At 68.8% G+C, this 230,686-nt stretch carries 210 protein-coding genes, 1 tRNA gene and 8 pseudogenes (2 of these 219 only partly in view); 130 read left to right on the top strand and 89 right to left on the bottom strand.

Annotation, left to right across the window (positions count from 1 at the left end):
- Together P6281_RS21030 and P6281_RS21025 are read right to left on the bottom strand one after the other, a co-directional pair.
- Positions 1-1,290: the 5' portion of a phospho-sugar mutase gene (locus P6281_RS21030; RefSeq protein ID WP_014385716.1), read on the bottom strand. Its footprint begins 294 nt before the window's first position; only the first 1,290 of its 1,584 coding nucleotides appear in the window; the start codon lies at positions 1,288-1,290; its stop codon lies off the left edge, out of view.
- 4 nt (positions 1,291-1,294) lie between these two features.
- Positions 1,295-2,122: a purine-nucleoside phosphorylase gene (locus P6281_RS21025; protein WP_014385715.1), complete on the bottom strand. Its 828-nt coding sequence runs from the start codon at positions 2,120-2,122 to the stop codon at positions 1,295-1,297.
- Positions 2,123-2,292: 170 nt separating this feature from the next.
- On the opposite strand from P6281_RS21025, the gene P6281_RS21020 reads away from it, so the two are divergent.
- The 3 genes from P6281_RS21020 to P6281_RS21010 are packed head-to-tail and all read left to right on the top strand — an operon-like array spanning position 2,293 to position 5,332.
- Entirely contained in the window at positions 2,293-2,907 is a 615-nt protein-coding gene (locus P6281_RS21020; RefSeq protein ID WP_026071215.1) for a cutinase family protein, read from the top strand.
- 47 nt (positions 2,908-2,954) lie between these two features.
- The gene (locus tag P6281_RS21015; RefSeq protein ID WP_202284481.1) at positions 2,955-4,157 is read left to right on the top strand and encodes a M20 family metallopeptidase; all 1,203 of its coding nucleotides are present in this window, start codon (positions 2,955-2,957) and stop codon (positions 4,155-4,157) included.
- A complete protein-coding gene (locus tag P6281_RS21010) occupies positions 4,154-5,332 on the top strand; it encodes a M20 family metallopeptidase (protein WP_009954070.1) in 1,179 nt (392 codons plus the stop codon). Before P6281_RS21015 ends, P6281_RS21010 begins: the two co-directional genes overlap by 4 nt.
- On the opposite strand, the gene P6281_RS21005 is transcribed toward P6281_RS21010, so the two are convergent.
- Entirely contained in the window at positions 5,329-6,162 is an 834-nt protein-coding gene (locus P6281_RS21005) for an alpha/beta hydrolase (RefSeq protein WP_202284480.1), read from the bottom strand. The two genes, P6281_RS21010 and P6281_RS21005, sit on opposite strands and share 4 nt — an antisense overlap.
- Positions 6,163-6,327: 165 nt before the next feature.
- Positions 6,328-6,807: a gamma-glutamylcyclotransferase gene (locus tag P6281_RS21000; protein WP_008259963.1), complete on the bottom strand. Its 480-nt coding sequence runs from the start codon at positions 6,805-6,807 to the stop codon at positions 6,328-6,330.
- Positions 6,808-6,889: 82 nt separating this feature from the next.
- Here P6281_RS21000 and P6281_RS20995 point away from each other — a divergent pair, with 82 nt between their 5' ends.
- The 8 genes and pseudogenes from P6281_RS20995 to P6281_RS20960 form a co-directional block, all read left to right on the top strand.
- Positions 6,890-8,305 carry an NAD(P)H-quinone dehydrogenase gene (locus P6281_RS20995; protein ID WP_009954067.1) on the top strand — a complete coding sequence of 472 codons (1,416 nt, stop codon included), beginning with the start codon at positions 6,890-6,892 and terminating at the stop codon, positions 8,303-8,305.
- Positions 8,306-8,364: 59 nt separating this feature from the next.
- Entirely contained in the window at positions 8,365-10,119 is a 1,755-nt protein-coding gene (locus P6281_RS20990; protein ID WP_043955343.1) for a glycerol-3-phosphate dehydrogenase/oxidase, read from the top strand.
- Positions 10,116-10,997 carry a pseudouridine synthase gene (locus P6281_RS20985; RefSeq protein ID WP_201408589.1) on the top strand — a complete coding sequence of 294 codons (882 nt, stop codon included), beginning with the start codon at positions 10,116-10,118 and terminating at the stop codon, positions 10,995-10,997. Before P6281_RS20990 ends, P6281_RS20985 begins: the two co-directional genes overlap by 4 nt.
- A gap of 58 nt (positions 10,998-11,055) precedes the next feature.
- Positions 11,056-11,343 carry a CDGP domain-containing protein gene (locus P6281_RS20980; RefSeq protein WP_009954619.1) on the top strand — a complete coding sequence of 96 codons (288 nt, stop codon included), beginning with the start codon at positions 11,056-11,058 and terminating at the stop codon, positions 11,341-11,343.
- Between the two features lie 49 nt (positions 11,344-11,392).
- Positions 11,393-12,199: an MBL fold metallo-hydrolase gene (locus P6281_RS20975; RefSeq protein ID WP_014385708.1), complete on the top strand. Its 807-nt coding sequence runs from the start codon at positions 11,393-11,395 to the stop codon at positions 12,197-12,199.
- 225 nt (positions 12,200-12,424) lie between these two features.
- Positions 12,425-13,555 carry a PPE family protein gene (locus P6281_RS20970; protein WP_201407192.1) on the top strand — a complete coding sequence of 377 codons (1,131 nt, stop codon included), beginning with the start codon at positions 12,425-12,427 and terminating at the stop codon, positions 13,553-13,555.
- A gap of 142 nt (positions 13,556-13,697) precedes the next feature.
- A pseudogene (locus tag P6281_RS20965) lies at positions 13,698-14,618 on the top strand (PPE family protein); the annotation flags it as partial.
- A pseudogene (locus P6281_RS20960) lies at positions 14,603-15,481 on the top strand (magnesium transporter CorA family protein); the annotation flags it as partial. The pseudogenes P6281_RS20965 and P6281_RS20960, both read left to right, overlap by 16 nt.
- A gap of 308 nt (positions 15,482-15,789) precedes the next feature.
- On the opposite strand, the gene P6281_RS20955 reads toward P6281_RS20960, so the two are convergent.
- Positions 15,790-16,149: a DUF732 domain-containing protein gene (locus tag P6281_RS20955; RefSeq protein WP_008259948.1), complete on the bottom strand. Its 360-nt coding sequence runs from the start codon at positions 16,147-16,149 to the stop codon at positions 15,790-15,792.
- Between the two features lie 191 nt (positions 16,150-16,340).
- Between P6281_RS20955 and P6281_RS20950 the strand changes: the two genes are divergently transcribed.
- Positions 16,341-17,258 (top strand): extracellular catalytic domain type 1 short-chain-length polyhydroxyalkanoate depolymerase, encoded by a 918-nt coding sequence (locus tag P6281_RS20950; protein WP_014383210.1) that lies wholly within the window; start codon positions 16,341-16,343, stop codon positions 17,256-17,258.
- Here the strand turns inward: P6281_RS20950 and nei2 are convergent.
- The 5 genes from nei2 to hglS are packed head-to-tail and all read right to left on the bottom strand — an operon-like array spanning position 17,255 to position 26,120.
- A complete protein-coding gene (nei2, locus tag P6281_RS20945; RefSeq protein ID WP_201358424.1) occupies positions 17,255-18,010 on the bottom strand; it encodes an endonuclease VIII Nei2 in 756 nt (251 codons plus the stop codon). The two genes, P6281_RS20950 and nei2, sit on opposite strands and share 4 nt — an antisense overlap.
- A gap of 1 nt (position 18,011) precedes the next feature.
- A complete protein-coding gene (locus P6281_RS20940; protein ID WP_324738511.1) occupies positions 18,012-22,616 on the bottom strand; it encodes an ATP-dependent helicase in 4,605 nt (1,534 codons plus the stop codon).
- A 36-nt stretch (positions 22,617-22,652) separates the two neighbouring features.
- Positions 22,653-23,312: a TetR/AcrR family transcriptional regulator gene (locus tag P6281_RS20935; protein WP_009953255.1), complete on the bottom strand. Its 660-nt coding sequence runs from the start codon at positions 23,310-23,312 to the stop codon at positions 22,653-22,655.
- Positions 23,313-23,367: 55 nt separating this feature from the next.
- The gene (gene amaB / locus P6281_RS20930) at positions 23,368-24,888 is read right to left on the bottom strand and encodes an L-piperidine-6-carboxylate dehydrogenase (RefSeq protein ID WP_009953254.1); all 1,521 of its coding nucleotides are present in this window, start codon (positions 24,886-24,888) and stop codon (positions 23,368-23,370) included.
- Positions 24,885-26,120, bottom strand: a complete 1,236-nt coding sequence (hglS, locus tag P6281_RS20925) for a 2-oxoadipate dioxygenase/decarboxylase (protein ID WP_201358426.1) — start codon at positions 26,118-26,120, stop codon at positions 24,885-24,887. The genes amaB and hglS overlap by 4 nt, the downstream gene beginning before the upstream one ends.
- A gap of 30 nt (positions 26,121-26,150) precedes the next feature.
- Between hglS and P6281_RS20920 the strand changes: the two genes are divergently transcribed.
- The 6 genes from P6281_RS20920 to P6281_RS20895 all read left to right on the top strand — a co-directional run bounded on the left by P6281_RS20920 (position 26,151) and on the right by P6281_RS20895 (position 30,573).
- Positions 26,151-26,603: an Lrp/AsnC family transcriptional regulator gene (locus P6281_RS20920; protein ID WP_008259938.1), complete on the top strand. Its 453-nt coding sequence runs from the start codon at positions 26,151-26,153 to the stop codon at positions 26,601-26,603.
- Positions 26,604-26,666: 63 nt separating this feature from the next.
- Positions 26,667-28,019, top strand: coding sequence for an L-lysine 6-transaminase (gene lat, locus P6281_RS20915; protein ID WP_041785784.1), 1,353 nt, complete (start codon positions 26,667-26,669; stop codon positions 28,017-28,019).
- Between the two features lie 150 nt (positions 28,020-28,169).
- Positions 28,170-28,553, top strand: a complete 384-nt coding sequence (locus P6281_RS20910) for a hypothetical protein (RefSeq protein WP_008259934.1) — start codon at positions 28,170-28,172, stop codon at positions 28,551-28,553.
- A gap of 54 nt (positions 28,554-28,607) precedes the next feature.
- A complete protein-coding gene (gene usfY, locus P6281_RS20905; protein WP_324738510.1) occupies positions 28,608-28,919 on the top strand; it encodes a protein UsfY in 312 nt (103 codons plus the stop codon).
- Positions 28,920-29,350: 431 nt separating this feature from the next.
- On the top strand, positions 29,351-29,788 hold the full coding sequence (locus P6281_RS20900; protein WP_008259930.1) for an ATP-binding protein: 438 nt from the start codon (positions 29,351-29,353) through the stop codon (positions 29,786-29,788).
- Positions 29,785-30,573, top strand: coding sequence for an RNA polymerase sigma factor SigF (locus P6281_RS20895; protein ID WP_008259929.1), 789 nt, complete (start codon positions 29,785-29,787; stop codon positions 30,571-30,573). The genes P6281_RS20900 and P6281_RS20895 overlap by 4 nt, the downstream gene beginning before the upstream one ends.
- Here P6281_RS20895 and P6281_RS20890 read toward each other — a convergent pair.
- The 10 genes and pseudogenes from P6281_RS20890 to P6281_RS20845 form a co-directional block, all read right to left on the bottom strand.
- Entirely contained in the window at positions 30,544-30,978 is a 435-nt protein-coding gene (locus P6281_RS20890; RefSeq protein ID WP_029384334.1) for an STAS domain-containing protein, read from the bottom strand. The genes P6281_RS20895 and P6281_RS20890 overlap by 30 nt on opposite strands.
- Before the next feature lie 193 nt (positions 30,979-31,171).
- The gene (locus P6281_RS20885) at positions 31,172-32,974 is read right to left on the bottom strand and encodes an acetyl/propionyl/methylcrotonyl-CoA carboxylase subunit alpha (protein ID WP_202349376.1); all 1,803 of its coding nucleotides are present in this window, start codon (positions 32,972-32,974) and stop codon (positions 31,172-31,174) included.
- Between the two features lie 123 nt (positions 32,975-33,097).
- Positions 33,098-33,520, bottom strand: a complete 423-nt coding sequence (locus P6281_RS20880) for a SufE family protein (protein ID WP_009953247.1) — start codon at positions 33,518-33,520, stop codon at positions 33,098-33,100.
- A gap of 10 nt (positions 33,521-33,530) precedes the next feature.
- Complete coding sequence (locus P6281_RS20875) at positions 33,531-34,433, bottom strand: sulfurtransferase (RefSeq protein WP_014380993.1); 903 nt, start codon at positions 34,431-34,433, stop codon at positions 33,531-33,533.
- Positions 34,434-34,617: 184 nt separating this feature from the next.
- A pseudogene (locus P6281_RS20870) lies at positions 34,618-35,061 on the bottom strand (transposase); the annotation flags it as partial.
- A 42-nt stretch (positions 35,062-35,103) separates the two neighbouring features.
- Positions 35,104-36,339: an IS256 family transposase gene (locus P6281_RS20865; RefSeq protein ID WP_046187329.1), complete on the bottom strand. Its 1,236-nt coding sequence runs from the start codon at positions 36,337-36,339 to the stop codon at positions 35,104-35,106.
- A gap of 47 nt (positions 36,340-36,386) precedes the next feature.
- Positions 36,387-37,400, bottom strand: a complete 1,014-nt coding sequence (locus tag P6281_RS20860; protein WP_324738509.1) for an IS1380 family transposase — start codon at positions 37,398-37,400, stop codon at positions 36,387-36,389.
- A gap of 172 nt (positions 37,401-37,572) precedes the next feature.
- A complete protein-coding gene (locus tag P6281_RS20855) occupies positions 37,573-38,205 on the bottom strand; it encodes a Maf family protein (protein WP_014380992.1) in 633 nt (210 codons plus the stop codon).
- On the bottom strand, positions 38,202-38,492 hold the full coding sequence (locus P6281_RS20850) for an acyl-CoA carboxylase subunit epsilon (RefSeq protein WP_014380991.1): 291 nt from the start codon (positions 38,490-38,492) through the stop codon (positions 38,202-38,204). The genes P6281_RS20855 and P6281_RS20850 overlap by 4 nt, the downstream gene beginning before the upstream one ends.
- 5 nt (positions 38,493-38,497) lie before the next feature.
- The gene (locus tag P6281_RS20845; protein ID WP_008259921.1) at positions 38,498-40,138 is read right to left on the bottom strand and encodes an acyl-CoA carboxylase subunit beta; all 1,641 of its coding nucleotides are present in this window, start codon (positions 40,136-40,138) and stop codon (positions 38,498-38,500) included.
- Between the two features lie 85 nt (positions 40,139-40,223).
- On the opposite strand from P6281_RS20845, the gene P6281_RS20840 reads away from it, so the two are divergent.
- Genes P6281_RS20840 through P6281_RS20815 form a run of 6 tightly spaced genes read left to right on the top strand, consistent with a single transcriptional unit; the run spans position 40,224 to position 46,636 of the window.
- Entirely contained in the window at positions 40,224-41,363 is a 1,140-nt protein-coding gene (locus P6281_RS20840) for a PucR family transcriptional regulator (protein WP_324738508.1), read from the top strand.
- Positions 41,364-41,409: 46 nt separating this feature from the next.
- The gene (locus P6281_RS20835; protein ID WP_014380989.1) at positions 41,410-42,000 is read left to right on the top strand and encodes a nuclear transport factor 2 family protein; all 591 of its coding nucleotides are present in this window, start codon (positions 41,410-41,412) and stop codon (positions 41,998-42,000) included.
- 1 nt (position 42,001) lies between these two features.
- Positions 42,002-43,651: an AMP-binding protein gene (locus tag P6281_RS20830; RefSeq protein ID WP_014942821.1), complete on the top strand. Its 1,650-nt coding sequence runs from the start codon at positions 42,002-42,004 to the stop codon at positions 43,649-43,651.
- A 23-nt stretch (positions 43,652-43,674) separates the two neighbouring features.
- Positions 43,675-45,243: an FAD-binding protein gene (locus tag P6281_RS20825; RefSeq protein ID WP_201409347.1), complete on the top strand. Its 1,569-nt coding sequence runs from the start codon at positions 43,675-43,677 to the stop codon at positions 45,241-45,243.
- Positions 45,244-45,260: 17 nt separating this feature from the next.
- Positions 45,261-46,085 carry a biotin--[acetyl-CoA-carboxylase] ligase gene (locus P6281_RS20820; RefSeq protein WP_014385695.1) on the top strand — a complete coding sequence of 275 codons (825 nt, stop codon included), beginning with the start codon at positions 45,261-45,263 and terminating at the stop codon, positions 46,083-46,085.
- 32 nt (positions 46,086-46,117) lie between these two features.
- Positions 46,118-46,636, top strand: a complete 519-nt coding sequence (locus tag P6281_RS20815; protein WP_008259908.1) for a PH domain-containing protein — start codon at positions 46,118-46,120, stop codon at positions 46,634-46,636.
- Here P6281_RS20815 and P6281_RS20810 read toward each other — a convergent pair.
- Positions 46,591-47,250, bottom strand: a complete 660-nt coding sequence (locus tag P6281_RS20810) for a GtrA family protein (RefSeq protein ID WP_008259906.1) — start codon at positions 47,248-47,250, stop codon at positions 46,591-46,593. The two genes, P6281_RS20815 and P6281_RS20810, sit on opposite strands and share 46 nt — an antisense overlap.
- A 108-nt stretch (positions 47,251-47,358) precedes the next feature.
- Here P6281_RS20810 and P6281_RS20805 point away from each other — a divergent pair, with 108 nt between their 5' ends.
- The 6 genes from P6281_RS20805 to P6281_RS20780 all read left to right on the top strand — a co-directional run bounded on the left by P6281_RS20805 (position 47,359) and on the right by P6281_RS20780 (position 53,878).
- Positions 47,359-48,654, top strand: a complete 1,296-nt coding sequence (locus tag P6281_RS20805; RefSeq protein ID WP_083863051.1) for a 5-(carboxyamino)imidazole ribonucleotide synthase — start codon at positions 47,359-47,361, stop codon at positions 48,652-48,654.
- Positions 48,655-48,681: 27 nt separating this feature from the next.
- Positions 48,682-49,197 (top strand): 5-(carboxyamino)imidazole ribonucleotide mutase, encoded by a 516-nt coding sequence (gene purE / locus P6281_RS20800; protein ID WP_026071222.1) that lies wholly within the window; start codon positions 48,682-48,684, stop codon positions 49,195-49,197.
- Between the two features lie 83 nt (positions 49,198-49,280).
- The gene (locus P6281_RS20795; RefSeq protein WP_009953234.1) at positions 49,281-50,450 is read left to right on the top strand and encodes an acyl-CoA dehydrogenase; all 1,170 of its coding nucleotides are present in this window, start codon (positions 49,281-49,283) and stop codon (positions 50,448-50,450) included.
- Between the two features lie 247 nt (positions 50,451-50,697).
- Positions 50,698-51,843: a PP2C family protein-serine/threonine phosphatase gene (locus P6281_RS20790; protein WP_014380982.1), complete on the top strand. Its 1,146-nt coding sequence runs from the start codon at positions 50,698-50,700 to the stop codon at positions 51,841-51,843.
- Positions 51,840-53,441 carry a sensor histidine kinase gene (locus P6281_RS20785; protein ID WP_014385693.1) on the top strand — a complete coding sequence of 534 codons (1,602 nt, stop codon included), beginning with the start codon at positions 51,840-51,842 and terminating at the stop codon, positions 53,439-53,441. Before P6281_RS20790 ends, P6281_RS20785 begins: the two co-directional genes overlap by 4 nt.
- Positions 53,438-53,878 carry a response regulator gene (locus tag P6281_RS20780; protein ID WP_009953231.1) on the top strand — a complete coding sequence of 147 codons (441 nt, stop codon included), beginning with the start codon at positions 53,438-53,440 and terminating at the stop codon, positions 53,876-53,878. The genes P6281_RS20785 and P6281_RS20780 overlap by 4 nt, the downstream gene beginning before the upstream one ends.
- 27 nt (positions 53,879-53,905) lie before the next feature.
- On the opposite strand, the gene pstA is transcribed toward P6281_RS20780, so the two are convergent.
- The 5 genes from pstA to P6281_RS20755 all read right to left on the bottom strand — a co-directional run bounded on the left by pstA (position 53,906) and on the right by P6281_RS20755 (position 58,940).
- Positions 53,906-54,754: a phosphate ABC transporter permease PstA gene (pstA, locus tag P6281_RS20775; RefSeq protein WP_014385692.1), complete on the bottom strand. Its 849-nt coding sequence runs from the start codon at positions 54,752-54,754 to the stop codon at positions 53,906-53,908.
- Position 54,755: 1 nt separating this feature from the next.
- Complete coding sequence (gene pstC, locus P6281_RS20770; RefSeq protein ID WP_051019803.1) at positions 54,756-55,781, bottom strand: phosphate ABC transporter permease subunit PstC; 1,026 nt, start codon at positions 55,779-55,781, stop codon at positions 54,756-54,758.
- A 22-nt stretch (positions 55,782-55,803) separates the two neighbouring features.
- Positions 55,804-56,916, bottom strand: coding sequence for a phosphate ABC transporter substrate-binding protein PstS (gene pstS / locus P6281_RS20765; RefSeq protein WP_373306388.1), 1,113 nt, complete (start codon positions 56,914-56,916; stop codon positions 55,804-55,806).
- 68 nt (positions 56,917-56,984) lie between these two features.
- On the bottom strand, positions 56,985-58,109 hold the full coding sequence (pstS, locus tag P6281_RS20760; RefSeq protein ID WP_014385689.1) for a phosphate ABC transporter substrate-binding protein PstS: 1,125 nt from the start codon (positions 58,107-58,109) through the stop codon (positions 56,985-56,987).
- A gap of 36 nt (positions 58,110-58,145) precedes the next feature.
- The gene (locus P6281_RS20755; protein ID WP_009953225.1) at positions 58,146-58,940 is read right to left on the bottom strand and encodes an ATP-binding cassette domain-containing protein; all 795 of its coding nucleotides are present in this window, start codon (positions 58,938-58,940) and stop codon (positions 58,146-58,148) included.
- A gap of 184 nt (positions 58,941-59,124) precedes the next feature.
- Here P6281_RS20755 and pstS (P6281_RS20750) point away from each other — a divergent pair, with 184 nt between their 5' ends.
- Positions 59,125-60,231, top strand: coding sequence for a phosphate ABC transporter substrate-binding protein PstS (gene pstS / locus P6281_RS20750; RefSeq protein WP_041785177.1), 1,107 nt, complete (start codon positions 59,125-59,127; stop codon positions 60,229-60,231).
- A gap of 15 nt (positions 60,232-60,246) precedes the next feature.
- On the top strand, positions 60,247-62,232 hold the full coding sequence (locus tag P6281_RS20745) for a serine/threonine-protein kinase PknD (protein ID WP_014385687.1): 1,986 nt from the start codon (positions 60,247-60,249) through the stop codon (positions 62,230-62,232).
- Between the two features lie 3 nt (positions 62,233-62,235).
- On the opposite strand, the gene P6281_RS20740 is transcribed toward P6281_RS20745, so the two are convergent.
- Together P6281_RS20740 and P6281_RS20735 are read right to left on the bottom strand one after the other, a co-directional pair.
- A complete protein-coding gene (locus P6281_RS20740) occupies positions 62,236-63,432 on the bottom strand; it encodes a CaiB/BaiF CoA transferase family protein (protein ID WP_014942813.1) in 1,197 nt (398 codons plus the stop codon).
- 15 nt (positions 63,433-63,447) lie between these two features.
- Positions 63,448-64,362, bottom strand: a complete 915-nt coding sequence (locus P6281_RS20735; protein ID WP_014385685.1) for a class I SAM-dependent methyltransferase — start codon at positions 64,360-64,362, stop codon at positions 63,448-63,450.
- 158 nt (positions 64,363-64,520) lie between these two features.
- Here P6281_RS20735 and P6281_RS20730 point away from each other — a divergent pair, with 158 nt between their 5' ends.
- On the top strand, positions 64,521-65,171 hold the full coding sequence (locus tag P6281_RS20730) for a cation transporter (protein ID WP_014385684.1): 651 nt from the start codon (positions 64,521-64,523) through the stop codon (positions 65,169-65,171).
- A 6-nt stretch (positions 65,172-65,177) separates the two neighbouring features.
- Here P6281_RS20730 and ctpC read toward each other — a convergent pair whose 3' ends face one another.
- The 4 genes from ctpC to P6281_RS20710 all read right to left on the bottom strand — a co-directional run bounded on the left by ctpC (position 65,178) and on the right by P6281_RS20710 (position 69,987).
- Positions 65,178-67,394 (bottom strand): manganese-exporting P-type ATPase CtpC, encoded by a 2,217-nt coding sequence (ctpC, locus tag P6281_RS20725; RefSeq protein WP_014383193.1) that lies wholly within the window; start codon positions 67,392-67,394, stop codon positions 65,178-65,180.
- An 8-nt stretch (positions 67,395-67,402) separates the two neighbouring features.
- On the bottom strand, positions 67,403-67,684 hold the full coding sequence (locus tag P6281_RS20720; RefSeq protein WP_008259830.1) for a DUF1490 family protein: 282 nt from the start codon (positions 67,682-67,684) through the stop codon (positions 67,403-67,405).
- A 107-nt stretch (positions 67,685-67,791) separates the two neighbouring features.
- A complete protein-coding gene (locus tag P6281_RS20715) occupies positions 67,792-68,508 on the bottom strand; it encodes a TIGR03089 family protein (RefSeq protein WP_014385683.1) in 717 nt (238 codons plus the stop codon).
- Between the two features lie 6 nt (positions 68,509-68,514).
- A complete protein-coding gene (locus P6281_RS20710; protein ID WP_036389908.1) occupies positions 68,515-69,987 on the bottom strand; it encodes an LCP family protein in 1,473 nt (490 codons plus the stop codon).
- A 125-nt stretch (positions 69,988-70,112) separates the two neighbouring features.
- On the opposite strand from P6281_RS20710, the gene rfbD reads away from it, so the two are divergent.
- Genes rfbD through P6281_RS20695 form a run of 3 tightly spaced genes read left to right on the top strand, consistent with a single transcriptional unit; the run spans position 70,113 to position 72,961 of the window.
- A complete protein-coding gene (gene rfbD / locus P6281_RS20705; protein WP_014385682.1) occupies positions 70,113-71,000 on the top strand; it encodes a dTDP-4-dehydrorhamnose reductase in 888 nt (295 codons plus the stop codon).
- A complete protein-coding gene (locus tag P6281_RS20700; protein ID WP_008259824.1) occupies positions 70,993-71,883 on the top strand; it encodes a glycosyltransferase family 2 protein in 891 nt (296 codons plus the stop codon). Before rfbD ends, P6281_RS20700 begins: the two co-directional genes overlap by 8 nt.
- Before the next feature lies 1 nt (position 71,884).
- A complete protein-coding gene (locus P6281_RS20695; protein WP_008259820.1) occupies positions 71,885-72,961 on the top strand; it encodes a sugar phosphate nucleotidyltransferase in 1,077 nt (358 codons plus the stop codon).
- 54 nt (positions 72,962-73,015) lie between these two features.
- Here the strand turns inward: P6281_RS20695 and P6281_RS20690 are convergent, their stop codons facing one another.
- From P6281_RS20690 to cofD, 4 genes are read right to left on the bottom strand one after another with little or no spacing between them, the layout of a single operon-like run.
- On the bottom strand, positions 73,016-73,561 hold the full coding sequence (locus tag P6281_RS20690; protein ID WP_014385681.1) for an NUDIX hydrolase: 546 nt from the start codon (positions 73,559-73,561) through the stop codon (positions 73,016-73,018).
- Positions 73,558-75,156: a class I SAM-dependent methyltransferase gene (locus tag P6281_RS20685; RefSeq protein ID WP_324738507.1), complete on the bottom strand. Its 1,599-nt coding sequence runs from the start codon at positions 75,154-75,156 to the stop codon at positions 73,558-73,560. The genes P6281_RS20690 and P6281_RS20685 overlap by 4 nt, the downstream gene beginning before the upstream one ends.
- Before the next feature lie 28 nt (positions 75,157-75,184).
- Positions 75,185-76,537 (bottom strand): coenzyme F420-0:L-glutamate ligase, encoded by a 1,353-nt coding sequence (locus tag P6281_RS20680; protein WP_324738506.1) that lies wholly within the window; start codon positions 76,535-76,537, stop codon positions 75,185-75,187.
- Positions 76,534-77,535, bottom strand: coding sequence for a 2-phospho-L-lactate transferase (cofD, locus tag P6281_RS20675; RefSeq protein WP_095580546.1), 1,002 nt, complete (start codon positions 77,533-77,535; stop codon positions 76,534-76,536). The genes P6281_RS20680 and cofD overlap by 4 nt, the downstream gene beginning before the upstream one ends.
- A 389-nt stretch (positions 77,536-77,924) precedes the next feature.
- On the opposite strand from cofD, the gene P6281_RS20670 reads away from it, so the two are divergent.
- The gene (locus tag P6281_RS20670; RefSeq protein ID WP_014380966.1) at positions 77,925-78,263 is read left to right on the top strand and encodes a WhiB family transcriptional regulator; all 339 of its coding nucleotides are present in this window, start codon (positions 77,925-77,927) and stop codon (positions 78,261-78,263) included.
- A gap of 16 nt (positions 78,264-78,279) precedes the next feature.
- Here the strand turns inward: P6281_RS20670 and P6281_RS20665 are convergent, their stop codons facing one another.
- A complete protein-coding gene (locus tag P6281_RS20665) occupies positions 78,280-78,702 on the bottom strand; it encodes a metallopeptidase family protein (RefSeq protein WP_009955382.1) in 423 nt (140 codons plus the stop codon).
- Positions 78,703-78,903: 201 nt separating this feature from the next.
- On the opposite strand from P6281_RS20665, the gene P6281_RS20660 reads away from it, so the two are divergent.
- The 4 genes from P6281_RS20660 to manA all read left to right on the top strand — a co-directional run bounded on the left by P6281_RS20660 (position 78,904) and on the right by manA (position 83,174).
- A complete protein-coding gene (locus P6281_RS20660) occupies positions 78,904-79,350 on the top strand; it encodes a DUF3499 domain-containing protein (RefSeq protein WP_193375011.1) in 447 nt (148 codons plus the stop codon).
- An 82-nt stretch (positions 79,351-79,432) separates the two neighbouring features.
- Complete coding sequence (locus P6281_RS20655; RefSeq protein ID WP_014712268.1) at positions 79,433-80,830, top strand: phosphomannomutase/phosphoglucomutase; 1,398 nt, start codon at positions 79,433-79,435, stop codon at positions 80,828-80,830.
- Positions 80,827-81,939, top strand: coding sequence for a hypothetical protein (locus tag P6281_RS20650; protein ID WP_014383187.1), 1,113 nt, complete (start codon positions 80,827-80,829; stop codon positions 81,937-81,939). Before P6281_RS20655 ends, P6281_RS20650 begins: the two co-directional genes overlap by 4 nt.
- 8 nt (positions 81,940-81,947) lie before the next feature.
- Positions 81,948-83,174: a mannose-6-phosphate isomerase, class I gene (gene manA, locus P6281_RS20645; protein ID WP_008259799.1), complete on the top strand. Its 1,227-nt coding sequence runs from the start codon at positions 81,948-81,950 to the stop codon at positions 83,172-83,174.
- A 3-nt stretch (positions 83,175-83,177) separates the two neighbouring features.
- On the opposite strand, the gene P6281_RS20640 is transcribed toward manA, so the two are convergent.
- Positions 83,178-84,644: an FAD-dependent oxidoreductase gene (locus P6281_RS20640; protein WP_324738982.1), complete on the bottom strand. Its 1,467-nt coding sequence runs from the start codon at positions 84,642-84,644 to the stop codon at positions 83,178-83,180.
- A 99-nt stretch (positions 84,645-84,743) separates the two neighbouring features.
- Between P6281_RS20640 and P6281_RS20635 the strand changes: the two genes are divergently transcribed.
- The 17 genes from P6281_RS20635 to mddA all read left to right on the top strand — a co-directional run bounded on the left by P6281_RS20635 (position 84,744) and on the right by mddA (position 104,846).
- On the top strand, positions 84,744-86,261 hold the full coding sequence (locus tag P6281_RS20635) for an APC family permease (RefSeq protein WP_201358940.1): 1,518 nt from the start codon (positions 84,744-84,746) through the stop codon (positions 86,259-86,261).
- A 102-nt stretch (positions 86,262-86,363) separates the two neighbouring features.
- Complete coding sequence (locus tag P6281_RS20630; RefSeq protein WP_008259796.1) at positions 86,364-87,611, top strand: alkane 1-monooxygenase; 1,248 nt, start codon at positions 86,364-86,366, stop codon at positions 87,609-87,611.
- Positions 87,608-87,787, top strand: coding sequence for a rubredoxin (locus P6281_RS20625; RefSeq protein ID WP_008259795.1), 180 nt, complete (start codon positions 87,608-87,610; stop codon positions 87,785-87,787). Before P6281_RS20630 ends, P6281_RS20625 begins: the two co-directional genes overlap by 4 nt.
- Positions 87,784-87,969 (top strand): rubredoxin, encoded by a 186-nt coding sequence (locus P6281_RS20620; protein ID WP_014385674.1) that lies wholly within the window; start codon positions 87,784-87,786, stop codon positions 87,967-87,969. The genes P6281_RS20625 and P6281_RS20620 overlap by 4 nt, the downstream gene beginning before the upstream one ends.
- 77 nt (positions 87,970-88,046) lie before the next feature.
- Positions 88,047-88,643: a TetR family transcriptional regulator AlkX gene (gene alkX / locus P6281_RS20615; protein WP_009957362.1), complete on the top strand. Its 597-nt coding sequence runs from the start codon at positions 88,047-88,049 to the stop codon at positions 88,641-88,643.
- 120 nt (positions 88,644-88,763) lie between these two features.
- Entirely contained in the window at positions 88,764-90,236 is a 1,473-nt protein-coding gene (gene ahcY, locus P6281_RS20610) for an adenosylhomocysteinase (RefSeq protein ID WP_014385673.1), read from the top strand.
- Between the two features lie 89 nt (positions 90,237-90,325).
- The gene (locus tag P6281_RS20605; RefSeq protein WP_014942809.1) at positions 90,326-90,958 is read left to right on the top strand and encodes a dTMP kinase; all 633 of its coding nucleotides are present in this window, start codon (positions 90,326-90,328) and stop codon (positions 90,956-90,958) included.
- Between the two features lie 80 nt (positions 90,959-91,038).
- Positions 91,039-91,725 carry a two-component system response regulator MtrA gene (mtrA, locus tag P6281_RS20600; protein ID WP_007168097.1) on the top strand — a complete coding sequence of 229 codons (687 nt, stop codon included), beginning with the start codon at positions 91,039-91,041 and terminating at the stop codon, positions 91,723-91,725.
- Between the two features lie 13 nt (positions 91,726-91,738).
- The gene (gene mtrB / locus P6281_RS20595; RefSeq protein WP_008259762.1) at positions 91,739-93,439 is read left to right on the top strand and encodes an MtrAB system histidine kinase MtrB; all 1,701 of its coding nucleotides are present in this window, start codon (positions 91,739-91,741) and stop codon (positions 93,437-93,439) included.
- Positions 93,439-95,193: an MtrAB system accessory lipoprotein LpqB gene (gene lpqB / locus P6281_RS20590; protein ID WP_014383182.1), complete on the top strand. Its 1,755-nt coding sequence runs from the start codon at positions 93,439-93,441 to the stop codon at positions 95,191-95,193. The genes mtrB and lpqB overlap by 1 nt, the downstream gene beginning before the upstream one ends.
- A 128-nt stretch (positions 95,194-95,321) precedes the next feature.
- A complete protein-coding gene (locus P6281_RS20585) occupies positions 95,322-96,677 on the top strand; it encodes an IS1380 family transposase (protein ID WP_155254931.1) in 1,356 nt (451 codons plus the stop codon).
- A 178-nt stretch (positions 96,678-96,855) separates the two neighbouring features.
- A complete protein-coding gene (locus P6281_RS20580; protein ID WP_014385653.1) occupies positions 96,856-97,488 on the top strand; it encodes a ComF family protein in 633 nt (210 codons plus the stop codon).
- 304 nt (positions 97,489-97,792) lie between these two features.
- Complete coding sequence (hpf, locus tag P6281_RS20575) at positions 97,793-98,473, top strand: ribosome hibernation-promoting factor, HPF/YfiA family (protein WP_014942806.1); 681 nt, start codon at positions 97,793-97,795, stop codon at positions 98,471-98,473.
- A 194-nt stretch (positions 98,474-98,667) separates the two neighbouring features.
- Entirely contained in the window at positions 98,668-101,496 is a 2,829-nt protein-coding gene (gene secA, locus P6281_RS20570) for a preprotein translocase subunit SecA (protein WP_014385652.1), read from the top strand.
- Between the two features lie 157 nt (positions 101,497-101,653).
- Positions 101,654-102,400: a hypothetical protein gene (locus P6281_RS20565; RefSeq protein ID WP_014383180.1), complete on the top strand. Its 747-nt coding sequence runs from the start codon at positions 101,654-101,656 to the stop codon at positions 102,398-102,400.
- A gap of 33 nt (positions 102,401-102,433) precedes the next feature.
- Positions 102,434-103,990 (top strand): HD domain-containing phosphohydrolase, encoded by a 1,557-nt coding sequence (locus P6281_RS20560; protein WP_014942805.1) that lies wholly within the window; start codon positions 102,434-102,436, stop codon positions 103,988-103,990.
- Positions 103,991-104,081: 91 nt separating this feature from the next.
- Positions 104,082-104,846: a methanethiol S-methyltransferase gene (gene mddA, locus P6281_RS20555; protein ID WP_193375516.1), complete on the top strand. Its 765-nt coding sequence runs from the start codon at positions 104,082-104,084 to the stop codon at positions 104,844-104,846.
- A 56-nt stretch (positions 104,847-104,902) separates the two neighbouring features.
- Here the strand turns inward: mddA and P6281_RS20550 are convergent, their stop codons facing one another.
- Entirely contained in the window at positions 104,903-105,415 is a 513-nt protein-coding gene (locus P6281_RS20550; RefSeq protein ID WP_009957352.1) for an Rv3235 family protein, read from the bottom strand.
- Between the two features lie 229 nt (positions 105,416-105,644).
- Here P6281_RS20550 and P6281_RS20545 point away from each other — a divergent pair, with 229 nt between their 5' ends.
- From P6281_RS20545 to P6281_RS20530, 4 genes are all read left to right on the top strand, one after another.
- Positions 105,645-107,066 (top strand): WS/DGAT/MGAT family O-acyltransferase, encoded by a 1,422-nt coding sequence (locus P6281_RS20545; RefSeq protein WP_008259749.1) that lies wholly within the window; start codon positions 105,645-105,647, stop codon positions 107,064-107,066.
- A gap of 94 nt (positions 107,067-107,160) precedes the next feature.
- Positions 107,161-107,676 (top strand): DUF6912 family protein, encoded by a 516-nt coding sequence (locus P6281_RS20540; RefSeq protein WP_009957351.1) that lies wholly within the window; start codon positions 107,161-107,163, stop codon positions 107,674-107,676.
- 133 nt (positions 107,677-107,809) lie between these two features.
- A complete protein-coding gene (locus P6281_RS20535) occupies positions 107,810-108,964 on the top strand; it encodes a ferredoxin reductase (RefSeq protein WP_043955835.1) in 1,155 nt (384 codons plus the stop codon).
- Positions 108,965-109,050: 86 nt separating this feature from the next.
- Positions 109,051-110,334, top strand: coding sequence for a fatty acid desaturase family protein (locus P6281_RS20530; protein WP_009952833.1), 1,284 nt, complete (start codon positions 109,051-109,053; stop codon positions 110,332-110,334).
- A gap of 94 nt (positions 110,335-110,428) precedes the next feature.
- Here the strand turns inward: P6281_RS20530 and P6281_RS20525 are convergent, their stop codons facing one another.
- From P6281_RS20525 to P6281_RS20505, 5 genes are read right to left on the bottom strand one after another with little or no spacing between them, the layout of a single operon-like run.
- Complete coding sequence (locus P6281_RS20525; RefSeq protein WP_324738505.1) at positions 110,429-111,253, bottom strand: hypothetical protein; 825 nt, start codon at positions 111,251-111,253, stop codon at positions 110,429-110,431.
- A complete protein-coding gene (locus P6281_RS20520; RefSeq protein ID WP_036459576.1) occupies positions 111,250-111,858 on the bottom strand; it encodes a TetR/AcrR family transcriptional regulator in 609 nt (202 codons plus the stop codon). The genes P6281_RS20525 and P6281_RS20520 overlap by 4 nt, the downstream gene beginning before the upstream one ends.
- A 60-nt stretch (positions 111,859-111,918) precedes the next feature.
- Positions 111,919-112,419 (bottom strand): DUF302 domain-containing protein, encoded by a 501-nt coding sequence (locus P6281_RS20515; RefSeq protein ID WP_324738504.1) that lies wholly within the window; start codon positions 112,417-112,419, stop codon positions 111,919-111,921.
- A complete protein-coding gene (locus P6281_RS20510) occupies positions 112,406-113,365 on the bottom strand; it encodes a carbon-nitrogen hydrolase family protein (protein WP_008259741.1) in 960 nt (319 codons plus the stop codon). Before P6281_RS20510 ends, P6281_RS20515 begins: the two co-directional genes overlap by 14 nt.
- Positions 113,366-113,376: 11 nt before the next feature.
- A complete protein-coding gene (locus P6281_RS20505; protein WP_009952826.1) occupies positions 113,377-114,558 on the bottom strand; it encodes a thiolase family protein in 1,182 nt (393 codons plus the stop codon).
- Positions 114,559-114,650: 92 nt separating this feature from the next.
- Here P6281_RS20505 and P6281_RS20500 point away from each other — a divergent pair, with 92 nt between their 5' ends.
- Positions 114,651-115,127, top strand: coding sequence for a winged helix-turn-helix transcriptional regulator (locus P6281_RS20500; protein ID WP_014942798.1), 477 nt, complete (start codon positions 114,651-114,653; stop codon positions 115,125-115,127).
- Here P6281_RS20500 and rsgA read toward each other — a convergent pair.
- Positions 115,111-116,094, bottom strand: coding sequence for a ribosome small subunit-dependent GTPase A (gene rsgA / locus P6281_RS20495; protein WP_014385648.1), 984 nt, complete (start codon positions 116,092-116,094; stop codon positions 115,111-115,113). The two genes, P6281_RS20500 and rsgA, sit on opposite strands and share 17 nt — an antisense overlap.
- The gene (aroA, locus tag P6281_RS20490) at positions 116,091-117,386 is read right to left on the bottom strand and encodes a 3-phosphoshikimate 1-carboxyvinyltransferase (RefSeq protein WP_029384202.1); all 1,296 of its coding nucleotides are present in this window, start codon (positions 117,384-117,386) and stop codon (positions 116,091-116,093) included. The genes rsgA and aroA overlap by 4 nt, the downstream gene beginning before the upstream one ends.
- Positions 117,387-117,536: 150 nt before the next feature.
- On the opposite strand from aroA, the gene P6281_RS20485 reads away from it, so the two are divergent.
- Entirely contained in the window at positions 117,537-118,301 is a 765-nt protein-coding gene (locus tag P6281_RS20485) for an SOS response-associated peptidase (protein WP_009952821.1), read from the top strand.
- Between the two features lie 219 nt (positions 118,302-118,520).
- Positions 118,521-118,952, top strand: a complete 432-nt coding sequence (locus tag P6281_RS20480; protein ID WP_009952819.1) for a PPOX class F420-dependent oxidoreductase — start codon at positions 118,521-118,523, stop codon at positions 118,950-118,952.
- Positions 118,953-119,166: 214 nt separating this feature from the next.
- On the opposite strand, the gene P6281_RS20475 is transcribed toward P6281_RS20480, so the two are convergent.
- The 3 genes from P6281_RS20475 to P6281_RS20465 are packed head-to-tail and all read right to left on the bottom strand — an operon-like array spanning position 119,167 to position 120,785.
- Positions 119,167-119,364, bottom strand: a complete 198-nt coding sequence (locus P6281_RS20475) for a hypothetical protein (RefSeq protein WP_050782782.1) — start codon at positions 119,362-119,364, stop codon at positions 119,167-119,169.
- 23 nt (positions 119,365-119,387) lie between these two features.
- Positions 119,388-120,011, bottom strand: coding sequence for a TetR/AcrR family transcriptional regulator (locus P6281_RS20470; protein ID WP_009952817.1), 624 nt, complete (start codon positions 120,009-120,011; stop codon positions 119,388-119,390).
- Between the two features lie 3 nt (positions 120,012-120,014).
- Complete coding sequence (locus tag P6281_RS20465) at positions 120,015-120,785, bottom strand: SDR family NAD(P)-dependent oxidoreductase (protein ID WP_009952815.1); 771 nt, start codon at positions 120,783-120,785, stop codon at positions 120,015-120,017.
- A 42-nt stretch (positions 120,786-120,827) separates the two neighbouring features.
- Between P6281_RS20465 and P6281_RS20460 the strand changes: the two genes are divergently transcribed.
- The 5 genes and pseudogenes from P6281_RS20460 to P6281_RS20440 all read left to right on the top strand — a co-directional run bounded on the left by P6281_RS20460 (position 120,828) and on the right by P6281_RS20440 (position 125,491).
- Positions 120,828-122,072: an alkyl sulfatase dimerization domain-containing protein gene (locus P6281_RS20460; protein WP_014385646.1), complete on the top strand. Its 1,245-nt coding sequence runs from the start codon at positions 120,828-120,830 to the stop codon at positions 122,070-122,072.
- Entirely contained in the window at positions 122,069-122,818 is a 750-nt protein-coding gene (locus P6281_RS20455) for an SDR family NAD(P)-dependent oxidoreductase (protein WP_324738503.1), read from the top strand. The genes P6281_RS20460 and P6281_RS20455 overlap by 4 nt, the downstream gene beginning before the upstream one ends.
- Positions 122,819-122,822: 4 nt before the next feature.
- Positions 122,823-124,012, top strand: a pseudogene (locus tag P6281_RS20450) (sulfotransferase family protein).
- Positions 124,009-124,458 carry a VOC family protein gene (locus tag P6281_RS20445; protein WP_014380933.1) on the top strand — a complete coding sequence of 150 codons (450 nt, stop codon included), beginning with the start codon at positions 124,009-124,011 and terminating at the stop codon, positions 124,456-124,458. Before P6281_RS20450 ends, P6281_RS20445 begins: the two are co-directional and overlap by 4 nt.
- A 22-nt stretch (positions 124,459-124,480) precedes the next feature.
- A complete protein-coding gene (locus P6281_RS20440) occupies positions 124,481-125,491 on the top strand; it encodes a zinc-dependent alcohol dehydrogenase (protein ID WP_036459573.1) in 1,011 nt (336 codons plus the stop codon).
- Here the strand turns inward: P6281_RS20440 and P6281_RS20435 are convergent.
- Both P6281_RS20435 and P6281_RS20430 read right to left on the bottom strand, forming a co-directional pair.
- On the bottom strand, positions 125,478-125,936 hold the full coding sequence (locus tag P6281_RS20435; protein WP_014385643.1) for an aminoacyl-tRNA deacylase: 459 nt from the start codon (positions 125,934-125,936) through the stop codon (positions 125,478-125,480). The two genes, P6281_RS20440 and P6281_RS20435, sit on opposite strands and share 14 nt — an antisense overlap.
- Before the next feature lie 59 nt (positions 125,937-125,995).
- Positions 125,996-126,844 (bottom strand): SDR family oxidoreductase, encoded by an 849-nt coding sequence (locus tag P6281_RS20430; RefSeq protein WP_008259702.1) that lies wholly within the window; start codon positions 126,842-126,844, stop codon positions 125,996-125,998.
- Positions 126,845-127,157: 313 nt separating this feature from the next.
- On the opposite strand from P6281_RS20430, the gene P6281_RS20425 reads away from it, so the two are divergent.
- The gene (locus P6281_RS20425) at positions 127,158-127,820 is read left to right on the top strand and encodes a sigma-70 family RNA polymerase sigma factor (RefSeq protein WP_008259701.1); all 663 of its coding nucleotides are present in this window, start codon (positions 127,158-127,160) and stop codon (positions 127,818-127,820) included.
- Positions 127,817-128,131 (top strand): mycothiol system anti-sigma-R factor, encoded by a 315-nt coding sequence (rsrA, locus tag P6281_RS20420; RefSeq protein ID WP_008259700.1) that lies wholly within the window; start codon positions 127,817-127,819, stop codon positions 128,129-128,131. Before P6281_RS20425 ends, rsrA begins: the two co-directional genes overlap by 4 nt.
- Before the next feature lie 5 nt (positions 128,132-128,136).
- Here rsrA and P6281_RS26190 read toward each other — a convergent pair whose 3' ends face one another.
- The gene (locus P6281_RS26190; protein ID WP_085976515.1) at positions 128,137-128,211 is read right to left on the bottom strand and encodes a 50S ribosomal protein bL37; all 75 of its coding nucleotides are present in this window, start codon (positions 128,209-128,211) and stop codon (positions 128,137-128,139) included.
- A gap of 259 nt (positions 128,212-128,470) precedes the next feature.
- Here P6281_RS26190 and P6281_RS20415 point away from each other — a divergent pair, with 259 nt between their 5' ends.
- Both P6281_RS20415 and P6281_RS20410 read left to right on the top strand, forming a co-directional pair.
- On the top strand, positions 128,471-128,686 hold the full coding sequence (locus P6281_RS20415) for a biotin/lipoyl-binding carrier protein (RefSeq protein WP_007773063.1): 216 nt from the start codon (positions 128,471-128,473) through the stop codon (positions 128,684-128,686).
- A gap of 50 nt (positions 128,687-128,736) precedes the next feature.
- On the top strand, positions 128,737-130,236 hold the full coding sequence (locus tag P6281_RS20410; RefSeq protein ID WP_014385642.1) for a sensor histidine kinase: 1,500 nt from the start codon (positions 128,737-128,739) through the stop codon (positions 130,234-130,236).
- Positions 130,237-130,296: 60 nt separating this feature from the next.
- Here P6281_RS20410 and whiB1 read toward each other — a convergent pair whose 3' ends face one another.
- Both whiB1 and P6281_RS20400 read right to left on the bottom strand, forming a co-directional pair.
- Entirely contained in the window at positions 130,297-130,551 is a 255-nt protein-coding gene (gene whiB1, locus P6281_RS20405) for a transcriptional regulator WhiB1 (RefSeq protein WP_003874607.1), read from the bottom strand.
- Positions 130,552-130,831: 280 nt separating this feature from the next.
- Entirely contained in the window at positions 130,832-131,797 is a 966-nt protein-coding gene (locus P6281_RS20400; protein WP_009952805.1) for a diacylglycerol/lipid kinase family protein, read from the bottom strand.
- Positions 131,798-131,938: 141 nt separating this feature from the next.
- Here P6281_RS20400 and P6281_RS20395 point away from each other — a divergent pair, with 141 nt between their 5' ends.
- Positions 131,939-132,370, top strand: coding sequence for a hypothetical protein (locus P6281_RS20395; protein ID WP_014380927.1), 432 nt, complete (start codon positions 131,939-131,941; stop codon positions 132,368-132,370).
- Here the strand turns inward: P6281_RS20395 and P6281_RS20390 are convergent.
- From P6281_RS20390 to P6281_RS20380, 3 genes are read right to left on the bottom strand one after another with little or no spacing between them, the layout of a single operon-like run.
- Complete coding sequence (locus tag P6281_RS20390; RefSeq protein ID WP_009952801.1) at positions 132,322-132,804, bottom strand: GNAT family N-acetyltransferase; 483 nt, start codon at positions 132,802-132,804, stop codon at positions 132,322-132,324. The genes P6281_RS20395 and P6281_RS20390 overlap by 49 nt on opposite strands.
- Positions 132,801-133,898, bottom strand: a complete 1,098-nt coding sequence (locus P6281_RS20385) for an isochorismate synthase (protein ID WP_014385641.1) — start codon at positions 133,896-133,898, stop codon at positions 132,801-132,803. The genes P6281_RS20390 and P6281_RS20385 overlap by 4 nt, the downstream gene beginning before the upstream one ends.
- A complete protein-coding gene (locus P6281_RS20380; protein WP_009956178.1) occupies positions 133,895-134,485 on the bottom strand; it encodes an acid phosphatase in 591 nt (196 codons plus the stop codon). Before P6281_RS20380 ends, P6281_RS20385 begins: the two co-directional genes overlap by 4 nt.
- A gap of 113 nt (positions 134,486-134,598) precedes the next feature.
- On the opposite strand from P6281_RS20380, the gene P6281_RS20375 reads away from it, so the two are divergent.
- Positions 134,599-135,399 carry a ParA family protein gene (locus tag P6281_RS20375; RefSeq protein WP_009956179.1) on the top strand — a complete coding sequence of 267 codons (801 nt, stop codon included), beginning with the start codon at positions 134,599-134,601 and terminating at the stop codon, positions 135,397-135,399.
- Positions 135,400-135,631: 232 nt separating this feature from the next.
- Here the strand turns inward: P6281_RS20375 and P6281_RS20370 are convergent, their stop codons facing one another.
- The gene (locus P6281_RS20370) at positions 135,632-136,858 is read right to left on the bottom strand and encodes an Rv3212 family protein (RefSeq protein ID WP_009956180.1); all 1,227 of its coding nucleotides are present in this window, start codon (positions 136,856-136,858) and stop codon (positions 135,632-135,634) included.
- A 15-nt stretch (positions 136,859-136,873) separates the two neighbouring features.
- Entirely contained in the window at positions 136,874-138,403 is a 1,530-nt protein-coding gene (locus P6281_RS20365; RefSeq protein ID WP_014380922.1) for a DEAD/DEAH box helicase, read from the bottom strand.
- Positions 138,404-138,682: 279 nt separating this feature from the next.
- Here P6281_RS20365 and P6281_RS20360 point away from each other — a divergent pair, with 279 nt between their 5' ends.
- Positions 138,683-139,390, top strand: coding sequence for a ferritin-like fold-containing protein (locus P6281_RS20360; protein WP_026071232.1), 708 nt, complete (start codon positions 138,683-138,685; stop codon positions 139,388-139,390).
- A gap of 12 nt (positions 139,391-139,402) precedes the next feature.
- On the opposite strand, the gene P6281_RS20355 is transcribed toward P6281_RS20360, so the two are convergent.
- Positions 139,403-140,110 (bottom strand): MmpS family transport accessory protein, encoded by a 708-nt coding sequence (locus tag P6281_RS20355; RefSeq protein ID WP_014712237.1) that lies wholly within the window; start codon positions 140,108-140,110, stop codon positions 139,403-139,405.
- A gap of 219 nt (positions 140,111-140,329) precedes the next feature.
- Between P6281_RS20355 and P6281_RS20350 the strand changes: the two genes are divergently transcribed.
- Positions 140,330-140,596 carry a DUF3107 domain-containing protein gene (locus P6281_RS20350; RefSeq protein WP_036389938.1) on the top strand — a complete coding sequence of 89 codons (267 nt, stop codon included), beginning with the start codon at positions 140,330-140,332 and terminating at the stop codon, positions 140,594-140,596.
- Here the strand turns inward: P6281_RS20350 and P6281_RS20345 are convergent.
- The gene (locus P6281_RS20345) at positions 140,593-141,279 is read right to left on the bottom strand and encodes a TetR/AcrR family transcriptional regulator (protein WP_008259670.1); all 687 of its coding nucleotides are present in this window, start codon (positions 141,277-141,279) and stop codon (positions 140,593-140,595) included. The genes P6281_RS20350 and P6281_RS20345 overlap by 4 nt on opposite strands.
- Before the next feature lie 198 nt (positions 141,280-141,477).
- Here P6281_RS20345 and P6281_RS20340 point away from each other — a divergent pair, with 198 nt between their 5' ends.
- The 3 genes from P6281_RS20340 (at position 141,478) to P6281_RS20330 (ending at position 144,674) form a co-directional block, all read left to right on the top strand.
- Positions 141,478-142,515: a DUF3152 domain-containing protein gene (locus P6281_RS20340; protein ID WP_014712236.1), complete on the top strand. Its 1,038-nt coding sequence runs from the start codon at positions 141,478-141,480 to the stop codon at positions 142,513-142,515.
- Positions 142,516-142,596: 81 nt separating this feature from the next.
- Entirely contained in the window at positions 142,597-143,784 is a 1,188-nt protein-coding gene (gene moeZ, locus P6281_RS20335; RefSeq protein WP_014383161.1) for an adenylyltransferase/sulfurtransferase MoeZ, read from the top strand.
- Between the two features lie 35 nt (positions 143,785-143,819).
- Positions 143,820-144,674 (top strand): TIGR02569 family protein, encoded by an 855-nt coding sequence (locus tag P6281_RS20330; protein ID WP_008259667.1) that lies wholly within the window; start codon positions 143,820-143,822, stop codon positions 144,672-144,674.
- Between the two features lie 107 nt (positions 144,675-144,781).
- Here the strand turns inward: P6281_RS20330 and P6281_RS20325 are convergent, their stop codons facing one another.
- From P6281_RS20325 to P6281_RS20315, 3 genes are read right to left on the bottom strand one after another with little or no spacing between them, the layout of a single operon-like run.
- Positions 144,782-145,090 (bottom strand): MGMT family protein, encoded by a 309-nt coding sequence (locus tag P6281_RS20325; RefSeq protein WP_038537325.1) that lies wholly within the window; start codon positions 145,088-145,090, stop codon positions 144,782-144,784.
- 2 nt (positions 145,091-145,092) lie between these two features.
- Complete coding sequence (locus P6281_RS20320; protein WP_324738502.1) at positions 145,093-145,878, bottom strand: alpha/beta fold hydrolase; 786 nt, start codon at positions 145,876-145,878, stop codon at positions 145,093-145,095.
- Between the two features lie 45 nt (positions 145,879-145,923).
- The gene (locus P6281_RS20315) at positions 145,924-146,124 is read right to left on the bottom strand and encodes a hypothetical protein (RefSeq protein WP_041785165.1); all 201 of its coding nucleotides are present in this window, start codon (positions 146,122-146,124) and stop codon (positions 145,924-145,926) included.
- Positions 146,125-146,247: 123 nt separating this feature from the next.
- Here P6281_RS20315 and P6281_RS20310 point away from each other — a divergent pair, with 123 nt between their 5' ends.
- The 4 genes from P6281_RS20310 to nudC are packed head-to-tail and all read left to right on the top strand — an operon-like array spanning position 146,248 to position 154,768.
- Positions 146,248-149,373 carry an ATP-dependent helicase gene (locus P6281_RS20310; protein ID WP_014385636.1) on the top strand — a complete coding sequence of 1,042 codons (3,126 nt, stop codon included), beginning with the start codon at positions 146,248-146,250 and terminating at the stop codon, positions 149,371-149,373.
- Entirely contained in the window at positions 149,370-152,717 is a 3,348-nt protein-coding gene (locus P6281_RS20305) for an ATP-dependent helicase (protein ID WP_324738501.1), read from the top strand. Before P6281_RS20310 ends, P6281_RS20305 begins: the two co-directional genes overlap by 4 nt.
- 48 nt (positions 152,718-152,765) lie before the next feature.
- Positions 152,766-153,836, top strand: a complete 1,071-nt coding sequence (locus P6281_RS20300; protein ID WP_008259653.1) for a potassium channel family protein — start codon at positions 152,766-152,768, stop codon at positions 153,834-153,836.
- The gene (gene nudC, locus P6281_RS20295; protein WP_008259652.1) at positions 153,836-154,768 is read left to right on the top strand and encodes an NAD(+) diphosphatase; all 933 of its coding nucleotides are present in this window, start codon (positions 153,836-153,838) and stop codon (positions 154,766-154,768) included. The genes P6281_RS20300 and nudC overlap by 1 nt, the downstream gene beginning before the upstream one ends.
- Before the next feature lie 10 nt (positions 154,769-154,778).
- Here nudC and mrx1 read toward each other — a convergent pair whose 3' ends face one another.
- On the bottom strand, positions 154,779-155,033 hold the full coding sequence (mrx1, locus tag P6281_RS20290) for a mycoredoxin Mrx1 (protein ID WP_008259646.1): 255 nt from the start codon (positions 155,031-155,033) through the stop codon (positions 154,779-154,781).
- 217 nt (positions 155,034-155,250) lie between these two features.
- On the opposite strand from mrx1, the gene P6281_RS20285 reads away from it, so the two are divergent.
- Together P6281_RS20285 and P6281_RS20280 are read left to right on the top strand one after the other, a co-directional pair.
- On the top strand, positions 155,251-157,350 hold the full coding sequence (locus P6281_RS20285; RefSeq protein WP_162130201.1) for an ATP-dependent DNA helicase UvrD2: 2,100 nt from the start codon (positions 155,251-155,253) through the stop codon (positions 157,348-157,350).
- 404 nt (positions 157,351-157,754) lie between these two features.
- Positions 157,755-158,006, top strand: coding sequence for a WhiB family transcriptional regulator (locus tag P6281_RS20280; RefSeq protein ID WP_008259632.1), 252 nt, complete (start codon positions 157,755-157,757; stop codon positions 158,004-158,006).
- 9 nt (positions 158,007-158,015) lie between these two features.
- On the opposite strand, the gene P6281_RS20275 is transcribed toward P6281_RS20280, so the two are convergent.
- From P6281_RS20275 to P6281_RS20265, 3 genes are all read right to left on the bottom strand, one after another.
- On the bottom strand, positions 158,016-159,359 hold the full coding sequence (locus P6281_RS20275) for a macrolide-binding ATPase MABP-1 (protein ID WP_008259631.1): 1,344 nt from the start codon (positions 159,357-159,359) through the stop codon (positions 158,016-158,018).
- A gap of 81 nt (positions 159,360-159,440) precedes the next feature.
- A complete protein-coding gene (locus P6281_RS20270; RefSeq protein ID WP_179300182.1) occupies positions 159,441-160,256 on the bottom strand; it encodes a cyclodehydratase in 816 nt (271 codons plus the stop codon).
- Positions 160,257-160,342: 86 nt separating this feature from the next.
- On the bottom strand, positions 160,343-161,719 hold the full coding sequence (locus tag P6281_RS20265) for a zinc-dependent metalloprotease (protein WP_162130200.1): 1,377 nt from the start codon (positions 161,717-161,719) through the stop codon (positions 160,343-160,345).
- Positions 161,720-161,825: 106 nt separating this feature from the next.
- Here P6281_RS20265 and P6281_RS20260 point away from each other — a divergent pair, with 106 nt between their 5' ends.
- Both P6281_RS20260 and P6281_RS20255 read left to right on the top strand, forming a co-directional pair.
- The gene (locus P6281_RS20260; RefSeq protein ID WP_009955776.1) at positions 161,826-162,848 is read left to right on the top strand and encodes a YlbL family protein; all 1,023 of its coding nucleotides are present in this window, start codon (positions 161,826-161,828) and stop codon (positions 162,846-162,848) included.
- Between the two features lie 73 nt (positions 162,849-162,921).
- The gene (locus P6281_RS20255; protein WP_026071234.1) at positions 162,922-165,900 is read left to right on the top strand and encodes a UPF0182 family protein; all 2,979 of its coding nucleotides are present in this window, start codon (positions 162,922-162,924) and stop codon (positions 165,898-165,900) included.
- A gap of 3 nt (positions 165,901-165,903) precedes the next feature.
- Here P6281_RS20255 and P6281_RS20250 read toward each other — a convergent pair whose 3' ends face one another.
- A complete protein-coding gene (locus tag P6281_RS20250) occupies positions 165,904-166,884 on the bottom strand; it encodes a GlxA family transcriptional regulator (protein WP_014385633.1) in 981 nt (326 codons plus the stop codon).
- A 101-nt stretch (positions 166,885-166,985) separates the two neighbouring features.
- On the opposite strand from P6281_RS20250, the gene P6281_RS20245 reads away from it, so the two are divergent.
- The 3 genes from P6281_RS20245 (at position 166,986) to P6281_RS20235 (ending at position 169,362) form a co-directional block, all read left to right on the top strand.
- Positions 166,986-167,636: an HD domain-containing protein gene (locus P6281_RS20245; RefSeq protein ID WP_009956598.1), complete on the top strand. Its 651-nt coding sequence runs from the start codon at positions 166,986-166,988 to the stop codon at positions 167,634-167,636.
- A gap of 19 nt (positions 167,637-167,655) precedes the next feature.
- Positions 167,656-168,354 (top strand): nitroreductase family protein, encoded by a 699-nt coding sequence (locus P6281_RS20240; RefSeq protein ID WP_014380908.1) that lies wholly within the window; start codon positions 167,656-167,658, stop codon positions 168,352-168,354.
- A 99-nt stretch (positions 168,355-168,453) separates the two neighbouring features.
- Complete coding sequence (locus P6281_RS20235; RefSeq protein WP_014385632.1) at positions 168,454-169,362, top strand: SDR family oxidoreductase; 909 nt, start codon at positions 168,454-168,456, stop codon at positions 169,360-169,362.
- On the opposite strand, the gene P6281_RS20230 is transcribed toward P6281_RS20235, so the two are convergent.
- Positions 169,353-170,324: a GlxA family transcriptional regulator gene (locus P6281_RS20230; protein ID WP_009956601.1), complete on the bottom strand. Its 972-nt coding sequence runs from the start codon at positions 170,322-170,324 to the stop codon at positions 169,353-169,355. The two genes, P6281_RS20235 and P6281_RS20230, sit on opposite strands and share 10 nt — an antisense overlap.
- Before the next feature lie 275 nt (positions 170,325-170,599).
- Between P6281_RS20230 and P6281_RS20225 the strand changes: the two genes are divergently transcribed.
- Positions 170,600-173,389, top strand: a complete 2,790-nt coding sequence (locus tag P6281_RS20225; RefSeq protein ID WP_080588077.1) for a helix-turn-helix transcriptional regulator — start codon at positions 170,600-170,602, stop codon at positions 173,387-173,389.
- A 24-nt stretch (positions 173,390-173,413) separates the two neighbouring features.
- Here the strand turns inward: P6281_RS20225 and P6281_RS20220 are convergent, their stop codons facing one another.
- The 3 genes from P6281_RS20220 to P6281_RS20210 form a co-directional block, all read right to left on the bottom strand.
- On the bottom strand, positions 173,414-174,967 hold the full coding sequence (locus tag P6281_RS20220) for a GMC family oxidoreductase (protein WP_202377538.1): 1,554 nt from the start codon (positions 174,965-174,967) through the stop codon (positions 173,414-173,416).
- Between the two features lie 217 nt (positions 174,968-175,184).
- Positions 175,185-175,904, bottom strand: a complete 720-nt coding sequence (locus tag P6281_RS20215; RefSeq protein ID WP_014712220.1) for a nitroreductase family protein — start codon at positions 175,902-175,904, stop codon at positions 175,185-175,187.
- Entirely contained in the window at positions 175,891-177,297 is a 1,407-nt protein-coding gene (locus P6281_RS20210; protein ID WP_014380901.1) for an FAD-dependent oxidoreductase, read from the bottom strand. Before P6281_RS20210 ends, P6281_RS20215 begins: the two co-directional genes overlap by 14 nt.
- An 815-nt stretch (positions 177,298-178,112) precedes the next feature.
- Between P6281_RS20210 and P6281_RS20205 the strand changes: the two genes are divergently transcribed.
- The 8 genes from P6281_RS20205 (at position 178,113) to P6281_RS20170 (ending at position 184,910) form a co-directional block, all read left to right on the top strand.
- Entirely contained in the window at positions 178,113-179,036 is a 924-nt protein-coding gene (locus P6281_RS20205; protein ID WP_014380899.1) for a helix-turn-helix domain-containing protein, read from the top strand.
- Positions 179,037-179,431: 395 nt separating this feature from the next.
- Complete coding sequence (locus P6281_RS20200) at positions 179,432-179,935, top strand: Dps family protein (protein WP_014380898.1); 504 nt, start codon at positions 179,432-179,434, stop codon at positions 179,933-179,935.
- A gap of 36 nt (positions 179,936-179,971) precedes the next feature.
- Positions 179,972-180,628, top strand: a complete 657-nt coding sequence (locus P6281_RS20195; RefSeq protein ID WP_014385624.1) for a UbiX family flavin prenyltransferase — start codon at positions 179,972-179,974, stop codon at positions 180,626-180,628.
- A 10-nt stretch (positions 180,629-180,638) separates the two neighbouring features.
- The gene (locus tag P6281_RS20190) at positions 180,639-182,237 is read left to right on the top strand and encodes a UbiD family decarboxylase (protein WP_201359300.1); all 1,599 of its coding nucleotides are present in this window, start codon (positions 180,639-180,641) and stop codon (positions 182,235-182,237) included.
- 7 nt (positions 182,238-182,244) lie between these two features.
- The gene (locus P6281_RS20185; protein WP_014385622.1) at positions 182,245-183,246 is read left to right on the top strand and encodes an LLM class flavin-dependent oxidoreductase; all 1,002 of its coding nucleotides are present in this window, start codon (positions 182,245-182,247) and stop codon (positions 183,244-183,246) included.
- 102 nt (positions 183,247-183,348) lie between these two features.
- Positions 183,349-183,777, top strand: coding sequence for a tautomerase family protein (locus P6281_RS20180; RefSeq protein WP_014383140.1), 429 nt, complete (start codon positions 183,349-183,351; stop codon positions 183,775-183,777).
- Between the two features lie 101 nt (positions 183,778-183,878).
- Positions 183,879-183,955 (top strand) — tRNA-Met (locus tag P6281_RS20175).
- Between the two features lie 175 nt (positions 183,956-184,130).
- Positions 184,131-184,910: an RsiV family protein gene (locus tag P6281_RS20170; protein WP_009956618.1), complete on the top strand. Its 780-nt coding sequence runs from the start codon at positions 184,131-184,133 to the stop codon at positions 184,908-184,910.
- A gap of 11 nt (positions 184,911-184,921) precedes the next feature.
- Here the strand turns inward: P6281_RS20170 and P6281_RS20165 are convergent, their stop codons facing one another.
- The gene (locus P6281_RS20165; RefSeq protein ID WP_008259599.1) at positions 184,922-185,410 is read right to left on the bottom strand and encodes a glutathione peroxidase; all 489 of its coding nucleotides are present in this window, start codon (positions 185,408-185,410) and stop codon (positions 184,922-184,924) included.
- A 20-nt stretch (positions 185,411-185,430) separates the two neighbouring features.
- Entirely contained in the window at positions 185,431-185,967 is a 537-nt protein-coding gene (locus P6281_RS20160; protein WP_014385621.1) for a hypothetical protein, read from the bottom strand.
- A gap of 271 nt (positions 185,968-186,238) precedes the next feature.
- On the opposite strand from P6281_RS20160, the gene P6281_RS20155 reads away from it, so the two are divergent.
- The gene (locus P6281_RS20155) at positions 186,239-187,531 is read left to right on the top strand and encodes an MCE family protein (protein WP_095795739.1); all 1,293 of its coding nucleotides are present in this window, start codon (positions 186,239-186,241) and stop codon (positions 187,529-187,531) included.
- A 315-nt stretch (positions 187,532-187,846) separates the two neighbouring features.
- Positions 187,847-189,154: an MCE family protein gene (locus P6281_RS20150; RefSeq protein WP_163800554.1), complete on the top strand. Its 1,308-nt coding sequence runs from the start codon at positions 187,847-187,849 to the stop codon at positions 189,152-189,154.
- Between the two features lie 50 nt (positions 189,155-189,204).
- Here P6281_RS20150 and P6281_RS20145 read toward each other — a convergent pair whose 3' ends face one another.
- A complete protein-coding gene (locus P6281_RS20145; protein WP_009952918.1) occupies positions 189,205-190,122 on the bottom strand; it encodes a DMT family transporter in 918 nt (305 codons plus the stop codon).
- A gap of 103 nt (positions 190,123-190,225) precedes the next feature.
- Entirely contained in the window at positions 190,226-191,101 is an 876-nt protein-coding gene (locus P6281_RS20140; RefSeq protein WP_014385619.1) for an SDR family NAD(P)-dependent oxidoreductase, read from the bottom strand.
- 186 nt (positions 191,102-191,287) lie between these two features.
- Between P6281_RS20140 and P6281_RS20135 the strand changes: the two genes are divergently transcribed.
- The 5 genes from P6281_RS20135 (at position 191,288) to P6281_RS20115 (ending at position 198,961) form a co-directional block, all read left to right on the top strand.
- A complete protein-coding gene (locus P6281_RS20135; protein WP_202284471.1) occupies positions 191,288-192,319 on the top strand; it encodes a diacylglycerol/lipid kinase family protein in 1,032 nt (343 codons plus the stop codon).
- Between the two features lie 437 nt (positions 192,320-192,756).
- A complete protein-coding gene (locus P6281_RS20130; protein ID WP_014385618.1) occupies positions 192,757-196,005 on the top strand; it encodes a thioester reductase domain-containing protein in 3,249 nt (1,082 codons plus the stop codon).
- A 21-nt stretch (positions 196,006-196,026) separates the two neighbouring features.
- Positions 196,027-196,935, top strand: a complete 909-nt coding sequence (locus P6281_RS20125) for a metal-dependent hydrolase (RefSeq protein ID WP_008259582.1) — start codon at positions 196,027-196,029, stop codon at positions 196,933-196,935.
- 35 nt (positions 196,936-196,970) lie between these two features.
- A complete protein-coding gene (locus P6281_RS20120) occupies positions 196,971-197,876 on the top strand; it encodes an alpha/beta fold hydrolase (protein WP_014385617.1) in 906 nt (301 codons plus the stop codon).
- 2 nt (positions 197,877-197,878) lie between these two features.
- The gene (locus P6281_RS20115) at positions 197,879-198,961 is read left to right on the top strand and encodes a PDR/VanB family oxidoreductase (RefSeq protein ID WP_014942774.1); all 1,083 of its coding nucleotides are present in this window, start codon (positions 197,879-197,881) and stop codon (positions 198,959-198,961) included.
- A 163-nt stretch (positions 198,962-199,124) separates the two neighbouring features.
- Here the strand turns inward: P6281_RS20115 and P6281_RS20110 are convergent, their stop codons facing one another.
- Both P6281_RS20110 and P6281_RS20105 read right to left on the bottom strand, forming a co-directional pair.
- A complete protein-coding gene (locus tag P6281_RS20110; protein ID WP_014380886.1) occupies positions 199,125-199,733 on the bottom strand; it encodes a TetR/AcrR family transcriptional regulator in 609 nt (202 codons plus the stop codon).
- Positions 199,734-199,852: 119 nt separating this feature from the next.
- A complete protein-coding gene (locus P6281_RS20105; RefSeq protein ID WP_324738981.1) occupies positions 199,853-200,884 on the bottom strand; it encodes an alcohol dehydrogenase catalytic domain-containing protein in 1,032 nt (343 codons plus the stop codon).
- Between the two features lie 275 nt (positions 200,885-201,159).
- On the opposite strand from P6281_RS20105, the gene P6281_RS20100 reads away from it, so the two are divergent.
- From P6281_RS20100 to P6281_RS20065, 8 genes and pseudogenes are all read left to right on the top strand, one after another.
- The gene (locus P6281_RS20100; RefSeq protein ID WP_036459783.1) at positions 201,160-202,053 is read left to right on the top strand and encodes a metal-dependent hydrolase; all 894 of its coding nucleotides are present in this window, start codon (positions 201,160-201,162) and stop codon (positions 202,051-202,053) included.
- A gap of 121 nt (positions 202,054-202,174) precedes the next feature.
- On the top strand, positions 202,175-203,245 hold the full coding sequence (locus P6281_RS20095) for a hypothetical protein (RefSeq protein WP_324738500.1): 1,071 nt from the start codon (positions 202,175-202,177) through the stop codon (positions 203,243-203,245).
- Complete coding sequence (locus P6281_RS20090; RefSeq protein ID WP_014380882.1) at positions 203,242-204,825, top strand: flavin-containing monooxygenase; 1,584 nt, start codon at positions 203,242-203,244, stop codon at positions 204,823-204,825. Before P6281_RS20095 ends, P6281_RS20090 begins: the two co-directional genes overlap by 4 nt.
- The gene (locus tag P6281_RS20085; RefSeq protein WP_324738499.1) at positions 204,822-206,102 is read left to right on the top strand and encodes a cytochrome P450; all 1,281 of its coding nucleotides are present in this window, start codon (positions 204,822-204,824) and stop codon (positions 206,100-206,102) included. Before P6281_RS20090 ends, P6281_RS20085 begins: the two co-directional genes overlap by 4 nt.
- A 130-nt stretch (positions 206,103-206,232) precedes the next feature.
- Positions 206,233-207,087: a mycofactocin-coupled SDR family oxidoreductase gene (locus P6281_RS20080; RefSeq protein ID WP_324738498.1), complete on the top strand. Its 855-nt coding sequence runs from the start codon at positions 206,233-206,235 to the stop codon at positions 207,085-207,087.
- Between the two features lie 5 nt (positions 207,088-207,092).
- A pseudogene (locus P6281_RS20075) lies at positions 207,093-207,380 on the top strand (hypothetical protein); the annotation flags it as partial.
- A gap of 45 nt (positions 207,381-207,425) precedes the next feature.
- Entirely contained in the window at positions 207,426-207,716 is a 291-nt protein-coding gene (locus P6281_RS20070; RefSeq protein WP_009952929.1) for a YiaA/YiaB family inner membrane protein, read from the top strand.
- A gap of 127 nt (positions 207,717-207,843) precedes the next feature.
- A pseudogene (locus P6281_RS20065) lies at positions 207,844-209,192 on the top strand (acyltransferase family protein).
- On the opposite strand, the pseudogene P6281_RS20060 reads toward P6281_RS20065, so the two are convergent.
- From P6281_RS20060 to P6281_RS20045, 4 genes and pseudogenes are all read right to left on the bottom strand, one after another.
- Positions 209,156-209,820 (bottom strand): annotated as a pseudogene (locus tag P6281_RS20060) (response regulator). The pseudogenes P6281_RS20065 and P6281_RS20060 overlap by 37 nt on opposite strands.
- Positions 209,813-210,970, bottom strand: a complete 1,158-nt coding sequence (macS, locus tag P6281_RS20055; protein ID WP_014712206.1) for a MacS family sensor histidine kinase — start codon at positions 210,968-210,970, stop codon at positions 209,813-209,815. The pseudogene P6281_RS20060 and the gene macS overlap by 8 nt, the downstream one beginning before the upstream one ends.
- 57 nt (positions 210,971-211,027) lie before the next feature.
- Positions 211,028-211,717 carry a PAS and ANTAR domain-containing protein gene (locus P6281_RS20050; protein WP_014380876.1) on the bottom strand — a complete coding sequence of 230 codons (690 nt, stop codon included), beginning with the start codon at positions 211,715-211,717 and terminating at the stop codon, positions 211,028-211,030.
- 93 nt (positions 211,718-211,810) lie between these two features.
- Positions 211,811-212,260 carry an Hsp20/alpha crystallin family protein gene (locus tag P6281_RS20045; RefSeq protein ID WP_225324712.1) on the bottom strand — a complete coding sequence of 150 codons (450 nt, stop codon included), beginning with the start codon at positions 212,258-212,260 and terminating at the stop codon, positions 211,811-211,813.
- Between the two features lie 143 nt (positions 212,261-212,403).
- On the opposite strand from P6281_RS20045, the gene P6281_RS20040 reads away from it, so the two are divergent.
- Positions 212,404-212,784, top strand: coding sequence for a MerR family transcriptional regulator (locus tag P6281_RS20040; protein ID WP_014385609.1), 381 nt, complete (start codon positions 212,404-212,406; stop codon positions 212,782-212,784).
- Between the two features lie 64 nt (positions 212,785-212,848).
- Entirely contained in the window at positions 212,849-213,385 is a 537-nt protein-coding gene (locus P6281_RS20035; RefSeq protein WP_324738497.1) for a DUF1360 domain-containing protein, read from the top strand.
- A 3-nt stretch (positions 213,386-213,388) separates the two neighbouring features.
- Here the strand turns inward: P6281_RS20035 and P6281_RS20030 are convergent, their stop codons facing one another.
- The gene (locus tag P6281_RS20030; RefSeq protein ID WP_043955295.1) at positions 213,389-214,699 is read right to left on the bottom strand and encodes an NAD(P)/FAD-dependent oxidoreductase; all 1,311 of its coding nucleotides are present in this window, start codon (positions 214,697-214,699) and stop codon (positions 213,389-213,391) included.
- Positions 214,700-215,006: 307 nt separating this feature from the next.
- Between P6281_RS20030 and P6281_RS20025 the strand changes: the two genes are divergently transcribed.
- From P6281_RS20025 to P6281_RS20000, 6 genes and pseudogenes are all read left to right on the top strand, one after another.
- Positions 215,007-215,714: a GAF and ANTAR domain-containing protein gene (locus tag P6281_RS20025; RefSeq protein ID WP_324738496.1), complete on the top strand. Its 708-nt coding sequence runs from the start codon at positions 215,007-215,009 to the stop codon at positions 215,712-215,714.
- 64 nt (positions 215,715-215,778) lie between these two features.
- Positions 215,779-216,957 carry a zinc-dependent alcohol dehydrogenase gene (locus P6281_RS20020; RefSeq protein WP_324738495.1) on the top strand — a complete coding sequence of 393 codons (1,179 nt, stop codon included), beginning with the start codon at positions 215,779-215,781 and terminating at the stop codon, positions 216,955-216,957.
- 94 nt (positions 216,958-217,051) lie between these two features.
- The gene (gene glgX, locus P6281_RS20015; protein ID WP_324738494.1) at positions 217,052-219,202 is read left to right on the top strand and encodes a glycogen debranching protein GlgX; all 2,151 of its coding nucleotides are present in this window, start codon (positions 217,052-217,054) and stop codon (positions 219,200-219,202) included.
- An 86-nt stretch (positions 219,203-219,288) separates the two neighbouring features.
- Positions 219,289-220,527 (top strand): annotated as a pseudogene (locus P6281_RS20010) (PAS domain-containing protein); the annotation flags it as partial.
- On the top strand, positions 220,455-221,081 hold the full coding sequence (locus tag P6281_RS20005) for a GGDEF domain-containing protein (RefSeq protein ID WP_324738980.1): 627 nt from the start codon (positions 220,455-220,457) through the stop codon (positions 221,079-221,081). The pseudogene P6281_RS20010 and the gene P6281_RS20005, both read left to right, overlap by 73 nt.
- Positions 221,082-221,173: 92 nt before the next feature.
- Positions 221,174-221,941 carry an SDR family oxidoreductase gene (locus tag P6281_RS20000; RefSeq protein ID WP_008259541.1) on the top strand — a complete coding sequence of 256 codons (768 nt, stop codon included), beginning with the start codon at positions 221,174-221,176 and terminating at the stop codon, positions 221,939-221,941.
- Here the strand turns inward: P6281_RS20000 and P6281_RS19995 are convergent.
- On the bottom strand, positions 221,938-222,909 hold the full coding sequence (locus tag P6281_RS19995; protein ID WP_324738493.1) for an aldo/keto reductase: 972 nt from the start codon (positions 222,907-222,909) through the stop codon (positions 221,938-221,940). The genes P6281_RS20000 and P6281_RS19995 overlap by 4 nt on opposite strands.
- A 179-nt stretch (positions 222,910-223,088) precedes the next feature.
- On the bottom strand, positions 223,089-224,105 hold the full coding sequence (locus P6281_RS19990; protein ID WP_014383122.1) for a sensor domain-containing protein: 1,017 nt from the start codon (positions 224,103-224,105) through the stop codon (positions 223,089-223,091).
- A gap of 169 nt (positions 224,106-224,274) precedes the next feature.
- Here P6281_RS19990 and P6281_RS19985 point away from each other — a divergent pair, with 169 nt between their 5' ends.
- Both P6281_RS19985 and P6281_RS19980 read left to right on the top strand, forming a co-directional pair.
- Complete coding sequence (locus P6281_RS19985) at positions 224,275-224,832, top strand: hemerythrin domain-containing protein (protein ID WP_014380870.1); 558 nt, start codon at positions 224,275-224,277, stop codon at positions 224,830-224,832.
- 67 nt (positions 224,833-224,899) lie between these two features.
- Positions 224,900-225,559, top strand: coding sequence for a UdgX family uracil-DNA binding protein (locus P6281_RS19980; RefSeq protein ID WP_008259535.1), 660 nt, complete (start codon positions 224,900-224,902; stop codon positions 225,557-225,559).
- A gap of 22 nt (positions 225,560-225,581) precedes the next feature.
- Here P6281_RS19980 and P6281_RS19975 read toward each other — a convergent pair whose 3' ends face one another.
- The 3 genes from P6281_RS19975 to P6281_RS19965 all read right to left on the bottom strand — a co-directional run bounded on the left by P6281_RS19975 (position 225,582) and on the right by P6281_RS19965 (position 229,194).
- A complete protein-coding gene (locus P6281_RS19975; RefSeq protein ID WP_009956826.1) occupies positions 225,582-227,375 on the bottom strand; it encodes a thiamine pyrophosphate-requiring protein in 1,794 nt (597 codons plus the stop codon).
- A 223-nt stretch (positions 227,376-227,598) separates the two neighbouring features.
- Entirely contained in the window at positions 227,599-228,654 is a 1,056-nt protein-coding gene (locus P6281_RS19970) for a DNA topoisomerase IB (protein ID WP_041298260.1), read from the bottom strand.
- 141 nt (positions 228,655-228,795) lie between these two features.
- Positions 228,796-229,194 (bottom strand): heme-binding protein, encoded by a 399-nt coding sequence (locus tag P6281_RS19965; RefSeq protein WP_008259529.1) that lies wholly within the window; start codon positions 229,192-229,194, stop codon positions 228,796-228,798.
- Between the two features lie 324 nt (positions 229,195-229,518).
- Here P6281_RS19965 and P6281_RS19960 point away from each other — a divergent pair, with 324 nt between their 5' ends.
- The 4 genes in view from P6281_RS19960 to P6281_RS19945 are tightly spaced (each overlapping or abutting the next) and all read left to right on the top strand, a layout consistent with a single transcriptional unit that may run on beyond the window.
- Positions 229,519-230,058: a Na+/H+ antiporter subunit E gene (locus P6281_RS19960; RefSeq protein WP_014942762.1), complete on the top strand. Its 540-nt coding sequence runs from the start codon at positions 229,519-229,521 to the stop codon at positions 230,056-230,058.
- Positions 230,055-230,315: a monovalent cation/H+ antiporter complex subunit F gene (locus P6281_RS19955; RefSeq protein ID WP_014383120.1), complete on the top strand. Its 261-nt coding sequence runs from the start codon at positions 230,055-230,057 to the stop codon at positions 230,313-230,315. The genes P6281_RS19960 and P6281_RS19955 overlap by 4 nt, the downstream gene beginning before the upstream one ends.
- Entirely contained in the window at positions 230,312-230,659 is a 348-nt protein-coding gene (mnhG, locus tag P6281_RS19950; protein ID WP_014712192.1) for a monovalent cation/H(+) antiporter subunit G, read from the top strand. Before P6281_RS19955 ends, mnhG begins: the two co-directional genes overlap by 4 nt.
- Positions 230,656-230,686, top strand: the 5' end (the start) of a protein-coding gene (locus tag P6281_RS19945) for a Na(+)/H(+) antiporter subunit B (protein ID WP_014383119.1). It continues 269 nt past the right edge of the window; only the first 31 of its 300 coding nucleotides appear in the window; its start codon is at positions 230,656-230,658; the stop codon falls past the right edge of the window. The genes mnhG and P6281_RS19945 overlap by 4 nt, the downstream gene beginning before the upstream one ends.

Below are 230,686 nucleotides of genomic sequence, written 5' to 3'. Positions count from 1 at the left end.
CGAGATCGCGGCGACGTCGTGCACGCCGTATCGGCGAGCCAGCTCGTCGAGCAGGTCGACGACCGAACGGCCTTGGCGCAGCAGCGTGGCCACCAGGTCGCACACCAGGACCGCGGCGCTGATGCCATCCTTGTCGCGTACGGCGTCCGGGTCGACGCAGTGCCCGATCGCTTCCTCGTAGGCGTATACCAGGGTGCCGCCGGGGACCTCGGCATCGGCGCGCGCCAGCCATTTGAAGCCGGTGAGGGTTTCGACGTGGACGGCGCCGCGGTGCGCGGCGATGGCCGACAGCATCCGCGAGGACACCAGGGTGCTGGCCACCACCGGCGTTTCGGCGCGCTGCGGCTGGGAAAGAATGTAATCTCCTAGCAGCCAACCGGTTTCGTCGCCGGACAGCATCCGCCACCCCGCTTTGTCGGGAATGCCGACGGCGCACCGGTCGGCGTCGGGATCCAGCGCGATCGCCACGTCGGCGCGCACGTCGGAGGCCAGGGCCAACAGCGCGTCGGCGGCACCCGGCTCCTCGGGGTTGGGGAAAGCGACGGTGGGGAAGTCCGGGTCCGGAGCGAATTGCGCTGCGACGGTGTGCACTTGGGCGAAGCCGGCGCGGCGCAGCGTCTCCACGGCCACCGCGCCGCCCACCCCGTGCAGGGCCGTCAGGGCGACCCGCGCCGAGCCGGCCCCGCGCCGCAGCCCGGACGCGCGCTCGACGTAGCGCTCGACCAGATCGGCCTGGCCCGGTTCGATGGGGGCCCTGCCGATCTGGTCGGCGGGCGGGGCGTCGGCCATCGCGGCCTCGATCTCGCGATCGGTGGGGGAGACGAGCTGGATGCCGCCGTCGACGTACACCTTGTAGCCGTTGTCGGCCGGCGGGTTGTGCGACGCCGTGATCTGGATCCCGGCCAGCGCGCCGGTGTGGCGCACCGCGAACGCGACCACCGGGGTCGGCACCGGACCGGGCAGCAACAGCACCGAAAACCCTTGATCGGCAAGCACTTCGGCGGCCACCGTGGCGAATACCGCCGAACCGTGCCGGGCGTCGCGCCCCACGATCACCCGCGCACCGGCCGGGGCGCGCCGCTTGAGCACCTGCGCCACCGCCCAGGTGGCGTGCGACACCACCGCGACGTTCATCGCGTCGGGCCCGCCGCGCACCGGGCCGCGCAGGCCCGCGGTGCCGAACCTCAGGGGACGGGCGAACCGCGCGGCTGATTCTTCCGCGTCGCACGCGGCGAGCTCGGCGGCCGTCCGCGGGTCGGGGTCGTGGGCGATCCACTCCTCGGGCGTCATGGCCCTAAAACCGGGGCAGCCGCTCGAGGATCAGGGCCAGGAGGGCGCCCATCCGGCTGGCGGACGCGGCCCCCGCGGAGAGCACCTCGGCGTGGCTGAGCGGCTCGCCGCCGATGCCGGCGGCCAGGTTGGTCACCAGCGACACCCCGAGCACCTCGGCGCCGGCCGCCCGCGCCGCGATGGTCTCGTGCACCGTCGACATGCCGACCAGGTCGGCGCCCAGCGTGCGCAGCATCCGGATTTCCGCGGGGGTCTCGTAGTGCGGGCCGGGCAGGCCGGCGTAGACGCCCTCGGTCAGCGTCGGGTCGGCCTGGCGGGCGAATTCGCGCAGCCGCGGGGAATAGGCGTCGGTCAGGTCCACGAATTGCGGGCCGACCAGCGGGGAACGCGCGGTCAGGTTGAGGTGGTCGCTGATCAACACCGGTTCGCCGACGGCCATGTCCGGGCGCAGTCCGCCCGCCGCATTGGTGAGCACGACCGCGCGCACGCCGGCCGCGCAGGCCGCCCGCACCGGGTGCACGACGTGGCACAGGTCGTGGCCCTCGTAGGCGTGGATGCGGCCGACGAGCACCAGCACCCGGTGTGCGCCGATGCGCATCGACAACAGCTCGCCGGTGTGCCCGATCGCGGTGGGCGGCCGGAAGCCGGGCAGGTCGGCCTGGGGCAGCACGGCGGTCTTCCCGATCGCCTCGGTGCCGAGCGCGGCGACCGCCGGCGACCATCCCGAGCCGAGCACGATGGCGACGTCATGCTCGTCGATTCCGGTGCGCTCGGCGATGACCGCGGCGGCGCGGCGCGCGAGGTCGCCTGGGTCGGACGAGGTTTGGGTCACAGCGGGAGCCTAGCCCGGGGACGGCGAGCGCAGGTGAGGCGCGAGTGCGGAGCCGGGCGATCGAACCTGGCCCGGCGACGGTGTCGCCGGTATGTGTCAAGATCTGGCGTATGAGTCTTCGTAGGTGGCCGGTGGTTGGCCCGGTCATTGCAATCGCCGTTGGTGTTGTGCTGTCAGTGGTTTCGGTCACATTCGGCCCGGCGCCGTCGGCCAAGGCGGACTGTCCGAACGTCCAACTGATCTTCGCCCGCGGCACCGCCGAGCCGCCGGGCCTGGGTGTGGTGGGCGACGCGCTGTTCGCCGCCCTGCAGCCCGCGCTGGGGTCGCGCACCGTCGATTCCTATGCGGTGAATTATCCGGCCAGCTACAACTTCCTGACGACCGCCGACGCCGCCAACGACGCACGCGACCACATCGCGGAGATGGTCGACCAGTGCCCGTCCACGCGGCTGGTGCTCGGCGGCTTCTCGCAGGGCGCCGCCGCGATCTCGATGCTCGCCGGGGTGCCGCCCGTCGGCCAGCGCATCGGGAACTTCGGATCGGCGCCCCCGCTGGATCCCGCCCTGGCCAACAAGATCAGGGCCGTCGCGGTGTTCGGCAATCCCGGCAACCGATTCGACACACCCCTGTCGTCGACGGGCGCGTTCGCCGGCCGCACCATCGACCTGTGCAGCGAAGGCGATCCCGTCTGCGTCGTCGGCGGTCGCGACCGGGATGCGCACCACGACTACTCCGCCCCGCCCTACCCGGGCCAGGCGGCGAGTTTCATCGCCGGGCTGGTGTAGCCCTCAGGGCCTCAGGGCCGTAGGCCGGTGAGTGACATACTGCGAGAGTGCCCACCGCCCCGTTAGACAGCCTGCTGGACAGCGTCGAAGCTGTCGTGCGGCGGCGCGGCGGCGACCTCGTCGAGTTGTCGCACGCCATCCACGCCGAGCCCGAGCTGGCGTTCGCCGAGCACCGCAGCTGCGCCAAGGCGCAGGCACTCGTCGCCGAGCGTGGCTTCGAGATCACCGCCGCCCCCGGCGGTCTGGACACCGCCTTCCGCGCCGACTACGGCAGCGGGCCGCTGACCGTCGGGGTGTGCGCCGAATACGACGCGCTGCCCGAGATCGGGCACGCCTGCGGCCACAACATCATCGCCGCCTCGGCGGTGGGCACCGCGCTGGCGCTGGCCGAGGTCGCCGACGAGCTGGGCCTGCGGGTGGCGCTGCTGGGGACTCCCGCCGAGGAGGCCGGCGGCGGCAAGGCGCTGTTGTTGCGGGCGGGGGTGTTCGATGACATCGCCGCCGCCGTCATGCTCCATCCCGGGCCGACGGATATCGCCGCGGCCCGCTCGCTGGCCCTGTCCGAGGCGACCATCACGTACCGCGGCACGGAATCCCACGCCGCCGTCGCGCCGCACCTCGGGATCAACGCCGCCGACGCCGTGACCGTCGCGCAGGTGGCCGTCGGGCTGCTGCGCCAGCAACTGGCGCCCGGGCAGCTGGTGCACGGGATCGTCACCGACGGCGGGCAGGCGGTCAACGTCATCCCCGGGCGCGCGACGCTTCAGTACGCGATGCGCGCGGTCGAAGCCGACTCGCTCCGGGAACTCGAGGGCAGGATGTACGCCTGCTTCGCCGCGGGCGCGCTGGCCACCGGCTGCGAATACGACATCGACAACCCGGCACCCGCCTACGACGAACTCACCCCCGACCAATGGCTGGCCGACGTCTTTCGCGAGGAGATACGCCGGCTCGGCCGCGAGCCGGTGGCCCGCGAGTACGAGGCGGCGCTGCCCATGGGCAGCACCGACATGGGCAACGTGACCAAGGCGCTGCCGGGGATCCACCCGGTGATTGGGCTCGACTCCGGCGGGGCCATGGTGCACCAGCGCGGCTTCGCCGAGGCCGCCACCAACCCCAGCGCCGACCGCGCCGTGATCGAGGGCGCGATCATGCTGGCGCGCACGGTGGTCCAGCTGGCCCAGACGCCCGCCGAACGCGACCGGGTGATGGCGGCGCACGAACGCAGACGCGGCGGGGAGCGCGCATGAGACTCGCCGACGCCGCCGAATCCTGGCTCGCCTCTCATCACGCAGACCTGGTCGAATGGCGCCGGCACATCCACCGCTACCCCGAGCTGGGCCGCCAGGAGTACGCCACCACCCAGTTCGTCGCCGAGCGGCTGGCCGAAGCGGGGCTCAACCCGAAGGTGTTGCCCGGCGGCACGGGACTGGTCTGCGACATCGGCCCCGAGCACGAGCCCCGGATCGCGCTGCGGGCCGACATGGACGCCCTGCCGATGGCCGAACGCACCGGCGCCCCCTACGCGTCCACCATGCCCAACGTCGCGCACGCCTGCGGCCACGACGCGCACACCGCCATCCTGCTGGGCACGGCCCTCGTGCTGGCGTCGGTCCCTGAGCTTCCGATCGGGGTGCGGTTGCTCTTCCAGGCCGCCGAGGAACTCATGCCCGGCGGGGCGATCGACGCCATCGCGGCCGGCGCCATCAGCGGGGTGTCCCGGATCTTCGCGCTGCACTGCGATCCCCGGCTGGAGGTCGGCAAGATCGCGGTCCGGCACGGCCCCATCACCTCGGCCGCCGACCAGATCGAGATCACGCTGTACTCACCCGGCGGCCACACCTCGCGCCCCCACCTGACCGCTGACCTGGTGTACGGGCTGGGCACGCTGATCACCGGCCTGCCCGGGGTCTTGTCGCGGCGCATCGACCCGCGCAACGGCACCGTGCTGGTGTGGGGCGCGGTCAACGCCGGCGTGGCCGCCAACGCCATCCCGCAGACCGGCGTGCTGGCCGGCACCGTGCGCACCGCCAGCCGGCAGACCTGGGTGGGGCTCGAGGAGATCATCCGCGAGACCGTGGCCGGGCTGCTGGCGCCGCTGGCCATCGAGCACACGCTGCAATACCGCCGCGGCGTGCCGCCGGTGGTCAACGAGGACGTCTCGACGCGCATCCTCACCCACGCGATCGAGGCCGTCGGCCCCGACGCGCTGGCCGACACCCGCCAGTCCGGGGGCGGCGAGGACTTCTCCTGGTACCTGGAGGAGATCCCCGGCGCGATGGCGCGGCTGGGGGTGTGGCCGGGGGTGGGGCCGCAGCTGGACCTGCACCAGCCGACGTTCAATCTCGACGAGCGGGCCCTGGCGATCGGGGTGCGGGTGCTGGCCAACATCGTCGAGCAGTCGGCGGCGTTCGAGCGGTCTTAGCGGGCGCCGTCGCGGTTGGTGGCGCGCACGACGTGGCCGGCGATGTGGGCGTACGCGCGGCGCGTGACGTCGCCGGCCCGGCTCATGATGTTGTATCCGTGGTCGACGCCGGCCACCTCGTAGTACTCCGCCAACGCGCCGGCCGCGTCCAGCTTCTTTGCGTACCGGCGGGCTTCGCCGCAAAGGCGGTCGTGCTCGGCCGTCACGACCAGCGCCGGCGCGATGCCGGCGATGTCGTCGGCGTTGTTCCCCCAGGCGGGCGAGGCCAGGCGGTCGCGCCGCTGCGCCCGCTCGGGTATGTAGGCGGTGTCGAAGACCTCGCCCATCCACGGTTTCATGATCGCCCGGCGGCCGAGGGTGGACGGCTTGTCGCGGGTGGGCGTGACCAGGTCAAGCGGGGCGTAGTGCAACACCTGCAACGCGATCGGCGGGCCGCCGTTCTCCCACGCGAGCCGGGCCGCCGCGGCGGACAGGTTGCCGCCCGCGCTCTGGCCGCCGACGCACAGCCGGGCACCGTCCCAGTCGGGGTGTGGGCCGGCCGCCCAGCGCACCACGTCATAGATCTGGTGCACCGCGGCGGGAAAGCGGTGAAGCGGCGCCAGCACGTAGTCGGGGTTGATCACCACCACGCCCGCGTTGGCGGCCAGATAGCGGCACCACGGGTCGTCCTGTTCGGGGTGCCCGACCACGAACCCGCCGCCGTGCACGTTGACATAGACGGGCGGGTCGGTGGTGCCGGCCGGCGGGTGATAGACGGTCGCGCGGGTGGGGCCGTGCCGGGTGGGGACGGTGATTTCGCTCGTGCGGCCCGAAACCTCGGGGAAGCGCACGGCGGCCTTGGGGGCCGGGTTGACGGCGGCGGCGAACGCCCGCGCCAGTGCGTCGGCGACCGGCGGTGCGGACAGGATTGACAGTCGAATTTCCTTCCGTGGAAGTACGCGTAGGTTTTCGGTCTGTCTGTTTACACTCCTGATCGCCCAGAGGCGAGTGATTTTTCAGGCGCTGGTGCCCGGGCCGATGTTGCGGGCCGGTCGAGTGCGCAGGCTGTGCACGTAATCGCTTGGCGCACCTGCGATTTCGGCGGCGTCCGCCATGACCCCGAGGTATCGGGCCGACGGTAGTCCGCCCTCCCACGCGTCCAGCACGTACAGCCACGCCAGGACCGGGTCGGTGGTGGTGTCCGACGAGATGCGCTCGACCCGGCAGCGGATCTTCTGGTGGACGCCGAACTCCGAGCCCTCCCAGCGGTCCAGGTTGACCTCGTCGGCCGGTGTCATGTCGTAGAGGACGACGAACACCTTGGAGTCCGGATCCTCGACCACGGTCGCCAGCGCGCCCTCCCAGCCGATGTCCTCGCCGCCGAACGTCAACCGCCACCCGTGCAGCCAGCCCGTTCCGGCCATCGGCGAATGGGGTGCGCGCTTCAGCATCTGTTCGGGGTCCATGTTCGACCCGTACGCGGCGTAGAGCGGCACGGGGAAAGCTTAGACGTCCGAGCTGGCCCGGTCTTCCCCCGAGCGTTGGGCGGCGTGCGCCCGGCTTCGTTAGGTTAGGGCTGTGGCGACGCGCATCGTGATCCTCGGTGGCGGCCCGGCCGGTTACGAAGCCGCGCTGGTGGCCGCCACTTCCCACCCCGACACGACGCACGTCACCGTCATCGAGTCCGAGGGCATCGGCGGGGCCGCCGTCCTGGACGACTGCGTGCCGTCCAAGACGTTCATCGCGTCGACCTGGCTGCGCACCGAGCTGCGCCGCGCGCCGCGGCTGGGCTTCGAGATCGACATCGACGACGCCAAGCTCTCGCTGCGGCAGATCCACTCCCGCGTCAAGCAACTCGCCACCGATCAGTCGTCCGACATCGCCGATCAGCTGCTCGGCGTGGGAGTGCACGTGGTGGCCGGCCGCGGCGAGCTGATCGACCCCACGCCCGGGCTGGCCCGCCACAACATCAAGGCAACCGCCCAGGACGGCACCACCAGCGAGTACGAGGCCGACGTGGTGCTGATCGCCACCGGCGCCAGCCCGCGGGTGCTGCCGTCGGCCCAGCCCGACGGCGAGCGCATCCTGACCTGGCGCCAGCTCTACGACCTGGAGGCGCTGCCCGAGCACCTCATCGTGGTCGGGTCGGGGGTCACCGGGGCGGAGTTCGTGCACGCCTACACCGAATTGGGTGTGCCGGTGACGGTCGTCGCCAGCCGCGACCGGGTGCTGCCGTATGAGGACGCCGACGCCGCCCGGGTGCTGGAGGCCGCGTTCTCCGAGCGCGGCGTGAAGCTGGTGAAGAACGCCCGCGCCGCGTCGGTCACCCGCACCGGGGACGGCGTGCTGGTCACCCTGGCCGACGGGCGCACCGTGGAAGGCAGCCACGCGCTGATGACCATCGGTTCGGTGCCCAACACCAACGGCCTGGGCCTCGAACGGGTCGGCATCGAGCTGGGCCGCGGCGGCTACCTGACCGTGGACCGGGTGTCGCGGACCTCGGTGTCCGGCATCTACGCCGCCGGCGACTGCACCGGCCTGCTGCCGCTGGCCTCGGTCGCGGCCATGCAGGGCCGCATCGCGATGTATCACGCGCTGGGCGAGGGCGTCAGCCCGATCCGGTTGCGCACGGTGGCGGCGACGGTGTTCACCCGCCCCGAGATCGCCGCCGTCGGGGTGCCGCAGACCATGATCGACGACGGTTCGGTGTCGGCGCGCACGATCATGCTGCCGCTGCGCACCAACGCGCGCGCGAAGATGTCCGGGCTGCGGCAGGGCTTCGTGAAGGTGTTCTGCCGCAAGTCCACCGGCGTGGTGATCGGCGGCGTGGTGGTGGCGCCGATCGCCTCCGAGCTGATCCTGCCGATCGCCGTGGCAGTGCAGAACCGCATCACGGTCAACGAGCTGGCGCAGACGCTGGCGGTGTATCCGTCGCTGTCCGGCTCGATCACCGAGGCGGCGCGGCGGCTGATGGCGCACGACGATCTGGACTAGCGGTTAGCCTTGGTGCAGCACGCCCCTACTGATGAGTAACCCAGTGAGGAGTCCAGGTCGTGACTGATTCCATCCACGCGTCCACCCAGCGAAGCTCGCCGGTGTCCGTGCTGGGTCCGGAACAGCGACAGGCGGCCTGGGACCGGCTGGGCGCCGAGCAGTTCGACGTGGTCGTGATCGGCGGCGGCGTGGTGGGTTCGGGCTGCGCGCTGGACGCCGCGACCCGCGGGCTCAAGGTGGCGCTGGTGGAAGCGCGCGACTTCGCCTCGGGCACCTCGAGCCGCTCGTCGAAGATGTTCCACGGCGGCCTGCGCTACCTCGAGCAACTGGAGTTCGGCCTGGTCCGCGAGGCGCTCTACGAGCGCGAGCTGTCGCTGACCACGCTGGCACCGCACCTGGTCAAGCCGATGCCGTTCCTGTTCCCGCTGACCAACCGCGTGTGGGAACGGCCCTACATCGCAGCCGGCATCTTTCTCTACGACCGGATGGGTGGCGCGAAATCCGTTCCGGCGCAAAAGCATTTGACCCGTGCAGGCGCGTTGCGATTGAGTCCGGGCCTCAAGCGCAGCTCGTTGATCGGCGGAATCCGTTACTACGACACGGTCGTCGACGACGCCCGGCACACCATGACCGTCGCGCGCACCGCAGCGCATTACGGCGCGGTGGTGCGTACCTCTACCCAGGTCGTCGCCCTGCTGCGCGAGGGCGATCGTGTGACCGGGGTGCGGGTCCGCGACTCCGAGGACGGCGCGGTCACCGAAGTCCGCGGCCACGTGGTGGTCAACGCGACCGGGGTGTGGACCGACGAAATCCAGGCATTGTCCAAGCAGCGCGGGCGATTTCAGGTGCGGGCCTCCAAGGGCGTGCACATCGTGGTGCCGCGCGACCGCATCGTCAGCGACGTCGCGATCATCCTGCGCACCGAGAAGTCGGTGATGTTCGTCATCCCGTGGGGCAGCCACTGGATCATCGGCACCACCGACACCGACTGGAATCTCGACCTGGCCCATCCCGCGGCCACCAAGGCCGACATCGACTACATCCTCACCACGGTCAACACGGTGCTGGCCATCCCGCTGACCCACGCCGACATCGACGGGGTGTACGCCGGGCTGCGGCCGCTGCTGGCCGGGGAGAGCGAGGAAACCTCGAAGCTGTCCCGCGAGCACGCCGTGGCGGTGCCCGCGCCGGGATTGGTGGCCATCGCGGGCGGCAAGTACACCACCTACCGGGTGATGGCCGCGGACGCGATTGACGCTGCGGCCCAATTCATTCCGGCGCGGGTGGCACCGTCGATCACCGAGAAGGTCAGCCTGCTGGGCGCCGACGGCTACTTCGCGCTCATCAACCAGGCCGAGCACGTCGCCGAGCTGCAGGGGCTGCACCCCTACCGGGTGCGCCACCTGCTGGACCGCTACGGCTCGCTGATCGGTGACGTGCTGGCGTTGGCGGACGACCGCCCCGACCTGCTCGACCCGATCAAGGAGGCGCCGGGCTACCTGCGGGTCGAGGCGCTCTATGCCGTGACCGCCGAGGGGGCCTTGCATCTGGAGGACGTCCTGGCCCGCCGGATGCGCATCTCCATCGAATACTCACACCGCGGTGTCGACTGCGCCCGCGAGGTCGCGGATGTGGTTGCGCCGGTGCTGAATTGGTCCGCGGCGGACATCGACCGCGAGGTCGCCAACTACACCGCCCGGGTGGAGGCCGAGGTGCTGTCCCAGGCCCAGCCCGACGACGTGTCGGCCGACGAATTGCGGGCCAGCGCGCCCGAGGCCCGCGCCGAGATCCTCGAGCCGGTCCCGCTCAAGTGAGGCCCGCCCCGCTTCCCGTGCGTGACGGGCTCGGCCCGGCGCGGGTGCGGCTGCGGGGCGGACCGGTGCTGGCCGAGCTGAGCGCCCGGTTCGGCGCGCCGGCCCGCGCCAAGGTGCTGGCCGGGGAGGTGGTGGGCGCCGACGGCGCGGTGATCGATGCCAAAACCGTGCTGCCCGCCGGGGCGAGCGTCTACCTCTACCGCGAGCTGCCCGACGAGGTGCCGGTGCCGTTCGAGATCCCGGTGCTCTATCGCGACGACGACATCGTGGTCGTCGACAAGCCCCACTTCGTGGCCACCATGCCGCGGGGACGCCACGTCGCGCAGAGCGCGCTGGTGCGGCTGCGCCGGGAGCTGGACCTGCCCGAGCTGAGCCCGGCGCACCGGCTGGACCGGCTGACCGCCGGGGTGCTGGTGTTCACCGCGCGCCGCGAAATGCGGGGCGCGTTCCAGACGCTGTTCTCGCGGGGCCTGGTGGACAAGACGTATCTGGCCCGCGCCGCCGTGGACCCGGCGCTGCGGTTGCCCCGCGTGGTGAAAAGCCGCATCGTCAAGCGCCGGGGTCAGCTGCAGGCGGTCTGCGAGCCGGGAGCGGCCAACGCCGAGACGCTGGTGGAGCTGGTGAGCGCGGACGGCCTCTACCGGCTGACCCCGCGCACCGGGCGTACCCACCAGCTGCGCGTGCACATGGCCTCGCTGGGGATACCGATCGAGGGGGATCCGTTGTACCCCAACGTGATTGACGTTGCGCCCGACGACTTCAGCACACCGCTGCGGTTGTTGGCACGGCGCATCGAGTTCACCGACCCGCGCTCGGGCGTGCGGCGCGAGTTCGTCAGCCGCCGTGATCCCTACGCGGACAGGGTGCGCAAGCGGTAGCGTCACAAGCAGTCGGCAACGCCGCAGGGCCCCAGGGGCGAGGTGACGGGAGGCGACCATGAAGCGCGGCATCGTGTCGGGATCGGCGGCCCTGCTGACGGCCGCCGGGCTCATAGCCTGGGCACCGCCGGTGAGCGCCGGCTGCCAGTACGGGGGAGGCGTGCTCAGCAAGTGCGACGGGCCCGTCCAGCCCGACGGCACCTGGCAACGCTGCGTGGCCGTCACCCGCCTGATTCCCAACGGCGCCAGTTCCTACCTCGTGCCCGACGGGCACTGCGACGTGATGGGTCCCGACCAGCGCCCGTCGGACCTCGCGTTCGCCGACCCCCCGTCGCACATCGACTGAGGCGGGCAACCCGCGGCGTGGACCGCCCGGGATCGGGTAGCCCGCGCGTATGGACATCGCCGTCACGTTCGTCGGCAACGCCACCACGCTGATTTCCGTCGGCGGGCTGACGCTGCTGACCGACCCGAATTTCCTGCACCGCGGGCAACGCGCCTACCTCGGCCACGGACTGGTGTCCAAGCGCCTGAAGGAGCCGGCGTTGGGCATCGACGAACTTCCGCGCCTCGACGCCGTCGTGCTCTCCCATCTGCACGGCGACCACTGGGACAGGGTGTCGCAGCGGGGGCTCGACCACGACCTGCCCATCATCACGACGCCGCACGCCGCCAAACGCCTGCACCAGCGCGGCTTCGCGCACGCGCGCGGCCTGCAAACCTGGCAGCAGCACACGATCACCAAGGGCGACACCACCGTGACCCTCACGTCGCTGCCCGGGCGCCACGCGCCGGGGTGGAGCCGGCGCCTGCTGCCGCCGGTGATGGGCACCATGGTCGAGATCGGCTCCGCCGACGGCGCACCCCGGCGCCGGCTCTACATCTCCGGGGACACCCTGCTGATCCAGGAGCTCAACGAGATCCCGGCGCGGTTCGACCCGATCGACGTCGGCATGCTGCACCTCGGCGGCACCCGGCTGCCGGCCGGCCGGCGGCTTCCGTTCGGGCTGACCGTAACCATGGACGGTCGCCAGGGGGCCGAACTCGTCGCGATGCTGGGCCTGCCGAAGGCCATCCCGGTGCACTTCGACGACTACGCGGTGTTCGCGTCGCCGCTCTCCGACTTCACCCGGCAAATGCAGCGTCGCGGGCTGGGCGACCGGATCGTCACGGTGAACCGCGGCGACTCGGTGACCGTCTGATAGAGGGCCCCGCTCCCGACCAGCGGCGGGTGCCAAGTCCCCGGCTCGATTAAATGGGAAGAGGAGGCCGTTGCTGGGGGTATAGGGTGTCCTAGCGGCTTGCGGTCGAACTGGGAGGTACCGACGGCAGGTAGCAGGCATCGACGTACAGAGTTTGGGGCTTTTTCGCGGCCTGGTTAACGGAAATTTGCTGAGGCGTTCTCAGCGTGGGCATTGTGAGACGAGATGGATCTACTAGCACCCCCCGAGGTCACCTCGACACTCATCCACACCGGGCCCGGAGCGGGCTCGCTGATCGAGGCCGCCGGCGCCTGGCAGCGCCTGGCCGTCGAACTGGAGAATTCCGTCTCCACCTATACCTCCACGTTGACCTCGCTCATCGAATCGTGGGACGGCCCGTCCGCGACGGCCATGCTGCAGTCCGTCCAGCCCTACCTGCTGTGGTTGCGCGAGACCGCGCAGCAGTCCGCGCAGATGGCCTCCTCGGCGGAGGCGGCGGCCTCGGCCTTCAGCGCCACTCGCGCCACGGTGGTCCACCCCTCGGTCGTCACCGCCAACCGGACGCGCCTGCGGCAGTTGCTGGCGACCAACCGGTTCGGGACCAACACCGCGGCGATCGCCGAGGCCGAAAACGAATACCAGACCATGTGGGCGAACAACGCCGCGGCGATGACCCGCTATCAGGCGACGACGTCGCAGGCGACGGGGCAGCTGTCCCGGTTCACCTCGCCGGTTCCCGACACCAATCCGGACGGGACGGCCAACCAAGAGGCGGCGGTGATGAAAGCCGCGAGTGACTCGTTCGGTCCGCAGGTCCAGGACGCGCTCGGCGACAGCGTCACCGGCTTCGACCCCAACGCCAGCTGGTTCGGCTGGGCGAGCACCTGGGGCAACCAGTTCATCTCGTCGGGTTTCCCCATCAATCTGCTCGGTGTGTGGGCGCAGTTGGCGACCGCGCAAGGGGTCGCGTCCGTGGGCGGTGACATCGGCTCCGGCCTGTCGGAGGGCCTGGGACTGACCTCGGCCACTCTGGCCAACGCGATCAAGGGCATCGGCGCGGGAGCGTCGGCGCCGACCGGCGCGCTGGGCGTCGGCGTCTCGCTGGGCAAGTTGACCGCGCCCCCCGCCGTGGTGGGCCTGCTGCCGGGCACGCAGACCGGGGTGCAACTCGCGTCCGCGGCGTCCCCGCTGCCCGCCGCGGAATCCGGATTTCCCATGATGCCGATGATGGTGCCGCCGCCGACCGCCTCGGCGGGCACCGGCTGGCGAAAACGCAAACAGCAAAAGTACGAGGACGTTGCCGTGGGCCGGGAGGTCAAAGGCAAAGTGATGCCTCGAAACCCGTCGGCCGGATGACATTGACGGTGGCGCCGCACGACTGCCGGCGCCGATCGCATTCACCGGGTAGGCCGGGTCTGTCAGGTCCCTCAGCGGCCACCAGCACCAGCGCCGACGCGCGGCGTTCGCCCCACCCACTTCTTCCCCAAGGTAAAGGTTCATGGATTTTGGGATACTGCCGCCCGAGATAATCTCGGCGCTGATCCACTCCGGACCCGGCGCTTGGTCACTTATCGAAGCCGCCGGCTTCTGGCAGGAATTGAGCGCCGAGCTGGAGCAATCGGCGAGTAGCTACACCGCGGAGCTGTCGTGGCTGTCCACGACGTGGCACGGTCCGTCGTCGATGGCGATGGCCCAGGCGCTAGAACCCTATCTCGCCTGGCTGCGCCTGACCGCGCAGCAGTGCCAGCAGACCGCGGCGTCGGTGCAAGTCGTTGCCGCGGCGTTCGAATGGACCCACTGGACGGTCGTTCATCCCTCGCTGGTCGCCGCCAACCGGGCGCGCCTGGCGATGTTGTTGGCCACCAACTTCTTCGGGGTCAATTACCCGGCCATCGCCGAAACCGAGGCCGAGTACCACACCATGTGGGTGAACAACTCCGCCGCAATGTATCGCTACGCCGCGACCTCGGCGGGCGCGGTCAAGCTGCCCCAGTTCTCGCCGCCGCCCCAGGTGACCAACCCGTCGGGGGCCACGGCGCAGGCCACCATGATGCACGCGGCGACCACGGGAAATTCCGGGGCGCAGCTCCTGGCCGCCGACTCGATCGGCCAAGGGTCAAGCGCCGCAGACGCTTTCGACCCAAACGACGGTTGGTTCGGGTATTGGAGCACCTGGGGGAACCAGACCATCGCGGGTGGGATGCCCGTCAACATCCTGGGTGTGTGCGCGCAATTGGCCACCGCGCACGCGTTTGCGTCGCTGGGGGAGGACATCGGTCCGGGTTTGGCGGACGGCGCCGCGGCGCTTGCGTCGGCCGAGACGCGGCTCGTCAGCGCGGTCGGCGCCGCGGGGTCGTCACTGGCGCCCCGAGCGGCGCTGGGTGTGGGAATTTCGCTGGGCCACCTGACCATGCCACCCTGGGCGGCCTGGCCGGCGAGCTCGGCCTGAACCGTTGGGCGGTGGAAGACGCCGTGGCGGCGGCCGAACGGGTCAAAGCCACCGGCTACGAGACCCACACCTTCTTCACCGTGTACGCCGCCGAGATCGCCGGCGCCGCAACGAACGTCGTCGACGCCCCCGGTCGCACGCTGTCGATGCGCCGCATCTCGGCGTTCGTGCTGCCGCAGGGGTTGATCACCGTGCGCCTGACGCCCGACTTCGACATGGCGCTGGTGACCCGGCGGTGGGAGGAGATCGGCGGCCAGGCCTACGGCGTCGGCGCCCTGGTGCACGGCCTGCTCGACGTCGTGGTCGACAGCCATTTTGCCGCCGTCGAGGCCCTCGACGACGGCATCGAGGCCATCGAGGACGAGTTGTTCGACGGCACGTCGCGCAAGGGCGACTTTGCGCGCCGCACCTTCGGGTTGCGCCGGGACCTGGTGAACCTGCGGCGGGTGGCGTTACCGATGCGCGAGGTGGTCAATTCGATTCAGCACCACCGCATTTCGGACGGCGCCGACCGCCAGCTCGATCCGCTGTACGCCGACCTCTACGACCACGTGCTGCGGGTGTCCGAATGGACGGAGTCGCTGCGCGACATGGTCACCACGATTTTCGAGACCAACCTGTCGCTGCAGGACGCCCGGCTGAACACCGTCATGAAGAAGTTGACGGGATGGGCGGCCATCATCGCCGTGCCGACGGCGATCACCGGGTTCTACGGGCAGAACGTTCCCTACCCGGGCTTCGGTACGGCGGCCGGATTCGCCGCCAGCACCAGCGTGATAGCCGTCCTGATGGTGGTGCTGTACGTGATGTTCAAACGTCGCGACTGGCTCTAGACCGCGCTCACTGTGCGACCGGGGGTGCGGCGGAAAGACCGTGCTGGATGCCCTGGCTGATTTTGTCCCGCTGGGCGGAGCCGCCCGGTGGATCCAATTCCCTGCAGGCGCAGCTGAGATGACTGAAGGGATTAGGGTCGGTGCTGGCCGATGCTGCGGTCCAACCGGAAGCGCCAAGAACGATGGCGACACCCGCAACACCGACCAAAAGTTTCGGAATCATTTTGGCCTTGTGGTCGTCACATTAGTTTCGGATGTTCCAACTTTAGCCGCGAATTGGTCACCAGTCTGTCAACCGGCTGTAAATTTCAGGACCCGGATGCAGCCGCCGCGTACTTGGGGCAGTACGCCTTGATGCTGACGCCGACGAAGTAACCTGCGTGATAGCTGTCCAGCGAACTGCTGGACAGCACGTTGTTGGCAACCTGTTCCGGCGTTTGGCCCGAATCGAGTTCGTGGCACACGGTATGACCGGAGTTGACCACCGCCTCGGGCGACTCGAAATTGATCCCCTTGGCTTTCAGCGCGGCGAGGAACGCGTCATCGGCGGAGGTGGCGTGCGTGGTCGCCGGCGCCGTCATCGCGCTGAGTAGGCCGGCGACCGGCACGGCGCCGATAGCCAGGAGCGACCGCGCCCGGCCGGGCTTGCGGATCTGGGTGCTCGTCATCTGTGATACTCCCGTGGAACAGAAGAGCCGTAGCTTGCTGAGGGCGGGGCCAGTTCGAATGCTCGCACGCCGCGGCGTTACCCGATGGAGGATCGCCGATAATGCGGTCCGTGCCACATCAATGTTTGCTCTGTTTTCGGCGGCGCGTAACCGTTCGTTGTCCGTCGCTGCGCCGTCGGCGACCTGACAACATGCCGTACGCGCGATGGCTGTGGCTCGCTGTGGTGGCGATATGCGTGGCCGGCTGCGGGGTGCGGCACGTGTCGGCGGCAAGCGCTCGAGACGTTTCCGGTACGTTCCGATCCGGCGGCATGGACCGAACCTACATGTTGCACGTGCCGGCGGGCGACCCCATCGGCCTGGTGCTCAGTTTGCACGGCGGCGGCGGAACCGGGATCGCGCAGCGCGCGCTGACGGGGTTCAACTCCGTTGCTGACGCCCACGACCTGTTGGTCGTCTACCCCGACGGGTACGACAAGAGCTGGGCCGACGGGCGCGGCGCGTCACCCGCGGATCGCCGCCACATCGACGACGTGGCCTTCCTCGTCGGGCTGGTGGGCAAGCTGCGAAACGACTTCAACATCGCGCCCGGACACGTTTTCGTCACGGGGATGTCCAATGGCGGCTTCATGTCCAACCGGCTGGCCTGCGACCGGGCCGACGTCTTCGCCGCCGCGGCGCCGGTGGCCGGCACCCTGGGCGTGGGTGTGGCCTGCAACCCGTCGCGGCCGGTGTCGGTATGGGAGGCGCACGGGACCGCCGACCCGCTGGTGCCGTTCAAGGGTGGCGCGGTCCGCGGCCGTGGCGGGCTCAGCCATTCCATCTCGGCGGATGCCATGGTGGCCAAGTGGCGCGCGGCGGACGGGTGCGCCGGCGAACCGTCGATGGAGCTGCTGCCCGACGTCCGCGACGGCACGGTCGTCCGCCGGTTTGTCTCCGCGGCGTGTGCGGCGTCCACCGAGGTGGTGTTCTACAAGATCGACAAGGGCGGGCACACCTGGCCGGGCGGCAAGCAATATCTGCCTGCGGCCGTCATCGGGCCCACCACGCACGCGCTCGACGGGTCGGAGGCCATCGCCCAGTTTTTCCTCGCGCACGCACGGGACTAGCGCTGACACGACGGGCACCAGTAGGCCACCCGCTCTTTCGTGTCGTCGACGTCGATGGGGGTGGCGCAGCGACGGCAGCGCTGCCCGGCGCGCCCGTAGACCCAGAGCTGGCGCCCGCTGCGGGTGTCACCGGTGGTGCACCGATTCCATCGAAAGCGGTTGAGCCACAGCATTTCTCGTGCGCGGGAGACCAGCCGGAGCGGGTCAGCGATGGCGCCCACCGGCGCGGTGGGCAGATGCCCGCTGACAAAACACAATTCGTTGCAATAGACGTTGCCGATCCCGGCCAGCAGCCGCTGGTCCAAGAGCGCCTCGGCGATCGGCCGGTGCGGGTCGGCCATCAGGTTGGCCGCGGCACGCGCGGCGTCCCAATCCTCGCCCAGCAGATCGGGTCCCAGATGCGCGACGGCCTCGCCGTCCCGGTCGCGGTCCAGGATCTCCAGCACGCCCAGGTCGACGCCGACGGCCCGGACGGTGCCGGTCTCCAACACGATGCGCGCCCGATGGTCGACCCGCACCGGGCGCTCGCCGACCCGCCAGCTGCCCTCCATCTTCAGATGCGAGTGAATGCTGGCCCGTCCCACCCGGATGAACAGGTGCTTGCCGCGGCTGACGACCTCGTCGACCACCTCGCCGGTGAGGTCGACGGTGGCGAACCGCGGCACCCGAACGTCGCATCGGGTCAGCGTCGCGCCGACCAGGTGCTCGCGCAGCACGGCGGCGGTGTGCCAGACGGTGTCACCTTCGGGCATCTCAGCGCAGCCGCAGTCCGCGTGGCGTCGTGTGGAATCCGGCCTCGGTGAGCGCGCCCAGCGGGCCGGACGCGTCCGCGCGGGGCGCCAGGGCCGGCACCCCGTCGATGCGCTCCACCAGCATCCCCGCCACGCGGCGGGAGGCGACCAGGTCGGCCAGGGCCGCCGCGGCGGCGTGGTGGGCCCCGGGATCGTCGGTGAAGGTCAGCAGCGAGCGCCCACCGCGCTCCAGGAACCAGGCCAGCTCGCCGTCGACCAGCACGACGAGCGCGCCGGCCTTGCGGCCGGGGCGCGCGCCCTCGCCGCCGGAGGTGGGCCAGGGCAGCGCCGCGCCGTAGGGGTTGGCCGGGTCCGCGGCGGCCAGCACGACCGCCCGGTACTGCGGCCGTTCCGGATCGACCCCCTCGCTGAAGTTGCGCAGCCGATCGACGGTCGACGCGACGGCGAACTGCGCCCCGCCCAGCGACTCGATGAAGTAGCCGCGCTGGCAGCGGCCCGCGTCCTCGAAGGCGCTCAGCACCTTGTACAGGGTGGCGAACCCGCCGGGGACGCCCTCGGTGGCCACGGCGCCCCGGGTCAGCACGCCGTGGCGGCCCAGCAACAGCTCGGCCTGGTAGTGGGCGCGCAGCGTGGAATCCGGCTCGGGGGCCGCCAGGATGGACCAGCGGCCGGCGACGGTGGGGTCCGCGGGCCGGGACTGCGCGTGCGCGACGCTGTACCGGCTCAGCCGGGGCGGGCGTTGCGAGCGGTGCGCGGGCGCCGAGCGCTTGCGCGCGCCGGCGCCGCCGAGGACGGCGCGCACCGGGGCGAACGTGTCGCCGGTGATCCAGCCGGCCCAGATCAGTTCCCACAGCGCGGTTTTGAGCGCGGCGTCGGGCACCCCGCCGTGCGCGAGTTGGCGGAAGAAGTAGGCGCCGCCCCCGGCGAGCGTGTCCAGGATGGCGCGGTGGGCGTCGCCGAGCTCGATGTCGGCGGGCCCGGTCAGTGTCAGCGGCGCGGATTCGCCGGCGTGCAGCGCGATCCAGCCGTCGCTACCCGAGATCGACCCGGCGCCCGACCAGGTGACCTCGCCGGTGGCCAGCAATTCGTCGAGCATCGCGGGGGAGTAGTCGCGGACCCGGGGGGCCAGCACCAGCGGCTCGATCGCCGATGCGGGGATCCGCACGCCGGCCAGCTGATCGATCACAGACATCAGCCCGTCCAGCCCGGAATGGCCAGGGGCGCGCGGCGATTCGGCCGCCCCCACGTGATGCCAGGCGGGCAGGAAGCGCCCGTAGGCGGCGGTGCTGACCGGCTCGACCTGGGCCCGCAGCGCCGCCAGCGATCGCCGCCGCAGGATGCGCAGCACGTCGGCATCGCACCACTGCTCGGCCCCGGCGACACCGCCGGACGGCCCCGGGGTCTCGGCGACGAAGTCGCCGCGCACCAGCCTCCCGTCGGCGGCCAGCCGGCCCAGGACATCGGAGGTCACCCGCAGCCCCAGGCCGAATCGGGCCGCCACTTCGGCCGTGGTGAACGGGGTGTGGGTGCGCGCGTAGCGGCCCAGCAATTCGCCCAGGGGGTCGGCGACCTCCTCGGTGAAGGCCGTCGGCACGCCCAGCGGAACCGGGATGCCGATGCCGTCGCGCAGCCGCCCGATGTCCTCGATGGCCACCCACCAGCCGCGGCCGGCGAACGACACCGTCAGCGCGCGCCGCGCCGCGCGCAGGCCCTCCAGCCAGCCCCCCACGTCGGCGCCACCCGCGCGGGCGGCCACCTCCTCCTCGGTCAGCGGGCCCAACAGCCGCAGCAGGTCGGCGACGCCCTCGGCGTCGCGCGCGGCCCGTTCCGCAGAGAGGTGCTGCAGCTGGCGGGCGGTGGCGGCGATGACCTCGGGGTCGAGCAGGTCGCGCAGTTCCACCCGGCCCAGCAGCTCGGCCAGCAGCGTGCTGTCCAGCGAGAGCGCGGCGGCGCGGCGCTCGGCCAGCGGGCTGTCGCCCTCGTACATGAACGCGCCGACGTAGCCGAACAGCAGCGAGGCCGCGAACGGCGAGGGCCGCGCCGTTTCCACCTCGACAACTCGCACTCTGCGCTGGGCGATGCCGGTCATCAGCGCCACCAGGGCGGGGACGTCGTAGACGTCCTGCAGGCATTCGCGGATGGTCTCCAACACGACGGGGAAGTCGGGGTATTTGCGGGCCACCTCGAGCAACTGGGCCGCGCGCTGGCGCTGCTGCCACAGGGGCGAGCGGCGGCCCGGGTGCCGACGCGGCAACAACAGGGCGCGGGCCGCGCATTCGCGGAACCGCGATGCGAACAGCGCCGAGCCGCCCACCTCGTCGGTGACGATGGGGTCGATCTCGTCGGCGTCGAAGACGAAAAGGTCCGCGCCGGGCGGGGTTTCGATCCCCGTGTCCGACGCGAAATCGGACACGGTGTCGGGCAGGCGCACCACGACGCCGTCGTCGGAGGCGGTGGGCTTCTCGTCGATGCCGTAGCGTTCCCGCAGCCGCCGTCCCACCGCCAGCGCCAGCGGACCGTTCACCGGCAGCCCGTAGGGCGAGTGCAGGATCACCCGCCAGTCGCCGAGCTCGTCGCGGAACCGCTCGACGAGCAGGGTGGTGTCGGTGGGCACCACCCCGGCGGCGGTACGCTGCTCGTCGAGCAGGCGGGCCAGGTTGTCGGTGGCGTAGGCATCGAAACCCAGTCCGGCGCAGCGGGTTTCGAATTCCTCCCGGGTGAGCCCGGCCAGCTCACCGGTGAACGCGCCCAGCGCGGCGCCCAGCTCGGCCGGGCGGCCGACCCCGTCGCCGCGCCAGAACGGCAACCGGGCCGGCTGGCCGGGCGCCGGGATCACCAGCACCCGGTCATGGGTGATCTCGGTGATGCGCCAGCTGGTGGCGCCCAGCGAGATGACGTCGCCGGGGCGGGACTCGTAGACCATTTCCTCTTCGAGTTCGCCGACCCGCGAAGGCTTTTCGGCCTCGGAGGCCAGATACACCGTGAACAGCCCCCGGTCGGGGATGGCGCCGCCGGAGGTCACCGCCAGGCGTTGCGCGCCGGGGCGCGCGGTCAGCGTGCCGGTATCGCGGTCGTAGACCAGCCGCGGACGCAGCTCGGCGAAATCGGTGGAGGGGTACTTGCCGCTCAACAAGTCCAGGGTGGCCTCGTACACGCTGCGCGGCAGCGTCGCGAACGGGGCGGCCCGGCGCACCGTGTCGAACCATTTGTCGGCGTCCAGCGGCTCGAGCGCGGCGGCCGCCACGGTCTGCTGCGCCAGGATGTCGAGCGGATTGGCCGGCACCCGCATCGTCTCGATCTGGCCGGCCAGCATGCGCTGCACGCTGACCGCGCAGCCGATCAGGTCGGTGCGGTGCTTGGGGAACAGCACCCCCTGGGAGACCTCGCCGACCTGGTGCCCGGCCCGGCCGATGCGTTGCAGCCCGCTGGCCACCGACGGCGGCGCCTCCACCTGGATCACCAGATCGACGGCGCCCATGTCGATGCCGAGCTCGAGGCTGGAGGTCGCCACCACCGCCTTGAGCAGTCCGCGTTTGAGGTCCTCCTCGACCAGGGCGCGTTGTTCCTTGCTGACCGAACCGTGGTGGGCGCGCGCCAGTATCGCCTCGGCCCCGTAGGTCTGGCCGGAGCCCATGATGTGGGCCGGGGCGCCGCCCGCCACCTTCGGGTTGGCCTCCGTGGATAGCTCGACGCCGCTGCGCTCGGCATGAATCTCGTTGAGGCGGGCGGTAAGTCGTTCGGCCAGCCGACGCGAATTGGCGAACACGATCGTCGAGTTGTGCGCCTCGATCAGGTCGACCAGGCGGTTCTCCACGTCGGGCCAGATCGTGTTGTTCGCCAGGTTCGCCATGTCGGGCACCGGCACGGCCACGGTGAGCTCGACGGTCTTGGCCGACGCCGGCGCCACGATCGTGGTCGGCTGCCCCCCGGACAGGAACCGGGCGAGTTCCTCGGGTGGCCGCACCGTCGCCGACAGCCCGATCCGCTGGGCGGGTTTGTCCTCCCGCAGCGCGTCGAGGCGCTCCAGCGACACCGCCAGGTGCGCGCCGCGCTTGCCCGCGGCGATGGCGTGGATCTCGTCGACGATCACCGTCTGCACCCCGGCCAGGGTTTCGCGCGCGGCGGAGGTGAGCATCAAAAACAGCGACTCCGGTGTGGTGATCAGCACGTCGGGAGGCCGGTTGATGAGCTGGCGGCGGGTGGCGGGCGGGGTGTCGCCGGAGCGCACGCCGACGCTGATGTCCGGCGGCGGCAGGCCCCGGCGTTCGGCGATGCGCGTGAGCCCGGCCAGCGGGGTGCGCAGGTTGCGCTCGACGTCGACGGCCAGCGCCTTGAGCGGGGACACGTAGAGCACCCGGGTGCCCGGCGGGCGGTCGGCCGCGCCGGCGAGGCTGTCCAACGCCCACAGGAACGCCGCCAGCGTCTTGCCGGACCCGGTGGGGGCGATCACCAAAGTGTGGTGACCGTCGGCGATGGCCTCCCAGGCCTCGGCCTGCGCCGTGGTCGGCGCGTCGAAGGTGCCGGTGAACCACTCTCGGGTGACGGCGCTGAACCGGCCCAGCGGGTCGGCGGGGCCGGGCGGCCCGGAATCAGCGCGAGTGCTCACCCATCCATGGTGCCAACGGGGACCGACATGCCGCGCTTAGAGCCGCGAGGTGGACATCGCCTCGCCGAGCTTCTCCGGGATCTCGGGCACCCGCGCGATCGCGTCGAGCAGCGCGTGCGCGCAGGCGTCGGCGAGCTTGTCGGCGTCGGTGGTGGGGTCGATGATCCGTTGCCGGCAGATCTCGAAGGTCAGCGCCAGCCAGCCGTGCAGGATCACCCGCAGGTGCCGCTCGACGTCGGGTTCCATGCCCGTGTTCAGCTCGGTGAGCAGCTGGTTGATCCGGGACATGATGTGTTCCATCTGGCGGTTCTTGGCATCGTCCTCGACGCCCAGCAGCACCGGGTCGGACCGGCCCAGCCCGACGTACGCCGCCCAGGCGGCCTCCGGGTTCTGCTCGTGGTAGGCCATGTAGGCCAGCACGCCGACTCGGATCTCCTCGTACATGGTCAGACCGGTGACGTCGTCCATGTTGGTGTTCTCGTACAGGCGGTCGGCCTCGTCCTTGACCACCGCTGCGAAGAACGCTCGCTTGTCGGGGAAATAGTGGTACATCAGGGCCCGCGACACCCCGGCGCGTTCCGCGATCTCATCGATGCGGACCTCGTCGTAAGGTCGCTTCCCAAAAACCTCTGCCCCTAAAGCGAGCAGCTCAGCGCGCCGATCTTCGGGGGATAGACGCCTTCGGGCTGTCGGCATGTGTCAGATAGTACTCACACGACATGAGACGACCGCCACAATGGATTCACAGGCTTCATCCGAACTCCACGCCCTGGGCCAGCGGCAACTCACCGGAATAATTGACGGTATTGGTACTTTGGCGCATGTAGGCCTTCCACGAGTCCGTGCCGGATTCCCGCCCGCCGCCGGTTTCCTTCTCGCCGCCGAACGCGCCGCCGATCTCGGCGCCCGAGGTGCCGATGTTGACATTGGCGATTCCGCAGTCGGATTCGGCCAGGAACCGTTCGGCCTCGCGCAGGTCCGTGGTGAAGATGGACGACGAAAGCCCCTGTGGCACGGCGTTATTGAGGGCGATCGCGTCGCCCAGCCGGTCGTAGGTCAGCACGTAGAGGATGGGCGCGAAGGTCTCGGTCGCCACGACGGCGGTCTGAGCGGGCATGCGCACCACGGCCGGCGCGACGTAGTAGGCGCTCGGCTGCTCGCGACCCTGCGGGTGCCTGCGGTCGCCGTCGATGACCTCGCCGCCGTCGGCGCGCGCGGATTCCAGCGCCCCCACCATGTCGCGGTAGGCGGTCTCGTGGATCAGCGGCCCGACGAGCGTGCCCGGTGCGGACGGGTCGCCGATGGGCAGTCGCCGGAAGGCGGACACGACGCGGTCCACCACCTCGTCGGCCACCGATTCGTGGACGATGAGCCGGCGCAGGCTGGTGCAGCGCTGGCCGGCGGTGCCGGCGGCGGCGAACACCACGGCGCGCACCGCGAGGTCCAGGTCGGCCGACGGGGTCACGATGGCGGCGTTGTTGCCGCCCAGCTCCAGCAGCACCCGGCCGAACCGCGCGGCGACGCGGGGGCCCACCTCGCGGCCCATCCGCACCGAACCGGTCGCGGACACCAGCGCGACCCGGGGGTCGTCGACCAGCAGCCCGCCGAGGTCGCGGTCGCCGAGCACCAGGGAGCTCACCGCGGGCGGGGCGCCGACGTCGGCCGCGGCGCGGGCGATCAGCGCCTGGGTGGCCAGCGCCGTCAACGGCGTCAGCTCCGAGGGCTTCCACACCACGGGGTCCCCGCACACCAGGGCCAGCGCGGCGTTCCACGCCCACACGGCGACCGGGAAGTTGAACGCGGTGATCACTCCGACCACGCCGAGCGGGTGCCAGGTCTCCAGCAGCCGGTGCCCGGGCCGTTCCGACGCGATGGTGCGCCCGTACAGCTGGCGCGACAGGCCGACGGCGAACTGGCAGACGTCGATCATCTCCTGCACCTCGCCGGCCGCCTCGGAGGTGATCTTGCCGACCTCGACGGTCACCAGGGTGGCCAGCTCGCGCTTGTGTTCGGTCAGCAACTCGGCCAGCCGCGCCACCAGCGCGCCGCGCACCGGCGCGGGCGTGGTTCGCCACACCGAAAACGCTTGGGCCGCTTCGGCGATCGCCCGCTCGGCGCGCTCGGGCGTGGTGGGGGCGACGGTGAAGAGCACCTCGCCGGTGATCGGCGTGCTGGCCGGCAGCCCATGGGCGTCCGGCTCGCCGAGGCTCGCGGTGACGCCGATCGCGTCGAATGCCCCCAGCACCCGGGCGCGTAACTGTTCGGTGGTCATGCGCAGGCCTCCTCGTAGAGTGCGTAGGGGTTGGCGATGTCGCGGCCGATCGCCCCGGCCAGGCACTGCGCGTCGTAGCCGGATTCGTCTGGCGCGTCGGCGGTTTCGGCGTCGCTGTCCAGGTTCGACCGGAAGATGCCCGCCGCCGACGCCGGCAGGAAGTCCTCGTAGACGATCGGCGCCGACGGGTCACCGCCGCGGTAGTAGCCCAGCCCCTCGGCGGCCATCTGCTCGTCGGTGGGCGGAAAGTGCTCCGCCCACACCGCGGCCGGGTCGGCGGCGCTCATCGCGGCGTCGTAGCGCGCGCGGCCCTTCGGGGTCAGCGCGACACCGCGGGCCTCCACCTCGCCGAAGCGCACCCGCAGCGCCCCCTCGGTGATCCGGCCGTCGGCGCCGCGGAACCGGCGGGGTTCGGCCAGGGCGCGAAAAGAGGTCTGGCGCAACAGAACCGCCGGCCCGTCGGTGCGCGGCGGCCCCTGGATGGCGTCGATCATCGTGATGCCCCGCCCGGTCATCCGCCGGTACAGATCGTCGATGTCGAGGACGCGCGGCGTCAGGTGGTTGAGGTGGGTGGAGCCGACGCCGGCGATGTCGGCGGCCACCGCGGACACCCGCGACAACTCGTCGTACCAGGACTTGTCGATGGGCTCGGCCGACAAGGCGAACGCCGCCACCGCCGCCGCGACGAACTCGTGCGCGCAGTCGCGGGCGCAGCCGCCGTCGGCGGCGATGGTGCGCGCGCCGGCGAGCAACGCGGGATCGAACAGCCGGCGGCGCGCCAGGAAGGCCTCGACGCGGCGGCGCAGGTCATGGTCGAAGAAGCGCGCGTCGCGCGTGGCCAGCATCGAGGTGAACACTCGAAAAGGGTTGAGCGACAGCTCGTTTGCATCGACGGGCCGGAAGGCGGTCGACACCACCGGGACGGGGGAGGCCGCGCAGCGCAGGTCGTAATAGCCGACCGGGAGCATGCCGAACGCGGCGAACAGGTCGGCGACCGCGGCCAAATCGGCCGGGCTGCCGACACGGATGGCGCCGTGCCGCTCGGCGGTGACGCGCCGCAGCGAGCCGAACCGTTCGGCGTCGGGCTGGCGCGCCACGACATCGGCGTTGACCTGCTCGCTCACCGCGACCAGGGTGCCGTAAGCGGGCACCTCGGCGGCGTACATCGCCGAGAGGCCCGCCGCGAACAACGCGCGAAGCTGCCACGCCGGCAGCCATTTCGCGCGGGTCACGGCGCGCCGTTCCTGCGATAGTCTCCGGCCATGAGTGAGACGCTCGACGATGTCGACCGGATCCTGGTGCGCGAACTGGTCGCCGACGGGCGCGCGACGCTGGCGGAGCTGGCGGCCAGCGCCCGGCTGTCGGTGTCGGCGGTCCAGTCGAGGGTGCGCCGCCTCGAGGCCCGCGGCGTGATCGCCGGATACTCGGCGCGCGTCGACCCGGAGGCCGTCGGGCACCTGCTGTCGGCGTTCGTGGCCATCACTCCTCTGGATCCCTCTCAACCCGATGATGCGCCCGCCCGCCTCGAGCACATCGAGGAAATCGAATCGTGTCACTCGGTGGCCGGCGAAGAAAGCTACGTCCTGCTGGTGCGCGTCGCGTCCGCCCGGGCGCTCGAGGACCTGCTGCAGCGGATCCGGACGGCCGCGAACGTCAAGACCCGCAGCACCATCATCCTGAATACTTTTTACGCGGATAGGCAGCATATTCCATAAATTATCCTGGCACAGCGCCATAATAGTGTAAAAATACGTCGTCATGCCCGTAGCATGGGCGTCATGACGGCCGCCCTGGAACGTTTCGCCCGCGCCGGTCGCCGCCCGGACGGCGACCGCGATCCCGGCCGCGTCCATGAGGTGCTGGCGCGCAGCATGCTGATCGACGGCTTCGACTTCGTCCTGGATCTGGACCGCTCGCGCGGCTCCTACCTCTATGACGCCCGCGACGGCCGGCGCTACCTCGACATGTTCTCGTTCTTCGCCTCCTCGGCTTTGGGCATGAACCACCCGGCGCTGGCCGGCGACGACGCATTCCGGGCGGAGCTCGTCGCCGCCGCGCTGAACAAGCCCAGCAATTCCGACGTGTACTCGGTGGCGATGGCCCGTTTCGTCGAGACGTTCGCCCGGGTGCTGGGCGACCCGGCGCTGCCGCACCTGTTCTTCGTCGACGGCGGGGCGCTCGCGGTGGAGAACGCGCTCAAGGTGGCGTTCGACTGGAAGAGCCGGTTCAACGAGGCGCGCGGCCTCGACCCCGCGCTGGGCACCCGGGTGCTGCACCTGCGCGGCGCCTTCCACGGCCGCAGCGGCTACACGCTGTCGCTGACCAACACCAACCCGGTCACCGTGGATCGCTTCCCCACGTTCGACTGGCCGCGCATCGACGCCCCCTATATCCGGCCGGGGGCCGACGTGGCCGCGCTCGAGGCCGCGTCGCTGGCCCAGGCCCGCGCGGCCTTCGAGGCCCACCCGCACGACATCGCCTGCTTTGTGGCCGAACCGATCCAGGGCGAAGGCGGGGACCGCCACTTCCGGCCGGAGTTCTTCGCCGCCATGCGCGAGCTGTGCGACCGGCACGATGCGCTGCTGATCTTCGACGAGGTTCAGACCGGTTGCGGCCTGACCGGAACCGCTTGGGCCTACCGGCAATTCGGCGTGCAACCCGACGTGGTCGCATTCGGCAAGAAGACCCAGGTGTGCGGCATCATGGCGGGCCGCCGCGTCGACGAGGTCGCCGACAACGTGTTCGCGGTGCCGTCCCGGCTGAACTCCACGTGGGGCGGCAACCTGGCCGACATGGTGCGCGCCCGCCGCATCCTGGAGGTGATCGAGGCCGACGAACTCTTCGATCGCGCCGCCGCCCAGGGCGCCTACCTGCTGGGCTGCCTCGAGCAACTCGCCGCCGAGTTCCCCGGCGTCGTCCTCGAGCCCCGCGGCCGCGGGCTGATGTGCGCGTTCAGCCTGCCGAGCGCCGCCGACCGCGACGAGCTGATCCGCCGGCTGTGGCGGCGCGCGGTGATCGTGCTGCCCTCGGGCCGCGACGGCGTCCGGTTCCGCCCGGCGCTGACCGTCACGCGCGCCGAGATCGACGCCGCGATGCGGGCCATTCGCGGCGCCCTGACCGACCGGCCCTGACGGCCTGACCAGAGCCCCGGGCCGTTTGCCCCGGTTTGTCCGGGGGTATTTCTTAGACCCGCCGCCGGGGGGCGTCGCCGCGAGGGTTGTAACCAAAACGACGCGGCTAGCGATGAACGTAGGCGGGCCGAATCCGGGGAGGTGAGGACGATGCAGAAAGCAGGCCAGCGACCAGGCGGTGACCGCCTGGGACAGGAAGACCGCGAGGTGCTCGCCGCCGTCCGGTTCGCCGCCGCGGCGACGGCCGGCGCCGTCGGCTTCCTGCTGATCGCCGCGGTGTGGGTGAGCACGTGTCCGGCCGGGGGCGTCGACACGGTGGCCTGCGGCCCGCCGCAGCGCACCCTGCTGGCGATCGGCGGTCCGATGATCGCGCTGGCCGGCGGGATCTGGGCGTTCGTGCGCACCTACCGCGTGTGGAAGGCCCGCGGAACCTGGTGGGGGTGGCAGGGCGCCGGGTGGTTCCTGCTGACCGTCATGGCGCTGATGGTCGCCATGGGCGTCGCCCCGATCGCCGGTCCGGTGCTGGCTCTTTAGGTTTGCCTCCCCGGGATCTAACGTTGATGGTGCGCTGAGGAGCAGGGAGCAGCCATGGGAGACACCTATCACGACCCCGTCGACCATCTCAGGACCACGCGGCCGCTCGCTGGCGAGTCGCTGATCGACGTCCTGCACTGGCCGGGGTACCTGTTGGTGGTCGCGGGGGTGATCGGCACCTGCGGGAGCCTGGCGGCCTTCGCGACCGGACACCACCATGAGGGCATGACCGCGGGCGTCACCGCCGTCGTCGCCGCGGTGCTGGGTCTGATCTGGCTGGGCTTGGAGCACCGGCGGATACGCAGGCTCGCGGATCGCTGGTACTCCGAACATCCCGAGGTGCAGCGGCAAAGGCCCGCCAGCTAGGGGGCCGTCCGCGCATGCGGCGCCCCGCTTTTCCCGGGTGACCTGCCACGACGTCGCCCGCGGTCAGATCCTGCCGGAAACCCGAATCCGAGATTACGGGCGCCGTCGAGTGGGTATCAGGTGTGCACCATGATGAGTGCCGAAACGGTTGCGTTTGCTTGGACAAAAATGGCGTCACCCCATCATGGGGGACAGAAACACGAGCACATCGACATAAATGCCCACTGCGACCACCAGCAAGACGATCAGCGTGACCCCGGCGATTACTGCGACGCGCCTAAGCCGGCGCGTCCGGTCTGTATCGGTCGCGTCAGGCCCGTCCATGGCGGGCCGGATACCCGGCGGCGATCATGACTGACCGGCTCGAACGCACGGTCCACGGCGGGCTGCGGAGCAGTAGTAGTGTCAGTCAAACCATGCCGGGAGACCATATGAACGATGCTGGATCGCACGCTAACAAGCGTCCGCGCGGCCATCGCGCCGTCGAACTTCACGTCGCAGCTCGGCTGGAGAACCTCGCGATGCTGCGCACCCTGGTCGGCGCGATCGGCACCTTCGAGGACCTGGATTTCGATGCGGTGGCGGACCTGCGACTCGCGGTCGATGAGGTGTGCACCAGGTTGATTCGCTCGGCCACTCCCGACGCGACGCTGAGCGTCGTGGTCGATCCGCAGGACGACCAATTGGTGGTGGAGGCTTCCGCGGCATGCGACACCCACGATGTGGTGTCGCCCGGCAGCTTCAGTTGGCATGTGCTGACGTCGTTGGCCGACGACGTGCAGACTTTTCACGATGGTCGCGAACCCAATGAAACCGGCAGTGTTTTCGGCATCACACTGACGGCGCGACGGGCGGCCTCCAGCAGGTGACACCGCGAGCTGCCGGCGGTTCGGTCTCGCGTCCGAACGAGTACGCCGATGTTCCGGACATGTTCCGTGAGTTGGCCTCCGTCGCGGCCGATTCCATGGAACTTCAGCGCCAACGGGACAAGATCGTCGAGCGCTGCCTTCCGCTGGCCGACCACATCGCGCGCCGCTTCGAGGGCCGCGGCGAGCCGCGCGACGACCTCGTCCAGGTGGCGCGCGTCGGGTTGGTCAACGCGGTGGTGCGTTTCGACGTCGACGCCGGCTCCGACTTCGTTTCGTTCGCGGTGCCCACGATCATGGGCGAGGTCCGCCGCCACTTCCGCGACAACAGCTGGTCGGTCAAGGTGCCACGGCGCCTCAAGGAACTGCACTTGCGGCTCGGCACCGCCACCGCCGATCTGTCCCAACGGCTGGGCCGTGCGCCCACCGCGACCGAACTCGCCGCCGAGCTCGAGATGGACCGCGAAGAGGTGGTCGAGGGCCTGGTCGCCGGCAGCTCCTACAACACCTTGTCGATCGACAGTGGGGGCGGGGGCGAGGAAGAGGAAGCTCGCGCGATCGCCGACACCCTCGGCGACGTGGACACCGGCCTGGACCGCATCGAAGACCAGGAATCGTTGCGCCCGTTGCTCGAGGCGCTGCCCGAGCGGGAACGAACGGTGTTGGTGCTGCGGTTCTTCGAGTCGATGACGCAGACGCAGATCGCCGAGCGGGTCGGCATCTCACAGATGCACGTCTCGCGCCTACTGGCGAAATCGCTAACGCGGCTGCGGGACCAATTGCAATAGCGGCCGGGGGTTTTCGCCCTCATCGACCCGCAGCGGCTCGAGCAGCGGCTCGGCCTTCGGCGTCGTCACCGGGAGCGTGCCGTCCGGATCGCAGACGCGCAGCAACCTCGACACCGCCGGGCTCGGCGCCATGGCCCACGACACCTGCGCGGCCGAGCACACCACGTTGATCCGGTGCAGGGTCGAAAAGCCCGCGGTGCCAATGAACTTCAGGCCGCGCAGGTCGAGGATCACCCGCCGGGAGCGGTTGACGCTCTGTTGGACGTACGCGGCGAGCTGATCCGCATTGGCCGCGTCGAGCTCACCGTCGACCGTGATCAGGGTGCCCGTCGGGCCCCACCGGGCGGTGAACTGCGCCGTGCGGCTTTGTTGCCACGATTGCGCCACAGACATTGCTGACTCCATCCGTGCGGAGGATTCCTGCTGTGGAATACGTCAGCCGACTGCAAAAAGTTCGCAGAAGCAGGGAGTTTCGCCTGTCCCCACGCCAACAACGTACCCCGGGCGGCGGCTGTGAACTCAACCTTGCCCGCCACCCTACTCGTGGTGGCCAGGGGCGACAACGCTCCCGGTGATCCCGGTGAAGTCCGTCGGGCCGCTACTTGATCTCGGCCAGCACCGTGCCCTGCGTGATGGCCGCACCGGGCTCGACCGCGAGCCCGGTGATGACGCCGTCCTTGTGCGCGGTGACCGGGTTCTCCATCTTCATCGCCTCGAGGACCACCACCAGGTCGCCGGCGGTAACCTCCTGGCCCTCCTCGACGGCGACCTTGACCACGGTGCCCTGCATGGGCGCGGTGACCGCGTCGCCGGAGGCGGCCGCACCGGCGTGCGCCCCCCGCTTACGGGCCTTGGGCTTCTTGCGGATGACACCCGCCTCGCCGCCGCCGGAGCCCCCGCCCGACAGCGCCAGGTCACCGGGCAGCGACACCTCGAGCCGGCGGCCGCCGACCTCCACGACGACCTTCTGGCGGGGCCGGGCGTCGGCTTCGTCGTCCAGGGGCTCGCCGGCGGTGAACGGTTCGATGGTGTTGTCCCACTCGGTCTCGATCCAGCGCGTGTGGACCGAGAAGCTCTCGCCGTCACCGATGAACGCCGGGTCACTCACGACGGCGCGGTGGAACGGGATGACCGTGGCGAGCCCCTCGACGTGGAATTCGTCCAGGGCGCGACGGGAGCGGGCCAGCGCCTCCTCGCGGGTGGCGCCGTACACGATCAGCTTGGACAGCATGGAGTCGAACTGCCCGCCGATGACCGAACCGGCCTCGACGCCCGAATCCAGCCGGACCCCGGGCCCGGTCGGGATGTCGTAGCGGGTGACCGGGCCGGGCGCCGGCAGGAAGCCTCGCCCGGCGTCCTCGCCGTTGATCCGGAACTCGATGGCGTGCCCGCGCGGGGTGGGGTCCTCGGTGAGGTCCAGCTTCTCGCCGTTGGCGATCTTGAACTGCTGCAGCACCAGGTCGATGCCGGCGGTCTCCTCGGTGACCGGGTGCTCGACCTGCAGGCGCGTGTTGACCTCCAGGAAGGAGATCAGGCCGTCCTGGCCGACCAGGTATTCGACGGTCCCGGCGCCGTAGTAGTGGGCCTCCTTGCAGATTCGCTTGGCCGACTCGTGGATCTCCTTGCGCTGCGCGTCGGTCAGGAACGGCGCGGGCGCCTCTTCCACCAGCTTCTGGAACCGGCGCTGCAGCGAGCAGTCGCGGGTGCCGGCGACGATGACGTTGCCGTGCTGGTCGGCGATCACCTGCGCCTCCACGTGGCGCGGCTTGTCCAGGTAGCGCTCGACGAAGCACTCGCCGCGGCCGAACGCCGCGACGGCCTCACGCACGGCCGACTCGTAGAGGTGCGGGATCTCCTCGATGGTGCGGGCCACCTTCATGCCGCGGCCGCCGCCGCCGAAGGCGGCCTTGATCGCGATCGGCACGCCGTACTCCTTGGCGAATGCCACCACCTCGTCGGCGTCCTTGACGGGGTCGGGGGTGCCGGGCACCAGCGGCGCCTGGGCGCGGGCGGCGATGTGGCGGGCGGTGACCTTGTCACCGAGGTCGCGGATGGACTGCGGGCTGGGGCCGATCCAGATCAGGCCTGCGTCTAGCACAGCCTGAGCGAAATCGGCGTTCTCCGAGAGGAATCCGTAGCCGGGGTGCACGGCGTTGGCGCCGGACTTGGCCGCCGCGTCGAGGAGCTTGCCGAAGTCCAGGTAGGACTCCGCGGACGTCTGACCGCCCAACGCGAACGCCTCGTCGGCCAGCCGCACGTGCGGCGCGTCGGCGTCGGGTTCGGCGTACACCGCCACGCTGGACAGGCCCGCGTCGCGGGCCGCGCGGATCACCCGGACAGCGATCTCGCCGCGGTTGGCGACGAGGACTTTGGAGATCCTCGAGCTGGCGTGACTGGCCACAGCGCCTCCTGTATGGCATCGGTCGCAGACGTATTTCTGCGGGGCTTCTCTAAGAGAATTTCTTACAACGAGTTCTCGGGAAGTCTAAGCGCCGCGCCGTTGGGCCGACGAGGCGGTCCGGGTTTATCCGGTCGACTCGCGCAGCCTGCGCTTGATGCGCGCGAGCATCGCCGACAGGCCGCGCAATCGCAGCGGGCTGATCAGCGCGGCCAACCCGAGGTCGTCGTAGAAATCCTCGGGCACCGCCAGGATTTCGGCGGCCGGCTGCTCGTCCAGGCCGGTGGCCAGGATCGACGCGAAACCCCGGGTGGTCGGCGATTCGGCGGGCGCGCTGAAGTGCAACCGCACCCGGTTCGGGTCGCTGGCGTCGACGTGCAGAAACAGCGGCGTCTGGCACTCGGGCACCGGCTCCATGGCCCGCTCTTCGAGCTCGGGCGGCAGGTCCGGCAGCTCGTCGGCGAATTCCAGCAGCAGCTTCAGCTTGTCCTGGCCCTCGACCTCGGCGAAGTCGGAGACCACCTCGGCCAGCGGCGCGGGCATGCTCATGACGAACCCATCAAACGGAGACGGGCCCCGGTGCCGGTCCCGGTTCGGGGCCCGCGACGATCGGGGTGCGCACGGTGTTGCCCCACTCGGTCCACGACCCGTCGTAGTTGCGCACGCCGGGCTTGCCCAGCAGGTGCGTCAGGACGAACCACGTGTGGCTGGACCGTTCGCCGATGCGGCAGTACACGACGGTCTTGTCGTCGGGCTCGAGGAAGCCATAGAGCTCCTCGAGTTCCTCGCGGCTGCGGAAGCGGCCGCTCTCGTCGACCGCCTTGGCCCACGGGATCGACCGGGCGGTGGGGATGTGGCCGCCGCGCAGCACGCCCTCCTCGGGGTACTCGGGCATGTGCGTGCGTTTGCCGGTGTACTCGTCGGGCGAGCGCACGTCGATCAGCGGCTGGCTGCCGAGGATCCCCAGCACGTCGTCCTTGAAGGCGCGGATGGGCTCGTCGTTGCGCGTGACGACGGGGTAGCCGGTGGACGTCTTGGTGGGGACGTCCAGCGTGGTCTCCCGGCGTTCGGCCAGCCACAGGTCGCGGCCGCCGTTGAGTAGGCGCACGTCCGGGTGGCCGAACAACGTGAACACCCACAGCGCATAGGCGGCCCACCAGTTGCTCTTGTCGCCGTAGATCACCACGGTGTCGTCGCGGGCGATGCCCTTGCGGTCCATCAACTCAGCGAACTGCGCACCGTCGATGTAGTCGCGGACCCGCGGGTCGTTGAGATCGGTGTGCCAGTCGACTTTCACCGCACCGGGGATGTGGCCCACGTCATAGAGCAGCACGTCCTCGTCGGACTCGACGATCACCAGGCCGGGGGTGCCCAGGTGGGCCGACAGCCAGTCGGCCGTGACCAGTCGCTCGGGGTGGGCGTAGTTCGACAGTGTCGGGCTTGGATCGGGGGGTAATGCCACGCTGCCGAGCCTACTCATCCCGGGATTTCGTCACCAACGTCGACTAGCCTCGATCTTTCTTGAGGTGGGTTGGTTGTTGTCGATTGGTCGGTTGTTGCCGGTGCGGTGGGTTGGGCGTGGAGCGTCCCCGGCGCTGGGTCGCCGGTTCTCCTGGGTCCTGGGCCGTAGGGATGTTGTGGTGAATTCAATTGAGTGCGGCGAGGTTTCGTTGACCCCTGGTCAGTAGTTCTGACCAGGGCCATCGTCTGCTCAGGCGCAGGATGCGACGGCGTCCGGTGGTGATGACCCGGCCGGCCACCGAAAGCAGGCGCAGGCGCAGTCGTTTGGGTTCCCAGCTGCGGGCGGGGTGATCGGGCCAGGCCAGTAGTTGGGTCCAGGTCAGCAGCTCGTAGGCCAGAGCGGCCAGCTCGAGCCAGATCTCGTTCTTGCCGAAGGCCTGCAGCGGCAGGTTGGCCAGGCCGGTGTCTTTGAGGGTGCGGATGCGGTCCTCGGCGCGGGCCCGCAGTCGGTGGCGTACTTCGAGGTCGGCGAGTCGCCCGCCGGTGGTGTTGGTGGCGAACATCGTGATGCGCCAGCCGTGGGCATCGGTGATGCGCAGTTGGGCACCGGGATGTGGGAGCCTGTCACGAATTTTGTGTAAGTCAGAGGTGATTTGACTACGAATTGTAGTCTAACACAACGGAATTCGTCCCGGGAACAGTCTGGCGAGTGTGTTCAATGCCACAGTCCAGTTGTACGTTCCGGTGCCCGAGAATCCTCCTCTGTCGCTGGAGATGTTGCGCAATCCGAGATACAGCAACTTCATCGCGGCGTCCTTGTCGGGGAAATGGCCGCGGTTTTTGGTGATCTTGCGCAGCTGGAAGTTGATCGACTCGATGGCGTTGGTGGTGTAAACGATCTTGCGCAGCTCCACCGGATAATCCAGGAACGGCACGAACTCTGGCCAGGCGTTGCGCCAAACGTCGATTGCCCCAGGATATTGGGCCCCGTAGGCGGTGTCGAACTCTTTGAGCGCGAGCTCGGCGGCCTCGGTGGTCGACGCGCCATAGATCGCGCGCATCGAGGTCGCGACCTTCTTGCGGTCCTTGTAGGACACGAAGCGCATGGCGTTGCGGATGACGTGCACCACGCAGGTCTGCACCACGGTGTCGGGAAAGGTCGAGCGGATCGCATCAGGCAGCCCGGTCAGCCCGTCGCAGCAGGCGATCAGGATGTCGCGCACCCCGCGGTTGCGCAGGTCGATGACGACTTTCTGCCAGAATTTGGCGCCCTCGGAGTCTTGGATCCAGACCCCCAGGGCGTGTTTGCGGCCCTCCAGATCCACCCCGATGGCCAGATAGGCCACCTTGGTCGTGACCACCCCGTTGTCCTTGATGCGCAACCGCAGCCCGTCGATGTAGAGGATGGGATAGACCTCATCGAGCGGGCGGGACTGCCAGGCCTTGATCTCATCGACCACGACGTCGGTGACATTAGAGATCAGCTCGCGCGACACGGCAGCCCCGTACACCTCCTGCAGATGGGCTTCAATGTCGCGGGTGGTCATCCCGCGCGAATACAGCGACAACACAACGGAATTGATGTTATTGAGTCGGCGGGTCTTCTTGGGCACGATCGCCGGCTCGAACGATCCGTTGCGGTCGCGCGGCACGGAGATATCCACTGGACCGTTGACCGTGGACACCGTCTTCGAGCTGAACCCGTTGCGCGAATTGCCCGACCCGCGCCCGGCCAGATCCCCGGACTCATAGCCCAGATGATGAGTCATCTCGGTCTGCAGCGAGCGCTCCAGCACCGCCTTAGTCAACTCATTGAGCAAACCGTCCGCGCCGTCGATCGGAGTGCCCGACTTCACCGCATCCTTGATCAGCGAATCCAGCGTCTCCGCCGAAAACGTCTCGGCCAGCCGCCGCGCCGCCGACTTCTCCTCAGCCGACGACTGCGTGGTCTTCGTCACAAAACACTCCTTCTGTCCGCCCCAACGGCGGTCCGATCTTGGACCACCCCGGACTTACACAGATGGAATGACACGCCCGGATGTGGGCGTTCCCGGCGGGCGATCACCCGCATCCCTGGCGGCCAGCCAACGAACGTCGCCGGCAGCCAGCGGGTCAGTTCGGCAACCTGAGCGCCCTCGCGCAGACACCCATCGGCGTCCTTAGCGCGCCGCCAGGCCTGGCGTGGCAGGGCGGCCAGGGCATCCAGCACGGGTTGGCGACCGTAGACACCGACCGAGTAGGACAGACCCAGGTGGTGGATGTGCCAGAGGAATTCCTTGACTCCCGAACCGGTGTCGCCTCGCACCAGCACCCGATCGCGCACCCCCTGGGGCAGTTGGGCCAACGCGGCATCAAGGACCGCGATCTGATCGGCGGCGTCGCTGGCGTTGGCCCGCCCGGGACGCAACATCGCCGCCAACGGCTCCCCGGTACCGCCGGCACCGTGATCAACGAACGCCATCATCGGATGAAACCCGTATCCCCGCTTGAAGTTCGGGGTCGCGCCTTCTTTATCCGAATGCGCCCCGATCAAGGTGGCGTCCAGATCGACGACGACCTCCCCAGCTACAGGAACCGGGCAGCACAGCTGCCACACCGTCGCCCGCGCGCTCGCCCGCGCATGACGGATCGCGGCGATCGCCGCGGCGGGATCCCCGCCGAGAGTCTCCAGCAGCCGGCTGATCGTGGGATCAGAGGCCACCGCACCGAACAACTCCGGCTGAGCACGCAGCAGCGCCGCATCGGCCAAGCAGTCACCGCCGAGCGCGATCGCCACCGCCAGATCCAGCACCATTTTGCCCGGATCGTGGACCGAGCGCGGCGCCCGCCACGACCGCAGCTGATCCGAGAGAACCGACGTCAAGCCGCTGACCTGCGCAGTCTGCACGAGCAGCGCCGCACCAGTCGAGGAAATCAACGACTCGCGACCAGCCTCGACCCTAAACCCACCACAACGGCTACGCTTCACCTACGGAGTGCCTTCCCGCTTGCAGAACATGGACCCTAGACAAGTCACATTTTCTCAAGCAGGACAGGCACTTCCGTGCATCACACGCCCGTCACCACCCCATCTTCACGAAAGATCGAGGCTAGTTGCCGCGGTTGGAGCGGGATTCGGCCCCACAATTCGGCGCTCGGGGTCAATTGCCGGCCCACAGCGCGGCCACCGACAGCCCGGCCCGCCCCAGCAGGCGCCGCAGCAGCGGCAGGCTCACGCCGATCACGTTCGACGGGTCGCCGTCGATGCCGTCGACGAACCAGCCGCCCAGCCCGTCGAGGGTGAAGCCGCCAGCCACGTGCCACGGTTCGCCGCCGGCCACGTAGGCGCGCAGATCGGTCTCCGTCGGTTCGGCGAAATAGACTGTGGTGCAAGCGGATTCGACCTCGCAATGGGTGATCGCGCCGTCGGACATCCGCAGCAGGCAGTGCCCGGTGTGCAGCCCGCCGGAGCGCCCGCCCATGCGGCGCCACTGGCTCGCCGCGGCGTCGGCCGACCCGGGCTTGCCGCACAGCCGGCCGTCGAGGGAAAGCATCGAATCACAGCCAAGGACAACGCAATCGGCCGCGACGGCGCCGTCCAGCCCGCCGGCGACCTGTTCGGCCTTGGCCCGGGCCAGGGCGCACACCACGTCGGGCGGCTCCGCGCCGGGTCCCAGCGCGGCCGCGACCGCGTCCTCGTCGACGCCGGACACCACGACCAGCGGGTCGACGCCGGCCTGACGCAACACCTTGAGCCGGCCGGCCGAGGCCGACGCCAGCACCAGGCGGGTCAATGCCTCATGTGGGTCATTTGCTGGAACGTGAGCCGCTGGTAGTTCGACATCGCGAACCGCAGCCGGTCGACCGGCAGACCCCAGCGGGTCTCCTCGGGCTGTTCGGGCTCGGGCGCACCGCCGACGCTGCCCAGCACCGCGACCAGCGCGGCCACCTCCTCGACGGTGGGTTCGCCCTTGAGGATCTGGATGTGCGGCTCGTGCGCCTCGGGCGCGGCTTCGGTTGCCGCAGAACCGTTTTCGTCACTCACAGCGGCCGAATTGTTCGTCTCGTTCCCGTCGCTCACTCGACTCACAGCGGAATGTTCCCGTGCTTCTTGGGGGGCAGGTGGGCGATCTTGCGTTCCAGCAGGCGCAGCGCCGTGCCAATGTAGCCGCGGGTGTGCGAGGGCGGGATCACCGCGTCGACGTATCCGCGCTCGGCGGCGACGTACGGGTTGACCAGGGTGTCCTCGTACTCCTGCTGCAGCTGCAGGCGCAGCGCGTCGACGTCCTTGCCCTCCTTGGCCGCCTCGGAAAGCTGCTTGCGGTAGACGAATCCGACGGCGCCGGAGGCCCCCATCACGGCGATCTGCGCCGACGGCCAGGCGATATTGACGTCGCAGCCCATGTCCTTGGAGCCCATGACGCAGTAGGCGCCGCCGTAGGCCTTGCGGGTGATGACGGTGATCTTGGGGACGGTGGCCTCGCCGTAGGCGTACAGCAGCTTGGCGCCGCGCCGGATGATGCCGTTGTACTCCTGGCCGGTGCCCGGCAAAAAGCCCGGCACGTCGACCAGCATGATGATCGGGATGTTGAAGCAGTCGCAGGTCCGCACGAAGCGGGCCGCCTTCTCCGAGGCGTTGATGTCCAGGCAGCCGGCGAACTGCGTCGGCTGGTTGGCCACGATCCCGACCGGGCGGCCGTCGATGCGGCCGAACCCGACGACGATGTTCTGCGCGTAACCCCCCTGGACTTCCAGGAATTCGTCGTCGTCGAGGATGCGGGTGATCACCTCGTGCATGTCGTAGGGCTGGTTGGGCGAGTCCGGGATCAGCGTGTCCAGCTCGAGGTCCTCCTCGGTGAGGTTGTCCTCGATGGCGCCGGGCGGGTGCGGCTCGGCGTAGCGGGGCGGGTCGGTCGCGTTGTTGGGCGGCAGGTAGCTCAGCAGATCGCGGACCCAGTCGAAGGCGTCCTGCTCACCGGAGGCGACGTAGTGCAGCGTGCCCGACTTGGCCATGTGGGTGTGGGCGCCGCCCAGCTCCTCCATGGTGACGTCCTCGCCGGTCACGGTCTTGATGACGTCGGGCCCGGTGATGAACATCTGGCTGGTCTGGTCGACCATGACCACGAAGTCGGTCAGCGCGGGGGAGTAGACGTGCCCACCGGCGGCGGCCCCCATGATCAGCGAGATCTGCGGGATGACGCCGGAGGCCAGGATGTTGTTGCGGAAGATGCGGCTGTAGAGGCCGAGCGAGACGACGCCCTCCTGGATGCGCGCCCCCGCGCCGTCGTTGATGCCGATCAGCGGGCGCCCGGTCTTGATCGCCAGCTCCTGGACCTTGACGATCTTCTCGCCGTACACCTCGCCGAGGCTGCCGCCGAACACCGTGGCGTCCTGGCTGAAGATGCACACGTCGCGCCCGTCGATGGTGCCGTAGCCGGTGATCACGCCGTCGCCGAGCGGGCGGTTGTTCTCCAGGCCGAAGTTCTTGCTCCGGTGCCGGGCCAGCGCGTCGAGCTCGACGAACGAGTCCTCGTCGAGCAGGGCGAGGATGCGCTCGCGGGCGGTCAGCTTGCCCTTGGCGTGCACCTTCTCGACGGCCTCTTCACCCACCGGGTGCAGCGACTCCTCGCGGCGCTTGTGCAGTTCGGCCAGCTTGCCCGCGGTGGTGTGGATGTCGATGGTGTGTTCGGCAGCGGGTTCCGCGGTGTGGTCGGTAACGCTCGTCATGGGAGTCGAGCTTAGCGTGGCTGGTAGCCCGTCCCTTTCATGGGCTTTAAAGGGGTTTGAAGGGCTTTGACGGTAACCTCCGCTGATGAACGCCGATCCGGCGCGCATGTCGCAACTGGGTTCCGATTCCGCCTCTGTGCTGCGGATCATCTCCCACTTCGACCGGCTCCACGAGTCGGCGGCCGACGCCGACACCGTGGTGCGCTGCGCGGCGTTGCTGGCCGAGTGCCCGATCGGCGCGCGGTGGGCGTCGGGCACCGTGATTCGTTACGACGCGACGGGCGGCCTGGAACCGGGCAGGGATGTGCCGCCGCCGGCACCGGCGGACGAGCCGAGCGTGTGGCTGGAGCGCGACGGTCCCGGGCACGCCCTCGATCCGGTGCTGCTCGATCGGTTGGCCCACACGCTGCGCGCGGTGCCGGCGCGCGCCGGGGCGTCGGGCGAGTTGCACATCGGGGACCCGGCGCTGCTCGAAGTCGTGCTGTCCGGCAAGGAGCGCCGGGAGGATCGGGTGCGGGCGGTCCGCCTGCTCGGGCTGGACGAGAAGCGCAACATCTGCGTGCTGGCGGTGTCGGCGCACTCGCCGCCCGAGGCGCTGCGGATCATCGCCCGCCAGCTTCCGGGCTCGTCGGTGCGCTCGACCGCCATCGGGAACGCGACGGCCGTGCTGTGCCAGGGGCCCATCGACACCCGGGCGCTCTCCGACGGGCTGGAGGGCGCGATCACCACCGCGTTCCCGGGACGGCGCACCGAGGGGGCGAACCGGGGTCCCTGGGTCGGCATCGGTGCCAGCGTCGAAGCGCTGGCCGCGGCCACCTCCTGGCAGCAGGCGCTGGGCGCGCTGCGCTTCGCGTCGTCGACCGGTTACGGCAGGCGCGCCGTGGCCTACGAGCGGCTCAGCGCGCTGGAGCTGTTGGCCGACATCCCCCTGGAACGTGTGCGCCGGCAACGAGATGTGTTGCGGATCAACGAGATTGCCGCGACACCTACGGGTGCGCTCGACGTCGACACCGTGGAGGCCTTCCTCGTATTCGGGTCGCTGCGGCGCACGGCCGCCGAACTGCATCTGCATCACAGCACCGTCGCGGCGCGGCTCGCGCATGTGGGGTCGCAGATGGGGTGGGATCTCAACGATCCGATGGACCGGTTCATCGCCACGCTGGTGCTCATGATCCGGCCGATCGCGCTGTCCTCGACCGAACTCGACGAACCGGAACAGGCCTGACCGACGATCGTCGGGCGGATCGGCGAATACGGGCGACGGCTGGCGGATGACCGCGGGCCGGCGGATTCGTGATGATGACCGCATGGCGATCATCGACCCCAACCGGACCTGGGAACCGCTGGAGAGGCGGTTGGCCGAAACCACCAACGAGCGGCACCGGGCGGTGCTGAGCGTGGTGATCGAACATATGAAGGCCGAGGCCGCACCGGATTTGGAGCGGTTGATGGCGACGCTGAGCCCCGATCCCGCCTACCACTTTTGGCACGGGGCCCAGGATGTGGGCGCGAAAACCACCGACGGGGTGCGCAGCTACTACGTCGACTTCCTGGCGACCCGCACCAACATTCTCGAGTTCGAGGTGCAGCGGCTCGTCGTCGACGACGACTGCCTGGTGACCGAGGGTCTGCTCAAGCAGCTCTACCCGGCGGCGGAGCTGACGCGCATCCTCGGGATGCCGGTCGACGACCCCGACGGGGATTACCTGGTGGTGTTCCGGCAGCTGCTGCTGTGGCCAATCGACAAGAGCGGCAAGATCATTGGTGAGGACTCCTACAACCCCGGTGTGGTCAGCGTGACCAAGCTGTCCCGCGACGAGCTGCCGCAGGAGTACCTGGACCTCGTGCACGCGTCGGCCTGAGATGGCCGCCGACATCGCGACGATGCTCCTCGATCGCCTCGGTGACGAACACGTCGGGCTGCGCACCCGCGACCGCGACTGGACGTGGGACGAGGTGGTCCGCGAATCCGCCGCGCGCGCCGCGCTGGCCCGATCGATGCGCCGTGACGGCCCGTTTCACATCGGGGTGCTGCTGGACAACGTGCCCGACTTCGTCTTCTGGCTCGGCGGCGCGGCGCTGGCGGGGGCGACCGTGGTGGGCATCAACCCGACCCGCGGCGCCGCCGAGCTGGCCGAAGAGATCCGGCACACCGATTGCCAGATGATCGTCACCGACGCCGCGGGCGCGGAGCGACTGCGCGGGCTCGGCCTGGAACTGGCGGCGGACCGTTTTCTGCAGGTCGACGACCCCGGCTACCGCGAGCGCGTGGACCCCCTTCGCGGCCAACCCGACGTCGCGCCCGGGGTCGGCCCGGAGTCGTTGTTCCTGCTGCTGTTCACCTCGGGGACGACGGGCGCGTCGAAGGCGGTCAAATGCAGCCAGGGGCGGCTGGCCTTAATCGCGCACACGGCCACCGAGAAGTTCGGGCATGTCCGCGACGACGTCGACTACTGCTGCATGCCGCTGTTCCACGGCAACGCGATCATGGCGCTGTGGGCGCCGGCGCTGGCCAACGGCGCCACGGTGTGCCTGACGCCGGTGTTCTCGGCGTCCCGGTTCCTGCCCGACGTGCGCTACTTCGGCGCGACGTTCTTCACCTACGTGGGCAAGGCGCTCGCCTATCTGATGGCCACACCCGAGCGGCCCGACGACGCCGACAACGCGCTGGTCCGCGGCTTCGGCACTGAGGCGTCACCGGACGACCAGGCGCAGTTCCGGCGCCGCTTCGGCGCGGAGCTGCTGGAGGGCTACGGCTCGAGCGAGGGTGGCGGCGCCGTCGCGCACGCCCCGGACGCACCGCCGGGGGCGCTGGGCCGGCCGGCCCACCCCGGTGTCGCGGTGGTCGATCCGGAGACGCTGACCGACTGCCCGCCCGCGCTCCTCGACGAGCACGGCCGGGTGCTCAACCCCGACGAGGCCGTGGGCGAAATCGTCGACAAGGCCGGCACCCGGACGTTCGAGGGCTACTACAAAAACGACGACGCCGACGCCGAGCGGATCCGCAACGGCTGGTATTGGACCGGCGACCTCGGGTACCGGGACGAGGCGGGGTTCCTGTACTTCGCCGGCCGCCGCGGCGACTGGATCCGGGTCGACGGCGAGAACACGTCCGCGCTGACCATCGAGCGCGTGCTGCGCCGGCACCCGGACGTGGTGGCGGCCGGGGTCTACGCGGTGCCCGATCCGCGCTCGGGCGATCAGGTGATGGCGGCCCTCGAGGTGGCCGATCCCGAGAGTTTCGACGCCGCCGGGTTCGCCGCCTACCTGTCCGCCCAGCAAGATTTGGGCAGCAAGGGCGCTCCCCGGTTCCTGCGGCTGTCGACGAGCCTGCCCGTCACCGGCTCCAACAAGGTGCTCAAGCGCGTGCTGCAACGACAGCGCTGGCATACCGACGAACCGGTGTATCGGTGGGCCGGGCGGGGAGCGCCCGCGTACCACCGGATGAGCGCCGACGAAAAGCGCTCGCTCGACGCGGAATTCGCGTCGCACGGCCGGCAGCGCTACCTGTGAACGCGGCGAGGTAGTCTCCGCTGATGGACGCCCGCCTCTTGGGACCCGCGGACTGGACGGCCGAATGCGACGTACTGGTCGCGGGATCGGGCGGCGGCGGCGTGACCGGCGCGTACACCGCGGCGCGCGAAGGCCTCAACGTGCTCCTGGTCGAGGCCACCGCGAAATTCGGTGGCACCACGGCGTATTCCGGCGGTGGCGGCGTGTGGTTCCCGTGCAATCCGGTGCTGCTGCGCGCCGGCACCGACGACACCATCGAGGACGCGCTCACCTACTACCGCGCCGTGGTCGGCGATCGCACCCCGCGCGAGCTGCAGGAAACCTACGTCCGCGGCGGCGCGCCGCTGATCGAGTACCTGGAGGCCGACCCGAACCTGAAGTTCGTGCCGCTGCCGTGGCCCGACTACTACGGCAAGGCGCCCAAGGCGCGCCTCGACGGCCAGCGCCACATCGCGGCCAAGCCGCTGGCGGTGGCCGCCGCCCCCGAGTTCCGCGACGCGATCCGCGGGCCGCTGGACACCGACCGGCTCGGCGCCGAACCGCCGTCGGACTACTACGTCGGGGGCCGCGCGCTGATCGCCCGCTTCCTCAAGGCCATCGGCGAGTACCCGGGCGCGTCGCTGCAGCGCGACACCGCGCTGGTCGACCTCGTGGTAGACGACGGCCGGGTCACCGGCGCGATCGTCGAGACCGGCGGGCAGCGCCGCGCCGTCCGCACCCGCCGGGGCGTGCTGCTGGCCGCCGGCGGCTTCGAGGGCAACGACGAGCTGCGGCGGAAGTACGGGGTGCCGGGCAGCGCGCGAGACACCATGGGGGGCCCGGGAAGTCGCGGTCTGGCGCTGCAGGCCGGCATCGCCGCGGGCGCGGACACCGACCTGCTGGACCAGGCCTGGTGGTCGCCGGGCATGACCCATCCCGACGGCCGGTCCGCCTTCGCGCTGTGGTTCACCGGCGGCATCTTCGTCAACCAGGACGGCGACCGGTTCGTCAACGAGTCCCGGGCCTACGACCGGGCCGGCCGCGAGATCATCGCGCAACTGCAGGACGGCTCAATCACGTTGCCGTACTGGATGATCTACGACGACTCCGAGGGCGAGGTGCCGCCGGTCAAGGCGGCCAACGTCTCCATCGTCGAGACCGAGAAGTACGTCGCCGCCGGCCTGTGGCACTCCGCGGACACCCTCGAGGAGCTGGCCGCCAAGATCGGGGTTCCGGGCGAGCGGCTCGCGGCAACGGTGAAGCGGTTCAACGGTTTTGCCGCCTCCGGCGTCGACGAGGACTTCGGCCGCGGCGACGAGGCGTTCGATCGCGCGTTCTCGGCGGGCGCCTCGCCGCTGGTGCCCATCGACTCGCCGCCCTATCACGCCGCCGCGTTCGGCATCTCGGACCTGGGCACCAAAGGCGGCCTGCGCACCGACGCCGCGGCGCGGGTGCTCGACACGTCCGGCCACCCGATTCCGGGCCTGTACGCGGCGGGCAACACGATGGCCGCGCCCAGCGGCACCGCGTATCCCGGTGGGGGCAACCCGATCGGAACCAGCATGCTGTTCAGCCACCTGGCCGTCCTGGACATGCGCGACCGTCGGTCCTGAGTTCTAGGCTGGGTCCGGTGACAGACCGAGATCAACTTCGAGCACCACTGGACGCCGCCGCGCTGCGCGCCGAGTTGATCGGCACCGGGCTGGGCTGGCGTCAGCTCGACGTCGTCGAGCAGACCGGATCCACCAACGCCGACCTGCTGGCGCGGGCGGCGTCGGGCGCCGACGTCGCCGGCGCCGTGCTGATCGCCGAGCACCAGACCGCCGGCCGCGGGCGGCACGGCCGCGGCTGGTCGGCCACCCCGCGCGCCCAGATCACCATGTCGGTCGGCGTCAGCGTCGTCGACGTCCCCAGCACCGGGTGGGGCTGGCTGCCGCTGGCCACCGGGGTGGCGGTCGTTGACACCGTCGCGCCGCTGCTGGAAGGGTCCGCGGCCCGGGTGGGGCTCAAGTGGCCCAACGACGTGCTGGCCGGGCCGGGCGATTCGCCGGGCAAGCTGGCCGGGATTCTCGCCGAGGTGGCCAAGCCGGTGGTGGTTATCGGCTTGGGGCTCAACGTGACTCAGTCCGCCGAGGAGATCGACGGCCCCGGCGCGACGTCGCTGCTCGATCTCGGCGTGGCCGAACCCGACCGCACGCGGTTGGTGTCGGACCTGCTGCGGGAGCTGGGGCGGCGGATCGTGGCCTGGCGCGCCGCGCGCGGCGCCGACTGGGCGCTGGCCGCCGACTACCGGGCGCGCAGCCTGACCCTCGGCAACCGGGTGCGCGCGCACCTGCCCGGCGGCAAGCAGATCGACGGCACCGCGACCGCCATCGACGATCAGGGCCGGTTGTGCCTGGACAGTGGCGGGCAGACCGCCGTCGTCGCGGCCGGCGATGTGGTGCATTTGCGCTAGTTAGTCGCGCCGCGCGGCTAAGGTCGGCGGGCATGGGCTATCCGGACAACGTGCTGGCCGCCGGCGAGCACGTCATCGTGCATCGGCACCCGCACTGGAAGCGGTTGATCTGGCCGGTGCTGGTTCTCATCGTGGTGACCGGGCTGGCGGCGTTCGGCTCGGGATACCTCAACTCGACGCACTGGGAGCAGCTCGCCAAGAACATCATCCACGGCGTCATCTGGGGGATCTGGCTGGTGATCGTCGGGTGGCTGACGTTGTGGCCCTTCGGAAGCTGGCTGACGACCCATTTCGTGGTGACGAACCGGCGGGTGATGTTCCGGCACGGGGTGTTGACGCGCACCGGGATCGACATCCCGCTGGCCCGGATCAACAGCGTGGAATTCCGCGACCGGATCACCGAGCGAATGTTTCGCACCGGGACGCTGATCATCGAATCGGCGTCACAGGATCCGTTGGAGTTCTACGACATTCCGCGGCTGCGCGAGGTGCACGCGCTGCTGTATCACGAAGTCTTCGACACCCTCGGTTCCGAGGAATCGCCGAGCTGACCCAGGCGGCCGGCCCGATTGCGCCAGGCGCGCAGCAGGGTGACGTTTCCGCCCTCGATCTCGTCTTCGAAGATCTCGGCAATACCGCCGGCGGTGAGGGCGGATTCCAGGGCCTTGTCGGGGGTGCGGGCAAACTGGTCCGGAAATACCCAACGGCGGAACGCCCAGAAGCGGAACGCCATCTGCAGCAGGTTTCCGATGATGTAGGCCGAGATGAAGTCGGCGAGGTTTTCCACCGCCAGCGACACCGTCGGCACGCGCAGTTGCAGCACGTAGCTGGAGAACCACAGCGGCGCCATGGACAGCAGCACCCCCACGCCGCTGAACGCGAAGAACAGCAGGGCCTCGTGGTGGCGCTCGCGGCCGCCGCGGTTGCGGAAGCTCCATTCCCGGTTCAGCACGTAGGAGGCGATGACCGCCACGATCCCGGCGATCACCTTCGCGGTGACCGGTTTGGGTTCAAGAATTGTCAGCTTGAGCGTGTAGAAAATCGCCGAGTCGATGACGAACGTGGTGCCGCCGACAATGGCGAATTTGATCAGTTCGTGGTGGCGTAGCAAATAGGGCTGCAAAACCCTTGGCAGACGCGCGATCGTGGCTTCGGCGAAGGACACAACACGTCAGTGTACGGACGGACACAAATTCGACGCAAAATCGTACATAACAATTCAGTGTCAGCGCCGGTCACACGCCTTGGCGGCGGTGTGCGCGGCCGTGACACGATGATGGCCGTGCCGAGTACACGCCCCCCGGGCGCAGCCCCCCTCGAAACGCGCCCCCCGGCCGCCCGAGCCGTTCCCCGGGTCATCCCCGTGGTCGCGATGGTCGGAGGCGGTCAGCTCGCCCGGATGACCCACCAGGCGGCGATCGCCCTTGGGCAGACGCTGCGGGTGCTGGCCACCGACGCCGACGAATCGGCCGCGCTGGTCGCCCCCGACGTGGTGATCGGTTCGCACACCGATCTCGAGGACCTGCGCCGGGTGGCCGAGGGTGCCGACGTGCTGACGTTCGACCACGAGCACGTGCCGACCGAACTGCTGGACAAGCTCGTCGCCGAGGGCATCAACGTGGCGCCACCGCCGCAGGCGCTGGTGCACGCGCAGGACAAGCTCGTGATGCGGCGGCGGTTGGAGGCCCTCGGCGTGCCGGTGCCCCGCTACGCCGAGATCCGCAGCGTCGACGAACTCGACGAGTTCGCGCGGGGGATCGCCGGGCCCGTGGTGGTCAAGGCGATCCGCGGCGGTTACGACGGGCGTGGGGTGCGGATGGCCCGCGACCCGGTGCACGCCCGCGAGATCGCGGCCGCCTTCCTGGCCGACGGCGTGCCGGTGATGGCCGAGGAGCAGGTGAACCTGCGCCGCGAGCTCTCCGCGCTGGTGGCCCGGTCGCCGTTCGGGCAGGGGGCGGCGTGGCCGGTCGTCGAGACCGTGCAGCGCGACGGGATCTGCGTGCAGGTGATCGCCCCCGCGCCGGACCTGCCCGGCGACGTCTCCGCCGAGGCGCAGCGGCTGGCGTTGCGGCTCGCCGGCGAACTCGGGGTGGTCGGCGTGCTCGCGGTCGAGCTGTTCGAGACCGGTGACGGGTCGCTGCTCGTCAACGAGCTGGCGATGCGGCCGCACAACTCGGGGCACTGGACCATGGACGGGTCGCGCACCAGCCAGTTCGAGCAGCATCTGCGCGCGGTGCTCGACTACCCGCTCGGCGACACCGACGCGCTGGCGCCGGTGACCGTGATGGCCAACGTGCTGGGCGCCGCGACGCCCCCGCAGATGAGCGTCGACGAGCGGCTGCACCACCTGTTCGCGCGGATGCCCGACGCGCGGGTGCACCTGTACGGCAAGCAGGAGCGCCCCGGCCGCAAGGTCGGCCACATCAACTTCGTCGGCCTGGACCCGGCCCGCGAAAGCGTGGCGAAGCTGCGGGAACGCGCCCACCTGGCGGCACACTGGTTGTCACACGGGCAGTGGACGGACGGATGGGATCCACACGCCGGCGACGATGCGGAGCGCAGTCGATGAGGAGGAGCGGCGCAAATGACCATGACCATGAGTGAGCAGGAGGCTCGCGTCGGCGTGATCATGGGCAGCGACAGCGACTGGTCGGTGATGCAGGACGCCGCGGCGGCGCTGGCCGAGTTCGACGTGCCGGCCGAGGTCCGGGTCGTCTCGGCGCACCGCACCCCGCAGGTGATGTTCGACTACGCCCGCGACGCGGCCGGGCGCGGCATCGAGGTGATCATCGCCGGCGCCGGCGGGGCGGCGCACCTGCCCGGCATGGTCGCGTCCGCGACGCCGCTGCCGGTGATCGGCGTGCCGGTGCCGCTCGCGCGGCTCGACGGCCTGGACTCGTTGCTGTCGATCGTGCAGATGCCCGCCGGTGTCCCGGTGGCCACGGTCTCCATCGGCGGCGCCCGCAACGCCGGCCTGCTCGCCGTGCGCATCCTCGGATCGTCGGACCCGGCGCTGCGTGCCCGGATCGTCGACTTCCAGCAGCAGCTGGCCGAGACCGTGCGGGCCAAGGATGAGGCGCTGCAGCAGCGCCGGGGTAAAGTTACCGACTAGTAGCTTGGCGACGAGGCGCGCCGCGCCCGCGCAGGAGTCGGGCGGTTCGGCAGGGCGCCACAGGAGAGCGTAGGAGGCTCGAGATGGCTGGATGGGCCGGAAATCCCACCTTTGATCTGTTCCAGTTGCCCGAGGAACACACCGAATTGCGGGCGGCGATCCGCGCGCTGGCGGAAAAGGAAATCGCCCCGCACGCCGCCGACGTCGACGAGAACTCGCGCTTCCCGCAGGAGGCGCTGGAGGCCCTGAACGCGTCGGGCTTCAACGCCGTGCACGTGCCCGAGGAGTACGGCGGGCAGGGCGCCGACTCGGTGGCCGCGTGCATCGTCATCGAAGAGGTCGCCCGCGTCGACGCCTCGGCGTCACTGATTCCCGCGGTCAACAAGCTCGGGACGATGGGGCTGATCCTGCGCGGCTCCGACGAGCTGAAAAAGCAGGTGCTGCCCTCGATCGCGGACGGCTCGGCGATGGCGTCCTACGCGCTGTCCGAGCGCGAGGCCGGCAGCGACGCCGGATCGATGCGGACCCGGGCCAAGGCCGACGGGGACGACTGGATCCTCAACGGCGCCAAATGCTGGATCACCAACGGCGGCAAGTCCAGCTGGTACACGGTGATGGCGGTGACCGATCCGGACAAAGGCGCCAATGGGATTTCGTCGTTCATGGTGCACAAGGACGACGAGGGATTCAGCGTCGGGCCCAAGGAAAAGAAGCTGGGTATCAAGGGTTCGCCGACCACCGAGCTGTACTTCGAGAACTGCCGGATCCCCGGCGACCGGATCATCGGCGAGCCGGGCACCGGGTTCAAGACGGCGCTGGCGACGCTGGACCACACCCGGCCCACCATCGGCGCGCAGGCGGTCGGCATCGCCCAGGGCGCGCTGGACGCGGCCATCGCCTACACCAAGGACCGCAAGCAGTTCGGCCGCCCGGTCAGCGACAACCAGGGCGTGCAGTTCATGCTCGCCGACATGGCGATGAAGGTGGAGTCCGCCCGGCTGATGGTGTACCACGCCGCCGCCCGCGCCGAGCGCGGCGAATCGCACCTGGGCTTCATCTCGGCGGCGTCGAAGTGCCTGGCGTCCGACGTCGCGATGGAGGTCACCACGGACGCGGTGCAGCTCTTCGGCGGCGCCGGCTACACCGTCGATTTCCCCGTCGAGCGGATGATGCGTGACGCCAAGATCACCCAGATCTACGAGGGCACCAATCAGATTCAGCGCGTGGTGATGTCGCGGGCGCTGCTGCGCTGATTCGTTCCGCGGGTCCGTTGGGAAAACCCCGCCCGCACCGCATAGGATCTCCACGGCGCGTGAAGTCCAAGCCGACGGTCGGTAAACAGGCACCGGCAATCCCGTCCGACCACCGCCAACGAGCAAGGGTCTTATCGCGGCCAGGGGGTCTGCAAATGCAGAACGTGACTTCCCACACCCGTCCACAGATGGCCGGGAATTGATTCCGGCACGTGCTCCGGTCACGCCGACGGCGAGTTGGCAATCCTTGTCGTTGCTCTTGGTCGAGGACGACCGCGCCGACGCGGTGCTCGTGGAAGACCTGATCTCCGACGCGGCCGCCGACATCCGGGTGGTGTGGGCCAAGTCGATGGCGGACGCCGAACGCGAGCTGGAATCCGCCCGCCCCGATTGCGTGCTGCTGGATCTGCACCTGCCCGACGCCAGCGGGATCGACGCGTTGGACCGCGTGGCCAAGCTGGACGCCACCGTGCCGATCGTCGTGCTGACCGGGCTCAACGACGAGTATTTCGGGGCGTCGGCAGTCGCCGCCGGCGCCCAGGACTACCTGGTCAAGGGCCGCGTCGAGCCGGAAATGCTGCGTCGCGCGCTGCTGTACGCGATCGAGCGCAAGCGCGCCGAGCTGATCGCCGCCGACCTGCACGCGACCCAGCTGCGGGCCCGGGAGAACGCGCTGCTGGAACGCGGACTGCTGCCCTCCCCGCTGCTGCTGGACGACCCGGGCGTCGACATCGTCGCCCGCTACCGCCCCAGCCGCGAAGGCGCTTTGCTCTGTGGCGACTTCTACGACGTCGTCCAGACGCCCGACCGGATCGTGCACGTCCTGATCGGCGACGTCGCCGGGCACGGCCCGCACGAGGCGGCCCTGGGCGCGGCGCTGCGGATCGCGTTTCGCACGCTCACCTTCGCCGGCGTGCACGGCGTCGACCTGATGCGCCAGCTCGAGCGGGTGCTGTATTCGGAACGCACCGGCACCGGCATCTTCGCGACCGTGCTCAGCCTCGAGATCTGCCCGGAGCGCCCGGAGGTCAGCGTCATCCGCGCCGGGCATCCGGGGATGTTGCTGCAGGGCGGCGGCGCGGTCCAGTGGGTGGAGCCGCCGGGCGGCCCGGCGCTGGGCCTGCGCGCCGACGGCTGGCCGCGCCACGAGCTGGAGGTGCCCGCCGGCCACGGCCTGCTGTTGCTGACCGACGGTCTCTACGAAGGCTATTCGGGGCAGGGGACCGAGCGGCTCGGCGAGGACGGCCTGCTCGAGCTTGCCCGCTCGCACGCCAACCGACCCGGCCCGGCATTCGTCGACGCCCTCATCGACGGCGCCCAGGAACTCGCCGAGCCGCGCGGCGGCCTCACCGACGACATCGCCGTGCTCCGCATCGAGAGGACCACCACGTGACGGCACCGGCTCCGCTTCGGCTCGCGCAGCTCACCGTGCGGGGGTGGCTGGCCCTCGTCCTGTGGATCATGGGTGCGACGGTGCTCCTCGGCGCGGTCGTCGGCGGGGTGCTACTGGACCGCACCGACCAGGTGTCGCGCCAGGTGGGCGAGGACATCCAGCCGGCGCGCGTCGCCGCGACCCATTTGCAGGCGGCCCTGCGGGACCAGGAAACGGGCGTGCGCGGTTACCTGATCACCGCCGACCGGCAGTTCCTCGCGCCGTATTACGACGGGCAACGCGCCGAACGGGCCGCCGCCGACGAGATTCGCCGGCTGGTCGGCGGGCGCGCGGAGCTGATCGCCGACCTGGAGGCGGTCGAAACCGCCGCCGCGGACTGGCGCACCAGCTACGCCGAACCCGTCATCGCGGCCGTGACCCCCAAGGTTCCCAGCGTCGTCAGCACCTCGATGGCCGACCTCGGCAAAGCCAAATTCGACCGTCTGCGAGTGCTTTTCGACACGCAGAACACGCACCTGGCCGACGCGGCGGCCAGCGCCGTCGACGAGCTCAACGACATCAACGGCTGGCGCGACTGGGTGCTGGGCGCGATGGTGCTGATCGTTTTGGGCGCGGCCGCGCTGTTGGGGTTGCTGAGTCGCGCGGCGATCACCCGGCCGATCGCGAGCCTGGCCGCGGCCTGCCGCCGGATCACCCAGGGCAACTTCGACGAAGTGATCTCGGCGCCCAAGCGGCCCAAGGACATTCGCAACATGGCCATCGACGTCGAGAATATGCGCAAGCGCATGGTCGAAGAGCTCGACGTGTCCCGTTCGGCCCAAACCCTGCTCGATGAGCAGACCGCCGAATTGCGCCGGTCCAACACCGAACTCGAGCAGTTCGCCTATGTCGCCTCGCACGATCTGCAGGAGCCGCTGCGCAAGGTGGCCTCCTTCTGTCAGCTGCTCGAGAAACGGTACGCCGACAAGCTCGACGAACGCGGCATCGAATACATCGGGTTCGCGGTCGACGGCGCCAAACGCATGCAGGCGCTGATCAACGACCTGCTCACCTTCTCCCGGGTCGGCCGGCTGGGCACCACGGAGACCGAGGTGCAGCTCGACGCGACGCTCGACGCCGGCCTGGCCAACCTGGCCGTCGCGATCGAGGAGACCGAAGCCCAGATCGTGCGCCCGACGGAGCCGCTGCCGGAGATCGTGGGGGATCCGACGCTGCTGACGATGCTGTGGCAGAACCTGATCGGCAACGCGATCAAGTTCCGGCACAAGGATCGCCCGCCCCGCGTCGTCATCGAATGCGCACCCGGCGAGGGCACCCACGACGGCGAATGGTTGTTCAGCGTGTCGGACAACGGCATCGGCATTCCGGAGGAATTCTCCGACAAGGTCTTCGTCATCTTCCAGCGGCTGCACGGCCGGGAGGTGTACGCGGGAACCGGCGTGGGTCTCGCGTTGGTCAAGAAGATCGTCGAGCACCACGGCGGCACCGTGCGGATCGACACGTCCTACACCGAGGGGACGCGATTCGAATTCACGTTGCCCATGCCCGGGCGCGTCGAGGAAGAGGACTCAGTCGCTTTGGAAGGAGCGCATCAGTGACACCCGAAGGAAGAGCGATCGACATCCTGCTGGTCGAAGACGACCCGGGGGACGAGCTGATCACGCGAGAAGCGTTCGAGCACAACAAACTCAAGAACCGGCTGCACGTCGCGCACGACGGGGAGGAGGGACTCAACTACCTGTACCGGCGCGGCGAGTTCGCCGACGCGCCGCGGCCCGACCTGATCCTGCTGGATTTGAACCTGCCCAAATACGACGGCCGCCAGCTTTTGGAGAAGATCAAGTCCGACCCCGAGCTGGCCCAGATCCCGGTCGTCGTGCTGACCACCTCCTCGGCCGAGGAGGACATCCTCAAGAGCTACAAGCTGCACGCCAACGCCTACGTCACCAAACCCGTCGACCTGGACCAGTTCATGAAGGCGGTCCGGCAGATCGACGAGTTCTTCGTTCAGGTGGTGCGGCTGCCGACCGCCTGAACGAGGCTGTGGCGCAACCGAATCGGGCTACCCGGATTCCGAGTGCCGCCGCGCGAACCAGGTGATCATCCGCCCGAGGATGATCAGCAGGAACACGAACACGATCAGCAGGAACGCGGCATCGTAGGACAGGTCGCGGGCCGCCTTCGACGGCAGGTTGTAGAACGTCCAGATCGGGTAGGTCAGGTAGCCCACCGGTGAGTCGGTGAGCTTGCCGGTCGGGGCCGAGTTCGACCAGCCCGCCGTGTACAGCATCGGCGCCGTCTCGCCCACCGCCAGCGCGAGCGCCACCAGCAGCCCGGTGACGATGCCGGGGATCGCCGACTTGAGCACGATCTTGCGCAGGGTCCAGCCGAGCGGCAACCCGAGCGCTTCGGCCCCCTCCCGGTAGGCCGTGGGTACCTGCGCCAGCGCGGACTCGGTGGCCTTGGCGATGTACGGAATGCTCATCGCCGAGAGCGTCAGCACCCCGGCCGCCAGGGAGAAGCCCCAGTGGAATTTCACCACCAGGGCCAGGTAGCCGACGTAGCCGAGCACGATCGACGGGATGCCGGACAGGATCTCGTAGGCGCCGCGCAGGATGGAACGCGTTCTGCCGCCGGCGAATTCGGAGAGATAGATCCCGGTCAGCACGCTGACGGTGCCCCCGACCAGCATGACGCCGACGCCGATGACCACGGTGCCGATGATGGCGTTGCGCAGCCCGCCGCCGTTGCCGCGGGTGTTCTCGGTGAGCACGCTCCATTTGAAGACCGGCAGGGCGCGCCCGACGACCTCGACCAGCATCCACAGCGTCGGCACGACCACCACCGCCAGGCAGCACACGCAGCCGATCCAGAACAGCGCGTTGACGATCTTGCGTCGGGTACCGACCATGTCAGACACCCCGTCCCACCGGCAGCGCCGTGCCCGACACCCGGCGCACCATCGTGCGGGCCGCGACGTTCGTGAGCAACGTGATCACCATCAACACCAGGGACACCTCGGCGAGGGTCTTCACGGCGAAGTCGGTGAAGTCCGTCATCGCCGAATCCAGCTGCGACACAACGGTGGCCGCGATGGTGGTCATCGTCGCGTAGATGTTGGCGGGTATCGCGCCCAACACCGCACCCGACACCATGGCGACGGCCATCGTCTCTCCCAACGCGCGGCCGAGCCCGAGCACCACCGCTCCGACGATGCCGCTCGACACCCACGGCAGGGTGACCCGCCGCGCGCACTCCCAGTCGGTCATCCCCAGCGCGACCGCGCCCTCGCGGGGCAGCACCGGCACCTGGCGGATCAGGTCGCGGGTGGTGCTGGCGATGATGGGAATGACCATCACCGCCAGCACCAGCCCGGACACCAACAGGCCCTCCCCGTTACCGGTGTTGCCGCGCAAGTAGCTGAGCACCGGCACGTCGGGCGCGTTGCGGGCGATCACCGGGGCCACGTAGTGGGCGATGAACGGCCCGAATGTCATTGCGCCCCAAAGGCCGACGATGACGCTGGGGATGCCGGCGAGCAATTCGAGCACCATCCCGATGGCCGACGCGAGACGCTTCGGCAACCGCTCCACGATCACCAGCGCCGCCCCGATCGACACCGGCACCGCGATGACCAGGGCGATCGCCGAGGTCGCCAGGGTGCCCACGATCAGCGGCAGCGCCCCATAGTAGGCGCCGACGGGATGCCGGACGCCGCGGGTGACGACGGCGTCCCCGTAGGTGTTGCCGGGGTTCCACTCGGTGGCGGTGAAAAAGTGCAGCCCGTTGACCCTGATCGCGGGCAGCGCCTCGAGAAGCAGGGTCGCGAGCACGAACACGAGCGCGAGCAGCGGAACCACCGCGCCCGCCGCACCCAGGGAACGGATGGCCAGGCCCGGGCGGCGCGCGCCGCGGATCCGCGCCCGCGCGCCGCCCATCGCGATGTCGGTCACCAAACCCCTACTGGCCGCTGATCTTGGCGATCTGGGCGTCCGACAGCTTCGCCACGTCGGCCGGCAGCGGCTGGAAGTGCACCTTGTCCAGGAACGAGGCGTTGTTGCCGTCGCTGATCGCCCAGTGCAGGAAGGCCTGCAGGGTCTGGGCGGTGGCGGCGTCCTTCTGACCGCTGTTGACGATGGCGTACTCGTAGTTGACGATCGGATAGCCGTCCGGCGCCGGGCCGTTGATCAGCGAGATCGCTTGGTTCGCCGGGGTTTTCGAGGCGAATCCGGCGGCCGCGGCCTGAATGCTCTTGGCGTCGGGCAGCAGGTACTTGTCGGAGGCGTTGGCCAGCTGCGCCTCGCCGAGCCCCTTGCCCTGCGCTTGGTCGAGGAAGCTGATGCCGATGTAGGCCACGCAGCCCGGGGTGTCCGCGCAGCCGGTCACCATGCCGCCGTTGCCGTTCTCCCCGAGCGCGCCGGGCACCGTCGGGAAGGCGACGGTGGTGCCGAAGCCGGGCGATTTGCCCCAGCCGTCGGGGTCCTGCTTGGACAGGTACTGGGTGAACAGGAAGGTGTCACCGGAGCCGTCGGAGCGGTGCAGCGGAACCACCGGTGTGGCAGGCAGATTCACGCCGGGGTTCAGCCCGGCGATCTGCGGGTCGTTCCAGGTCTTGACGGAGCCGTTGTACATGCCGGCCAGCACCTTGCCGTTGAGCTTGATGTGTTCGGTGACACCGGGCAGGTTGTAGTTGACCTGCTGCGCGGAAATGGCCAGCGCGATGTTCATCAGTCCCTTGTGCGCGGCCATGTCGCCCTCGGACAGGTAGGCGTCGGAGGCGCCGATCTCGACCGCCCCGGCCGCGGCCTGGGAGATCCCGGTCCCGGAGCCGGTGCCCTGGGTGGTGATCGTGACGTTCGAGTACTTGTCGTGATAGGCGGGGCCCCACAGGTTGAACAGCGGGTACAGCAGCGTGCTGCCCGTCTCCGACAACGTCACCGGCGATGACGCCGGCGTCGTCGCGACCGGGCCGCCGCCGCCCTGACTCGGCGCACCGGTCTGCGAGTTCGAACCACACGCAGCCGCGGCGAAAACCAGGGGCGCGGTCGCGGCCATCGCCAGCAACCTACTCATACGAACTTTCACGGCCTTCTTCCTTTCTCTTTCCTTTAGGTCCCTTGCGTCCCTTTGCTTTTCTGCGCTCATCCGCCGATCTTGGCGATCTGGGCGTCCGACAGCGTCACCACCTCGGCCGGCAGCGGCTGGAAGTGAACCTTGTCCAGAAACGACGGGCCGTTGCCCTCGGTGATCGCCCAGTGCAGGAACGCCTGCAGCGTCTGGGCGGTGGCGTCGTCGCGCTGGTCCGCGTTGACGATCGCGTACTCGTAGTTGACGATCGGGTACCCATCCGTGGCCGGGCCGTTGATCAGCGAAATCGCCTGGTTCGCCGGGGTTTTCGAGGCGACGCCGGCGGCCGCGGCCTGAATGCTTTTGGCGTTGGGCAGTAGGTATTTGCCGGAGGCGTTGCCCAGCTTGGCCTCGCCGAGGCCGTGCTGGTCGGCCTCGTCGAGCGAGCCGATGCTGGTGTAGGCCACACACCCCGGGTTCGCGGCGCAGCCGGTCACCATGGCGCCGTCGCCGTTCTCGCCCAGCGCTTCGCCCACGGCCGGGAAGGAGACGGTGGTGCCGAACCCGGGCGAGCGGCCCCAGCCGTCGGGGTCCTGCTTGGACAGGTACTGGGTGAACTGAAACGTGCTGCCGGACCCGTCGGAGCGGTGCAGCGGCACCACCGGGATCGCGGGGAGCTGCAGGCCGGGGTTGATGCCGGCGATCTGCGGGTCGTTCCAGGTTTTGATCGTGCCCCGGTACATGCCGGCCAGCACCTTGCCGTTGAGCTTGAGGTGCTGATGCACCCCGGGCAGGTTGTAGTTGACCTGCTGCGCCGAGATGGCGAGCGCGATGTTCATCAGCCCCTTGTGCGCGGCCATGTCGCCCGCGGACAGGTAGGCGTCGGAGGCGCCGATGACGACCGCCCCGGCGGCGGCCTGGGAGATCCCGGCGCCCGAGCCGCTGCCCTGGGTGGTGACGGTGACGTTCGGGTGCTTGGCGCGGTAGGCGGCGCCCCACTCGCTGAACAGCGGGTAGAGCAGCGTGCTGCCGGTCTCGGAGAGCTCGATCGTGGACGTCGCCGGGGCGGTGGCGACGCTGCCGGCGGCCGGCCCGGTGCTCGGCGCCCCCCGCGTCGCGTGCGCACCGCAAGCCGCGATCCCGAGGACCGGCGGCGCGATGGCCACCAGACCCAGCAGCGTACCCAGACGACTCTTCACGTCCCCGCTTCCTCTTCCCGGCGAGACCCTTTCCCGCTATTGGCTTTCCGCGACACCGGCCGTCTGCGAGGACCCCCGATCCGAGCCCTGTGCCGGCCGGAAAGGCGCGAAGTAGCGGACGGTCTCCTCGTGCTGCGGCGACAGGAACAACTGCTTGGTCGGCCCCTCCTCGACCAGCCTGCCCTCGAAAAAGAAGGCGGTCCGGTCGCCGGTGCGGGCGGCCTGCGCGAGATCGTGGGTGACCATGATCACGGTCAGCCGGTCGGCGAGGGAGCGGATGAGTCCCTCGATCTTCTCGGTGGTGGTCGGGTCCAGCGACGAGGTGGGCTCGTCGAGCAACAGCACGTCCGGGTTGACCGCGAGCGCGCGGGCCAGGCACAACAACTGCTGCTGGCCACCGGAGAGCCGGAACGGCGAATCCCCGAGGCGATCCTTGACCGCGTCCCAGAGGCCGACCTCGGTGAGCCGGGCCTCGGCGACAGTTTTGAATTGCTTGCGCGGCGCCATTTTGTGCGCGCGCACGCCGGCCACCACGTTGTCCATGATCGACATCGGGAACGGGTTGGGACGCTGGAACAGCATGCCCACGCTGCGGCGAAACTCCATCAGGTCGCGGTCGGCGAAGATGGTGCGCCCGCCCAACAGGACGTCACCGCTGTGCCGGAATCCGGAGACCTTGTCGTTCATCCGGTTCAGGGTGCGCAGGAAGGTGGTCTTGCCCGAGCCGGTCGGCCCCAGCAGGGTGGTGACGGAACGGGCGGGGAAGTCGAGGCTGACCTGCTCGAGGACCGTTTTGGGGCCGAACCCCAAAGTGAGGTCGACGGCCCGCATGAGCTGGCCACCATCGGCGACAGGAGCCGCAACTGCGGCCGGTAACTGTTGTTCGCGACGCATTGACAACCGATGCTACGTGTTTGCGTCCGGCACGCGGTCACCGGCCATTAACCTCTTATTCTTTGTCAAGGGTTTGTATATTCGCGATTGGTTAACTTTTGTTGACGATCGAAGGAGTTTCGTGAGGTTCGCTCGATCTGGTGTCGCCCTGAGCGTGGTGGCCGCCGTCGCCCTGGCGCTGGCGGGATGCGGCGACAACAACTCGTCGTCGGGATCGAGCGGCAAGCAGGCGTCGGTGGACTGCGGCGGTAAGAAGGTCCTCAAAGACAGCGGCTCGACCGCGCAGCAAAACGCCATCGAGCAGTTCGTCTACGCCTACGTTCGGGCCTGCCCGGGTTACACGCTCGATTACGACGCCAACGGCTCCGGCGCCGGCGTGACCGAATTCCTGAACAACCAAACGGATCTCGCCGGTTCCGATGTCCCGCTGGACCCGTCCACCGGTCAAAATGACCGGGCGGCGCAGCGGTGCGGTTCGCAGGCCTGGGATCTGCCCACGGTGTTCGGACCGATCGCGGTCACCTATCACCTGACCGGGGTGAGCGGGCTGAAACTGGACGGGCCCACCGTGGCGAAGATCTTCAACGGAACCATCACCAAGTGGGACGATCCGGCGCTGAAGGCGATCAACTCGGGCCTCAACCTTCCGTCGACGCCCATCACGGTCATCTTCCGCAGCGACAAATCCGGCACCACCGCCAACTTCCAGAAGTACCTCGACGGCGCGTCGGACGGCGCCTGGGGCAAGGGCGACAGCGAGGTGTTCAACGGCGGCGTCGGGCAGGGCGCCAGCGGGAACAACGGCACGTCCGCGCTGCTGCAGAACACCGAGGGGTCGATCACCTACAACGAGTGGTCGTTCGCGGTGGGCAAGCAGCTGAACATGGCGTCGATCATCACGTCGGCGGGCCCGGACGCGGTGCCGATCACCAAGGACACCGTCGAGAAGACGATCGCTGGGGCGACCTTCAAGGGGCAGGGCAACGACCTGGTGCTGGACACCTCGTCGTTCTACAAGCCGACACAGTCCGGCGCGTACCCGATCGTGCTGGCGACCTATGAAATCGTCTGTTCGAAGTACCCGGACGCGGCGACGGGCAAGGCGGTGAAGGCGTTCATGCAGGCCGCGATCGGGCCGGGCCAGGAGGGGCTGGACCAGTACGGTTCCATCCCGCTGCCCAGCTCGTTCACGGCGAAGCTGTCGGGTGCGGTCAATGCGATTTCGTGACATGGAGACTCGACGGTGAGCGATAGCGGACCGGCCTCGCGGGCCGGGTCCTGGTTCGGGCCCTATCGGCTGGTGCGCCTGCTGCGCCAGGGCGGCATGGGCGAGGTGTACGAGGCCGAGGACACCCGCAAGCACCGCATGGTGGCCCTGAAACTGATCTCACAACAGTTCTCCGGCAACTCGGAGTTCCGTGCGCGCCTGCAGCGCGAGGCCGATATCGCCGGACGGCTGACCGAACCGCATGTGGTGCCGATCCACGACTACGGCGAGATCGACGGGCGTTTCTATGTGGACATGCGCCTCGTCGACGGCGTCGATCTGGGCACGCTGTTGCGCCGGGACGGGCCGCTGGCCGCGCCGCGGGCGATCGCGATCATCAGCCAGGTCGCGGCCGCCCTGGACGCGGCGCACGCCATCGGGGTGACGCACCGCGACGTCACACCGGGCAACATCCTGATCACCGGCAGCGACTTCGCGTACCTGGCGGATTTCGGAATCGCCCGGGCCGCAACCGATCCGGGGTTGACCCAGTTCGGGACCGCGATCGGCACGTATTACTACATGGCGCCGGAACGCTTCACCGACGACACCGTCACCCACAGCGCCGACATCTATTCGCTCGCATGCGTTTTGAGTGAGTGCCTGACCGGCTCGCCGCCGTATCGGGCCGACACGATCGAACGGCTGGTCGCCGCGCACCTGACGAAGGCACCCCCGTCGCCCAGCCAACTGCGCCCCGGGGCGTTTCCGCCCGCCCTGGATCAGGTGATCGCCAAGGGCATGGCCAAACGTCCCGAGGAGCGCTATCGCACCGCGGGCGAATTCGCCGCCGCCGCGCATGACGCGCTGACCACGTCCGAGCAGCGCAAGGCGACCACAATCCTGCGCGAAGGGGAGGACGCGGTCCAGCGTGCGGAGGCGTCGGCCCAGCGCCCGGAGCGCGAGCCGCAGTCCTGGCCCGCCGCCGAGACCATGGCCGGTCCGGTGGCCCCGAGGCCCGGCGGCACCGGCTGGTCCGAGCGCTCCGGCCATCACCCCTCGCTGATCCGTCCCGCCCCAACGACGTTCGGCCACACCTACGGGTCCGGGCCGGACTTCAGGAGTCCCGCCGTGCCGATCGACAGCAAGCGAAAGCAGTGGATCATCGTCGGCGCCATCGCGCTCGTCGCCCTCGTCGCGTTCATCGTGGCGGTCGCCGGTTACCTGTCCACGCGGTCCTCGGGGCCGGCACAGGAGGCGTCCGGTCAAAGTGTGTTGCCCTTCAACGGGATTGACTTCCGCCTGTCCCCGGGCGGGGTGGCGCTGGACAGCGCCGGCGACGTCTACGTCACCAGCGAGGGCATGTACGGGCGCGTGGTGAAGCTGACGGCCGGTTCGAACGCCACGACGGTGCTGCCGTTCCACGGGCTCTACCAGCCGCAGGGTCTGGCCGTCGACGGCGCCGGCACGGTGTACGTCGCCGATTTCAACAACCGGGTGGTCAGCCTGGCCGCGGGCTCCAACGACCAGAAGGTGCTGCCGTTTTCCGGTCTGAGCTACCCCGAGGGCGTCGCGGTCGACAGCCAGGGCGCGGTGTACGTCGCCGACCGCGGCAACAGCAGGGTGGTGAAGCTGGCGGCGGGATCCAAGACCCAGACCGAGTTGCCGTTCAACGGACTGATGAATCCCGACGGTGTCGCCGTCGACGCCGCGGGCACCGTGTACGTCGCCGACACCGACAACAACAGGATCGTCAAGCTCGACGCCAATTCGAATACCCAGGCGGAGTTGCCATTTCAGAACGTCTCCGTGCCGTGGGGCATCGCGGTGGACAACAGCGGCACCGTCTACGTCACCGAACACGACAAGAGCGACGTGCTGAAGTTCCCGGCGGGCTCGAACACGCCGACCGTCCTGCCGTTCGACGGGCTCAACACGCCCTTGGCGGTGGCGGTCGACAAGGAACGAAGCGTCTATATCGCCGACCGCGGCAACGACCGGGTGGTCAAGCTGACGCCCTGAGGCTCACGACGCGGGTTGCGGTGCGCCCAGATACTCCTCGGTGTGCTGCCCGAGGGCCGGGGGAGGGTCGGTGGCGTCGGCGTCGAAGCTGGAATAGCGTGCCGGGGTGCGGATCACCGTGACCGCGTCCTCACCCTCACCGACCGGCAGGGCGAGCTCGTTCTCCGCGAACAGCGCGGTGCCGACCACCTGCTTCCAGGTATAGGCGTGGCAGGCCATCAGGCCGCCGTCCTGCAGCAGCCGGACCCATTCGTCGGCGGTCTTGGCGGCCAGCGCCTTCTCGAGTTCCTCGGTGAGTTCCGGATAGTTGAGCGCCCGGGCGCGCTGGTCGATGAACCGCTCGTCGTCGCGCATGTCGGGGCGGCCGATGATCTCGCACAGCTTGTCCCAGTGCTTGGGCACGTACGCGCTGATCACCAGGTATCCGTCGGCCGCCTTGAAGGCGTCCGACGGCTGGGTGGCGAACCCGACACCCTTGCGCCGCTTGGGCTTTGGCGTTGAGTCGGACGGCTTGGGTTCCGCGTTGGGCTTGTTCAGGTGGATGGTCAGCTGGCTGGCCTGCAGGCTGACCGCGACGTCGTACATGGCGACCCGCACGACGTCGGCCACGCCGTGGCGCTCGCGGTTGAGCAGCGCGGCCAGCACCGCCTGCGCCAGCACGTGTCCGCTGGCGGCGTCGACGAGCTGGAACGGGATGATCTGGGGTTTGCCGGTGGGCGTGGGCATCCCGGTGGTCATGCCGGACTCGGCGGCGACCATCAGGTCCACGCCGGGCCGGCTGCCCTCCGGGCCGTTGCCGCCGTAGGCCGAGAGGCGCGCGTAGATGAGTTTGGGGTTGCGGGATTGCAGCTCGTCGGGTCCCAGTCCCATGCGTTCCATCACCCCGGGCCGAAACCCTTCCAGCACAACGTCTGCGGTGTCGACCAGCCGCATGATCTGCTGCTTGGCCTCGTCGTCGCGCAGGTCCGCCATCACCGACTTCTTGCCGCGGTTGTGGGGGAGGAACAGGGTGGCCAGCGGCGGGCGGCCGGGCAGCACCGCGGTGATGTGGCGGGCCGCCTCGCCGACGGGCGCCTCGACCTTGATGACCTCGGCCCCCAGGTCGGCCAGCACCTGGCCGGCCATCGGCCCGGCGATGTTCTGGGTGAAGTCGAGCACCCGAAATCCGTCAAGTGGCTTGGGTGGCTTGCTGTTTGGCACTGGTGCCTGCCTTCCTCAACGCGCCGCGCTGCGCACCGCGGTGCAGTAGTAGTTCTGGGCGAAGGGCGCCTCGGGGTCGGTCGATTGCAGCGGGAGCCCGGTGTTGGCCAGCAGCTGATTCAGCGGCGTGCGCACCGGCTGCCAGCCCTTCTGCTGCAGGTAGGTCGCCACGTCGTTGCGCGGCCCGGGGAAGCCCAGGTCGCCCAGCGCGATGTCGAGGCCGCCCTGCCGCCACTTTTCGCTCGCCGCGTTCAGCGCGTCCCCGCTGGTGCCTGTGTTCGCGAACACCTCGGCAACCAACTGGCTGCCGTCGGCGGACAGGTCGGTGATGTTGTCCAGCAACCGATCCTGGGCTTCCGGCGGCAGGAAGCCGATCAGCCCCTCGGCGGCCCAGGCGGCGGGTCGCCCGGCGTCGAAGCCGGCCTGGCGCAGCGCCGACGGCCAGTCGTGGCGCAGGTCGACCGGGACGTTGCGCACCTCGGCGGTCGGCTCGGCGCCGAGGTCGGCGATGGTGGCGGCCTTGAACTCGAGCACCTGCGGCTGGTCGATCTCGAACACCGTGGTGCCCGCGGGCCAGGGCAACCGGTAGGCGCGCGCATCCAGGCCGGAGGCGAGGATGACCACCTGACCGATGCCGGCCGCGCCCGCCTCGGCGAAGAACGCGTCGATGTAGCGGGTGCGGGCGGCCATCATGTCGGTCATGCGCTGCATGCCCCACGCGGCACCGGGCTCGTCGACGTCGGCGGAGTCGAGTTCACCGGCCGCCCACCGGGTCATGAAGTCGACGCCCACCGCGCGGACCAGCGGCTCGGCGAACCGGTCGTCGATCAGGCCGTCCCGGGTGGCCCGGGCCCGTCCCGCGGCCACCATGGTGGCGGTCGCGCCCACGCTGGTCGCCAGGTCCCAGGTGTCGTCGTCGGTGCGCGCCATCGCGGAAATCCCTTCGGGTCTACTGGTTAGCCACAATAACTACCAACGCCGGGCGGCGGCCGGCGGGCCGGGCCCCGCCGTGCCGGCGGCGCGACACAGATCGATCACGGCCGGGTGTTGCGACCCCGGCCCCGCCGCGCGCTCGCTAACCTGGCCCAATGACCACATCGGCCGCCCTGACGCAGGAATGCACCGCCGCGCACGACGCCGGCTGGCGGCGCGGCGCCGCGTGGGCGCGCCGGCTGGCGTGGATCAGCCTGGCCGTGGTGCTCGTCGAGGGCGCCGTCGGGCTGTGGCAGGGGCTCTCGGTCGGCTCCATCGCCCTGACCGGCTGGGCCCTCGGCGGGGCGTCGGAGGCGCTGGCCAGCGCGATGGTGGTGTGGCGGTTCAGCGGCGCGCGCACCTTTTCCCCGAGCGCCGAGCGGCGCGCACAACGCGGCGTCGCGGTGTCGTTCTGGCTCACCGCCCCGTACATCGCCGCCGAATCCATCCGCGAGCTGGTCGGCGAACACCGCGCCGAGACGTCGATGATCGGCATCGCCCTGACCGCCCTGGCCCTGCTGCTCATGCCGGTGCTGGGCCGGGCGAACCACCGCTTGGGCGCGCGGCTGGGCTCGGGCGCCACCGAGGCCGAGGGGATTCAGAACTACCTGTGCGGCGCCCAGGCGGCCGGGGTGCTGATCGGCCTCGCGGCGACGGCGCTGTGGTCGAGCGCCTGGTGGATCGACCCCGCCGTGGGGCTCGCGATCGCCGGTGTCGCCGTGTGGCAGGGCGTGCGCGCCTGGCGCGGCGAGCAGTGCGGCTGCTGAGCCGGGTCAGTTGCCGCTGCCGTTGCGCGGCGCATCCAACCGGTATCTGATCAGCCGGGAGCTGTTGGCCACCACCGCCACCGACGACGCGTTGTGCAGGATCGCGGCCAGCACCGGGGACAGCGCGCCGCCCGCCCCGATGATCAGCCCGGCGGCGTTGACGGCGATGGACATGCCGTAGTTCTCGCGGATGACGTCGACGGCGCGGGCCCCGAGGTCCCGCACGTCGAGCAGGCGATGCAGGTCGTCGTTGGCCAGGGCCACGTCGGCGGTCTCCACGGCGACGTCGGTTCCGGCCAGCCCCATCGCGATGCCGATGTCGGCGGCCGCGAGCGCGGGCGCGTCGTTGATGCCGTCGCCGACCATCCCGACGATGAAGCCCTCGTCCTGCAGCTCGCGCACCGCCGCGAGCTTGTCCTCCGGCATCACCTCGGCGTGCCACTCGTCGATCCCGAGTTCGCGCGCCACCACCTCGGCGATGTCCGGGTGATCCCCGGTGAGCATGACCACCCGGCGAATACCGTTGGCGCGCAGCTTCTTCAGCACGTCGGCGGCCTCCGGCCGCACCTCGTCGCGCAGGCTGATCAAACCCACCAGCGTGCCGTCGACGGCCAGCAGCAGCGGCGTCTCGGCCTGGCGGCGCAGCCTGTCCACCCATTCCGACGCCTTCTTGGACACCCTGACCTTTTCGGAGCGCAGCAGCCCGGGGCTGCCCAGCAGCAGGGTCCGGCCGTCGGCCCAGGTCCGCATGCCCAGCCCGACCAGCACCTCGCACTCCTCGTGCGGCGGGATGGTGATGTGGCGTTCCTCGGTGGAGCGGATCACCGCCTCGGCCAGCGGGTGCCGCGAGTGGATCTCCGAGCTGGCCGCGTAGGCCAGCACCTGTTCGGGCTGCCAGTCCTTGTGCAGCGCAATGATGTTGGTGACCACCGGGCGTCCGACGGTGAGCGTGCCGGTCTTGTCGAACACGATCGCGTCCACCTGGCCGGCCTGCTCGAGGTGCGAACCGCCCTTGATCAGGATGCCGCGGCGCGCGCCGTTGCCGATCGCCGCGCTGATCGCCGTCGGGGTGGCCAAACCCACCGCGCACGGGCAGGCGATCAGCAGCATCGTCATCGCCCGGCGGACGTCACCGGTGATCGCCAGCGTGATGGCCGAGACGATGAACGAGGTGGGAACGAAACGGCGGGAGAAGTTTTCGCCGACGGTCTGAATCGGCGCCCGGTCGTGTTGCGCCTCTTCGACCCGGGCGATGATGCGCCCGATGGTGGTCTGGTTGCCGACCGCGCTGGCCCTCACCACCAGGCGTCCGCGCACCACCACCGAACCTGCGTGCACGTGCGCGCCGGCCACGATGCTGACCGGCAGGTTCTCCCCGGTGATCGCGGACTGGTTGACGACGGCCTCGCCGTCGACCACCTCGCCGTCGACCGGGATCGCGACGTGGTCGTGCACCACGACCTCGTCGCCGATCTGCACGGTGTCGATCGGCACCTGGACCTCGCGCGGGGTGGGGCCGTCGTCGAGCCGCAGCCACGCCGTGTCCTGGTTGCCGCGCAGCAACTCCGAGATGGCCCGACGGGTCCGTCGCAGCGTCAGATCCTGCAGGTACTCACCGATGTTGAGCAGCCATAGCACCGTCAGCGCGACCACGTTCTCCCGCAGCACCAGGCTCGCCACGGTCGCCGCGGAGACCAGCGCGTCGGTCCCGGCCTTGCCGGAGCGCAGCGAGCGCAGCGCGCCGCGCAGGAAGGGGTAGCCGGTGAAGACGGTGACACCGGTGGCGAACAGCCGGCCGCTGGGGCCGAGCAGCGGCGGCCGCGCGAACACGTAGCGGCGCATCCCGAGCAGCGCCAGCGCCGCGCCGCCGATCACCATGCGCAGCACGTCGGCGTTGCGGATCTCGGTGGAGTGCGGCGCGCGCGCCGGGATCAGTTCGGCGGCGACGTGCGCCGCGTCGCCGATGGCCGCCAGCACCGAGGAGCGGTCGCAGCGCCGCGGCGAATACCAGACGACCACCGACCCGGTGCGCGGGTAGGCGTGCACCACGCGCACGCCCTCGCACTTGGCGACGGCCTCCTCGACCGCCACGGCGCGCCGCGAATCGGCGCGCACCCAGGCGACCGCGACCCGCATACGTCCGGCGGCGTCGGAAATCACCTGCAGCGCGGGGTCTTTCGCCCGCACCTCGTCGTCAACGTCGGGGACTAGGGCGAGGTCCATAGCGGCGATCAGTGCTCGTGGTCGTGGGGTTCTGCGATCGACGGCGTGGGCGCCTCCTCGCCGATGCGCTCGCGGGCCTCGGCCATGACGTCGGCGAGGCGCAGGCGCGCCGACTCGGCGGCCTCCTCGGCCCTGCGGGTGCCGCGCAGACCGAGCTCGGCGCCCTTCACCGCGGTCTCGTGCAGCGGCGCCTTGGCCACGGCCTTGCGCACCACCTCGTAGGCCGTCACGCCGACCAGCCCGGTGACGACCGTCCCCGCCGCCTTCGCCAAGAGCCCGTACACCGCCATTGCCGCAACCTTCCTCGTCGTCCGCGTGTTCAGCCCGTGCTCGCTCGACGTTAACATCGAAATATTGCGATATCAATATGAATCGTGCCGGGGCGGGTGGCGCCGCCTCAGAGCACCCGGGTGACCTTTTCGGTCTCGATGCGGCGCGACTGCGCGTCCGGATCGGCGTTGGCCACCTGCACCAGCGAGGCGCCGACGGCCATGATCGCCAGCAGGTTGTCCACCAGCTCGGCGGGTTCGGTCCACGGCTTGCCGGACAGCACGCGGTCGCTCGACGTCAAACCCCTTGCCGCCGCGGATGTTTGACAATCCGCCAGCACGTCGTCGACCGAGCGGCCACCCAGCGCGGGCCCCGGGCGCGGTTCGGGAACGATCTGGTCGCCGTGCACCCGCACCGCGGTGGCGTAGTCGGTCACACCGATCGGCAGGTCGGGTGCCGGGCGGCCGAACGCGTCCAGCGACAGCACCGCGACCTCGCCCCCGGCCACCGCGTCGTCGGCTTCGTCAAGGCGCTCGGTGGTGCAGAGCGCCAGGTCGGCCGGCCCCGCCAGCACCGCCTCGGCGCCGATCCACCACACCCCGAACAGCACCGCGGCCGTCTGCCAGTGCGCGGGCAGCAGGATCGCGACGCGACTGGCCGGCCCGGCCCCCAGTTCGTCGCGCAACAGGTTGCCGGTCTTGGCGGCCCAGTTGGCCAGCGTCACCCCGGACAACTCGATGCGCTCGCCGGTCGCGTCGTCGTAGTAGGTGATCCGCGGGCCGACCGGGTCGGCCCGCAACATCGGATCGAGGATGGCCCCGCTCAGCGTGCTCGGTTGCTGCACGGGTCGTTAGTTTATGCACTCCGGTTTGTCGGAGCCGGCGGTCAGGATCGGCGACGGCGGGGGGACGTTGGGGTTGGTGGCCACCGCGCCGGCGGTGGACACCCGCGCGGGCATGATCGTCTCGGTGCCCGACAGGCCCGAGCCCGGGCCGCTGTAGTCGTTGGCCAGCACCACCCGCACCGCGCCCGGCGCCAGCGAGGCGTCGGCGATCACCGGCAGCCCACCCAATTCCTTGGAGACCTCCTTGGCCCCCATGTCGTCGCTCTTGGCGGCGCGGACCTGGCTGGCCTTGACGTGCCCGCCGTCGTTGTTGCCCACCGTGCCCGTGGCAAAACCCTTGGCGCTCAACACGTCTGACACGGCCGCGGCCAGCCCGTTGATGTCGGTGTCGTTGACGACGCTGGCGGTGGTCTTCGCGGGCGTGTAGGCGATCTCCTCGGTCTTGCCCTCCTCCTGCTCGTGCAGGAGTCCGTTCACCCAGTCGGCCACCTGGTGCGGGTCCACCCGCACCACGCTCTGCATGCCGTCGTCGCTCCAGCCGGCGCCGTCGAGCACCGGGATGGTGGCGAACGCGACGTTGCCGCCGGCCAGCTTCTGCATCTGCTGCACGAAATCCATCACGTCCCACCCGGCCGAGATCACCACCGAACGCTGCACGGCGGCTTCCAGGCGCCGCACCGTGGTGGGGCTGGACAGCGTCTTGCCGGAGATGACCCGGTGGGCCAGCGAGGCCATCACCACCTGCTGGCGCACCACCCGGTCCAGGTCGCCGCGCGGCAGTTCGTGGCGCTGGCGCACGAAGCTGAGGGCTTCGGGGCCGCTGAGCCGTTGCGGGCCCGCCGGGAAGTCGGCACCCGAAAGGGGCTCGAACACCGGCTCTTTGAGGCAGACGTCGACGCCGCCGAGGGCCTCGGTGATCAGCGAGAAGCCGAGCAGGCCGATCTCGGCGTAGTGGTCGACGGTGACGCCGGTCAGGTCGGCGACGGTCTTGATCAGCGCCTCGCGGCCGGCCTCGGTGCCCTGGGCGGCCGCGTCCGCCGCGGCGTCGCCGGCGCGGACCAGGCTGGCGCGCTTGGCCTCCCGGGTCTGGCCGTAGACGCCGTTGATCTTCGTCTTGCCCAGGCCGGGGGCGGCGACGTAGGAGTCGCGCGGGATCGAGATCGCGGTTGCCGACTTCCCGTTGTTGGGGATCCGGATCAGGATGATCGTGTCGGTGTTGGTGGCTTCCTCGTCGCCGGCCCGCAGCGTGTCCAGTTCCTCTTGGGACAGCGGGTTGCCGTGCGCGTCGGTGCGGCTGTCGAGGCCGACCAACAGGATGTCGATCGCGCCGTCGTCGCCGCCCTTGCCCAGCGAGGGCGCCGACATGTGAAAGATGCCGTCTTCGAAGGACCGGACATTGCTCCACGCGATCCCGGTGCCGACGACGACCGCGAGCGTCAGCACGGTGGCAATCACACGAACCACACGTTGCACAGGCATCCCACTACATTACTTGCGACACACGAGCTTCACGGGTAGCCGATCGCGGCGTGGCCCGCGCTACCCCGCGATTTCTTGGGCCCCGCGCTTTTCTGGGCTTCGCCGGGCCATGCCAAACTCGAACCATGTCAGGCAGGATCGTGATCGCCGGCGCCGGTGGGCAGCTGGGCGGCTATTTGAGCTCGCTGGCGGCGGATCAGGGCCGGGAGGTCCTGGCGCATTCGTCGTCGCAGTGGGACATCACCGACCCCGCGGCCGCCGAACGGATCGTGCAGCGCGGTGACGTGGTGATCAACTGCGCGGCCTACACAGACGTCGATGGCGCCGAGACCGACGAGGCGGGCGCCTTCGCGGTCAACGAGGCCGGTCCCGGGCACATCGCGCGGGCCTGCGCGCGGGCCGGCGCCCAGTTGATCCACGTCTCCACCGACTACGTCTTCAACGGCGATTTCGGCGGCGCCGCACCGCGGCCGTACGAGCCCAGCGATCAGACCGCGCCGCAGGGCGTGTACGCCCGCAGCAAGGCCGCGGGGGAGCAGGCCGTCCTGGCCGCGCTGCCCGAGGCGGTCGTCGTCCGCACCGCCTGGGTCTACACCGGCGGCGCCGGCAAGGACTTCGTCGCCGTCATGCGCCGGCTGGCCGCCGGGGACGGCCCGGTGGACGTGGTCGACGACCAGATCGGCTCGCCGACCTACGTCGGCGACCTGGCCGCCGCGCTGCTGCAGATCGTCGACGACCGCGTGCCCGGCCCGATCCTGCACGCCGCCAACGAGGGCGCGGTCTCGCGGTTCGAGCAGGCCCGCGCCGTCTTCGAGGAGTGCGGCGCCGACCCGGCGCGGGTGCGTCCGGTCGGCACCGACCGCTTTCCCCGGCCGGCGCCGCGGCCGGCCTACTCCGCGCTGTCGGGTGGCCAGTCCGCGGCGGCCGGGCTGCGGCCGCTGCGGCCCTGGCGCCCCGCGCTTGTCGCGGCCCTGGCCGCGGCCGATCGACCGTTACCCTCTACGCGTGACTGACGTGCTGCCGGTCGTGACGGTGACCTACTCGCCGGGCCCGCATCTGGAGCGCTTCCTGGCCTCGCTGTCGCTGGCCACGGAGCGGGAGGTGTGCGTGCTGCTGGCCGACAACGGCTCCACCGACGGCACCCCGCAGGCGGCGGTCGATCGCTATCCCAACGTGCGGCTGTTTCACACCGGAGCCAACCTCGGCTACGGCACCGCGGTGAATCGCGCCGTCGCGCAGCTGGACCGCGACGACGAGTGGGTGATCGTGGCCAACCCGGACGTGCAGTGGGGACCGGGCAGCATCGACGCCCTGCTGGACGCCGCGTCGCGCTGGCCGCGCGCCGGTGCGCTGGGCCCGCTGGTCCGCGATCCCGACGGCTCGGTGTATCCGTCGGCGCGGCACCTGCCCAGCCTGATCCGCGGCGGCATGCACGCGGTCGTCGGGCCGTTCTGGAAAACCAACCCGTGGTCGGCGGCGTACCGCCAGGAGCGGCTGGAGCCGAGCGAGCGCCCGGTGGGCTGGCTGTCGGGGTCGTGCCTGCTGGTGCGGCGGTCGGCGTTCGGCCAGATCGGCGGGTTCGACGAGCGCTACTTCATGTATATGGAGGACGTCGACCTCGGCGACCGGCTCGGCAAGGCGGGCTGGCTGTCCGTCTACGTGCCGTCGGCGGAAGTCCTGCACCACAAGGGCCACTCCACGGGCGGGGACCCGGCCAGCCACCTCGCCGCTCATCACAAGAGCACGTATATGTTTCTGGCCGACCGGCATGCCGGTTGGTTGCGCGCGCCGCTGCGCTGGGCGCTGCGCGCCTCGTTGGCGGTACGTTCCCGCCTGATGGTGCGCAGCGCGGTGCGCGCGTCGGGCCGGGCGAAACTGGTAGAAGGGCGACACTGAGGTGGGAACTCCACAAGTCGACGTCGTGATCCTGGTCGGCGGCAAGGGCACCCGGCTGCGGCCGCTGACGCTGTCGGCGCCCAAGCCCATGCTGCCCACGGCCGGACTGCCGTTCCTCACCCATCTGCTGTCGCGGGTCGCCGCGGCGGGCATCGAGCACGTCATCTTGAGCACGTCGTATCGGGCCGGCGTCTTCGAGGCGGAGTTCGGTGACGGCTCGAAGCTGGGCCTGCAGATCGAATACGTCACCGAGGAGAGCCCGCTGGGCACCGGCGGCGGCATCGCCAACGTCGCCGGCCACCTGCGGCACGACACCGCCATGGTGTTCAACGGCGACGTGCTCTCCGGCGCCGATTTGGGCCAGATGCTCGACTTCCACCGCGCCCAGGAATCCGACGTCACCCTGCACCTGGTGCGGGTGGGCGACCCGCGGGCCTTCGGCTGCGTGAGCACCGAGGACGGCCGGGTCACCGCCTTCCTGGAGAAGACGCAGGATCCGCCGACCGACCAGATCAACGCCGGCTGCTACGTGTTCTCGCGCCGCGTGATCGACCGGATCCCGCGCGGCCGTGAGGTTTCGGTGGAGCGCGAGGTGTTCCCCGCGCTGCTGTCCGATCCCGGCGTCAAGGTCTGCGGCTACGTCGACGCCAGCTACTGGCGCGACATGGGCACCCCGGAAGACTTCGTCCGGGGATCGGCGGATCTGGTCCGCGGCATCGCGCCGTCTCCCGCCCTGCACGGCCACCGCGGCGAGCAGCTGGTGCACGACGGCGCGGCGGTGTCGCCGGGCGCGGTGCTGATCGGCGGGACCGTGGTGGGACGCGGCGCCGAGATCGGGCCCGGCGTCCGGCTCGACGGCGCGGTGGTCTTCGACGGCGCCAAGGTCGAGGCGGGCAGCGTCATCGAGCGCTCGATCATCGGGTTCGGCGCGCGCATCGGCCCGCGGGCGCTGATCCGCGACGGGGTGATCGGCGACGGCGCCGACATCGGCGCGCGGTGCGAACTGCTGCGCGGCGCCCGGGTGTGGCCCGGCGTCTCGATTCCCGACGGCGGGATCCGCTACTCGTCCGACGTCTGAAGGCCGTTCCCGACGAGTGCCCGGCTAGCCGGGCGCTCGGCTGCGAATGTGCGGCTAGCCGGGCGCTCGACCGAGCGCCCGCGACACCAGGTACGCCAGCGCGTGATCGGTGCCCTCCGGCAACTCGTCGGCGGGCCACCAGCGCAGGTCCTCCGACTCGTCGCTGATCGCGATCCGCGCGCCGGCCGGCGCGTGCGCCACGAACTGCAAATCCAGATGCCGGGTCGGCACGCCCAGCGAGCACACCACCGGGTGCACGTGCACGGCCGCCAATTCGGGCTCGATCCGCAGCCCGTCGACCCCGGACTCCTCGGTGGCCTCGCGCAACGCCGCGGCGACGATGTCGGCGTCATCGTCGTCGCAATGGCCGCCCAGCTGCACCCACCGGCCCAGGCGGCGGTGCAACGTCAGCAGCACCCGGTCGCCGGCGTCATCGAGCACCAGCGCCGACGCGGTGACATGCCCCGGCACACACTCGCGGCGGCACGCGTCGTCGCGGGCCGCGACGAACGCCAAGACGGCGTGCCGCAACGAATCCTGGCCCGCGTCGGGGGGTTCCCAGCCGGACAGGGTCGCGATCACCGACTCCCGCAGGCTCACCGGGTGCCCCGCCGTTTCCTGCGATCGGCCAGCGATGCCCACGCCCGGCGGCAGTCCGCCACCGCCTCGGCCGGCAGTCCCAGCCCGTCGATCAGCACGCGACGGTCGACGAGGTCGAGCGCCTTGTCGATCTCGCCCGCCTTCAACAGCAGGTCCACATCGACGGCGAGGTCGGGATCGGCGTGTGCCGGCGCGGGGATGGGCAGCTGCTCGGCCTCGCGGGGTTCGAGCTCCAGCACGCCCCCGCCGTAGCTGCGGCCCATGATCTCGGCGAAGGCGAACGTCACGCTGTTGTGGAACACCGCGGCCAGCGCCGCCGGGTCGACGGGGTCCTCACCGGGCAGGCGCACCCGATGCACGGTGTCGGTGCTCACCGCGCCCACGCCGTTGACGGTCAGCCGCGGCGCCCGGTGAATCTGGCGCAGCAGGAACAGATCCGGCGCCCACAGCGACGGCGTCCGCCACCAGGGCGTGCGGATCGAGCACTTGTAGCCGCGGTGCACGCCGGCGGCTTCCCCGGCGCGGATGTGGGCGATCAACGCGGGATCGGCCGGCTCGCGTGGCGCGTTGAGCAGCCAGCCGCGGTGCCCGGCCGCGAGATCGCTTGCCCGGCAATCGGTGTCGTAGACCAGCCCGGACAGCTGGGCGCTGCGCGAGACCAGCGGGACGCAGTGCGGCCGCAAACCCAGCTCCGCCGCCTGGGCGTCGGTCAGGGTGAAAAACGCGTTGCGCCCGGTCACGATGCCGACGTCGACCTCGGCGACGGACCCGAGCGGGAGCAGGGCGCCGGAGCCCTTGAGCGCGCGCAGCAGCCGGATCGCGGCGGGGTCCAGAAAGTACTTGGTCCACTTCTCGTTTTCGTGCAGCAGCGCGGGCGCCCATCCGCCGTCGAGGTCCGCCCGCGCCAGCGCGTCGGGGTCCCGTAGGTGCACGGTCCGGATGCGGGCGGGGCCGGACCCGCCCGTGCCCCTTACGCCGCAGAACAGCACGACCTCTTGCAGGATGCCGTCGAACACCAGGCGCTGGAAGGTCAGCAGCGTGATGTCGCGGAATCGGCTCACCAGAAAGTCGCGCAGCGGCGCGGCGTAGGAGACCTGCAGCAGCTCGGCCGGCAGCACCAGGCCCACCCGCCCGCCGTCGCGCACCAGCAGTGTGGCGGCCACGACGAACGGCACCCACGCGTTGGTCAGCCTGGTCGGGCGCAGCCCCTCGCGGCGCATCAGCTCCAGGGCGGGGTCGCGGTGCTGGGACGCCCAGTTGCCGAACCGGATGTAGGGCGGATTGCCGGCGACCCCGTCCCAGCCGCCGGCGCCGGCTTCGGCGGCGCGGGCAATCCAGGTGAACAGGCTGTCGGTGTCGACGGGCGCGAACCGGCGGGCCTTGGCCGCCTCGCGCGCGATCAGCTCGACGCCGTGGGCCCGGTCGCTGAGCGCGGCCAGCTCGCGCAGGATCGCGCCGTCACCGCAGGAGGGTTCGACGATCTTGGGGCCGGCCTCGCGAACCCAGCTGGCCAAAAAGCGCGCCACCGGTGCCGGGGTGTAGTAGCCGCCGCGGACCTTGTCGGCCGAAACCGCCGCCTTGCCCGCGAAGTTCATGGGCTTAGTATCTCGGAAAAACGACGGCTCACTTGCGGATCAGCAGGTCCCCGGGATCCGCGGCGTCGCGCGGGCCGGCGGGCTCGGCGCCGTAGCCGATGGCGACGGCGCCCAACGGCTCCCAGTCGGCGGGCAGGTCGAGCTCGGCGCGCACCAGGTCGGCGGCGAAGATCGTCGACCCGATCCAGCAGCTGCCCAGCCCGCGCACCGCCAGCGCGACCAGCAGGGCCTGCACGGCCGCCCCGACGGCCACGGTGAACATGGTGTGCTCGGCGTCGGTGCGGGCGGCGTCCGGATAGGAGTGGGCGCCGTCGGGAACCAGGATCGGGATGACGACTTCGGGCGCGTCGTAGAGGATCTGGCCGCGCGCCACCCGGCGCTCGATGGCCTCGGCGGGCCTGCCGTCGCCGGCGAGGTCGCTGCGCCACTTGTCCTTCATGCGGTCCAGCAGCCGGGCCCGGGTGCCCGGGTGCTGCAGCCAGACGAACCGCACCGGGCGGGTGTGGTGGGGGGCTGGCGCGGTGAGGGCCTCGGCGACGGCCGCCTCCACCAGATCGGCCGGGACCGGCTCGGCGCTGAACCGGCGCACCGATCGGCGCAGCAGCTGCGCCTCGCGGCGTCCCATGTCGATCGCCTCGGCCGTGCCGAGCCAGAACAGGTCTTCGGTGCCGGGCCGCAACAAGTCCCGTGCCGTCGAGCCGTCGTCGGTCACGGACAGGCCGCGCACCACCGCCACCGGCATCGCGGTCAGTTTGCCCTTGACCAGGTCGGCGGCCGCGGCGATCTCGTCGGCGATCGCGACCTCGGTGACCAGCAACTCGTTGCCGTGCTGGTCGAGCGCCCCCGAATAGCCGTGCAGCACAGCCAGTCCCGCGGCGCCCACCGCCGCGTCGGTCTGGCCGTTGCGCCAGGCGCGGCCCATGGTGTCGGTGATGACGACGGCGACCTCGACGCCGAGCCGCTCGCGCAGCGCGGCGCGCAGCGTGGCGGCGCTGCCGTCCGGGTCGACGGGCAGCAGGGCCAGCTCGTCGCGCCCGACGTTGGAGCCGTCCACGCCCGCGGCGGCCTGCACCAGCCCGATCCGGCTCTCGGTGATCAAGGTCTTGCCCTTGCGGGCCAGCACCCGAACGGCCTCGTCGTCGACCAGCTTGCGCCGCAGCCGATCGCGCTCCTCCGGGTCGCGGGGCGCCGGCACCAGCCGGCCCTCGCATTTGGACACCGCCTTGCTGGTGACCACCACGACGTCGCCGTCGCGCAGCCACGGCGCGGCCGCGGCGACGGCCGCGCCCAGATCGTCGCCCGGCCGGAATTCGGGCAGCCCGGCGACGGGCAGGATCTCGATCGCGGCGGCGGTGCCGTGCTCGCCGGGGGAGGGGGTCATGGCGCCACCCCCGCCAGCTCCAGCCCGGCGCGGACCATCTCGGCGGTCGCCTCGGGGTCGGTCATCACCAGCGGCACCGAGCGCACCGCGACGCCCTCGATGTCGGCGCCGTCGCCTTCACTCACCAGCCAGCCATCCAGGATGCCGGTGCCCCGACGCGCGCCGTAGTGGCGGCCGACGGCCTCGGCGGTGGACTCGACGCCGATCACCGACAGGCAGGCATCGGCCATGCCGCGCAACGGCTTTCCACCGATGATCGGCGAGTAGCCGACGACCGGGGCCTTGGACGCCCGCAGCGCGCCGCGAACGCCGGGGACCGCCAGGATGGCGCCGACGCTCACCACCGGATTCGACGGGGCCAGCAGGATGACGTCGGCCTCGGCGATGGCCGCTGTGGCTTCGGTTGTGGCCGCTGCCTTTTCGGCGCCGACGAACGCGAAGCTGTGGGTGGGCACCTGGGCGCGGTAGCGCACCCACCATTCCTGGAAGTGGATGGCCCGCCGGCTGCCGTCGTCGGGATCGGTTATCACCACGTGCGTCTCGCAGCGGTCGTCGGTGACGGGCAGCAGCCGCGCGCCCGGTTGCCAGCGGTCGCACAGCGCCGTAGTGATCTGTGACAGCGGGTAGCCGGCGTTGAGCATCTGGGTGCGCACCAGGTGGGTGCCCAGGTCGCGGTCGCCGAGTCCGAACCAGTCCGGCTGCACCCCGTAGCGCGCCAATTCCTCTTTGGCGTGCCAGGTTTCGTCGCGGTGCCCCCACCCTCGCTCCGGGTCGACACCTCCACCTAAGGTGTACATGCAGGTGTCCAAATCGGGGCAGACTCGCAGTCCGTGGATCCAGGCGTCATCGCCAACGTTGACGATCGCCGTCAGCTCGTGACTGCCGGCTTTCGTGTCTGGGCGCCCTTGCGTGTGAAACTGACCCAGCCCGAACAACTGTTGAATCCCCAGCAGGAAGCGGGCGCCGCCAACCCCACCGACCAGGACGGTGACCTTCACTTGAGCCTCACACAGCACGACAGTACTGCCCGACGAGCGTGCGGTGGTGGGCCCGTCGGGCCTGCCTCAAAGTCGGGGCTCCCCACGACTTGTGGGGAAGTTGTGAGCTATGTGATCAACACGCCGACGGCCCAAAGCAACAGAAACGCCGAAATTCGATCACGAGATGGTATGGAAATGCGCCGAAGTGCTTGACCCGGCAGATCAACCCGTGTCTAATCACATCAGTGTCATTTCCCGGTTGGCCGGCCGACTCCGGTGTCGCAGACCGAGATTCGATCACTTGTTCGAATTGTCTGTACATCAGAACAGTGGGAAATCAATCACTCTTTCTCAATCAAGCTGAGGAGGCGGACGACCGTATGTCTTACGAAACTTTTCGAGGCGCAATGGCGAGCACGCCGCACACCCCGATCGACTCGGCGCCGGCCCGACCCGCCCGGCCGCATTTGACCGTGGTTCCTGATGCGCCAGGCGCATTCGAGCCCGAGCCGTTGCCGGCGCCCGTCGCCGACCAGTGGCAGGACCGGGCGCTGTGCGCCCAGACCGACCCCGAGGCCTTCTTCCCGGAAAAGGGTGGTTCCACCCGCGAGGCCAAGAAGATCTGCCTGGGTTGCGAGGTGCGCCACGAGTGCCTCGAGTACGCCCTCGAGCATGATGAGCGCTTCGGGATCTGGGGCGGTCTCTCCGAACGCGAGCGCCGCCGCCTCAAGCGCGGCATCATCTAAAAGCCGCGCACCGTCGTTATTCGTCGTCGATCGTCGGATCGATGACCGATGGCTCAACGTCGAGATAGATGGCGACCTGGGCCACCAGGATTTCGTGCAGCAAGTCGCCGAGTTCGATGGTGTCCTTCGCCCGTCGCTCAATTGGCTTGCGGAACAGGACAATTCGCGCCCGCGTGGAGTTGCCGCGGATGTCGACACCGGCCGGGATCAACCGGGCCAGGGGGATCGGCCCGTCGGCGATCACCTCGGCCGGCCACTGCACGCTGTCGGGATCCTTGGCCGCGATCCGCGGAATCTCATCGACCGCCACGTCGAGGTCGGCCAGCCGGTCGTGCCAGCTCCGCTCGATGGGCTCGTAGGCCTCCAGCACCGCCATGTCGAACCGCTCGGCGCGGCTGCGCCACCCCGGCACGCTGGGGGGCAGCAGCGCCCCGCGCATCTCGCGACCCCGGCGGAACCGTCGATGGCCGGCGGGCCGGCGCGGAGCCGATCCGTCCGAAAACCGATCTCTTTGCGGGGAGCTGCGCGAATCGCCGCGGGATTCACTCATTGGGCCGATGGTAACGGTTGGACATCGGCGGCCGTCCGGTTGCGCGTGTCCGGCGCTTCGGCGGCGTTTGCGCACGATAGCCTTTCGAGCGTGAACGTTCCCCGTCGCTGTTGCCGGCCCGGGTGCCCGCACTACGCCGTGGCGACCCTAACGTTCGTCTATTCGGACTCGACGGCAGTCGTCGGCCCGCTGGCGACCGCTCGGGAACCGCACTCCTGGGATCTGTGCGTCAACCACGCCGGCCGCATCACCGCCCCCCGCGGATGGGAGCTGGTGCGCCATGCCGGCCCCCTGCCCACCCACCCCGACGAGGACGACCTGGTCGCCCTGGCCGACGCCGTCCGCGAAGGAGGTTCGGGGGATCGCGGCGCGCCGTACGGCGGCGCCCCAACGCCCGTGAACGGCTTCGCCGACCCGCACCTCCATCACGGCGGCACCCAGGCCACCGCGCCCAGCAGCAGCGTGCTCGCCCCGCCGGAGCATCGGTCCGGAAGGCGCCGCGGGCACCTGCGTGTGTTGCCCGATCCCAGCGACTAGGCGAATCCGCCCGCACCGCGGCTCGTGTTCTCTTCGGCCCGATAGGCTGACGGCCAAGAGTTCACGTCGTCAGGAGTCCCGCATGTCTCGGCCCGCCGCGACTGTCCACCGTGTCGTCAAGGCGTACGACGTGCGTGGTCTAGTCGGCGAAGAGCTCGACCAGCCGCTGGTCACCGATTTGGGCGCAGCCTTCGCCAGACTGATGCGCGCCGAGGGCGCCCGCCAAGTCGTGATCGGCCACGACATGCGCGACAGTTCGCCCACCCTGGCCGCGGCCTTCGCCGCCGGCGTCACCGGCCAGGGCCTCGACGTGGTGCGCGTCGGTCTGGCCTCGACCGATCAGCTCTACTTCGCCTCCGGGTTGCTGGACTGCCCCGGCGCGATGTTCACCGCGAGCCATAACCCCGCCGCCTACAACGGAATCAAGCTCTGCCGGGCGGGGGCCAAACCGGTCGGCGCCGAGAGCGGATTGCGCGTCATCGCCGACGACGTCATCGCCGGCGTGCAGGGTTACGACGGCCCACCCGGCACCGTCTCCGACCGCGACGTGCTGGCCGACTACGGGCAGTACCTGCGGTCCCTGGTGGACACCTCGGGGCTGCGCCCGCTGCGCGTGGCCGTCGACGCCGGCAACGGCATGGCCGGCCTGACCACCCCCGCGGTGCTCGGCCCGATCGCCTCGATCACGTTGTTGCCGTTGTACTTCGAGCTCGACGGCTCCTTCCCCAATCACGAGGCCAACCCGCTCGAGCCCGCCAACCTGGTGGACCTGCAGACGTTCGTGCGCGAGACCGGCGCCGACATCGGGCTGGCCTTCGACGGGGACGCCGACCGCTGCTTCGTGGTCGACGAACGCGGCAACCCCGTGTCGCCGTCGACGGTGACCAGCCTGGTGGCCGCGCGCGAGCTGGGCCGCGAGATCGGCGCGACGATCATCCACAACGTGATCACCTCGCGCGCGGTGCCCGAACTGGTCAGCGAGCGCGGCGGCACACCGCTGCGCTCGCGGGTGGGCCACTCCTATATCAAGGCGCTGATGGCCGACACCGGCGCGATCTTCGGCGGCGAACATTCGGCCCACTACTACTTCCGCGACTTCTGGGGCGCCGACTCCGGGATGCTGGCCGCGCTGTACGTGCTGGCCGCGCTCGGCGAGCAGGACCGCCCGCTGTCCGAGCTGACCGCGGACTACCAGCGCTACGAATCGTCCGGCGAGATCAACTTCACCGTGGCCGACGCCGCGCAGTGCACCGAGGCGGTGCTGAGATCGTTCGGCACCCGCATCCACTCCCTCGATCACGTGGACGGCGTGACGGTCGACCTGGGCGACGGCAACTGGTTCAACCTGCGCAGCTCGAACACCGAGCCGCTGCTGCGGCTCAACGTGGAGGGCCGCACCGCCGAGGACGTCGGCGCCGTGGTCGCCCAGATCAGCGCCGAAATCGCCGCGCAGACCCCACGCGCGGGGGCCGCCCCGTGAACGCCACCCAGGCAATCGATCTCGAAGACACCGACGGCCTGCTGACCGCCGACCGCGACGGCCTGCTGCGGGCGGCGTCGTCGGCCGGCGCGCAGGTGCGTGCGATCGCCACCGCGGTCGAGGAGGGCGCGCTGGACCCGCTGAGCGCCGAGGACCGTCCGCGCAGCGTGATCTGGGTGTCGGGCCGCGGCACCGCGGAGACCGCCGGGGCGATCCTGGCCGCGACGTTGAATTCGGTGGCGTCCCAGCCGTTCACGCTGGCCGGCGAGGCGCCCCCGTGGGTGGGGCCGCTCGACGTGCTGATCGTCGCGGGCGACGACCCCGGCGACCCCGCGCTGGTCGCCGCCGCCGCGACCGGGGTGCGCCGTGGCGCGCGGGTCGTGGTGGCCGCGCCCTACGAGGGTCCGTTGCGCGACGCCACGGCCGGGCACGCGGCGCTGCTGGCGCCCCGGCTGGGGGTTCCCGACGAATTCGGGCTGTGCCGGTATCTGGCCGCCGGGCTCGCGGTGGTGCACGCCGTCGACCCACGGCCCAGCGTGGACCTGGCGTTGCTCGCCGACGAGCTCGACGCCGAGGCGCTGCGCAACAGCGCCGCCCGCGAGCTGTTCACCAATCCGGCGAAGCTGCTGGCCGCGCGCATCGCCGACCGCCAGATCGCGCTGGCCGGCGACGGCGCCGCGACGCTGGCCCTGGCCCGGCACGGCAGCTCGGTGCTGCTGCGGATCGCGAACCAGGTCACCCCGGCCACCGGGCTGGCGGACGCGGTGGTCGCCCTGCGCGCCGCGGCCTCGTCCGGTTTCGGGGGCGCCATCGCCGATCCGGACGCCGCCCTGTTCCACGACGAGGAGATCGACGGGCCGCTGCCGCCGCGGCTGCGGGTGCTGGCGATCATCCTGGCGGCCGAGCAGACCGTGGTGGCCGCCCGGACGGCCGGGCTCGACGACGTGTACCTGCTCGCCGCCGAGGATGTGCCCGACGGTCCCGGCGGCTCGGCCGGCTCCGGTGTTTCGCCTGCGCTGGGGGGTCCCGGTCGCGTCGAGCAGCAGCTGGCAGTATTAGCCGTCCGGCTGGAGATGGCCGCGGTTTACATGCGACTGGTGCGGGGATAAATAGAACAGTGGAACTGCTTCGCGGGGCCTTGAGAACGTACGCGTGGGGTTCGCGTACCGCGATCGCCGAGTTCACCGAACGTCCGGTGCCGGCGGCGCATCCGGAGGCCGAGCTCTGGTTCGGCGCCCACCCGGGCGACCCGGCCTGGCTGGAAACCGACAACGGTGAGATCACGTTGCTCGAGGCGCTCGACGCCGACCCCGAGGGCCAGCTCGGCCCCGGGTCGCGGGCCCGCTTCGGGGACGTGCTGCCGTTCCTCGTCAAGGTGCTGGCCGCCGACGAGCCGCTGTCGCTGCAGGCGCACCCGAGCGCCGCGCAGGCGGCCGAGGGCTACCTGCGCGAGGAGCGGGTCGGCATCCCGCTGACCTCGCCGGTGCGCAACTATCGGGACACCTCGCACAAGCCGGAGCTGCTGGTGGCGCTGCACCCGTTCGAGGCGCTCGCGGGCTTCCGCCAGGTGTCGCGCACCGTCGAGCTGCTGCGGGCCCTGGCGGTCTCCGACCTCGACCCCTTCATCGATCTGCTGAACGACCAGTCCGACGCCGACGGCCTGCGCGCGCTGTTCACCACGTGGATCACCGCCCCGCAGCCCGACATCGACGTGCTGGTGCCCGCCGTGCTGGACGGCGCGATCGCGTACCTCAGTTCGGGGGCAACCGAATTCGCGGCCGAGGCCAAGACGGTGCTCGAGCTCGGCGAGCGCTATCCCGGCGACGCCGGCGTGCTGGCGGCGTTGCTGCTCAACCGCGTCAGCCTGGGCCCGGGTGAGGCCATCTTCGTGTCGGCCGGCAACCTGCACACCTACCTGCGGGGTTTCGCGGTGGAGGTGATGGCCAACTCCGACAACGTGTTACGGGGTGGGCTGACCCCCAAGCACGTCGACGTGCCCGAGCTGCTGCGGGTCCTGGACTTCGCGCCCACCACCGAGGAGCAGTTGCGGCCGCACATCCGCCGCGAGGGCTTCGGGCTGATCTATGAGACGCCGACCGACGAGTTCGCCGTCGCGCTGCTGGACCTCGAAGACGAGTACGTCGGCCACGAGGTGGATGCGACGTGCAGCCACGACGGCCCGCAGATCCTGTTGTGCATCCAGGGTTCCACGACGGTGCACGGCAAGTCCGGCTCGCTGACGCTCAAGCGGGGGATGGCCGCGTGGGTGGCGGCCGACGACGCCCCGATCCGGCTGGTCGCGCACGAGCCGAGCAAGTTGTTCAGGGCGACGGTAGGGCTGTAGCGGCTAGGACTGATGGTGGCGACCCGCAGCGCGCGGCTGGTGCCGAGCGCGGCGACCCGCTTCGCCCGGCTCCGCCGCGCTTGCGGTCGCCGCGGCCGCGTTTGCGGTCGCCACGCGCCGCTGCCTGACCGCCTGACGACGCTCGCCTAACCACAGGCGCGCGTTGTGCGCGATGGCGCGGCCGATGATCCGCGGCGGCGGCACCATGTAGAGGCTGTCCAGCAGGGAGAACCGGCGCAAAAACCATTCCGCCAGAACGGGTTCGGTTTCGGCGGCGCCGAGGAATTGGTCGAACAGCGCGCCGGAGGGCCGCCACCACCAGGGAATCGGCCCCTTCGTGCCGGCGTGGTGGAAGGTGATGTCGCCGATGGCGTTCATCATCCACACCGGGAAGGTGCTCCTGGCGGTGGCGCGGTGCAGCGTCGCGGCCAGTTGATCGTCGGGGCCTTGCAGCGCGCGGCGCAGATGGCCGGCCTGCAGGGAGGTCATCGTCATGCCCTGGCCGAAGGTGGGATTGAAGCTGGCCACCGCGTCGCCGAAGGCGATGATGCCGCCGGGGAAGCGCTCCAGTTTGTCGTAGCGGCGCCACCGGCTGGCCGGGAACGCGTGGAAGGCCGGATCGCCCAGCGGCTCGGCCTGTGCCAGCGCCACGCTGAAGCGGCCCGGCAGCAGCTGTTCGGCCAGACCCAGCATGTCGGGAAACGTTCTCGGCGGTTTGACGTCGGCCACGCCGAACGTGGTCAGGACCCAGGTGCCGTCCTCGTAGCACAGCATGCCCAGCCCCAGGGACTGGTCGTGGGAGGCGCCGGCGACGACGACCTTCTCCGCGATCAGCCCGTCGGGGATGCGGAACTGCTGGGTGGCGTAGTTGATGCCGATGTCGACGGCCTGTTCGACGGGGCGCGCAAAACCCCACTGCGCCAACCACACCGGCAGCCGGGTGCCCCGCCCCGCCGCGTCGACGACGAGGTCCGCGCCGACGAATTCCGGCTCCCCGCCGTCGGGATCGGCCGGATCCACCAGCGCACCGGTCACCCGTTGTCGCGCGGGGTCGAACCGCGGTTCGGCCACCGAGCGCCGCACGATGGTGACGTTGTCGAGGTCGTGAACCCGTTTGCGCAACTGCCATTCCAGGTGCGGCCGGCTCGGCACGTAGGCGGTGAATTCGTCGCGCAGGGTTTGCCCCGTGCCCAGGACGTGGCCCGCCGCGCCGAGGTGGATGCAGTCGGGCCGGTTCTTCAGCTTGGGCACGCCCGCGGCCACCATGTCGTCGAGCAGGCCGGGAAAGAGGTTCTCGAATTCGATCGCGCCGCGCGCCATCAACATGTGCAGGTGCCGGTCCTGGGGGACCGTCGCCCGGTTCGCCGGGAAGGCCGGCAACTCGTCGCGCTCGTAGACGGTGACCCGCGAATACGCGTCCGACAGCACCCGCGCGGCGCACAGCCCGGCGATGCTCCCCCCGATGACCAGCGCGTGGTCCCGCGCGTCTGCTTTGCTGTCCGGCATCTGGGGGGAGTACCCAGTACTGTGTCGGACCAATGGCTCCCAGCGTTGGGAAAGGGCGGTTGCATGGCCAATCGGTGGCGCACGAAGTCGGTGGAACAGTCGATCGCCGACACCGACGAGCCGGACACCAAGTTGCGCAAGGACCTGACCATGTGGGACCTGGTCGTCTTCGGCGTCGCGGTGGTGATCGGCGCCGGCATCTTCACGGTCACCGCGTCGACGACCGGCGACATCACCGGGCCGTCCATCTGGCTGTCGTTCGTGATCGCGGCGGGCACCTGCGCGCTCGCGGCGCTGTGTTACGCCGAGTTCGCCTCGACGCTGCCGGTGGCCGGTAGCGCCTACACGTTCTCGTATGCGACGTTCGGTGAGTTCTTGGCCTGGATCATCGGCTGGAACCTGCTGCTGGAATTGGCGATCGGCGCCGCCGTGGTGGCCAAGGGCTGGTCGAGCTACCTGGGCACCGTGTTCGGGTTCGCCGGTGGCACAGCCGAATTCGGATCGACCCAGGTCGACTGGGGCGCGCTGGTGATCGTCGCGGGGGTGGCGACGCTGATCGCGTTGGGCACCAAGCTGTCGTCGAGGTTCTCCGCGGTGGTCACCGGCATCAAGGTGTCGGTCGTGCTGTTCGTCGTGGTGGTCGGGGTCTTCTACATCAAGCGCGCCAACTATTCGCCGTTCGTTCCCAAACCGGAGGCCAGCAGCGAGGCCAAGGGCATCGACCAATCGGTTCTGTCGTTGTTGACGGGGGCGCACAGCAGCCACTACGGCTGGTATGGCGTGTTGGCGGGGGCGTCCATCGTCTTCTTCGCGTTCATCGGATTCGACATCGTGGCCACCATGGCCGAGGAGACCAAGCATCCGCAGCGCGACGTTCCCCGCGGGATCCTGGCGTCGCTGGGCATCGTGACCCTGCTCTACGTCGCGGTCGCGGTCGTGCTGTCGGGCATGGTGTCCTACACGCAGCTCAAGACGGTCCCGGGCCGCGGGCAGGCCAACCTGGCGACCGCCTTCACCGCGAACGGCATTCACTGGGCCAGCAAGATCATCTCGATCGGCGCGCTCGCGGGACTGACCACCGTGGTGATGGTGCTGATGCTCGGCCAGTGCCGGGTGCTGTTCGCGATGGCGCGCGACGGGCTGTTGCCGCGCTCGCTGGCCAAGACCGGTTCGCGGGGCACCCCGGTGCGGATCACCGTGCTGGTCGCCCTGGTGGTGGCCGTGACCGCGTCGGTGTTCCCCATCACCAAGCTCGAGGAGATGGTCAACGTGGGCACGCTGTTCGCGTTCGTCCTGGTCTCCGCCGGCGTGATCGTGCTGCGCCGGACCCGGCCGGACTTAGAGCGCGGCTTCAAGGCGCCGTGGGTGCCGCTGCTTCCGATCGCCTCGATCGCGGCCTGCGTGTGGCTGATGCTCAACCTCACCGCGCTCACCTGGGTCCGGTTCGGGGTCTGGCTGGTGGTCGGCACGGCGATCTACGTCGGCTACGGCTACCGGCATTCGGTGCAGGGCGAGCGTGAGGCGGCTGCGCCCGAGCCCAGCGACTCGCTCGAGGCGGACCCGAACAGCCCGGTGCCGTAGCGGCTGTTGGTTTACAAAATCATGGTGTTTGTCTAGACAGGAGACGCAAACGCCGGTATTGTCCAATCTCAACGTGGTGTGACTCACAAGGAGGTTGGGCAGATGACCACACTCGAACCGCAGGTAGAACAGGCAGCCGGCGCGCCCGCGTGGCGGGACAAGAAGCGCCGACTCTGGCTGATGGGGCTGATCGCGCCGACGGCGTTGTTCGTGATGCTGCCGCTCGTCTGGGCGCTCAACCGGCTCGGCTGGCACGCCGCCGCGCAGGCGCCGCTGTGGATCGGGCCGATCCTGCTCTACGTCCTGCTGCCGATCCTGGACCTGCGCTTCGGGCCCGACGGGCAGAACCCGCCCGACGAGGTGATGGAGCGCCTCGAGAACGACAGGTACTACCGCTACTGCACCTACGCGTTCCTGCCGTTCCAGTACCTCAGCGTGGTCTTCGGCGCCTACCTGTTCACCGCGTCGAACCTGAGCTGGCTCGGCTTCGACGGGCCGCTGGGCTGGGCGGGCAAGCTCGGCGTGGCGCTGTCGGTCGGGGTGCTGGGCGGCGTCGGCATCAACACCGCCCACGAGATGGGCCACAAGAAGGATTCGCTGGAGCGCTGGCTGTCCAAGATCACGCTGGCGCAGACCTGCTACGGCCACTTCTACATCGAGCACAACCGCGGCCACCACGTGCGGGTCGCCACCCCGGAGGACCCCGCGTCGTCGCGCTTCGGGGAAACCTTCTGGGAGTTCTTGCCGCGCAGCGTCTTCGGGAGCCTGCGCTCGTCGCTGCGGCTGGAGGCCCAGCGGATTCGCCGGCTGGGCAAGAATCCCTGGAACCCCCTCACGTACCCGTCCAACGACGTGCTCAACGCCTGGGCCATGTCGGTGGTGCTGTGGGGGATCCTGATCGCGGTCTTCGGGCCGGCGCTGATCCCGTTCGTGATCGTCCAGGCGGTCTTCGGCTTCAGCCTGCTCGAGGCGGTCAACTACCTCGAGCACTACGGCCTTCTGCGGCAACAGAATTCGAGCGGCCGCTACGAGCGGTGCACCCCCGCGCACAGCTGGAACTCCGACCACGTGGTGACCAACCTGTTCCTGTATCACCTGCAGCGACACAGCGATCACCACGCCAACCCGACGCGGCGCTACCAGACGCTGCGCAGCCTGGACGGCTCGCCCAACCTGCCCAGCGGGTACGCGTCGATGATCTCGCTCACGTACTTCCCGCCCCTGTGGCGCAAGGTCATGGACCACCGGGTGCTGGCGCACTACGACGGTGACATCACCCGGGTCAACATCCAGCCGCGGCTCCGCGAGAAGCTGCTCGCGCGCTACGGGGCCCAGGAGGCCCGCGCATGACCGCCTACCGCTGCCCCGGCTGCGACTACATCTACGACGAGGCGAAAGGCGCTCCGCGGGAAGGCTTTCCGCCGGGCACGCCCTTCAGCGACATTCCCGACGACTGGTGCTGCCCCGATTGCGCGGTGCGCGAAAAGGTCGATTTCGAAACTAGCCCGATAGGAGTGAACCGATGAGCGAGGACTACAAGCTTTTCGTCTGCGTCCAATGCGGATTCGAGTACGACGAGGCCAAGGGGTGGCCGGAGGACGGCATCGCGCCCGGAACCCGGTGGGCCGACATCCCGGAGGACTGGAGCTGCCCGGATTGCGGCGCGGCCAAAACCGACTTCGAGATGGTGGAGGTCGCCCGTTCGTGATTCGTTCGGCCGCCACCGCCAGTAGCGAAAGAGCCGATTTCGGCTCGCGAGCCACTATTGTCGCGCCTGTGAAGCGGATGCCGTACGCCGAGGCGTCGCGCGCCCTGCTGCGTGATTCGGTGCTCGACGCGATGCGCGAGGAGCTGCTGACCCGGGACTGGTCGGCCATCACCCTGTCCGACGTGGCCCGCGCCGCGGGCATCAGCCGGCAGACCATCTACAACGAGTTCGGCTCGCGGCAGGGGCTGGCGCAGGGGTACGGCCTGCGCCTGGCCGACCGCCTGGTCGACGCCGTCAACGCCGCGCTGGGTGCCCACGTCGGCGACATCTATGCGGCGTTCCTGCAGGGCTTCCGCGACCTGTTCACCGAGCTGTCGGCCGATCCGCTGGTGATCTCGCTGCTGACCGGCGTCGCCAAGCCGGACCTGCTGCAGATCATCACCACCGGCAGCGCGCCCATCATCACGCGGGCCTCCGAGCGGCTGACCACTGCGCTCACGCACAGCTGGGTGGCCACCAGCGACGAGGATGCCGGTGTGCTGGCGCGCGCCATCGTGCGGCTGGCGCTGAGCTATGTGTCGATGCCGCCCGAGGCCGACCACGACGTGGCCGCCGACCTGGCGCGGCTGATGACCCCGTTCGCCGAGCGGCACGGCGTCGTCAAGGTTCCCTGAACGTTCCCTGGCCCGTGCGGCGCGCGGGCGCACGACTACAGTGGCGCAAGAACATACCTAAGCTAATTACCGCTTGGATCCGAGCGAGCCCCGAGACGGCAGGAAAAAGGAAGAGAAGCCATGACGACGACCGAAAACGCACTCACCCCCGACGTTCGAAACGGCATCGACTTCAAGGTCGCCGATTTGTCGTTGGCGGATTACGGTCGCCGGGACATCGAGCTCTCCGAGCAGGAGATGCCCGGTCTGATGTCGCTGCGCCGCGAGTACCACGACGTGCAGCCGCTCAAGGGCGCGCGCATCTCGGGTTCGCTGCACATGACCGTGCAGACCGCGGTGCTGATCGAGACCCTCGTCGCGCTGGGCGCCGAGGTGCGGTGGGCGTCCTGCAACATCTTCTCCACCCAGGACCACGCCGCCGCGGCCGTCGTCGTCGGCCCGCACGGCACCCCCGAAGAACCCAAGGGTGTGCCGGTGTACGCGTGGAAGGGCGAGACGCTCGAGGAGTACTGGTGGGCGGCCGAGCAGGTGCTGACCTGGCCCGACGAGCCGGCCAACATGATCCTGGACGACGGCGGTGACGCCACCATGCTGGTGCTGCGCGGCGCGCAGTACGAGAAGGCCGGCGTGGTGCCGCCCGACGACGAGGACGACTCGACCGAGCACCGGGTGTTCCTCAACCTGCTGCGCAAGCGCTTCGAGACCGACAAGGACAAGTGGACCCAGATCGCCGCGTCGATCAAGGGCGTCTCGGAGGAGACCACCACCGGCGTGCTGCGGCTCTACCAGTTCGCCGCCGCCGGCGACCTGGCGTTCCCGGCGATCAACGTCAACGACTCGGTCACCAAATCCAAGTTCGACAACAAGTACGGCTGCCGGCACTCGCTGATCGACGGCATCAACCGCGGCACCGACGTGCTGATCGGCGGCAAGAAGGTGCTGATCTGCGGCTACGGCGACGTCGGTAAGGGTTCGGCCGAGTCGGTGGCCGGCCAGGGCGCCCGGGTGACGGTCACCGAGATCGACCCGATCAACGCCCTGCAGGCGCTGATGGAGGGCTTCGACGTCAAGCGGGTGGAGGACGTGATCGGCGAGGCCGACATCATCATCACGACCACCGGTAACAAGGACATCATCACCCTCGAGCACATGAAGGCGATGAAGGACAAGGCCATCCTGGGCAACATCGGCCACTTCGACAACGAGATCCAGATCGCCCGGCTGGAGAAGTCCGGCGCCACCAAGACGAACATCCGCCCGCAGGTCGACCTGTGGACCTTCCCGGACACCGGCAAGTCGATCATCGTGCTCTCCGAGGGCCGGCTGCTGAACCTGGGCAACGCCACCGGCCACCCGTCGTTCGTGATGAGCAACAGCTTCTCCAACCAGGTCATCGCGCAGATCGAGCTGTGGACCAAGAACGACGAGTACGACAACGAGGTCTACCGGCTGCCCAAGCACCTCGACGAGAAGGTGGCCCGCATCCACGTCGAGGCGCTCGGTGGCAAGCTGACCAAGCTGACCAAGGAGCAGGCCGAGTACATCGGCGTCGACGTCGACGGCCCCTACAAGGCCGACCACTACCGCTACTGAGCCGGCTTTGGCCGAACGCCCGGCCAAGCGGGCGTTCGGCACCGAGTGCCCGGCCAGCCGGGCACTCGGCGAGGGACTAGGCTCGCGCCGTGCTGATCGCGATCGAAGGCGTCGACGGCGCCGGCAAGCGGACGTTAGCCGAAGGGTTGCTGTCCGCTTTCGAAGCGGCCGGGCGGTCGGTGGCCACGCTGGCCTTCCCGCGGTACGGGCAATCGGTGACCGCCGACATCGCGGCCGAGGCGCTGCACGGCGAGCACGGGGACCTGGCGTCCTCGGTCTACGCGATGGCGACCCTCTTCGCGCTCGACCGCGCCGCCGCGGTCCAGCAGCTCGAGGGGCTGCGCCGCGACCACGACGTGGTGATCATGGACCGTTACGTCGCGTCCAACGCGGCCTACACCGCCGCGCGCCTGCATCAGGACGCGGGCGGGCCGGCGGTGGCGTGGGTGCACGGCCTCGAATACCAGCGCCTGGGTCTGCCCGCGCCCGACTGGCAGGTGCTGCTGGCGGTGCCGGCCGAACTGGCCGGGCAGCGGGCGCGCAGCCGCGCCGCATCCGATCCGGGCCGGGCGCGCGACAGCTACGAACGCGACGACGAGCTCCAGCAACGCACCGGCGACGTCTACGCGGGGCTGGCGGCCGCGGGCTGGGGCGGCCCGTGGCGGGTCGTCGACAAAGACGTCGATCCGGGTGGTTTGGCCGCCAGTTTGATGGCCAGATAGCACAGATTTGTCACGATTCGGCCGTATCGGAGAAGAAACGCCCGTGTGGCGCCCGAGTTTTGTCCCGATCTGGTGACACCATGGACTCCATGAGGCAAAGGATTTTGGTCGTCGATGACGACGCTTCGCTAGCCGAGATGCTCACCATCGTGCTTCGTGGGGAGGGTTTCGACACTGCGGTCATCGGTGACGGCACCCAGGCCCTGACTGCGGTGCGCGAACTGCGCCCCGATCTGGTGTTGTTGGACCTGATGCTGCCCGGCATGAACGGCATCGACGTGTGTCGGGTGTTGCGCGCCGATTCCGGCGTGCCGATCGTGATGCTGACCGCCAAGACCGACACCGTCGACGTGGTCCTTGGCCTCGAGTCGGGCGCCGACGACTACATCATGAAGCCGTTCAAGCCCAAGGAGCTGGTGGCCCGGGTGCGGGCGCGGCTGCGGCGCAACGACGACGAGCCCGCCGAGATGCTCTCCATCGCCGATGTCGAGATCGACGTGCCCGCGCACAAGGTCACGCGCAACGGCGAGCAGATCTCGCTGACCCCGCTGGAGTTCGACTTGCTGGTGGCGTTGGCGCGCAAACCGCGGCAGGTGTTTACTCGTGATGTGCTGCTCGAACAGGTGTGGGGCTATCGTCACCCGGCGGATACCCGCCTGGTGAACGTGCACGTCCAGCGTCTGCGGGCCAAGGTCGAGAAAGACCCTGAGAACCCGACCGTGGTGTTGACCGTTCGAGGAGTTGGGTACAAGGCCGGACCTCCGTGACCGGTAGGAACACGTGATCTGGGGCTCCCGGCGACGCACACGGAGCCGCTGGGGGCGCTCCGGCCCCATGACTCGCGGCATGGGCGCAGTGAGTCGGGCCGTCGCCATCGCCTGGCGCCGCTCGCTGCAGTTGCGGGTCGTCGCGTTGACGCTTGGGCTGTCGCTGGCGGTCATCCTGGCGCTCGGCTTCGTGTTGACGTCTCAGGTCACCAACCGCGTGCTCGACGTCAAGGTCAAGGCCGCCATCGAACAGATCGAGCGGGCGCGGACCACGGTCGGTGGGATCGTGAACGGCGAGGAGGCGCGCTCGCTGGACAGCAGCCTGCAGCTGGCCCGCAACACGCTGACGTCCAAGACCGACCAGGCCTCCGGCGCGGGGATGGCCGGCGCCTTCGACGCGGTGCTGATGGTGCCGGGCGACGGACCGCGCGCCGCCACCACGGCCGGCCCCGTCGACCAGGTGCCCAATTCCTTGCGCGGCTTCGTCAAGGCCGGGCAGGCGTCCTACCAGTACGCGACCGTGCACACCGACGGGTTCTCGGGCCCGGCGCTGATCGTCGGCACCCCGGCGTCCTCGCAGGTGGCCAACCTGGAGCTGTACCTGATCTTCCCGCTGAAGAACGAGCAGGCCACCATCCAGCTGGTGCGCGGCACCATGATCACCGGCGGCGCGGTGCTGCTGGTGCTGCTGGCCGGGATCGCGTTGCTGGTGTCGCGCCAGGTCGTCGTGCCGGTGCGGTCGGCGTCGCGCATCGCCGAACGGTTCGCCGAGGGGCACCTGTCGGAACGGATGCCGGTGCGCGGCGAGGACGACATGGCGCGGCTGGCGATGTCATTCAACGACATGGCCGAAAGCCTGTCGCGACAGATCACCCAATTGGAGGAGTTCGGTAACCTGCAGCGCCGCTTCACTTCTGACGTGAGCCACGAGCTGCGCACCCCGCTGACCACGGTGCGCATGGCCGCCGACCTGATCTATGACCACAGCGCGGACCTCGACCCGACGCTGGCGCGCTCCACCGAGCTGATGGTCAGCGAGCTGGACCGGTTCGAGTCGCTGCTCAACGACCTGCTGGAGATCTCCCGGCACGACGCCGGTGTCGCCGAGCTGTCCGTCGAGGCGGTCGACCTGCGCACCACCGTGCGCAGCGCGCTGAGCAACGTGGGGCATCTGGCCGAGGACGCCGGCATCGAACTGCAGGTGGATTTGCCCACGCACGAGGTGATCGCCGAGGTCGACACCCGCCGGGTGGAGCGGATCCTGCGCAACCTGATCGCCAACGCCATCGACCACGCCGAGCACAAGCCGGTCAAGATCCGGATGGGCGCCGACGAGGACACGGTCGCGGTCACCGTCCGCGACTATGGGGTCGGGCTGCGCCCGGGCGAGGAGAAGCTGGTCTTCAGCAGGTTCTGGCGCGCGGACCCCTCGCGGGTGCGCCGGTCCGGCGGCACCGGGCTCGGCCTGGCGATCAGCATCGAGGACGCGCGGCTGCACCAGGGCCGGCTGGAGGCGTGGGGCGAACCGGGCGACGGCTCGTGCTTCCGGCTGACGCTGCCGTTGGTCCGGGGCCATAAGGTCACCACCAGCCCGCTGCCCATGAAACCGATCCCGCAGCCTTCTCAGCCGGGTGGTCCCGCCCCGCAGGCCGGCGGGTCCGAGCGCAAGGAACGTCCGCAGCGCCAGCGTGAGCACGCCGAAAGGACCCTGTGATGCGGCGCCTGCTGGGCCTGCTGATGCTGGCCGTCCTGCTGGCTGGCTGCGCCGGGGTGCCCAGTTCGTCGGCGCCGCAGGCGATCGGCACCGTCGAGCGGCCGGCGCCGTCAAACCTGCCCAAGCCGACCCCGGGCATGGACCCCGACGTGCTGCTGCGCGAATTCCTCAAGGCCACAGCCGATCCGGCGAACCGGCACCTGGCCGCCCGCCAGTTCCTCACCCAGTCGGCGTCCAACTCGTGGGACGACGCCGGTAGCGCGCTGCTGATCGACCACGTCGTGTTCGTCGAAACCCGTGCGGCCGAACGTGTTTCGGCGACCATGCGGGCGGACATCCTGGGCTCGCTGTCCGACATGGGGGTGTTCGAAACCGCCGAGGGCGTGCTGCCCGATCCCGGGCCGATCGAGTTGGTCAAGACCTCCGGCGGCTGGCGCATCGACCGCCTGCCGAACGGGGTTTTCCTGGACTGGCAACAGTTCCAGGCGACCTACAAACGCAATACTCTTTACTTCGCCGACCCGACCGGCAAGACCGTGGTCCCCGATCCGCGCTATGTCGCGGTGCCCGACCACGACCAGTTGGCGACCGAGCTGGTGTCCAAGGTGATCGCCGGGCCGCGGCCGGAGATGGCGCACACGGTCCGCAACCTGCTCGCCCCCCCGCTGCGGCTGCGCGGGCCGGTGACCCGGGCCGACGGCGGCAAGAACGGGATCGGGCGGGGGTATGGCGGGGCGCGCGTCGATCTGGAGAAGCTGTCCACCACCGACCCGCACAGCAGGCAATTGGTTGCGGCGCAGATCATTTGGACGCTGGCCCGCGCCGACATCCGGGGACCGTACGTGATCAACGCCGACGGCGCGCCGCTGGACGACCGATTCCGCGACGGGTGGACCACCTCCGATGTCGCGGCCACCGATCCCGGCGTGGCCGACGGCGCGGGCGCCGGGCTGCACGCCCTGGTGAATGGCTCACTGGTGTCGCTGGACGGGCAGCACACCTCGATGGTGCCGGGCGCGTTCGGTCGCATGGGGGATCAGACCGGTGCCGCGTTGTCGCGCAGCGGCCGGGAGGTGGCGTCCGTGGTGACGCTGCACCGCGGCGCCCCGGACATGGCGGCCTCCTTGTGGATCGGTGATCTGGGTCAGGAGGCGGTGCAGTCCGCCGACGGGCACAGCCTGTCGCGCCCCACCTGGTCGCTGGACGACGTGGTCTGGGTGGTGGTCGACGGCAACAACGTGCTCCGGGCGATCCAGGAGCCGGCGTCGGGGCAACCCGCGCGCATTCCGGTGGATTCGGTGGCGGTGGCCACCCGGTTCCCGGGGCCGATCACCGACCTGCAGCTGTCCCGCGACAGCACGCGGGCCGCGATGGTGATCGGCGGGCAGGTGATCCTCGCCAGCGTCGAGCAGACCCAGGCCGGCCAGTATGCGCTCACGTATCCACGCCGGCTGGGCTTCGGGTTGGGCAATTCGGTGGTGTCGCTGTCGTGGCGCACCGGCGACGACATCGTGGTGACCCGCACCGACGCCAACCATCCGGTCTCGTACGTGAACATCGACGGGGTGAACTCCGACGCGCCGGCCCGCGGACTGCAGATGCCGGTGACCACCGTGGTGGCCAACCCGTCCACGGCCTACGTCGCGGGACCCGAAGGGGTGCTGCAGTATTCGCCGTCCGCCGACGGTCAGCAGGGCTGGTCGGATGTGCCCGGGCTGACGATTCCCGGCGCGGCGCCGGTGCTGCCGGGCTAAGCGCTAACCTCGATCTTTCGTGAAGATGGGGTGGTGACGGGCGTGTGATGCACGGAAGTGCCTGTCCTGCTTGAGAAAATGTGACTTGTCTAGGGTCCATGTTCTGCAAGCGGGAAGGCACTCCGTAGGTGAAGCGTAGCCGTTGTGGTGGGTTTAGGGTCGAGGCTGGTCGCGAGTCGTTGATTTCCTCGACTGGTGCGGCGCTGCTCGTGCAGACTGCGCAGGTCAGCGGCTTGACGTCGGTTCTCTCGGATCAGCTGCGGTCGTGGCGGGCGCCGCGCTCGGTCCACGATCCGGGCAAAATGGTGCTGGATCTGGCGGTGGCGATCGCGCTCGGCGGTGACTGCTTGGCCGATGCGGCGCTGCTGCGTGCTCAGCCGGAGTTGTTCGGTGCGGTGGCCTCTGATCCCACGATCAGCCGGCTGCTGGAGACTCTCGGCGGGGATCCCGCCGCGGCGATCGCCGCGATCCGTCATGCGCGGGCGAGCGCGCGGGCGACGGTGTGGCAGCTGTGCTGCCCGGTTCCTGTAGCTGGGGAGGTCGTCGTCGATCTGGACGCCACCTTGATCGGGGCGCATTCGGATAAAGAAGGCGCGACCCCGAACTTCAAGCGGGGATACGGGTTTCATCCGATGATGGCGTTCGTTGATCACGGTGCCGGCGGTACCGGGGAGCCGTTGGCGGCGATGTTGCGTCCCGGGCGGGCCAACGCCAGCGACGCCGCCGATCAGATCGCGGTCCTTGATGCCGCGTTGGCCCAACTGCCCCAGGGGGTGCGCGATCGGGTGCTGGTGCGAGGCGACACCGGTTCGGGAGTCAAGGAATTCCTCTGGCACATCCACCACCTGGGTCTGTCCTACTCGGTCGGTGTCTACGGTCGCCAACCCGTGCTGGATGCCCTGGCCGCCCTGCCACGCCAGGCCTGGCGGCGCGCTAAGGACGCCGATGGGTGTCTGCGCGAGGGCGCTCAGGTTGCCGAACTGACCCGCTGGCTGCCGGCGACGTTCGTTGGCTGGCCGCCAGGGATGCGGGTGATCGCCCGCCGGGAACGCCCACATCCCGGTGCCCAACTGCGCATCACCGATGCCCACGGCTGGCGCATCACGATGTTCGCCACCAACACCACCGGCGGGCGACTCGCCGACCTCGAAGTACGCCACCGACTGCGGGCCCGCGCCGAGGACCGCATCCGCACCCTCAAAGACACCGGCCTGGCCAACCTGCCGCTGCAGGCCTTCGGCAAGAACGAGATCTGGCTCGAGCTGGCCGCTCTGGCCTACGAGCTGCTGACCTGGACCCAACTACTGGCCTGGCCCGATCACCCCGCCCGCAGCTGGGAACCCAAACGACTGCGCCTGCGCCTGCTTTCGGTGGCCGGCCGGGTCATCACCACCGGACGCCGTCGCATCCTGCGCCTGAGCAGACGATGGCCCTGGTCAGAACTACTGACCAGGGGTCAACGAAACCTCGCCGCACTCAATTGAATTCACCACAACATCCCTACGGCCCAGGACCCAGGAGAACCGGCGACCCAGCGCCGGGGACGCTCCACGCCCAACCCACCGCACCGGCAACAACCGACCAATCGACAACAACCAACCCACCTCAAGAAAGATCGAGGCTAAGCCTCGCCGTGTCACCCCCGCCCGCCACACTGGCGGCGTGCTCGATCTCATCCTGCCGGCCGAATGCGGCGGCTGCGGCGCGCCGTCGTCCCGGTGGTGCGAAGCCTGCGCCACGGAGCTGGCCGTCAGGCCGGACGAGCCGCACGTGGTGAACCCGCGCATCGACGCGGGCGTCCCGGTGTTCGCGCTCGGCCGCTACGCCAACGCCCGCCGGCAGGCGATCCTGGCGCTCAAGGAACACGGCCGCGCCGATCTCGTCGCGCCGCTGGCGCGCGCACTGGCGCTCGGGGTGCACCGGCTGCTGTCGTGGGGGATCCTCGACACCCCGCTCACGATCGTGCCGGCACCGACCCGGCGTTCGGCCGCGCGCCGGCGCGGCGGTGACCCCGTTCTCCGGTTGGCCCGCGCCGCGGTGGCGCAGCACCCGGAGATCGCCGTGGCCCAGGCACTGCGGATCAAGGCCTTGACCCGCGACTCGGTGGGGCTGGGCACCGCCGCGCGGGAACGCAACATCACCGGCCGGGTCGTGCTGTGCGGCCGGCCGCCTGCCGCCGACGTCATGGTCGTCGACGACATCGTCACCACCGGGGCGACGGCGCGCGAGTCGGTGCGCGTCCTTCAGGCCGCGGGGGTCCGGGTCGTCGCGGTGCTGACGATCGCCGCCGCGTGAGGCGGTGAACCGGCCAAGAGGTTGTGAAGAACTCGCAACAGCTCTGCGAAATTAGTGGCATGGGTAGGCGAACACGAGCTAACGTCGGAATCAACATTCATTGACTCACTTGGTCGGGATATTCCCAGGTTGAGCCCCACTTGCGGGAAGGGGTGAGTAATCGACACCTTGCACCGGCGGGCAGCCTGCGGCGGTAGCCAGTCTCGAACCGCTCTCACCTCGTCGGCGCATCAAGCCAGCCGGGCACGCAACGCGCGTGCGACGTGTAAAGAGAAATGAGTTGTCACGTATGTCAAGGCTATCCGTGGATTCCGGTCAGATTCTGGACCAACCTCCCTCCGCCCCCGATGGGCAAGCCCAACCGACAACCACCGCCGACGTTGTGTTCAAAGGCCGCAACGTAGAAATCCCCGATCATTACCGCCTGTACGTCTCCCAAAAACTCGCCCGCCTCGAGCGGTTCGATCGCTCCATCTACCTCTTCGATGTCGAGCTCAAACACGCTCCCAACCGGCGGCAGCGCAAATCCTGTCAACGCGTGGAGATCACCGCCCGTGGCCGGGGCCCGGTGAGCCGGGCGGAGGCCTGCGCCAACAGCTTCTACGCCGCGTTCGAGTCCGCGGTGGACAAGCTGGAGAGCCGGCTGCGCCGCGTCAAGGACCGCCGCAAGGTCCACTACGGCGACAAGACGCCGGTCTCGCTGGCCGCCGCCACCGCGGTGCCGCCCCCCGAACCGGCGCGCGGCGCGCCCGAGGCGCCCGTCGACCACGGCGCATCGAATGACGGCGTGGACCAGGACCACGAACCCGGACGGATCGTGCGGACCAAGGAGCACCCGGCCACGCCGATGACGGTCGACGACGCGCTCTACGAGATGGAGCTCGTCGGGCACGACTTCTTCTTGTTCCACGACAAGCACACCGAGCGGCCGTGCGTGGTCTACCGGCGGCACGCCTACGACTACGGCCTGATCCGACTGGGCTGATCCCGTCACCCTGCCGAACGTCGACTTATTGCGAGATTTCAAGCAAATTGGCGCAAGAAGTCGACGTTCGGCGCCCAAAGAGCGACGTCACCTAGGATGGGTGTCGCCAAAGACTCCGATCCGGCCCGGTGACGATGCAGAGCGCGTAGCGCGATGAGGAGGAGCCGGGCGATCAAACCGTAGAGGACATAGCTGTGCTGTCGAAGTTGCTGCGCCTTGGCGAAGGTCGCATGCTCAAGCGTCTCAGGCGGGTGGCTGACTACGTCAACACCTTGTCCGACGAGATCGAGAAGCTCACCGACGCCGAGTTGCGGGCCAAGACCGACGAGTTCAAGAAGCGGCACGCCGACGGCGAGAGCCTCGACGACCTGCTGCCCGAGGCCTTCGCCGTCGCCCGCGAGGCGGCCTGGCGGGTGCTCGACCAGCGCCCCTTCGACGTGCAGGTGATGGGCGCGGCGGCGCTGCACTTCGGCAACGTCGCCGAGATGAAGACCGGTGAGGGCAAGACCCTGACCTCCGTGCTGCCGGCGTACCTCAACGGCATCGGCGGCAAGGGCGTGCACGTCGTCACCGTCAACGACTACCTGGCCAAACGTGACAGCGAGTGGATGGGTCGCGTGCACCGCTTCCTCGGGCTGGATGTCGGCGTGATCCTCGCCCAGATGACGCCCGACGAGCGGCGGGTGGCCTACAACGCCGACATCACCTACGGCACCAACAATGAATTCGGGTTCGACTACCTGCGCGACAATATGGCGCATTCGCTCGACGACCTGGTCCAGCGCGGACACAACTTCGCCATCGTCGACGAGGTCGACTCCATCCTGATCGACGAGGCCCGCACCCCGCTGATCATCTCCGGCCCCGCCGACGGCGCCTCCAACTGGTACCTCGAGTTCGCCCGGCTCGCTCCGCTGATGCAAAAGGACACCCACTACGAGGTGGACCTGCGCAAGCGCACCGTCGGCGTGCACGAGCTCGGCGTGGAGTTCGTCGAGGACCAGCTCGGCATCGACAACCTCTACGAGGCCGCGAACTCGCCGCTGGTCAGCTACCTCAACAACGCGTTGAAGGCCAAGGAGCTGTTCAACCGCGACAAGGACTACATCGTGCGCGACGGCGAGGTGCTCATCGTCGACGAGTTCACCGGCCGCGTGCTCTACGGCCGCCGCTACAACGAGGGCATGCACCAGGCCATCGAGGCCAAGGAGCACGTCGAGATCAAGGCCGAGAACCAGACGCTGGCCACCATCACCCTGCAGAACTACTTCCGGCTCTACGACAAGCTCGCCGGCATGACCGGTACCGCCCAGACCGAGGCGGCCGAGCTGCACGAGATCTACAAGCTCGGCGTGGTGCCCATCCCCACCAACAAGCCGATGATCCGCGCCGACCAGTCCGACCTGATCTACAAGACCGAGGAGGCCAAGTACATCGCGGTCGTCGACGACGTCGTCGAGCGCTTCGAAAAGGGCCAGCCGGTGCTGATCGGTACCACCAGCGTCGAGCGTTCCGAGTACCTGTCGCGGCAGTTCCAGAAGCGCCGCGTCCCGCACAACGTGCTCAACGCGAAGTTCCACGAGCAGGAGGCGACCATCATCGCGGTCGCCGGCCGCCGCGGCGGCGTCACCGTGGCCACCAACATGGCCGGTCGAGGCACCGACATCGTGCTGGGCGGCAACGTCGACTTCCTCACCGACCAGCGGCTGCGTGAGCGCGGCCTCGACCCGGTGGAGACGCCGGACGAGTACGAAGCGGCGTGGCACGAGGAATTGCCGAAGGTCAAGGAGGAGGCCTCCAAGGAGGCCGAAGAGGTGATCGAGGCCGGCGGCCTGTACGTGCTGGGCACCGAACGGCACGAGTCGCGGCGCATCGACAACCAGCTGCGCGGCCGCTCCGGCCGGCAGGGTGACCCGGGCGAGTCGCGCTTCTACCTGTCCCTGGGCGACGAGCTCATGCGCCGCTTCAACGGCGCCGCGCTCGAGGCGATGCTCAACCGCCTGAACCTGCCCGACGACGTGCCCATCGAGGCGAAGATGGTCACCCGCGCGATCAAAAGCGCCCAGACCCAGGTGGAGCAGCAGAACTTCGAGGTCCGCAAAAACGTCCTCAAGTACGACGAGGTGATGAACCAGCAGCGCAAGGTGATCTACGCCGAGCGCCGCCGCATCCTGGAGGGCGAGAACCTCAAGGAGCAGGCGCTGGACATGGTCCGCGACGTGGTCACCGCCTACGTCAACGGCGCGACGGCCGACGGCTACGCGGAGGACTGGGACCTGGAATCCCTGTGGACGGCCCTGAAGACGCTGTATCCCGTGGGCATCGACCATGCGCCGCTGACCCACCACGACGCCGACTCCGAGCGCGACGACCTCACCCGCGAGGAGCTGCTTGAGGCGTTGCTGAAAGACGCCGAAAACGCCTATGCCGCAAGGGAAGCCGAGCTCGAGGAGATCGCGGGCGAGGGCGCGATGCGTCAGCTGGAGCGCAACGTGCTGCTCAACGTCATCGACCGCAAGTGGCGCGAGCACCTCTACGAGATGGACTACCTCAAGGAGGGCATCGGGCTGCGCGCGATGGCCCAGCGCGACCCGCTGGTCGAATACCAGCGCGAGGGCTACGACATGTTCATGGCCATGCTCGAGGGCATGAAAGAGGAGTCGGTCGGCTTCCTGTTCAACGTGACCGTCGAGGCGGTGCCCACCCCGCAGGTCGCCCCGGTCCAGGCGCCCGAAGGGCTCGAGGAATTCGCCACCGCCGCAGCCGCCCAGCAGGGCGGTACCACGACCGCCGTGCGCGAAGAGGCCCCAAGTACGCTGCGCGCCAAGGGGATTGACAACCAGGCGCCGGCGCTCACCTATTCCGGCCCCTCGGAGGACGGCTCGGCGCAGGTGCAGCGCAACGGCGGTGACGCCAAGACACCGGCGGGGGTTCCCGCCGGGGCCAGCCGCCGCGAGCGGCGAGCGGCGGCGCGCCAACAGGGCCGCGGCGCCAAGCCACCCAAATCGGTGAAGCGGCGCTAGCGGGGCGCATTCGCCTTTCCGGCTTTCCGCCCGCCGCCCGACTGTCCGGGCGCTCGCGGCCCAACGCCCGACTGGCCGGGCGCTCGCGAACCGGGCGCGCCGAATTTGAGGCATCCGCCCCATGCGCCGGGGCGGTGGCCGCGCGGACCATCCAGGGATGACCACAGCACGCACCCCCCTCGACGCCGCCACCGCCGTCCTGCACCACCCCGTCCTGCCCGCCGGAGATGACGAACGATTCGTCGGATTCGGCGTGCTGGGGCTCCCCTTCGCCAGCGGGCACTACCTGGCGCTGCGGCAGTTCCCGGCGACGTCGTTCTCGCCCGGCTATCGCTCGGTGTGGCACCGCGACCCCCACGGCGCCTGGACCTTCTACGCGACCACGCCGGGCCCGCAGAGCTGCGCCCGCTTCTTCAGCGCGGCGACCAGCCGCGACGCGGTCCAGTGCGACATCGACGTCGCGTGGGTCACCCCGTGGTCGTTGTTCGTCGCCATCCCGGGGCTGCTGGCCTGGCAGATCGACCTGCACGCCACGTGGTCGACGCGGCTGATGAGCGCGGTGGGCGCGCGACTGCCCGCCTGGGCGTGGACCAACCGGGCGGCCCTGGCCGTCCTCGGCCGCGTCGCCGGGCCGACGCTGCGGGCCGGGCGGATCCGGCTCGCCGGAACCGCGCCCAACGGCCAGCGATTCATGATCGCGCCCGCGCAGGTGTGGGCGGTGGGACACTCGCGCGCGGTCTTGCGCGAGGTGGACCTCGGGCCGGTGGGGCCGCTGCGCCCGCAGGCGCGGCTGGCCGGTTTCCGCCCGCCGCAACGCGGCGTGTTCGCGGTGGGCTCCGGGCATTTCGACAGCTTCGACGCCGCCCGGCACGAGGCCGTGCGGCGCACCGCCGCAATCGGGTGACCCCGCGGCCGCCGGCTGGGCACAATGAGGCTCATGCCAGAGTCCGAACTACCGACGCGGGCGGAGCTGCTCGCGGCGTTGTCGGTGGCGATCGATCTCGGCCTCGGCCAACCCGCCGAGCACATGCTGCGCGCGGCGCTCATCGCGACCCGGCTCGCCGACCGGCTCGGGCTGTGTGCCGACGAGCGCGACTGTGCCTACTACACCACGCTGATCATGTGGGTCGGCTGCCACGCGGACTCCCACGAATACGCGCGCTGGTTCGGCGACGACATCGCCGTCCGCCACGATTCTTATCTGGTCGACTGGTCCGGGATCCCGTACCTGCGCTTCCTGGCGAGCAACGTCGGCCGCGGCCAGCCCCTCGCGCATCGAATGGCCGTGCTGGCAACGCTTTTCGCCAACGCGCGCGGTCACATCTCCCGGCTGATCCACTCGCACTGCGCGTCGGCGGCGCTGCTGGCCGACCGGATCGGGTTGAGTCCCGACGTGCAGGCCGCGCTCGCGTTCGCCTTCGAGCGCTACGACGGCGGCGGGCTGCCCGCGGGAGCGCGGGGGGAGACCATCCCCATCCAGATGCGCATCGCGCAGCTCGCCGACATGGTCGAGGTTCATCACCGCACGTACGGCGTCGCCGGCGCCGTGGCCATGGTGAGCGGCCGGCGCGGCGGGCAGTTCGATCCCCGGGTCGCCGACGCGTTCCTGCGCGACGCCGACGCGATCCTGGCCGGACCGCCCGCAGGCGATGCGTGGGCGGCGGCGCTGGGTGAGGCGCCCGATCGCCATCAGCGGCTTGACGACTCGTCGCTGGACGCGTTGCTCGTCGCGCTGGGCGACTTCGTCGACCTGAAATGCCCGTTCACCCTTGGGCATTCGCGCGCGGTGGCCCGGCTCGCGGGCGACGCCGCGCTGGCCGCCGGAATGGACACGGACGCGGTGGCGCTGACCCGGCGCGCGGGCCACGTCCATGACCTCGGCCGCATCGGGGTGTCGAATCACATCTGGTCGCGGCAAGGCCCGTTGAGCGCATCGGAATTCGAGCGGGTACGGCTGCACCCGTATCTGACGGTGCGCATCCTCAACCAGGTCCCCGGCCTGGGCCGGCTGGCCGAGGTCGCCGGCAATCACCACGAATGCCTCGACGGCTCGGGATATCCGCGCGGGCTGGCCGGGCCCGCGCTGCACATGCCGGATCGCATCCTGGCCGCCGCCGTCTGTTACCAGTCCGCCCGCGAGCCGAGGCCGTACCGGGAGCCGATGTCGGCCGGCGCGGCGGCCCGCCGGCTGCGCGGGCGTGCGCAGGCCGGGGAACTCGACGCGGTGGCGGTCGAAGCGGTGTTGCACGCGGCCGGACAACCCGCGCAACGACCGAACCTGCGGCCGGACCGGCTGACCCCCAGGGAGGTCGAGGTGCTGTGCCTGGTCGCCCGCGGCGCGTCCAACAAGGAGATCGCGGCGTCGCTGGTGATCAGCGAGAAAACGGCCCGCAATCACGTCGAGCGGACGTACGCCAAGATCGGCGTCTCGAACCGCATCGGCGCCAGCATGTACGCGCTGCGGCACGGCCTGGTGAACCCGGTGCCCAGCTAACCCGACGGGCGTCTGGAAACGTGCCGTGCGCGGCCGAAAATGAGGCATCCGCCCCATGTTCAAACGCGCCGGCGAGGCGCACAATCAGCGAATGAAGCGATTCTTGATTGTCGGTTACGGCGCCGCCGCTTACCTGCTCTTTCTTGCCGCATTTCTGTACCTCGTGGCGTTCTTGGGAAACTTCTGGGTGCCGCGAACCGTCGATCACGGCCTGCCGGCGCCGATCGGTGAGGCGGTGCTGATCAACATCGGGCTGCTTGCCGTGTTCGCCGTCCAGCACAGCGTCATGGCGCGGCCGTCGTTCAAGGCGTGGTGGACGCGGATCGTGCCATCGCCGATCGAGCGCAGCACCTACGTGGTGCTGTCCAGCGCCGTGCTGGTGCTGCTCTACTGGCAATGGCGGACGATGCCGGCCGTCGTCTGGGACGTGCGGCCACCGGCCGGGCGCCTGGCGCTGTGGACGTTGTTCTGGCTCGGCTGGGCCATCGCGCTGGCCGCGACGTTCATGGTCAGCCACTTCGACCTGTTCGGCCTGCGCCAAGTGTATCTGGCGTGGCGCGGAAAACCCTACACGCACATAGGTTTTCACGCCCGGATGCTGTACCGGTTGGTGCGCCACCCGCTCATGCTCGGCTTCGTGATCGTCTTCTGGGCGGTGCCCACGATGACGGCCGGACACCTGCTGTTCTCGGTCGCCATGACGGGCTACATCCTGGTCGCCACCCACCTGGAGGAGCACGACCTGGTGGAGGCGCTGGGTGAGCATTATCGCGACTACCGTCGCCGGGTGCCGATGTTGCTGCCGCTGGGACACCGCCCACGGCGCGACCCGGCCCAACCGGCGGAGCTGCATTAGCTTTCGGGCGAGCGGTTCACCGCGGACGGCTGCTCGCTGCGAGGTGACCGGTGCGGTCACCCGATGTGTAGGGCCACGACCATCCACCGGGCGCCGCTCGCCGCGCCCACCTGCTCCACCCGGCAGGCGATGGCGTGGACTCGGTTCCCGCGGCTGTAGGAGCCGAAGACCTCGGCGGCCGCGTCCGGGTCCCGGTGGCCCGCCGGCTGCAGTCGCATGCGCCGCAACACGGCGGCACCCGCGTGGCCGGGCGCCCGCCCGGCCACCGAACGCCCCACCGCGACAACCGAATCCACCAGGCTGGGCGACAGCAACGGATGCAGCTGGGCGGCCGGGCGGCGCCGGTCGATGACCTCCAGCACGCGCCGCAGCGCCGCGTCGGCGAAGGTCGCCGCCTGGCGCATCCGCGCGGACATGACCGGCGCCGGCGCTCTGCTGAGTTGCCCGGTGTAGGACCGGGGCGTGGCGTGGCCGCCGCGGCGGCGTAGCGGAGTGCGCGAGGACGGCCGGCACGACGGGACGGTGCGCGGCACATCCTGGGTTTCCGGTTCGTAGTCGACGACCGGCATGACGGTGAAAGCGCCGGATGGATTCGCAACGGGGCTAGTGTTCAACGCGCACTCTCCAACTTCTCGGCCGGACCGGAAGCCTGCTGGAGAGGGGCAGACAGTCGTCATCATGGCATAAGTCGCAATCGCGCGTCCCCATGCCGACGTGCGCCGCGGGCTGGACGATTACCGTTGGCCAGACATCGTTTGAGGCGACAGGGCGATGAATCGACGAGGAGGACTGCGCCGTATGGTGACCCGGTTGTCCCCGCCGGACGCGTCGTTCTATCGGCTGGAAAACACCGCCACCCCCATGTACGTCGGATCGCTGGCCATCCTGCGCCGTCCGCGGGCCGGGCTGAGTTATGAGACGCTGCTGGCCACCGTCGAGCAGCGGCTGCCCCAGATCCCGCGCTACCGGCAGAAGGTCCGCGAGGTGCCGGTCGGCACGGCCCGGCCGGTGTGGATCGACGACGCCGACTTCGACATCACTTATCACGTGCGGCGCTCGGCGCTGCCCTCGCCGGGCAGCGACGGTCAACTGCACGAACTGATCGCGCGGCTGGCCGCGCGGCCGCTGGACAAGTCGCGGCCGCTCTGGGAGATGTACCTGGTCGAGGGCCTGTCCAAGAACCGGCTCGCCCTCTACACCAAATCGCATCAAGCCCTGATCAACGGGATGGCGGCGCTGGAGATCAACCACGTCATCAGCGACCGGACGAGGCGCCCGCCCCCGGCCCCCGAAGACATCTGGATCCCGGAACGCGACCCGGGCAACACCCGGCTGGTGCTGGGTGCGATCGGTGAGTGGCTGACCGGTCCGAGCGCGCAGCTGCAGGCCGTCGGGTCCGCGATCGGCGGCCTGGTGACCAACTACGGCGAGCTCGTCGGCGCCGGGCGCCGGGCGTTCGATTTCGTGCGCAACCTGGCCCGGGGCGACGCGCCCAGCAGCCCGCTCAACGCCACCGTTTCGCGTCATCGCCGGTTCACCGTCGCCACCGGCAGCCTCGAGGACTACCGCGCCGTGCGCGCCCGCTATGACTGCGACGTCAACGACGTGGTGCTCGCGGTGATCGCCGGCGCGCTGGGCAACTGGCTGATGTCGCGTGGGGTGGCGGTGTCGCCGACGGCGACGGTGCGGGCGATGGCGCCGCTGTCGGTGTACGACGACGGCGACCTCGACGCGAGCGGCCCCGGCCAGGCGATCAGCCAGGTCATGCCGTTCCTCGTCGACCTGCCGGTGGGGGAGCCCAACGCCGTGGTGCGGCTCTCGCAGATCGCGCACGCCACCGAGTCCAACCCGACGGCCGCCCAGCTGGTGGACGCCAGGACCATCGTCACGCTGTCGGGGTTCGCCCCGCCCACGCTGCACGCCATGGGAATCCGCGTCGCGACCAGTTTCCCGAGCTTCTCCAAGCGCACGTTCAACCTCCTGATCACCAACGCGCCGGGGGCCCAGTCGCAGATGTACGTCGCCGGCACCAAGTTGCTGGAGACCTACACGGTGCCGCCGCTGCTGCAGAACCAGGCGCTGGCGATCGGGGTGACGTCGTACAACGGCATGCTCTATTACGGAATCAACGCCGACCGCGAGGCCATGAGCGACGTCGACCTGCTGCCGGGACTGCTGAGCCAGGCGCTCGAGGAGCTGCTGGAGGCTTCCCGGTCCTAGCCGGCGGTGAAAACCCCTGCGTGCGGCTATCCTTCGTTGCTGTGAAGCCAGCCGCGCCCGAGATCTCCGACGCCTCCACGCCGATCTAGCCAACATGACCGTCGTCTACATCCCCGCCACGCTGGCCATGCTGCAGCAGCTCGTCGCCGACGGCTCGCTGCGTCCGGTCAGCGGCACGGCGTTCGCGCTGACGCCAAAGTTGCGCGAGGCCTACGCCGCGGGCGACGACGACGAGCTCGCCGACGTGGCGCTGCGCGAGGCGGCGCTGGCCTCTCTGCGCCTGTTGGCGGGCGAAGCGCCCTCGGATTCCCGGCCGCCGCGCCGCGCGGTGCTGGCCGCCGACGTCGACTTCGACGCATCCGGGGTCACCTACCGTCCCGACCTCGACGACGCCGTCGTCAGGCTGCCCGGCGCGGTCCCGATCGAGGACGTGATCGCCGCGTACGTCGACAACGCGGGTGCCGAGGAGGCGGTGGCCAGGGCCATCGAGGCCGTCGACGCCGCGGACCTGGGCGACGAGGACGCCGAGCTGATCGTCGGCGACGCGCAAGACCACGACTTGGCCTGGTACGCCAACCAGGAGCTGCCGTTTTTGCTGGAGCTGATGTGACGCTGTGAGGCATTCCCGCCCCGAGCGCTAGCTACGACACCGTAGGTTACGGTACCGTAGGTTTCGTGAAGCACACAGAATCGATCACAATGTGAGCGTAAGTAAAGCGCCACGTCGTGAGCAGGAGCTTCCTCTGGGCAAACGGAACCCATCGATCGCGGGCAACGTCGTCGACACCAAGCGGCCCGTGGTCGCCGGTGCCGACCGGCATCCCGGCTGGCACGCCCTGCGCAAGCTCGCCGCGCGCATCACGACGCCGCTACTGCCCGACGACTATCTGCACCTGGCCAATCCGCTCTGGTCGGCGCGCGAACTGCGAGGACGCGTCCTGCAGGTGCGTCGCGAGACGGAGGACTCCGCCACCCTGGTCATCAAGCCGGGTTGGGGCTTCAACTTCGACTACCAGCCGGGCCAGTACATCGGCATCGGACTGCTGATGGACGGGCGCTGGCGCTGGCGGTCGTATTCACTGACCTCGACCCCGGCGGCGACGCCCGCGCGCTCCGGTTCGGCGCGCACCGTGACCATCACCGTCAAGGCGATGCCGGAGGGTTTCCTCTCGTCGCACCTGGTGGCCGGCGTGGAACCGGGCACTGTCGTCCGGCTGGCCGCGCCGCAGGGCAACTTCGTCCTGCCCGACCCCGCGCCCGCCTCGATCCTGTTCCTCACCGCCGGCTCCGGGATCACGCCGGTGATGTCGATGTTGCGAACCCTGGTGCGCCGCAACCAAATCGGTGACATCGCCCACCTGCATTCGGCCCCCACGGAATCGCACGTGATGTTTCGCGGCGAGCTGGCCGCGCTGCAGGCCGACCACCCGGGCTATCGGTTGCAGCTGCGCGAGACGCGCACTCAGGGCCGGCTCGACCTGTCCGCGCTGGACGCCGACGTGCCGGACTGGCGCGAGCGCCAAACCTGGGCCTGCGGGCCGGAGGGCCTGCTCACCGCGGCCGAGCGCGTGTGGTCGGCCGCGGGCATCGCCGAGCGTTTGCATCTCGAGCGCTTCGCGGTGTCCAAGGCCGCGCCCGCCGGTGCGGGCGGGACGGTCACCTTCGCGCAAAGCGGACGCACCGTCGCCGCCGACGCCGCGACGTCGTTGATGGATGCGGGGGAGAGCGTCGGCGTGCAGATGCCGTTCGGGTGCCGCATGGGTATTTGCCAGTCCTGCGTGGTCGGCCTGGTGGAGGGCCACGTCCGCGACCTGCGGACCGGCCAGGAGCACGACCCGGGGACCCGGGTGCAGACCTGCGTGTCGGCCGCGTCCGGCGATTGCGTGCTCGACATTTAAAGGCTACTCACAGGTAACCTACGGATTCGTAGGTTACGATAGCGTAGGTCTAGTACCGAACAAACGACCGCAGGGAGATGACGACGATGGCGATCAGTGACGTCGACGTATTCGCCCATCTGACGGACGCCGATATCGAAAACCTGGCCGTTGAGCTCGATGCCATCCGCCAGGACGTGGAAGACTCGCGCGGCGAGCGGGACGCTCGCTACATCCGCCGCACCATCGCGGCCCAGCGCGCGCTCGAGGTAACCGGCCGGCTGCTGCTGGCCGCCAGCTCGCGGCGCTCGGCCTGGTGGGCGGGGACGGTGACGCTGGGCGTGGCCAAGATCGTCGAGAACATGGAGATCGGCCACAACGTCATGCACGGGCAGTGGGACTGGATGAACGATCCGGAGATTCACTCCTCGACGTGGGAGTGGGACATGAGCGGGTCGTCCAAGCACTGGCGCTACACCCACAACTTCGTGCACCACAAGTACACCAACATCCTCGGGATGGACGACGACGTCGGCTACGGCCTGCTGCGCGTCACCCGCGACCAGCGCTGGAAGCGCTTCAACATCTTCAACCTGGTGTACAACACTCTGCTGGCCCTCCTCTTCGAGTGGGGCGTCGGCCTGCAGCACGTGGAGCTCGGCAAGATCGCCAAGCGACGCATGGACAACGACGAAGCCCGGGAGCGGGTCGACGAGTTCCTGGCCAAGGCCGGGCGGCAGGTGTTCAAGGACTACGTGGCGTTCCCCGCGCTGACCTCGTTGTCACCCGGAGCCACCTACATGTCCACGCTGAAGGCCAACGCGCTTGCCAACGTGATTCGCAACGTGTGGGCCAACGCGGTGATCTTCTGCGGCCATTTCCCCGACGGCGCAGAGAAATTCACCAAGACCGACATGATCGGCGAGACCAAGGGGCAGTGGTACCTGCGCCAGATGCTGGGCAGCGCCAACTTCGAGGCGGGCCCCGCCCTGCGCTTCATGAGCGGCAACCTGTGCCACCAGATCGAGCACCACCTGTACCCGGACCTGCCGAGCAACCGGCTGCACGAGATCTCGGTGCGGGTGCGCCAGGTCTGCGACAAGTACGACTTGCCTTACACCACAGGGTCTTTCCTGTTCCAGTACGCGAAGACGTGGCGCACGCTGGCCAAGCTGTCGCTGCCGAACAAGTACTTGCGCGACGACGCCGACAACGCCCCGGAGACCCGCAGCGAGCGGATGTTCGACGAACTCGAGCCGGGTTTCTTGGGTACCGATCCGGCCACCGGCCGCCGCCGCGGTTTGAAGTCCGCGATCGCCGCCGTGCGCGGTTGGCGGCGCGGGAAGCGCGCGGCCGTCGCGCGCAGTGTCGACGACGGCCTCGCCGCCTAGGGCGCTTGCTGCCTAGAGGTTCTCGCCGAACGTGTTCTGGCGGCGACTATTTCGCTGGCTATTCGCCCTGAGTGCACGCTCGCCGCGGGCGTCGTCAGGGATGCGCGACGAGGTAGGTCTCGTTGCCCAGGTCGGCGGTGAGTTCGTCGACGTCGAAGGGGCGGTCGAGCCGCGCGGCCAACGCCTCCTTGTCGACGAGCAGGCCGATCTCCGCGGTCTGGCGCGCGAAAAGCCGACCGATGTACGGGTAGATGAGGCGCATGATCGCCCGCTCGGCCGACGTGCAGCGTGACGCGCAGTAGCCGACGTGGCCGATTTCGTCGGTGAGGATTTCGCTGTAGAGCAATTCGATTCGCTGGGCGACGTCCGGTTCGTCGGCGAAGAGCCTTCCGCCCACGCGGCGCAGTTCGTCAAACATGATGCAGCCGGCCATCTCTGCGGCCCCGACGAACAGGAAGCCGAGCCGTTCGGGCAGGAATACGCTCGTCTTGACGAACTGGCGCATCACGAAAGGCGGGGGCACAACCTGGAAGGTGAGATCGAAGACGTCCAGCGCGTAGGCGAGCAGCCGCGTGTGGTAGTGCTCCTCGAGTTCGAGGTAGACGTTCTCGGGCGGCAGGCTCTCGTCGCTGTTACGCCCATAGGTTTCGCCGAGTCCCACGCCGAACCGCTCGGCCTGATTCAGCTTGGCGGTCGCCAGCAGGAACAGCATTTTCGGGTCCAGGCCGGGTTCGGGTCGCCGGCGGCGCAGGTTGCGCAGGAACGTCTGCCGGTCGGCCGGTTGGGCCGACCGGACGGGGTTGGCTTCGAGTTCGCCGAAGAACCGCTCTCGGTTCGCCAGCCGCCTGTTGAGCAGGTCGGCCTCGCCGTCGCGGCGGGCCAGGAAGTCCCGGTAGCCCTCGATGCCCGTGCGATTCATCGTCTCTCCATTCCCTTGACAATCGTTGCCACGTAACGGCCCAACAGCGCTTCGTCGTGCGCTCCGGTGGACAGCAGCGCGAAAAGCCCGGTGAGGAAGAACGTTCCGAGTTCCGCCGCGTCGGCGTCGGCGGGCACCTGTCCCTCGTCTTGGGCCCGGCCGATCACGCCCACCAGGAACTGGGCGAGGGGATGCTGCGTCAGTTCGTCTTCGACCGGACGGGTCGAGGAGAAATGCAACCCGAGCATGTCGCGGAAAACGGCGTCGCCCAGCCGGCGTTCGGCACGCAGAACGTGCTGTACAACTTGTGACAGCACGGAGGCCAGATCGCCCTTGGCATCGCCGAGTTCGCTGATGATCCGGGTCTCCTCGTTGCGCTCCACCTCGATAAGGACGTGCTCCTTGGTGGGGAAGTGGAAGTAGAACGTCCCCCTCACCACGCCCGCCGCGGCGGCGATGGCGCTGACGTCGGCGGCGGCGAACCCGCGTTGCGAGATCTCGGACAACGCCGCGTCGAACAGGCGCGCCCGCGTCTCGAGCCGCCGGGCCTCCCGGACGCTCGCGGCTGCAGAGTTGGCCGGGGATGCTGCGCGTGCCGACGCCATGCAGGCACGGTACGCCAATCGCTGACGCCCGTCAATGACGGGCGTCAGCGAATTTGGTCGTCAGGAGCCGCCGGTCGCCTTTTCGGCCAGTGCCGCCAGCTTGGCGTCGAGTTGCTCGGCGGCGCTGAGCAACTCGGGATTGGGCTCGACGACTATCAGTGACGACGGCTTGACATAGGTCACGCTGCTGCCATCGTCGCCCTCGTCGGCGACCAACAGCTCGACCGGGGCGAACAATCCGGCCTTGACGTCGTGGCGCAGCATGGTGATGGCGATCAGCGGGTTGCCGAGGATGACGCGCAACGCCTTGCGGTCGATGCCGGCCTTGGTGATCCAGGCGCCGTGGTCGACCGTGCCGAATAACATGAATCCACTTGGGCCGGCGTGGTTTTGGATTCGACCCTCGTATTCCTGCCAGTCGCCGGTCGTCGTCGTAATGTCGTCGATCGGCACCGGGCTTTCTCCGATGTCGGCGAGCAGCGCGCCGACCAGCGCGTCATAGCTCTTGGCGCTGTCGTAGCGCACCCGAATGCCCTCGAACTTGGTTTCAGACGCAGACACTTTCGACCTCCTCTGGTCCGATGCTCTCGTGTACCTGGGTACGTGGGGTGCGATCGATGAGCAGGCTGAGCGTTTCGGGCCGGCTGTAGTGGCCGCCGGCATCCATCAGCGCCTTCCGCGTGTTGATCAACGACAAGTCGAGGTCAGCGATGACGTCGCCCTCGCCCGTGCGCAGCGGCTCACCCACGTATTCGCCCTGGGGCGTGATGATCGCGGTGAAGTGGCCGCCCGAGATAGGTCCGATCGGACAGTCGGTGTCGGCCATGATCTGCGCCTGCTGATCCGCTTCGAGCCACGCGGTCGCGTTGACGACGAAGGCGCCCGACTCGAGCGCGTGATTGCGCACGCTGATCTCCATCTGCCGCGCGAACAGGTCGCCGCCGAAAGATCCGGGGAACATGCTCGAGTGGATCTGCTCGTCGTCGGCGATCAAGGCGTAGCGGGCCAATGCATTGAAGTGTTCGTAGCACGCCAACTGTCCGACGCGCCCGACTGCGCTGTCGACCGCGCGCAGCCCACTACCGTCGCCCTGGCCCCAGACCATCCGTTCGTGGTAGGTCGGCATGATCTTGCGGCGGCGCTGCAGCAGGGTGCCGTCGGCGTCGAACAACAACTGCGTGTTGTACAGCGAAGCACCGTCGCGCTCGTTGACACCGATCGATACGACCATGCCTGCCGCACGGGCGGCCTCGGCGATCGCGTCGACCGCCGGCGACGGGATCGCCACGGCCTGGTCGAGGAGCCGCAGGTGCTCCGGTCGCATCTCGAAGGGGCGCTGGACGAACGAGAAGTACGGGTAGTAGGGAATCACCGTTTCCGGGAATGTCGCGAACTGCACGTCGCGGCGTGCCAGCTGCGCGATCTTGCCGACCACCTTTTCCACGGTGCCCTCGCGACTGTAAAGGACGGGGCTGAGCTGCACTGCGGCGGCGCGGATTACGTCCATCGCCCCGTCTCCTAGCCCAGTCGCTCGATGATGGTGGCGTTGGCCATGCCGCCGCCCTCGCACATCGTCTGCAGCCCATACCGGCCACCGCGCTGCTCCAAAGCGTTCACCAGCGTCGTCATGATGCGAGCGCCGCTGGCGCCCAACGGATGACCAATCGCGATCGCTCCGCCGTTGACGTTGGTCTTGGCCAGATCGGCTCCGGTGTCGTGCGCCCAGGCCAGCACCACGGGCGCGAACGCCTCGTTCACCTCGAACAGGTCGATGTCGGCCAGCGTGAGCCCGGCTTTCGACAACACCTTCTCGGTGGCGGGAATGACGCCGGTCAGCATGTAGAGCGGGTCGGAGCCCACCACGGTGGTGGTGTGGATCCGGGCCAGCGGGCGCAGGCCCAGTTTCTGGGCGACCTCGCTGCTGGTGATCATGACCGCGGCGCTGCCGTCGGACAGCGGCGACGAGTTGCCCGGGGTGATCTCCCAATTGATCTGCGGGAAACGGGCTTTGGCCGCCTCGCTGTAGAACGCCGGCTGCAATCCGGATAGGGTCTGCACCGTCGTACCGGGGCGGATGATCTCGTCGGTGGCGAGCCCGGCAATCGGGATGAGCTCGTTGTCGAATAGCCCGTCCTTGGTGGCGCGGGCCGCCTTCTCGTGGCTGCCCGCGGAGAACTCGTCGAGTTCGGTGCGCGAAAAGCCCCACTTCGCGGCGATCAGTTCGGCGCTGATGCCTTGGGGCACCAGGCCCTCGGGATAGCGCGCGTCCATCCCCTCGCCGAACGGGTTGCTGCCCGGTGACACCTGGCTGCCCATCGGGACGCGCCCCATCGATTCCACGCCGGCGGCGATCACCAGGTCGTAGGCGCCGGCGATCACACCCTGTGCCGCGAAGCTGATGGCCTGCTGGCTGCTACCGCACTGGCGGTCGATGGTGACACCGGGCACCGTCTCCGGGAATCCCGCGCCCAGCAGGGCATTGCGGGCGATGTTGACGGCCTGGTCACCGACCTGGGTGACGGCGCCGGCGATGACATCGTCGACCTGTGCCGGATCGACACCGGTGCGCGTCACCAGCTCGCGCAGGCTGTGCGCGAGCAGGTCGGCGGGCAGCACATCGTGCAGCGCGCCACTGGCCTTGCCCTTGCCGATGGGCGTGCGCACTGCTCCGACGATGACGGCGTCGCGACCCTGGTTCATGGCTCCTCCTCGAGTCCATCTGGGTATATCAAGCTATACTCAGATAAACACCTCGGTATGCTGAAAGCAACCCAGCTGGGGAGGTGATTTAGATGACACTGCTGCAGGGGCCGCTGGCCGACCGCGACGCCTGGTCGGCGGTGGGCGAGTGCGCGATCGAAAAGACGATGGGGGTCGTCGGTACCAAATCCGCGATGCTGATCATGCGCGAGGCGTACTACGGCACCACTCGTTTCGACGACTTCACCCGCCGGGTGGGCATCACCAAGGCCGCCACCTCGGCGCGGCTGGCCGAGCTCGTCGAGCTCGGACTGCTACGGCGCCAGCCCTATCGGGAGCCCGGCCAGCGCAGCCGCGACGAGTATGTGCTCACCCAGGCGGGCATCGATTTCATGCCGGTGGTGTGGGCGATGTTCGAGTGGGGGAGGCATCATCTGCCGGGGCGTCACCGGCTGCGGCTGACACACGTGGGCTGCGGTGCCGAGGTCAGCGTCGAAATCCGGTGCGCCGAGGGACATTTGGTGCCGCCGGATGAGCTCGGCATGCGGCTGGCTAAGAAGCCTGGTTGAGTGCGGCCAGCAGTCGGCGGGCGGCCGCGACGCGGCGGGCGGCGGGCCCGGTCAGTGTGTCCAGCGCGCACTCGGGGTCGGCCGGCGGGCCCATGTGCCCGCAGCCGCGCGGACAGTCCTCGATGGCGTCCGCCAAATCCGAGAACGCCATCATGACGTCGTCGGGCTGGATATGGGCCAGCCCGAAGGAGCGGATGCCCGGCGTGTCGATCACCCAGCCCGACGTCGCCAGTGGGAGCGCGACCGATTGCGTGGAGGTGTGCCGCCCCCGGCCGATGTCGGTCACGTCGCCGACGGCGCGGTCCGCGTCGGGCACCAGCCGGTTCACCAACGTTGACTTGCCGACGCCGGAATGCCCGAGCAGCACGGTGATCTTGCCGGCGAGCAAATCCGCCACGGCGAGCAGGGGATCGTCGCGGCCCGCGACGACCACCGTCAGATCCAGGTCGACGAACTGCTCCGCGAACGGCTCCGGCGGGGCGAGGTCGGTCTTGGTCAGGCACAGGATCGGGGTGAGTCCGCCGGCATAGGCGGCGATCAGCGTCCGGTCCACCAGCCCGGTGCGGGGAGGCGGGTCGGCGAGCGCCACCACGATCAGTAGCTGGTCGGCGTTGGCGACGACCACCCGTTCGGTCGGATCGGTGTCATCGGCGGTGCGCCGCAACACAGTTCGGCGCTCACCGCGGCGCACGATGCGGGCCAGCGTGTCCGTCCGCCCGGACAGATCGCCGACCACATCGACCTCGTCGCCGACGACGATCGGCGTGCGGCCCAGTTCCCGGGCCCGCATGGCGGTGACCCGACGGTCGACGTCGCCGCCCAGCACGCACCCCCAGCGGCCGCGGTCGACACTGACCACCATGGCGGCCTGGGCGTCGGCGTGCTCGGGACGCGTCTTCGTCCGCGGCCGCGAACCCCGGCCGGAGCGGATCTTGACGTCGGACTCGTCGTAGTCGCCGGGCTTCACATGCCGCGGTCTTCCTGTGCGGTCAGCATGTCGGCCCACAGCCGCGGAAAGTCGGGCAGCGTCTTGGTGGTGGCGCCGATGTCGTCGACCTCGACGCCGGCTACCCGAAGCCCGACGATTGCGCCCGCCATCGCCATCCGGTGGTCGGCGTACGCGCGCCAGACGCCCGGCCGCAGCGGTGTCGCGGTGATCACCAGGCCGTCGGGCGTTTCGGTGCAATCGCCGCCCAGGCGGTTGATTTCGGCGCTCAGCGCGGCGAGCCGATCGGTCTCGTGGCCGCGCAGGTGGGCGATGCCGGACAGGCGCGACACCGAGCCCGGGGCCGCCAGCGCCGCCAGGGCGGCCACCGACGGGGTCAGCTCGCCGACCGCGCGCAGGTCGACGTCAAAACCGCCGTAGTCCCCGGAGCCGCGCGCCTCCAGGTGCGAATCATGTTGGGTGACAACAGCATTCAACTTGCCCAACACGGCCAGGATGTGCTCGGCGGGTTGCACGCTGTTCGCCGGCCAGCCCGTGATGCGCACCGCGCCGCCGGTGACGACGGCCGCCGCCAGGAACGGGACGGCGTTCGTCAGGTCCGGCTCGACCACCCAGTGCCGGGCCGCGACCGGCCCGGGTCGCACCCGCCAGCGGTTGGGGACGGAGTCGTCGACGTCGACGCCGGCCTGGCGCAGCATCGTCACCGTCATCGCGATGTGCGGCGCCGACGGCAACGCCGAACCGGTGTGCCGCACCGTCAGCCCCTCGGCGAAAGAGGCCGCGCACAACAGCAACCCGGAGACGAACTGTGACGAGGCCGAGGCGTCGATCTCGACGGTGCCCCCGGGGACCGCGCCGGTGCCCAGGACCCGAAACGGCAGACCCGAGCCATCGATCCGCACGCCCAACCCGCGCAGCGCGTCGAGTAGCGGCGCGATGGGCCGCGCCCTGGCCTGCTCGTCGCCGTCGAACTCGACGATCGATTCGGCGAGCGCCGCCAGCGGCGGGACGAACCGCAGCACCGTGCCCGCCAGGCCGCAATCGACCTGTGCCATCGGTTCCGGCACCACGCGGCCGCTGACCGTCAACTCCGTCCCGTCGCCGTCGACGCGCAGGCCCAGCGTGCGCAGCGCGCCGATCATCAAGTCGGTGTCCCGGCTGCGCAGTGCCCCGCTGATGGTCGGGGTGCCCTGGCCCTGCGCCGCCGCCAGCGCCGCCAGCACCAGGGTCCGGTTGGTCTGCGATTTCGAACCGGGAACGGTCACGGTCGCGTGCACCGGTTGCGGTGCCCGGGGGGCCGTCCACGTAGTCACCGGTCCATCATCGCCTGTCACCGGTTGTTGCCACCAATAGGAGTTCGCGACTTCTGCCACCCACAGGAGTTCGGTGGCTTCTGCCACCCATAGGAGTTCCGTGGCTTCTGCCACCCATAGGAGTCCCGTGGCTTCTGCCACCATGGAGGTATGTGCGGACGGTTTGCGGTCACGACCGACCCGGCCCTGTTGGCCCAGAAGATCAAGGCGATCGACGAGACCACCGGCGCCGACGCCGATTCGAGCGCGCCCAACTACAACGTGGCTCCGACCTCGACCATCGCGACCGTCGTCAGCCGGCATTCCGAACCCGAGGACGAGCCGACGCGGCGGGTGCGGCTGATGCGCTGGGGCTTGGTGCCGCCGTGGGCCAAGGCGGGCGCCGACGGCGCGCCCGAAACCAAGGGTCCGATGCTGATCAACGCCCGCGCCGACAAGGTCACCAGCTCGCCGGCCTTCCGGACCAGCGCCAAGTCCAAGCGTTGCCTGATCCCGATGGACGGCTACTACGAATGGCGGGTCAATTCCGACGCCGCGGCCGGCAAGAAGTCTCGCAAGACACCGTTTTTCATGTACCGGGAGGACGGCGAGCCGCTGTTCATGGCGGGCCTGTGGTCGGTATGGAAGCCGGCCAAGGACGCGTCGCCCCTGCTGAGCTGCACAATCATCACCACCGACGCGCCCGGGGAGCTCGCGCAGATCCACGATCGGATGCCGTTGGTGATGCCCGAACGCGATTGGGACCGATGGCTCGACCCCGACGCCCCGATCGACGAAAAACTGCTGGCCCGCACGCCCGACGTGCGCGCCATCCGCACGCGTGAGGTGTCGACGCTGGTCAACAACGTGCGCAACAACGGCCCGCAGCTACTCGAGCCGGCCGAGCCGGAGCCCGAGCAGATGAAAATCCTGTAGCGCTCGGCTGGCCGCTATTACTGCGCTCGGGACCGCGTGGACGTCTGAATAACCGATTTGCCTAAGGGCAGGCGCGATTTCGCGTCGTCTTTTGCGCTTCCGTAGTTCTTCGCCGGCCGCCAGCAGCGCGATGGCCGGGTTGTCGGATCACGCACAGCTTCTTCGTCGTATGGATAGACAGCCGAAACGCCCGGAACCACGACGAATCAGGAGAACACAATGAACATCACGAAACTCAACGACAGCGCACGCCAACTCATCGGTTCCGACCCGGCCACGCTTGTCACGATCAATCGCGACGGAAGCCCGCAAGTCAGCCTGGTCTGGGTGACGGTGCAGAGTACAGCCGACGGCGGTGACGAGCTCGTCACCGCTCATCTGCAGGAACATCAGAAGATCCGCAACATCCGGCGTGATCCCCGTGTGGCGGTGACCATCGCGTCCACCGACCGCAGCGGGCCGCAGACGCCCTATCTGTTGATCAGGGGCACGGCGCGCGTCGAGGAGGGCGGTGCTCCCGAACTACTCGACAAGATCGCCACGACTATCTTTGGCCCCGGCACGGGGTTCCCCCCGCCTGACGCACCCCCCGGATACCTGACTCACATCACGATCGAGAAAGTCGGCGGCGTGGGCCCATGGGCGGCATGAACGTCAAGTTCACATAGGTTCGTCATCCTCGCAAATGGGGACGTGTTGAGTTATACCGCCTCATCGTCGCCTCCGTCGCGCAGCAGCTTTTCCGGGTGGTGGAAGGTGTAGGTGCAGGCTTGACGACGAAACGCTCCTCGGCGAGTCGTTGTTCGCGTTCGGAGCGTCGCCGAATGACACGTGCACCCGAGGGGCGCAACGCCTGACGGCCGGATCAGTTGCTGAGCACCGACTTCCAGTTGCCGTTGACGTTACGGTCCGCAACGCACCAGAAGTTGTTCCAGCTTCCCGGCGCCGTGGCCTTCACGCCTGGGCCCGCGTTCTGGCACGCCTCGCGCGTCGGGTAATTGCCCTCCGTCTGAATCGTGTCGGCGTCGCTGACGCCCACGCCAATCGTCAACGGCCCAGCCATGGCCAGCAGACCCGCCGCGGCGCCTAACCCCGCTGCGCCGCGAGCGCCACGGCGGTGGCCACCGCCTCCAGCAGGTGGGTGAGTTGCTCGGCGGCGCCGACGGTGCGGTCGCCGGCGGCCAGCCGGGTGAAGATGCCGGCGATGAAGGTCGTGACGGCGGTGGTCTGCGCGGCCAGCAGTTCGGGGTCGCGGGTGTCCGGCTGCAGATGGGCGATGGCGTCGCGGGCCATCGCGTTGATCCGGGCGACGAACACCTGCGCCGTCTCGGCCAGATCGGGATCGCGCGCGGCGCCCAGCAGCAACTCGTGGCGCGCCCGGTTCAGCATCAGCCCGGTCCCGTCGGCCTGCATCATGGTCAGCCGGGCCAGGTGCGCGAACGGCGAGACCGGGTCGACCGGCTCATCAATCACCGACTGCAAATTTGCGACGTCGATCTCGGCCACCCGCTTGCCGACGCCGCGCAGCAGGGCCGTGCGGGTGCGGTAGTAGTACGACGTGGTGCCCTCGGGGACGCCGGCGCAGCGGTCGACCTGCCCATGGGTGAGTCCACGCGATCCGTGCTCGGCCAGCACCCGGATCGCCGCGTCGCACAGGTCGCGGCGGCGTTCATCGCCGTCGCGCTTGCGGGATCTCGTACTGGCGGCCATGGGTCACCGAAGGACGGTGCCGCCGTCGATGTTGACGACCTGACCGTTGATCCACTCGCCCTCCCTGGACAGCAGGAAGGCGACCAGCGCGGCGATGTCGCCGGGCTCGCCGACGCGCGGTCCGCGAATGCGCTTGAGCGCGCCGGCCTCCAGGTCCGGCCACTGCGGCACCGAGCGGATGGTCTCGGTCGCGGTGAAGCCGGGCGCGACCGCGTTGCACCGGATGTTGTCCTTCCCCCACCGCGACGCGACGTGGCGAGTGAGCGCGCCGATGCCTGCCTTCGCGGTGGCATAGGCCGGGCGCGCGGGCTCTCCTTGGAACGCCGCCGCCGACGACATGTTGACGATGGCCCCGCCGCCGCGGTCCAGCATTCTCGGGATAGCGTATTTCATCGCGGCCACATACCCGCGCAGGTTCACCGCCATCACCCGATCCCAGACGTCGAAATCGATGTCCACCACGTCGGTGTCGGCCCGGATGATGCTCATGTCGGCGCCCACGTTGAACAGCAGGTCCACGCCGCCGAAAGTCGTTGCGGCGGTGTCGATCAGCGCCGCGACCGACGCGGGATCCGCCAGGTCGAAGGCCACGTGCGTCGCCGCGCCGCCGGTCGCGGCGATGCGTTCGGCCGTCCGCCGCGCGCAATCGTCGGCGACGTCGCCGACGATTACCCGGCAGCCTTCGCCGGCGAGACGGGCGGCCGTCGCCGCGCCGATGCCGGTGGCGCCGCCGACCACGACCGCCACCTTGTCGATCAGACCCTGCAATCCCATGGATATTGACTTTACCTCTAGAACTGTAGAGGATCGCCAGTCATGGCTGGGATTCATCGGGAGCGGCCCGGGGCCGGCGACCTGTCGGCGGCGACGGACACGCCCGCGCTGGCCCTCGGCGACGGCGTGTGGATGTCGCCGGGCGTCTCCAACGCCTACGCGGTGGCCACCGACGAGGGGCGGGTCATCGTCAACAGCGGGCTGGTCTTCGAGGGGCCGCTGCACCGCAAGGCTTTTGCCAAGGTGCCGGGCCCGACACGGGCCATCATCGTCACCCAGGGGCACGCCGACCATTGGGGCGGGGTGAAGGCGCTGCGCGACGAGGGCACCAACGTCGTGATGCACCGCAACTACCGGTACTGGCGCGACGACAACACACTGCTCATGGGCTACCGGGTGCCCAAGACGTCGTTCGCCTTCCAGAAGTTCTCCGACGCCGTGCTCGAGCACTTCAAGACCCTCGACCCCGCGACCATCGACTTCTCGTTCCCCGAGCCGACGACGACCTTCGACCAGCGCCACAACATCACCGTCGGAGGGCGTACCTTCGAGCTGGCGTGGACGCCGGGCGGCGAGACCACCGACGCACTGGTGGTGTGGCTGCCGCAGGAGCGAATCCTGTTCACCGGCAACCTGTTCGGCCCGCTATTCGGGCATGTCCCGAATCTGATGACCATCCGCGGCGACCGCTATCGCGATCCCATTCTCTACATCGAGTCGTTGAACACCGTGCTCGACTACGGACCGCAGCGGCTGATCACCGGCCACTTCGACCCGATCGAGGGCGCCGACCGCATCGCGGAGGAAGTCAGCGCGATGCGTGACGCCATGCAGGCCGTGCACGACCGCACCGCCGAACTGATGAATTCCGGCGCCGACGTCCATACCGCGATGCGCGAGGTCACCGTGCCCGAGCACCTCGACATCGGTGAAGGGTACGGCAAGACCTCGTGGAATGTGCGCGCCATCTGGGAGATGTACACCGGGTGGTTCCGGCATCGCTCCACCACCGAACTGTATGGGATCGCACCGGATTCCGTTGCGGCCGATGTGGTGAGCGCCGCCGGGGCCGACGCGCTCGTGGACGCGGCCCGCGCGCACCTGGCGGTCGGGCGGCCGGTGCAGGCCATCCACCTCACCGACCTGATCCTGGCCGCCCAGCCGTTGCACGCGGCGGCACGTGCCGTCGCCGCCGAAGCCCACGAGGCACTGTTGGCCGACGCCGACAACTTCTGGGAAAAAGCGTGGCTCACCAAATCCATCAACGAACTGAGGTCACCCGAATGAACACCGTCAACTTCGATTTCACCGGCGCCACCGTGCTGGTGACCGGCGGCACCAGCGGCATCGGCAACGCCATCGCCGCCGCATTCGCCGGGGCGGGCGCGGCCGTCACCGTCACCGGCACCCGCGGGTCCGCCACGGACTATTCCGAGACGGATCTGAGCGCCTACACCTACCGCCAATGCCAGATACAGGACCCGAAATCGGTTGACGCCCTGGCGGATTCGCTGGGTGAACTGGACATCTTAATCAACAACGCCGGCGGCCCCTACCCGGCGGGTGACGAATACGACCCGGACGGATACGCCGCGTCGGTGACGCAGAACATGTTCGGCCCGATGCGGCTGACCATGCGCTGCCATGACCTGCTCAAGTCCAGCCAGGCTCCCGGCGGGGCGAGCGTCGTCAGCGTCGTGTCGATGTCCGGGTTCCGCTCCGCCGTGTTCGTCCCCGGCTACGCCTCGTCGAAGATGGGCCTCATCGCCCTCACGATGAACCTGTCGCGGCGGTGGGCCAACGACGGGATCCGGGTCAACGCCATCGCACCCGGGCTCATCGACACCCGAATGACCCACCCGGCCATGGGCATTCCCGAGGTGATGGACGTCGAGATCGGCTTCCACACGCCCCTGGGCAGGCCCGGCACGCCCCAGGACTGCGCCGGCGCGACGCTGTTCCTGTGTACCGACGCCGCCTCGTACATCACCGGCACCACCATCGCCGTCGACGGCGGATACCTGACGGTCTGAAACGATGAGCGACAACAACTTCGACAACGTCTCGACCACCGACGACGTCTTCAAGCTGGCCGCACAGCGCACCGGCCTCACCGAAATCGATTCCGATTCTTGGCGAGACGGCCTGGCCATCATGCTCGACGAGCTCAACAGTTCGGCCGCGTTCACCCCCTTCGGCCGCGAACGGGTCCTCACCGACGCCACCGACGCGCTCGGGCGGCGCATGCAGGTCCACGCCTACATCCAGGAGCACCCCGAAGTCCTCGACGCGCCCGTCGAGCGACCGCTGATCGTGCTGGGCATGCCCCGCACTGGAACCACGGTCATCAGTTACCTGCTCGACCAGGATCCGGCCCGGCGCTCGCTGCTGCACTGGCAGTGCGTGCACCCGATCCCGCCGGCCACCACCGAGGCGCTGCGCACCGACGCGCGCTGCCTGGCCCTGCTGGAGGAACAGCGCAAGATTTTGGACATGGTCACGCAGGCCAAAGTGCCGCTGCCGCACTGGGAAGACGCCGATGGGCCCACCGAGGACATGTTCATCCACAATCAGGATTTCAAGGGGCTGTCCTGGGACTCGTTCCTGTCGACCTCGCGCTACGCCGAATGGCTGTTCCACGAGGCCGACATGACCAGCACGTACGAATATCAGAAGCGTTACCTGCAGGTGTTGCAGTCCACCGCGCCGGCAACTGGAGCCTCAAGATGCCGTCGCATTCGGTGCACATCGAGGCGCTGCTCAAGGTGTTCCCCGACGCCCGGCTGATGTGGGCGCACCGGGACCCCTACAGGGCGACGGGGTCGCTGTGCAACCTGTGGAAGCTGCCCAAGGGGATGGTGCTGCATCCCGATGCCATCGACCTGAATGCCATGGGGCGCAACGCCATGGCGCAGATGCGCTACCACGTCCAGCGGCCGCTGCGCGCCCGCGATCGCATCGGCGACGAGCGCTTCTTCCATATGTACTACCACGAGATGATGCGTGACCCGATGGACGTCATGCGGCGCATCTACGAATGGGCCGACGAGCCGCTGACCGCAGAAACCGAAGCGCGGATGCGCAATTGGCTCGCCGGGCACCCCCAGGACCGGTTCGCGCTCAATGCCTACACCCTCGACCAGTATGGCCTGACCGTCGAAGCGCTCGAACCGATCTTCGCCGAATATCTCGATACGTTCGACATCGAACTGGAAGGCACAGCATGAACCCGGCGGACTGCTATCACACCGGGCTGGTGGTTGACGATATGGCCGCCGCCGCCGAACGGCTCACCAGGGTGATGGGGTACCGGTGGACCAAACCGGTCGATGCCGCGTTGAGCGTGGCCACCGCGGACGGCGACATCGAGGTGCCGTTCCGCTTTGTGTACTCGGTGGACGCACCCCACCTGGAAGTGATTCAGGCGGTGCCCGGCACGATCTGGACCCCGCCGCCCAGGGGCGGCGCCCACCACCTCGGCTACTGGGTCGACGACATGGCCGGTGCCGCAGCGCAACTCGAACGCAGCGGGTACCGGCTGGAGGCGCGACCCAGCGGCGAGACGCTGTCGATGTTCGCCTACTACGTCGACCCGGCTGGAGTCCGCATCGAGATCGTGGACCGGGCACTGTTTCCCGACTGGCCGGGGTTTCTGCAATCCATGGCGGCTTGACCGTAAGACCGAGGAGTCACCGATGAAGATGTCAATGGTCACCGGCCCGGGCAAGGCCGAGGTGCTCGACGCCGAGCGTCCCACGGTGGGCCCCAACGACGTACTGGTCCGGATGCGCGCCTGCGGCATCTGCGGCTCGGACGCCTTCTACATCACCATCGGCGGGCTGCCCTCGCGCCAGGGACACACGCCGCTCGGACACGAGCCCGCCGGGGAGATCGCCGAGGTCGGCGCGAAGGTGAGCGGCCTGGCCGTCGGCGACCACGTCGTCATCAACCCGATGGCCGCCCCGAGCGGCATCATCGGCAACGGCGGGCCCAGCGGCGCGCTCGCCGACTACCTGCTCATCGAAAACGCCGTACGCGGAACGAGTCTCGAGGTCATCCCCGACCACGTCCCGTGGGAGGTCGCGGCGCTCAACGAGCCGATGGCCGTCGCGCGCCACGGCGCCAACCGGTGCCGACCCAAGCCGACGGACAAGGTCGCCGTGTTCGGCGCCGGACCGATCGGCCTGGGCGCCACGCTGGCCTTCAAATCCCTTGGCGTGAGCCACGTCGTCGTCGTGGACCTGCTCCCCGGCCGGCTGGACAAGGCGCTGCAGATCGGCGCCGACGCCGTCATCAACTCCGCCGACGAGGACGTGGTGGCGCGGCTGATCGAACTGCACGGCGCGGGCGATTCCATGTACCCCGGGAAGGCCGGCACGAACATCTATCTCGACGCGGCCGGTGTGCCCGCCGTCGTCAACACCGCGCTCGCCGCGGCGCAAAAGGGCGCCACCGTCGGCATCGTCGGCGTCCACAAGGAGCCGGTGCCCGTCGACCTCATCAACCTGATGAGCAACGAGATCACCCTGCTCGGGAGCATGGGCTACCCCGACGAAATCTTCGAGGTGACCAAGGATCTCGTCGCGAACTGGGAGAAGTACGCGCTGATCGTCAGCCACACCATCCCGTTCGGCAGCGTCGGTGATGCGCTCGAGCTCGCCCAGACTCCGGGCGCCGCGGACAAGGTCGTCGTCACGTTCGGCTGATGTCGGCGGTGATCGCGCCGGTGAGGCGGATCAGGTCCCGGGGCGCGACCGCGACGTCGTAATGCCGCTTGCCGGCGCTGCACAGGATCCGATCCCAGCGCAGCGCGGAGCCGTCCAGGACCGTGCGGAGCCGCTTGCGCTGACCGAACGGCGAAATGCCGCCCACCACATAGCCGGTGGCCCGCTCGGCGGCGGCCGGCTCGGCCATGACGGCCTTGGGCACACCCAGCGCCGCGGCGACCGCCTTCAGCGACAACCGCCACGGCACCGGCACGATCGCGACGGCCAGCTCACCCGGCAGGGCGACGATCAGGGTCTTGAAGACCTGTTCGGGCGCGACGTCGGACGACTCGGACAGGTCGGTGACCGCGTCGAAGTGCAGAACCTGGTGCGGCACACCGGCTTTCATCAACGCGGCGATGCCCGGAGTGGCCGCGCCGCCCACCGGCTACCTCCGCTGGTCGTGACCCGCGGCGCCCGGCTGCGCCGCGCTTGCGATCACGACTAAGGCCCCGAGTACCCCGGCGGGTTGACGCCGTCGACCCAGAAGTCCACGCCCAGCTTCGAACCGGGCACACAGTCGTATGTCGAGAGGTCCTTGACGCCGGATTCCACCAGCACGTCCTCGCACAGCAGCATGTTGCCGGTGTACTCCCTGGACGGCTTGTTGAGGACGACGTAGGCGGCGTCCGAGTACACCTCGGGCTTGCGGGCCCGGCCCATCGCCTCGTCGCCGCCGAGCAGGTTCTGCACCGCGGCCGTCGCCACCAGCGTGCGCGGCCACAGCGTGTTCGACGCGATGCCCTCGTCCCGCATTTCTTCGGCGATGCCCAGCGCGCACAGCGTCATCCCGAACTTGGCCATCATGTACGCCGTCGGCTTCAACCACTCGCGGCCCAGCAGCACCGGCGGCGACAGCGTCAGGATGTGCGGGTTCTCGCGGCCCTTCAGATGCGGGATGCATGCCTGCGACACCGCGTACGTGCCCCGCACCTGGATGCCGTTCATCAGGTCGAACCGCTTCATGGGCACCTCGGTGACCGAACCCAGGTTGATCGCCGACGCGTTGTTGACGCAGATGTCGATGCCGCCGAACTGCTCGACGGTCTTGGCCACGGCCGCCTCGACCGAATCGGGATCGCGGACGTCCCCGACGATCGGCAGGGCCTGCCCGCCCGCCTCTTCGAGCTCCTTCGCCGCGGTGAACACCGTTCCCGGCAGCTTCGGGTGCGGCTCGGCGGTCTTGGCGATCAGGGCGATGTTGGCACCGTCCTGCGCGGCGCGCTTGGCGATCGCCAGGCCGATGCCGCGGCTGGCGCCGGAGATGAACATGGTCTTGCCATTCAGGGACATGGCGTCACACTAACGCCACGCCCGAATCGGTCCGATCGGGGTCTACGCCGGGGAGCGGGCACCGATATCGCGGGCCGAATTCCGCCCGGAAATAGTCGGATCGCGCGCGCGGTTGATCCAATTGGTTTTCGATGCGGTGGGTCACACCCGGGCAAAAGCTGTCGGGGTGAGCCTTTAGATTGGGAGGAGCAGCGTGGTGTCAACGGCGACGAGCCTGTTAGGCGAGGAGCAGTTGGCTGGCGTCCTTGCGAGTCCGGTGGCACTTTCGGTGCTTTCCGGTAACACCGCAGCAGAAGGGACCGGGTTAATCGATATGGCCGATTCTCTAGATGGCCGCGATAGCGCGGCGGGGCCGTCCATCACCGAACCCGCGGCGCCCGAAGAGACGGACGCGGAACTGACGGCGCGGTTCGAGCGCGACGCGATTCCCCTGCTGGACCAGCTTTATGGCGGTGCACTGCGCATGACGCGGAATCCCGCCGACGCCGAGGATTTGCTGCAAGAGACGATGGTGAAGGCCTACGCGGGCTTCCGCTCGTTTCGCGCCGGGACCAATCTCAAGGCGTGGCTGTACCGGATCCTGACCAACACCTACATCAACAGCTACCGCAAGAAGCAGCGCCAGCCCGCGGAGTACCCGACCGAGGAAATCACCGACTGGCAGCTGGCCGCCAATGCCGAGCATTCCTCCACCGGGCTGCGTTCGGCCGAGGTGGAGGCGCTGGAGTCGCTGCCGGACTCCGAGATCAAAGACGCGCTGCAGGCCTTGCCGGAGGAATTCCGGATGGCGGTCTATTACGCCGACGTCGAGGGATTTCCGTATAAGGAAATCGCGGAAATCATGGACACGCCCATCGGAACGGTAATGTCACGGCTGCACCGCGGTCGACGGCAACTGCGCGGCCTGTTGGCCGACGTTGCCAAGGAGCGGGGCTTCAACCGCGGTCAGCAGGCGCACGAGGAGGTGTCGTCATGAGCGAGTTCGCCGGCCAGGGCGGTGCTTCGGCGGATGCCTGCCCCAACGACGAGTCCCACGGCAGCGTCGGCTGCGCGGAGGTCATCCGCCAGGTATGGCTGCTGCTCGACGGTGAATGCGGCCCGGATACCCGCGAACAACTGCGCAGGCATCTCGAGGCGTGCCCCGGCTGCTTCAAGCACTACGGGCTCGAAGAGCGGATCAAGGCGTTGATCGCCACCAAGTGCAAAGGTGAGAGGGCCCCGGAGGGCCTGCGCGAGCGGCTACGGCTCGAGATTCGGCGCACCACCATCATCCGGGGTACGCAGTAGCGTCCTCAGGAATTGGGCCGCTTGCCGTGGTTGGCCTTGCTGTGCTTGCGGTCGCGCTTCTTACGGCCTCGTTTGGCCATGGGTCGAACCTCCGTTGATTGCTGTCAAACCAGGCGCCTGGCGCCGGTTGGCTTGTCGTCCAGTCTCTCATGAGACGCGCCGCGCACTGTCTTCGCCCTGGTGCGGCCCGCGGGAGGGGCCGGGCGCCGTCGTCGCGGTGGGGCCTGTGGTTCGATGTAGGCGACCTGATAGAACGTTGATGGACCAACCAGCGATGGACCAACAACCAGCGATGACCAGCGGCCAGCCTGCGCAGAGGCCGAAACGAGTGGGGTGAAGATGGCCGAGGATGTGCGCGCCGAGATCGTGGCCAGCGTGCTCGAAGTCGTTGTCAACGAGGGTGATCAGATCGGCAAAGGCGACATCGTGGTGCTGCTGGAGTCGATGAAGATGGAGATTCCCGTCCTTGCGGAGGTCGGCGGCACCGTCAGCAAGGTGAGCGTGTCGGTGGGCGACGTCATTCAGGCGGGCGACCTCATCGCGGTGATCAGCTAGCCGGTCGGGCCCTTCGACCAGCCGCCGGGGAACGACCCGGGGAGTAAGCGATGTCAACTCTCGGTGATCTGCTCGCCGAACACACCATGCTGCCGGGCAACGCGGTCGACCATCTGCATGCGGTGGTAGGGGAGTGGCAGCTGCTGGCCGACCTGTCGTTCGCCGACTACCTGATGTGGGTGCGTCGCGACGACGGCGTGCTGGTGTGCGTGGCGCAATGCCGCCCCAATACCGCGCCCACGGTGCTACAGACCGATGCGGTGGGCACCGCCATCGCCTCCGAGCGGCTGTCCCTCGTCGCCGACACCTTCGCGTCGGGCACCGCCAAGAGGGATGACGTTGCGGGTCAAGAGAATTCGTGGTTGCCGGGCACGCACGTCGAGGCGTCCCCGGTGCGCTACGGCGGCCAGGTGGTCGCCGTGCTCACGCATCATCAGACCGCGGTGGCCGCCGACCGCGCGTCCGGCCAGTTGGAGATCGCCTACCGGCAGTGCGCCGGCGACCTCGTCCACATGCTCGCCGAGGGCACCTTTCCCGACGCGGGGGACGTCGTGATGTCGCGCTCCACCCCCCGGGTCGGCGACGGCTTCATCCGCCTCGACGTCAAGGGCGTCGTCGACTACGCCAGTCCCAACGCGCTGTCGGCCTACCACCGCATGGGCCTGACCGCCGACCTGGAGGGACACAACCTCATCGAGGTCACGCGCCCGCTGATCTCGGATCCGTTCGAGGCGCAGGAAGTGGCCGAGCATGTGCGGGATCTGGTGGCCGGCGGGCGCAGCATGCGCATGGAGGTCGACGCCGGGGGAGCCACCGTGCTGCTGCGCACGCTGCCGCTGGTGGTCGACGGCGCCAGCGCCGGCGCGGCGGTGCTGATCCGCGACGTCACCGAGGTCAAGCGCCGCGACCGGGCCCTGATCTCCAAGGACGCCACCATTCGCGAAATCCACCACCGGGTGAAGAACAACCTGCAGACCGTCGCGGCGCTGCTGCGCCTGCAGGCCCGCCGCACGGCCAACGCGGAGGGGCGGGAGGCGCTCATCGAGTCGGTGCGCCGGGTGTCGTCGATCGCGTTGGTGCACGACGCGCTGTCGATGTCGGTGGACGAGCAGGTCAACCTCGACGAGGTCATCGACCGAATCCTGCCGATCATGAACGACGTGGCCTCGGTGGACCGGCCGATCCGCATCAACCGGGTCGGCGATCTGGGCGTGCTGGACTCGGACCGCGCGACGGCGCTGATTATGGTGATCACCGAGCTGGTGCAAAACGCGATCGAGCACGCCTTCGACCCGGCGGTCGAGGAAGGGTCGGTGACGATTCGGGCCGAGCGCTCCGCGCGCTGGCTGGATGTTGTCGTGCATGACGACGGCCGGGGGCTGCCTGACGGCTTCAGCCTCGAGACCTCCGACAGCCTCGGGCTGCAGATCGTGCGGACGCTGGTGTCGGCGGAACTCGACGGCACCCTGGGGATGACCCAGGCCCCGGCCCGCGGCACCGACGTGGTGCTGCGCGTCCCGATCGGTCGGCGGACCCGAATGCTGCTGTAGGCACACGCAAGAGTGCGGCCCCGACAATCGTCGAGGCCGCACCGTTTTGCGTTATCTGGGTTAAACCCCGCTGCGGGCTTTCGTCCGGGCGTTGCGACGCTTCAGCGCACGCCGCTCGTCTTCGCTCATGCCGCCCCAGACGCCCGAGTCCTGGCCCGTGTTCAGGGCCCAGCCGAGGCACTCTGTCGTCACCGGGCACCGATTACAGACCAGTTTCGCGTCAGCGATCTGCGCGAGCGCCGGACCACTGTTCCCCACCGGGAAGAACAGCTCCGGGTCTTCGTCGCGACAGACCGCCTTGTGGCGCCAATCCATACGTCTTTACTCCTTACTGAGTGCGCAGCAAGGCGCACGGCTATTTTCTTCGGCTGTTAAACGCGTGCAGAAGAAAAGGGGCCGCACCCCTACGTAATTTCTGCATGCAACCTTTTGATCGTTTCACAGGCTCAACAGATGTCAATAGTGTGAGTTCGCTCGTGGGCTATCTCACTTTGATCATCTCGTAGTCAAGCCCTTACTCCGTTGTACTACACTGACGGGCCTCTCCCCGTCCGTGTTTGTGTCGCGTGCGCCACAGGCCACGCGTTGCCGCAGGTCAGCGTCGTTTTTGCTGAGGAGGGGCGGCCACCGCAAGCGCGTCGGGCACCGACTTGAACGTCATGGTTTCGCGCACGCCGAGGTAATCCCCGTCGAACTGGCAGGCGACGGGGCCCCCGGTCGAGGTAACTCGCACGCACGGCAGGTCGTCCTCGGTGACGAGGTGCTTGAAGTTGAACGCGGGCCGTTTTGCGAACATCTGCCGGACGATCCGCAGCGTCGGGATCGTCTTCAGGTTGGTCGGCGCGAACACCCCGAGTCCCGACTCGAAGCTGCAGCCGGGGTTGGTCCACACCGGCCGCTCGTTGGCGAACGTCCACGGGCTGGAGTTGGAAACGAACGCGAAGCTCACCCCGGTGATGGGTTCGCGGCCGGGAAGTTCGAGCGTCAGCATCGGCTCGCGGCGGGTGTAGGCCCACACGGCCGGCACCGATGCGCGGATGTAGCGCCACGCGGTGACCTTGCCGCCTTTGCTGCGTTCGGCCTCGACCGCGGCCACCACCTCGGCGTCGACGCCCATGCCGGTGTTGAACACGGCCCACCGCTCGCCGCAGTCGATCAGGCCGATCCGGCGCCATGTGCCGCGCCGCTGGTAGTCGTCGAGCAACTGGATGAGCTGGTTGGTGGCCGCGACCGGATCCGCAGAGATGCCCAGCGATCGCGCCAGCACGTTCGCCGAACCGCCGGGCACCACGGCCACCGCGGGCACCGGGCCGCTCGGAAGCGTGCCGGGACGGCCGAGCAGACCGTTGACCACCCCGCTCACCGTGCCATCGCCGCCGTGCACGACCACGAGGTCGACGCCGTCGGCGACGGCCTTCTGCGCGAGCTCGGTGCCGTGCCCGCGGTGGTTGGTGTGTTCGACGCTGAGCTGTAGCCGGCTCTTGAGGGCGTGGGCCAGCAGATCGCGACCGGCCGGTGTGGTGGAAGTGGCTGTGGGGTTGACGATCAGCACGGCCCGCATGAAGCACGAGCTTAGGCGGTGCGACGATGCGCGCCGCAGCGCGGCGTGAGGAGGAGCGCCGCAATCGGGTTAGGCGGTGCGACGATGCACGCCGCAGCGCGGCGTGAGGAGGAGCGCCGCCGCCCTGACTACGCTGGCGCTGTGACGCCGCCATCCGCCCCGACCGCCGTCCGCCGCGCCGGCGTCGTCGTCGCCGTGCAGGGGATGGCCGCGCTGATCGTGGCCGTGGTCCTGGTGGTGCGCGGGATCGCCGGGGCCGACCAGCACGTGGCCAACGGTCTGGCCACCGCCGGCTGGTTCGTCCTCGTCGGCGCCGGGGTGATCGCCGCGGGCCGCGCGCTGATGCTGGGCAAGCGCTGGGGCCGCGGCCTGGCCGTGATCACCCAGCTGCTCCTGCTGCCGGTGGCCTGGTACCTCGCGGTCGGATCACACCAGCCCGGCTACGGGATCCCGGCGGGGCTTGTCGCGCTGGTCGTGTTGGGGTTGCTGTTCAGCCCGGCCGCGGTGCGCTGGGCCGCCGGCGGTCAGGGCGACTCCGCCAGCCCCGCCAACCGCGACCCCGACAGCCGGTAGGTGGTCCATTCGTTCTGCGGTTCCCCGCCGATCCCGTCGTAGAGCGTGATGGCGTCGGTGTTCCAGTTCAGCACCGCCCAGGACAACCGGGTGTAGCCCCGCTGCACGCATTCGTTGGCCAGCGCCGCCAGCAGCGCCCGGGCCAGCCCGCGGCGGCGAAATCCCGGGCGCACGAACAGATCTTCCAGATAGATGCCCGCCACGCCGTCCCAGGTGGAGAAGTTGACGAACCACAGCGCCATCGCCGCGACCTCGCCGTCCACCTCCGCCACGTGTCCGTACACCGTCGGGCGGTCGCCGAAAAGCGCTGCGGATATTTGTGTTTCGGTGACCGTGCACTGATCGGCGGCGTGCTCGAATTCGGCCAGCGCGTGGATCATTTCGGTGATGGCGGCGACGTCGTGGGGCGCGGCGCGACGGATGTCTGTGGTCATCGTTGGACTTCTAGTGCGTTGAGTATCGTGGCGAATTTGGTTGTGGTCTCGGCGACTTCGTCGTCGGGATCGGACTCGGCGACGATACCACCGCCGGCGCGAGCGAGCGCGCTGCGCCGGTCCGCCGACAGCTGCGCGCAGCGCAGCGACACCACCCAGCGGCCGTCGCCGGCGGCGTCGCACCAGCCGACCGCCCCCGCATAAAACCCGCGGTCGCCCTCCAGCTCGGCGATCAGCTGGACCGCCGCGTCGGTCGGGACGCCTCCGACAGCCGGGGTGGGGTGTAGCGCTAGCGCCAAATCGATTGCGCTCGTTGAGGTATCGCGAAGCCGTCCGCTGATCGGTGTGCACAGGTGCCAGACCGCGGCGGTGCGGCTCAGTTGCGGCTCGGCGGCGATCGACAGGTCGTCGCACAACGGCTGCAGGGCCGCCCGGATGGTCTCGATCACCAGCTGATGCTCGTGCCGGTTCTTGGCCGAGGCGGCCAGCGCGGCGCCGTTGGCGGCGTCGGCATCCGGGTCGGCGGCCCGCGGGGCCGACCCCGCGAACGGCCGGCACTCGACGCGGTCGCCGCTGCGCGCCACCAGGAGTTCGGGGCTGGCGCCCACCAAGGCCACGCCCGCGTAGCCGTCGCCGGCGGCGCTCAGATCGACGAGGTAGCCGTAGGCCGCCGGGTCCGCGGCCACGAGCCGGCGCAGGACGGCCCGCGCATCCATGGGGGCATCGGCCACCAGCTCCAAGGCGCGCGCCAAGACCACCTTGTGCAGCGGGTTGTCGGCTGCGGCGAGCTGATCGCGGGCGCGGCGGACCCGGTCGCGGTAGTCACCCGGCGGCGGAAGCGCCGCGGCCACCCGCACCGGCGGCAGCGGGCCCGTCGGCCAGTCCGGGAGCCCGTGGGTGACGTCGACGGCGCGCGGCGTCAGCAACGCGGCCGGGCTGCTGAGGTCAAAAGGCAACGCGCCCAACACAATCGGCGCCTGATTCGACCGCAGCGCCGCCTGCGCCGCGCCCACGTCGCAGTAGCGCCGCGACACGCCGTCGGCGATCAGGGTTCGGGTCGGCCCGCACAGCGCGAACGGTGGTTCGCGGTTCACTGGCCGGTCAACCCGAGCGCCCGCAGCTGTCGCACCCCGTGCTCGAACCCGCAGACCGCGACCGACGCGGTGATCATGCCGAAGCGACTGCCCTCGACCAGCGGCAGTTCGACCCAGCGGGTGATCACCGCGCGCGAGAAGTGGCCGTGGCTGACGAAGACCACGTCGCGCGACTCCATGTGCCGCAGCGCCGTCGTGACCGCCGCGTCGGCGCGCTCGCTGACCTGCGCGACGCTCTCGCCGCCCGGACATCCGTGCGTCCACACCAGCCAGTCGGGCACCGACTCCCGGATCTGTTCGGTGGTCAGGCCCTCATAAGAGCCGTAGTCCCACTCGGCGAGCTGTTCGGTCGCGTCGTCGACGGACAACCCGGCCAGCTCGGCGGTGACCAGCGAGCGTCGCCGTGGGCTGCTGATCACCAGTGGGTCAACAAGTTTGAGCTCGCCCAGCACCCCGGCGGCCAGCTGGGCCTGTTCACGGCCGGCGTCGGTCAGCTCGACCTCGGTGCGGCCGGTGTGCTGGCCAGACTTCGACCACTCGGTCTCGCCGTGGCGCAGCAGCACCAAACGGTGATCATGCAAGCCCATAGAGAATGATTCTGCCGGACGACATGCGGTGGCTGCCGGGCCCGAGCGCATGGTGGACGAACATGCCAGGATGGCACTGTGAGCGCGCGGCGATGCGGAGGGGCGGGCGGCCAGTGAGTAGGACCCGGGTATTGGCGGTGGCCAACCAGAAGGGTGGCGTCGCCAAGACGACCACCGTTGCCTCGCTGGGGGCGGCGATGGTGGAGGAGAAGAAGCGGGTCCTGCTGGTCGACCTCGACCCGCAGGGCTGCCTGACCTTCTCGCTGGGCCAAGACCCGGACAAACTCCCGGTCTCCGTGCACGAGGTATTGCTCGGTGAGGTCGAGCCCAACGCCGCGCTGGTTGAGACGGCCGAGGGAATGACGCTGCTACCGGCCAACATTGACCTGGCGGGCGCCGAGGCGATGCTGCTGATGCGGGCGGGGCGCGAATACGCGCTCAAGCGAGCGCTGGCCAAACTCGCAGACCGGTTCGACGTGGTGATCATCGACTGTCCGCCGTCGCTGGGTGTGCTGACCCTCAACGGGCTGACGGCCGCCGACGAGGTCATCGTGCCGCTGCAGTGCGAGACGCTCGCGCATCGCGGTGTGGGCCAATTCCTGCGGACGGTCGCCGATGTCCAGCAGATCACCAATCCGGAGCTGCGCCTGCTCGGCGCGTTGCCGACGCTGTACGACTCGCGCACCACCCACACCCGCGACGTGCTGCTCGATGTCGCCGACCGCTATAGCCTGCCGGTGCTGGCCCCGCCGATTCCGCGCACGGTGCGTTTCGCTGAGGCCAGCGCCTCGGGTTCGTCGGTGATGGCGGGCCGCAAGAACAAGGGCGCGTCGGCGTACGGCGAGTTGGCGACGGCGCTGCTCAGGCATTGGAAGAACGGCAAGCCGCTGCCGACGTTCGCGGTCGAGGTCTAGCGGCGATCGCCCGCCCGGCGCTCAGCGCCGAGCCGCAATCTTGAGTGTGAACTGACGGCTTTGAGTGTGAACTGGCGGCGCGCCCGATCGGCGTGTCGCCGCCGCAGATTCACACCGAAAGCCAACGATTCACACTCGACGGGCCCTAGGCTGCCCGACGGGCTAACTCGGGCGACGGCCGTCGCGGCCCGATGGGCTAAGACGCCCGGGCGGCCGTCGCCGCCCCGAACGCTCAGCCCAGGGCGACCACGGTGTCGCCGCGCTGCTCGAACACCCGCGACCCCGACACGGCCGGGACCACCGCCCTCCCGGGTGGCGGGGGATTGGCCGCACGGTCGACCGGAATGTAGCGTTCGCCGGTCCCGCTGACCGGGTCGTAGACGCCGATCGCGCCGGTGACGGGCACCAGCAGCCGGCCCGCCATCATTACCCCCGGCCCCAGCGGCGCCGTCTTGTCACCCGCGGCGATGGTGTAGCGCAGCGCCAGGGTGTTCACGTCGAAAACCATCAGCGAATCGCCGGTCCACCAGGTCATCAGGCTGCCGGCGTGCGAGACCGCCGCCGAGCGCGACGGCGGCTTGGGCAGCAGGGTGCTCGCCACGGTGGCGCCGGTTTCGTCGATCACGTCCACCCGGGGCTGGGGCGCCGGCAGGTACACCGCGGTGGTGGTGTCCCGGACTGCCAGCACCCGGGCACCCGAATCGGGCGCGATCCCCGGCTCGGCCACGACGTGTTGCTGGGGTTCGTCGTCGTCCTTGCCCGGCCGGAGCAGCACCAGGCGCAGGTCGGCCTGATTCGCGCAGCTCTCCAGCACCGAGACCGCGGACGAGCTGGCCGCGGCCGAGATCAGCCTGCAGCCGGAGTGCAGCCCTCGCGACGACGGCTTCACCCGGGCGTCGGTCTCGCCGTAGGCCACCATCCGGACCATGTCCGAGCGCCACAGCTCCAGGCGGGTGTCACCGACCGACAAGACGGTCATGCCGTCGGAGGAGAGCCGCACCCGCGGGTCGGCGTAGCCACTGCGGGCGGGGCCGCGGTGACCGGTGGAGCCGTCCAGGGTGCTCACCTGCCCGCAGCCGCGGTCGTCGCGGTAGACCCCGACGGCGTAGCGGTACAGCCACGAGACTCCGCAGAGGCTGGTGTCGCGGGCGTAGCTCCAGCGGGACTGGCCCGTGCCGGCGTCGCGCCCGTCGATCCGCACGCCCGCACCGGTGACGACCACCCCGCCCACCACCACCGGCTCGGTGGTGGCCGGACTGGAGGCGGTCCACAGTTGTTTCAGGCCGGCGGGAACCTGCCGGGCCGGGCTCGGGTTGGGCGCCGGGACGGCGGCCGGGCGGCTGCTGGTGGCCCGCGCGTCGCTGGTCCACCAGATGAGGGCCGCCGTCACCGCGACGACGACCGCGATGGTCGCGGCGGCCAGGATGTCGCGCTTGGTCCGGCGCTCGGGTCTGACCATGCGTGGCGCGGGGAATTAGTTGTTTTGCGCGGTGGGGGCCGCCGCGGCGGCTTCCGCCGGCTTGCGGCGCCGACGGCGGCGACGGCTGGAGCCGGCGTTTCCCGGCGGGGAGCCGGCCGGCGTTTCCGCGGCGGCATCACCGTTGCTGCTCGCGGCGCCGTTGCCCGACGGGTGCGCGCTGACCGGCTGGCCGCCGCGGGTGCGCCGCCGCGTCCCGGACCGCCGCGCGGTCTTCTCCGATTTCTGTCCCGGCTTCTGGGTGGCGCGCTCACCGGTGCGGCGCGCGCCCTGCGCCTTGCGGGCCGCACCGACGGTGCCTCCGGCATCGGCGGGGATGCTCAGCTCGTCGTACAGGTGCGGCGAGCTGGAGTAGGTCTCGGCGGGTTCGGGGTTGTCCAGCCCCAACGCCTTATCGATCAGCGCCCAGCGGGTGAGCTCGTCCCAGTCCACCAGGGTGACGGCGACGCCGGTCTTGCCGGCGCGGCCGGTGCGCCCGATGCGGTGCACGTACGCCTGCTCGTCCTCGGGGATCTGGTAGTTGATGACGTGGGTGACGTCATCGATATCGATGCCGCGCGCGGCCACGTCGGTGGCCACCAGCACGTCGATGTCGCCGGTCCGGAAAGCCTTGAGCGCCTTCTCGCGTGCCACCTGTCCGAGGTCGCCGTGGACGGCGCCCACCGCGAAACCGCGCTCGGCCAACTCGTCGGCGACCTTCTGGGCGGTGCGCTTGGTGCGGGTGAAGATCATCGTGGCGCCGCGGCCCTCGGCCTGCAGGATCCGGCTGACCAGCTCCACCTTGTCCAGGGCGTGCGCCCGGTAGGCGTACTGGACGGTGGTGTCGTGGGTGGCCGCCGAGTGCGGCGCTTCGGCCCGGATGTGGGTGGGCTGGTTCATGAAGGTGCGGGCCAGCGTGATGATCGGGTCCGGCATGGTCGCCGAGAACAGCATCGACTGCCGGTCGACGGGGATCTGCCGCAGGATGCGCTCGATGTCGGGCAAAAAGCCGAGGTCGAGCATCTCGTCGGCCTCGTCGAGCACCAGCACCGAGAGCCCACCGAGCTGCAGGTGGCCCTGCTGGCTCAGGTCGAGCAGCCGGCCCGGGGTGCCCACCACGACGTCGGCGCCGGCGCGCAGCGCCTCGATCTGCGCCTCGTAGGGGCGGCCGCCGTAAATGGGGACCACGGAGAGCCGACGGCCTTCGTCGGCGGTCAAATGCTTGGCCGCCAGCGCCAGGTCATCGGTTACCTGCAGGCAGAGCTCGCGGGTGGGCACCACGATCAGCGCGCGGGGTGTTCCGTTGAGCGGCCGCGCGGCGGTGCCGGAGGTGATGCGCTGTAGCAGCGGCACCCCGAAGGCGAAGGTCTTGCCCATGCCGGTGCGGGCCTGCCCGATCAGGTCGTCGCCGGCGAGCGCGAGCGGCAGGGTCAGTTCCTGGATGGCGAAAGGGCTTTCGATCCCCTTTTCGGCGAGTGCGCGCACGATTTCGTCGCGGACACCGAGTTGAGCAAAGGTCAGTTCAGTTGTGCTGGTCAGTGTGGTCATGCGTGGGTAGGTAGCCTCTCGAAGACGTATCGGATTGTGTCGGGTGTTTCTCTGTCGCGGTCACGCGCGCACGAGTTCCGACTCCGAATACGTCGCCGAGTCGCGGGCTCCGGCTCAGTCTGGGGGTCCCAGCCCGGGCGGGCCTGCTGTGCACGCACATTTCGCCGATAGCGGCGTGGGAAGAACATTTGGCACAAATAACACCGCCATCTACCTACATGATAGCTGGTCGAGCTCCGGCACCCGTTTCGCGCCAACTCCGCCGACTACAGTGTTGCCATGACCCGGCCCTCTTACCAGCCCTCTTCCACCGACCAAGTGGAGGAGTCGGCTGCCCCGCGATTGTCGGCCGATCACCCCGGGGTCAACGAGTTGTTCGCGGTCTTGGCCTACGGCGAGATCGCCGCGTTCTACCGGCTCACCGACGAGGCGCGGATGGCCCCTGACCTGCGCGGACGGATCTCGATGGCGAGCATGGCCGCCGCGGAGATGCAGCACTACGAGCAGCTGCGCGACGCGCTGGAAAGCCGCGGCGTCGACGTCGTGTCGGCGATGTCGAAGTACGTGTCGGCGCTGGAGAACTACCACCGCCTGACGATGCCCAGCACGTGGCTGGAAGCCTTGGTGAAGACGTATGTCGGTGACGCCCTGGCCGCCGATTTGTACCTGGAGATCGCCGACGGGCTGCCCGACGAGGTTGCCGACGTGGTGCGGGGGGCGCTGGCCGAGACCGGGCACTCGCAGTTCGTGGTCGCCGAGGTGCGCGCCGCCGTCACGTCCAGCGGCAAGCAACGCAGCCGGCTCGCGCTGTGGTCCCGTCGGCTGTTCGGCGAGGCGATCACCCAGGCCCAGTACCTGCTGGCCGACCACGACGAGCTCGTCGACCTGGTGATGTCGGGCGCCGGCGGGCTGGGCCAGCTCAACGCGTTCTTCGATCGGTTGCAGCAGACGCACGACCGCCGCATGCACGAGTTGGGCCTGAGCTGACGGCCGTCAAACTCAGCGCGAGCAGGTCGCCATGTTCGACGGGCTGCCCGACGCCATGATCCGCTGACCGGCGGCGTTGAAGACCGAGCAGCTGAGCTGGCCGTAGAAGCTGGTCGCGACCACGGATTCGGTCTGCACGCCGGGATTGAGGACCACCACCTTCGACCACGGCAGCGAGACGTTGAACTCGCTCTGCGGGACGCCCCGCGCGTCGGTGTAGACCACGTTCACCAGGTCCAGCAGCTGCTTGGTCCCGCTCACGCTGTAGACGACGGTGCGCGGGTTCAGCGCGGCCGTCGGCGGCGCGGGCGCGAGAGGCGGTGCGGCCGTGGGGGTTTGGGCCGCCGGGGTGCTGGGCGCGGCGCTCGGTGTGGTGACGGTCGTCACGGTCTCCGGCGGCAGCTGGGCCACGCGCGAGGGGCTCGGTGGCGCGGACGCCTTGGTGGTCGCGGGTGCCGAGGTCACCGGGTGGGGGGCCGGCGCTCCCAGCGTGGCCTTGGTTGACGCGCTGTCGCCGCTGTTGATGATGACGGCGGTGGCGATGGCGCCGACGGCCACCACCGCGCCGAGGATCGCCGTCGCGGGTCGCCAGCGTGAATCGGCCGGCCAGCCCGTCCAGTTGTAGTCGGCGTTCAGGTAGGGGTCGGTGTCGCAGTCGTCAGCGTCGTCGTCCGGGTAGCTCCGGATCCGGTCGTCGAGGTGCGGCAATGTGGTACCCATGGGGCCGAAGTTAGCCATGCGAAAGCGCGGATCGGGTATCGCGCGGGTGTGTGAGACAACCTGCAAGCGAATCGTTATCGGCGCGCGACCGAAGTTTCGCTGACCGCGAAGTGTGGGGACGCGACGAGGTGGGGGTCGGCCGCGTCAACTAGCCTGCTGCTGACGGGGCTGGGACTTCGCCGCCCGCGCACGACTTCAATGCCTACGGAAGGGGTGACCGTGGAGGTCAAGATCGGGATCACGGATAGTCCGCGCGAGTTGGTCCTTGCCAGCGACCAGACGCCCGCCGAAGTCGAAGACCTGGTCAGCGCCGCGCTCGGCGAGGGGTCGGGGCTGCTGCGACTGAGCGACGAGCGGGGCCGTCGCTTCCTGATCCACACCAGCAAGATCGCCTACGTCGAGATCGGCGTCGCCGACGCGCGGCGGGTCGGCTTCGGGATCGGTGCCGAAATCGAAGCCGGCAAACATGCCGGCAAGGGACGCTAGGAGCGGGTCAGCGGCACGTGTGACAGTCCGCCCCAGGCGAACTGGACGGTGCCCTCGACGGCGTCCGCCTTCGAAATCGGGCGATCGGAGTCGAGCCAGTACCTGGCGCAGTCGACGCTGATGCCGACCAGCCCGACGGCGATCATCCGCGCGCGGTGCGGGTCCAGCCCGGAATCCTCGCTGATCAACGCGAACACCGCGTCGATGCAGGATTCGGTGGCCACGCGCACCTGGGCGGCCACCTCGGGCTCGGTGACGTAGTCGTTTTCGAAGATCAGCCGGTAGCCCTGGCTGTCGTGCTCGATGAAATCGAAGAACGCCTGCACCGCGGCGTGCAACCGCCGGCGGTTGTCCTTGGTGGTGCTCAACGCCTGCTGGACGCCGGAGACCAGGTTTTCCACGTGCCGCGCCAGCACGGCGAGGTACAGCTCGAGCTTGCTCGTAAAGTGTTGGTACAGAACGGGTTTGCTAACCCCGGCGCGATCGGCGATCTCGTCCATGCCGGCCGCGTGGTAGCCGCGGTCGACGAAGACGTCGCTGGCGACGATGAGCAACTGGCCGCGGCGCTCATCGCGGGGCAGCCGGTTGCCCCGCCGGTTGGGGGCCGCGGCGCCGTCCGCCGGCCTGCCGCGGTCAGCCGATCTGACGGCACGCCGTGCCGGCATCTTGGCGAGTTCGCTCATCGAGTCCTCATCTGATTGTCGACGGCCGGCCGTCGGTCCACCGGGGCTAGCCGCTCGCAGCTCGTTGAAAAGACCTTACTACCCGCGGGGTTGGAGCTCCCGCCGTCGGCGTCGTCGTACCTGGCAGAAGCGGTGTCGGGCGCCGGATTCGGGCGCGCCACGGTCGGCGTGGGTGGTCCGCTGTGTAATCCTGGGAAAATGACGTCGCAGCGACCCCCGCGCAGCAGCGGTCGCGTGCCGGTGCTGCGCGACGAGTGGCGCGAGCCGCTGCGGGCGCTGCGTGACCCCCTGGCCGCCCCGGAAGCCGGGCGGGCGCGGGCCGACCGTGAGCGGCAGCGGCAGTGGCGCAAACAAACGTGGCTCGGGCGGTTCGTCTCCACCTACGGCTGGCGCGCGTACGCGCTGCCGGTCCTGGCGGTGCTGACGGCCGTGGTCATGTACCAGACGGTGACCGGCGCCGGCGCGTCGAAGCCCACGAACAGCCAGCCCATCGAGAGTCCGCCCGCGATCGGCGCGGTGGGCACCACGATCATCGACGCGCCGCCGCGTGGGCTCGCCGCGTTCGACGCCAACCTGCCGGCCGGGACGTTGCCCGACGGCGGCCCCTTCACCGAAGCCGGCGACAAGACGTGGCACGCGGTGCCGGGCGCGACGCCCCAGTTCGGCCAGGGCACCGCCAAGGTGTTCCGGTACACCGTCGAGGTGGAGAACGGCATCGACCCGACGATGTTCGGCGACGACGAAGCGTTCGCGCAGATGGTCGACCAGACGTTGGCCAATCCGAAGGGCTGGACGCACAACCCGCAGTTCGCTTTCATCCGGATCGACGGCGCCAGTGGGGCAAAGCCCGACTTTCGGATCTCGCTGGTGTCGCCGGTGACGGTGCGGGAGGGGTGCGGCTACGAATTCCGGCTGGAGACGTCCTGCTACAACCCGGTTTTCGGCGCCAACCGCGAGGCGCGGGTTTTCATCAACGAGGCGCGCTGGGTGCGCGGCGCCGTGCCGTTCGAAGGGGACATCGGTTCGTACCGGCAATACGTGATCAACCACGAGGTCGGCCACGCCATCGGATACCTGCACCACGAGGCCTGCGAACAGCAGGGCGCCCTGGCGCCGGTGATGATGCAGCAGACGTTCTCCACGTCCAACAACGACGCCGCGCAGTTCGACCCCGACACCGTCAAGGCCGACGGGAAAACCTGCCGCTTCAACCCCTGGCCGTACCCGATCGCCTAGCGGCCGAGTGCCTTCGTTGCCGTCGCCCCGGCGGGCTGCTGTGATGGATTCATAAGCAGAACCACGAAGCTGACCGAGGAGATGTTGTCCGTGTCGTCGTTGCCGCCGCTGGTGGCACCCGCAGACCACCTGACCGGCGACGAGGTGGCCCGCTACAGCCGTCACCTGATCATTCCCGGCCTGGGGGTCGACGGGCAGAAGCGACTCAAGAACGCCCGGGTGCTGGTGATCGGCGCCGGTGGCCTGGGGGCGCCGACCTTGCTGTACCTTGCCGCGGCCGGCGTGGGCACGATCGGCATCGTCGAATTCGACGTCGTCGAGGAATCGAACCTGCACCGCCAGATCATTCACGGCGTGGCCGACGTCGGGCGTCCCAAGGCCGTGTCGGCGCGGGAGTCGATGCTCGCGATCAACCCGCTGGTGGACGTGCGCCTGCACGAGGTGCGCCTGGACTCCACCAACGCCGTCGAGTTGTTCAGTTGCTACGACCTGATCGTGGACGGCACCGACAACTTCGCGACCCGGTACCTGATCAACGACGCGGCGGTGCTGGCGAAAAAGCCGTACGTGTGGGGCTCGATCTACCAATTCGAGGGCCAGATCTCGGTGTGCTGGGAGGACGCGCCGGACGGACGCGGCCTCAACTACCGCGACCTGTACCCGGAGCCGCCGCCGCCCGGCACCGTTCCGTCGTGCGCCGAAGGCGGCGTGCTGGGCATCGTCTGCGCGTCCATCGCCTCGGTGATGAGCACCGAAGTGATCAAACTCATCACCGGCATCGGCGATTCGTTGCTGGGCCGGTTGATGATCTACGACGCGCTGCAGATGACCTACCGCACGATCGCGATTCGCCGGGACCCGTCCGACGCGTCGAGGCCGAAGATCACCGAGCTCGTCGACTATGAGCAGCTGTGCGGCGCGGTGGCCGACACCTCAGCCGGCGACGCGACGGCCATCACCCCGCGGGAGCTGCGCGAACTGCTGGATTCCGGCAAGGAGCTGGCCCTGATCGACGTCCGCGAGCCCGTGGAGTTCGACATCGTGCACATCGACGGCGCGCAGCTGGTCCCGCAGTCGTCGATCAACTCGGGTGAGGGTCTGGCAAAGCTGCCGCGGGACCGCATGCCGGTGCTGTATTGCAAAACGGGCGTGCGCTCGGCGCAGGCGCTGGCGGTGCTGAAGCAGGCGGGGTTCGCCGATGCGGTGCACCTGGAGGGCGGAATTGTGGCCTGGGCGCAGCAGATGCAACCCGACATGATCCTGTACTGAGCTTCGCCGCTGTTGGACTCGTTTAGAGTACCGGTGTGACAGTCGAGCCACCGCCGGACCATGTGCTGTCGGCGTTCGGTTTGGCCGGCGTCAAACCCGTCTATCTGGGCGCCAGCTGGGAGGGTGGCTGGCGGTGCGGTGAGGTCGTCCTGTCGCTGGTGGCCGACAACGCCCGCGCGGCGTGGTCCGCCCGGGTCCGCGAGACGTTGTTCGTCGACGGCGTCCGGCTGGCCCGCCCGGTCCGGTCCACCGACGGGCGCTACGTCGTTTCCGGGTGGCGGGCGGACACCTTCGTCGCGGGGACGCCGGAGCCCCGCCACGACGAGGTCGTCTCGGCGGCGGTGCGCCTGCACGAGGCGACGGGCAAACTGGAACGCCCCCGCTTTTTGACCCAGGGCCCCGCGGCGCCCTGGGGGGACGTCGACATTTTCATCGCCGCCGACCGCGCGGCGTGGGAGGAACGGCCGCTGGCCTCGGTGCCGCCCGGCGCCCGGGTGGCCCCGGCCACCGCGGACGCCGAGCGCTCGGTGGAGTTGCTCAACCAGCTCGCCACGTTGCGCAAGCCGACCAAGAGTCCCAACCAGTTGGTCCACGGGGACCTTTACGGCACAGTGCTTTTCGTGGGCACCGCGGCGCCGGGCATCACCGACATCACCCCGTACTGGCGGCCCGCGTCATGGGCGGCGGGCGTGGCCGTCATCGACGCGTTGTCCTGGGGCGAGGCCGACGACGGACTCATCGAGCGCTGGAACGCCCTACCGGAATGGCCGCAGATGTTGTTGCGGGCGTTGATGTTTCGCCTGGCGGTCCATGCGCTGCACCCGCGGTCCACCGCCGAGGCGTTCCCCGGTCTGGCCCGCACCGCGGCGCTGGTCCGGTTGGTGCTCTAGGTTAGTTGCGTGGCGACCCGCTGCGCCCGGCTTCGGCCGGTAGTGGCGACCCGCTGCGCCCGGCTGCACCGCGCTTGCGATCGCCACGGCCGCGCTGGCGATCGCCACTAGGCCCCGTCCGGGAATTCGTAGCGAACCTCGCGCAGCGCGATCCGGCCGTCGCGGGCAAGCACGCCTTCGGCGCGCAGCAGCTCCAGCTGCCGGGTGGTCAGGTGGCGCGCCGGGCGCCCGGAGGCGGTGATGACGCGGTGCCACGGCAGGTCCGAGGAGTCGGTCCGCATGATCCAGCCGACGATCCGCGGGCTGGAAAGCCCTGCGACCGAGGCGATGTCGCCGTAGGTGGCCACCCTGCCGGACGGGATGGCGGCGACCAGCGCCCGCACCCGCTCGACCTGATCGTCGGTCACCGGCGCCACGGTCAGCGGGCTTCCAGTAGCTCGCGGGCCAGCGCGGCGACGTCGTCGGGCTTGGCGTAGGGCACCATGTGGTTGCAGTCGAAATCCAGCAGCCGGAAACGCGATCCCAGCCGCTGCGCAAGGCCCGCGATGAGTTCGTCGGTGACATACGGCGGCGATGTTCGCTTGGCGCGCACCAGGATCGTCGGCGTTTGCGCCGGCGGCAGCACCGCGTCGCGGGCGAGCTCGCTCCAGTACGCCATCATCGCCGGCAGGCTGATGCGCCAGCCGTAGCGGCCGTTGGGGAGGGCGACCAGATGCTCGTCGAGCTCGGCCTCGAGCAGCGCGGGCTCGACATCCGACCACGAGCCGTGCACCTTTTCCAGGCGCGCTTCCTCGGCGTCGGGATAGTTGGGCGAGGACAACATGGCCTCGGCGATTTCGCGCATCCACGCGCCGTCCAACCCGATCGCCGGATCGAGCAGCAGCAGCCCCGAAACCTGGTTCGGCCGGGCCGCGGCGAGGTGCATGGCGAGCCCTGCGCCGAACGAGTGGCCGACCACCACCACCGGCGTGCCGGGCTGCGCGTCGAGCAGCAAGGCCAGCGCCGAGACGTTGGCGTCGATGGTCCACGGCGCCGCCCACGAGGACCGGCCGTGGCCGAGCAGATCCGGTGCGGCCAGGCCGATCTCGGGCAGCAGGCCGGACAGGTGTTGCCACCGCTGCCCGTGCCCGGTCAGCCCGTGCAGCGCGAGGATCCGCGCCGGACCGGACGGACCGTAGCGGTGGACGTACAACTTCGCGGTCACCCGTCGATGGTGCCAGCCGCCGTCACCGGGCGTCGCGGGCGGTCCTCAGCGATCGTCGTCCCGATCGTCGTCCGCGGACACGACGTAGGCCTGCTCGATCACGTCGGCTTCGTTGGCCTCGCGGTCCCGGGCGCTCACGTAATCGGTGTCCAGGCCGGCGTCGTCGTCGGAATCGGCGGGCCGCAGTTGCTCCACCGCGTCGCCCTCGGGCGCCTCGTCGATGGGAAAGCCGTGCTCGTCCGTCATGGTCGTCAACCCCTCCTTTTGCAGCCTTGAGACCATTCTTCGCGCTGCTGCGACTTCCAGGGTAAGAGCTCGCGTCGGCGCTGACCGGGTCCACTTGTCACACCCTGGTGATTGCATGCAGCCATGGCACACACCTGGGAGGCCGACGCGAGCGCTGTGCTGGCGCCCGGCGCGCGCGGGATCGTTCGCGTGCTCGGCGGGCCCGGAACCGGAAAGAGCAGCCTGCTGATCGACGCCGCGGTCGCCCGGATCGACGCCGGGATCGACCCGGAATCGGTTCTGCTGCTGACCGGTTCGGGCCGGCTCGGGATGGCCGAGCGCAGCGCGTTGACGACGGCGTTGCTGCGCTCCCGACCGGGCCGGGTCGCCGTCAGCGAACCGCTGGTGCGGACCGTGCACGGGTATGCCTACGCGGTCTTGCGGCGCGCCGCCGAACGGGCCGGCGATGCGCCCCCGCGGCTGGTCACCAGCGCCGAGCAGGACGCCATCATCCGGGAGCTGCTGGCCGGAGACCTCGACGACGGCCCCCGCGCGACGTCCGCGTGGCCGGCGCAGCTGCGGCCGGCGCTGAGCACCGCGGGGTTCGCCACGGAACTGCGAAACCTGTTGGCCCGCTGCGCCGAACGCGGTATCGACCCAGGGGAACTGGAGCGGCTCGGCCGTCGTTGCCGCCGGCCGGAATGGATCGCCGCGGGGCAATTCGCACGCCAGTACGAGCAGGTGATGTTGCTGCGCGCGGCGGTCGGCACGGCCGCGCCGGAGGCGACGACACCCGCGCTGGGCGCCGCCGAATTGGTGGGCGCGGCGCTGGAGGCGTTCGCCGTCGACCCCGAGCTGCTGGCGGCCGAACGCGGCCGGATCCGGGTCCTGCTGGTCGACGACGTCCAACAGCTCGACCCTCAGGCGGCCCGCCTGGTGCGGGTGCTCGCGGCGGGCGCCGAGCTGGCGCTGATCGCCGGGGACCCCAATCAGGCGGTGTTCGGCTTCCGGGGCGGCGAACCGGCCGGGCTGCTCGACGGCGACGGCCCGGCGGTGACGTTGACGACGTCGCATCGCTGCGCGCCCGCCGTGGCCCGCGCCGTCAGCGGCATCGCCGCCCGGTTGCCCGGCGGCGGCGCCGGCCGCCGGATCGACGGCGCCGGGGCGGGGGAGGGATCGGTCACGGTGCGCCTCGCCGCCTCGGCGCACGCCGAGGCGGCGGCGATCGCCGACGCGCTGCGGCGGGCGCACCTGGTCGACGGCGTGCCCTGGTCGCAGATGGCGGTCATCGTCCGGTCGGTACCGCGGGCCGGCGCGCGGTTGCCGCGCGCGCTCGCCGCCGCCGGGGTGCCGGTGGCCGCGGCCGCCGCCACCGGGCCGCTGGCCGAGGAGCCGGCGGTGCGCGCGCTGCTGACCGTGCTGCTGGCCGCCGCCGACGGGCTGGACGGGCAGCAGGCGCTGGCGTTGCTGACCGGCCCCATCGGCCGCGTCGACCCGGTTTCGCTGCGGCAACTGCGCCGAACCCTGCAGCGCGCCAACCCCGATCGCCCGCCGGGCGACTTCGCCGAGCTGTTGGTCGAGACGCTGTCGGGCGCCGTGCCGCCGGGTCCACAGTTCCGTTCGTTGCGCAAGGTCCGCGCGGTGCTGGATGCTGCCGCGCGGTGCCACGAAGCCGGTGAGGACCCGCGCTACACCCTGTGGGCCGCCTGGGACCGGTCCGGGCTGCAGCGCCGCTGGCTGTCGGTCAGCGAGCGCGGCGGCCCCGCCGCGGCCCAGGCCACCCGGGATCTCGAGTCGGTCACCGCGTTGTTCGACATCACCGACGACTACGTGTCGCGCACTTCCGGCGCGTCGTTGCGCGGCCTGGTCGAGCACGTCGCCGCGCTGCACCTGCCGAACGCCAACCCCGAGCCGGCCGCCACGGCGGGGCAGGTCAGGGTGCTCAGCGCGCACGCCGCGCTGGGACACGAATGGGATTTCGTGGTCATCGCCGGATTGCAGGATGGTTTGTGGCCCAACACCGTTCCGCGGGGCGGTGTGCTGGGCACCCAGCGGCTGCTCGACGAGCTGGACGGGGTCACCGCGGACGCCTCGATGCGCGCACCCCTGGTGGCCGAGGAGCGGCGGTTGCTGGTGGCGGCGATGGGCCGTGCCCGCCGGCGGCTGTTGGTGACGGCGGTCGACAGCGACACCGGTGGGGCGGACCACGCGGCCGCGCTGCCGTCGCCGTTCTTCTTCGACATCGCGCAATGGGCCGACGAAGACGTGGAAACGACTGCGCTGCAACCTGTTTCGGCGCCCCGGGTGCTGTCGGCGGCTGCGCTGGTGGGCCGGCTGCGGGGCGTGGTCTGCGCCCCCGACGGGGCGGTGGACGAGCTCGCCCGCGACTGCGCGGCAACGCAATTGGCCCGCCTGGCCAAAGCCGGGGTGCCCGGCGCCGACCCGGCCGGCTGGCACGGCCTGACCCCGGTCAGCACCGGTGAGCCGCTGCGGGGTGGCGGCGACGTCGTGACGCTGACCCCGTCGACCCTGCAGACACTGACCGACTGCCCGCTGCGCTGGCTCGCCGAACGCCACGGCGGGACCAATCCGCGCGACCTGCGCTCCACCATCGGTTCGGTAGTGCACGCGCTGATCGCCGAACCGCATCGAAGCGAATCCGAACTGCTGGCCGAGCTGGAGCGCGCCTGGCAGCACCTACCCTTTGCGGCGCAATGGCATTCGGACAACGAGCTGGCCCGTCACCGCGCGATGCTCGAGGCGTTCGTCGAGTGGCGAAGCCAGAGCCGCGGCGCGCTCACCGAGGTCGGCGTCGAGGTCGAGATCGACGGAACCCTTCAAACCGGTGACGGGGAACAGGTTCGGCTGCGCGGCCGCGTCGACCGGCTGGAGCGCGACGCCGCCGGCCGGCTGGTGATCGTCGACGTCAAGACCGGCAAGTCCCCGGTCAGCAAGGACGACGCCCAACAACACGCCCAACTGGCGATGTATCAGCTGGCGGTATCCGAAGGCCTGGTGGCCCCCGGAGGCGACACCGTGGAACCCGGTGGGGCGCGGCTGGTTTACGTCGGCAAGGCCGGGGCGGCCGGGGCCGTCGAACGCGAACAGGACCCGCTCACCGCGGACGCCGGCGACGAATGGCGACAGGTCATCCGGCGTGCCGCCGCCGCCACGGCCGGCCCGCAGTTCGTGGCGCGGCGCAACGACGGTTGCACGCACTGCCCCATCCGGCCGTGCTGCCCGGCGCACACCGACGGGGCGGCCCGATGAACGCCCGCTACAACCCGAGCGAATTGGCTTGCGCGCTCGGCCTTTTCCCGCCGACCGAGGAGCAGTCCGCGGTCATCGCCGCGCCGCCGGGCCCGCTGGTCGTCATCGCGGGGGCCGGAGCCGGTAAGACCGAGACCATGGCCGCACGGGTGGTGTGGCTGATCGCCAACGGCTACGCCGAACCCGCCCAGGTGCTGGGACTGACGTTCACCCGCAAGGCCGCCGGCCAGCTGCTGCGCCGCGTCCGGTCCCGGCTGGCCCGGTTGGCCGGCGTCGGCCTGGGCCCGGTCGGCGATGCCGTCGCCGAGCCCGAGGGCGCCCCGGTGATCAGCACCTACCACGCGTTCGCGGGTTCGTTGCTGCGCGACTACGGGCTGCTGCTGCCCGTCGAGCCCGACACCCGGTTGCTCAGCGAAACCGAGCTGTGGCAGCTGGCTTTCGACGTGGTCAACGGCTACCGCGGCGAGCTGCACACCGACAAGACCCCGGCCGCCGTCACCTCGATGGTGTTGCGCCTGTGGGGACAGTTGGCCGAACACCTCGTCGACACCGGACAGCTGCGCGATACCCACGTCGAGCTAGAGCGGCTCGTCCATGGCCTGCCCGCGGGGCCCTATCAGCGGGAGCGCGGTCCCAGCCAATGGTTACTGCGCCTGCTGGGCACCCAGACCGAGCGCGCGGAGTTGGTGCCTCTGCTGGACGCGCTCGACGAGCGCATGCGCGCCGAGAAAGTGATGGATTTCGGCATGCAGATGGCCTCGGCCGCGCGGTTGGCGGCGGGCTTCCCCCAGGTCGGTGAGGACCTGCGCGCCCGCTACCGGGTGGTGCTGCTCGACGAGTATCAGGACACCGGCCACGCCCAGCGCATCGCGCTGTCGGCCCTGTTCGGCGGCGGGGTCGACGACGGGCTGGCGCTGACGGCCGTGGGCGACCCCATCCAGTCCATCTACGGCTGGCGCGGGGCCTCGGCGACCAACCTGCCCCGGTTCACCACCGACTTTCCCCGCTCCGACGGCACACCCGCGCCCGCCCTGGAATTGCGGACCAGCTGGCGCAATCCGCCGCGGACCCTGCGGGTCGCCAACGCCGTATCCGCCGAGGCGCGGCGGCGATCGGTGGCCGTGCACGCGCTGCGCCCTCGCCCGGACGCCCCGCCCGGCACGGTCCGCTGCGCCCTGCTGCCCGACGTGGTGGCCGAGCGCGAGTGGATCGCCGACCAACTCGACGCCCACTACCGGCGGGCCCGGGCCGACGGCGTGAGCCCGCCGACGGCCGCGGTGCTGGTGCGCCGCAACGCCGACGCCGCGCCGATCGCCGACGCGTTGCGGGCGCGCGGCATTCCCGTCGAGGTGGTCGGGCTGGCCGGGCTGCTGTCGGTGCCCGAGGTCGCCGAGGTGGTGGCCATGCTGCGGCTGGTCGCCGACCCGACGGCCGGCGCGGCGGCGATGCGGGTGCTCACCGGCGCGCGCTGGCGCCTCGGCGCCCGCGACATCGCCGCGCTGTGGCAGCGTGCGCGCGCGCTCGGCGGGACCGCGGGGGACCCCGCGCCGCCCTCGCCCGAGGCGATTGCGCGCGCCGCCGACCCCTCGCACGTCGACGCCGACACCGTCTGCCTGGCCGACGCGATCGCCGACCCGGGTCCGGCCGGCTCGTATTCGGCGGCGGGGTATCAGCGGATCACCGCCTTGGGCGCCGAGCTGAGCGCCCTGCGCGCCCACCTCGGCCATCCCCTTGCCGACCTGGTGGCCGAGGTGCGCCGCGTGCTGGGCGTCGACTGCGAGGTCCGGGCCGCGGCGGGGGTGGCGGCGGGTTGGGCCGGCACCGAGCACCTGGACGCGTTCGCCGACGTCGTCGCCGGTTACGCCGAGCGCGCCGACGGCGCGGCCACGCGGCTGGACGCGTCCGCAACCGCCTCGGTGGGCGGGCTGCTGGGGTTTCTGGATGCCGCCGAGGCGGTCGAGAACGGTTTGGCGCCGGCACCTTTGGCGGTCGCGCGCGACCGCGTCCAGGTGCTCACCGTGCATTCGGCGAAGGGACTCGAATGGGAGGTGGTGGCGGTCGCGCACCTCTCGGGTGGGACGTTCCCGTCGACCGCGTCCAGGAGCACCTGGCTCACCGACGCCGCGGAGCTGCCCCCGCTGCTTCGCGGCGACCGCGCCGCCGCCGGGGCGCTGGGCATCCCGGTGCTCGACACCTCGGACGTCACCAACCGAAAACAACTGTCGGACAAGATCTCCGAGCATCTCCGCCAGCTCGATCAGCGGCGCGTGGACGAGGAGCGCCGATTGTTGTATGTCGCGATCACCCGGGCCGAGGACACCCTGCTGGTGTCCGGGCACCACTGGGGCGCCACCGGGGTCAAGCCGCGCGGCCCGTCGGATTTCCTGGTGGAAATCAAGGACGTCATCGACCGTGCGGCCGTGGCGGGCGACCCCTGCGGCACCGTGGAGCACTGGGCGCCGTCGCCCGCCGACGGCGAGCGAAACCCGCTTCGCGACAACGTCATCGAAGCGGTGTGGCCGGCAGACCCGCTGGCCGTGCGGCGCGAGGAGGTCGAGCGCGGTGCGACGCTGGTGAGGCGGGCGCTCGCCGCCGGACCCGGCCGGCCGTGTGCCGATGTCGACGGCTGGGCCGCCGACGTCGATGCGTTGCTGGCCGAACGGGCGCGGTTGATCGAGCCACCGGTCCGGGAACTGCCCGGCCAGCTGTCGGTCAGCTCCCTGGTCGGCCTGGCGCGCGACCCGGCGGGCACCGCGCAGCGGTTGAGGCATCGGCTACCGTCGCGGCCGGATCCGCATGCGTTGCTGGGCAATGCGTTTCACTCCTGGGTCCAGAAGTTCTACGGCGCAGAATGCCTGTTCGATCTCGGCGATCTGCCGGGTGCGGCGGACTCCGACGTCGGCGACAGCGCCGAATTGGCCGCGCTGCAGGCCGCATTCACCGAATCTCCTTGGGCCGCAAGGACTCCCGTCGCCGTCGAGGTGCCGTTCGAGATGCCGATCGGTGAGACCCTGGTCCGCGGGCGCATCGACGCGGTGTTCGCCGATCCCGACGGCGGCGCGACCGTCGTGGACTGGAAAACGGGCGAACCGCCGCACGGCGCGGAGGCGCTGCGCCAGGCCGCCGTCCAGCTCGCGGTGTACCGGATGGCCTGGGCGGCGCTGGCCGGGGTCGCGGAATCGTCGGTGCGCACCGCCTTCTACTACGTGCGCGCCGGTACCACCGTGGTCCCCGGCGAACTGCCGAGCGCCGCCGAGCTGGCCGGGTTGCTGATCGATCCGGACGGTACGCGGTGTGACCCGCGCCGCCCGAGTATCGGGGAGGCGGTGCCCGTGGTTACATAAGACGCGTGCGTGTCTCGTGCGCGGAAATCAAACCGATGACGGGCCGCCGTGGGCAACGGTAGGTCCCGAAAGCTGAGCGGTCTGGACGAAACGCTGACCGCCCAGCGCGGTCACCAGCTGATCGGCGTGGTGCGCATCCCCGAAGAGCACGCCAGCCCCATTCGGGTCATCACCCGCCGCCTGGCCATCGCCCTGGTGGTGCTGTTCGGCGCGGCCGTCATCGTCTACCTGGACCGCGACGGGTTCCGCGATGTGCGCAACGAGCCGCTGACATTTTTGGACTGCCTGTATTTCTCGGCGGTTTCGCTGTCGACCACCGGCTATGGCGACATCACGCCGTACACCGAAACCGCGCGCCTGGTGCACACCCTGATCTTCACCGCGCTGCGGATCGCGTTCCTGGCCGTGCTGGTCGGCACCACGCTCGAAGTGCTTTCCGAGCGGTCTCGCCAAGGGTGGAAGATTCAGCGTTGGAGGAGCAGAGTGCGCAATCACACCATCGTGATCGGTTATGGCACCAAGGGCAAAACGGCGGTGGCCGCGATCCTCGGCGACGAAACCATCCAGGCGGAGGTGGTCGTCGTCGACACCGATCGCAGCACGCTCGAGCACGCCGAGAGCGCGGGCCTGGTCACCGTCCACGGTGACGCCACCAAGGCCGATGTGTTGCGGCTGGCCGGGGCCCAGCACGCCGCGTCCATCATCGTCGCCACCAGCCGCGACGACACCGCGGTGCTGGCGACGCTGACCGCGCGCGAGATCGCGCCCAACGCCAAGATCGTCGCCTCGATCCGGGAGGCCGAGAACCAGCACCTGCTGCAGCAGTCGGGGGCGGACTCGGTCGTGGTCTCGTCGGCGACCGCGGGCCGGCTCCTCGGGCTTGCCACCACGACGCCCAGCGTCGTGGAGATGATCGAGGACCTGCTGACGCCCGACGCCGGGCTCGCCATCGCCGAGCGTGAGGTCGAGCAGAGCGAAGTGGGCGGCTCGCCGCGGCATTTGCGCGACATCGTGCTCGGTGTGGTGCGCGACGGGCACCTGTGGCGCATCGACGCCCCGGAGGTGGACGCCGTCGAGGCCAACGACCGCCTGCTCTACATCCGAAGCGTGGGGCATTGATGGCGATCGCGGATTTTCAGCTGCGCAGCGTCCCGTTGCTGTCGCGCGTCGGAGCCGACCGAGCCGATCAGCTGCGCACCGACGTCGAGGCGGCCACCGCGGGCTGGGCCGAGGCGGCGCTGCTGCGGGTGGACTCGCGCAATCAGGTGCTGGTTTCCGACGGCCGGGTGGTGCTGGGTGCCGCCGCCGAACTCGGCGACAAGCCGCCGTCGGAGGCGGTGTTTCTGGGGCGCCTCGAGGGTGGCCGCCACGTGTGGGCGATCCGCGGCGCGCTGCAGGCCCCGGAGGACCCCGACGCGCGCACCGAGGTGGTGAACTTGCGCAGCCTCGGCCCGATCTTCGACGACACCAGCGGCCAGCTGATGTCATCGGCTGTCGCACTGTTGAATTGGCATGAGAAGTCTCGATTCAGCTCGGTGGACGGTTCACCCACACGTCCGGCCCGGGCGGGTTGGTCACGCGTGAACCCGGTCACCGGGCACGAGGAGTTCCCGCGCATCGACCCGGCGGTGATTTGTCTGGTGCACGACGGCGGCGACCGCGCGGTGCTGGCGCGCCAGGCGGTGTGGCCGGAGCGGATGTTCTCGCTGTTGGCCGGATTCGTCGAGGCCGGTGAGTCTTTCGAGGGGTGTGTGGCTCGGGAGATCCGTGAGGAGATCGGGCTGACCGTGCGTGACGTGCGCTATTTGGGCAGTCAGCCGTGGCCGTTCCCGCGCTCGCTGATGGTCGGCTTCCACGCCGTCGGCGACCCGGCGCAGGACTTTTCGTTCAACGACGGCGAGATCGCCGAGGCGGCGTGGTTCACGCGCGACGAGGTGCGCGAGGCGCTGGCGGCCGGGGACTGGTCGAGTTCCTCGGAGTCGAAACTCCTGCTGCCCGGGTCGATTTCGATCGCGCGGGTGATCATCGAATCCTGGGCCGCGATCGACTGACTGGGCCTGCTCAGCTACCGGTCTCGGCCAGCTTCGCCTTCACCTGGGCCGCGCTCGGGTTGGTCAGCGTCGACCCGTCGGCGAACTTCACCGTCGGGACCGTCCTGTTGCCGCCGTTGACCGAGCTGACGAAGTCAGCGGCCGCCGCGTCGTGCTCGATGTCGACCGCCTCATACGGTATTCCGTTGGACTTGAGCACCGTCATGAGCCGATGGCAGTAGCCACACCAGGAGGTCGTGTAGACGGTGAGCGGGGCAGTGGTCATAGCCCGATAACGTAGCCCGGCGACGATGCATTCCGCGCAGCGGGATGCGGAGGAGTGGGCGCTCGGGGGTAGCCCGGCGACGATGCATTCCGCGCAGCGGGATGCGGAGGAGTGGGACGCGACGCGCCGTGGCGACACGCCAGGCCATCCGATTCGGGCGTGGCGATGCATCAGCTCGCTCGGCGACTTGTCAGTATGGGAAGCCACTATGGACGCCATGCCGACGGTCGCCGATCCACTGACAGCCGGGCTGGACGACGAGCAGCGCGAGGCCGTGCTGGCTCCGCGCGGCCCGGTCTGCGTGCTGGCCGGCGCCGGAACGGGCAAGACCCGCACCATCACTCACCGGATCGCCCAGCTGGTCGCCGGCGGTCATGTCGCCGCCGGCCAGGTGCTGGCGGTCACGTTCACCCAGCGGGCGGCGGGGGAGATGCGCTCCCGGTTGCGGGCGATCGACGCCGCGGCGGGCACGGGGCCGGCCGTCGGCGCGGTCTCGGCCCTGACCTTTCACGCCGCCGCCCACCGGCAGCTGCGGTACTTCTGGCCGCGGGTGGTCGGTGACACCGGGTGGCAGCTGCTGGACAGCAAGTTCGCGGTGGTGGCCCGGGCGGCCAGCCGCACCCGGCTCAACGCCAGCACCGACGACGTGCGCGACCTGGCCGGCGAGATCGAGTGGGCCAAGGCGTCGCTGATCGGCCCCGAGGAATACCCCGCCGCGGTGGCCGCCGCCGGGCGGGACATCCCCCTGGACGCCGCCCAGATCGCCGGCGTCTACGCCGCCTACGAGGCCCTCAAAGCGCGCGGCGAACACGTCACCCTGCTCGATTTCGACGACCTGCTGCTGCACACCGCGGCCGCGATCGAAAACGACCCGGCGGTGGCCGAGGAGTTCCGCGACCGCTACCGCTGCTTCGTGGTCGACGAATACCAGGACGTCACGCCGTTGCAGCAGCGGGTGCTGACCGCCTGGTTGGGCGACCGCGACGACCTGACGGTGGTGGGCGACGCCAACCAGACCATCTACTCGTTCACCGGGGCCTCGCCGCGGTTCCTGCTCGACTTCTCCCGCCGCTTCCCCGACGCCACCGTCGTGCGCCTCGAGCGCGACTACCGGTCCACCCCCCAGGTGGTCTCGCTGGCCAACCAGGTGATCGCCGCGGCCCGCGGGCGGGTCGCCGGCAGCAAGCTGCACCTGGTGGGCCAGCGCCCGCCGGGTCCCGCGCCGACGTTCCACGAGCATCCCGACGAGCCGGCCGAGGCCGCCGCGGTCGCGGCGTCGATCGCGCGGCTCATCGAATCCGGCACCCCGCCGTCCGAGATCGCCGTGCTGTACCGGGTCAACGCGCAGTCGGAGATCTACGAGGAGGCGCTGACCGAGGCGGGCATCGCCTACCAGGTCCGCGGCGGCGAGGGATTCTTCAATCGCCAGGAGATCAAACAGGCCCTGCTGGCGCTGCATCGGGCCGCCGAGCGCGGTGCGGAGGGTCCCCTGCCCGACGTCGTCCGCGCGGTGCTGGAACCGCTGGGCCTAACGGCCCAGGAGCCGGTCGGTACCCGCGCCCGCGAGCGCTGGGAGGCCCTGAGCGCGCTGGCCGAACTGGTGGACGACGAAGTCGCCCAACGCCCGCAGCTGGACTTCCCGGGGCTGCTGGCCGAGCTTCGGATGCGCGCCGACGCCCGGCACCCACCGGTGGTGCAGGGCGTCGCGCTGGCATCGCTGCACGCCGCCAAGGGGCTCGAGTGGGACGCGGTGTTCTTGGTCGGGTTGGCCGACGGCACGCTTCCCATCTCACACGCGCTGGCCCACGGCGCCGAGAGCGAGGCGGTCGAGGAGGAGCGCCGCCTGCTTTACGTCGGAATCACCAGGGCCCGAACGCATTTGGCGCTCAGCTGGGCGCTGGCCCGCAGCCCGGGCGGGCGCCAGGGCCGCAAGCCGTCGCGGTTCCTTAACGGCATCGCACCCCAGGCACGGGCCGAGCCGGGGCCGAACAAGTCTCGGCGCAACCGGGCCACCGCGACCCGCTGCCGGATCTGCAATAACAACCTCACGACCCCGGCGGCCGTCATGCTGCGCCGCTGCGAGACCTGCGCGGCCGACATCGACGAGGACCTGCTGCTCCGGCTCAAGGCGTGGCGGCTGGACGTCGCCAAGGAACAGAAGGTGCCCGCCTACGTCGTCTTCACCGACAACACGCTGATCGCCATCGCCGAGCTGCGGCCCGACGACGACGAGGCGCTGATCGCGATTCCCGGCATCGGCGCGCGCAAGCTGGAACAGTACGGCCCCGACGTGCTGGAGCTGGTTCGCGGTCGCTGACCGGCAAACGCGCAGGTCAGAAAATCGGTTGTGACGACGACGGTGACCGTTTACCCTCGATACCGCGACTCGGCACTACGGACGAAGGAGGGTGGCCGCGATGCTCAGCGACGCGTTCGGTGTAGGCGTGGCCCGCGCGGAGCTGTCCGCGGGTACCTCCCATGCCGCACCCGCCGCCGTGTCGGCGGCCGCGCGTAAGCATCGCGCCGCCGCCGCGACCGACGCGTCCGTAGGAGTCGGGGGCCCACCGAAGGCAACGTAAGCAGCAGCCCCGGTTTTCACCCAGATGGCCACGGACCCGAAGTCAAGGATCCGTGGCCATAGTTATCGGTCGGCAACGAAGCGACCTGGTCCGGATCACCGCTCAAGGACAGCAACCCAGACCAGGAAGTAGGTGGTAGGACATGTCGGCACGGATAGCCCCCAGGCCGGACCTGCCGTGTCACGCCGGCGATCCCGATCTCTGGTTCGCCGAAGCGCCGGCCGATCTCGAACGCGCCAAGTCGCTGTGCGTCGACTGCCCGGTGCGCCGCCAGTGCCTGGCGGCCGCGCTGGAACGGGCCGAGCCCTGGGGCGTGTGGGGCGGCGAGATCTTCGACCGCGGTTCGGTGTTGAGCTTCAAACGACCCCGCGGCCGCCCCCGCAAGGCGGCCTAGCGCGCGAGACTAGACGACCGCGTTGTCGGGTTCGGCGAACCCGGGCACCAGCTCTTCGGACAGCGCCTTGATCGGCACGTGGGCGTCCAGCTGACACAGGATCGCGGCCACCGACATGATCACCCGCATCGGGATCACCAGCTTGGGCGGCAGGTCCATCTGCCGGGCCGTGCGGATCTGCGACACGGACCGGTCGATCTCGATGGCCGACATCTTCTGCAGCCACTTGCGGGTGTAGTGGAAGACCTCGACCTCGACCGGTTCGACGTACTGGCGCAGCATGTCGTCGATGTCGCGCACCGACACCTGCTGGCCCTTCTGGATGAACCCGGCCTTCTCCATCGTCGGCAACAGCAGGTCGTAGTTCTTGTCGCGGGCCAGCCGGATGCTCATCCCGAGCTCGATCGGCAGGCCGCCGGGCAGCGGCGCGACGGCGCCGAAGTCGATGACGCCCATGCGGCCGTCGTCGAGCAGCATGAAATTGCCCGGGTGGGCGTCGCCGTGCAGCATCTCCAGCCGGCGCGGCGCGTCGAACGTGAGCTCGAGCAGGCGGGTGCCGACCAGATCGCGCTGCTCGGTGGTGCCGTGGCGGATGATCTCGGCCATCGGGATGCCCTGCATCCACTCCTGGATCACCACTTTCGGTGCGCTGGCCACGATGCGCGGCACCGCGAAGTGCGGGTGGTCGTGATACGCCTTGGCGAACGCGCGCTGGTTCTCGGCCTCGAGCCGGTAGTCCAGTTCCATCTCGGTGCGCTCGATCAACTCGTCGACCACGCCCTGGATGTCGGCGCCCGGCGCGAGCTGCTTGAACACCCCGACCAGCCGCTGCATGGTCTTGAGGTCGGCCCGCAGCGCCTCGTCGGCCCCGGGGTACTGGATCTTGACCGCCACCTCGCGGCCGTCGGACCACACGCCCTTGTGCACCTGGCCGATACTCGCCGAGGCCACCGGGGTGTCGTCGAACGAACTGAACCGCTCGCGCCACTTGGTGCCCAGTTGGGCGTCGAGCACCCGGTGCACCTTGGCCGCCGGCAGCGGCGGGGCGTCCTTTTGCAGCTTGGTCAACGCTTCGCGGTAGGGCTCGCCGAACTCCTCGGGAATCGCGGCCTCGAGCACCGACAGGGCCTGGCCCACCTTCATCGCGCCGCCCTTGAGCTCACCCAGGACGGTGAACAACTGGTGGGCGGCCTTTTCCAGAAGCTCGGCCTGGACCTCGTCCCTGGACTTGCCGGTCAGCCGCTTACCGAATCCGAGCGCTGCCCGACCGGCGAATCCGACCGGAATGCTGGCCAGCTTGGCGTTACGCGCAGCCCGGCCCCGTTTGATGTCTGCCACGTAACCATCATCCATGATGGCCCACGCGATGTGGAGAGAAGCCGACAACGCTTGTTGTCAACTCGCGTCGCCGCAGGTCAGCGCACGGGACCGCCCTCAGCAGGCGCACAACGGGTGCTTGACCCACTGCCGCGCGACGATCGCGCCGGCGTGCAGATCGAATTCCAGCGTCGCGTTCAGCGTCTGGGGCGGTTCGGGCTCGGACGCCGCGCCCTGGCCGCGCACGGCCGCGATCACCCGGTTCACCTGAGACAGCGCCAGCGCCGCGGTCGCCAGCACGGTGGCCCGGTCGGCGACGCCGACGGTTTCCCGCAGCTGCGCACAGATCGCCGGCCACGCCGCGTCGCGGTCGCTGCGGTGCAGGTCCGCGCAGCCCAGGCAGCTCGTCACCCCGGGGATCACCAGCGGACCCACCAGCCCGATGCCGTCGCGCACCCGCACCAACAGATGCGCGACGCCCTGGTCGTGCAGATCGCGCACCATGCGCGGGTCGGCGACGAGGTAGTCCGACAACACCACCAGGTCGACGTCGCCGGCCGACACCGCCGCGTGCGGTTGGCTGCTGTGCGCGATCCGGGCGCCCGAGCAGCGCAACGATTCCACGAGCAACTCCGAGAGCGGCCCGCGGCCGTGCACCCGCACCGACGGCGCCCGGCCGCGCGGTCGCCCGCATTCGGTCGCCACCCCGGCCCGAACCAGTTGCGCCACCAGGCTTCTCAGGCCCTCGGTGTCGGTCAGGCCACGGTCAAGCGCCCGTCGCTGCAACTCCGGCAGCGGGGTCGGCGACGACATGGTCCGCAACAGCGTGGCCAGCTCGGCGGCGGCCAAACCGCCCGGAGGACGTACCAGCACCGCGCGACGGGGATCCCAGCCGACCTGCACCGCGCCGTCGGGGCGCAGCAGCACCGGCATCGCCGGGTCCAGCGCGTAGGTGGACAGCGCGGCCTGGCACTGCTGAGTCACCGCGCCACTGTGTCACGGCGGGGGCGACGGCCCGTTCAGTTGTCCACAGGGCCGTCGGAGTCGGGGTCCTCGCGTTCGAGTTTGGCGATCGCCTCGTCGATGCCGCTGGTGTCACCACCGATGACACGGTCGATGAAACCGGCGGGCTCATCGAGGTCCTCGGCGTTGGGCAGTAGGTCGGGGTGCTGCCAGATGCCGTCGCGCGTGTCGACCCCGGCGGCCTGCGTCAGGCGCTCCCAGAACGCGGCCGCTTCACGCATCTTCCGCGGCCGCAGCTCCAGCCCGACCAGCGTCGCGAAGGTCTGCTCGGCCGGGCCGCCGCTGGCCCGGCGCCGGCGCAGCGTCTCGCCGAGCGCGCCCGCGCCGGGAATCCGGTCGCCCAGCGCGGCGGCCACCACCACCTGCACCCACCCTTCGATCAGGGCGAGCAACGTCTCGAGGCGCTCGAGCGCCTGCGTCTGCGCGGGCGTGGCCTTGGGCTCGAATACGCCTTGCCCCAACAGGTTTTCGATCGCCGCCGGATCCGACAGCGACGCCGGATTGAAGTCGCGGGCCAGCTCCTCGATTCCCGACATGTCGATCTGCATGCCCATCGCGTAGGCCTCGACCGCTCCCAGCAATTGGCTCGACAGCCACGGGACGTGGCTGAACAGCCGGTGGTGGGCGGCCTCGCGCGCGGCCAAAAAGGTCAGGATCTCGCTGCGCGGACGCTCGAGCCCGGTGGTGAACGACTCGACGGCGTCGGGCATGATCGCCGCAATTCCCTTGGGCCCCAACGGTAAACCGATATCGGTCGACGTCAGCACCTCCCGGGACAACCGGCCCAGCGCCTGCCCGAGCTGCGAGCCGAACGCCATGCCGCCCATCTGCGACATCATCTGCAGTAGCGGGCCGGCCATGCTCTTGGCTTCCTCGGGGAGCGACGCCGCCCACACCGTCGAGATCTGTTGGGCCATCGGGTCACACAGCCGCTTCCACGTCGCCAACGTGTTGTCGACCCAGTCGGCGGGAGTCCAACCCACCGCCTTGGCGGTGCCCGCGGGCAGCGCCGTCGCCCCGTCCAGCCAGGTTTCGGCGAGGTGCACCGCGTCGGCGATCGCCGAATTCGTCGTATCCGGCACCGGCGCCACGAAGCCGATCGAGTTCGAGGCGACGCGCCGCGCCAATTCGTAATTGACCGGCCCCGAAGCCGTTCCGCCGGGTCCGACGGTGCCGGCGCTGCTGAACATCTGACCCAGCTGGGTGAAGATCTGGCCCAGGTCACCCATGCCGAAATCACCGCTCATTCCGAACGCGGCGAACGGGTCGGAGGGGTTCGACCCCGAATCGGGATCTTTCTTCCCGTGTTTGTCGGGGTCCTCCCCGGGGGAGAAGCCGAACGGCAGGTCAGCCATGACCCCAACGGTACTCACCGTGGGATCGGAAGGCGCGCGACGGCGGGTCAGCTTGTAGCTGAACCTCGTACGGGGGGCCTTGCAGCCGAATGACCGGCGACGCGCTCCGTCTAGTGTATTCGGCGTGAACAGGCGCATCCTGACCCTGATGGTCGCGCTGGTGCCGATCGTGGTGTTCGGTGTGTTGCTGGCGGTGGTGACGGTGCCGTTCGTGTCGCTGGGTCCCGGCCCCACCTTCGACACGCTCGGCGAGGTCGACGGCAAGCAGGTGGTGGCGATCCAGGGCACCCTGACGCATCCGACCACCGGTCACCTGAACATGACGACCGTCTCGCAGCGCGACGATCTGACGCTGGGCGAGGCGCTGACGCTCTGGCTTTCGGACACCGAACAGCTGGTGCCGCGCGACATCATCTATCCGCCCGGCAAGTCGCGGGAGGAAGTGGACAAGGCCAACAGCGCCGACTTCAAGCAATCCGAGGACAGCGCCGAATACGCGGCATTGGGCTATCTGAAGTACCCGTCGGCGGTCACGGTGGCGAAGGTCCCCGAACCCGGTCCCTCGGCGGGCAAGCTGAAGGCCGGCGACGCCATCGACGCGGTCAACGGCACCCCGGTCGCGACCGTCGACGCCTTCACCGGGCTGCTGAAGAACACCAAACCCGGTCAGACCGTGACGATCGACTACCGCCGCAAGAACGAACCCGCCGGTGTGGCGCAGATCACGCTGGGCTCCAACAAGGACCGCGACTACGGCTACCTGGGCGTCGCGGTGCTCGACGCGCCGTGGGCGCCGTTCGTCGTGGACTTCAATCTCGCCAACATCGGCGGCCCGTCCGCCGGACTGATGTTCAGCCTGGCCGTGGTCGACAAGCTGACCACCGGTGGCCTGGCGGGGTCGAATTTCATCGCGGGAACCGGGACCATCACCGCCGACGGCAAGGTCGGCCAGATCGGCGGCATCACCCACAAGATGGTCGCCGCGCACGCGGCCGGGGCGACGGTGTTCCTGGTGCCGGCGAAGAACTGCTACGAGGCCAGTTCGGACAATCCGTCCGGCCTGCGGCTGGTCAAGGTCGAGACGCTCAGCCAGGCGGTAGATGCGCTGCACGCGATCACGTCCGGTGGGCAGCCGCCGAGTTGCTAGGCAAGCGCGGGATCGCCGGTTGTGCAGTGCGTAGAGTTGTCACCGTCTAGCAATCGATCAGGGAGCGTAGCCAGTGGGGATGCGGCCCACCGCAAGAATGCCGAAGCTGACTCGGCGTAGCCGGATTCTGATCCTGATCGCACTGGGTGTGATCGCTCTGCTGCTCGCGGGCCCGCGGCTGATCGACGCCTACGTCGACTGGCTGTGGTTCGGCGAGCTCGGCTACCGCTCGGTGTTTTCCACCGTGCTCGTCACCCGATTCGTGGTCTTTCTGATCGCGGGCCTGCTGGTGGGCGGCATCGTGTTCGCCGGGCTCGCGGTGGCCTACCGCACCCGGCCGGTGTTCGTACCGAGCAACGACAACGATCCCGTGGCGCGCTACCGCGCCCTGGTCCTTTCCCGGCTGCGGCTGGTAAGCGCCGGCGTCCCGGTGGCGATCGGCCTGCTGGCCGGCATCATCGCCCAAAGCTATTGGGTGCGGATCCAGTTGTTCCTGCACGGCGGCGACTTCGGCATCAAAGACCCGCAGTTCGGCAAGGACCTCGGCTTCTACGCGTTCGAGTTGCCGTTCTACCGGCTGCTGCTCAGCTACCTGTTCGTGGCGGTGTTCCTGGCGTTCGTGGCCAACCTGTTGGCCCACTACATCTTTGGCGGCATTCGGCTTTCCGGACGCACCGGCGCGCTGAGCCGGTCGGCGCGGATCCAGCTGGTCACCCTGGTCGGTCTGTTGGTGTTGCTCAAGGCGGTCGCCTACTGGCTGGACCGCTACGAGCTGCTGTCGCACACCCGCGGCGGCAAGCCCTTCACCGGCGCCGGCTACACCGACATCAACGCCGTGCTGCCGGCGAAGCTGATCCTCATGGCGATCGCGCTCATCTGCGCGGGCGCGGTGTTCTCCGCGGTCGTCCTGCGGGACTTGAGGATTCCCGCGATCGGCCTGGTCCTGTTGCTGCTGTCGTCGTTGATCGTGGGTGCTGGCTGGCCCTTGATCGTCGAGCAGATCAGCGTCAAACCCAATGCCGCGCAAAAGGAAAGCGAATACATCAGCCGCAGCATCGCCGCGACACGGCAAGCCTACGGCCTGACCGCCGACGTGGTCACCTACCGCAACTACACCGGCGACGCGCAGGCCACCGCCCAGCAGGTCGCCGACGACCGCGCCACCACCTCCAACATCCGGCTGCTCGACCCGACGATCGTCAGCCCGGCGTTCACCCAGTTCCAGCAGGGCAAGAACTTCTACTACTTCCCCGACCAGCTCTCCATCGACCGCTACCTGGACCGCAACGGGTCGCTGCGGGACTACGTCGTGGCGGCCCGCGAACTCAACCCCGACCGCCTCATCGACAACCAGCGCGACTGGATCAACCGGCACTCGGTCTACACCCACGGCAACGGGTTCATCGCGTCACCGGCCAACACGGTGCGCGGAATCGCCAACGACCCCAACCAAAACGGCGGCTACCCCGAATTCCTGGTCAACGTCGTCGGCGCCAACGGCAACGTGGTGTCCGACGGTCCCGCGCCGCTCGACCAGCCGCGCGTCTACTACGGGCCGGTCATCTCCAACACGGCCGCGGACTACGCGATCGTCGGGCGCAACGGCGCCGACCGCGAATACGACTACGAGACCAGCAACGAAACCAAGAACTACACCTACACCGGACTCGGCGGCGTACCCCTCGGCGACTGGCTGTCGCGCAGCGTGTTCGCCGCCAAGTTCGCCGAGCGGAACTTCTTGTTCTCCAACGTGATCGGCTCGAACAGCAAGATCCTGTTCAACCGTGACCCGGCGCGTCGGGTGGAGGCGGTGGCGCCGTGGCTGACCACCGACAGCGCCGTCTACCCGGCGATCGTCAACAAGCGACTGGTGTGGATCATCGACGGCTACACCACACTGGACAACTACCCGTATTCCGAACTCACGTCGCTGGAGTCGGCGACCGCGGACTCCAACGAGGTGGCGTTCAACAGGCTCGCACCCGACAAGCGGGTCTCCTACATCCGCAACTCGGTGAAGGCGACCGTCGACGCCTACGACGGCACCGTCAGCCTGTATCAGCAAGACGAGCAGGATCCGGTGCTCAAGGCGTGGATGCGGGTGTTCCCCGGAACCGTCAAGCCCAAGAGCGACATCACCCCCGAGCTGGCCGAGCACCTGCGCTATCCCGAGGACCTGTTCAAGGTGCAGCGGATGCTGCTGGCGAAGTATCACGTCAACGACCCGGTGACGTTCTTCTCCACGTCGGACTTCTGGGACGTGCCGCTGGACCCGAACCCGACCGCCAGCAGCTATCAGCCGCCGTATTACATCGTCGCGAAAAACATTGCGAAGAACGACAATTCGTCGTCGTATCAGTTGACCAGCGCGATGAACAGGTTCAAGCGCGACTATCTCGCCGCCTACATCAGCGCCAGCTCCGACCCGGCGACGTACGGGCGGATCACCGTGCTGACCATCCCGGGCCAGGTCAACGGGCCCAAGCTGGCCAACAACGCGATCACCACCGACCCGGCGGTGTCCCAGGACCTTGGGGTGATCGGGCGCGACAACCAGAACCGGATCCGGTGGGGCAACCTGCTCACGTTGCCCGTGGGGCAGGGCGGGCTGCTCTACGTCGAACCCGTGTACGCCTCCCCGGGGGCCAGCGACGCCGCGTCGTCCTACCCGCGGCTGATCCGGGTGGCGATGATGTACAACGACAAGATCGGGTACGGCCCGACCGTGCGCGACGCGCTCACCGGGCTGTTCGGCCCCGGCGCGGGGGCGGCGGCGACGGGCATTCAGCCCACCGAGGCGGGGACCCCGGCGAATCCGCCGCCCAGCGCGCCGGCGCCCGCCGCGACGCCGGGATCGCCGCCGCCCGCGGCCGTCCCGCCGGCGCCGGACGGGTCGGTGGCGCTGTCACCGGCCAAAGCGGCTGTGCTGCAAGAGATTCAGGCTGCGATCGGCGCGGCCAAGGACGCGCAGAAGAAGGGCGATTTCGCCGGTTACGGCGCGGCGCTGCAGCGATTGGACGACGCGATCACCAAGTACAACAACACCAAATAGCGTTCAGGCGTAGGCGGTTCGGAACCTGTCCCGATAGGCCTTCGGGCTGATGCCCAGGTGATTGACGAACGCGCGTCGCAGCGTCTCGATGCTGCCGAAGCCGGCCATGCCCGCGGTCTCGGTGACCGATCGGCCGGCCTCGAGCGCGTTACGGGCGAAGTCGACGCGAACCAGTTCGACGTAGCGCGCCGGTGTCATCCCCAGCTCGGATTGAAAGAGCCGGGTCAGCTGGCGGGTGCTCAACGATGCCAGGGCCGCAAGCTTTTTCACGCTGTAGTCGGCGCCGGGGTCCGCCGCGACCGCCTCGGTGACCGCGCGCAGCGGCGACTGCGGCGGGGGATCGGCCTCGACCAGCACCGAGAACTGTGATTGGCCGCCGGCCCGTTTCAGATAGACGACCAGCCACCGGGCGACGTCGCGCACCAGTTCGGTCCCGTGATCCATTTCGACCAGTGCCAGCGCCAGGTCGATACCCGAGGAAATCCCCGCCGAGGTGAACACGTCGCCGTCGCGCACGAAGATCGCGTCGGGCTCGACGGTGACGTCCCGGAAGGCGCGGGCCAACAACCGGGCGTCGTGCCAGTGCGTGGTGGCGCGCCGGCCGTCGAGCAGGCCGGCCTGCGCGAGGATGAACGACCCCGTGCAGATGGACGCCATCCGCCCGGTCCGCGCGGCGACCGACCTGACGGCCTCGACCAGCGCCGGATCGATCGGTCGCCCGGGCAGGTGGTCGCTGCCGGCCACCAGGACGATATCGGCGGAGTCGATGGCCGACAGGCAATCGGTGACCCCCAACCGGGTCCCGATCGAGCTCGTCACGTCGCGGCCGTCCACCGACGCGATCTTGAGCCGGTAGTCGGCGCCGAAGCGGTTGGCCTCGACGAAGACCTCACCCGCCCCCGCGACGTCGAGCAGCGTCACCCCGTCGAAGACGACGATGACCACCACCCGCGAATGCTTTCCCTCGTGCGCCACGTCAGCCATTGTGTCGCTTTTTGAGGAGTTGACGGCTCAAACGAGCGGCGTCGGATCGACCGGACCGTCGCACACTGGGCACAACCGTCGCCGCAGAAGGAGACACGACCATGACCACCAGCTCGATCGACGCCATCGCCGGCATCCACGTGCCCGACACCGCGCTGGCGCGCGAGGTCACCGAATTCATTCGCGACACCGAAGACGAGTTGCTGTTCAACCATTCCCGGCGGGTGTTCTTCTTCGGCGCCCTGCAGGGCCTGCGCCGCGGGATCCACCCCAACCTGGAACTGCTCTACGCCGCCGCGATGTTTCACGACGTCGGCCTGACCGACCACTACCGCAACTCAACCGTCCGCTTCGAGGTCGACGGCGCCAACGCGGCGCGGGACTTCCTGATGGACGCCGGCGCCGACAAGGCCGACGCCGACACCGTGTGGCTCGGCATCGCCCTGCACACGACGCCCGGCGTGCCCGAGTTCCTGGCGCCCGAAGTCGCGCTGCTGCAGGCCGGTGTGGAGGTCGACGTGGTCGGCGTCGGGCGCGAGCAGCTGGCTCCCGAGGCGCTCGCCGCGGTGACCGCCGCCCACCCGCGCCCCGATTTCAAGAACCGCATCCTGGCGGCGTTCAACGACGGCATGAAGCACCGCCCGCACACCACGGCCGGCACCATGAACGCCGACGTCCTGGCGCACTTCGATCCCAAGTTCGAGCGCGTCGACTTCGTCGACAAGATCCTGCACAACAGCTGGCCAGAATAGCCCGGAAGGGAGTAGACAGATGGACATCCACGAGGCGCTGTACACCACCAGGATGATGCGGCGGCTGCGGCCGGATCCGGTTCCGCTGGACACGCAGGCCCGCATCCTCGACGCGGCCATTCGCGCCCCCAACGGGGCCAACACCCAACGCTGGCACTTTGTCGCCGTCGACGATCCGGCGCTCATCGGTGAGTTCGCCCAACTGTTCCGGCGGGCCCGCGCCCTCGAATACGAGAAGTTCGGGGCGGGGACGGGACCGATGGTGGCGCCCGCGCCCGGTGCCGACGCGGCCGCCCACGCCGAGACGATGCGCCGAATCAAGGGGTCGGGGGACTACCTGGCCGACCATTTCGAAGAGATTCCCTTGCTGCTCTTCGTCTTCGCGATCGACGACCTCGGTGGAGCCAACATCTTCCCGGCGATCTGGAGCGTGCTGCTGGCCGCCCGCGCCGAGGGCGTCGGCGGCGTCATGACCATGGTGCTCCGCAACTTCGAGGACAGGGTCAACGAGTTACTGGGCGTCCCCGTCGAGGAGGGCTGGACGATGTCGGCCATGCTGGCCCTCGGCTACCCGCGGGGCAAATGGGGTGTCGCGGCCAATCGGCATCCCGTGCACGAGGTTTCATCCCGAAACGGCTGGAACACGCCGTTCGGTGTCGAAGTGCCGCAACCGCTTTGGCCGCCGCAGGACACGGCGAGCCTGCCCGCGGCAGGATGAATCGGCCGTGCGGGCCAACGCGGCGTCCGGGAAGTCCAGAGGGACGAGAACTAGCCATCGGCGGATGCGATCACCCGATAGGCTAGTCAAGCTTTCCATATGGGTCGCGACGTCATCGTGGTCACCGGTGCATCAAGCGGGTTCGGCCGCCTCAGCGCGGAAGCGCTGGCGTTAGCCGGCCACAGGGTTTATGCGTCGATGCGGGACACGGACGGCCGCAACGCGTCTCAGGTTGAGGCGATCGGCTACTTCGCGAAGGACAATGGCGTCGAGCTGCGGGCTGTGGAAATGGACGTGCAGTCGCAGACTTCGGTGGATGCCGCGATTGAAAGGATCTTCGAGGCCAACGGGCGGATCGACGTGGTGGTTCACAACGCGGGACAGATGGTGTTCGGCCCGGCCGAGGCGTTTCAACCGCAACAGTTGGCAGAGCTCTATGACGTGAACGTGCTGAGCACGCAGCGCGTCAACCGCGTGATCCTGCCGCACATGCGACGGCAACGGCAAGGCCTCCTGGTGTGGGTATCGAGCAGCAGTGCGGCCGGCGGCACGCCACCCTATCTCGCCCCCTACTTTGCGGCGAAGGCCGCGATGGATGCGTTGGCCGTGGCTTACGCCCGGGAGCTCGCGCGGTGGGGCATCGAGACGACCATCATCGTTCCCGGCGCGTTCACCAGCGGCACCAACCACTTCGCACGTGCCGGCTCACCCGCTGATGAGGCGGTGGTCGACGAGTATGAGGGCGGACCGTACGCGGGGTTCGCCGCCCGCATTCGTGAGGCCGTTGCAGCGATCGTGCCTCCGGATGCCGATGCATCCACAGTGGCCGAAGCCGTCGTCAACGTGGTGCAAGAACCCTTTGGGCAGCGTCCTTTTCGGGTCCATATCGACCCTGCCGATGATGGCGCGGAGGTCGGCTTCGCCGTGCTCGACAGGCTCAGGGCCGAGATGCTCCACCGCATCGGGATGCACGACCTGTTGCAGCCGGCCCGGTTGTTTCAGTCGTAGGAGGTGCGGAAACGATCCCGATAGGCGCTGGGGGTGATGCCCAGGCGGCTGAGAAAAACCCGCCTGAGTGTTTCTGTGCTCCCAAAGCCCGCTACCCGTGCGGTCTCGGCAACGGTCCGGCCGGCTTCGAGTGCGGCACGAGCGAAATCGACGCGAACCAACTCGACATAACGTGCCGGCGTCAAACCCAACTCGGACTGAAACAGTCTGGACAATTGGCGCGTACTCAAAGATGCCTGAGCCGCAAGCTTTTTCACGCTGTGGTCGGCACCTGGATCCGCGTTGACGGCATCGGTAACCGCCCTGAGTGGAGAATCCGGCGGAGGGTCGGCCTCCACCATGACGGAGAATTGCGATTGTCCGCCAGCGCGTTTGAGATATACCACCAACGACCGGGCGACCTTACGGACCAACTCGGCTCCATAATCCGCCTCCACCAACGTCAACGCGAGATCAATGCCCGACGACACTCCCGCCGAGGTGAATACATCTCCGTCGCGGACAAAGATCGCATCCGGTTCGACGCTCACCTCGGGGAAGATGCGGGCCAACCGCCCGGTATGCCGCCAGTGCGTGGTCGCCCGCTTGCCGTTGAGCAGGCCCGCCTGCGCCAGGATGAACGAACCCGTGCAAACGGATGCCAAGCGCCGGGTCCGGCCCGGGACGGTCTTGAGTGCTTCGATGAGAGCGGGATCGATCGGCCGCCCGATCAGCGTGTCACCGCCCGCGACCATGACGGTGTCGACGGATTCGAGGGCCGAGAGGGGACACGTCACAGCGAATCGGGTGCCGATCGACGTGGTCACATCGCGTCCGTCTACCGATGCGATTTCGAGCGAATAGCGTGCGCCGAACCGATTGGCTTCGGCGAACACCTCGGCGGGACCCGCAACGTCCAACAGTTTCACGCCGTCGAAGACGACGATCACCACCACACGAGTTGTTGCGTTGGCCTCCGCCATACGCCCATCGTGTCGCGCCGGCGACGACGAGTACAAGCCGGAGGATGTCACAACGTGTGGATCGGCGACACGAACGGCGATCACCTGAGAAACGCTGCCGGATAAGTGGCGGCGTGCGCGACGCTGGACTCACACTGCGACAAAGAAATTCACCGGGCGCGGAACCTGGGGGCTCAAGCTCTTGTCAGCGCGTGACATCATCGTGAACGACGCCTGGCGCCCGAACAGCATCCTTTGGCCAGCGGGTGGCTGACCACGCGACTATTCTCGACACCGTGGACCCGGTGTCGCCGCCACGGAATGGTGGTGGCCTGATAGGCCGGCACGCGGAATGTGTTGCGCTGGAACAGCTTCTCACCCGCGTACGCGCCGGTGAGAGTCGTGTTCTGGTACTTCATGGAGAGCCGGGTGTCGGCAAGACGGCCTTGCTGGACTACGTCGGTGAACGGGCCGCCGGCTGTCGCGTCATCCGTGCCAGCGGGGTCGAGTCGGAGATGGAGCTGGCCTACGCCGCGGTGCACCAGTTGTGCGCGGCGATGCTCGATCGTCTCGACTATCTGCCGGTGCCGCAACGCGACGCTTTGAGCACGGCATTGGGTCAAACGATAGGTCCCGCACCGGACCGCCTTCTCGTCGGGTTGGCGGTGTTGAACATGTTCTCCAGCATGGCTGAGGTCGAGCCGCTCGTTTGTTTGGTCGACGATCTGCAGTGGCTCGACCAGGCCTCGTCGCAGACGCTCGTATTTGTCGCCCGGCGGTTGGCCGCTGAATCTGTGGGTTTGGTCCTCACGACGCGGGTTGTGAACCCCGAGCTGAAAAAGCTCCCGACGCTGGAGGTCAACGGGCTCACGGAAACGGACGCGCGAGCTTTATTGGAGACGGTTTTGGCCACGCCGCTGGATGCGCGGGTGCGCGACCAGATCATCGCCGAGACTCGCGGCAATCCACTGGCGCTGCTCGAATTGCCCCGTAGTCTCGCGGGGCGAGAACTGGCCGGCGGGTTCGGGTTACCAGGGGCGCCGCGGCTGTCAGCGGCGATGGAGCAAAGTTTCCGCCGCGGGGTGGAGGCCTTGCCCGATCAGAGCCGTCGATTGTTGGTGTTGGCGGCGGCGGAGCCGCTCGGCGACCCGGGGCTGCTGTGGCGCGCCGCCGCACGTTTGGAGATCCGTGCGCAGGCCGCCACCCCGGCGATCGAGGCGGGCTTGGCGGAATTCGGTGCGCGGGTGCGTTTCCGCCATCCGCTGGCACGCTCAGCCGCCTACCGGGCGGCCCCGTTGCACATCAGACAGCAGGTACACGCCGCGCTGGCCGAGGTGACCGACCCGGACTCCGATCCTGACCGGCGCGCATGGCATCGCGCACATGCTGCGCCAGGTCCGGACGAGGACGTCGCCGCCGAGTTGGAGCGTTCGGCAGGGCGGGCGCGGGCCCGTGGCGGCATGGCGGCCGCGGCCGCCTTTCACGAGCGGGCGACGATGTTGACCCTCGATCCGGCCCTTCGCGTCGAGCGCGCTCTGGTTGCCGCGGCATCGAAAGCCGACGCCGGCGCGTTCGACTCGACGCTGGATCTGCTTGCCATGGCCGAGCGCGGACCGCTCAGCGAACTGCAGCATGCTCGGGCGGACCTCATTCGTGCCCAGTTGGCATACGCCACGAACCGGGGCGGCGATGCTCCGCTCCTGCTGCTTCGGGCGGCGCGGCGCCTCGAGCCGATTGACGCCAGACTGGCCCGGGAGACGTACCTCGACGCGATTTCCGCCGCTGAGTTCGCAGGCCGTCTCGCCAGTCCGGGGGGTCACGTACTCGAGGTAGCAAGGGCTGCGACCGCGGCCCCCCGATCGGCGGAGCTGCCACGCGCTCCCGATCTCGTGCTTAACGGGCTGGCGGCGAATTTCATCGAGGGGTATTCGGCCGCGGTGCCATACCTGCGTGCGGCGCTGGACGCCACGGGAACCGGTATGTCGGTTGATGACGAGCTTCGCTGGATGTGGCTGACTAGCCAAGCGGCACTGCACCTTTGGGATGACGCACACTGGGACAGGCTCTCGCAACGTTACCTCACGTTGGCACGTAAGACGGGCGCGATGAACGCGCTTCCGCTCGCCCTGAGCACACGGGCGATGTTGCTGACGTTCGTTGGCGATCTGACGGCTGTGAGCGTGCTGGTCGAAGAGCAGCACACGGTGACAGAGGCCACGGGAAGCAACCTCGCGCCGTACGCCGCCATGACCCTGGCCTCGATCCGCGGCCATCAAGCAGACGCGGAGGCGCTCATCTCGCGGACCGTTGCAGAAGCCCCTCAACGGGGAGAAGGCATCTCGATCGCCGTGGCCGAGTGGACGAAAGCCCTGCTTCATAACGGCCTCGGCAACTACGCGGAAGCACTGGCGGCCGCCCGCCGCGGGCTCGAGCAACAGGAGTATCCCAGCCTTCGTTACCCGGGGGTGGCCAACTGGGCCGCGGCAGAGTTTGTCGAGGCCGCCGTGCGAAGCGGAATGCGCGAAGAGGCAACCCAAGCGATGGAGTGGATCACCGAGATGACCAGCGCTTCCCGCACCGGATGGGCGCTCGGTGTGGAGACGCGCTGCCGTGCGCTGCTGGCCGACGGTGAGGCCGCCGAGCTGCTGTACCGAGAGTCGATCGCACACTACGGGCACAGTCGTGTCCGTGCCGAGCTCGCCCGCACGCATCTGCTCTACGGTGAATGGCTGCGGCGGGGGCGCCGGCGCACGGAGGCGCGGACGCAGCTGCGTATCGCGCACGAAATGCTCGACGCGATGGGGATGGAGGCATTCGCTGAACGGGCCCGACGTGAGCTGCAGGCCACCGGTGAGACCGCACGAAAGCGCACTGCCGGTGTCGACGGTGAAAAGCTGACGGCGCAGGAAACTCAGGTCGCGCGGCTGGCTCGGGACGGCTTGTCGAATCCGGAGATCGGCGCCCGGTTGTTCATCAGCCCCAGAACCGTCCAGTACCACCTTCGCAAGGTGTTCACCAAGCTCGATATCAGCTCGCGCAGTCAACTTGACCGGGTCTTGCCGACAGATCGTCCAGGTTCAGGGTGACAAACAGATGCCCAAGCGCCGGCGTCAGAGTCCGTGCGCCGTTTTGAGGATGTCGCTGGCGCGCTCACCGATGACGACACAGGGCGCCATGGTGTTGCCGGTGGTGATCCGAGGCATGATTGAGGCGTCTGCAATCCGAAGCCCTTCTATGCCATGAACTTTGAGGTTCGAGTCGACCACAGACATGCTGTCGCGTCCCATCTTCGCCGTGCAGCTTTGGTGGAAATAGCATTCGGCCCCATAGCGGATGAACTGTTCGAGCTCGGCACGTGTGAGATCGCCCGGCATGACCTCGCGCTTGTTGAAACGCCGAAGTACTGTCGAGTTGCCGATCTCACGGGCGAGATCCACGCAGGCGATGGCGGCCGCGAGGTCGTCGTGGTGTGCCAGCATGTTGTCTTCGACCGACACCGGGTCGCATGGCCTTGCTCCGGTAATCCGGACTCGGCCAGAGCTTTTCGGGCGCAGCACCCCGGCGCACGCCGTCCACCCGTGCTCGGGCAGGCTATAAGCGGCAGCGTTCGCGCTGCTGGACAACGGAACTTCGCCGAAGCAGATCTGCAGGTCGGGTGCCTCCAGGTTCTGGTCGCTCTTCCAGAACACCCCGGCGCCCCCGGCGTTGTTCCGTGGCTCGAGTGGCTCGCGGAATTCCCACACGCAGTCGATCCGTGGATGGCTCTGATAGTTTCTGCCGACGCCCGGAAGATGCGCCACGACGGGAATTCCGAAGCGCCGCAGCTCGTCAGCGTCGCCGATACCGGAGTGCATGAGGACTTTTGGCGTGTTGATGGCCCCAAGCGAGACAACTACCTCGTGTGCCGCGACGACCTGGTGCGTCCGATCGTTGTGCGAGAACTCGACCGCCGTAGCCCGGTTTCGGCCGACGACCAACCGAGTCACCGTCGCACCGGTGAGGACTGTCATGTTCGGGCGGTGCAGGTGCGGATGAACGTAGGAGCGATACACGGACTGCCGCAGCCCGTTTCGCAATGTCACGTCCAAGAGCGCTGCGCCGCCGCCGCGGTCCATCATGGCGCCGTTGTTGCTCGGATAGCTCGGGATCCCCAGCGAGCGAGCAGCCTCGACGATGGCCGGAGCGATCGGATTGGGGTCGGGCGGGGACGTCACGGACATGGGGCCCCCGGTGCCGCGGGCGGAGACTGCCGGCCCGTGCCAATCCTCAATGCGACGGTAGATGTCAAGCACCGATTCATAGCCCCAGGCTTCGTCACCCGCCTGGGTTGCGAAGTAGTCCCAGTCGCTTCGATGTCCCCGAGCCCACACCATCACGTTGATGCTCGACCCCCCGCCGAGCACCTTCCCCATCGACAGCAGCACCGATCTGCCCTTGAGATGGGCGCTCGGCTGCGAGACGAAACACCAGTCACGCTCGCTACCCAAGTTCAGCGGCCACTGCGTGGGATCGTGGACTGCCGAAACATCATCGGTTTCACCGGCCTCGAGCAAAAGCACCGTAACGTCCGGATTCTCCGAAAGCCGACCGGCGACGACCGATCCAGAAGACCCTGACCCACAGATCACGAAGTCGTAGCGCGCGGCAACCTCGGGTGCCGGCATTGGTGTCGAAGTCATCTGACGCGGGCTTCGACGACGCTGAAATCCGTTGTAGTGTCGGCTTTCCGGACCATCCGGAACCCGGTTTGGCCGAGCAGCCGCTGATGCCCGTTCACAGGGCGTCCACGCGCGTCGTCGTGGCGTCGAGCGAAAATGCCCTTGTTTGAAGTGCTCACGCAATCTCCCCGATTTGATCGATGTGGAATGGAATCCTTGGCTCTCAACACCGGGAGTCGGGATTCACCTGCCGCAACCGATTGCCCAGGATTGGTTCGTCGCTACCGGGCCACAGTGGTCGCGGCACGTCGGTGCCGAAAGAAGCGCCCCAACGGTTACGAGATGAGACTTCGTGCACCGGGCGGCGATTGGCGGCAACGTCCCACCTGCCGAGTGGATACCCGAACGCCACCATGGCCGACATCGTCCACCCCTGCTCGATCGGCACCCCCAAGAGCTCATTCACCGCATCTGGGAAATAGCGAAGCAAAGTTGTCATGGCACCGCCGACGCCTTCGGCGCGGGCGGCCAGCAGCGCGCTCCAGATGGCGGGAAAGATGTTGGCACCGCCGTGGTCGTCGATCGCGAAAACAAAGAGCAATAGCGGTGTCTCGTCGAAATGATCGGCCAGGTAGTCGCCCGAGCGGATGACGCGACGCAGCGTGTCGGCGTGCGCGGTGGGATCCAGGCCGGGCGCGGGCGCGGCCATTGTCCCTGTCCTGAATTCTTCGTGCTCTTTCTCGCGGCCGCGGCGGTACAACTCACCCAGCGAGCGCTTGAGCGCGGGATCGTCGACCGCGAGGAAATGCCAGCGCTGGGTGTTGCCGCCGTTGGGCGCACGGATCGCCGCATCAAGTATGCGGGCCTGCGTGCCCAGGGGTATCGGGTCCGGCCGCATGCGGCGCATCGTTCTGGTCGTGTAGAGCGCTTCATAGATGTCCATTGACCTGTTCCTCTTTGCAGGGCTGGGCGCTGACGTGCGTTTTGTCCTTGGTCGCCCGCCTCGACTTCGTCATGACACGCAACACCATCGAGGGGCGCAGCAGGCGCGACGGACGGTCGACCATGCCAATCAGCCGCATGAATTGCTGGACGACGACGGGGTCGGTTTCCGCGGCTGCCATAACCCGACGGAGGTACGCGTTTGTTATTCGCATGGACAAAGGCCGCGGCCCCTGGATTTGAGGAAGCGTTAGGTCTGCCCCGACGGCGGCCTGCCAAGCGGTCCGGATCTCCCTGGCGGCCGCTCGGAAATACCGCCGCTGAAGGTCGCGGTCGCCGCGCTCAAGGCACGTGCGCAGGATGAGCGCCTCGACAGCGGCGATCGACATTCCTTGCCCGTAAACTGGATTGAAGCTGCACATGGCGTCGCCGATGACGATCAAACCCTGAGGCATCGCCGTCAACTTGTCGTATCGGCGCCACCGATTCGCTGGAAAGCGATGCTGACGCAGCGGTCCGAGTGGTTCGGCGCGACGCACGGCTTCAACGACATGCGCGGGCGCGACTTCTGCCAAGCGGGCCAGCAGCGAGTCGTGGTCGGAGGGCGGCTGGCCTCCCGCCATCATCTGCATTCCAACCATGTAGGTGTCGTTTTCGCCGGCGAACATTGCGAATCCCGTTGGCCGGCCGGGCAATGCGCCACTGACAGCCATGTATTCGCGCAACGTTCCAGGTGGCACGTGCAACAACGTGCTCGCGTAGGCGGCATGCACCATCAGCTCATCTTCGTGGGGGCGACGGTAGCCGAGATCGTCGAGGAATACCGGGGTCCGCGAACCGCGTCCTGTGGCGTCGACCACCAGATCGGCGGCCAAGATTCTTTCCGCACCTGAGTCACGCTGTGCGGTCACGACACCCGTAATCCGGTTACGGGCCGGAGTCGAAGTCAGTCTCACCGCATCGTGGCCAACGAGGAACTCGATATTGGGAATGTGGCGTGCTCTGCGTCCGATGCACCACTCGAGTAGGGGCCTATTGACGTAGTACTTGATCACCGTCTCGGGATCCGGGATGGTGCCGGATTGCAGAAATTTGTGCCCAGCGAACGACATCCAGATTCGCGATAGGTCACCGTCCTTCCACACTCGCGCTCCCATCGCCACCAACTCATCGAGGAGCCCGGGGAACAGCTCCTCCATGGTCTGCGTGGCGCGAACTTGGGGAATGTGCGGACTGGGGCCATGGGGCACTCCGCGGCGGGCCACTGGGCGTTCGGGCAGAACGTCTCGTTCCACCACGGTCACCGTGGTGTAGTAGTCAGCCAGAACACGGGCGGCCATCAGGCCGGCGATGCTTCCCCCCAGAACGACTGCGGTTTCGCCGAATTCAGGCACACTGAGTCTCCTTCTGATCCGTTTTTGTCGGCGGACGACGCGCGAGGACTAACAGCTGATTGCGAAGGCGGCCATCATCAGCAAGACCGTGGCGAGGCCGTGCAGGACAAGTTGTCGCAAAACGACATCCCGGCCAAGCGAGTCGTCCAATTCGGTCGACCGCGAATAATCCGGGATCACAAAGCGATAGCGCTCTGAGCCGAATCTCGTTCTCGTGCTTCGGTGTGTGTTCATGCCCATCTTCATCGACTGAGGCGGTCAGCCGAGCCCGCCGGGCCGAAGTCGTATTGAACGCAATGTGTGGGAGGCTTGACGAACATGGGAAGCTCGCCGAATGTTGCCGCCCACAACATGGCGCTTGCGAACACCAGCGATAGCGCGACAAAGCTGTGAAAGCATGCTTGCCCTGCAATGCTCGTCACGGACGGCAGGGGCAGGGGGCGGTGGTCCGGAAATCGAGCGTTCGGTCTCGCTTGAGACTTGGCCGATTTCTCCGCCGTGACCGTGGATGCCGCTTGGGCGTCCAACCGATTGACATCCATCGTGTTCCTCCGCGTGTAAAACGAAACGTCCGGACGTGTCTACCGCGACAGGTGGGTCACTGGCGTGTCTGCGGCGCGTACCTTGTGCACGAGACACGCACCGATTTCGGGAATGTCGTGCGTAGCCGGACGATGTCGCTATCTGTGGGAAACGTGTCCCATCATCGGTGGCTGAAGGCCCGACACCGAGTCGAGACTTGTCTGTGTGATCTCGGATGACCGCGACCGGTCCGCGCGCGGCGTCCACACGGCGCCTGGGCAGGGCGTCCAAGCATGACTGGGCCCGCATTCGTCACGCCCGAAGATGTTTCTGAGTGCCTGGGCTTCAAGCCCGGACAACGCATCACAGGCTCCGGCGGTGTTCTTACCGCAGCGATCTGGCGGTTCGAAAACAAATCGGCATACGAATTGGTGGGTCCGGCCGTCGACACCACGGACCTTATCGCCATGCCCCTGAGCGGACATCACCACCACACGTACTTTGGTGACGGGCGCCGCAAATGGGGCCGCGAACATCCGGCTTTCCACATGAACGTTGTGGTCGCCGGCGAACAGCCAAGAGGAGTATTCAGCGCTGAGCGGCCATTTAGTTATCTGCACGTGTATGTGCCGCACGCGATGGTGGAAAGGCTCGCGGTGGAAAGCGGCGCCGCCAACGTGGCTCGGTCGGTCACGTTGATCGATCCAATGTGTTCCCGGGACCCTTTGGCAGAGAGCATATGCCGGCAGATCGTTCGCGAAATGACTCACCGGGACGGGTGTTCCCGGATGATGATTGACTCTCTCGGTCAACAACTCGTTGTTCGACTTATACGCCAGCACTCGAGTGTGTCGGGATCCCCGTCCTTAGCGAAGAAAAGCGGTCCAGGCTATCGGGATTGGCGCCTGCGGCGCGCAATCGACTACCTAGAGGCGCACCTCTCGGATGATGTCGGCCTGAACGAACTGGCGGCGGTGGTGGGCTTGTCGACGACACGCCTTTCAGGACTGTTCCTGGAGGGCACCGGAGAGCCGCCGCACCGGTGGCTGATGAATCGTCGGTTCATGCACGCCTGTGAGCTGCTGGGCAACCCGTCACTGAGCATCACCGATATCGCCCACCAATGCGGGTTCGCGAGTTCTCAGCATTTGGCGGCGGTGATGCGCCGGAGGCTCGCGACGACGCCGACCGCCTACCGCCGGGACTTGCTCGCGTGACGCGTGGGATTTCGACATGCCGGAGGCTGGCGACAGTGCGTGCGTCGAGCGCAATCACCGCGCGCGGCGTGTGCACAACGGCAGCGATTTGCACGGGACTTTCTCGCTTCGGCTGAACAAGGCGGCGCAGCAGAGCGCCCAGGCGTTTGTACGGCCATGGCGCTAATTGTGGGAAAGATGTCCCGTCTGATAAGTGGGCACAACCTTTCGGCAACGCATAGTGAACCGAAGGGTTCCGGAGCATGGGCCGTCGGACCCCTTATGGCGTGAAGATCGACGACCCCGCATGACTAGCCACCGGCGGATGCGACGGCCGTTCGGTTCGCCGCAGACTTGGATCCACGACGGAAGGATTGCCGTGGGTACCGCCACCCGGCCCCCATCTGAAGGGAAGCATGATGACGATCTCACTGTCCGCCAACCGGCGTAACGCCGCCGACGTACGGCCCTTTCGGGCCGCGGCGAGCCTGTTCGAAGACCTGCAGAGGGTCCTGGTCGACCTGATCGAACTGCACCTGCAAGGCAAACAGGCGCACTGGAACCTCGTCGGCACGAACTTCCGCGACCTGCACCTGCAACTTGACGCCATCGTGGACACCGCCCGCGAGGCCAGCGACACAATCGCCGAACGACTGCGCGCGTTGGACGCGGTCCCGGACGGCCGCTCGGACACGGTGGTGGCGACGACGACGGTTCCGGCTATCCCCCCGGGTCTGATCGGCGCCGCCGAAGCCGTTGACCTGATCACCACCCGCATCTACGCCGTCGTCGGCACCATCCGCGCCGTGCACGACGACGTCGACGCTGCTGACCCCGCGACCGCCGACCTATTGCACGCCATCATCGATGACCTCGAGAAAGAGGCGTGGCTGCTGAAGTCGGAAAACGTTACGCCGTAGCTGTTCTCGAGCGGCGATCCGTGAAAGGAGGAGGTCATGAGATTGGTGATTGCCATGACCGGAGCGACCGGTGCCGCTCTGGGCATCCGCCTACTGGAAACCCTCGGGCACTTGGGTGTCGAGACGCACCTGGTGTTGAGTGACTGGGCGCGGGCGACGATCAAGCTCGAGACCGATACCAGCGTCGAGGCGGTTCGGGCGTTGGCCTCACACGCGTACAGCGCACGCGACCTCGCCGCCGGCATCTCCAGTGGATCGTTCCGCACCGACGGCATGGTGGTCTGCCCGTGCAGCATGAAGACGTTGAGCGCCATCCGAATCGGCTTCAGCGACAACCTGATCACGCGCGCCGCCGACGTGACGCTCAAGGAACGACGCAGGCTGGTCCTGGTCGCGCGCGAGGCCCCGTTGAGTGAGATCCACTTGGAGAACATGCACTACCTGGCGCGAGCCGGAGCCGTGATCTTCCCACCGACGGTGGCGTACTACGCGCGGCCCACCTCGGTCGACGAAGTGACCGATTATGTGGTCGGCCGGGTCCTTGATCAGCTCGGCATCGAACACAGTCTGATCAAGCGCTGGAAGGACGATCAGCAACACCCAAACGGCGACTCAGCTCTAACGGAGGCCGACCGGTGGGCCACCCGGATCGAGCAGGAGTTGCGCCAGCCGCTGTGCGCCCCGATCGAGTGAGGAGACCGAAATGACCACGGGCACAAGCCTGCCGGAAACGACGAGTATCACCCAACCGGACGGGGCCGGTGCGGGACCCGACCTGCGTAGCTGGCTGGCAACACTGGAAGCGGCGGACCAGTTGCGTCGGGTCAGGGCCGCTGTCGACTGGGACCAGGAAATCGGTGCGATCACCCGCGCCAACCTGTCTCTGGGCGGCCCGGCTCTGCTGTTCGAAAACATTGTCGGCCATGAGAACACCAGGTGCACAAAGCTGTTGACGTCGGCACTGGGCAGCCGGCGCCAGGTCCAACTGATGCTCGGGCTGCCAGAAGGCACCAGCGATTCGGCCATCGTTCGTCACTTGCGAGAGGCGTTCAAAAAGCCCATCCCACCACGCGTTGTCGACTCGGGCCCGGTCAAAGAGAACATCGTCGAAGGCGACGACATCAATTTGTGGGAGCTCCCCGTCCCGAAGTGGCACGGTGAGGACGGCGGCCGCTACATCGACACCTTCTGCGGCGTCGTCACCGAAGACAAGGTAACCGGACGCGACAACATTGGTCTCTACCGCGGCCAGATCGTCGACCGCGACAAGATCGCCAAATTGTTGGTGCCCAGCCAGGGCTGGGGCGGCCATATGGAGGAATACAAGCCAGAGCCGATGCCGGTTGCGGTTGTCTATGGGTGGCACGACGTGCTGCCGTTCTGCGCCGGCAGCCCCTTTCCCAAGAACGTCTGTGAGTGGGACATGATGGGGGCGCTGCTCGGCCGACCCGTTGACCTGGTGCCCTGCGAATCTGTGCCGTTGCACGTGCCGGCGACCGCGGAGATCGTCGTCGAGGGCTTCATCGATCCCGACCCCTCGACGTTCGTCGTAGAGGGTCCGTTCGCCGAGTATCCGGGCTTCATCGGCGGCGCGGCACCGGCGCCGGTCCTGCGGGTCACCCGCATCACCCACCGCAACGACCCGGTGCTTCGCGGCACCCTCGAGGGCATCCGGCCGGGGATGTTCAACGAGGACAGCATCACCAACTTCGCACGGTCGGCGATCACCTGGAACGTGCTCGACGATCTTGGCATCGGCGGCATCACCGACCTCTGGATGACCGAGGTGACCAACGGCCAGAACACACTGGTGCAGATCCAGAAGCGGTACCGCGGCCACGCGCAACAGATCGCCGCGGCGCTCTGGGGCACCGGGGGATCGGTGTGGTTCCACAAAAACGTGATGGTCGTCGAGGAGGACATCGACATCCACGATCCGGTCGCGCTGGATTGGGCCATGTCCTATCGGGTCAACGCGGGGCTCGGCGACATCGCTTTCTTTGGACCGGGTTTGGGCTCCTCGCTCGATCCGTCGACCCCGCCGGAGAAGAACGACACCAACAAGTACGGGGCCGGCCAGTGGACGCGGGTGCTCATCGACGCCACCCGTAGCTGGGAGATCGAGCCTCGCGCGGAATGGGGCGGGCGCCGCTTCCCGCCGACCGATCGGTTATCGCCCGAGCTGGAATCCATAATTGCCGGCCGGTGGGAAGAGTACGGGATCGGCATCCCGTACCTCGACGACGAAGGACGCGAAATGCTGACGCTGCAAAAACTCAGCAAGCGAATGCCGGAGGTGTAGAGAGGCGATGACGGATGTTGCGGTAAGCGTCGCGTTACCACCGTCGATCGAGTCGGCTCAGCACATTGCCTCAGCGGAGAAACTTGGCTATCGGCGCGCCTACTGTTACGACAGTCCGTTCGGTGGTGATGACGTCTGGCTGGCCTTGCACCGCGCCGCCGAGCGGACGACGACGATTGAGCTGGGTCCCGCGGTACTGATTCCGACACAGCGTCATCCGTTGGTCAACGCCGCAGAGACCGTCTCACTGCACCGAGTGGCACCCGGACGCATTCTGACGTCGTTCGGCACAGGATTCTCCAGCCGCGCGGCCATCGGCCAGCCCCCGATCGCATGGTCGTACATGGAGGCCTATATCCGTGCCTACCAGGCGCTGTTGGCCGGCGAGGTGGTCGACTGGGAAGGTGCGGCCATAAAATTGATGCTCAGCTCATCGCAATCGGAGGTGCTGCCCCTGCGAATCCCGTTGCTGCTGGCGGCAACCGGTCCCAAGGGTGCAGGCGTCGCCAAGCGGGTCGGCGCCGACGGGATCATCTCGATGTTCAATGTCGTGCCCGGACAGCGTGATTTTGCGCGCACAGTGGTAGCGACAATGGGCACCGTACTCGACGAAGGGGAGAGCCTGGCAGACGAACGGGTCCGCTCGGCGGTGGGTGCCCCCTGGGCGGCGGCATATCATTTCGTCTACACCACGCAGGGTGCCGACGCGTTGCGCGAGATGCCGGGTGGCGCAGCGTGGTTGGACGTGATCGAGCGGATCCCGCAACGCCTGCGCCACTTACACATTCACCAGGGGACCATGGTCGAGATGAACACGGCCGACATGGCGGCCTGGCATGCCGGAGGCTACGCCTCGGTTCCGTCGGTCACCCTGAGCGGATCGGCCGACGCGGTCGGGAGGGCCGTCGCGGCGATGGCGGAGGCCGGTGCCACCGAGGTCATGATCGAGCCCTCGGGACCCGACATCCCATGCGAACTCGAAAGATTCATGGCGGCCGTGCGTGGTTAGCACGGCCGGTTCGGTCGCCCCGATGGGGTCGCTGATCTGCTCGCCTTCCTTGGCGGCATAGCGCCGGCCAAATCCCTACTCGTTCGAAAGGACTCCCACGAAATGCCCGTCTACCAGTGTTACAGTCCGCCAGGACTGCTGAGCGAGTCGGCGAAGGCTCGAATCGCCGACGAGATCACCACCATTCACACCAGCGCCACCGGAGCACCGGAATTATTCGTCAACGTTCTTTTCCACGAGATCCCGGTGGGTGACTGCTTCGTTGGCCGCAAACAGGCGAGCCACTCCTACCTGTTCGGCGCCATCCGCCACGGGCGCGATGCCGCGACCCGCCAAACGATGCTGCGCGAATTCTCGCGGATGTGGAGTCGTGCCACCGGCCAGTCTGAAGCCGAATTTCTCGTCGCGTTGACCGAAGTCGACCCGGCAAATGCAATGGAGGCTGGATTGGTTTTGCCTGAGCCTGGTCGCGAACAGGAGTGGTTCGACGAGAACCGGGTCAGATTGACGCAAATGGGGATGGCGCTCTGACGCGCCCGGCGCAGTCCTGTCAGCGAACGCCGGGCCGCTCACCCCGCTGAGCGCGCGATTTGGTCGCCGTGACACCGGTTCGGTAACCTGGCATTCACCAACGCGGGGTGGAGCAGCTCGGTAGCTCGCTGGGCTCATAACCCAGAGGTCGCAGGTTCGAATCCTGTCCCCGCTACCAGGTAAAACGGCCCCCGGAGATTGCTCCGGGGGCCGTTTTCACGCCCGGCGGGGGCGTTGGCGCGAACGTTCGCAAAGCGAATGATCAGTCGGGAACGTGTTCGCCAAGCACGCGATGGCATATCTTTACCTCCGTCCGTCGCATCGGTACCGCGAGTTGTCGGAGGAGATCCCACATGCGCAGCATCCAGGTGGCAGCGTCCGCCACGGCCCTCGTTCTCTTCGGCTCGGCCGGCGTCGCCGCCGCCGCGCCGCCGAAGGACTACTGCGCCGAACTCAAGGGTGCCAACACCGGCCAGGCATGCAAGATCCAGATGGCCGACCCCGGCTACAACGTCGACATCAGCTTCCCGGTCAACTACCCCGACGAGAAGTCGGTGGCGGACTTCATCACCAAGGAGCGCGACGATTTCCTCAACGCCGCCAAATCGTCCGCACCCCGCGACCAGCCCTACCAACTGACCATTTCGTCGACGAATTACGGGTCGGCGATACCACCGCGCGGCACCGAGGCCGTGGTGTTCAAGGTCGTCGAGAACACCGGCGCCCCCAAGACGACGTTCAAGTCGTTCAACTGGGACCAGACCTATCGCAAGGCGATCGTGTGGACCGCCGCCTCAGACGACAAGAACAACACGCCCTTGTGGCGCGTCGACGACCCGCTGCAGACCGTCGCGCCGATCGTGCAGAGCGAGCTGCAGAAGCAGGCCGCGCCGCCCGCGAACCCGGCGCAGACCCCGCCGGGGAACCAGCCGCAGACCACACCTCCCGCGAACCAGACGCCGACGCCCCCGCCGGTGGCCATCGCGCCGGCCGCCGCCTACGACCCCGCCAACTACCAGAATTTCGCGGTCACCAACGACGGAGTGATCTTCTTTTTCGACCAAGGTCGCATGGTGCCCGACGCCACTCAGGTGTTGGTGCCGCGCTCCGCGATCGACCCGATGCTCGCCTAGCGAGCGCCGACCTACCGCGGCAGCACGGCCTCGATGGCGCTGATGACCTCGGGGGCGTCGGGCTCGGTGCGGGGCCGGAAGCGCTGCACCACCGCACCGTCGGGTGCGAGGAGGAACTTCTCGAAGTTCCACTGGATGTCTCCCGCCTGGCCGTCGGCGTCGGCGGCTTTGGTCAACTCGGCGTACAGCGGGTGGCGGCCGTCGCCGTTGACGTCGGTCTTCGCCAACAACGGGAACGTCACCCCGTAGGTCGTCGAGCAGAACTCCTGGATCTCGTCGGCCGTGCCGGGTTCCTGGCCCATGAACTGGTTACACGGGACGCCGACGACGGTCAGGCCGCGGTCGCGGTAGTCCTTGGCCAGCTTCTCCAGGGCCGTGTACTGCGGAGTGAGCCCGCATTTGGAGGCCACGTTGACGACGAGCGTTGCGCCGTCGGACAATTCGGCCAGCGTGGTGGGCCGGCCGTCGAGGGTGTTCAGGGCGATGTCTTTGAGGGTCACGCCGACGACGCTAACGCAGATCAGAGCCAACCGGTACGGGCGGCGGCAACCGGCTCGGCGGGTTCGGGGGCCAGCTCCCCGTCCCGCACACCGTCGAGCAACCGCTTCACCGCGGCGACGATCTCCGGCGCCGCGGCGGCGAGCCCTTCCTTGTCGGCCTCGCTGACCGCGTCGGCGTCGACGCCGGCCCGGGTCAGCACGGCGGACGGGTCGGCCAGCTGCTCGGCCAGCCACGACACCGGGTCCGCTGAGAGCTCCGGGACGAAGTGCCGGCGTCCGGGTTCCCAGCCGTCGAAACGCGGGTGGTGATGGGCCCGGTCCAGCGTCCCCGGTGGGCTTTCCGTCGATCCGAAAAGGTCCACCCGCCACACCGGGCGGGTGAAGGCGATCGGGACACCGGCATAGATCGAGCCCTGGGGCTCGGCCCGGTCGACGAGGCGCAGTTCCAGTCTGACGCCCCGCTCCGGGGTTTCCTGACCTTCGAGCGGGGACGGGTCGACGAAATACATGTCGCCGACGACCACACCCAGGGATTCGAATCCGAACGCTGCGAGCATTGCGCACCTCTCCTTACCGCTACCCGAGCGTAGACCCGCACGCGGACGGGTGCGCCGCCACCGAAGAGGGGACGCGCCAGCGCGTCTCGTAAAGTTGAGCGCTGGAACAGGCGCCAACACGAATTTTGTTAATGGCGGTTCGCATAAGTGCGGGCGCCGCGGTAGATTTTAATGATCTTTCTATCAAGGGCTCCTGGTATCGGCTCTGACCCGGGGGAGAACGTAAGGGGCGGCGACGGTGGTATCGAGACAGCAGAGTCCCGGTTCACCTGTGCAGATCAACTCGCAGCGGACCCCGCCCTATAAGTGGATCGCGGTCGCCACGCTGCTCGTGCTCGCGGTGATCTTCACCTTGGTGTACATCCAGTTCCGGGGCGGCTTCACGCCGAAGACCGAGTTGACGATGCTGGCGTCGCGGGCTGGGTTGGTGATGGATCCGGGGTCGAAGGTGACCTATAACGGGGTGGAGATCGGGCGGGTCGGCAAGATCGCGGAGACGGTGCGTGATGGCAAGCCGGCGGCGAAGTTCACGCTGGAGGTCTATCCGCGGTATTTGGCGTTGATCCCGTCGAATGTGAATGCCGATATCAAGGCGACGACGGTGTTCGGTGGCAAGTATGTGTCGTTGACGACGCCGGCGCACCCGTCGCCGCAGAAGATCTCGGCGCACACCGTGCTGGATGCGCGTTCGGTGACCACCGAGATCAACACGCTGTTTCAGACGATCACCTCGATCGCGCAGAAGGTCGATCCGGTCAAGTTGAATCTGACGTTGAGCGCGGCGGCGCAGTCGTTGGCCGGGTTGGGGGACAAGCTGGGGCAGTCGGTGGTCAACGCCAATACGCTCCTCGACGACGTGAATCCGCGGATGCCGCAGGCGCGCAAGGACATTCAGCGGCTGGCGGCGCTGGGGGACACGTATGCGGACGCCTCGCCGGATCTGTTCGACTTTTTGAACAACGCGGTGGTCACCTCGCGCACGATCAACGCGCAGCAAAAGGATTTGGATCAGGCGTTGTTGTCGGCGGCCGGGTTCGGCAACACCGGGGCCGACTTGTTCACCAAGGGCGGCCCGTATCTGGCCCGCGGGGCCGCCGACCTGGTGCCCACGGCCCAACTGCTCGACACCTACAGCCCCGAGCTTTATTGCACCCTGCACAACTACCACGACATCGTGCCCATCACCGGCGCCTCCGAAGGTGGTTTCAACGGCTACTCGCTGAACATGAACACCGAGGTCACCTCGGGCCTAGGTCTGCTGCTCAATCCGGTCGCCACCGTCCCGGTCATCGCGTCGCTCCTGGGCGGCATCGCCGGGGTGGTCGGCGGGGCGCCCAACCCCTACATCTGGCCCGAGAACCTGCCACGCGTGAACGCCCGCGGCGGCCCCGGTGGCGCCCCGGGTTGCTGGCAGCGGGTCACCCGAGACCTGTGGCCCGCGCCCGAACTCGTGATGGACACCGGCAACAGCCTCGCGCCCTACAACCACCTGGACACCGGATCGCCGTACGCGATCGAGTACGTCTGGGGCCGTCAAGTCGGCGACAACACCATCAACCCGTAGCACGCGAAAGAGTTGCCGGGAACCATCATTCGCGTGCCGCCACGGTCGACGGCCCCGCCGCGCGCGGCGCGATAGTTCGGCGTTGCGTTGTTCGTGCCACCGCGTCGCGGTACATTGCACTGGTCTTCGTTATTGCATCTGTGTACAGAGCCCCTGGTAACGGGCAGTGAGTCGGGGGAGTGATTTGCCGCAGCGCCGCCAGGCCGCGGCACCGACGTGAGGGGCCAGCTGTGGCGACGGTGGGTTATCTGAATAGCCAACCGCATGCCTTGCCGCCCAGCGCAAAATCCACCTTCGGATTCGTGGTGTAGCGCTATGGAAGGTTCACCCGTTCAGATCAACGACCCCCGGGTCCCGCCCTACAAGGTCTACACCTTTGTCGTTGTGGTGGTGCTCGCGGTGATCTTCACCTTGGTGTACATCCAGTTCCGGGGCGGCTTCACGCCGAAGACCGAGTTGACGATGCTGGCGTCGCGGGCTGGGTTGGTGATGGATCCGGGCTCGAAGGTGACCTATAACGGGGTGGAGATCGGGCGGGTCGGCAAGATCGCGGAGACGGTGCGTGATGGCAAGCCGGCGGCGAAGTTCACGCTGGAGGTCTATCCGCGGTATTTGGCGTTGATCCCGTCGAATGTGAATGCCGATATCAAGGCGACGACGGTGTTCGGTGGCAAGTATGTGTCGTTGACGACGCCGGCGCACCCGTCGCCGCAGAAGATCTCGGCGCACACCGTGCTGGATGCGCGTTCGGTGACCACCGAGATCAACACGCTGTTTCAGACGATCACCTCGATCGCGCAGAAGGTCGATCCGGTCAAGTTGAATCTGACGTTGAGCGCGGCGGCGCAGTCGTTGGCCGGGTTGGGGGAGAAGTTCGGGCAGTCGGTGGTGAATGCGAACGCGGTTTTGGATGAGGTGAATCCGCGGATGCCGCAGGCGCGCAAGGACATTCAGCGGCTGGCGGCGCTGGGGGACACCTATGCGGACGCCTCGCCGGATCTGTTCGACTTCTTGAACAACGCGGTGGTCACCTCGCGCACGATCAACGCGCAGCAAAAGGATTTGGATCAGGCGTTGTTGTCGGCGGCCGGGTTCGGCAACACCGGGGCCGACTTGTTCACCAAGGGCGGCCCGTATCTGGCGCGCGGGGCCGCCGATCTGGTGCCCACGGCCCAGCTGCTCGACACCTACAGCCCCGAGATCTATTGCCTGATGCGCAGCGAAGTCGATGCGCTGGGCCCCACGGGCGCGGCCGAAGGCGGCTTCAACGGTTACTCGCTGAACATGGACACCGAGGTGCTCTCCGGGCTCGGACTGATCGCGAACCCGGTGTCCGCGGTGCCCGTCATCGCGTCGCTGGTGGGCGGCATCGCCGGGGTGGTCGGCGGGGCGCCCAACCCCTACATCTGGCCCGAGAACCTGCCACGCGTGAACGCCCGCGGCGGCCCCGGCGGCGCCCCGGGTTGCTGGCAGAAGATCAGCCGCGACCTGTGGCCCGCACCCGAGTTGGTCATGGACACCGGCAACAGCATCGCGCCCTACAACCACCTGGACACCGGATCGCCGTACGCGATCGAGTACGTCTGGGGCCGCCAGGTCGGCGACAACACCATCAACCCGTAGCAGCCGAAAAGCTTGCTAGAGGCGGTGATTCGCGTCCCGCTCCGGCCCGCTCACGCTTGGGTGGCGGCGGTCGGCCGCTCATTGGATTTCACGTCGCGCCCCGCGCCGGCCGACACCGTGGCCGCCTCACCGCGCGCCAGGCCCACCGTCGCGACGATCACCACCACCGCCGTCACCGCCAGGACAAACCACTCCCAGCCGCCGGCCGCAAGCGTCTCGCCGAGCACGACGATTCCGAGGATCCCGCCCACCACGGGCTTCGCCACGATGATCGTCGGCAGCGACGCGGTGAGCGCGCCGGCCCGATACGCCGATTGGTGATAGATCATCCCGGCCACCCCGCAGCCCACCAGGGCATAGAGCTCGAAGGATTGCCACACCTGGCCCGGATGGCGCTCGAGGATGTCGACAACGCCCTTCATCAGGACCGCGAACACCGCCAGCAGCGAGCCGGCCACCGCCGCAAGCAGCAGCGCCGCGACGGGACGATCCACCCAGATGCGGGCGCCCAACAAGCCCAGCAGCAACAGCGGGCCGATCACCGCGGCCACCACGAGCCACGTCTGCAGCGGCGCCCGCTGCTGACCGCCGGTCGGGTCTCCGATCGCGATGAGCACCGCCAGCGCGACCGCCAGCAGCAGCGCCCAGGTCCACTCCCGGCGCGTGATCGGGTGATGGCTCATCCGCGCGTAAATCGGCAGCGCGAACAGCAGCGCCGTCACCTGCAGCGACATCACCAGCAACACCGAGCCCTTGTCGAGGGCGGCGGCCAGCAGCACGTAACTGCCGATGTCGCCCAAACCGCCCAGCCACCACCGGGTGTCGCGCAGCAACATGCCGAACAACGTCAGGTGGCCCACCCGCCTGTCGGTGACCTCCTGCGCGGACCGCTGACGCACGACGTTGCCGATCGCGGATGCCAGCGCGGCACACAGGGCGAGAATGGCCGCCAGATGCACGTCGGACATGGCATAACCTCCTCACCCAGCTGGCTTGTGCTCGAACTACTAATTTAATCGCGGCCCCGACCGGCGCGCCTCGCGGTTGCCGGGCCGCACAGACGCGGCCCGCTCAGAGCGGGAATGCGGTTCCGGTGAGCCGCTCGGACAGTTCCCAGAGCGCGGCGCCGGTGCCCGCGCGCTTGGCCGGCCAGTTGCGCCACGTCGGTTGGGTGCGACCGTACAGCCCGAACCGCGGGCCGACGAAAGTGTTGCCCGGCAAATCCTGCGACACCGCGTACAACGTCTGGCGGGCGCCGAAATCCGCGTCGGTCGACACGATGCGGTCGACCGCCAGGACCGCCGCGTCGCCCAGTTTGCGGCCGGAGTTGCCCTGCAGGTTCGTGTGCGACCAGCCCGGGTGGGCGGCCAGGGCGCGCAGCGACGCGCCGACGCCGTCCAAACGCCGCTGCAGCTCGCTGGTGAACAGCAGATTGGCCAGCTTCGACTGGCTGTAGGACAGCCAGGCCGAATAGGGCCGCGACTGAAAGTTCAAGTCCTTGAGGCTGATATAGCCGAAGTGGTGCATCAGCGAGGACACCGTCACCACGCGGTCGGTCAGCTTGGGCAACAGCAGGTTGGTCAAGGCGAAGTGGCCGAGGTGGTTGGTGCCGATCTGACCCTCGAAGCCGTCGACGGTCACCGCGTGTTTGGTGGCCATGATGCCGGCGTTGTTGACCAGGACGTCGACGGTGTCGATGCCCTCGGCGAAGCGCCGCACCGACGACAGGTCCTGCAGATCGAGCTGGCGCACCTCGGCCCGACCGGGGCCGGCCATGCGGGCGGCGGCGGCGTGCCCCTTGTCGGTGTTGCGGACGGCCAGGATGACGTGGCCACCGACCCGGACCAACTCGCGGGCGGTGATCTCACCCAGCCCGGCGTTGGCGCCGGTGATGATGATGGTCCGTCCGGCGAACGAGGGCAGCCGGGCTGCGGTCCAATCGGCCATGGCAGACACCCTAACGACGCGCCTGCCGAGCGCGGCGCTGGGCCGAGCGGCCGCGCGGTGGCGGTGAGGACGCATTGCTCGTCCGGCGGCGCTCGCAGGTATCGTGCCTGGGATGACCAGCGACATCCCACCGGCGCGGGTAGCACGACAGCGGTGTTTTGTCAGGTACGCGTGGGGGACCGCCGGATGTTTCTAGGCGTCATCGTCAATCCGAAAGCGCGGAAGAATCGTGCCGCGCCCCGCGAGCGCATCGACGAACTGCGTCGCCTCGTCGGTCCCTGGGGCGAGGTGCATGAGACCGCATCAATCGACGATCTCCGCGACACCATCGCGCAGATCGGTCCCCGGGTCACCCACCTGGTGGGCGACGGTGGCGACGGCGCGCTGCACTGGTTGATCAACGAAACCGAGCGATGCATCGGCGACCCGGAAAGTTGGCCGGCGTTCGTCCCGTCCAACGGGGGCAGCGTGAACGCGGTGGCCCGCAAGGCCCGGGTCCGCGGCCGGCCGGAGACGATCATCCGCGCATTGGTCGCCGCCGCCGAGGCCGATCAGCCTCCGCCCGAGATGTGGCTCGACACGCTGGTGCTCGACGGCGAAACCGCCGACGGCGCGGCGTTTCATCGCCTCTGCTTCGGGCTGGCCGCGGGCGGGGTCGGGAACCGCTTCTACGACCGGTATTACGACGCCCCCGATCACGGTCGGCTCGCCGTCGCGCGGGTGATCGCCCGCAGCTTCGGCGACTACATCACGTCCAAGGTCGCCCCGAGTCGGGTCAAGACGCCGAACTACGCCTCGATCCTGTTCACCCCCACGAGCGCTCACGTGGTCATCGACGGCGAGGAGGTCCCGTCGCGCACGCACAGCCTGCTGCACGCCGGCGCGATCGATCTGCGCATCGGCGGTCCGCTGCGGTTGTTCCCCAAGGCTTCCGAGCCGGGTGCGCTGCACTTTCAGGCCGGATACCTGCGGCCGTCGCGGATCGTGGCGCAGCTTCCCACGGCGCTGACCAACGGCATGCTCCGCGGCAAGGGGCTGCGCGATGTCAACGGCCACGAGATGATCATCGAGGCCGAGGACGAGCCGCTGTCACCCATCATCGACGGGGAGCGCTTCCTGGGCATCGTGAAGCTCGTGGCCCGGGCGGGACCGCGGATCCGCATCGCGCAGGTCGCCCCGTCCACCATCGCCCGCGCGCACAGCGCGCCCGCGCCGTGACGCCTGTCACTTTCTAGTTCCGCAATCCACTTCCGGCGCCTGGGCACAAAAAGCCGGCAAAATCGGAATCTGGAAATCTTTTCTGGCTCAGCGATTTGACCATAAGGCGACGCGGGTGGCAGGGTTATTATTGCGGGCGCCGCGGGACATATGAATTGCGTGGATTAGTACATCCGTACGTCAGTATCTGAGGAGCAACGCCGAGCATAATCCCTGCTCACTAGCCACTGAGATACTGAAGTCCGTATCGACACAGATCAGGATTTATGCAATTAAATTCGCCGCTTAAGTCGAAGCTGTGAATGTGTTGTGCATAGCCCATTAATGCTGCTGGATGTTTTGCTCTTCACCGGGCGTCAGGGTTACATTGGTTTTATATTCATGACGGAAGTCGTTCCCGGGCTCAGTCCAAACCTGGAAGGGGGGTCGCTCCAAAGATGGAGACGCTGATCGATTACCTGCACAAGTGGGAAGCGCTGAAGCCGGACCAGACTCTCTTCCGCTTCGTCGACGTCGACGGGCGCGAACTCGAGCACTACACCTATCAGAGCTTCGCCGACCGCACCCGCGAGCTGGCCGCCTACCTGTCCAAAGAGGCCGGCCTCAAAGCGGGCGAGCGCGCGTTGCTCGTCTACCCCCCCGGCCTGGAGATGATCGCGGCGCTGTATGCCTGCGCCCGAATCGGGGTGATCGCCGTCCCCGTCAGCCCACCGCTGCCGATGTCGTTCGAGTCCGGACTGGCCAAGCTCAGTTTCATCGCGCGGGATTGCGGCGCCAAGGCCGTGCTGTCGACGAAGCAGTTCGAGTACGACTTCCGGCTGCTGCTCGGCCAGCGCCACGGTGGGCAGGCGTGGTCCGACGCCGCCCTGCCGGAGCTGCCCTGGTTCGCCACCGACGGCGCCCAGGAATTCGGCGGCGCCCCGGTGGCGGACACGCCGGGGGACGTGCTCTTCCTGCAATACACCTCGGGCTCGACGAACGACCCCAAGGGCGTCATCGTCAGCCACGCCAACGTGATTGCCAACGGGTCCGCCTTCACCGGCGACGTGGTCCTGGCCTCGTGGCTTCCGCAGCATCACGACATGGGCCTGATTTCGGCCTACATGTTCATTCTGCTGCTGGGCGGGTCCACCCATGCGATGTCGCCGCTGGACTTCCTCGCGCGGCCCTCGTCCTGGCTTCGGCTGATCAGCGACGTGCGCGCCACGCACACGCCGGGACCGAACTTCGCGCTCGAATACTGCCTGCGTGAAGACAAGCTGCCCGCGTCCGAGCTGGCCGGTGTCGACCTGAGCAGCCTCGAGTGCATCGTCGTGGGGGCAGAACCGTTGCGGGCCAACACCTTCGACCAATTCCGGAAGCGGTTCGGCGACTACGGCCTGCGGCCCGAGGCGCTGACCGGCGCCTACGGCATGGCCGAGTCCACCCTGATCGTCTCGATCCGGGGGCGCCAGACCATCACGGTGAACAAGCGCGGGCTGGAAAAGAATGTCGCGCGGGTCGAAAAGGCGTTGCCGGAGAACAGCAACCAGGTCCCGTTGGTCAGTTGCGGCAAGCCCATCGACGAAACCCTGGTTCGCATCGTCGATCCCGAATCGCGAACGGCGCTGGGCGAGGGCCGGGTCGGCGAAGTCTGGCTGGACGGGCCCTCCAAGGGCGGCGGCTACTGGAACCGCCCGGAGCTCACCACGGAGATGTTCGGGGCCCGCATCGCCGGCGATGACCACCACACCTATCTGCGGACCGGCGATCTCGGCTTCCTCTACGAGGGTGAGCTGTTCGTCTGCGGCCGCAGCAAGGACCTGATCATCGTGCGCGGCGTCAACTGCTACCCCTCCGACGTCGAAGCCGTCGTCGAACGCTCCGCCGGCCAGGTCCGCAGCGGGTGCGTCGCCGCGCTGTCGGTCGAGCGCGACGAGCAGGAGGCGCTGGTCGTGGTCGCCGAGGTGCGAGACGAGCACAACCTGCCCGACGCGAAGGCCCTGGCCCGCGCGATCCGGCGGCACTGCCACATCGATCCGCACACCATCGTGTTCGCGCCGCCACGCAGCATCCCCAAGACGACCTCGGGCAAGATCCGGCGCGCGCGGACCCGCCAGCTGTGGCTGGACGGCACGCTGCCCGCGTTCACGAGTTGGGTCAACCCGGCGGCCACCCGGGGCCGCGACGCCGTGGAGGTCGGTGCGGGCCCGCTGGAGCGCTTCCGCAATCTCATCGAGAGCTACGACCTCACCGGCGACGAGGACTGCTCGTTCGCCGACCTCGGCATCGATTCGCTGGCGCTGGCCGAACTCCGCACCGACCTGCAGGCCGTGCTCGAGGAGCACGGCGCGGGCGAGCTCGCCGACGAGGTCAACACGCGCCTGCTGCAGCGGCTGACGGTGGCCGAATTCTTCGGGCTGATGCGCCAATTCGGCGAGGGATCCGGCCAGCCGCTGGACGCCCTGCGCCGGGCGCTGGATCAGATCTCGGCCGACTACGAGGCCTACGAGACCGCGCAGATGCGCGCCGACGCCGCCCTGCCGCTGCCCGAGCTCGCGCCCGCGCGAGCGGGTGCGCCCACCGACATCCTGCTGACCGGCGCGACCGGGTTTTTGGGGCCGTTCCTGGTGGGCAGCCTGCTCAGCCGGACGTCGTACAACGTGCACGCGCTGGTGCGGGCCACCGACGCCGCGCACGGTTTGGACCGTATCGTCGCGTCGCTGCGCCGCGCCCAGCTCTGGACGCCGGCGCTCGAGGCGGAGGTCCGGGCGCGGGTGCGGGTGATCTGTGGCGATCTCGCCGAGCCCGCGCTGGGCATCGGGGAGGCGGCCTTCCAGCAACTCGCCGAGGACGTCGACGCCGTCGTGCACAACGGCGCGCTGGTCAACTACGTGCGGACCTACGACGCCCTGCGGCCCGCGAACGTGGAGGGCACCCGCGAGCTGTTGCGACTGGCGATGACCGCCCACCGCAAGACCTTCCACCTGGTCTCGAGCACGTTCATCTACGGCTGGAGCACCGAACCGGTGGTCGGGGAGTGGGACGCGAACGAGAAGATGGCCGGGCTGGACTTCGGCTACTCGCAAACCAAGTGGGTCGGCGAGCAGCTGGCGCTGGCCGCGCAGCGGAAGGGCCTCGACGTCCGCATCTACCGGCCGTCGCTGATCTCTCCGACCCGGGCGGGCTTCGGCAGCCAGGACGACATCCTGGTGCGCCTCACGGCATTCATGATCGAGCACGGTCTGGCCGTCAACGCGCTCAACCAGATCAGCCTGCTGCCGGCGGACCTCATCGCGGATCACATCGTCGCGCTGATGGACCTCCCCGACGAGTCGGGCAGTGTCTTCAACTTGACGGCCGACGACTACTACAACCTGACCGACATCACCCGGATCTTGACCGAGCGCTACGGGTACCGCTTTGAGTACCACGACATCGAATCGTTCGCCGAGCAGCTGGACCGTCAGTGCACGCCGAACGACCAGATGTATCCGCTGGTCGACTTCCTCACCCGGTCGGCGGGCAAGATCGCGGCGATGCGCGACAAGCGCTACGACAACACCCAGTACCGTCACCGGCGGGGGCTGGCCACGGTCCGCCTGCGCGAGCCGGCGCTCACCGAGACGGTCGATCACCTCGTCCGGTTCTTGCGCAGCGAGCGTCTGATCACTGAAGTAGAGGACGAGACCCAACGCAGCGCCTAGCACGAAAAGGGGATGGCAACGATGTTCACCGTCGATGACATGGCAGCGGGCCCGCATGACGCCTCGCTCGATCACGAGCGCATCGTCCTGCAGGCGCGTGACGTCGACTTCGACTGGTCGACGCTGCCGTTCTACTACGTGCCGAACGAGCCCTTCACCACCCACTTCTGCAACGTGCTGCACCTGCTGTTGCCGGCGGGTGAGGAGTTCATCGTCGACGCGTTCAAGGACACCCTGCCGCTGATCAAAGACGATCAATTGCGGCGCGATGTGCAGGGATTCGTCAGCCAGGAGGCCATGCACTCCCAGGCGCACGCGGGGGTGCTCGGGCACTTCGCGGCCAACGACATCGACGTCACGCCGTTCACCGACCAGATGCGCTGGCTGTTCACCCAACTCATCGGTGACCGGCCGCACTGGAGCCGGCGCCGCCGGCAGAGCTGGTTGCTCGAACGGGTCTCGATGGTGGCGGCGCTCGAGCACTACACCGCGATCCTGGGCGAATGGATTCTGGACACCCCTCAGCACGATGCCCTGGGCACCGATCCGGTGATGCTGGACTTGCTGCGCTGGCACGGCGCCGAGGAGGTCGAGCACAAGGCCGTCGCGTTCGACACCATGAAGCACCTGCGCGCCGGGTATTGGCGGCAGGTGCGCACCCAGCTGCTCGTGACGCCCGCGTTGCTGTGGCTGTTCATCCGCGGCGTGCGGTTCATGTATTCGGTCGACCCGTACCTGCCACCGGGGACCAAACCGCGCTGGCGCGACTACTTCCGCGCGGCCCGAAGGGGCTTGGTGCCCGGGCCATTCCAGTTCCTGCGGGTCATCGGCGCCTACTACACGCCGAGTTTCCATCCGTCCCAGCTGGGCGGGGTGGGTCGCGCGGTCGACTATTTGGCCCGCTCACCCGCCGCCCGCGCGTCGCACTGAACACGGGAGCGTTCGGGATGACTCAGTCCAGCACAGTGATCGCCTCAGACGGGGTTTCGCTGGCCGTCCACGCCTACACGGAGATCGACCCACGGCGGCCCACCGTTCTGGCGATCCACGGCTACCCGGACAACCACCACGTGTGGGACGGTGTCGCAGGCGAACTCGCCGGCCGGTTCAACGTCGTGGCGTATGACGTGCGCGGGTCTGGCGACTCCTCCAAACCGGCACGGCGAACGGATTATGTTCTGCCGCAGCTGGTTTCCGATGTCGGCGCGGTGATCGACAGCCTCGGGGTTGGCCAGGTCCACCTGTTGGCCCACGACTGGGGTTCGATCCAGGGCTGGGCGGCGGTCACCGACGATACGGTGATGGCCAAGGTCGCCTCGTTCACGTCGATCTCCGGGCCGCACCTGAACTATGCCGGCAGGTTCCTACGGTCCCCGCGCACACCGCGCGCCGTCTTCGACGTCGTCAAGCAGGCCCTCGCGTCGTCGTACATCTGGTTCTTCCTGTGCCCGGTTGTGCCGGAGCTGGCAATCCGCTCGCGCGCCACGGGGAAAGTCTTTGCCGCGGTGGAACGTATCGGCCGCAGCCGCGGCAGCGACCGGCAGCGGGCGGCGGCGACCCGGTCGATCGACGACTACCTCAACGGCCTCAACCTGTACCGGGCGAACATGCCGGCGCCGTTCTTCGTGCCCGTGAAGCAGTTGCCGCAGACACGGGTGCCGGTGCAGGTGCTCGTCGCCCGGCGGGATTATTTCGTATCGCCCGCCCTGCAACGGTTTACCGGCTCCATTCCGGACGGCGGCAGGATCGTCCCGATCGAGGGTGGCCATTGGGTGGTCACCTCGCATCCCGACGTCATCGCCGGATTCACCGGCGAGTGGGTCAACCTGACATCGGAGCCCGCGGGCCGTCACGGCATGGGGCAGGCGTGAGGATGGCTGTGACACGGGCTATTTGGGACAGCATTCCGGCCGACCTCTACGGCCGGCGCAAACGCGACCGGATGTACACCGCGTTGTACGGCGTCGGCACGCTGTTCGGCGGCATGGCGTCGGCGTCGCGGTGGACGCCTTCACGGGTCCAGCCCGTGCGGCGGACCACGACCGCGGTGATCACCAAACGTGAGGAGCCGGCGCCCGACGTGGTCGCGTTGACGCTGGCCGACCGGGACGGCGGATTGCTGCCATCCTGGACGCCCGGCGCGCACATCGACGTCCGGCTCCCGTCGGGACGCCGCCGGCAGTACTCGCTGTGTGGTGCGCCCGGGCGGCGCACCGACTATCGCATCGCCGTGCGCCGCATTCCCGACGGCGGCGGTGGTTCGATCGAAATGCACGACACCTTGCACGTGGGGGACTCGATCGAGTTCGAAGGCCCCCGCAACGCGTTTTATCTCGTCACCGACGAGCACGAGGTGTTGTTCGTGATCGGCGGCATCGGGGTCACGCCCATTCTGCCCATGATCCAGACCGCGCAGCAGCACGGAATCGATTGGCGCGCCGTGTATGCCGGGCGCAGCCGCGATTACATGCCGCTGCTCGACGAAGTGGTGGCGGTCGCGCCGGACCGCGTCACAGTCTGGGCCGACGACGAGCGCGGCCGGATCCCCACCGCGGCGGACCTGCTCGCCGACGCCGGCCCAACCACCGCCGTCTACGTGTGTGGCCCGACCGCGCTGCTCGAATCGGTGCGCATCGCGCGCGACGAACACGCGAACGCGCCGTTGCACTACGAACGTTTCGGACCGCCGCCGGTGATCGACGGCGTCCCGTTCGAACTGGAACTCGCGCGTTCGCAGCGGGTGCTCACCGTGCCGTCCAACCGGTCGGCGCTGGACGTGATGCTCGACCGCGACTCGACGACGGCCTACTCCTGCCAGCAGGGCTTCTGCGGCACCTGCAAGGTGAAAGTCCTTGCCGGACAGGTTGATCGACGGGGGAGCGCCGCCGAGGGCGACGACGAGATGCTGGTCTGCGTGTCCCGGGCCAAAAACGGGCGCGTGGTCATCGACGCCTGAGCTCTTCCTAATGCATCGGTGTCGCAACGGTTTTCGCCAGTCGGCGCCGCGCAATCGGGGCCGCGCTCATCAAAACCAACACGCATACATTGTCATTCGACCCTCAGGTTCCTGACGATGCATCCCGCGGCCCCTTGACGGGATCGGTAACCGATCGCGTGGGCTACTGGTGTGCGGTGATCTCGGCGTACAGGACCGGTGCCACCCATCGGCGCAGGTAGTCGCGCAGTGCTGCGCCGCGGCGGGGCGGGCGGCCTGGGTCGATCGTGAAGGACTGCAGGATACGGAGCATGTATTCGACTAGGTCGTCGAGGTCTGCGTCCCGCAGTCCCAGGTCTGCCCAGTCGACGTCGAGGCCAGCGAGGATGGCGTGGCCGAACTGGACACATGCGTCCGACGTGATCCGGGTGGAGGCTTTGGTGAAGTCGGTTGCGAGCATCACCTGGATGGAGCGATCCTCGGGTAGCCATTCCAGGGTGTAGGCCAGGCTTTCCACCAGGGCCTCAATGGGATCGGTGATGCCAGCCAGGTGCTCGGCCAAGGGCTCGAGGAACCGCAAGCCCGAGCGGGTCGCCGCCGCTTCGCGCAGCGCGCCCGAACCGGGGAAGTAGTTGTAGACGGTTTGGCGCGACACCCCCAGCGCCCGGGCGACGTCGGCGATACGCATATCGGCGCCGCGCGCCTCGATGGCATCGTCGGCGGCATCGAGGATGCGGTCGATGGCTTCTTCGTCGCTGGCCGGCGTGGCGCCGCCCCACCCATGAGTCCGCACCGGGCCCCTCCTACCCCGAACTCATTGGCGTCAGCATCGCCGACGGACGGGAATGTAGGGATGAGTGCGCAGTCATCGGATAATTTTCTCGGTGCTCGTTCGCTGGTGTCAAACGTGGCTCACGGGATAAGCAGCACTTTGGTGCATTCGGGGCTGCGCGCGGCGACCAGCTCGTAGGCCTGCGGTGCGTCCTCAAGGTGATGGCGTTGGGTGATGATGCCCGAGGTGTCTAGACGCCCAGCCATGATCAACGGCAGCAATTCGCGCCACGCGCTTTGCACCGCCGCCATCGACGTCCGCAAAGTGATCGACTTGTAGACCGCCTGCAACATCGGGAACGGGTAGGGCTGTGCGTCGTGGATGCCGACGACCGAGATGGTGCCACCGGCTCGCACCGCACCGACGGCAGAGTCCAGGGACGCGTCGGTGGCGACGGCGTCGATCACCGCATCGACACCGCGGCCCCGGGTTGCCTCCGCAACAGCGGCCGCGACGTCGGGACCGCCGATCGCCGTCGCCCCGCACGATGCCGCCCTGGCTCGCCTGCCCTCAACCGGGTCGTAGGCCAATACTGTTGCGGCACCTAACTGCAGCGCGCACCGCACCGCGCATTGACCGACCGCGCCTAATCCCAGCACTAATACCGCAGCCCCCGCGCCGACGTCACCCCGTCGCGCCGCCGTCCACGCGGTGGCCAGATTATCGGCCAGCAACACCGCCGCCTCGTCGCTGATGCTTGCAGGGACGGGCAGCAGCGTGGCATCAGCGACGGGCACCGCGAGCAGCTCGGCCTGGGCACCGGCGAGTTCACCGCCGAAGCCGAACAGCGACGCGCCCGTATCGCAGGTGGCGGGGTCGCCCACGGCGCAGCCGTGGCAGTGCCCGCAACCGGTGATGCAGGAGACCACTACCCGATCGCCCACGCTGACGCGGCGGACCGCGTCACCAACCTCCACGACGACGCCGACGGCTTCATGCCCGATGCTCAAGCCGTCGATCGATGGCAGATCACCATCGTAGAAGTGCAGGTCCGATCCGCAGATCCCGGTGGCCTCCACGGCGACGATCACACCTTGCGGGCCAGGCAATGTCGGATTGGGGCGGTCGGCAACGTGCACCGTCCCCTTGCTGTCCATGATCACCGCACGCACACCAACCTCCTGGTTCACGTCGTTCGCACTAAGTTCCCGGCTCGGCCAAATACTACTTGAGAGACTAGACGCAATTAATAAAGTGTCCAGCCAGGTATGCCGAGTTATTCGCATCGGCATTGACTGGACAGTATTGACTTTGTGTCCAGCCGATCGTTAGGCTCGTTCTCGTACTGAGGCCGGCAGACCGGAATCGCCCGTGATGCCCGCGCCCTGTGGCGTGGCGCAAATTCGAGGCACCGCCACGTCGACCGATGGCTGACAGGAGGCGCGACATCACCTCACTCGAAATCCGCAAGGTGCGCTTTGATTTCGATGGCGAGATCCCCTTCATCTGGAATCCACGCAATCCAACGTTCTCGGTGTTCACCAACGCGGTCTCAATCATCGCGATCGCCTTCGAGAAACTCATCGTGACTGCGACGCGCGAAGCAATCCCCCTGATCACCGATGCTGAGGCGAAATCGGAGGCCGAGGCGTTCCTACGCCAAGAAGCCCAGCACGCCAACGCACACCGTCAACACGTGCACGCGCTGGCCCGCCGCCATCCAGGCCTGGAACAAACCCTGGCTGACACGGTCCGGTGCTTCGATCGGCTCACCGATAGCGCGCCGCTGGATTTCCGGCTCGCCTACACTGCCAACCTGGAAGCGACGTTCACCCCGTATTTCAAACTCCTGCTGGACAATGAGGCCACCCTGTTCGCGCCCGGTGACGAGCGGGTGGCATCACTGTTTCTGTGGCACTTCGTCGAAGAAGTCGAACACCGCAGCTCCGCGCTGGTGGTCTACGACTCGCTCATCCGCAGCCGTACACGGAGGGTACGGGCCTTGCCCGCCATCCTCAGGCACATGAATGAGGCCTTCATGATCGTCGTGGACGGATTCAACACCCACGTGCCTGAGGCCGACCGCATCATCGACGCGCGCCGGGCGCTGCCCGCCATGTCATTGTCCGCCCGGCGCCGGCCCCGCCCCGCACCACCTGCGCTCGGACACCTGTCGACTCGGCAGAAGGGCGTCGCCCTGCTACGCATCCTCGAGTCGCAATCCCCGTGGCACAACCCGACACATCAACCGCTCCCACTGTTCGCCGACCGCTGGTTTCACCGCTACGAGGTCGGCGCCGACATCGCACACTGGTACACCGCAACGGCCGGAGCGCAGTAGATGCCGGTTCCGCCTCGCTTGCCCGCCCGATTAGGGCCCGATCACAATGTCTGAGATCTGTATTCCCGAGGTAGCACGGCTGGCCGGCAAACTTGGCTTTTCCTGCGCCAACTCACCGCCAATGATCCATCTTCGCAATCCTGTCGAACTGGCGAACTGGACGCTGCCGCTGCTGGAATGCACCATCACCGCCGGCGCCATCGCATCGTTGATCGTCGCCATCAAAGTGCGACGCACGCAGGGGGATCCAACCCGGCTGGTGCTCTGGTTCAGCGGCATCATCTACCTGCTGGTGATCGAACCGCCGATCTATTTCCCGCGCGTGTTCGGCTTGGAGAACCAACTGGGAATCGTGTTCGTGCACAACGTTTTCACCGTCGATTTGATGTTCGACCGGCTGCCGCTCTACATCATCGCTCTTTACCCGGCCCTGCTCACCCTCGCCTACGACATCGTGCGGAGCCTCGGCATCTTCGCTCGCCACGGTGCATTGATCGGCGCGGTGTGCGTCGGCTTCGTGCACAGCTGTTTCTATGAGGTGTTCGACCACATCGGCCCGCAACTCAAGTGGTGGGTATGGAATTCCGAAAACCGCTCCACCGCACCGTCATTGGGCGTGGTGCCGCTGACCAGCATCGCATTGTTCTCTGCGCTGGCCCCGATCGTGGTCGCGTTCCTCGTCCAGCGGTGGGTAGTCGAGCCGGTCGCCGAAGGCAAGCAACTCGGAGTCGGGACGCTGGCGGCCCGCGCCGTCGCGGTCGGCGTGCTGACGACTGTGGCACTCGGTGTGCTCGGTGTTCCCGCCTGGCTGCTTGGGAATGCTCCCCTGGCCGAAGCGGTGGTCTACTTGCTGGCGACCGCGGCGGTGGGGGTCGTCGGCGGGTTCACCGTCGTCCGCGCGTGGCCGTGGGCGCGCCGCGAGGGGACCACCTGCGACACCACCTATGCCATGGTGTTCGGCGCGGCGTTTCTGGCTGTCATGGCGATCAGCTGGGTCAGTGGACTGCGCGACTACTTCGCTGCGGTGGGGCGCGTCACCGCCTCGGGTACCGCGACCGGCGTTCTTCCTTATGCCGCAGTGTGTTTCGTGATGGCCGCGCTGCTGGTGACCGCCATGTTCAGGCTGCGACCGAGGGCCACCCCCCCTGCGGATCAGCGCGGCGAGGTGCTCAACAGAAGGACAGTGCCATGAGTCAACGTTTAGACGTCGAGGTCGCGATCATCGGCGCGGGTCCCGGGGGAATCGCGGCGGCCCACCAGCTGCGCCGGCGCGGCATCAACGATTTGGTGATTCTGGAACGCGGCGGCGATTTCGGCGGTACCTGGCGCGACAACCACTATCCCGGCCTGGCCGTCGATATTCCGATCTTTTGGTATGAGTTGTCCTTTGCGCGTAACCGCCGTTGGAGTCGCCTGTTCGCGCCGGGCCCCGAGATTTACCGGTATCTGACCGACACCGCCCGCGGCTGTGGCCTCTACCCGTTTCTTCGGCCGGACAGCGAGGTCATGCGTCAGCTGTGGGACGACGACGCCGGGCGGTGGCGGCTGGCGATCCGCGACGGCACGGAGGTCACGGCACGGTTCGTGATCAGTTCGGTGGGAGGCTACGTCAACGCCAAGGCCAGCACCGGCATCGATGGCATCGCCGAGTTCGGTGGGACCGTGCTGCGGCCCAACGCGTGGGACGACGACTACGACATCACCGACAAGAAGGTCGCCGTGATCGGCACCGGATCCAGCGGCGCCCAGATCGTCTCGGCGCTGTCGGGCAAGGTCACCCAGCTCGATGTATACCAGCGCACCCCGAACTGGATCCTGCCCAAACCCGACGTCGAGATCACCCCGCGCCTGCGCGCAGTGTTGGGATTGCCCGGTCTCATGGCGGTGATCCACCATGCCGGGCGGCTGGCGTTCGACCTGTTCATGCTCGTGCCGGTCGTGCATGTGATGTCGCGGCTGCCCGACACCGCGCTGGTTGTGCTGATGCGCAGCTACGACGCGTGGTCGCGGCTGTGGTTTCGCGCCCTGTTGCGCGCGGTCGTCCACGACAAGTCAACCCGGCGCAAACTGCTTCCCCGCCACGGCATTCTAGCCAAGCGGCCCATCATCTCCAGCAGCTACCTGCCGGCGTTCAACGAGCCCACAACCCACCTGATCACCACCCCTATAGATCGGGTCACCCGCAACGGAGTCCGAACCGTCGACGGCGTCGAGCATCAGACTGATCTGATCGTCACGGCCACCGGCTACGAGCTGTGGACCGATCCCGAAACGTACCGGCCGGACACGATCCTGGGCACTGACGGTTTCGACCTGGCCGAGGACTACCGAGTGCGCGGGTTGCGCAGTTACGCCGGCACCGCGCACCCCCGACTGCCCAATCGGTGGGAGATCGTCGGGCCGTTGGGATTCGTCGGTGTCGGCTGGACCGACTTCGTGGAGATGATGGCCGAGCACGCGGTGCGTGTCATTGACGAGACCCGCCGCGCGGGCGCCGATGTCGTGGTCGCGGTGACACCGGAGGCGTTCGAGGCCTACCACTCGCGGATGCAAACCACCGGAAGGACTGCGCACCTTTATTTCACTCGCTGCAACGAAGGCATTAACACCTATTTCGTCAATTCCCAAGGCGATACGGTTTATCACCGGCCCCAAACGATCGTCGGGGCACGGCGGCTGGCCCGCCGATCCCCGCATGGTGACTACCGATTCACTTCCCGCCCCTCCGGGGCTCAGCGCGACGTCGCAATGATGCGGGCGCGGTCCTCATGAGTTCATTGCGTGCTGTCGCGGGCACGGTGCGTGATTCGGGGTCCATGATCGGACGCGGCGTGCTGCAAGATCTGCGGCGCGCCAAGGTGCGTCACGCCGGTGCGCAGGTGCCACGGACCGACTTCGATCCCACCCACCCCGACGCCATTGCCGACCCGTGGGCTCAGCTGGGCCGGCTGCGCGCGCAGCGGGTGGCGGTAAACGAACGGTTGAACGTGTGGATGCTTTCACGCTATGACGACATTGTCGCTGCTGCGCGCGCCCACGACACGCTGTCGTCGGCCTCGGGCATCTTGTTGCGGTCGATGCCCATGCCCGGTGTGGTGAGCACCGACGAACCCGATCACAGCCGGTTGCGGAGGATCACCGCACCGTCATTCACCCCGGGCGCAGTGCGCCAACTCGAGGACACCTTGGGGGAGATTACTCAGCCCGGAGTCGAGGCGCTGTTGGGCCGCGAGACAGTCGATGTGGTTCCTGCGTTGGCGGTGCCGCTGCCAGTGGCCGCGATCGCGCTGATCTTAGGTGTCGATGAGACCCGGCGCAGTGAATTCCAAAGGTATTCCGAGGATTTCCGGTCTGTGTTCGCAGTGAGCTCGTTGTCCGAGGTGACTACCTCGGTCGGCCGGGCACTACCGGGGATGCTGGCGATGCGTGCGCTGATTCACGACGAACTCGACCGGCGCACCCGGATGCGCACCGAGGATGTATTCGGGCGGGTACGCATCGCCCTCGACGAGGGTGACATGTCGATGCTGGAAGCGTTGAGCACGGCATTAATCCTGTTGGTGGCCGGCAGCGAGACCACTACCAACCTGCTCGGGATCTTGCTGATGCGCTTGGCCCGCGACCCAGATCTCTACGACCGGTTACGCGAGAACCGGGACCTTATTGGTGCGGCGACCGAGGAAGCGCTGCGGTGGGGCTGCCCGGTGCAGTGGGTCGGGAGAACCACCCTGGCGCCCTACACGGTCGGCGATATCACCATCCCCGAACGCTCGCGCGTGGTGCTGTTCTATGCCGGCGCCAACCATGACCCCGACCGTTTCGACCAACCCGAGGACTTCGACATCGATCGTGGCGGTGTTGGCCACGTGACCTTTGGCCACGGCGCGCACTTCTGTATGGGCGCGCACCTGGCCCGCCTGGAAGTGCGTGTGGTACTGAATCAGATCCTCGACGAAATCGAGCGGATGGAACTGGCCGGACCCGTCACGTGGACTACCACCCCGTCGCTGTCCGGACCCACATCGGTGCCGATACGGGTTGTGAGATGAGGCGTGTGACGCCGGTAGGAACCTGAATCACTCAGTGGCAGAAAACATATCCCGACTACTCATTCATGGTCAGCCCCATGTTCGGCGTAGACGCCCTACGCGGTTTCGTGAATTAGCGAGGAGTCCAACAGTGAACCGACTCAACGGAAAAGTCATCGCCATCACCGGCGCCGGCCGCGGACAAGGCCGGAGCCACGCCGTTCACGCGGCCGACGAAGGTGCCGACGTCATCGCCCTTGACGTCTGCGCCGACATCGAAACCGCCGAATACCCGATGGCCACCCCCGCCGACCTGGACGAGACCAAAGATCTCGTCGAAAAGTCCGGCCGCCGTGCAGTGACTGCCCAAGTCGACGTCCGCGACCGCGCCGCACTCAAGAAAGCCTTCGACGACGCCGTGGCTGAACTCGGCGGCCTCGACGTCGTCGTGGCCAACGCCGCCATCATGCCCCTGGGAGAACACATCCCCCCGCAAGGATTCATCGACGCCTTCGACGTCGACTTCATCGGCGTAGTCAACACCATCCACGTCGGCTTCCCACACCTGCATCCAGGCGCATCGGTGATCGTCACCGGCTCCATCGCTGGGCTGGTGCCGCAGACCGGCCTCCACGGCGCCACGCTCAAAGGTCCAGGCGGGGCCGCCTACGCCCTATCCAAGACCACGATCAGGGACTACACCAAAGCACTCGCCCTCACCCTCGGACCGCACCGCATCCGGGTCAACGCCGTACACCCCACCAACGTCGACACCCACATGCTGCACAACGACAACACCTACAAAACGTTTCGTCCTGACCTGGCCAACCCGACCCGCTCCGACGCCGAAGTCACCTTCCCCTTCATGCAAGCCATCCCCGTCCCCTACGTCGACCCCGCCGACATCTCCCACGCCGTGATCTACCTGGCATCCGACGAATCCCGCTATGTCACCGGCCAGCAACTGTTCATCGACGCCGGAGCAGGCCTCAAGATGGGGCTTTGAAAGCACGCGGGATCGCCACGGTCGTTTTCGGCGCGGCGGCCCTGTTGCTCGTCTTGTTGTATGTGTTTGCCACAGAGGCAAATTCACGCATCCCCGGTGACAGCCTCGTGGCGTGGTCGGTGCTGCTGATCGTGCCCGCCCTCGCCGTGGTGTTGGTGGTCAAACCGGTCGTGGATGCCCACTTCGCCGTGGTGGAGGTGGCGACGGTGATCGCCACGATGCTCGGGGCGTGCGCCGCGAGTGTTGCGGCGTCGCTGTCGAGGGCACCCCGAGTCGTCGCCAAATCTGAGTAGTCTTACGGATCCCCGCCAAGGGTGCGCCGTCGCAGGCTTATCGGCATGACCGTTCCCAACAGCATGTCAAAAACCACCGCCGCCTTCTTCGTTCAGGCCGCCGTCGCCTTCGCGATCAGCTTTCTCACCGCGCTGGCCGGGATTTACTTTCTTCCCCTTGACGCGTGGCAGCGACTGTTCCTCGGCATCACCTTCCTCTTTTTGGTGTCGAGCGCGTTCACGCTGGCCAAGGTCATTCGCGACCAGCAGGAAGCCGCAACCGTGCGGGTCCGACTCGACGAAGCCCGCATCGAGAGGCTGCTGGCCGACTACGACCCACTCAACACCGCGAGCTGAGTAGTACTACTCAGCCCCAACGCGTAGAACCGCTCAGGCTCACAGCCGCGCGGTCGGCAATGCTTCTTTCATCGCACGACTTCGGCTCCGCCGCAACGCTTTCATCCCGATTCACAGAAGGACACCCATGTCAACTCTCGCCAGATTTCCCGACGTCGCCGAGGTGGCCGCGCGCACGCCGGCCGACCGTGATCGCGTCCTGGACGTCATCCGCATCACCTCCCTGATCGGTGTGGTGCTCGGCCATACCGTGATGGCCATCAGCGTCATCGAAAACCATGTCCTGATCTGGGACAACCTGCTCACCACCTCGATGTTGTTCCAGGCGGCGACCTGGCTGCTTCAGATCATGCCGCTGTTCTTCTTCGCCGGCGCCGCGGCCTGCCTGTCCTCCTGGTCCCCGGGCACCAACTGGGGAGACTGGCTGATGAAACGCTGCACCAGGCTGTTCCGGCCGGTGTTCTACTACCTGGCGTTCTGGGCGGTCGCGCTGACCGTGCTGTATCGGGCACTGCCCCAACACATTTACGAGCCGATTGCCGGCGTCAGCACGCAGCTGCTGTGGTTCCTGGGCGCCTACGTCCTGGTGCTGGCCGCCATGCCGGTGCTGTATCGCATCACCACGGCGCGGCGCCTCGCCGCGGGGGTGGCCGCGGTCTACGGGGCGATCGCGCTGATCGACGTCATCCGGCTGCATTCGCCGGCGATGATGCCGCTGGGCTACCTCAACTTGTGCGTCTGGCTCATTCCGGCCATGTTCGGCGTCGCCTACCGCCGCCGGCTGCTCGACGGCCGCGCCGCGCTAACGGTGGCCGGCGTCTTCTTCGCCGTGGACATCGCACTGGTGCGCTGGGGGCCGTACCAGATCAGCATGGTCGGCACCGGGGATCACCATCTTTCCAACACCAGCCCGCCGTCGTTGCTCTTGGCCGGGCACGCAATCATCTTGAGCGCCTTGGCCATCGCGGCCGCACCGGCGATCGCGCGCTGGGCGCAGCGACCGCGGGTGTGGTGGTGGACCGCGATCGGCAACTCCGGAGCGATGACCCTCTACCTGTGGCACATGCCGGTGCTGCTGGGCGTGCACCTGCTCTTCGATCACCTTGGCGCCCCGCGGTTTCCGGGCCAGCCGGATTTCCTCGCCGTCAGCGTCGCGCAGGTGCTCATCGTGGTCCTCGCCATGGCCGTGCTGTTCGTCGCGTTGCGGCCGCTCGAAAACAACCCGTTGGCCGGCTGGGACGGCGCCGGGACCGTCACCTCACGCGGGCGGGGCGCGGTCGTCGGCGCGCTGCTGTGCGTGGCCGGTGTCGCGATCCTGGCCGCGATCAGGTGGGGCCTCAAGGACGACGGGCTGGTGTGCATGGCCGTGGTCGTGGCCGCACTCGTCGCCGCGCGGGCGGTGGCCCACGAGACCGGCGGGGCACCCCGCTAACAGCGGGTTACGGTTCGGAGTCCAGGCCATGCTCGATCGCGTAGCGCGCCAATTCCACCCGGTTCGCGACCTGCAGCTTACGGAATGTCGCCTGCACATGGTTTTCGACCGTGCGGTGGCTCAACGACAGCTTCACGGCGATCTGCTTGGCGGACAGCCCTTTTGCGACGTACCGCAACACCTCTGTCTCGCGTTCGGTCAGGCTGGGACGGGCGGGGCCGTCGTCCTTGCTCTGCGCGATGCGCCGGTATTCACCCAGCACCAGTCCGGCCAGCCCCGGGGTGAACACGGCCCGGCCCGCGGCCGTCGCCGTCACAGCCTGTGCCAGTTCGGATTTCGAGGCGCTCTTGACCAGGTTCCCGTCGGACCGGCTTTGACGGCTTCCAAGACGTCCTCATGTTCGTCGGAGGCCGACAGCACCAGCACCCGCGTCGACGGCGACGCCGCGAGCACCGCCGCGGTGGCCTGTGCGCCGTTCCCGTCGGGCAGCTGCATATCCATCACCACCACGTCGGGTTTGACCACGGCCGCCCGCCGCCCCGCGGCGGCCACCCCGTCGGCCGTGGCCACCACGGTGAATCCGCCCTCGGCCAGGTCGCGCGCGACCGCATCACGCCAGATCGGATGGTCGTCGACCACCATCACCGTCGCCGGCGCCGCATCCTCAACCACGACGTCCCTCCCCGCGCGGCACGCACAACTCCCACTCGGTGCCCTCGCCGGGGCCGCTGCGCAGTTGCGCGGTGCCGCCGAGCGACGCCAGCCGCCCCACGATCGATTGGGAGACGCCCAGGCGTCCCTGACGCGCCGCCTCCTCGAGTCGACCGGCCGCAATGCCCACGCCGTCGTCGCGGACACTGACCACGACGGAATCGCCGAGGTCCTCCACGAGTACGTACGCGCGTGCCTCCGGTCCCGCATGGGCACCGACGTTGTCCAGGGCATTGCCCACCGCGGCGTCGAGCTCCGTCCCTATCCGGCGTCCCAACAACACCGGAGTCGCCGGCAGGCTGATCGACACCCGGTCCGACGCCCGGCATCGCAGCAGCGTGCGCAGATCCATCGTGGCGCCGTCGGCATCGGGATCGATATCGGCGCATGCCACCCATCGACGCAGCGCTCGTTCTTGCTCGCTCGCCAGGTCGGCGAGTTCCGCTGTGGCGCCGCCGATTTCATGGCCCTTCTTGGCGACCAGCGCCAGCACCTGGATGGCGCCGTCGTGCACCTCGCGGGACAGTCGCTCGCGTTCCTGCACCGCGGCGCTCAACTGGGCCGCCCGTTGCAGTTCGGCGTGCGCGCGGCGCGCGGTCTGCGCGGCCATGCCGATCGCCATGCCGATGGCCAGCTCGATGATGACGGTGGCGTTGTGCCCCAGGTTGAGGGCGAGGTAGTCCTTGACGGCGAAATTGGTGGCCATCACCGCCAGGCCCGTCAGCATCCCGCCACCGGGGCCGAACTGGATCGCGGCGGAAATCGTGGGATTGCTCGCCCACAACGTCGTCGGCCAGGTCTGGTTCTCGGCCGCCCAGTGCGGCGTCGCGACGACGGTGTTCGACCACATGAGCAACACCGCGATCGCGATCTCGGCCAGCACCCATGACGGTCGTCGCCCGAACCCCCGCAGGTAGGCGACGGCGCACGCCGCGCTCCAGCCGATCAGCACAGTGAACAGGACCCAACCGAGCGCGGGCCGGCGCAGATCGGGATTGATCGCGATTTGAAACCCGGCGGCATACACGCAACTCAGCAACCGAAAAACCTGCGCCGCGCGCCACAGCGGCGTCGTGGGATCGGGGCCGTGATTCGCCATCGTGGTCAGCATAAATGCGGACGGTCCCCAGCGGGTCGCCCACGCCGAAAAGACGTGGGCTGCAGTGCCTTACCCGCGGTCGTCGGCGGGACGGACGCGCTGGTGCGCCGTCAGGAGCAAATGGTCGAATTCCGACTGGGTATTGAGCGGCAAGCCCGCGCCGCGGAAGTCCTCGGCGATCTGCTCGGCGAGCGTGCGCAGCTTGACATTCGCCTCCTGCGAGAGCCATCGGAGCAACTCGAAGGCCGCGCTGTCGCTGAGGCCGTAGATCAGCATCAGCATGCCCTTGGCGCGTTCGATGCCTGCCCGATTCTCGCTGATCTGAGCGAGTTTCGCGCTGACCGCGTCCTCGTGCACCTGCCCGTTCGATGCGGAGACGTCGATGTAGAACCCGTGCGTCCCGATCACGTCGCCGTCGTCGTTGTAGAGCCGATCGCCGACCACGACGACGTGGCGTACGTTTCCGCCGGTGTCGATGATCCGGTGCCGGGTGCTGAACGCCTGGCGGGTGTTCACGATCTGATCGATGGTGGCCGCGACCTGCCCGCGGTCATCGGGGTGTTTATGCGAGAGCACCAAATCGGTGGTCGGCACGACGGTGCCCGGCTCGTAGCCGTGCATCCGCTGCACCTGTTCCGACCATTCCCACCGCTGATCGGTGAAGTGGAACCGAAACCAGCCCGCGGGTTGCGCGTTGCCGCCGGACAACGCCTGCTCGACGCTGGCCGTTTCGCCGTTGAGTTCCCATGTCGATTCCACCGTGGCTCCTCGCTCACTGCCGTGGCGGGCGGCGGCCGCGAGGCCGACACGCGAGCGCGTGCGCCTGCGACCGCCGCCCAGTCCGCCGCCCGGTCAGGCGTTGATGACCTCGCGCTGGGCGGCGCCCTCTGCGACGGCGCGGTGCCCGTCGCCGCGGCCGACGGCGATCTTGCGGGGCTTGGCCTTCTCGGCCACCGGGATGTGCAGACTCAGGACACCTTCGGAATAGGAGGCCTGGATCTTGTCGGTGTCGAGGTTTTCGCCGAGCACCAGCTGGCGGCTGAACACGCCGCGCGGGCGCTCGGTGGCCAGCATCTCGCGGTTGGGGTCGAGGGCCGGGCGTTCGGCGCGCACGGTCACGACATTGCGCTCGATGTCGATGTCCAGCGAGTCGGCATCGATGCCGGGCAGGTCGAACTCGACGACGAACTCCTCGCCCTGGCGCCAGGCGTCCATCGGCATCACTGCAGGCCGGGCGGCCGTGCCGAGCACCTGGTGGGCAAAGCGGTCGAGCTCACGGAAGGGATCTGAACGCATCAGCATGGTTGTCACCTCTCACTCCGATCTACGCTGTGGTCCGACAAATTTCCTGTGTCTGACGACATAGATTCGGTATAGCATTGTCGACATATTCATGCAAGTGTGCTAAACAGATTTTTTGAATGAATCAGCTGAGGGGATGTGCGATGGTCGAACATCGCGGCGAGGCCGGGGCTCCGGCGTCCGGCCACGGCGTGTACGGAATCTCGGTGGCCGCCGAACTGTCCGGGATTCCGGTGCAATCGTTGCGGCTCTACGAACGCTACGGGCTGCTCACGCCCGCGAGAAGTCAAGGGGGAACGCGCCGTTACAGCGCCGACGACCTCGCGCGGCTCCGCCGCATCAGCGGTCTGGTCGAGGCCGGCGTCAACCTGGCCGGCATCGCTCGCATCCTCGAACTCGAAGACGACAACGAGACGTTGGCGGCCGCCAACACCGACCTGCGGTCCACCAACCGCACGTTGCGAGAAGCGGCGAAGGCGGCCAAGCCCGCCGAGTCCCGGGACCGGGAGGGCACGCGGCGGTGAGCTGATCGCCGATTGCGCCGGGCGGCGCCGGGTACTCGACCCCCTATGCCTTCAAGGAGAAGCGATGGGTGAGTTGACGGAAACCGGCGCCCAGGTGGTGGACGGTGCACGCAAGGAGGCGGACGCCTACCGCGGCGACAATCCCCGCCCGCTGGGGGGCTACCTGGCGGTGTTGGTGGTCTACGGCCTCGTCGTGACGGCGGCGGTAATCGCCGCGGTGGTCAGCGGGCGCACGTTGCCGTCGCGCTGGCGGATTCAGGACCTGGTCATCCTCACGCTGGGCACCCACAAGCTCTCGCGAACGTTGACCAAAGACGCGGTGACCAGCCCGCTGCGCGCCCCGTTCACGCATTACGCGGGCACCGGCGGGCCGGCCGAGGTCCAGGAAGAGGTCCGCGAGCACAGCGAGCTTCGGCACAGCCTGGGCGAGTTGCTGACCTGCCCGTTCTGCCTGGACATGTGGGTCGCCACCGGATTCGCCATCGGTCTGGTGTTCGTACCCCGGTTCACCCGGCTGATCGCGGGCGTCTTCAGCGCGTTGGCCGGGGCGGATTTCCTTCAGCTCGCCTACGCGATGGCCCAGCAGTCCGCCGAAGGCTGACGATCAGCTGGTCTTGGGCATCGGGATGCCCTCGCTGGCGGTGAATTGCGCGTCGTCCTCGGAGGACAACCCGATGGAGACGACGGAGCGGTTGAACAGCACGTCGGTCAGGTAGGCCAGCGAGACCGCCCATCGGTTGACGCCGCGCGGAATCGCGTACAGGTGGTAGGACCTCGTCACGAGTTTGGCCGGCAGCCCGGACAAGTGGATGTTCAGCGGGTTGGCCACCGCGTAGCGGGGCCCCAGATCGACCACCAGACCCAGGTTGCGGTGCTTGTATTGCTTGGGGCTGCCGTAACCGAGGCTGGCGGCGACGTTGCGGGCCAGCACCTTGCCCTGCCGGGTGGCGTGCTGGGCGGTCGGCGGCGTGATCTGGCCGGGCTGGGTGAGGTCGGGAACCGCGGCCGCATCGCCGGCGGCGAACACCTCCGGGTGACCGGGCACCTGCAGATCGGGCTGCACCGTGATCCGGCCTTTCTCGGTCGGCAGCCCCAGGTCTTGGATCAGCGGGGCGCCGGTCACCCCCGTCACCCAGGCGATCGTGTGCGTGTCGATGCGCGAATCGTCGCTCAGCACAACGTGATCGGCGTGCGCTTGCTTGAGCGTGACGCCGAGCCGGACGTCGATACCGCGCTTGCGCAACACCTTCATCGCGGCCTCGCCGAGCTTCTTGCCCACCTCTGGCATCACCTGCTCGGCCAGGTCCAGGAGCAGGAATCGCACTTCGGCGGGGTTGAAGCCCATCTGTTTGGCCGCCGCGTCGGCCAGCGCCCGCAGCTGCGCCACCAACTCGGTGCCCGAGTAGGACGCGCCGACCACTACCACGGTGCGCCGGGCGGCGGCCACCTGCGGATCGTCCTCGATGTTGGCCAGCTCCAGCTGCTCGACGAAGTGGTCGCGCAGGTAGAGCGCCTCGGCGGTGGTCTTCAACCCGCGCGCATGCCTCGCGAGGCCCGGGACGTCGAACAACCGCGTCACCGACCCCGGCGTGAGCACCAGCCGGTCCCAGGACATGGAATGGCTGCGTTCCTCGGGATCGCAATACGTCAGCGTCTGTTGCGCGAAGTCCACCCCGTCGACGCGGCCGCGCACCGCGTGCACGCCCCGCAACGAATTGGCCAGTGGGACAGCGACAAACCGGGCGTCGACCACCCCGCCCGCCACGTCGGGCAGCAACGGTGTGTACAGCATGTAGTCGACCGGAGAAATGATCGTGATGTCCACGGGCGCGTGCCGCCGGCGCAGAATCCGGGCCAGACGGCGGGCGCAGGTGAATCCGGTGAAGCCGCTTCCCACGATCACAATGGAGGTCACCGACCCGAGTGTAGGCGGACTTCGGTGGTGAGGAGTGTCCCGCGCCGCCCCGGGACCGACGACGGCTTGAAAACGACTGTTCGACAAGGGAATCCAAGGGGACAGGCCGGGCAAAACGGCCCAGGGCGTCCTCCCGCTCGGATGCCGCCGCCTACGCTGTTGTCCTGGCGTTTCGTTATCGTGCCTTGCGCTTCGTTGTATGGCTCATAGACTTCTGGTGAGCGTTGGTATGCGCGACTTTGCGATGCCATCGCGACGCCTATCAGGAAGGGCTCTGCGGGCCACGAACGGTTCCGGGGGTGATGTGATGCGAGACGGCAGTGCCACGATCGCCAACCAACTGGTGGAGCTGGTGGCCAATCTGGAGCGTGAACAGAGCGGCACCGCGGCCGGGCTGCACGAATTGCTCGACAGCGGGGTCGAGCACGTGAGCGGTTCGCAGTACGCGGGGATCACCCTCGCCGAGAAGGGCGCGTCGGTCAGCTCGGTCGTCGCGACGCATCGCTACCCGATGGTCCTGGATGCCATTCAGGACAGCTCCGGCGAAGGTCCTTGCCTCACCGCGGCCTGGGAGCACCACATGATGCACATCGCCGACCTGAGCTCCGAACAGCGCTGGCTGCGGTATCGCCGCCTGGCGCTCGAGCAGACCCCGATCCGCTCCATCCTGTCCTTCGAGTTGTTCATCGACGGCACCAGCATGGCGGCGCTGAACTTTTACGCGGAGGACCCGCACGCCTTCACCGAGGAAGCCGTGGAGATCGGCACGGTCTTCGCCACGCACATCGCCTTGGCCTGGTCGATGATGCGCCGGAACGACCAATTCCGTAGCGCCTTGGCCTCGCGCGACATCATCGGTCAGGCGAAGGGGGTCATCATGGAGCGCTTCGGCATCGACGCCGTCGAGGCGTTCCAATTGCTGACCCGGGTCTCGCAACAATCCAACATCAAGCTGATCGAAATCGCGCGGTCGCTCATCGAGAGCGAGCATCCGCTCCAGCACAGCCAGCGCTGACGGCAACCGCCGGCGGCCCCGCTCCGCCGTTTAGACGGGTGGCAGACGGGTATGCGCTCTTTCCATGAAGGCTGTCACGTGGCACGGCAAGCGCGATGTGCGGGTGGATTCGGTGCCCGACCCCAAGATCGAACAGCCCACCGATGCCATCATCGAAGTCACCTCCACCAACATCTGCGGGTCCGATCTGCATCTCTACGAGATCCTCGGGGCCTTCATGAAGCAGGGGGACATCCTCGGCCACGAGCCGATGGGCATCGTGCGGGAGGTCGGCACGCAGACGGGCGACCTACGGGTGGGGGACCGGGTCGTCATCCCGTTCCAAATCTCTTGCGGCAGTTGCTACATGTGCGGCCAGCAGCTCTATACCCAGTGCGAGACCACCCAGGTGCGCGACCAAGGCATGGGGGCGGCGCTGTTCGGCTATTCGGAGCTCTACGGCCAAGTCCCCGGCGGCCAAGCCGAGCTGTTGCGCGTCCCCCAGGCCCAGTTCACCCACATCAAAGTTCCTGTGGGGCCGCCGGATTCGCGGTTCGTCTATCTGTCCGACGTGCTGCCCACCGCGTGGCAGGCGGTCGCCTACGCCGACATCCCGGACGGTGGCACGGTCACCGTGCTCGGTTTGGGCCCGATCGGGGACATGGCCGCCCGCATCGCCGATCACCTCGGTTACCGCGTCATCGCCGTCGACCTGGTGCCCGAACGGCTGGGCCGCGCCGCGCAACGCGGTATCCACACCATCGATGTGAGCCGGGTCGACTCGCTCGGTGACGCGATCCGCGACCTGACCGACGGGCGTGGATCGGACTCGGTCATCGAAGCGGTCGGCATGGAAGCGCACGGCTCGCCGACCGCCAAACTGGCGCAGCAGGCCACCGGGCTCTTGCCGGACGCGCTGGCCAAGCGGTTCATGCAAACCGCCGGCGTAGACCGGCTGTCCGCCCTGTACTCGGCCATCGACATCGTGCGGCGCGGGGGAACGATCTCGCTGATCGGCATATACGGCGGCATGGCGGACCCGCTGCCGATGCTCACCCTGTTCGACAAGCAGGTGACCCTGCGGATGGGGCAGGCCAACGTCAAACGCTGGGTCGACGACATCATGCCGCTGCTCACCGACGACGACCCGCTCGGCGTCGACACCTTTGCCACGCACGTCCTTCCCCTCGACAAGGCCCCGCACGCCTACGAGATCTTCCAGAAGAAGCAGGACGGGGCGGTGAAGGTTATCCTCAATCCGTGATCACCTATGCCACAAGGCTTTCCGCTTTGTGTCGCCCAGCGCCGCGGGCGGCCCGGGAGTTTGACCGCCGCGTCGGCCGGGTATTGAGTGCCCCATGACTCCCACAGAGGTCGCCGCCCCCACGCCCACCGGTGAGGTGTGGCCGGGCAGGGCCTACCCGCTGGGTGCGACGTATGACGGCGCGGGCACCAACTTCGCCTTGTTCAGCGAGGTGGCCGAGCGGGTGGAGCTGTGCCTGTTCGACGCCGAGGGCACCGAGAGCCGCATCCCCTTGCCCGAGGTCGACGGCTTCATCTGGCACGCCTACATCCCCAACATCGAACCGGGGCAGCGCTACGGCTACCGCGTGCACGGCCCGTACGACCCGCAGGCCGGGCACCGATGCAACCCGAACAAGCTGCTGGTGGACCCGTACTCCAAAGCCATCGACGGCTCGTTCGAGTGGAACCAATCGTTGTTCAGCTACAACTTCGGCGACCCCGACAGCCGCAACGACGACGACTCGGCGCAGAGCATGCCCAAGTCGGTCGTGATCAGCCCCTACTTCGACTGGGGCAACGACCGCCCGCCGGACCGCCACTACGCCGACACCGTCATCTACGAGGCGCACGTCAAGGGCCTGACCCAGACCCACCCGGACGTTCCCGAGCAGCTGCGCGGCACCTACGCCGCGGTGGCACACCCGGTGATCATCGAGCACCTCAAGAGTCTGGGCATCACGGCCATCGAACTGATGCCGGTGCACCACTTCGCCAACGACTCCACCCTGGTCGACAAGGGCCTGTCCAACTACTGGGGTTACAACACAATCGGATTCTTTGCGCCCGACTTCAAGTACTCCAGCGCCACCACGCCCGGCGGCCAGGTCCAGGAATTCAAGGCCATGGTGCGGTCGCTGCACGAGGCCGGCATCGAGGTCATCCTCGACGTGGTCTACAACCACACGGCCGAGGGCAACCACCTCGGCCCCACGTTGTCGATGCGCGGCATCGACAACGCCGCCTACTACCGGCTGGTCGACGACGACAAGCAGTACTACATGGACTACACCGGCACGGGCAACAGCCTCAACGTCGGGCATCCGCACTCGCTGCAGCTGATCATGGATTCCCTGCGCTACTGGGTGACCGAGATGCACGTCGATGGCTTCCGCTTCGACCTGGCCTCGACGCTGGCCCGCGAGTTCTACGACGTGGACCGGCTGTCGACGTTTTTCGAACTCGTGCAACAGGATCCGACCGTCAGCCAGGTCAAGCTGATCGCCGAACCGTGGGACGTCGGGCCGGGCGGCTATCAGGTGGGCAACTTTCCGCCGCAGTGGACGGAATGGAACGGCAAGTACCGCGACACCGTCCGCGACTTCTGGCGCGGCGAGCCGGCCACCCTCGACGAATTCGCCTACCGGCTCTCCGGATCGGCCGACCTCTACGAGCACACCGCGCGCCGCCCGGTGGCATCGATCAACTTCGTCATCGCCCACGACGGGTTCACGCTGCGCGACCTGGTGTCCTACAACGAGAAGCACAACGAGGCCAACGGCGAGGACAACAACGACGGGGAAAGCCACAACCGGTCCTGGAACTGCGGCGCCGAAGGGCCCACCGACGATGAGGCCGTCAAGGCGCTGCGCGCCCGACAGCAGCGCAACTTCCTGACCACGCTGCTGTTGTCGCAGGGTGTGCCGATGATCTGTCACGGCGACGAACTCGGGCGCACCCAAAACGGCAACAACAACGGCTATTGCCAGGACAACGAGCTCACGTGGATCGATTGGGCCAACGCCGACGCGGGCCTGCTGGAGTTCACCCGCACGGTGTCGGCGCTGCGTGCCGAGCATCCGGTGTTCCGGCGGCGCCGGTTCTTTTCCGGAAAGCCGGTGGGCCGCCGCGGCCAGGGCGGGCTGCCCGACATCGCCTGGTTCACTCCCGACGGCACGGAGATGAGCGACGAGGACTGGGGCGCGGGCTTCGCCAAGTCCGTCGCGGTGTTCCTCAACGGCCACGGCATCCCCGGCCGCGACGAGCGGGGCCAACGGGTGCTGGACGATTCGTTCCTGCTGTGCTTCAACGCCCACCACGAACCGATCGAATTCACCCTTCCGCCAAAGGAATTCGGTGCCGCCTGGCAGGTCGTGGTGTACACCGGGCCCGACGAGACCACCCCCGCCGACGAGGTGCCCGGCGGAGGCACCCTCAACGTGGAGGCCCACACCGCCGTGGTGCTGCAGGGACTCCCGTCGAGCTAGTCCCCGACGACCGCCCCGTTCCCCGGATCGGGTGAATCGCTCTCGCCGACAAGCCACATCGGCTAATTTTTTCGGCGGCGGCATTGATGCTGCGCGCCGAGCGCCGGGAACGAGAGGGACAGCCGATGGACAGGCCCGGTCCTGACGCGCGACTGGAATCGGCGATGAACACCTCTGGGCGGGCCGCCGCGCTGTTGGTGCTCGTGGTCGCAGCGCTGACGTGGGTGGGCTGGACGGCCGGCATCGAGCGCTTGACGCGGATCTATCCGACCTGGCCGCAGATGATGCCGTGGACCGCGCTGTGGCTGGCCGCGCTGGGCGCGGCGATCCTGCTGCAATGGGGGAGTCCCTCGCGCGAGCGCCGATGGGCCGGACGGTGTTTGGCCGCGGCCGCGGCCGCCTTCGCCGTCCTCGTGCTCGCGGAGTACGCGAGCCTCGGCTCGTTCACGGTGGACAGGATCTGGTTCGGTGAGGCCGTCGGCATGCGCGAGTGGTCGTGGCCGGGGCGCCCGAGCGTTCAGACCGCGTTGTCGGCCCTGCCGTTGGCGACCGCCGTCGCGCTGATCCGGGTGGATCGGTGCACCCGCGCGGTCTGGCCGCTGTGCCTGGCGGCGAGCGCTGCCATCCCGTTCGTCACGGCCGGGGCCTACCTGTTCGACGCGCTGGCGCTGGTGGGGGTCTCGCCGTCAAAGGGCCAGGCGTTCCTGACGGCGGCGGTCCTGTTGCTGCTCGTCGCGGCCACGTCGCTGGCGCGCGTTGACCGGTTTCCGCTCGCGTGGCTGCTCGCGCGGCCCGACCGGTCCTCGCTGGTCCGGTTGCTCGCGATCCTGGCCGGCTTTCCGCTCGTCGTGGCCGTGGTGAGGCCGATCTTTTTGGAGCTCGGCCCGGACGCCAACGCGCAGTGGACCTTCTCGATCCTGTTGGGAACCGCGGTCGTCGGCGCGGTGACCTTCTACTTCAGCCAGCGCGAGCAGCACCTGCTGATCGCCAAGGAGCTGGCCAGCAAGCAACGCGCCGAGGCCGAGACGCGATATCGCATCCTCGCGGACAACGCCGTCGACATCATCGTGCACTTTCGCGGCGGCGGGGTCGCGTGGATCTCCCCGTCGGTGGAACCCGCGCTGGGCGGCCCGCTGTCGAGGTGGACGGGCCCGGATTTCGCCCGCCGCATCCACCCCGAGGACCGCGACAAACTCCAAACCGCCCTGCGCCGCATCGCGGGGGGCGAACAGGTGCTCCAACGTTTCCGGGTGTGTTCCCTCGACGGCGAATACCACTGGGTCGACGGTCACGGGAAGCCCTACACCGATGCCCAGGGCAACACCGATGGGCTGATCGCGGCGTTGCGGGTGGTCGACGATCAGGTCGAGGCGGAACAACAGTTGGAACGGTTGGCACGGTTCGACACCCTCACCGGCCTGGTGAACCGGGCCGAGGCCATGGCCCGCCTGGACGCCGCGCTGCGGCAACCGCGCCCCCCGAAACGCATGTGGGCGTGCTGTTCTGCGACGTCGACCACTTCAAGGCGATCAACGACCGGTGGGGACACGGGACGGGCGACGTCGTGCTGGCGACCGTCGCGGCGCGGATCCGGGCGAGCGTCCGCCGCGAGGACACCGTGGGGCGCACGGGCGGGGACGAAATGCTGATCCTGTTGCCCGGCGTCCGCAGCGCCGACGAGCTCGCTCAGATCGCCGAGAAGATTCGCCGGCGCGTCGCCGAACCCATCCACGTTTCCGGCAACACGATAGGCGCGACCTTGAGCATCGGTGCCACGCTCGCCCTTCCCGCCGAGTCCGTCGACGCGGTCACCGCGCGCGCGGATGAGGCCATGTACCGGGCCAAGTCAGGCGACCGGAACGCCGTCGTGGCGACTTAAGTAGCGAGTGATCGCCAACGGACGAGTCGCATCCGGTAGGTTTCTGGCGACAGCGTCTCGCGTTACAAGAGAGGGCGAATATGTCAAGGACAGTGGTGGTCGGCGCCTCGAGTGGGCTGGGGCGTTGCATCGGGGTCGGTCTCGCGCAGCGCGGCGATCAGGTCGCGTTGCTTGCCCGGCGTCTGCAGCGCATCGAGGCCGCGGCCAAGGAGGCCGGCCCGAACGCGACCGCCATCGAATGCGACGTCACCGACGAGGCGTCCTGCCGGGCGGCGATCGGTCGGGCCGTCGACGCCCTCGGCGGGATCGACAACCTCGTCTACACACCCGCCGTCGGGCCGCTCGTGCGCATGGTGGACACCGACGCCGACACGTGGCGGCGCATCTTCGACACCAATGTGATCGGCGCATCGTTGGTGACGGCCGCGGCGATGCCGCACTTGACCGCGTCGGCCGGCAAGGCGGTGTACCTGTCCTCCGATGCGGGTACCTTCGGACCGCCGTGGCCGGGCCTGGGCGCGTACGGCGTCAGCAAGGCCGCCCTGGAACGGCTCGTGGAGGCGTGGCGGGCCGAACACTCCGACGTCGGCTTCACCAACCTGATCGTCGGGGAGTGCGCGGGCGGCGAGGGCGACGCGGCAACCGGAATGAACGCCGACTGGGATATGGACCTCGCCATGAAGGCGGTTCCGCTGTGGTCGTCGCGCGGCTGCATGCCCGGCAAATTGATGCCGGTTGACGACCTGATCGACGTCGTGCACACCATCCTGCGCACCAACGCCTCGACGTCGATGCCGCTCGTGGTCGCGCGCGGCGCGCCGGCCAGCCCGGCCGCGTTCGCCGAGGCCAACCAGTCCTAGCGGCGGCCGAGTTTCTCGCGCGCGAGGTCGGTGAGGAAGCGCGCCGCCGACGTCGGCCGGAACGCCAGCGCCGCCTCGGTGAGCGCGTCACGGGATTCGGTCGGCAGCTCGATGTCGGCGGCTGCGACGTTGAACTCGAGCTGCTCGACGCTGGACGCGCCGGGGATGGCCACCACGCCCGGGTGGCTGATCAGCCAGGCCAGCGCCACCTGTGCCGGCTTGGCGCCGAGTTGCGTTGCGACGTCGCGCAACAACTGCAGCAGCGGCTCGACGCGGCGCAGGTTCTCGGTGCCGAACAACGAGTTCATCGCGCGAACGCCGCCGGGGCGGTTGGCGACGCCGTACTTGCCGCCCAGCAGCCCCTGCTCCAGCGGGCTGTAGGCGATCACGATGCGGTTCTCCCGTTCGGCGAACGGCACCAGGTTCTTGAGTGCCTTCGGATAGGCGAGCGAGAAATGCACCTGGTTGCTGATCACCGGCCGGCCCAGCGCGGTATCGGCCTTCTGCCATCGCTGCAGCGAATAGTTCGAGACGCCCGCCGCGCCGATCGTCCCGCGGTCCAGCAGGTCCCGCATCCCCGGCATGATCACCGAGTCCGGCACCACCGGGTTGGGCTGGTGGATCTGGTACAGCGGGATGCGGTCCAGTCCCAGCCGCCGGGCGCTGGCTCGCGCGCGTTGCCTGACGACGGCGGGGAAGGGAGCGACCGGCATGATCTTGCTGGCCACCGCCACCTCGGCGCGTTCGTCGCCGAGCGCCTCGCCCAGGATCCGCTCGCTCTTGCCCAACCAGTAGACCTCGGCGGTGTCGAACAGCGTCACCCCCAGGGCTCGCGCGCGCCGCACGATGTCGCCCGCGGCGCCGGCGGCGTAGCTGTCGCCGTAACCCCATTCGCGCGAGCCGAACTGCCAGGTGCCCAAGCCGATCCGGCTGACCCGTCCGACCCCGTCGACGTCGACGTATTTCATCCGGTCAGCCTAGTGGCGATCGCAAGCGCGGCGGAGCCGGGCGCGGCGGGTCGCCGCGCGTGAGCCGGTGGCGATCGCAAGCGCGGCGGAGCCGGGCGCGGCGGGTCGCCGCGCGTGAGCCGGTGGCGATCGCAAGCGCGGCGGGTCGCCACGCGTGAACAGTTGACCTTGCCTGCCGCTCAGCCCGGGATCTTGCCGAGGATGTAGTTGGCGATGGTGACCGCGGCCAGCCGCGGGCGCTCGCTGTCCGTGGTGCCGCTGGCCGACACGTTCAGGTCGAGGACGACGTTGGCCTTGGCCGCGACCGCTCGCGCCGAGCGCACCTGTATTCCCTTGGGCGTCAAGTCCAATGTGGTGATGCCGTTGCCGGCGTCGGCGGGAGCGCTCACCGCCATCTTGATCGGCTGCCCACCCGAAGCCGTCACGGTGACGGTCGAGCCGCCGCACTGGCGCCATCCGGACAGCAGCGTGTCCAGTTGGGACTGCGCCCCGGCCGGATCGCGGAAAGCCGCCACGCCCTGGATGACTTGGATCGACTTGAACATGCTGCGCGTGTCGGTGAATTCGCCGGCGTGATACCCGGTGAAGGAGCCCGGGGTGTAGGCGTCCGGGCTGCCCGCGGCGATGCTTCCCCAGCATTCCGGGCGGTCGATGCTGCCGTCCTGCGCCGAGCGGCCGGGGCTGTTCCACGTCGGACCGACCTCGAGGTTCGCGTCGGAGGTGATGTTCCGCAGCGCGTCCAATCCGGGCAGCAGCGTGGTGATCGTGTCCGGTGGGACGGTCGGGGGCGGCGGTCCGGCCGACGTGGTCGCGTCGTGGGCCGTCCGGTGCGACGACGTGGACCCGCCCAGCGTCGCCCATCCGGCCAGCGCGACGACCGCCAACAGGATGAACACGTACGACAGCGTCACCCCGACCAGGGCGCGGTCGCGGCCGAGTTCGCCGGTGCGCCGGATCCGCGCCAACCCGAGGTGCCCCAGAACCGCTCCGGCGGGAGCGAACACGAACGCGAACACCAGTGACAGCGTCGCGAGGGTGTTGACGGCCGGGCGGTACGGCGGGGGTGCGGGCGGCGGCGGGATCCCGGGCGGTTCCGCCGGCGGTTCGATCGGCTCCATCGGCTCGATCGGGGGGACCCGGCCGAGTGGGTCGTAACTCAGCGGGTTCTGCCAATACGGGTCCTGGGGGTTGGTCACGCCGTGCCTCCTTCGCGGCCGAACCTGCCCGAAATGTAGCCCACGACCAGGGACACATACCCCACCCGGGCGCGCCCACACCCGTTTGATGGCCGATTTCGCCGGGTAGCCGCTTCGGTGAGCGCGCAACAGCCCTGCGCGTCGAACCAAGGGAGATGGGAGGGACACCATGGCACGCGCCATCACGTCGCCCACCGACGTGGTCGACTTTCTCGTCAGTCAGCACGAGCAGATCAAGGCGATGTTCGCCGACACCCTGGCGGCGTCCGGAGAAGCGCGGGAGAAGGCCTTCGTCGAGCTTCGGCGGCTGCTCGCCGTGCACGAGACCGCGGAGGAGGAAATCGTTCACCCGCGGGCCAAGCGCAAGATCGCCAATGGCACCACCGTGGTCGACAAGCGGCTGCACGAAGAGCACGAGGCCAAGACCGTGCTGCAGCGGCTGGAAAAGCTCGACGTCGACAGCGAGGAATTCACCCGCGAGTTGACCAAGCTGCGCGACGCGGTGATCGACCACGCCGAGCACGAGGAGCACGACGAATTCGCCAAGCTGGGCGAGGAATTGAGCGCCGACGAGCTGGAACGGATGGGCCGCGCCGCGCAGCTCGCCGAAGCCATCGCGCCCACCCGGCCCCACGCCGGTGTGGAATCACAGGTGGCCAACCTGGCCGCGGGCCCGTTCGCCGCGATGCTCGACCGTGCCCGCGACGCCATCGTGGGCAAGGGCTGACGAGCCACCCGAGGCTGGGTACCCCCGCTCGGTGGGGGAGCGGGGGTACCCACGCCGCCACATTCTCATGACAGCCACCGCGAAGGCCCCCGGCGCCGACCGCTATCTCCCCGAGGAGCGGGACATCGACGCGCTGCGCAGCGCGGCCGAAACATGCCACGGCTGTGCGCTTTTCGAAGATGCCACCCAAACCGTGTTCGGCAACGGGCATCCCGGGGCGCCGATCATGTTGGTGGGCGAGCAGCCCGGTGACCAGGAGGACCGCGCCGGTGAGCCGTTCGTCGGGCCGGCGGGCCGACTGCTCGCCCGGGCGCTCGAAGACGCCGGCATCGACCCGGTGCTCACCTATCAGACCAACGCCGTCAAGCATTTCAAGTTCACCCGCAAGGGCGGCAAACGGCGCATCCACCAAAAGCCCGGCCGCACCGAGGTCGTCGCCTGCCGGCCCTGGCTGATCGCCGAAATCGAGGCCGTGCAGCCCGAGGTCATCGTGTGCCTGGGGGCAACGGCCGCACAATCGTTGCTGGGCACCACCTTTCGGGTTTCCGAGCAGCGGGGCCGGGAGCTGAAGCTCCCGGCGTCCGTCGACATCGCAAGGACGCCCGAGCCCATCGTGGTGGCGACCGTGCACCCGTCGTCGGTGTTGCGCGACCGCAGCGACCGCCGCGACGAGGTCTACCAGTCGTTCGTCGACGACCTGCGCATCGCCCGCTCCGGGCTGGCGTAGTCGCTCGGCTGACCCGGCCCGGTCAGCTCTTCTTGTGCGGCATGAACTCCTGCATCTTGGTTTTCAGGCCAACCTTGACGAAGCCCACACGGTCCTCGTCACCGGACAACACCGCGGTGGTGGCCGACTTGAACTGCTCCCAGGTGGCGTGCGGCGGGATGGGCGGCATGTCGGGATCGGTGAAGACGTCCAGCACGGTGGGGCGGTCGGCCGACAAGGCATTGCGCCACGCGTCGGATAATTCGTCCGGATCCTTGATCGCCATGGCGTTCAGGCCCAGGCTGGCCGCGAACGCGGCGAAGTCGACGTCAGGAAGGTTTTGGGACTCCGCGAATTTCGGGGCGCCGGCCATCGCACGCATCTCCCAGGTCACCTGGTTGAGGTCGTTGTTGTGCAGGATCGCGATGATCAGGCGGGGGTCTTTCCACTCGCTCCAGTAGCGCTTGATCGTGATCAGCTCGGCCATGCCGTTCATCTGCATGGCGCCGTCGCCCGCGAACACGATGACCGGCCGGTCCGGGTGGCCGAATTTCGCGCCGATGCCGTAGGGAACCCCGGGGCCCATCGTCGCCAGCGTCCCCGACAGCGAGCCGCGCATGTTGCCGCGGAAGCGCAGGTTGCGCGCGTACCAGTTGGCCGATGAGCCGGAATCGGCTGTGACGATGGCGTTCTCGGGCAGCTGGGGGGACAGCTCGGAGAACAGCCGCATGGGGTTGATCGGGTCGGCGCTGACCATGGCTTCCTTATCCATCGTCTCCCACCAGCGCGCCACGTTCTTCTCGACGCCTTCGCGCCACGACCGGTCCTCCTTGCGGCGCAGGTGCGGAATCAGTGCGCGCAGTGCAGATTTCGCGTCGGCGACCAGGTTGACCTCGTACGGGTAGCGCATCCCGATCATTCGCCCGTCGATGTCGATCTGCACCGCCCGGCACTGGTCGAACTGCGGCAAGAACTGCGTGTAGGGGAAACTGGATCCGACGGTGAGCAGCGTGTCGCAGCCCATCATCAGCTCGTAGCTCGGACGCGTTCCCAGCAGCCCGATCGATCCTGTGACCCAAGGCAATTCGTCCGAAAGGACGTCCTTGCCCAACAGCGCCTTGGCCGCGCCAGCGCCGAGCAGGTCGGCGACCTCGGCCAGCTCTTCGTGGGCCCCGCGCGCCCCGGTGCCCACCAGCATGGCGACCTTCTTGCCGGCGTTGAGGACGTCGGCGGCGCGCGCGATGGCGGCGTCGTCGGGGGCGATGTCCGGGTACTCGATGCCCAGGCTGGAGGGCACCATCTTGAACGCGTGCTCGGGCGGCGAGTACGGCAGCTCCTGGACGTCGCTGGGGATGATCAACGCCGTCGGCGCCCGCTGGGTCATCGCGATGCGGATCGCGCGGTCCAGCACGTTGGGCAATTGCTCGGGGACGGTGACCATTTGGACGTAGTCGCTGGCGACGTCCTTGAACAGGTTCAGCAGGTCGACCTCCTGCTGGTAGTTGCCGCCCATGGCGCTGCGGTTGGTTTGACCGACGATCGCCACCACCGGGACATGGTCGAGTTTGGCGTCGTAGAGGCCGTTGAGCAGGTGGACCGCGCCAGGGCCCGATGTCGCCGCGCAGACGCCCACTCGGCCGGTGAACTTCGCGTAGCCGACCGCCTCGAAGGCGCTCATCTCCTCGTGGCGCGACTGAATGAACTGGGGCTTGTTGTCCGCCCGGCCCCACGCGGCGAGCAGGCCGTTGATGCCGTCGCCCGGGTAGCCGAACACGTGCTCGACGCCCCACGCCCGCAACCGTTCCAGCAGGTAGTCGGAGACCTCTTGTTTGGACATGTTGTTCCCTCCTGGGCAGACGGTTCTTCAGTGCTGGCGGGTGGGCGTGTGTGGCTGTTGGTTGAACCACCTGCAGGCAGGCGTGACTACGGCAGGCGACCGCGCATGGGCGGCTTTGGCACTTCCCACACGTGCCGGGTTACCCGCAAAGAGGGTTGTTATTCCCCTTCACGGTCCGGCCGGCGGACTCACAGCGAGTTAACAGCTGACGGTGGGGAATCGTTCATGCCGTCTTGCGCAGGCCGGACGATCCGTTGGCGCTGTCGGCCTTGGCCACGCGCCGGATCAGCATTCGGGTGGCCTTGTCCAGAATCTCCTGCGCCAGGTCGGGCGATTTGGCGCGCTCGGCGCGGCGCGCCGCCGCGGCGATGGTCAGACCCTGCTCATAGCCGGTGACGACGCGGGGATCCACGTAGGAACCGCGCGCCACCGCGGGCGTGTTGCCCAGCTCCTCGGCGACCTCTTTCATCACGGCGGCCTCGACGCGCTTGGCCACCCGGCCCGATACCGCCGGGTCGGCGTCGGCGAAGGCCGCGGCCGCCAGCACCGTCCCGTGCCACGTTCGCAGGTCCTTGACGGTGTAGTCGTCGCCGGCCAGCTCCTTGAATCGGGCGTTGAGGTCATCGGCGCGCACATCGATCCACCCGGAAGAGTTGCGGCACACCAGCAATCGCTCGGTGCGGTCGGGCCTGCGCATCAGCGCACGCACCGCGCGGACCACGTCGGGGTCCTCGATTTCCACGGTGCGCCGAACCCCGCTCTTGGCCGGAAAGTCGAATTCGACGGCGTCACGCCGGACAACCACATGCTCACATAGCAGGGTGGACAACCCGTAGGACTCGTGCTCCTCGGCGTATTGCTCGCCGCCGGCGCGGAAGTAACCGCGGTCGAGCAGCCGCAGCGCGAGCGCCAGCACGCGCTTGCGGGTCAAGCCGTGGCGCGCAAGGTCTTTGGCGATCTCGGCGCGGCACGCGGGAAGCCGCGTCGAAAGTTCCAGCACCCGGTCGAACTTCTCCTCGGCGCGTTCGGCCTGCCACGCGGAGTGGTAGAGGTACTGCCGGCGCCCGGCGGCGTCGACGCCGACGGCCTGGATGTGGCCGTTCGGATGCGGCGAGATCCACACCTTCTTCCACGCCGGCGGGATGACCAGATCCTTGATGCGCTGCAGGGTTTCCGGATCGGAAACCGGCTTGCCGCCCGGCTCGTAGTAGGAGAAGCCCTTTCCGCGACGCTTGCGCGCGATTCCCGGCTTGCTCAGCACGCTGCGACGCAGTCGCATCATCGGCCCTCCACTCCCGTTCGCCGCCCGCACCGATATTCGCCAGAAGTACCCGCCCGCAAAGCCGTTCACACGGGTGCTCGGGAGTCAACGCGGAAACGACCCGCCACAACGTCGTGGCGGGTCGTCTCGTGGGCTGGATCAGCCGGCCATGAACTCGTGGTAGGCCGACTCCAGGTACGGCGGCAGGGCGGTGACATTGCACTGCCGTTCGGTCTCGCCGATCGGCGCCAGGATGCCGCGCAGGTCGTAGTACTCCTGCGGGTGCCCGGTGAAGTAGCTGCGCAGGCTCGATGCGGCCTCGGGGCGCGGCTGGCCATAGGCGGCCGTCACCACCTGGTTGGCCCCGGGGTGCGCAGCCAGATACTGCTCGGCGGATCCTTGCACCGAGGAGACGGTGGAGTTCACACCGGCGGGGCTGCAGTCGGGTGCCGCGGCAGCCGACGGCGCGCCGACGATGCCCATGGCCATCCCCCCGAGCAGGCAGCCGGCGCTGACTCCGGCCACTCGGCGGCGCGCGACAATACTGCTGATTTTCATGATGTTTGTTGTCCTTCGAAACGAAATGGATTTCTTTCGACTGAGGCTCCCGATCCTCGAAATCCAAAGTAGCGGAGGCAAACAGTGGCGATGTTCGCTGACGACGAACGATCGGGCGCGCTTGGGCCGTTGAGGGCGCTCGCGGCCGTCTTTGCTAAGCGAACCGTGAAGCGGTCCGCAAATTTCTAAGAGAACGCACCCGTTCTTAACCAATCGTGATGTCGATCGTGACGCAATCGTTATTCGGGGTGCGACCCACCGTGGACGGTTGATCATGCCGTGCGACGGGTATCCCGGACCGTCCCCGCGATACGAGGGCGAAAGGTGGGCATCGGGGTGGGCATTGCGGCGCGTGCGCAGCGGGTGGTGGCGCTGACGGCGTGGGCTTTTGCGGTGTGGATCCTGCTGACCTGGACCCCGACAGTGGAAAACCTGCTGGTCGGCCTGGTGGTGGCGGTGGGGTGCGGGTTCGCTTTCGCTCCGCTGGGCCCGGTCGCCGGGCCGTGGTCGGCGTTGGCGCCGCGCCGCCTCGCCGCATTGGTGGCGCTCGCGGCCGCCTGTGCGGCGCGCATCGTGGCCGCCAACCTGTCGCTGTCGCGCCGCATCTTGTCGCCGTCGCGGCCGCTGCGCTCGGGCATGATCATCGCGCCGACCCAGGCGCGCTCCGACGGGGAACTCGCCGCGACGGGCCTGCTGACGTCCCTGGTCGTGGACAACCAGTTCGTCGACCTCGATCGCGGCCGGCACCTGTTGCAGTATCACGCGATGGCCGTGCCGCGCGGCCCGGCGCGGGAATCGGTGAACGGGCCGCTGGAGAGCCGAGTGATCGCGGTGAGCCGGTCTCGGGGCGGGAGAAGCGGATGAGCGGCGTGCTTTCGGGGGTCTGCATCGCGCAGCTGCTGGTGGCGTGCGTCCTGCTGATTCGGCTGGCGCGGGGGCCGTCGGTGTCGGATCGCGTGGTCGCGCTGAACACCATCTCCACGCAGTGCGCGCTGGTGGTGTTGTTCTACGCCGCCGTGGCCGACCGCGCGATTTATCTGGACGTGGCGCTGTGGCTGGCCTCGTTCAGTTACCTCGGCGCGCTGGTGTGGGCGCGGTACCTGGAGCGGGGTCTGCTGTGAGCTCCGTCGTCACCGACGCACTAGTGATCGTCTTATGCGTTGTGGGAGTGTTCTTTTCGCTGAGCGGGGCGATCGGCATCCTGCGCATGCCCGACGTCTACACGCGAATCCAGTGTTCCTCCAAGACAATCACCGCCGGCGCGTTACCGCTGTTGGCCGGTCTGGCGGTGGCCAAAGGGCCTTTCACCGAGTACGGCTCGAGGGCGCTGCTGGTCGCCGTGTTGCTCCTGCTGGTCAATCCGATCGCCGCGCACGCGTTGGCGCGGGCGGCGTACAAGACCGGGGTGCCGATGTGGCACGGCGCGGTCATCGACCAGCCCGAGGGGCCCGGAGCGGGCCGGTGACATCGCTGTGGGCGGTCGACTATCTGT

The sequence above is a fragment of the Mycobacterium sp. 5-140-3-2 genome (assembly GCF_035666375.1).
In the GTDB taxonomy this organism is placed as follows: Bacteria; Actinomycetota; Actinomycetes; order Mycobacteriales; family Mycobacteriaceae; genus Mycobacterium; species Mycobacterium intracellulare.
The sequence above is the reverse complement of the archived record's forward strand: the minus strand, read 5'-3'. Positions and strand labels throughout refer to the sequence as shown.

Bases quoted from the DNA above. Each gene is read 5' to 3' on its own strand.
- P6281_RS21010 (WP_009954070.1), top strand. From the start codon at position 4,154: ATGAGACTCGCCGACGCCGCCGAATCCTGGCTCGCCTCTCATCACGCA.
- P6281_RS20980 (WP_009954619.1), top strand. From the start codon at position 11,056: ATGAAGCGCGGCATCGTGTCGGGATCGGCGGCCCTGCTGACGGCCGCC.
- P6281_RS20975 (WP_014385708.1), top strand. From the start codon at position 11,393: ATGGACATCGCCGTCACGTTCGTCGGCAACGCCACCACGCTGATTTCC.
- P6281_RS20970 (WP_201407192.1), top strand. From the start codon at position 12,425: ATGGATCTACTAGCACCCCCCGAGGTCACCTCGACACTCATCCACACC.
- P6281_RS20955 (WP_008259948.1), bottom strand. From the start codon at position 16,149: ATGACGAGCACCCAGATCCGCAAGCCCGGCCGGGCGCGGTCGCTCCTG.
- P6281_RS20950 (WP_014383210.1), top strand. From the start codon at position 16,341: ATGCCGTACGCGCGATGGCTGTGGCTCGCTGTGGTGGCGATATGCGTG.
- nei2 (WP_201358424.1), bottom strand. From the start codon at position 18,010: ATGCCCGAAGGTGACACCGTCTGGCACACCGCCGCCGTGCTGCGCGAG.
- P6281_RS20935 (WP_009953255.1), bottom strand. From the start codon at position 23,312: ATGCCGACAGCCCGAAGGCGTCTATCCCCCGAAGATCGGCGCGCTGAG.
- amaB (WP_009953254.1), bottom strand. From the start codon at position 24,888: ATGACCACCGAACAGTTACGCGCCCGGGTGCTGGGGGCATTCGACGCG.
- P6281_RS20920 (WP_008259938.1), top strand. From the start codon at position 26,151: ATGAGTGAGACGCTCGACGATGTCGACCGGATCCTGGTGCGCGAACTG.
- lat (WP_041785784.1), top strand. From the start codon at position 26,667: ATGACGGCCGCCCTGGAACGTTTCGCCCGCGCCGGTCGCCGCCCGGAC.
- P6281_RS20910 (WP_008259934.1), top strand. From the start codon at position 28,170: ATGCAGAAAGCAGGCCAGCGACCAGGCGGTGACCGCCTGGGACAGGAA.
- usfY (WP_324738510.1), top strand. From the start codon at position 28,608: ATGGGAGACACCTATCACGACCCCGTCGACCATCTCAGGACCACGCGG.
- P6281_RS20900 (WP_008259930.1), top strand. From the start codon at position 29,351: ATGAACGATGCTGGATCGCACGCTAACAAGCGTCCGCGCGGCCATCGC.
- P6281_RS20890 (WP_029384334.1), bottom strand. From the start codon at position 30,978: ATGGAGTCAGCAATGTCTGTGGCGCAATCGTGGCAACAAAGCCGCACG.
- P6281_RS20880 (WP_009953247.1), bottom strand. From the start codon at position 33,520: ATGAGCATGCCCGCGCCGCTGGCCGAGGTGGTCTCCGACTTCGCCGAG.
- P6281_RS20845 (WP_008259921.1), bottom strand. From the start codon at position 40,138: ATGACGAGCGTTACCGACCACACCGCGGAACCCGCTGCCGAACACACC.
- P6281_RS20840 (WP_324738508.1), top strand. From the start codon at position 40,224: ATGAACGCCGATCCGGCGCGCATGTCGCAACTGGGTTCCGATTCCGCC.
- P6281_RS20835 (WP_014380989.1), top strand. From the start codon at position 41,410: ATGACCGCGGGCCGGCGGATTCGTGATGATGACCGCATGGCGATCATC.
- P6281_RS20830 (WP_014942821.1), top strand. From the start codon at position 42,002: ATGGCCGCCGACATCGCGACGATGCTCCTCGATCGCCTCGGTGACGAA.
- P6281_RS20825 (WP_201409347.1), top strand. From the start codon at position 43,675: ATGGACGCCCGCCTCTTGGGACCCGCGGACTGGACGGCCGAATGCGAC.
- P6281_RS20815 (WP_008259908.1), top strand. From the start codon at position 46,118: ATGGGCTATCCGGACAACGTGCTGGCCGCCGGCGAGCACGTCATCGTG.
- P6281_RS20805 (WP_083863051.1), top strand. From the start codon at position 47,359: ATGATGGCCGTGCCGAGTACACGCCCCCCGGGCGCAGCCCCCCTCGAA.
- purE (WP_026071222.1), top strand. From the start codon at position 48,682: ATGAGTGAGCAGGAGGCTCGCGTCGGCGTGATCATGGGCAGCGACAGC.
- P6281_RS20795 (WP_009953234.1), top strand. From the start codon at position 49,281: ATGGCTGGATGGGCCGGAAATCCCACCTTTGATCTGTTCCAGTTGCCC.
- pstA (WP_014385692.1), bottom strand. From the start codon at position 54,754: ATGGTCGGTACCCGACGCAAGATCGTCAACGCGCTGTTCTGGATCGGC.
- pstC (WP_051019803.1), bottom strand. From the start codon at position 55,781: ATGGGCGGCGCGCGGGCGCGGATCCGCGGCGCGCGCCGCCCGGGCCTG.
- pstS (WP_373306388.1), bottom strand. From the start codon at position 56,916: ATGAGTAGGTTGCTGGCGATGGCCGCGACCGCGCCCCTGGTTTTCGCC.
- P6281_RS20755 (WP_009953225.1), bottom strand. From the start codon at position 58,940: ATGCGGGCCGTCGACCTCACTTTGGGGTTCGGCCCCAAAACGGTCCTC.
- P6281_RS20735 (WP_014385685.1), bottom strand. From the start codon at position 64,362: ATGGCGCGCACCGACGACGACACCTGGGACCTGGCGACCAGCGTGGGC.
- P6281_RS20730 (WP_014385684.1), top strand. From the start codon at position 64,521: ATGACCACATCGGCCGCCCTGACGCAGGAATGCACCGCCGCGCACGAC.
- ctpC (WP_014383193.1), bottom strand. From the start codon at position 67,394: ATGGACCTCGCCCTAGTCCCCGACGTTGACGACGAGGTGCGGGCGAAA.
- P6281_RS20720 (WP_008259830.1), bottom strand. From the start codon at position 67,684: ATGGCGGTGTACGGGCTCTTGGCGAAGGCGGCGGGGACGGTCGTCACC.
- P6281_RS20710 (WP_036389908.1), bottom strand. From the start codon at position 69,987: ATGCCTGTGCAACGTGTGGTTCGTGTGATTGCCACCGTGCTGACGCTC.
- rfbD (WP_014385682.1), top strand. From the start codon at position 70,113: ATGTCAGGCAGGATCGTGATCGCCGGCGCCGGTGGGCAGCTGGGCGGC.
- P6281_RS20685 (WP_324738507.1), bottom strand. From the start codon at position 75,156: ATGAACTTCGCGGGCAAGGCGGCGGTTTCGGCCGACAAGGTCCGCGGC.
- P6281_RS20680 (WP_324738506.1), bottom strand. From the start codon at position 76,537: ATGACCCCCTCCCCCGGCGAGCACGGCACCGCCGCCGCGATCGAGATC.
- P6281_RS20670 (WP_014380966.1), top strand. From the start codon at position 77,925: ATGGCGAGCACGCCGCACACCCCGATCGACTCGGCGCCGGCCCGACCC.
- P6281_RS20665 (WP_009955382.1), bottom strand. From the start codon at position 78,702: ATGCGCGGGGCGCTGCTGCCCCCCAGCGTGCCGGGGTGGCGCAGCCGC.
- P6281_RS20655 (WP_014712268.1), top strand. From the start codon at position 79,433: ATGTCTCGGCCCGCCGCGACTGTCCACCGTGTCGTCAAGGCGTACGAC.
- P6281_RS20635 (WP_201358940.1), top strand. From the start codon at position 84,744: ATGGCCAATCGGTGGCGCACGAAGTCGGTGGAACAGTCGATCGCCGAC.
- P6281_RS20630 (WP_008259796.1), top strand. From the start codon at position 86,364: ATGACCACACTCGAACCGCAGGTAGAACAGGCAGCCGGCGCGCCCGCG.
- P6281_RS20625 (WP_008259795.1), top strand. From the start codon at position 87,608: ATGACCGCCTACCGCTGCCCCGGCTGCGACTACATCTACGACGAGGCG.
- P6281_RS20620 (WP_014385674.1), top strand. From the start codon at position 87,784: ATGAGCGAGGACTACAAGCTTTTCGTCTGCGTCCAATGCGGATTCGAG.
- alkX (WP_009957362.1), top strand. From the start codon at position 88,047: ATGCCGTACGCCGAGGCGTCGCGCGCCCTGCTGCGTGATTCGGTGCTC.
- ahcY (WP_014385673.1), top strand. From the start codon at position 88,764: ATGACGACGACCGAAAACGCACTCACCCCCGACGTTCGAAACGGCATC.
- mtrA (WP_007168097.1), top strand. From the start codon at position 91,039: ATGGACTCCATGAGGCAAAGGATTTTGGTCGTCGATGACGACGCTTCG.
- lpqB (WP_014383182.1), top strand. From the start codon at position 93,439: ATGCGGCGCCTGCTGGGCCTGCTGATGCTGGCCGTCCTGCTGGCTGGC.
- P6281_RS20565 (WP_014383180.1), top strand. From the start codon at position 101,654: ATGACCACAGCACGCACCCCCCTCGACGCCGCCACCGCCGTCCTGCAC.
- P6281_RS20560 (WP_014942805.1), top strand. From the start codon at position 102,434: ATGCCAGAGTCCGAACTACCGACGCGGGCGGAGCTGCTCGCGGCGTTG.
- mddA (WP_193375516.1), top strand. From the start codon at position 104,082: ATGAAGCGATTCTTGATTGTCGGTTACGGCGCCGCCGCTTACCTGCTC.
- P6281_RS20550 (WP_009957352.1), bottom strand. From the start codon at position 105,415: ATGCCGGTCGTCGACTACGAACCGGAAACCCAGGATGTGCCGCGCACC.
- P6281_RS20545 (WP_008259749.1), top strand. From the start codon at position 105,645: ATGGTGACCCGGTTGTCCCCGCCGGACGCGTCGTTCTATCGGCTGGAA.
- P6281_RS20540 (WP_009957351.1), top strand. From the start codon at position 107,161: ATGACCGTCGTCTACATCCCCGCCACGCTGGCCATGCTGCAGCAGCTC.
- P6281_RS20530 (WP_009952833.1), top strand. From the start codon at position 109,051: ATGGCGATCAGTGACGTCGACGTATTCGCCCATCTGACGGACGCCGAT.
- P6281_RS20525 (WP_324738505.1), bottom strand. From the start codon at position 111,253: ATGAATCGCACGGGCATCGAGGGCTACCGGGACTTCCTGGCCCGCCGC.
- P6281_RS20520 (WP_036459576.1), bottom strand. From the start codon at position 111,858: ATGGCGTCGGCACGCGCAGCATCCCCGGCCAACTCTGCAGCCGCGAGC.
- P6281_RS20510 (WP_008259741.1), bottom strand. From the start codon at position 113,365: ATGGACGTAATCCGCGCCGCCGCAGTGCAGCTCAGCCCCGTCCTTTAC.
- P6281_RS20505 (WP_009952826.1), bottom strand. From the start codon at position 114,558: ATGAACCAGGGTCGCGACGCCGTCATCGTCGGAGCAGTGCGCACGCCC.
- P6281_RS20500 (WP_014942798.1), top strand. From the start codon at position 114,651: ATGACACTGCTGCAGGGGCCGCTGGCCGACCGCGACGCCTGGTCGGCG.
- P6281_RS20485 (WP_009952821.1), top strand. From the start codon at position 117,537: ATGTGCGGACGGTTTGCGGTCACGACCGACCCGGCCCTGTTGGCCCAG.
- P6281_RS20480 (WP_009952819.1), top strand. From the start codon at position 118,521: ATGAACATCACGAAACTCAACGACAGCGCACGCCAACTCATCGGTTCC.
- P6281_RS20475 (WP_050782782.1), bottom strand. From the start codon at position 119,364: ATGGCTGGGCCGTTGACGATTGGCGTGGGCGTCAGCGACGCCGACACG.
- P6281_RS20470 (WP_009952817.1), bottom strand. From the start codon at position 120,011: ATGGCCGCCAGTACGAGATCCCGCAAGCGCGACGGCGATGAACGCCGC.
- P6281_RS20465 (WP_009952815.1), bottom strand. From the start codon at position 120,785: ATGGGATTGCAGGGTCTGATCGACAAGGTGGCGGTCGTGGTCGGCGGC.
- P6281_RS20460 (WP_014385646.1), top strand. From the start codon at position 120,828: ATGGCTGGGATTCATCGGGAGCGGCCCGGGGCCGGCGACCTGTCGGCG.
- P6281_RS20455 (WP_324738503.1), top strand. From the start codon at position 122,069: ATGAACACCGTCAACTTCGATTTCACCGGCGCCACCGTGCTGGTGACC.
- P6281_RS20445 (WP_014380933.1), top strand. From the start codon at position 124,009: ATGAACCCGGCGGACTGCTATCACACCGGGCTGGTGGTTGACGATATG.
- P6281_RS20440 (WP_036459573.1), top strand. From the start codon at position 124,481: ATGAAGATGTCAATGGTCACCGGCCCGGGCAAGGCCGAGGTGCTCGAC.
- P6281_RS20430 (WP_008259702.1), bottom strand. From the start codon at position 126,844: ATGTCCCTGAATGGCAAGACCATGTTCATCTCCGGCGCCAGCCGCGGC.
- P6281_RS20425 (WP_008259701.1), top strand. From the start codon at position 127,158: ATGGCCGATTCTCTAGATGGCCGCGATAGCGCGGCGGGGCCGTCCATC.
- rsrA (WP_008259700.1), top strand. From the start codon at position 127,817: ATGAGCGAGTTCGCCGGCCAGGGCGGTGCTTCGGCGGATGCCTGCCCC.
- P6281_RS20415 (WP_007773063.1), top strand. From the start codon at position 128,471: ATGGCCGAGGATGTGCGCGCCGAGATCGTGGCCAGCGTGCTCGAAGTC.
- P6281_RS20410 (WP_014385642.1), top strand. From the start codon at position 128,737: ATGTCAACTCTCGGTGATCTGCTCGCCGAACACACCATGCTGCCGGGC.
- whiB1 (WP_003874607.1), bottom strand. From the start codon at position 130,551: ATGGATTGGCGCCACAAGGCGGTCTGTCGCGACGAAGACCCGGAGCTG.
- P6281_RS20400 (WP_009952805.1), bottom strand. From the start codon at position 131,797: ATGCGGGCCGTGCTGATCGTCAACCCCACAGCCACTTCCACCACACCG.
- P6281_RS20390 (WP_009952801.1), bottom strand. From the start codon at position 132,804: ATGACCACAGACATCCGTCGCGCCGCGCCCCACGACGTCGCCGCCATC.
- P6281_RS20380 (WP_009956178.1), bottom strand. From the start codon at position 134,485: ATGGGCTTGCATGATCACCGTTTGGTGCTGCTGCGCCACGGCGAGACC.
- P6281_RS20370 (WP_009956180.1), bottom strand. From the start codon at position 136,858: ATGGTCAGACCCGAGCGCCGGACCAAGCGCGACATCCTGGCCGCCGCG.
- P6281_RS20365 (WP_014380922.1), bottom strand. From the start codon at position 138,403: ATGACCACACTGACCAGCACAACTGAACTGACCTTTGCTCAACTCGGT.
- P6281_RS20360 (WP_026071232.1), top strand. From the start codon at position 138,683: ATGACCCGGCCCTCTTACCAGCCCTCTTCCACCGACCAAGTGGAGGAG.
- P6281_RS20355 (WP_014712237.1), bottom strand. From the start codon at position 140,110: ATGGGTACCACATTGCCGCACCTCGACGACCGGATCCGGAGCTACCCG.
- P6281_RS20345 (WP_008259670.1), bottom strand. From the start codon at position 141,279: ATGAGCGAACTCGCCAAGATGCCGGCACGGCGTGCCGTCAGATCGGCT.
- P6281_RS20340 (WP_014712236.1), top strand. From the start codon at position 141,478: ATGACGTCGCAGCGACCCCCGCGCAGCAGCGGTCGCGTGCCGGTGCTG.
- moeZ (WP_014383161.1), top strand. From the start codon at position 142,597: ATGTTGTCCGTGTCGTCGTTGCCGCCGCTGGTGGCACCCGCAGACCAC.
- P6281_RS20315 (WP_041785165.1), bottom strand. From the start codon at position 146,124: ATGACGGACGAGCACGGCTTTCCCATCGACGAGGCGCCCGAGGGCGAC.
- P6281_RS20310 (WP_014385636.1), top strand. From the start codon at position 146,248: ATGGCACACACCTGGGAGGCCGACGCGAGCGCTGTGCTGGCGCCCGGC.
- P6281_RS20305 (WP_324738501.1), top strand. From the start codon at position 149,370: ATGAACGCCCGCTACAACCCGAGCGAATTGGCTTGCGCGCTCGGCCTT.
- nudC (WP_008259652.1), top strand. From the start codon at position 153,836: ATGGCGATCGCGGATTTTCAGCTGCGCAGCGTCCCGTTGCTGTCGCGC.
- mrx1 (WP_008259646.1), bottom strand. From the start codon at position 155,033: ATGACCACTGCCCCGCTCACCGTCTACACGACCTCCTGGTGTGGCTAC.
- P6281_RS20285 (WP_162130201.1), top strand. From the start codon at position 155,251: ATGCCGACGGTCGCCGATCCACTGACAGCCGGGCTGGACGACGAGCAG.
- P6281_RS20280 (WP_008259632.1), top strand. From the start codon at position 157,755: ATGTCGGCACGGATAGCCCCCAGGCCGGACCTGCCGTGTCACGCCGGC.
- P6281_RS20275 (WP_008259631.1), bottom strand. From the start codon at position 159,359: ATGGATGATGGTTACGTGGCAGACATCAAACGGGGCCGGGCTGCGCGT.
- P6281_RS20270 (WP_179300182.1), bottom strand. From the start codon at position 160,256: ATGCCGGTGCTGCTGCGCCCCGACGGCGCGGTGCAGGTCGGCTGGGAT.
- P6281_RS20250 (WP_014385633.1), bottom strand. From the start codon at position 166,884: ATGGCTGACGTGGCGCACGAGGGAAAGCATTCGCGGGTGGTGGTCATC.
- P6281_RS20245 (WP_009956598.1), top strand. From the start codon at position 166,986: ATGACCACCAGCTCGATCGACGCCATCGCCGGCATCCACGTGCCCGAC.
- P6281_RS20240 (WP_014380908.1), top strand. From the start codon at position 167,656: ATGGACATCCACGAGGCGCTGTACACCACCAGGATGATGCGGCGGCTG.
- P6281_RS20235 (WP_014385632.1), top strand. From the start codon at position 168,454: ATGGGTCGCGACGTCATCGTGGTCACCGGTGCATCAAGCGGGTTCGGC.
- P6281_RS20230 (WP_009956601.1), bottom strand. From the start codon at position 170,324: ATGGCGGAGGCCAACGCAACAACTCGTGTGGTGGTGATCGTCGTCTTC.
- P6281_RS20220 (WP_202377538.1), bottom strand. From the start codon at position 174,967: ATGCCGGCACCCGAGGTTGCCGCGCGCTACGACTTCGTGATCTGTGGG.
- P6281_RS20215 (WP_014712220.1), bottom strand. From the start codon at position 175,904: ATGGACATCTATGAAGCGCTCTACACGACCAGAACGATGCGCCGCATG.
- P6281_RS20205 (WP_014380899.1), top strand. From the start codon at position 178,113: ATGACTGGGCCCGCATTCGTCACGCCCGAAGATGTTTCTGAGTGCCTG.
- P6281_RS20200 (WP_014380898.1), top strand. From the start codon at position 179,432: ATGATGACGATCTCACTGTCCGCCAACCGGCGTAACGCCGCCGACGTA.
- P6281_RS20195 (WP_014385624.1), top strand. From the start codon at position 179,972: ATGAGATTGGTGATTGCCATGACCGGAGCGACCGGTGCCGCTCTGGGC.
- P6281_RS20190 (WP_201359300.1), top strand. From the start codon at position 180,639: ATGACCACGGGCACAAGCCTGCCGGAAACGACGAGTATCACCCAACCG.
- P6281_RS20185 (WP_014385622.1), top strand. From the start codon at position 182,245: ATGACGGATGTTGCGGTAAGCGTCGCGTTACCACCGTCGATCGAGTCG.
- P6281_RS20180 (WP_014383140.1), top strand. From the start codon at position 183,349: ATGCCCGTCTACCAGTGTTACAGTCCGCCAGGACTGCTGAGCGAGTCG.
- P6281_RS20170 (WP_009956618.1), top strand. From the start codon at position 184,131: ATGCGCAGCATCCAGGTGGCAGCGTCCGCCACGGCCCTCGTTCTCTTC.
- P6281_RS20160 (WP_014385621.1), bottom strand. From the start codon at position 185,967: ATGCTCGCAGCGTTCGGATTCGAATCCCTGGGTGTGGTCGTCGGCGAC.
- P6281_RS20150 (WP_163800554.1), top strand. From the start codon at position 187,847: ATGGAAGGTTCACCCGTTCAGATCAACGACCCCCGGGTCCCGCCCTAC.
- P6281_RS20145 (WP_009952918.1), bottom strand. From the start codon at position 190,122: ATGTCCGACGTGCATCTGGCGGCCATTCTCGCCCTGTGTGCCGCGCTG.
- P6281_RS20140 (WP_014385619.1), bottom strand. From the start codon at position 191,101: ATGGCCGATTGGACCGCAGCCCGGCTGCCCTCGTTCGCCGGACGGACC.
- P6281_RS20135 (WP_202284471.1), top strand. From the start codon at position 191,288: ATGTTTCTAGGCGTCATCGTCAATCCGAAAGCGCGGAAGAATCGTGCC.
- P6281_RS20130 (WP_014385618.1), top strand. From the start codon at position 192,757: ATGGAGACGCTGATCGATTACCTGCACAAGTGGGAAGCGCTGAAGCCG.
- P6281_RS20125 (WP_008259582.1), top strand. From the start codon at position 196,027: ATGTTCACCGTCGATGACATGGCAGCGGGCCCGCATGACGCCTCGCTC.
- P6281_RS20115 (WP_014942774.1), top strand. From the start codon at position 197,879: ATGGCTGTGACACGGGCTATTTGGGACAGCATTCCGGCCGACCTCTAC.
- P6281_RS20095 (WP_324738500.1), top strand. From the start codon at position 202,175: ATGATCCATCTTCGCAATCCTGTCGAACTGGCGAACTGGACGCTGCCG.
- P6281_RS20090 (WP_014380882.1), top strand. From the start codon at position 203,242: ATGAGTCAACGTTTAGACGTCGAGGTCGCGATCATCGGCGCGGGTCCC.
- P6281_RS20085 (WP_324738499.1), top strand. From the start codon at position 204,822: ATGAGTTCATTGCGTGCTGTCGCGGGCACGGTGCGTGATTCGGGGTCC.
- P6281_RS20070 (WP_009952929.1), top strand. From the start codon at position 207,426: ATGACCGTTCCCAACAGCATGTCAAAAACCACCGCCGCCTTCTTCGTT.
- macS (WP_014712206.1), bottom strand. From the start codon at position 210,970: ATGCTGACCACGATGGCGAATCACGGCCCCGATCCCACGACGCCGCTG.
- P6281_RS20045 (WP_225324712.1), bottom strand. From the start codon at position 212,260: ATGCTGATGCGTTCAGATCCCTTCCGTGAGCTCGACCGCTTTGCCCAC.
- P6281_RS20040 (WP_014385609.1), top strand. From the start codon at position 212,404: ATGGTCGAACATCGCGGCGAGGCCGGGGCTCCGGCGTCCGGCCACGGC.
- P6281_RS20035 (WP_324738497.1), top strand. From the start codon at position 212,849: ATGGGTGAGTTGACGGAAACCGGCGCCCAGGTGGTGGACGGTGCACGC.
- P6281_RS20025 (WP_324738496.1), top strand. From the start codon at position 215,007: ATGCGAGACGGCAGTGCCACGATCGCCAACCAACTGGTGGAGCTGGTG.
- P6281_RS20020 (WP_324738495.1), top strand. From the start codon at position 215,779: ATGAAGGCTGTCACGTGGCACGGCAAGCGCGATGTGCGGGTGGATTCG.
- glgX (WP_324738494.1), top strand. From the start codon at position 217,052: ATGACTCCCACAGAGGTCGCCGCCCCCACGCCCACCGGTGAGGTGTGG.
- P6281_RS19995 (WP_324738493.1), bottom strand. From the start codon at position 222,909: ATGAAATACGTCGACGTCGACGGGGTCGGACGGGTCAGCCGGATCGGC.
- P6281_RS19985 (WP_014380870.1), top strand. From the start codon at position 224,275: ATGGCACGCGCCATCACGTCGCCCACCGACGTGGTCGACTTTCTCGTC.
- P6281_RS19980 (WP_008259535.1), top strand. From the start codon at position 224,900: ATGACAGCCACCGCGAAGGCCCCCGGCGCCGACCGCTATCTCCCCGAG.
- P6281_RS19975 (WP_009956826.1), bottom strand. From the start codon at position 227,375: ATGTCCAAACAAGAGGTCTCCGACTACCTGCTGGAACGGTTGCGGGCG.
- P6281_RS19970 (WP_041298260.1), bottom strand. From the start codon at position 228,654: ATGCGACTGCGTCGCAGCGTGCTGAGCAAGCCGGGAATCGCGCGCAAG.
- P6281_RS19965 (WP_008259529.1), bottom strand. From the start codon at position 229,194: ATGAAAATCAGCAGTATTGTCGCGCGCCGCCGAGTGGCCGGAGTCAGC.
- P6281_RS19955 (WP_014383120.1), top strand. From the start codon at position 230,055: ATGAGCGGCGTGCTTTCGGGGGTCTGCATCGCGCAGCTGCTGGTGGCG.